The sequence below is a fragment of the Xanthomonas sp. CFBP 8152 genome, from assembly GCF_014199025.1.
Lineage (GTDB): Bacteria > Pseudomonadota > Gammaproteobacteria > Xanthomonadales > Xanthomonadaceae > Xanthomonas > Xanthomonas arboricola_B.
In genome coordinates, this window is sequence record NZ_JACHNO010000001.1 from 1323221 (window position 1) to 1553906 (window position 230686).

Below are 230686 nucleotides of genomic sequence, written 5' to 3' on the forward strand. Positions count from 1 at the left end.
TGACCAGGTCGCTGGCTGATGTCAATAATATGCGTGTTGGATTTTTCCGTATCAATCAGCATACTAGCTATGATGCCGTTACGGACAGGCTGCCGATGCGAAATATGGCAACAGCAAGTGAAAAAACCGCGCTTTACAATTCGATCCTTGCATTGCCTGCGAGCGGTGGCACACCAAATCGCCAAGCGGTAAACGCCGCAGGAGTTCAATTCCAGCGCACAGACAGCGCTGCTCCAGTCCAATTGGCTTGTCAGAAAAATGCCGTAATGCTCTTTACGGACGGCTACAGTAACCAGGATGGGCCGCAGGTCAGTAATGCGCAGGGCGACGGTGGAATGGGAGTTCCATTCGCTGACAGTTACGACAATACTATGGGGGACATCGCTGCAAAGTACTATAATAATGTGAGCGGCGGATCTCCCATTCGGCCGGACCTGGCTTCCGGGCTTGTGCCTGTACCGAGTTCCTGCAGCACTGCGAATGCCAACGTAAGATTGGACTGTCAGAAGAATCTGCACGTAAATTTTTACGGTATCACACTGGGTGCGCGGGGGAACTTATTCGACCCGGATGTGGTGCAGGATGCCTACACCACTCCAGCGATTTACCAGAATTGGCCGCCGCGTGAAAATGACGAAAGAAGCACAGTTGATGACATCTGGCACGCTGCAACCAACACTCGCGGTCAGTACATCAACGCAAGGACTCCGGCTGAAATTACGGCTGCGATGCGGAGAGTTCTCTCTTCGGTGACATCCGGTTCGTCTCCTTCGGGGACACTTGCGCAGAGCGGTGCGCGCATCGGCACTGGCTCGTTCTCAGTAGTGCCCAACTACGAAATCGCCAATGAGGGCACAGATTGGTTTGGCCGTCTTACCGGCTATACCGTTTCTATCAATCCAACGACTCGGGTCGCAGTGACCACCGCAGCGTGGGAGGCAAGTTCACGAATGCCATCTGCCGCGGCGCGCAATGTCTTGGTCAGCAAGGCAGGATCAGTTAGCGCCTTCAATGCGACTAATGTTTCTCTTGCGGATCTTTGCAACAAATCGACGTCGCTGTATCCAGGGATGTCGCTGTGCGCTGAGTCAGACCTTTCCGCGCTGGGGGCGACCGCCGCTACCGCTACCGCGTACTTGCGTGGGGATGCGTCTGGGGAAGTTCGCAGCGGTGGTCGCTTACGCGATCGAACCACTGTGCTTGGCGATATCGTCAATTCGACGCCTGTCATCAGCTCTCCATTGGACGACTATGGTTATCGTAGTCTGTCGGGAGTGCCGGGAAGCACGTACGGCGCTTACTTGGATTCAAAGAAAGCAAATAGAAATTATATGGTTTATGTTGGAGCCAACGATGGCATGTTGCATGGCTTCGATGGAGGAATGAATGCAAGCGGTGTGATGAATTCCAATGGGGGCACGGAGCGATTTGCTTACATTCCTTCAACGGCGATCGGTCATATGGGTAACTTGCTGCTTCCCTACGATCCACTTGATCAAAGCGATCAGGAATTTAATCATCGTTACTATGTTGATGGTCCGCTGACCGTATCGGATGCTTACTATGGTGGATCCTGGAAGACAGCTCTTGTAGGGACTGCGGGTGCGGGTGGACGCAGCGTTTTTGCAATGGACGTTACGACGCCGACAAGTATTTCGACCAGCAGTCGCCTTTGGGAGATCAGCGATCTCGATAGCACACTCTCTGCGGCAGTTCGTAATAATATAGGCTATGTGCTTGGCAAGCCTGTTATCGTTCCAGTTGCTAACGCATCTGGCGTTGTGACATGGAAAGCGATTTTTGGAAATGGCTATAACAGCGCCAGTGGAAAGGCCGTTCTCTTTGTTGTTGATATCAAGGCAGGCGCACCCGCTATTACTATGATCGAAGCGACGGAGAGCGGTGGGGGGGTCGCCGGAAGCAACGGTCTTGGCAACATCGTTGTTGTTGATCGCTGGGGCGGTGCCAACCAAGCTGATCGGGTTCGTGATGGATATGCGGACACTGTTTACGCAGCCGATCAAAAAGGGGCCGTTTGGAAGTTTGATCTTCGTAGCACGGTGACATCTGTTTCCGTGCCGCTTTTCACAAGCCGTACTTCAACCGAGAACGGCTCTACCTATCGTCAGCCGATTACCGGTGGACTCGTTGCTACCGCTGGTGATAACGGCGGTGTCATGCTTTTCTTTGGAACTGGAAGCTTCTCATTTGTAAATGATCCGTTTGATACTGCTATCCAGTCGTTGTATGGCGTCAATGACGTTTCCTCTGGAGCAATTACGAGTGCGTTGACGCGCACCAACCTGCAGGCTAATACAATCTCCAGTTCTGGCGGCACGCGGAGTCTGGTGTTGGGAGCGAGCCCAGCAGGGGGGCGTGGCTGGTATGTCGACTTGCCGGCCGGGGAGCGTATGGTCGGAAATCCGAGCGTCGCGTCGGGCATTGTTTTCATCCCGACCTATGTCCCCAATCCGAACAGCGTGGGCTGTGCTGCTCAGGGGAGCAATTGGCTGTTTGGGCTGAACACTAAGACTGGTGGAGCCGCACTCGACGTGGCTCGCCGTAGCTCGCCGACAGGGTCGTCGTTCGCGTCGGGGACTGCAGCGACGTCGCTGACAACTCAGGGAACTACGCCGGTGAAGGATGTGGGTGTATCCGCCGTTCCACGACTGACGCCGGCAGAGTCTGGTGGAGCGCTGCCGCCAGGTGGAAGTTCCTGTTGGATGGTGGTAAGCGTTGCCGGTGCCGAACCGATGTATGTTCCCTATCCATGTGGGCGCCAATCCTGGAGGCAGGTGCAATGAGATATTTGGTCAGAGTATCGAGTGCATGCAATGGGTTCGCTCCACGGTTGGCTTCGCGAGGCTTCACCCTGATCGAGCTGATGATTGTTGTTGCTGTCGTGGCGATTTTGGCTGCGATCGCCTATCCCAGCTACTCGGAATACGTGCGCAAGTCTCGCCGTGCGCAGGCCAAGGCAGATCTTGTCGAGTATGCGCAGTTGGCTGAGCGGTATCACACGGTGCAGAACACCTATGTGGGCTTTACGCTGCCCAAGAATTTTTCGCCGCGGGAGGGTGGGACCAATGCGTATAACCTTCCATCGCCACAGGTGACTCAGTCCACCTTTGTGATCACTGCGACCCCCACCAACATCCAGTCAGCCGACAAGTGCGGCACTCTAAGCATCGACCAGGCCAGCCGCAAGACCAACTCTAGGGGAGCCTTGTCGGACTGTTGGTGAGGGTGTGTTTCTAGGGATGGTGATGGCTGTTGCAATGCCCCGAAATCTTGCTACAATGCCGACCCCGCCCGAATAGCTCAGCCGGTTAGAGCACTTGACTGTTAATCAGGGGGTCGTTGGTTCGAGTCCAACTTCGGGCGCCAAGATGTTGAAGAGGCCGCGACTAGTCGCGGCCTCTTCGTTTTGGCCGTAGCTCACCGTGCGGGGCATGTGGTTGGTTGCCTGTAGCGAACAGACCGCGTTCGCCCTGAGTTGTTGACAATGACATCTGCCAGACGCTGCGCACGCGTGCAGAGGCTGATCGTGATGTTGGTGCCGCTGTTGCGGCCGTTCGGAAGAAATCGGACAAGCGATCGGCCGGTCGTTCCAGTGATACTGATGTTGTCGCTCGCAGCGTACTGCTCAACCTGCAGGACCGAGTCCGTATCTGCAGGCTGGCCAGTGCGCAGCGGATCCTTAAAAAGGATCCAACCCTGGCTCCAGTCCCTTCCAGATCGACAATTTGCCCCATCACCAGACGGGCAGATGCTGACCGGCAAGCGATGCGTGACAGCCAGGCTTCTGGCCATCGCCAGATGTGCGGTGAGTAAGTGAACCCTTGCCTGTGCTCGCTGCCACTCGATCAAAGCGTTGAAGCTGGGCAGGCCGATGGCTGCCACGATCCCGATGATCGCCATCACGATCACTAGCTGTAGTGCCGTGTACCCTTTTTCGCACGAACGAGTCACTGCTTTCACCGTCCTGCTCCCTGGCTCGGAACAAGCAGTCTCTACGGCGTCTATGGCTCAGGTAAGGTCGGCTCTCACGTGATGACGGGTCAGACTTTTACCGAAGGTGGCCTCCGCCGTTCGTGCAGTCCTCCCCCGAGACCCGCTCCATGACCGACCGTTTTCAGCTCGTATCCCCGTACTCCCCAGCCGGCGATCAGCCTGCCGCCATCGACAAGCTGGTGGCCAGCTTCGAGGCCGGCCTGGCCAAGCAGACCTTGTTGGGTGTGACCGGCTCAGGCAAGACCTACACTATTGCCAACGTGATTCAGCAGGTGCAGAAGCCAACCCTGGTGATGGCGCCGAACAAGACGCTGGCGGCGCAGCTGTACGGTGAGTTCAAGTCGTTTTTTCCGCACAACGCGGTGGAGTACTTCGTCAGCTACTACGATTACTACCAGCCCGAGGCCTATGTGCCGTCGTCGGACACCTTCATCGAGAAGGACAGTTCGATCAACGAGCACATTGAGCAGATGCGTCTGTCGGCGACCAAGACCTTGCTGTCGCGTCGTGATTCGCTGGTGGTGGCCACGGTGTCGGCGATCTACGGCCTGGGCGCGCCGGAAGACTATCTGTCACTGCGCTTGATCCTGTCGGTGGGCGAGCACATCGACCAGCGGCAGTTGATCCGCCATCTCACCGATCTGCAGTACACCCGCAACGAATTCGAGCTGACCCGTGGCGCGTTCCGCGTGCGTGGCGAAGTGCTGGACGTGTTCCCGGCAGAATCCGACACCGAGGCGTTGCGTATCGAGTTGTTCGATGGCGACATCGAGCAGCTGACCCTGTTCGATCCGTTGACCGGCGAAACGCTGCGCAAGCTGCAGCGCTACACCGTGTATCCCAAGACCCATTACGCGACCACGCGCGAGCGCACGCTGAGTGCGGTGGATACGATCAAGGACGAGTTGAAGGAGCGGTTGGAGCAGCTGTATTCGCAGAACAAGCTGGTCGAAGCACAGCGGCTGGCGCAGCGCACCCAGTTCGATCTGGAAATGATGGCCGAAGTCGGCTTCTGCAACGGTATCGAGAACTACTCGCGGCATCTCACCGGCAAAGCGCCTGGCGAGCCGCCGCCGACGTTGTTCGACTACCTGCCGCCGGACGCGTTGCTGGTCATCGACGAGTCGCACGTGACCATTCCGCAGATTGGCGCGATGTACAAGGGCGATCGCTCGCGCAAGGAGACGCTGGTGGAATTCGGCTTCCGCCTGCCGTCGGCACTGGACAACCGGCCGCTGCGTTTCGAGGAATGGGAGGCGCGTTCGCCACGCAGCATCTATGTCTCGGCCACACCGGGTCCCTACGAGCTGCGCGAGTCCGCGGGCGAGATCACCGAGCTGGTGGTGCGCCCGACCGGCCTGATCGATCCGGTGGTCGAGATCCGCCCGGTCGGAACGCAGGTGGACGACCTGATGTCCGAAATCCACGAGCGCATCAAGCTCGGTGATCGCGTGTTGGTGACGACGCTGACCAAGCGCATGTCCGAGAACCTCACCGAGTACCTCGGCGAGCACGGCATTCGCGTGCGCTATCTGCATTCGGATATCGACACGGTGGAGCGCGTGGAGATCATCCGCGACCTGCGCCTGGGCAAGTTCGATGTGCTGGTCGGCATCAATCTCCTGCGAGAAGGCCTGGATATGCCGGAAGTGTCGCTGGTGGCGATCCTGGATGCGGACAAGGAAGGCTTCCTGCGCTCCACCGGCTCGCTGATTCAGACCATCGGCCGCGCCGCGCGCAACCTGCGCGGCAAGGCCATTCTATATGCCGACAAGATGACGCGTTCGATGCAGGCGGCGATCGACGAGACCGACCGCCGCCGCGAGAAGCAGGTCGAGTACAACCTGGAGCATGGCATCACGCCCAAGTCGGTGGCGCGTCCGATCTCCGACATCATGGAAGGTGCGCGCGAGGATGCCGCCGAGAAGAAGGCCGGCAAGGGACGTTCGAAGTCGCGCCAGGTGGCGGAGGAAATGCCCGATTACCGCGCGATGGGGCCTGCTCAGATCGCCGGCAAGCTCAAGAGCCTGGAGCAGCAGATGTACCAGCATGCCAAGGACCTGGAGTTCGAGGCGGCTGCGCAGATCCGCGACCAGATCCAGAAACTGAAAGCTGCCAGCCTGGCATAGGGCAGAGCGACAGCGCGAAAGTTCGAGCGCAGGGAGGGCTTGTGGTGATCCAAACCCTGCGCTAGAATGCGCGCCCTGCACAGCGCAATGCTGACGCAGGAAACGGGCGGTTAGCTCAGCGGTAGAGCACTACCTTGACATGGTAGGGGTCACAGGTTCGAACCCTGTACCGCCCACCACTCCAAGTCCAGGCGGCACGGCGACTTGAGTGGCTTCAACATCGGCAAGCACTGCTGCCACGGATCTCTAAGTGACATGTGCATCAGCTCTTGCAGCTTCCGCACGTTGCTTGTTTGGTTTTCGACGATCGATCACTTGCCTCTATGCATCGCCCAGGCGTGCTGGACGAATTGCGTGCCATGGTCCGGCGTCGCTGCGGCGGAGCGGTGTCCTGGCAAGCCGGGCGCCCTGGGCGGTCCCTGCGTGCGAGATTCCTGGTGTCAAGCCGCGGCATCTGCACGGCGTGCCATTTCGTCGCGGCGCTGGTCGCCGCATCTACGAAGCGGCAGGCAGGCTTTTTACTGCCAGGCGCGCGTGTGGCTCTGGAAGCACATCAGGTGCCAACGGAATTCCACCGGCGCTGATCCATCCCGATCCTCCCCTGGCGTCGAATGCGCGCGCGGTTGTGCCGGCTTCGCCGAAACCGCTTTCTCCATCACACGTCTTGCTTTAGCATCGCCTCCGCGCTGACGAAAAGGAAGGCTGGCGATGGACGAGTATCAGCACACCGTGCTGACCAGGGGCGGGTACCGTGTCGTGGCAATCACCCGGGAAGACACCTATGCGCCCGACGCCGTGGTGGCATATGCCGTCGTGACGGATGCCGGAACTCGGATCACGCCGGATCTTTCCCTGGATCAAGCCAGGGTCTGGATTGACTCGCTCGTCGAGAGCGAGAGTGGTGGACGCAAGTCGGATCTGGTCGATCACAAGCCCGTCGTCCGTCGCTAAGTGCCGTTGAGAAGTAAGCCAAGGAGTAGGGGCGCGTGTCCAAAGCCAAAATAATTGCAATCGCCACCGTGGTGACATTGGTTGTTGGATACGTCCTGTCCGGATATCTGACGCTTCTGCTGTTGCGGCTCGATACCGGGCTGTACGCGTGGGACACCTACTATCGCTACGTCAAGGCGCTGGGCTTGCCGGAGGTGGCGCCTTACGCAACCAAGATCAAGATGTCCGGCATTCTCGGCTTTGGCCTGCCCGCGATCGTCTGGGCCATCACGGTCGTGCTCCTGGTCAAGCCGAAGGCGCGGGCGCTGCATGGCGATGCGCGCTTTGCCGGAGCTGCAGACCTTTCCAAGCACGGTTTGTTCAAGCCGAGCGGCAACGGCATTGTCGTGGGCAAGTTCAACGGCAAACTCGTGCGGCTGAGCGGGCAGCAGTTCGTGATCCTCGCCGCGCCGACACGCTCCGGCAAGGGCGTAGGCGTGGTCATTCCCAACCTGCTTGAGTATCAGGAATCGGTAGTGGTTCTGGACATCAAGCAGGAGAACTTCGACCTCACCAGTGGCTGGCGCGCCAGTCAGGGGCATGAGGTGTTCCTTTTCAATCCCTTTGCCGAGGATCGCCGTACGCATCGCTGGAATCCGCTGACTTACGTGTCCAGCGATCCAGCTTTCCGTGTGTCGGATCTGATGAGCATCGCCGCGATGCTGTATCCGGACGGGTCGGACGACCAGAAGTTCTGGGTCAGTCAGGCGCGTAATGCCTTCATGGCGTTCGCCCTGTATCTGTTCGAAAACCAGGACGAAGAGCTGTCGCTCGGCTTTCCGGGCGGGGCAGGGCCTCCCACGCTCGGCGGCATCTACCGCCTGTCGTCAGGGGACGGCACAGACCTCAAGAAGTACCTCAAGTCGCTGTCCGAGCGCAGATTCCTCAGCGGCAATGCGCGCTCGGCATTCGCCAATATGCTGTCCCAGGCCGATGAGACCTTTGCGTCCATCATGGGTACCCTGAAAGAGCCACTCAACGCATGGATCAACCCGGTCCTGGATGCGGCAACCAGCGCGGACGATTTCCTGCTCACCGATCTGCGCAAGAAGAAGATGACGATCTACATCGGCATCCAGCCCAACAAGCTGGCCGAAAGCCGCCTCATCATCAACCTGCTCTTCAGCCAGATCATCAACCTCAACACCCGCGAACTGCCGAAGTCCAATCCGGAGCTGAAGTACCAATGCCTGCTGTTGATGGACGAATTCACCTCGATCGGCAAAGTCGACATCATCGCCACTGCAGTCGCCTACATGGCGGGCTACAACCTTCGTCTGCTTCCCATCATTCAGAGCATGGCGCAGCTGGATGCGACCTACGGCAAGGACCTGTCGCGCACGATCATCACCAACCACGCGTTGCAGATCCTGTACGCGCCGCGCGAGCAACAGGACGCAAACGACTACTCCGAGATGTTGGGCTACACCACCATCAAGAAGAAGAACGTTACCCGCGGCAGAGAGACCACCCGAAGTGTCTCCGAGGAGCGGCGGGCCCTGATGCTTCCGCAGGAGCTCAAGGCAATGGGCAATGAGAAAGAAGTCTTCCTGTACGAGGGCATCCCGCACCCGGTGCAATGCGACAAGATCCGCTACTACGAAGATCGCTATTTCACCGCGCGTTTGTTGCCCAAGACCGACGTGAAAACGCTGTCTATCAAGTTGTGACCGTCGTCTCATAATTGCTGCGAGGGTGCGCCGGTAATTCTTGACTCATGTGTGCGTTAAGGGCAAAGTGACCCAGAATTCGCGCATTGTTGATTTTTTGTTAAGGGGGCGGCGCCGGACGGGGTCGTACAGGAGTAAGGCTATGGATGGTTCTTCGGCGTATTCATTTTTATCGATCGCGCGTGCACGTGTTGCTGACCGGCCTTTTCCGGCTGGCCCAGGTGGCAGCATGCGCTTGAGCGAGTCATTAGAGGCAGATTCCCTCCGTCACCCGAAGGTGAGCGGGGCCGTTGTGCTGTCCGTCTTAAGCCCGAAATCTCATGAGTTGGAGAAGTCAGAGTGAATCCGATGTATGTGTCCAAGCTGTCACTGGTCTTGGTGGTTGCTGCGTTGGTCGGCGCCTGCGCAACCAAGCCAGCTCCCGATTTTGGTGGACGTTGGAAGCACGTCAATCACTTCGACGAGGCGCCCACTGAAATTCCGCTCTACACCTCCTACACGTATCAGGCTACGCCGATGGACGGCACGTTGAAGACGATGCTGGAGCGGTGGGCCGCGGATTCCAACATGCAGCTGTCCTACAACCTGCCTTCGGATTACACCTTGATCGCCCCGGTTTCCAATATCAGCACCACCAGCGTGCAGCAAGCCGCCACCGAGCTGAGCGCGGTGTACGCGGCACAAGGTGTGTCGGTTTCGGTCTCCGCCAACAAGTTGCTGGTACAGCCGGTGCCGGTATCGTCTGGAGCCAAGCTCTAAGAACCGAACTGCTGATTCGATGCTCTCAGCATTCGGTCGATGAATCTGTTCAAGCCTCCCATGTGCCCGCGCTCGTCGCGGCGATAGTTTCAGGCCTGACAAGGCCCTACGGTGACGGATCTAGACATGTTGCGTAAGAAGGTCAGTGAAAAGGACGGATCTGCCCAAGTGGGTGCGGCCGTCCAGAAAGCGATGAACTACGAGGTCAGCATCGCCGACCTCGCGCGCCGCAGCGAAAAGCGCGCATGGATGGTGGCGACCCTATCGATGCTGGTCACCGTCCTGACGGCGGGCGGCTACTACTACATGTTGCCGCTGAAGGAAAAGGTGCCGTACCTGGTGATGGCTGACGCCTATTCGGGAACCAGCACGATTGCAAAACTCGAGGCGAATTTTGGTGGGCGGACGATCAGTACCAGTGAGGCGTTAGCACGTAGCAATATTGCCCGGTTCATTATTGCCCGCGAATCATTCGATCTTACCATCATCGGTCAGCGCGACTGGAATACTGTGTCGGCAATGGGTGCCACGAACGTTGTCAATGAGTATCGGGCGCTGCACTCCGCGAACAATCCGCTACGGCCCTTGAATACGTACGGAAAGCTGCGTGCCATCCGCATCAATATTTTGAGTATTACGTTGATTGGCGGAAAAGGACAGCCCTACAAAGGGGCGACCGTACGTTTTCAACGGACCGTGTACGACAAAAATTCGACGGTCTCTACGTTGCTTGACAACAAGATCGCGACGATGGGATTTGTCTACCAAGATAATCTGGAGATGAATGACAGCCTGCGAGTCGAAAATCCTCTAGGCTTCCGAGTAACTGATTATCGGGTAGACAACGACTACTCCTCGTTGCCAGCTACTCCTGCCGGTGGCGGCGGGATCAACCCTCAGCCTCAGCCAGCGGCACAGCAGGCTGGTACTGGCATGATCGATCCTAGCGCGGCAAACGCCTCTGGTGCAGTTCAGCAGGCAGGCGTCCCGTTGCAGCAGGGAGCACTTCCGCAGGGTGGCGTGCCTCAACAGCAGGTGCAGCCCGCGTTTCCCGATCAAATGCAGCCGGCAGCTCAGCCTGCGGCGCAGCCCGCGATTCAACCCCAAGGGATGCAGAACAATGTCAATGGAGCGAGTGGTCGATGAAACTTTTTAATCGGTACAGTGCTGCGTTATTTTCAGCACTGCCACTTGCAATATGCGCTTTCTCGGCTGCCGCTCAAGTGGTTCAGGAGTATGAGTATGCCCCGGACCGCATCTACCAGGTACGCACCGGTCTCGGGATTACCACTCAGGTCGAGCTAAGCCCGAACGAAAAGATCCTGGATTACAGCACAGGCTTTACTGGCGGCTGGGAGCTGACGCGTCGCGAGAATGTCTTTTATCTCAAGCCCAAGAATGTCGACGTCGATACGAACATGATGATTCGTACGGCAACGCATTCTTACATTCTTGAACTCAAGGTGGTTGCAACAGACTGGCAGCGCCTCGAGCAGGCAAAGCAGGCTGGCGTTCAATACAAGGTCGTGTTCACCTATCCGAAGGATACAAGCTTCAATAATGTCGAAGACGCGGATACATCGAAGAAAGGCCCGTTGTTGAACGCCAAGATTTTGAAGGATCGGCGTTATTACTACGACTACGACTATGCGACGCGTGCCAAGAAGTCCTGGCTGATTCCAAGCCGCGTCTATGACGACGGCAAGTTCACCTATATCAATATGGATTTGACGCGGTTTCCGACCGGAAATTTCCCGGCAGTTTTTGCCCGCGAAAAGGAACACGCGGAGGATTTTCTCGTCAATACCACGGTGGAGGGCAACACCCTGATCGTGCACGGGACCTATCCTTTCCTGGTGGTTCGCCATGGCGATAACGTCGTCGGTCTGCGAAGGAACAAGCAAAAGTGAACTCGAATATTCCAAACAGCCCTGATGAGCGCTCCCCGAACAATGGCGGGGAAGAGCTACGCAACGGTGAGTACAACGAGCGCAACAATCCTTACTTTGCGCGTCAGCAGGCAGGTGCCGAGCCGGACCTCGACGCCAATGAACCAGTGTTGCGTTCCAGCGACATCAAGCGTCTGAATCGCAAGGCGCTTGTGTTTCTGGCTGCCATTGCCGCGTTATTGATTCTCGTCATCTTCTGGTTGGCGACACAAAGCGGAGAGGATTCTCCCCCGCCGAAACAGCGTACGGAGACGGTGGTTGCGCCAGCGTTGCCGCAGAACATGACTGCGCCGGTGGAAGAGGCGCCGGTTCCGCTAGCCCAGCAACCCAGCTTGCCGCCTCTTCCGCCAATGCCGACCGATGACAGCGAAGAGGTCAGCTCAGCACCGGAGCGTCAGCGCGGCCCGACATTACTGGAGCGTCGTATCCTTGCCGAATCCGCAACAAACGGCACAGCCATGCCTGGGCAAACGGGCGCTCAGCCTGCACCCGGCCAAGAAGAGAGTCCTGTTACGCTGGCTAAGCCGATCAGCAATCCGGATGGCCTGTTGGTACGTGGCACCTACATCCGTTGCATCCTGGAGACACGGATCATTTCCGACTTCGGTGGCTACACCTCGTGTATCGTCACCGAGCCGGTGTACTCGATCAACGGCCACAACCTGCTCTTGCCGAAGGGTTCCAAGATGCTCGGCCAGTACGGCGCCGGAGAGCCGACGACAAGGCGCCTGCAGGTAGTGTGGGATCGCGTCACCACGCCGACCGGACTGGATGTCACGCTGGTCGGCCCTGGTATCGACACGCTCGGTAGCGCTGGCCACCCGGGTGACTACAACGCGCATTGGGGTAACAAGATTGCATCGGCGCTGTTCATCAGCTTGTTGAGCGATGCATTCAAGTATGCGGCTGCTGAATACGGTCCTGAGACAACGACAATCGGTGTGGGCTCGGGAATCATCACCCAGCAGCCTTTCGAAAGTAACACCGCACGCAGCATGCAGCAGCTTGCGGAGCAGGCAGTCGAAAAATCAGGACGTCGTCCTGCCACCCTGACGATCAATCAAGGAACGGTATTGAACGTCTACGTTGCCAAGGACGTCGATTTCTCGGCGGTCCTGCCGAAGTGAATGAACAGCCTGCCATGACGATTGACGATTCCCCGACAGCGCGCATTTCGAATGATTTCCTGGATTACCAGTACTCGGTGCTGGGCATCCTGGACTACCTGAATTCGCCTGACGTGACTGAAATCTGCATCAATCGGCCTGGCGAGCTATATCTTGAAACGATCCACGGATGGCAGCGGGTCGACGTGCCATCCTTGACATATGACCGCGCCCGCCAGTTCTGCACGGCGGTTGTGAACGAAAGCAACACCGGGCAGCGCATTACCGATGCAGATCCCGTGGTCTCGCTGACGTTTCCTACAGGGCAGCGTGCGCAGTTCGTCATGCCGCCTGCGTGCGATGCAGGCAAGGTGTCTATCACCATCCGGCTGCCCTCCAAACACACCAAATCCCTCGAACAATACAAGCACGACGGGTTCTTCGACGAGGTGCTTGAGCAATCGGCAGACGTCAGCGATCACGATCAAGAATTGCTGGAGTTGCGCCGCAAGCGCGATTACGCAGAATTCTTTAAAAAGTGCGTGCTGTACAAGAAGAACGTCGTCGTCGCCGGGGCGACAGGTAGCGGAAAGACCACCTTCATGAAGGCGCTCGTCAATCATATTCCGAGCGAAGAGCGCCTGGTGACGATCGAGGACGCTCGGGAACTGTTCATCAGTCAGCCCAATTCCGTGCACCTGCTGTACTCGAAGGGCGGGCAGAGCGCCAGTAACGTGACAGCAAAAAGCTGCATGGAAGCCTGTTTGCGCATGAAGCCGGATCGCATAATCCTGGCCGAGCTGCGTGGTGATGAGTCGTTCTACTTCATTCGTAACTGCGCATCCGGGCATCCGGGTTCCATTACCAGTTGCCACGCCGGAAGTGTCGAGCAAACGTGGGACCAGTTGGCGTTGATGGTGAAGGCATCGAACGAAGGCTCCGGTCTGGAATTCGAAGTGATCAAGCGCTTGCTGAGAATGACCATCGATATCGTCGTTCACATCAAGGCTCATGCCGGGCGGCGCTTCATCACGGGCATCGATTTCGACCCCCTGAGAACATTGCGCAGCGGCTGAGACATCGATTTTGCAATTGAGGTTGAGCTGTTCTGGAAGGAGAAATGACATGTTGCCTGGCATGGAACTGATGGGGTGCACTGGACTGGCCGTCCCTGGCGAGGTGATGCAGCACGTTGTCCGTGTCGAGTCGTCGCGCAACCCTTACGCCATCGGCGTGGTTGGCGGGCGGCTGGTGCGTGAGCCACGTGGTTTGGCTGAGGCGGTTGCCACCGCCAAGATGCTGGAGCAAAAGGGCTACAACTTTTCCCTGGGACTTGGCCAGGTCAATCGGTACAACCTGCAGAAATACGGCCTGACCACCTATGAAATGGCTTTCGAGAAGTGCCCCAATCTGGTCGCCGCCTCGAGAATCCTTGCTGAGTGCCACTCGCGCTCTGGCGCCAATTGGGGCAAGTCGTTCTCCTGTTATTATTCCGGAAACTTCGAAACCGGCTTCAAGCATGGTTATGTCCAGAAGATCTATGCATCCATTCGTCAGTCGGTAGCATCATCCTCTGGAGCCGAACCCATTTCGGTCGTGCCGACGCGCCAGGTGCAGTTGCGGCCTGCCAATCCGCTCAAGCAGGCAGCCGCCGAATTGGCAGATGCGATCGTGGCGCGTCGTATTCAGGATCTATCTGGAGCGGGCAACACGGTGGCTTCACCGTCGGGGCCTATTCTATCGGCACCTTCAGCACCTTACTCTCTGCCGAGTCGGGCCACCCCCGTGGCTCCTGCAGCGGAGGACGAGTTGTATGTGATAAAGCCGACAGGCCAAGGGCGTGGGGTAGCGTTGCCCGCTGTCGCACCGCAAGCCTCGACGCAGACAGACCAACCCGCAAATCCCGTCTCCGTGCCGCGTGCACCACAGATGGCTCCGCAAGTAGATAGTGCATTTGTTTTTTAGGATGGAAGATCGCCACGGATATGGCTGCTGGACCCCCTCTGTTCCCAAGGAGTTAGACATGAAGTTTGAAATCGACAAGAAGACAATGGCAGATGCCAAGATGGTTGGCACTCAGGCGATGAAGGCACTGGTGTTCATCTCGCTGCTGATGGTGGCAGGTGGCGCGGCGGCTGATGGAAACGATCTCGCAGATACCGATACGCGCGTTTGCGGATTTTTGAACAATGTGACAAAGCTGCTGAATATGGGCTCGATCGCAGTGGTCACCATCGCCGTCATCGTGGCTGGTTACCAGATCGCCTTCGCACACAAGCGCATCTCCGAGGTGTCCCCGATTCTCATCGGTGGGGTGCTGATTGGCGCAGCTGGTCAGATCGCCAACATGATTCTGCAAAACAACGGCTCGGATTCGGGCGAATGCTCCACGATCACAGGTTCGTTGGTGCAGGTCGCTCAGTACTATGCATAAAGACGTGCTCTTCCGCGGATGCACCCGTCCGGCGATGTTTTTGGGGGTGCCCTATATCCCCTTCTTCATCGGCGCGGGCGGTGGCCTGCTGTTGGGGATGTACATCAATCTTTGGTACCTGTTGACCATCCCGGTCATCATCTTCGGCATGCAACAGATGGCCAAGCGTGACGAGATGATCTTCAGGTTGCTCGGATTGCGCTGGCTGTTTCGAATGCGTGCTCGAAACATCCAGCGTTATTCTGGGATGTGGGTGTTCACTCCAAATGAGTATCGCAAGGGTCCTCCGGGAAAACCTCGATGAGTATGTGAACCGATGAACCAACCCCACGCGTGCAACCTGCGTGGGGTTGGTGTTTGCGATGGTCATGTTGGTGTGACGCTTCCCTTTTAAATTGGTACGACCATGTTCAGTCCAGACAGTCCGATCAGTGAGTTCATCTCCATTTCAACCCATGTGGCGCCGTCCGTCGTCAAGACGACCGGTGGTGACTACCTGTTGATCTGGCACCTGGCTGGCTTGCCGTTCGTGGGGCGGGACGAGTTCGAGCTCGAGCAGCGACACAACACGTTCAATCGTTTACTACAAACGCTGCGTGCACCTGATTTTGCCAACATCGCATTCTGGGTACACGATGTTCGCCGTAGGCGCAGGATTGGGACTGGCGGGCGCTTCAAGCAGGGGTTCAATCAGAACCTGTCCGACGAGTATTACACTGCATTGTCGTCGCAAAAGATCATGCAGAACGAACTATATTTCAGCATGATTTATCGGCCGGTTGTGACGGGTCGCCGTTTGGTTGAAAAGTCTGCCGATCCCGAAAGGCTGCGTGTGGAGGAAGAGCAAGCTGTTTCCAAGATCGTTGAGCTTGCTACTAACGTTGAAGCGGTTCTGAAAGATTATTCGCCATATCGTCTTGGAATGTATGAGGCCAAGAATGGCGTGGTGTTCTCCGAGACCTTGGAATTTCTCGGTTATTTACTTAATCGCATTGACGAACCGGTGCCGGTACTGCAAGCCCCGGTGCCTGCGTACCTGCCCGTCAGCAAGCATATGTTCGCCAACAAGACAGGCGACTTCGTCGTCCGGACCCCGGATGGCATCAATCACTTCGGCGCGATCCTTAATATCAAGGAGTACGCCGATGGAACCTATCCCGGCATTCTCAACGGTCTGAAGTATCTCGATTTCGAGTATGTCATGACGCATTCCTTCAGCCCGGTCGGCCGCCACGACGCGCTGAAGGTGCTGGAACGCACCAAGGGCATGATGATTTCGTCGGGCGACAAATCCTCCAGCCAGATCCGCGACCTGGACCTGGCGATGGATGACGTGGCCTCCGGCAATTTTGTGTTGGGCGAGTACCACTTCACCCTAGCGGTGTATGCCGACAGCCAGGAGAAGTTGGCAAGGCAGATCGCGACGACGCGCGCAGAGCTCTCCAATGCCGGCTTCGTCTCGGCCAAGGAAGATCTGGCGATCGCCTCGTCGTTCTATGCGCAGCTGCCGGGTAACTGGCGCTTCCGCACGCGTATCGCCAACTTGAGTTCGCTCAACTTCCTCGGTTTGTCGCCGTTGCATAACTTTGCCCAGGGTAAGCAGCACAACAACCCTTGGGGCGACTGTGTCACCACCCTGCAGACCACCAACGGCCAGCCGTATTATTTCAATTTCCACGCGACCCACCCGGCCGAGAACTCCCTGGGTGAGAAGGCGATCGGCAATACGATGGTGATCGGCAAGTCCGGTACCGGCAAGACGGCGCTGATCAACTTCCTGTTGAGCCAGGTGCAGAAGTTCGATCCGATCCCGACGATCTTCTTCTTCGACAAGGATCGCGGCGCGGAGATCTTCGTACGTGCCTGTGGCGGGAACTACCTGGCGCTGGAGAATGGCTCCCCGACCGGCTTTAACCCGTTCCAGTGCGAGCGCAATGAGGCCAACACCCAATTCCTTGCCGAATTGATCAAGGTGCTCGGTGGCAAGCCCGAATACAGCGCACGCGAGGAGGAAGACATCTACCGCGCGGTGGAAGGCATGCTGGACACGCCGATGCATCTGCGCAGCATGAGCAACTTCCGCAAGAGCCTGCCGAACATGGGCGACGACGGGCTGTATGCGCGCCTGCGTCGCTGGACCGCCGGCAATTCGCTGGGCTGGGTGTTCGATAACCCGGTGGACACCATCGACCTGACGCGTGCGTCGATCATCGGCTTCGACTATACCGACGTGATCGACAACGCCGAAGTGCGCGTGCCGGTGATCAACTATCTGCTGCACCGCCTGGAGGCGCTGATCGACGGGCGTCCGCTGATCTACGTGATGGACGAATTCTGGAAGATCCTGGACGGCAAGGGTGGCCTGAAGGAGTTCGCCAAGAACAAGCAGAAGACCATCCGTAAACAGAACGGCCTGGGCATCTTCGCGACCCAGAGCCCGGAAGACGCCCTGGCCAGCGACATCGCCGCGGCGCTGATCGAGCAGACCGCCACGATGGTGCTGCTGCCCAACCCCAACGCCAGTCGTGACGACTACATCGAAGGCCTCAAGCTGACCGATGCCGAGTACCAGGTGGTCGTCTCGCTCGACGAGCGCTCGCGCTGCTTCCTGGTCAAGCAAGGCCATGCCTCTGCGGTGTGCCAGCTCAACCTGCGTGGTATGGACGACGCACTGGCGGTCATTTCGTCCTCGACCGACAACATCGAGATCATGCATCAGATTCTGTCGCGCAAAGCCGATAAGTTAGGCGTGAGTGTTGACCAACTAACTCCGGAGCAGTGGCTGGAGGACTTCTATGCCAACCGCAAGGGTTCGGGCAAGCGCAAGTCGGTCAAGGACAAGGAAGTTGAAGATGCGTAACTCCGATATCAATCAATATATTCACCCGGCAATATATCCATCTGTGTCACAGGAGGCGAAAAACACCATGACAACCAAGTTCAGACATTTTTCTCGGGTATTGACGGGACTAGTGCTGCTCTGCATGGCCGGAGCCGCCAGTGCGCAGTGGGAAGTGATCGACAACAAGCTCAATACAACGACCGAAAAGATGCTTGAGAATCAGAAGGTCGGCAAGGGTGAAGGCGAAGAGTCGAGTGGCAAGGAGGTCGAAAAGCCGAAGGAGGCGCTAAAGAAGGTGGCTGACGACTTTGGTGTTTCGGGGTGTGCGTCCTCCACGTCTGGCACGCCGGTGTCCAGCGTGCAGAAGCAGGTCTGTGAGTTGACCCAGCGCACGCGCAATGCGCAATACAACTACATGGTGGCGATGAATGAGATCACCACCGAGCGACTGAAGCGTCTGCGTAAACTGGAGAAGGATCGAGCTGGGATCAAGGACGGGCAAATTGGCTTGCTGGACAGCAACACCAATAAGCTGCTGGCGTTGAAGGCGATGATGGATATCGACCGTCAGCAGATGGAGTCGGCGATGTTTGCCTACGACAGGCGTCTGGCCTATTTAACCGACAAGCAGACTGGTGCGGCGTTGGCAGCGATGAGTGGCACCAAGCCACCGGATCCGGAGGGCGAATCCTCCTGGTGGTCTCAAATCACTGGCGATTTGTGGAGTCTTGGCAAGACGGCCATCGCTGGCGCGGCGATGAAGGGTGCATTCGAGACCATCAAGAGCAAAGAGCCTGACGGCTACCGGCAATTGGCAATCGACAAGGATTGATGCGCACTCACTGTGGTGGAGCGTGTAGGCAATGGACTCAACTTCGGGCAGTAGCTGCCCACGGCGTAGCCGTCTCAGTGGATGTGGTGACATATGAAACTCAGTGATTTCTTGACGAACATCGCCAACTACGAATTTTTTCGTCTGATCAATAAGTACCTACGCGACGAGATCGCGATTTTCCAGTGGGAATTGTTGACGCGGACGACGGCCTGGGTAGGCATGGTGGCGTTGACGGTGCTGACGCTATGGATCTTGATCCAGGGCTACCGCCTAGCGACGGGCCAATCTCGTGAAGCCGCGATGGGCCTAGTGGTCACAGCGCTGCGCGCTGCGCTGATCATCGGGTTGGCGACGAGCATGGCCAAGGGCTCGCCGCAACTTTACTGGAGCTTGACCGACGGGATCAGCGCAGCGATCACCAAGACGGTGACCGGCGACTCGGACAGCCCGTACGAGGCGATCGACAAGAACCTGATGTTGATGCAGATGGCGCTGGCTGGGTTGGATCAGATCAAGACAGGCGGCGATAAAGAAAGCGAAGACGCCAAGAACCGGGCGCGCTGGTTCACTGGTATCGGCATGGCCGGCCCCGGCGTGGTGGCAGGCTCGATGCTGTTGTTGAACAAACTGGCGATGGCGCTGGTGGTGGGCTTTGGACCACTCTTCATCCTGTGCCTGCTGTTCCAGGCGACCAAGTCGCTGTTCAGCAAATGGCTGCTATACGGATTAGGCACCATGTTTTCATTGTCTGTGCTGACCTTTACCGTGAGCTTGGCGACCAAGGTGGTTGGAGCGGTGGGTGTGGCGTTTCTTGCGAAGTGGGCACTTAACGGCGGCAACGGCGAAGGCATCAGCAGCATGGCGCTGCAGCAAGGAGGACTGGGCTTGGTGTTGACCACATTGATCATCACGGCACCACCGATGGCAGCAGCCTTCTTCCAGGGCACGCTGGGCCAGTTCACGGCCTACTCGGCGCTGGGGCAGTTGGATCGTGCGAGCCAGGAAGGTGGAGCAGGGCGGCCTTATGTGCCTGGTGCACCTAATGCTTCAGATGAACGTAAGGACGCACGTATCGCGTCTCAACATACTGTACATAATGCTCCAACTGATCCGGGACATACTCCCTTAACGACCGGATCAAAAGGTGCGCATTCTGATCGAATAAAAACCTGAATTACGAGGTAAATATATGAAGAAAAATATGCGGGCGATTCCTCTGTGCCTTGCCTTTATCTCGTTTGGATTATTTGCGCAAACGGCTTGCCCGGTTGGCGTAGCCCCGGGTAGCCCACAGTGCGGGCCAGATTCAGGAACATCGAGAGGGGATAGCCCTCTGCCTCCACCTCGAACGACTGGCGAGTGGATTAAAACGTGGGGTGCCATTGCCAGCTCAGCTAGTCAGGGGGAATCATGGACATCGCTTGGTAAAACATCGAGGGCGGATGCTGAAAGCGAGGCGGTTAATCAATGTGAGGTGGCTGGTTTATCAGATTGTAAATTGACATTATCTTATCAAAACCAATGCGTCTCAATGGCATCTCCTCCCGGTGCTGGCGAAAGTTCGGTCGTTAGTGGGAAGACTAAAGAAATAACTAGCCGGCAGGCATTGAATGTTTGTGAAAAGATAAATAAGCAATCTTGCAGCGTAGTTTATTCGGCTTGCACAGCTCCTATATTTAAAAAATATTAGAAATAAAGATTTCCCCTTCGAAATTTGGTTGCGATTTTTTTTGTAGCAATGGTGGTGGGGCGTTTATTATAAAATAGGGCTATCATTTTTATGAATTTTGTAAATTCAAATAAAAAGAAATTTCATTGGGTTGCCAAGTCATGGATCGGTGTGTCTAAGATTTCAGTGATTTTAATTTTTTTTATGATGGCCATTGGATGCAAACCTCAAAGTGCTGCGTCTACTGAAGATCTTCATGCCGTTCCCCATGACGATTCAATTAAGCAAGGTGTGGGTGGACGTAGTGCAGGTGCCATCGTTCCCGCTATTGAGTTTAGTAGTAGTAGCTCGATGAATCCTGAAGAGCTTAAATCTATCGCGAAAGAAGTGATGGACTCGGCTTACGGCGCTAAAAATTTTGACGCGACGCATAGTTGCTGGAAATATTCATTTCAAGCAGGCAGTGAATCGCTGGATTACTGCATGATTGGTGCTGTCTCTAAGGTGTCCAGCGATGCCGATGGGGTCAAGGTCTACGTGCAGTCGCACAGCGATCCGCAGGCTGAGATCTATTCACAAGTTGACCCTGGCCTGGAAGGGTTATTTTTTGTTGGGCTGGATGCTGACAAGAAGGTGACAGTGCTTGCCTCGAAGCCGGCAATCGATATGGGGCAAGCTGGGGATTGCGGTTGTCTCGATGCCAAGGTGATTCAAGTCGGGCCTGCTCGGTATGGCTGGTTGTCGACCACCGGCGGCGTTTGGCAAGGGGTGCAAGTGACGCGTTACTCACTCCAGGTTCCCGTGGGTAGCGAGATTCGTGACGTTTCGGGCATTCCGCGCGTCAGCGAGAACACCCCGGACGAGAGGATCGATCTCAACGTCAAGAGCGATGGGAAAGTGGCTGCCGGCATGTATCCACTGGAAATTACACGCAAGCGTGGCGACAATGTGCTGGAAACACGGTTGGTGTCTTACGACGAAGCGAAAGGAATCTACCCCTGGAGTCCTTGAGTCAACGCATGAATTCTGATTAAGGAGAATGTCGCATGGCGAGGATCGACGATAGATGGGCTGAGCATCGGAAAGAGCTTGAAGATGCGGCGCATGCCGCGGGCATCGACCCGCGTGTGATGGTCAAGATTGCCGGATTTGAATCCGGATTCAATCCGGAAGCGCGGCCAGTTGCGATTACGCATCCTGAGAACAACACGGTCAAGCAGTTCGACGGGACGATGGCGATCTCGTCAGCGTACGGGTATGGCCAATTTCTCAATGGTACCTGGCAACAGATGATCAACACCTACGGTGAAAAGTATGGTGTTGAAAACGCTGCCGATCTTACTCGCACGCAGGCGAATGCGCCCGAGCTTCGTCAGGATACGCGTCTGCAGGCTGCGATGTTGGCTGAGTTTACGCGTGAGAATATCGTTCGCGCTGCAGAGTATGGTGGCAAGGATGTAGCAGCAAATGTCTATGCAATGCATAACCTTGGCACAGGTGACGGTCCCAAGTTTTTACAGGCAGTGCACGACAATCCAGATGGAAAAGTAAACAGTGTGCTGAGTGCGGCGGTTATCAAGGGCAATTCTTCCCTTTATGGGGATGGCAACATCACCAATGCCCAAGCATATGCGGCGATGGGCCGCAAGATGGACCAATATGCGGTCTATGCGGACAGCGTAGGTAATAGCCTGTCAGATCGTACGCCGACAGAAACCATTCAAAGAACTGCGGTCAAGCAGTCGGGCGAGGGTGCTCCTTCCAGGCATCATGCTGGTTTTTCATCACATGACGGCCATCTTGAGCAAGGCGAGCGCGGCCAGTCCGTCAAGCAATTGCAAAGCCAGCTCGCCCAACTCGGCGCCACAGGCCGCGACGGCAAGCCGTTGCAAGCCGATGGTGACTTTGGTGGAAACACTATGCATGCCGTGCAGCATTTCCAGCGCGAGCATGGGTTGCAGGTGGATGGTGTGGTCGGTCAACGCACGCAGGCCGCATTGGGCCAGGCGCTGTCGCAGCACACGGCCAAACACGCCGAGCAGTCAGCACTGCAAGCTGCACCGGCCGGCATCCCTCTGCTGTCCGATCCGCGCCATCCAGACAATGCAATGTACAACGGCGCAGTGAGCAAGCTGGAGGTACTTGGCGAGCGTGGCGGTTTTGCCAACCGGCAAGAACTCCAGCAAGCGGCCGGCCAGATCGTGTTCGAGGCCAAAGTCAGCGGTATGCAACGCATCGACCATGTGGTTCCCAACAAGAGCGGAGACGGCTTCTTCGCAGTACAAGGCGAGATGACCGACCCGGCGATGCAACGGGTCTTTGTGGATCGCGCGCAGGCGCAGAATCAGCCATTGGAACACAGTAGCCGACAAGCGGTTGAAGAAAGTCAGCGTCAGTCACAGCAAACACAAGTACAAGAAGCCGATACGCGCAGCCGAACGCTCTAGCTAGAACGTGCTCCGGCTTACCCGATGGCCTTGGCTTTGCCAAGGCCATCGTCTTTTTGGCTCTTCTGTTCGCTCACCGAGCGCGTAGAGCGGTCGCTGTCGAGACGTTTTGCATATACCCATGTTCCAATATTCATTTATTATTAATTTTAAGCGTTGTCTGATTTTACGGTGCCGACAGCCAGGAGAAGTTGGCAAGGCAGATCGCGACGACGCGCGCAGAGCTCTCCAATGCCGGCTTCGTCTCGGCCAAGGAAGATCTGGCGATCGCCTCGTCGTTCTATGCGCAGCTGCCGGGTAACTGGCGCTTCCGCACGCGTATCGCCAACTTGAGTTCGCTCAACTTCCTCGGTTTGTCGCCGTTGCATAACTTTGCCCAGGGTAAGCAGCACAACAACCCTTGGGGCGACTGTGTCACCACCCTGCAGACCACCAACGGCCAGCCGTATTATTTCAATTTCCACGCGACCCACCCGGCCGAGAACTCCCTGGGTGAGAAGGCGATCGGCAATACGATGGTGATCGGCAAGTCCGGTACCGGCAAGACGGCGCTGATCAACTTCCTGTTGAGCCAGGTGCAGAAGTTCGATCCGATCCCGACGATCTTCTTCTTCGACAAGGATCGCGGCGCGGAGATCTTCGTACGTGCCTGTGGCGGGAACTACCTGGCGCTGGAGAATGGCTCCCCGACCGGCTTTAACCCGTTCCAGTGCGAGCGCAATGAGGCCAACACCCAATTCCTTGCCGAATTGATCAAGGTGCTCGGTGGCAAGCCCGAATACAGCGCACGCGAGGAGGAAGACATCTACCGCGCGGTGGAAGGCATGCTGGACACGCCGATGCATCTGCGCAGCATGAGCAACTTCCGCAAGAGCCTGCCGAACATGGGCGACGACGGGCTGTATGCGCGCCTGCGTCGCTGGACCGCCGGCAATTCGCTGGGCTGGGTGTTCGATAACCCGGTGGACACCATCGACCTGACGCGTGCGTCGATCATCGGCTTCGACTATACCGACGTGATCGACAACGCCGAAGTGCGCGTGCCGGTGATCAACTATCTGCTGCACCGCCTGGAGGCGCTGATCGACGGGCGTCCGCTGATCTACGTGATGGACGAATTCTGGAAGATCCTGGACGGCAAGGGTGGCCTGAAGGAGTTCGCCAAGAACAAGCAGAAGACCATCCGTAAACAGAACGGCCTGGGCATCTTCGCGACCCAGAGCCCGGAAGACGCCCTGGCCAGCGACATCGCCGCGGCGCTGATCGAGCAGACCGCCACGATGGTGCTGCTGCCCAACCCCAACGCCAGTCGTGACGACTACATCGAAGGCCTCAAGCTGACCGATGCCGAGTACCAGGTGGTCGTCTCGCTCGACGAGCGCTCGCGCTGCTTCCTGGTCAAGCAAGGCCATGCCTCTGCGGTGTGCCAGCTCAACCTGCGTGGTATGGACGACGCACTGGCGGTCATTTCGTCCTCGACCGACAACATCGAGATCATGCATCAGATTCTGTCGCGCAAAGCCGATAAGTTAGGCGTGAGTGTTGACCAACTAACTCCGGAGCAGTGGCTGGAGGACTTCTATGCCAACCGCAAGGGTTCGGGCAAGCGCAAGTCGGTCAAGGACAAGGAAGTTGAAGATGCGTAACTCCGATATCAATCAATATATTCACCCGGCAATATATCCATCTGTGTCACAGGAGGCGAAAAACACCATGACAACCAAGTTCAGACATTTTTCTCGGGTATTGACGGGACTAGTGCTGCTCTGCATGGCCGGAGCCGCCAGTGCGCAGTGGGAAGTGATCGACAACAAGCTCAATACAACGACCGAAAAGATGCTTGAGAATCAGAAGGTCGGCAAGGGTGAAGGCGAAGAGTCGAGTGGCAAGGAGGTCGAAAAGCCGAAGGAGGCGCTAAAGAAGGTGGCTGACGACTTTGGTGTTTCGGGGTGTGCGTCCTCCACGTCTGGCACGCCGGTGTCCAGCGTGCAGAAGCAGGTCTGTGAGTTGACCCAGCGCACGCGCAATGCGCAATACAACTACATGGTGGCGATGAATGAGATCACCACCGAGCGACTGAAGCGTCTGCGTAAACTGGAGAAGGATCGAGCTGGGATCAAGGACGGGCAAATTGGCTTGCTGGACAGCAACACCAATAAGCTGCTGGCGTTGAAGGCGATGATGGATATCGACCGTCAGCAGATGGAGTCGGCGATGTTTGCCTACGACAGGCGTCTGGCCTATTTAACCGACAAGCAGACTGGTGCGGCGTTGGCAGCGATGAGTGGCACCAAGCCACCGGATCCGGAGGGCGAATCCTCCTGGTGGTCTCAAATCACTGGCGATTTGTGGAGTCTTGGCAAGACGGCCATCGCTGGCGCGGCGATGAAGGGTGCATTCGAGACCATCAAGAGCAAAGAGCCTGACGGCTACCGGCAATTGGCAATCGACAAGGATTGATGCGCACTCACTGTGGTGGAGCGTGTAGGCAATGGACTCAACTTCGGGCAGTAGCTGCCCACGGCGTAGCCGTCTCAGTGGATGTGGTGACATATGAAACTCAGTGATTTCTTGACGAACATCGCCAACTACGAATTTTTTCGTCTGATCAATAAGTACCTACGCGACGAGATCGCGATTTTCCAGTGGGAATTGTTGACGCGGACGACGGCCTGGGTAGGCATGGTGGCGTTGACGGTGCTGACGCTATGGATCTTGATCCAGGGCTACCGCCTAGCGACGGGCCAATCTCGTGAAGCCGCGATGGGCCTAGTGGTCACAGCGCTGCGCGCTGCGCTGATCATCGGGTTGGCGACGAGCATGGCCAAGGGCTCGCCGCAACTTTACTGGAGCTTGACCGACGGGATCAGCGCAGCGATCACCAAGACGGTGACCGGCGACTCGGACAGCCCGTACGAGGCGATCGACAAGAACCTGATGTTGATGCAGATGGCGCTGGCTGGGTTGGATCAGATCAAGACAGGCGGCGATAAAGAAAGCGAAGACGCCAAGAACCGGGCGCGCTGGTTCACTGGTATCGGCATGGCCGGCCCCGGCGTGGTGGCAGGCTCGATGCTGTTGTTGAACAAACTGGCGATGGCGCTGGTGGTGGGCTTTGGACCACTCTTCATCCTGTGCCTGCTGTTCCAGGCGACCAAGTCGCTGTTCAGCAAATGGCTGCTATACGGACTAGGCACGATGTTTTCACTTTCGGTGCTGACGTTTACGGTGAGCTTGGCAACAAAGGTTGTGGGTGCGGTGGGTGTGGCGTTTCTTGCCAAGTGGGCGGTCAGCGGCGGCAATGGTGAAGGCATCAGCAGCATGGCGTTGCAGCAGGGAGGAGTAGGCTTGGTCTTGACGACGTTAATTCTAACCGCGCCACCGATGGCGGCAGCGTTCTTCCAGGGCACGTTAGGTCAGTTCGCACCTTATTCGGCGATTGGCTCACTGGGCTCGTCGGATGCGGCGTCTAACGCCAATCGACAGGGGCCGAATGCGCAGATGAGTGCGCCGGCTAAAAATATCGAAAATCAGCGCACTCAAGATCACACCGGAGCGCCAACTGTGATGCGCAATGAACCTACTGCCGGTCAAGAGTCGAATGCGGGTAGCCGTGGTCTTGCTCAAAAATGAAAAACAAGGCGGTCGTGATGCAGTTTCCTCAACTGATTATTTGTATCTCTTGGTTTTTTATCCTCTGTCCTTCTCTGAATGCCCAAACTAGATGTCCTATTGGTACTCAGATGGGAAGCATGCAATGCATTCCCGATACGCCCGATATGCAAGGCCAACAAGCACCTCCCTCTAATCCAACAGGCGAGTGGATTAAGACGTGGGGCGCGATTGCTCGTTCCAGTTCCACTGGCGAGGCTGGGAGCGCCGTGGGTAAATTTTCTGAAAGTGAAGCTCAGCAAGCAGCAACTGAACAATGTGCTTTGGGTGGCGCTAAAGATTGTGAGGTCCGATTAAGCTATCAAAATCAATGTGCTGCCTTGGTCTCTTCAATTTCTAAAAGTTTCTATCAGTCGTCTGCTTCAAAAAAGGCTGCTATAAAATCTGCATCCAAAAGCTGTGAAGCAAGTGATTCTGGATCATGTACAGTTATCTATTCTGAGTGCTCTGAACCATTTTTTAGAAAATACTAGTAATAATAGAGCCGTTCGGGATGACGCAAAGTGATGGCTCGCTCTTGGGTTAAACCTATCTTGATTTTGCTTATTTATCCTGCTTCTGGTGCTTTCGCACAAGCACGCTGCTCGATCGGTACCCAGATGGGGAGTAGTCAGTTCATCTCCGACACGCCGGAGATGAAGCCTCAAAATGCTCCATCCCAAATCACTGGGGAATGGATTAGGACGTGGGGCGCAATTGCTAGCTCTGATAACGGTGATATTGGAAGTAGTACAGGGAAGTTTTCTGAGGAGGATGCTAAGGTAGAGGCGATTAAAATTTGCACGAATTTTGGCAACTCTGATTGTGAGGTTAACTTTACCTACAAAAATCAATGTGTCGCTGTGGTGCAAGCTGCTAAAGGGCGAACTGGCCAGGTGTTAGTGCAGAATTTCATTTCCAAAATGTATTGATTCAGCATTCAAATAGTATTGAAATAATAATAAGCGAGAACCAGTGTGATAATTCTTCGCGAAAGCTGTCCGCAGTTTTGATGTTCAGTGGTTTTCTGTTGCTGGCGGCGTGCAAGCAGGAGGCTACTCCAGAAAAAGTAGCTGACACTTCATCGAGTACACGGCAAAATTTGCAGGAAAGTTAAAATGAGCCCGTTTCGCAGACCAAGAATTCAGGAGAAAAAGAGCGAATGACATCGATTTATCAGGTCGTTTCGTTACTTGTTGCCCAAAATGGTACGCCTTGGTCGAGTTTCGATGCGGTTCCCAGTGTGCAATGGAGGGATATCTCCCCGAAAGATAATTCCGACGGCACCGACCCAGAGAATGCGCAGTGTCGCAGCGGGACCTTGCTGCTCGATGGATTCGGCGCGGTAGATGTGCCGGATGGAGGCCAGGGTGCAGATGGGGGGCGAAGCAAGCCATGAAGGCGAGTCAGGCATCACGCTCAATGGCGATGCGCGTACTGTGCATTCTATTGTAGTGAAGAAGTTCTACGCCAGTCCAGAGTATGTCGAGGTCTTGAGGCGCCAGTTGCCGACGGCTACAGCGGTGCGATTGATTGCAGACAACTGTGCGGGAGACGAGGACGGTGGGCCAGATCCATTGCATACCAAGTTCTATGCGATCGGTCTTGATGCAGGTGAGGCATTTGTAGAGGCCTATCTGGACGATGGTGAAGAAACGCGTGGGCCAGGCTCCACAACATTCGTTTTTACGAAAACGAAGCCACAAAAAAAGAATTTAAGCGCTGCAGTGTAAAGAGTCGTGAAGGAGCCACCCCCAGGCATCAGTAGAAGGCTGGTGTTTTTCCTAATCGTCATATCCAGTGGACATGCATCATGGCTGATAGACGAGAAAAAGCGGCGGCCACCGCCCAAGGCTACGATCAAGGCAACATCGCGGGTGTCGATGACGCGATGACGCATCGTCTGATTGCATCGACCGTCATGACCAAAAGCAATGGCGGCGATTTGCGGATTACTAATAAACAGGGTTGCGTCGGTCGTTATCAAGCGGGGGCAGGCTGGTTAGCCGATGCGGGATATGTAGATCGTGCCAAGCTCAACGATGCGATGACTGATGCCGGTTTCGATCCACAAAAGGTACGTGGTGCGGAATGGAAGTAGGCGAGTAGCGGTGGTATGACGCGTTTTCTTGAGGACTCCTCTAACTGGAAGAACGGGCTGAGCCTTGAGCAATACAAGTCATCGGCCGCATTGTAGGATGGTGCGTTCAAGATCAACAGCCACAAGGCGTATAGCCAAGCGATCCGCAATGGCGTGTTGGACGAAGTTGATGATCCAGCCAAGGTGGCAGGCTTTCTGAGAGCCCGCCATATCTCAGGCTACGGTGGTGCGCGCGAAGCTGTCACTGGCGGGCGGGTCATCAGCGACAGCAACGGCACCAGCAACTACGACTACATGCACGACATCACACGTAATCGTGATGGAATGGATCAATACATGCAGCCGGGCCGTTCGCATGCTATGCATACGAATACCTCTGCTGTGCCTCAGCAGCCGAAGCGCGATGCATCGCATGACGGGAAACTAGAACAAGGCGAGCGCGGCGCGCAGGTGAAGCACCTTCAAGGCCAGCTTGCTCAGCTTGGCGCTGTTGGCCGCGATGGCAAGCCGCTGCACGCGGATGGCGATTTCGGCGGCAACACAAAATATGCGGTCGAGCAATTCCAGCGCGAGCACGGGTTGCAGATAGACGGCGTCGCAGGTCAGCAGACTCAGGCCGCTTTGGCCAAGGCGTTGACCCAGGCGGCACTCAAGCAACCTGAGCACACGACCGCTCCTGCTGCGCCGGCACGGGCAGCATCCAGCCCCTTGTTGTCTGACCCTCGCCATCCCGACAACGCGATGTACAACGGTGCAGTGAGCAAGCTGGAAGCCTTATGTGAACGTAGTGGCTTTGCCAACCGTAAAGAACTTGAGCAGGCAGCCGGCCAAATCGTGTTCGAGTCAAAGGTCAGCGGTCTCCAACGCATCGACCATGTGGTGCCCAACAAGAGCGGCGACGGCTTCTTCGCAGTACAGGGCGAAATGACCGACCCGGCAATGCAGCGGGTTTTTGTGGCCCGCAACCAAGCGCAGAATCAGCCGTTGGAAAACAGCAGCAGGCAAGCGGCCGAGGAAAGCCGGCATCAGGCCACTCAGGTGCAGGCCCAGGAAACTGCTTCCCGCTCGATGTCCATGTAAGTCGGGCGTGTTGGTCGTTGCGCTTCAGCGATCTGGTACATCGCCAAGGAGGTCAGGAATGTTCGCCTTGGCTTTACTCGCAACGACCTGCGCGATGAGATAGCGATCTTCCAGTGGGAGTTGTTAAAGCGCACGACATTCTAAGTAGGTATGGTGTCATTGACGGTGCCGACGCTTTGGATTTTTATCCAGGGGTATCGCATCGTGACCGGCCAGTCCCGCGAGGCGGCCATGGGCTTGGTGGTGACGGCGTTGCGCGCCTCGCTGATCATCGGTCTGGCGACGAGCATGGCCGAAGGTTCGTCGAAACTGTACTGGACGCTGACTGACGGTGTTAGCCAGTCCATTACCCAAGTGGTGACCGGGGATTCGAAAAGTCCCTACGATGCGATCGACAAGAATTTGGGTTTGATGCAAATTGCGATGATGAGCATCAATCAGATCCAGACAGCAGGCAACCAACAGCGCGACGACGAGAAGACCCGGGCGCGCTGGTTCACTGGGGTAGGGATGGCAGGCCCCGGCGTGGTGGGGGGCTCACTGCTTCTGTTGAACAAGATTGGTATGGCGCTGTTTGTGGGCTTCGGTCCCTTGTTCATCATGTGCCTGCTGTTTCAGGCGACGAAGTCGTTGTTCAGCAAGTGGCTGCTATATGGGTTAGGTATGGTGTTTTCGTTGTCGGTGTTGAGCTTCACGGTGAGCCTGGCAACGAAGGTGATCGGCGCAGTGGCTGTTGCATTCCTTGCCAAGTACGCATTCCCAGGGAACAGTGGCGAGGGCATCAGCAGCATGGCATTGCAACAAGGAGGGCTAGGTTTGGTCATGACAACCTTGATCGTCACCGCACCGCCGATGGCCGCCGCCTTCTTCCAGGGCACGCTGGGCCAGTTCACGGCGTACTCGGCATTAGGTCAGCTGGATCGAGCTAACCAAGAGTCGGGTGCTGGGCTGCCTTATGCGCCCTCGGCGCCCGCTAATGATGGTGCGCGTACTGCAGACAGTCAGAAAAGCATCACTCAAGTTAATACACGAGTTAGCGGTAGTGAGACTCCCAATGCCGCGGTGAGTACAGGTGCTCGTGGCGCAGCTTCTAATAATCAAATTGGTTAAACTACACTAAGGTAATGCTTATGAAATTTCTATCAATGATAATTATCATATTGGGTTTTTCTGGATTTGCAAATGCCCAAACTGCTTGTCCTTCCGGCGTTGCGTCAGGTAGTCCGCAATGCGGTCCTGATTCTGGAACTTCAAGGGGTAATACGCCGCCCGCTCCACCCCGTCCCACAGGTGAATGGATCAAAACTTGGGGGGCTATCGTAAATGCTGAAGATAGTTCTGAAGCTTGGGCTTCTATAGGTAAATTTTCAAAAGGCGACGCGGAGGCTGATGCGATTGATCAATGTCAAGTAGCAGGGCATCGTGGATGCGCGGTTACCTTTACTTACCGAAATCAATGTGTTGCACTTGCTTCTCCAAGCTCTGCGCAGGGCCGGGCAGGTGTTGCTGGTGCGCCAAGTATAGCGCTTGCCGAAAGCGATGCTATGGATATGTGCAGGAAAAAGGGTGGGCTAGATTGCTCTGTTATTTATAAGGATTGCACTAAACCAGTATTCCGTAATTTCTAGTTTTCGACTAGCGATTTCCATGCTGACTTTACTTTTCGGATGTAAGTTTGATCGTGGCTTGATTGAAATGTCAAATATTATTTATGATTTATTTAGATTAAATACCATTAAGGAAGTTATGACATATAGCGAGTAGATATATGCTGCGGGCATTTGAGTTTTGTCGACATTTATGACATTTTCATTATGATTAGCGGGTCGCTTCTGTAGTGGCGGAAATATAATAATTTTATTATTTTCTACTTCAGGCGTTATGCTGCAAGAACAAGAAGAAATAAGTGGTGTCGACTCCCCACAATTCAGTGCCAGCTAAAATTAGAGGTCTGTGGTTGATGTTGATCACGGAACTCGGCGGGCATCAGCCCATCCGAGCTATCTTGCCGTGTTCGTTTATTGTGGTTGGTGACCATTGCTTGGTTGCTCGTGCATATCGTTCAGTGTGCAGAATATGTCTATATTCAGGCACGCAGACGGTGCTCCCCTGCTGCATACGCCGCTTCATTAATCGCGTGACCTGAGAAAAAGCAGCTGAGTCGTTACACATGCGGCTGTCCATGAATACGTATGCACGGGCACGCTCTGGGTCTGTTACGCCGCTACGCTAACGCTCTTGGCTGGGTGCTCATCTCTGTGCCCACATTGGCCCGGGAGGGGCGTACATGTCGCAGACACCATGGTGGCGCGGGGCCGTCATCTATCAAATTTATCCACGGAGTTTTCTGGATTCCAATGGCGATGGGGTGGGCGATCTGCCCGGCATCATCGCCAAGCTCGACTACATTGCCGGGTTGGGTGTGGATGCGATCTGGATCTCGCCGTTCTTCAAGTCGCCAATGGCCGATTTCGGCTACGACATCGCGGACTACCGCGCGGTGGATCCGCTGTTCGGGACGTTGGACGACTTCGATCGTCTGCTCGACAAGGCGCATGGCCTTGGCTTGAAGGTGATGATCGACCAGGTGTTGAGCCACACCTCGATCGCGCATGCATGGTTCCAGGAGAGCCGGCAGGACCGGACCAACGCAAAGGCGGATTGGTACGTGTGGGCCGATCCGCGTGAGGACGGGGCGCCGCCCAATAACTGGTTGTCGCTGTTCGGAGGGGGGGCATGGCAGTGGGAGCCGCGGCGCGAGCAGTATTACCTGCACAACTTCCTGGTGGACCAGCCGGATCTGAATTTTCATAATGCCGAGGTGCAGCAGGCGACGCTGGATAACGTACGCTTCTGGCTGGATCGCGGGGTGGATGGGTTCCGTCTGGATGCGATCAACTTCTGCTTCCACGATGCGCAGCTGCGCGACAATCCGGCCAAGCGGGCCGACAAGCGGGTGGGGCGCGGGTTCAGTGCCGACAATCCGTACGCGTATCAGTACCACTACTTCAACAATACGCAGCCGGAAAATCTGTCGTTTCTGGAGCGCTTGCGCGGGCTGCTGGATCTTTACCCGAATGCCGTGAGTCTTGGCGAGATCTCGTCGGAAGACTCATTGGCGACCATTGCCGAGTACACCGCTCATGGCCGCCTGCATATGGGCTACAGCTTCGAGCTGCTGGTGCAGGACTACAGCGCGGCTTATATCCGCGAGACGGTGAGCCGGCTCGAAGCCACGATGCTGGAAGGTTGGCCATGCTGGGCCATTTCCAACCACGATGTGGTGCGTGCGGTGACGCGCTGGGGCGGGGCCGATGCGTCGCCGGCGTTCGCGCGGATGGTGGTGGCGATGCTCTGCTCGCTGCGCGGGTCGATCTGCCTGTACCAGGGCGAGGAGCTGGGCCTGGGCGAGGCGGAGGTGGCGTTCGAGGATCTGCGCGATCCGTATGGCATCACCTTCTGGCCGACCTTCAAGGGTCGCGATGGCTGCCGCACACCGATGCCATGGACGGATGCGCCGTCGGCAGGCTTCAGCAGCGGCAAGCCGTGGTTGCCACTGGCTGAGGAGCATCGTGCGGCTGCGGTGAGCGTGCAGCAGGAAAATCCGTTGTCCGTGCTCAGCGCGGTGCGCCAGTTCCTGGCTTGGCGCAAGGGCGAGCCTGCGTTGCGCGAGGGGGCGATCACGTTCTGCGACACTGACGAGCCTGTGCTGATGTTCCGGCGCGAGCATGGCGGCCGGGTGATGTTGCTGGCATTCAATCTGTCGGCCGACACAGCCGAGCTCGGACTGCCGGCTGGCGCGTGGAAGCAGGTCGATGTGCCCGGCGTGGAGCGCGGAGCTATCGAACATGGCCATCTGCGCCTGTCCGGGTATGCGGTGGTTTGTGCGATCGAGGGTGGTTGACGGTGTGTCGCGCCAGCTAACTGTCGGTGCGTGATTGTCTGGAACGCAGCGAGGCATTCCTTGGGGGAGTGCCTCGCTTTTTTTGTAGCTGACGGCTGCTTGGTTCGCCAAGCATTTACAGCGTTACGCCAGCTTTGCGGTTATTCCCCGTCGATGAAGTCCTTGCTCTCTGGATGAGGCACGGTGCCCTGTTCTCCATGCCAGTCGGGGTGTTTTGACCGGAAGGCCGCACATGGAGTGCGCTTGACTGTGAGGACGTCAGCGTTACCGGCGGCCTTGTAGCAGCGGCTTGGATTCGTGTTGATGCATGCAGGCGCTGATGGTGCCGCGATTGGAGACGTTCCGGTGCTACAAGCGAATGCTTTGCGCAGGGGAGTGCCGATGCGCAAGGGTTGCGTGATTGGCGCTTGATCCTGTGCGCTTTTGCAGAGGGCGATGCTAGCTCGGATTCTGAAAATTTTTGGATCAAAAGAAAACCCGCCGGTATCACGTCGGCGGGTTTTCTTTTGATCGACTTTGTCGCTTTGATCAGGAGAGTATTCGGTTCTTCTAGTTAGAAGCCGCATCTTGAGTGATCGTCCATGGAGCCGATAGAGCAGAGCTGGCTGCTTACTGATGCGCGTTGCGCTTGTGCCGTACCCTCACCCCAACCCCTCTCCCGGCGGGAGGGGGCTTTGGTGTCCCGGTGGAGAGGGCTGGCGCCAGGGCCGGCCAGCCTGGTGATGCGCCGGTTGTCACGTAGCAAACGTAACCACCGTTAGCGATGTGGCCACGGGTAACGATGTAGCCACAGATAACGATGTAGCCATCAGCGCATTGTTTGCAGTTCACAGCTCATCAGAACTTGTAGTTGACGCCCAGGACGAAGGTGCGGCCCCATTCGATGTATTCCAGCGGGCGGTCCTTGGTTTCGGCGTAGGTGCGGTAGGGCGAGTTGCTGAGATTGCTGGCCTGCAGCAGCAGGGTCAGGCCGGCAAGATCGCTGCTGTCGTTGAAGCTGTAGCTGATCTGCGCGTCGGTGATGTTTTCGCCGACCACGTAGCGCAGTGTGCGGTTGCCGTTGAAGTTGCCGATCTCGCCGATGAAGTCCGAGCGGCGGCGCTGGCTGACGCGCGCCTCGAAGCCTTTGTGCTCGTAGTAGGCAGTGAGGTTGTAGACGCGTTCGGACAGGCCGGGCAGGCTGATCTCGCCATCACCGACGCTGGAGGCGCTCTCCGGGTCGCGGATCTTGACGTCGCTGTCGTTAAAGGTGGCGCTGGCCTGGATGCCGAAACCTTCCAACGGAGCGAAGACCAGATCCAGCGGCAGCGAAGCGGTGAGTTCGACGCCGCGCAGGGTGCCGCCCTTGCCGTTGAACGGGGCGCTGAAGGTGCCGGTGGTCAGTACCGGCGCCGAGCCCGGCGGCGGCACATAGCCAGCCACCAGCGCGGAGAAGTCGTAGTTGTCGCGGCTCTGGGTGTAGATGTAGCTCTTCAGGTCCTTGTAGAAAAACGCGGCGGCCACGTAGGCGCGTTCGGCGAAATATTTTTCGTAGGAAAGGTCGATGGCGTTCGCGCGCCAGGGGTCGAGCATCGGGTTGCCGCCGCTGGCGCCTGGGCGGCCGGTGGAGGTGTCGACGCCAAATTCCAGCGAGGCGCGCAACTGATCCACGCGCGGGCGTGCGACCTGCTTTGCCATCGCAAAGCGCAGTGTCTGCTCGTACGGGAACTGGAAAGCCAGATTCAGGCTGGGCAGCCAGTCGCGATAGCTCTTGCCGTCGTCGATCGGGCGCACTTCACTGCCCACCGGCTGCGACGCGTCCCAGTAATTTGCGCGCGAGGATTGGTCGGCGCTCTGCAGCTGCACGCCGATATTGCCGCGCACGCCCACATCGCCCCACTCGGTATCGAGATTTGCGCGCAGCCAGGCGGTGGTGATCTTCTCTTCGACGGTCCAGGCCTTGGACACCAGGAACGAGGCATCGTCGCTGGGATTGAACAGCATGTAGCGCGAGACCACCGCCGGGACGTTCCAGGCGGGCAGGGTACCGATGCCGGCAAAGCCCAGGTTGACCGGCGCGTATTGCAGGTCCGATGCGATGGTGGATTCGCCCTGCGCGCCCAGGGTGATGTTGCCTTCCGGCTGGGTCTTCTGTTTTTCGCGATTGGCGTAGTTGACGCCCACATCCAGATCCGAAAACCAGCTAAACGCTTCGGGCATCGGGAAGCTGGCCTGCAGGCGTGCGCCCTTGAGCACGTCTTCCACGCGCGGCACCTTGTCGTAGCCGGAGCCGTAGATGGTGTTGGTCAGAAACAGCTGATCGGGATTGGAGTAATCCATTCCCGGCGCAAGCTGGGAGAAACCGTTGCCGACAATCGATACGCCGACGGTATCCAGCTGCGGCATCGGCGCACGCTGGAGATTGTTCTCCAGGTTCAGTTCGTCGCGCGTGGCCTTGGAGTAATTGAGATCTGCAACGATCTTGACCGCACCGGCGGTGAGCTCGTTGTTCCAGCCGAACGCATCGATGGTGTCTTCGCGCTTGTTGTACATGCCGCGCACCAGCGGATAGACGCCGCTGGCGTCGCCGCCGGTGAAGCTGTTGTTGCCGTTGACGCGCACGTTGCTGATGTTCAAGCCGGGCGTGTAGCCACCGTTGTAGTTGCTCAGGTTGAGCTCGAACTGGTTGGCGGTGTCGATCTGCTCGGCCTTGGTGTGGAAGGCGTCGAGCGTGCTGGTCCAGGCGTTGGACGGGCGGTATTGCAAGGTGGCCATCACGCCGTCGCGCTTCTGGTTGCCGGTGCGACGCAATGCCTTGATGCCGTCGGAAAAATACACGCCATCGGCCACACCGGGGCGCGGGCGCTGTGCGTTGACCGGCTGCCATGGTTCGTACAGGCCGACCTGGTTCTCCTGGATCGGCATGTCGGTGTGTGCGTAGCCGATGGTCAGGCCGATGGTGCGGTCGGCGAACTGGTCGATGTAGCTGACATTGAAGCGGTTGCCGTACGGATCGACGTTGGCGGCCTTGCCCAGCGAATTGCGCTGGTAACGGCCCCCGATGGCGATCACCCGCTCGTTGTAGCTGAGCGGGCGTGCGGTCTGCATGTCGACGGTGCCGGACAGGCCCTGGCCGACCAAGCCGGCGTCGGGCGTCTTGTAGACGGTGACGCCGCTGACCAGTTCGGACGGGTACTGGTCGAATTCCACGCTGCGGTTATCGCCGGTGCTGACCACCTCGCGGCCGTTGAGCAGGGTGGTGGAGAAGTCCGGCGAGAGCCCGCGCACGCTGATGACCTGGGCGCGACCGGCCACGCGTTGCGCCGCCAGACCGGGCAGGCGCGCAAGCGACTCGGCGATGCTGACGTCCGGCAGCCGGCCGATATCCTCGGCCGAAATGGCTTCCACGATCGAGGTCGAATCCCGCTTGACCGAGATGGCACCTTCGATTGCGCGGCGCAGGCCGGTGACCTGGACCTTGTCCAAGTCGGTCACCGCGCCGGCGGTTTGTTCGGTGTCGGTCGTTTGCGCAGGCGTCGCCGATTGCGCGGCAGCCAACGTCGGTGCCATGGCGACGGCCAGGGCGATACTCCGCGCAGAGCGCTTGTGCTTCAACATTTTCCCCTCCCAGGTACATGTTGTTCTTTGATTTTTCGATCCGGCAGACGCCTGGATGCATTGCATCGCGCGCCACGACGGACGTCACGACTGCGACGTATGGTAGACACGGCACCTGGGTGCGAACGGGCACTGCATACGTATTCAACCCGGCTGACTGCGCTGGAATCGATTCCATGCGGGCTTCGCCGCGGCGCGGTACGACCTGAGCCTGTCGTGAGGCAACGCCGATGCGCAATCCGCAGCGGCTGCCGTGCCGCTGCGTGATGCAATCGATCGCGTTGCAAGCTGCCTGGGCAAGCCGTCGCAAGCAGATCAGCGCCGGCCATCCACCGGCACGAAGCGAATCGCCTGCCCACCGCCCGGCGCAAGACGCAGTTCCAGCGTGTCGGCGCTGCTGACTTGGCGTTGTTCGCTGACAAAGGCGAATGGATTGCTGACATAGTCCGCACCGTCGCCGTCGCGATAGATCTGCGCGGTGTAACGCACGCCGGGCTCAAGGAATCCGAGCGGCACCTGCAGCAGGCGGCCGTGCTCGTCGGTGATGCTGCCCAGGAACCAGTCGCGGCTATGCCGGTCCTTGCGCGCGATGGTGACGTAGTCGCCGACTTCGCCGTTCAACGCACGGGTCTGATCCCAATCCACGGCCACGTCTTCGATGAAGCGGAAGGCGTCGCGGTGCTGCAGATAATGCTCGGGCAGATCGGCGGCCATCTGGATCGGGCTGTAAAGCGTCACGTACAGCGCCAGCTGGCGCGCAAGCGTGCTGGGAATCGCCTGGCCGTTGCGGCCTTTCAGGCTGACGATACCGGGCGTGTAATCCATCGGCCCGGCGAGCAGGCGGGTAAACACCAGATTGACTTCGTGCTCGGGCGGATTCGGTGGCTGGCCCCAGGCGTTGTATTCCATGCCACGCGCACCTTCGCGCGAGATCCAGTTGGGATAGGTGCGGCGCAGGCCGGTGTCCTTGATCGGCTCGTGCGCGTTGACTGCGAGGTGGCGCGCGGCGGCTTCCTGCACCACATGCAGATGATGGCGCGCCATCCATTGGCCGTCGTGCCATTCGCGCAGCGGTGTGCCGCCTGCCGGGTTGCGACGTTCCACCTGGCCGTCGTCGCAGACATAGCCGGTCTTGACCGAGTCCACGCCGAACCGGGCGTACAGGTCCATCGCCTCGGTGATCTGGTCTTCGTAATGATCCACTGCGCACCCCGTTTCATGATGGCCGATCAGATGCACGCCCTTGCCGGCGGCATATTTGCTCAATGCGGGCAGGTCGAAATCCGGCGTCGGTCTGGTGAAATCGAAACTGCCGCCGTTGCCGAACCATTCGCCGTCCCAGCCCGGATTCCAGCCTTCCACCAGTACGCCACGAAAGCCGTGTGCCGCGGCAAAATCGATAAGGCGCTTGGTGTTGGCAGTGGTGGCGCCGTGTGTCGGCCCGGTCGCCCAGGTCTGCTGGTTGAGATGCATGGACCACCACACCCCGACATACTTGGACGGCTTGACCCAGCTCACATCGCCCAAGGCATTGGGCGCGTTGAGGTTGAGGATCAGGTTGGATTCCACCAGCCCGGTGGCCTGGTCGGCGATCTGCAGCGTGCGCCACGGCGTATCGAAGGGCAGCTTGCGCCGCACCTTCCAGCCTTCGGCGGCGGGCGACAGCTGCGCGCGCAGGCGCTGGCCTTCGGTACGGCGCAGCCACATGCCGGCGTAGTCGACCAGCGCCGCTTCATGCAGCGCGACATGCAGCCCGCTCTCGGTACGCAAGGTGAGCGGCGTATGTGCCAGCGCGACCTGGTTCAATGGCGTGCGCTGATACAGGTATTCGTAGTGGATCGGCTCGCCTGCCGGAATCCACCATGCTTCTGAAGGTTGCGCGACGGCGAACTCGGTGACTTCCTCGTCGATGATGGCTTCGCGCAATCCCGCTTGTTGGGGGAAGTGATAGCGCAGGCCGATGCCATCGTCGTACACGCGCAAGATCACATCGAAGCGGCGTTGCGCGCCGCTGCGTTCGCCCAGGCTGACGCTTAGTTCGTTGTAGTGGTTGCGCACCAGGCGCGTCTCGCCCCAGGGTTGTTCCCAGGTATCGTCATGGGCTTGGCGTGCTTGCGAGAGGACGACCAGACCGCGGTCCAGCCGGCCGTCGCGCAGCTGGAAGCCCAGCCGCGAGCGTTCCAGCACCGGCTGGCCCAGGCGTTGCACGCGGTAGTAGGGCGTTCCGCCGTCCACTTCCAGCGTGACCTGCAGGACGTTGCCGGGCGAATCGGCACTGATGGCGATGCGCTCGGCCTGCGCGATGCCCGCAAGACTGCCAAGCAACAGGACAAGCAGTCGCGCACTGCATGCGACGCGCGCTATCGAACGCACGCGATGTGAAACCAGCGGCATATCCCCTCCCAAGGCGGCCGTTGCGTCAGCGGCGACTATGCAGCGCCGCGGCGTGGATAGGCCATGCTGCACTGCGGCCAGTGCCATGAATACGTATGCATTGATGCGGAACCCCGGAGCGCGCGTCTACCATGGCGTCACGGCACCTGGGAGGGTCCGCGCCCGTGGCACGCCAGTGCCGCGCACTACAACGCGTGCAACGAGGGAGGGAAGCCGACGGTGCAAGCCGTCTGGCCGCTTCGATGCTGAAGATGATCTGCATGGCTGCAACGCTCGGCGTTGCGGCAAGCTCGCCGGTACTGGCCGATGAGCTCGAGTTCCAGGGCCGCCGTGCGCAGGCGCAGGCGCTAGCAGACGGTGGTTTCGTGCTGCGCTGGCCGCAGGGCGAGCGCCGTATCGGGCCACAGCCGATGCGCACCCACACCGCCAGTGCGTTGTTCGACGCCCTGTTCGCGATGGCGCAGCAGGACATGGCCGACGACCGTGTCGAGGCGATCCGCGATCCGGCCTTCAACGACGGCAAGCCGGTGCCGTGCGCGTGTTTTGAGACCGGTGAGCGCTGGCCTTACGTGTGGACGCGCGATATCAGCTTCGCCGCCGATCTGGCATTGGCGCGGCTGGAGCCGGCGCGCACGCGCAATGCGCTGCGCTTCAAGCTGTCGGCGGCGCGCGATGGGCAGACGCCGGGGGTGTTCGTTGCGCAGGACACCGGCTCCGGTGGCAGCTGGCCGATCAGCAGCGACCGCGTGGTGTGGTTTCTTGCCGCGCGCGGCCTGCTGGATGACAAGGCGTTCGCTGAAGAAGTGTGGGAGGCGCTGCAGGCCACACTCGCGCAGGATCATGAGGCGGTCTTCGATGCGCGAATCGGCCTCTACCGCGGGGAAACCTCGTTTCTGGATTGGCGCGAGCAGACCTACCCGGAGTGGACACGCGAGGATGTGCGCTTCATCGCCGAGTCCTTCGCCTTGTCCACCAACGTATTGCACTACCAGGCCCTGCGCCTGGCCGAGCAGCTGGCACGCCAGCATGGCGATGCGCGCGCGTCCACGTACGCCCAGTGGGCCGATGCGTTGCGTCAGGCCATTGCCACGCGCTTCTGGGATGCGCGCAGCAATCGGTATGTGAGCTACATGGGCAATGCGGCGCATCCGGTGCGCTATGCCAAGGTCGATCTGCTCGGCGTATCGCTTGGCGTGCTGGCCGAGGTGTTTCCGAAGGACCGTGCGCGTGCCGCGCTGCGCACCTATCCGGTGGTTGCCGGCGGCAGCCCGGTGGTGTGGCCGCAAGATGCCGAACAGCCGATTTATCACAATCGTGCCGTCTGGCCTTTCGTTAGTGCGTATGCGCTACGTGCCGCACGCCAGCTGGACGACGCGCCGCGCATTGCGCTGGAGCTGCAGTCGTTGATGCGCGGCAGCGCGCTGGCCGGCTCCAACATGGAAAACTACGAGATGCACAGCCTGGCGGTGCATGTGGAGGAGGGCGCCCGCAGTGGCCCGGTGGTGAACTCGCCACGGCAATTGTGGTCGGTTGCCGGCTATCTCTCCGCAGTGCTGGAGGGCGTGTTCGGCATTGGCGCCGATGGCAGCGTAGCGCCGAAGCTGCCGCGTACGTTGGTGCCGTTGTTGTTCGGCGACCGCCAGCAGATCGTGCTTGAACAGGGCAAACGACGGTACGTGCTGCAGCGGCCGACGGCGAGTGCAGGTGAGTTGCTGGTGGCGGGGAAGGTCGAGCAACAAGGCCAGACCACGTTGGTACATCTGGTCGGCCGCAAGGCCGACATCACGCCCCCGCCGCAGCCAGACCTAGTGTTCGCGCCCAGCACGCCCGAGGCGCCCGTCGCGCAACGGCATGGCGATGGCTATCGCGTCGTGATTCCGGCCGGGGCGACGCTGTACATGGATGGGCATGCGTTGGACGCCACGCGGCACTGGGACCTGCGCGATGACGGTCTGCTGCATGTGCTCAGCCTGACCCGTCGTGTCGATGGCCTGGAGTCGCTGCACAGTCCGGCGCTCACGCTGGGCCCGTTGCAGGAAGTGCCGGGTAGCGAGGCCTGGGCCTGGACCCCCACGCGCGCGGGCCAGCACCGCGTATCGCTGCGTTATCGCAACGCAAACGGCCCGATCAATACCGGCGTCACTGCGGCGGTCAAACGCCTGCTGCTGGAATGCCCGGGGCAGGCCACGCAGTCGCAGGTCGTGGTGATGCCGCATAGCGCGGGCGAGCAGCTGTCCACGCAGGTCAGCTTCACTGCGGTGGCCGGGCAGCAGTGCCGGTTCCGGCTGGAAAACGGCTTCAACATGAGCGCGCTCGCGCATTTTGCGCAGTACAACGGCGGCCGCGGCGGTCGCGATGGCGTGGTCAACACCGCGCAGGTGAGCGCGCTGCTGGTCGGGCCTGCGGCGCGCACGGAGGCTGCGCAATGACCGCCAAGCCACGCCTGAGTTTCTGGCAGATCTGGAACATGTGTTTCGGCTTTCTCGGGATCCAGTTCGGCTTCGCGCTGCAGAACGCCAACGCCAGCCGCATCTTCCAGACCCTGGGTGCGCAGGTCGACGATGTGCCCGGCTTGTGGATCGCCGCGCCGCTCACCGGTCTGATCGTGCAGCCCATCATCGGCTACCTGTCCGACCGCACCTGGACCCGATGGGGGCGCCGGCGTCCGTATTTCATGCTTGGCGCGGTATTCACCACACTGGCCTTGCTGGTGATGCCCAACGCGCCGATGCTGTGGATCGCCGCCGGCACGTTGTGGGTGCTGGATGCATCGATCAACATCTCGATGGAGCCATTCCGCGCCCTGGTCGGCGATCAACTGCCACCGGCGCAGCGGCCTGCCGGCTATGCGATGCAGAGCTTTTTCATCGGGGTCGGCGCGATTGTGGCGAGTTTTCTGCCGTGGTTGCTCACGCATTGGGGTGTGGCCAATACCGCGCCGCCAGGGCAGTTGCCCGACAGCGTGCGCTACGCCTTCTACCTCGGTGCCGCGGTGCTGTTGCTGTCGATCAGCTGGACGGTGTTGCGTACGCGCGAATACAGCCCGCAGCAGCTGGCCAGTTTCGACGATGCGCATCCGCCTGTAGCGGCTGCAGCAATCGCCGGCACCTTGCCACCGCAGCGTGCGAGCGTGCTCTGGTGCGGCATCGGTGTGCTGCTCGCCGCTGCGATCGCCTGGCAGCACGGCGACCGCATGCTCTACGTGCTGGCCGGCTTGTGCATCGCCTACGGTGCGCTGCTTGCGTTGGCGCGCGTGCTGCCATCGACCAGCATGCTGGTGGCGATCGTGCAGGACGTGCGCAGCATGCCGCTGACGATGCGGCGTCTGGCCTGGGTCCAGTTCTTCTCCTGGTTTGCGCTGTTTGCGATGTGGATCTACACCACCGCCGCGGTCACCCAGGTTCACTTCGGCGCCAAGGACACCACATCGGCGGCCTACAACGAGGGCGCGAACTGGGTGGGCGTGTTGTTCGGTGCCTACAACGGCTTTGCGGCGTTGGCGGCATTGGTCATTCCACCGCTGGTGCGTGCGATCGGCCTGCGCTGGAGCCATCTGTGCAATTTGTGGCTGGGTGCGGCCGGGCTGTTGTCGATGCTGGCGATCCGCGACCCGCAGTGGCTGCTGCTGTCGATGCTGGGTGTCGGCTTTGCCTGGGCTTCGATCCTGTCGCTGCCTTACGCCTTGCTGTCCGACAGCGTGCCTGCCGCCAAGATGGGCGTGTACATGGGCATCTTCAATTTCTTCATCGTGATTCCGCAGCTGGTCGCGGCCAGCGCACTGGGCTTCGTGCTGCACGTCTGGCTGGGCGGTCAACCGATCTACGCGCTGGCCATCGGCGGCGCCAGTTTGCTCCTTGCCGGTGTGTGCGTGGTGCGGGTTCCAGTGGCTTCGGGAGGGCGGTGATGCGTCATGTGATGATGGCTGGACTGATCGTGTGTGCAGGAGCGGCGAACGCAGCGACTGCACATGGCGATTATTACGGCACGCTGGAACCGTTCGCTGCCGACGCGGTGTATTTCGTGGTGACCGACCGTTTCGTCAATGGCGACCCCGGCAACGATCAGCGCGACCAGGGCGGTGCGCATCGCACGTTCGATGTGCCGACGCCTTGCGCGGATGCGGTCGGCGACAACATCGGTTACCTGGGGGGCGACTTCAAGGGCATCGTCGAGCATGCCGATTACATCCGCGAGCTGGGGTTCGGCGCGGTATGGATCACGCCGATCGTCGACAATCCGGATGAGGCCTTCACCGGCGGCAAGCCGATCAGCTGCGGCAGTACGCTCAGCGACCACGGCAAGACCGGCTATCACGGCTATTGGGGCGTGAACTTCTACACGCTCGACGAGCATCTGCCCAGTCCCGGCCTGGACTTTGCCGGCTTCACCCGCGCCATGCATGCCAACCGCCTGAAGGTGGTGCTGGATATCGTGGGCAATCACGGCTCGCCGGCCTACAGCATGCCGGCAGCGCAGCCGGGCTTCGGCAAGCTGTACGACGCCGATGGCCGCCTGGTCGCCGATCACCAGAATCTGCCGCCTGCCCAGCTGGATCCGCAGCACATTCCGCTGCACGCGTTCTACAATACCGGTGGCGGCCTGGCCGAGTTGTCCGATCTCAACGAAAACAATCCTGCGGTGCTCGATTATCTGGCTGGCGCGTATCTGCACTGGATGGAGCAGGGCGCCGACGCGTTTCGTATCGACACCATCGGCTGGATGCCCGACCGTTTCTGGCATGCCTTCATCGCGCGCATCCGCGAAAAACGTCCGGGGTTCTTCATGTTCGGCGAAGCATTCGATTACGACGCCAACAAGATTGCCGGGCATACCTGGGCGCGCAATGCCGGCGTCAGCGTGCTGGATTTCCCGTTGAAGCAGCAGCTGTCCGCTGTCTTCGGCCATGAGCAGGCCGGGTTCGAGAAGCTCGCCGCGCCGCTGTTTCTGCGCCAGGGACCGTATGCCAATCCGTACGAGTTGATGAGTTTCTACGACAACCACGACATGGCGCGCCTGGATGCCAGCGACACCGGCTTCATCGACGCGCACAACTGGCTGTTTACCGCGCGCGGCATCCCGGTGATCTATTACGGCTCGGAAACCGGCTTCATGCGCGGGCGTGCCGAACATGCCGGCAACCGCAATTACTTCGGTGCCGAGCGCATCCGCACTGCACCGCAAAGCCCGATCTTCGGCCCGCTGCAGCAGATCGCACGGTTGCGTCGGCATACCCCGGCATTGCAGCGCGGCGTGCAGGTGGATGTGCTACTACGTGGGAATCAAGCGGCGTTCTTCCGTGTCTATCAGCATGCGGGCACCAGCCAGACGGCGCTGGTGCTGCTCAACAAGGGCGATGTGGCGGCGAATATCGAGGTGACGCGTTTTGTGCAGCCAGGCACCTGGCGCGACGCGCTGAGTGGCGAGCGGGTGCCGGTGCAGCGTCGGCTGCTGGCGCAGGTGCCCGCACACGGGGTGCGGGTGCTGCTCTCGGACGCGCCGATCACCGACCCGGCCTTGCGCAGGCAGCTCGACGCGCAGATGGCCGAGCAAGCCGCGCGCGATGCCCGCAACAGGTAGGAGCGCACCCGGGCGCGATGGGCATTACCGGAACGCCAAGTCGCGCCCGGGTGCGCTCCTGCGAGGCGTCAATTCGCGGGCTGTCGCGCACGCTACAAGGAATTCCAAATCCGGAATCCCAAGCCTCGGCGCCCAGCGATTCCGCTGGCCACCTGTCCGCTTGAGAGCTTTGCCGGCCGACGGTGATTCGATCCTGGTAACGCTGCGGGCCGCGGCTGCACGGAGCGCCTGCAACAGGTAGGAGCGCACCCGGGCGCGACGGGCATTGCCGAGAACGCCAAGTCGCGCCCGGGTGCGCTCCTACGAGGCATCAATGGTCTCGCAGCCTGTCGCGCACGATTCCCAATTCCCAATTCCCAAATCAACGCCTGACAGCTCCATCAGCGGCCCGACCAGGCACCGGGTCGCCGGTCTCCGAGCCGGCCGGCCCCCAGCCCAGCGGTGGCTGCAGGCCGCTGCTGCGCGAGGAGTCGCGCACTGCCAGCTTTACCGGAATGGTGCGGCTCTGCGCCGCTTCGCCGCGGATCAGCGCCACCAGGCTCTCCACCAGGAGCGTGCCGGCCTGCTTGGTGTCCTGTTGCACCGTCGACAGTGCAGGTGCCACCGACGCAGCCAACGCGATATCGTCGAAGCCGCTTACTGCCACATCCTGCGGCACCCGCAGGCCACGCTCGCGCAAGGCGCGCATTGCGCCGATCGCAATGAGGTCGCTGGCCGCACACACCGCATCGAACGCCTTGCCGCTGTCGAGCAGCTCCAGGCACGCGGCATGGCCGGACGACTCGGTGGTGATCGCATCGAACTGCAGCGCGCGATCTGCCACCAAGGCCTGCTGTTTGAGCGCGGCGACGTATCCGCGGTAGCGCTCTTCGAACTCGGGGTAATGATTGGACGCGTGGCCGAGAAAGGCGATGCGGCGGCAGCCCTGCGCGAGCAGATGCTCGGTGATGTCCAGCCCGCCCTGATAATTGTCGCTGCCGATCGAAATGCCCGGCTGCCCCGGCAGCGCCGCGCCCCAGCGGACGAAGTGGGTGCCTTGTTCGACCAGCAACTGCAACCGCTGGCGCGACTGCTGATAATCGCCGTAGCCGAGCAGGATGATGCCGTCGGCCTTGTTGCTGTCTTCGTAATCGGCCTGCCAGTCCTTGGACAGCTGCTGGAAGGATACCAGCAGGTCGTAGCCCTGCAGCGCGCAGGCGCGGGTGATCGAGCCCAGCATCGAATGGAAGAACGGGTTGATCAGCGAATCGTCGGCGGTGGGGTCCTCGAAGAACAGCAGCGCCAGCGTGCCGGCATTGCGCAACCGCAGCGACGAGGCGTTCTTGTCGACCTTGTAGTTCAATTCCTTGGCGATGCGCAGGATGCGCTTGCGGGTTTCTTCGTTGACCATCGGGCTGCCGCGCAGTGCGCGCGACACGGTCGGTTGCGACACGCCGGCCAGGTAGGCGATATCCAGCGAGGTGGCTTTACCCTTGATGGTCATGGTCGGTACTGGCAGCACAGGTGGCCGGCATCATGCCACGCGCCCGCCGGCCCCGTGCCGGCATGCGCAACAGCGGGCTGATTGGTTTACCATTCGCTTCCAAGACCCCTTGCGAGAAGGTGGCCCGCGCCCCGCGCCGGCCCAGCGTGCGACATGAGCACTACCACCGCCCACCGCTGATTCCGGCCGCGCCAGTCCGCAGGGCGCGCGTACGGCGTTCGTTCCGCCCCACTTCTCGCCATATCTCTATCCGAGCCTGCGCCGCAACGGGCAGATCTCCCTTGCAGTCGTCGCGCTGCAGCCAGCACAGACCTCATTCTTGCCCATGATCAACATCACGCTCCCCGACGGCAGCCGCCGCGAATTCGAATCCCCTGTCTCGGTGATGCAGGTCGCCCAGTCGATCGGCGCCGGCCTGGCCAAGGCCACCATCGCCGGCCAGGTCGATGGCCAGCTGGTCGATGCCAGCGACGTCATCGACCACGATGCCAGCTTGCGCATCATCACCGCCAAGGACGCCGAAGGCGTGGAGATCATCCGCCACTCCTGCGCGCATCTGGTTGGGCATGCGGTCAAGCAGCTGTACCCGGAGGTCAAGATGGTGATCGGCCCGGTCATCGCCGAAGGCTTCTACTACGACATCTACAGCGAACGCCCGTTCACGCCGGACGACATGGCCGCGATCGAACAGCGCATGCAGGAGTTGATCGCGCAGGACTACGAGGTGATCAAGAAGGTCACCCCGCGCGCCGAGGTGATCGAGGTATTCGCCCAGCGCGGCGAGGAGTACAAGCTGCGCCTGATCGAGGACATGTCCGACGACATCACCGCGATGGGCCTGTACTACCACCAGGAATACGTGGACATGTGCCGCGGCCCGCACGTGCCCAACACGCGCTTCCTCAAGGCCTTCAAGCTGACCCGCATTTCCGGCGCCTACTGGCGTGGCGATGCCAAGAACGAGCAGCTGCAGCGCATCTACGGCACCGCCTGGGCCGACAAGAAACAGCTGGACGCCTACATCCTGCGCATGGAAGAGGCCGACAAGCGCGACCATCGCCGCATCGGCAAGCAGCAGGACCTGTTCCACCTGCAGGAAGAGGCGCCCGGCCTGGTGTTCTGGCATCCCAAGGGCTGGTCGCTGTGGCAGGTGGTCGAGCAATACATGCGCAAGGTCTATCGCGACAGCGGCTACGGCGAAGTGCGTTGCCCGCAGATCCTGGACGTGTCGCTGTGGCAGAAATCCGGTCACTGGGACAACTACCAGGACGCGATGTTCTTCACCGAGTCGGAGAAGCGCACCTACGCGGTCAAGCCGATGAACTGCCCCGGCCACGTGCAGGTGTTCAACCAGGGCCTGCACAGCTACCGCGACCTGCCGATCCGCTATGGCGAGTTCGGCGCCTGCCACCGCAACGAGCCCTCCGGCGCGCTGCACGGCATCCTGCGCGTGCGCGGCTTCACCCAGGACGACGGTCACGTGTTCTGCCTGGAATCGCAGATCGAAGCCGAAGTCACCGCCTTCCATCAGCAGGCACTGGCGGTCTACACCGCGTTCGGCTTTGACGACATCGAGATCAAGATCGCGCTGCGCCCGGAAAAGCGCCTGGGCGACGACGTCACCTGGGACAAGGCCGAAGCCGCGCTGCGCAGCGCGCTGGGCGTGTGCGGGGTGGAATGGCAGGAGCTGCCGGGCGAGGGCGCCTTCTACGGCCCCAAGATCGAGTACCACCTCAAGGACGCCATCGGCCGCACCTGGCAGCTGGGCACCATGCAGGTCGATTTCATGATGCCGGGTCGCCTCGGCGCCGAGTACGTTGACGAGCACAGCCAGAAGAAGCATCCGGTCATGCTGCACCGGGCGATCGTTGGCTCGATGGAACGTTTCATCGGCATCTTGATCGAACACCACGCCGGCGCCTTCCCGGCCTGGCTCGCCCCGGTCCAGGTCGTTGTCGCAAATATCACCGATGCCCAGGCAGACTATGTCGACTCGGTTCGGAAAACCCTTGCAAATCAAGGCTTCCGTGTGAACGCCGATTTGCGTAACGAGAAGATCGGATATAAGATTCGCGAGCATACGCTGCAACGCGTGCCTTATCTCCTCGTCGTCGGTGACCGCGAGAAGGAAAACGGCGCCGTCGCCGTGCGGACACGTTCGGGAGAGGACCTCGGGACCATGAAGGTCTCGGCCTTCATCGAACGTCTGCAGGCAGAGCAGGCAGCGTGAGCCAACCCCGGCCGGTCTGGATGATCCGGATGCGCCGGTTCGATTCCCCTGGGAGATTGCAATATCAGTACCCCTGACAACAAACAGAACCGCAAGAACCAAGAAATCCGTGTGCCGCGCGTCCGCGTGATCGGCAGTGACGGTGAGATGGTCGGCGTGTTGTCGCGCGACGAAGCGCTCGCCAAGGCCGAGGAAGAAGGCCTGGACCTGGTCGAAATCCAGCCGCAGGCCGATCCGCCGGTCTGCAAGATCATGGATTTCGGCAAGTTCAAGTTCGAGCAGCAGAAAAAGGCCAATGAGGCCAAGAAGAAGACCAAGCAGGTCGAGATCAAGGAACTCAAGTTCCGTCCGGTCACGGACGAGGGCGACTACCAGATCAAGCTGCGCAACATGCGCCGCTTCCTGGAGGAGGGCGACAAGGTCAAGGTCAATATCCGCTTCCGTGGCCGTGAAATGAGCCACCAGGAACTTGGGCGCGAGATGGCGTCCCGGATCGAGGCCGACCTGGGCGACGACATCGTCATCGAGTCGCGTCCGCGCCTGGAAGGGCGCCAGATGGTCATGATGATCGCGCCGAAGAAGAAGATCTGATTCCCGCGCCAGGACGGGCCCTCATGGGTCCGCCAGGCCGGCGACAGCAGCCATTTGCAAGAATTCCCGGTAACGGGCATACTGCGCGGCCCGGTTTTGCCGGGGCGCCGCGCAAGCGGTACAGGACCTGTCCGGATCGTGTTCGATCAAGGACTTACAAGCAGGCAAGGGCAAGGATGGAAAGCGTGGTCGCAAGACTGCCGCCCGGGTCAGTGACAAAAGACCATCAAGGACATTGCAATGCCCAAGATCAAGACCAACCGGGCGGCGGCCAAGCGTTTCCGCAAGACCGCCTCCGGCAAGTACAAGTGCGGCCACGCAAACCGTAGCCATATCCTCACGAAGAAAGCGACCAAGCGGAAGCGCAACCTGCGGCAGACGAACCACGTCCGTGCCGAAGATGCTGGCCGTCTCGATCGTATGCTTCCCTACCTCTGAGGACTGACCCATGGCACGAGTAAAGCGTGGCGTACAGGCGCGTCGCCGCCACAAGAAAATTCTGACCCTGGCGAAGGGCTACTACAACGCTCGCCGCAAGGTCTTCCGCGTTGCCAAGCAGGCAGTCATCAAGGCGCAGCAGTACGCCTACATTGGCCGCAAGCAGAAGAAGCGTAATTTCCGTTCGTTGTGGATCACCCGCATCAATGCGGCTGCCCGCATCAACGGCTTGAGCTACAGCCGTTTCATGAATGGCCTGCTCAAGGCTGGCATCACCCTGGACCGTAAGGTGCTGGCTGATATCGCCGTGCACGACGCCGCCGGCTTTGCCGCGCTGGCTGAGAAGGCCAAGGGCGCGCTGGCGGCGTAAATGCAGGTCCCGTGCAAGAGCCCGCACATCCATGTGCGGACTTTTGAAAGGGTAGTTTCTTGTCGGGGTTTGCGCATTCGTGTGCAGGCCTCAGGTGAGGGCAAGCAGATATGCGGGGGGAAGGGCGCAAGTCCTTCCCCTTTTGCGTTTTGGATGGCCGGCATCGCTGGTTGGATGCCTGGCAAGATGAAATTTGAGTGGCAATGCGTTCCGGTGCACCCGGAAACACCGTTCGGTTGACGCAGTTGAGGCGCGAGTGCAATGAGTGAGATTCAATCCCTGACCGAGCGTGCGCTGGCCGATGTCGCCGCCGCGCAGACGCCGGACCAACTGGAAGCCTTGCGCGTCGCACTGCTGGGCAAGAGTGGCAGCATCACCGCCCAGCTCAAGCAGCTCGGCACGCTGCCGGCCGATCAGCGAAAGGCCGCTGGCGAAGCGATCAACCTGTCGCGCGATGCGCTGACCGCTGCGTTGTCCGAGCGCAAGCACACGCTGGAAAACGCCGCACTGGATGCACGTCTGGCCGGCGAGCGGATCGATGTCACCTTGCCGGGTCGTCGCGGCGAACGTGGCGGATTGCACCCGGTCACGCGCACGCTCGAGCGCATCGTCGAGATCTTTGCGCGCCTGGGCTATGAGTTGTCCGATGGTCCGGAGATCGAGGACGACTGGCACAACTTCGAAGCCCTGAACTTTCCGCCGCACCATCCGGCGCGCGCGATGCACGATACGTTCTACTTCGGCGATGGCCGCCTGCTGCGCACCCATACTTCCGGCGTGCAGGTGCGCTACATGGATGCGCACAAGCCGCCGCTGCGCATGATCGCGGCCGGCAAGGTGTATCGCTCCGACTCGGATCAGACCCATTCGCCGATGTTCCATCAGGTCGAAGGCCTGCTGGTGGACGAGCATTCCAACTTCGCCGATCTCAAGGGCACCTTGTCCGAGTTCGTGCGGGCGTTCTTCGAGCGTGATTTCGAGATGCGCTTCCGCCCCAGCTATTTCCCATTCGTGGAACCGGGTGCGGAAGTGGACATCGCCTGGCAGCAGCCCGACGGCAGCACGCGCTGGCTGGAAGTGCTCGGCTGCGGCATGGTGCATCCGAACGTGCTGCGCAGCGTCGGCATCGACCCGGAGCGCTACACCGGCTTCGCGTTCGGCCTGGGCGTGGAGCGCTTCGCGATGCTGCGCTACGGCGTCAACGACCTGCGTGCGTTCTTCGAAAACGATGTGCGTTTCCTCAGGCAGTTCGCCTGACGGCGGGGAATTGGGAATGGGGAATCGTTGGAGCCGCGCGCTCCTTGGATCCCGTCCCCCAGGCCCGACGCCCCCGCTTTTGCGATTCCCCATTCTCCATTTCCGATTCCCGGCCCCTCATGAAATTCTCTGAAAATTGGCTGCGCAGCCACGTTCCCATCCAGGCGAGTCGCGACGAGCTTGCCGCGACGCTGACGGCGATCGGTCTGGAGGTCGAAGAGGTCACGCCGTTGGGCGAGGCGTTGGGGCAGGTGGTGGTGGCGCGTATCGTCGAGGCGGTGCGTCATCCGGAAGCCGATCGTCTGCAGGTCTGCAGCGTCGACGCAGGGCAGGGCGAGTTGCTGCAGATCGTGTGTGGCGCGCCCAACGCGCGTGCCGGTCTGGTGGCGCCGTTGGCGCTGGTCGGTGCGCAGATCGGCGCGCTCACCATCACCGCGGCCAAGCTGCGTGGGGTGGCGTCCAACGGGATGTTGTGCTCGGCCAAGGAGCTGGGGCTGGACAGCGATGCGTCCGGCCTGTTCGAGCTGCCCGACGATGCGCCGGTGGGTCAGGTGCTGGCCGAGTATCTGGGCCTGCCCGATGCCAGCATCGAGATCAAGCTGACGCCCAATCGCGCCGACTGCTTCAGCGTGCGCGGCATCGCCTTCGATGTGGCGGCCGCCTGCGCCAGCGAAGTGGTGGCCTTCGATGCCGGTGCGGTGGCGCCGGTGTCCACGCGCACACTGGCGGTGGAATTGCATGCTGGCAACGCAGCGCCGCGCTATTGCGGACGTGTCATCGAAGGCATCGACCCGGCCGTGAAAACGCCGGTGTGGCTGGCCGAGCGGCTGCGTCGCAGCGGCGTGCGTTCGGTTTCGCTGTTGGTGGATATCACCCAGTACGTGATGCTGGAACTTGGCCAGCCGATGCATGCGTTCGATCTGGATACGCTGCAAGGCCCGATCGGCGTACGCCACTCGCGCGGCGGCGAGCAGCTGGCATTGCTGGATGGCCGGCAGGTCACGCTGGACGACAGCTTTCTGACCATCACCGATGCCGACCGCCCGATCGCATTGGCCGGTCTGATGGGCGGCCTGGATACCCGCGTCACCGAGATCACGCGCAACGTGTTCCTGGAGTCGGCGTACTTCGATCCGGCCGCGATCATGGGGCGTGGCCGCAAGTTCGGGCTGCATACCGATGCCGGCCATCGTTTCGAGCGTGGTGTGGATCCGGCATTGCCGCCGCAAGCGATCGAAGTGGCGACGCGGCTGGTGCTGGAACTGGCCGGTGGTACCCCGGGCCCGGTCGTGCATGCGCAATTGCCGCAGCATCTGCCGCAGCCGTCGCGCATCCTGTTGCGGCGTGTGCGGATCGCGCGCGTGCTCGGTATCCAGATCGACGATGCCGAGGTCGTGCGTATTCTGGGCGCGCTCGGCATGCAGCTCGAGTCGGTTGCCGAAGGCTGGCAGGTGATGGCGCCGAGCCGTCGCTTCGATATCGCCATCGAAGAGGATCTGATCGAGGAGCTGGCGCGTATCCACGGGTACGACCGCGTGCCGACCACGCTGCCGGGTGGGGCGAGCCGGATTGCGATGCCGAGCGAAACCCAGCTCGATGAGCTCAGCGTGCGGCGCCAGCTGGTGGCGCGCGAGCTGCAGGAAACCATCAACTACGCTTTCGTCGACGCTACCTTGCTGCAGCGCTGGCAGCTGAGCGACGGCCTGGTGCCGTTGGCCAATCCGCTCAGCGCCGAGCTTGCGATCATGCGTCCGCGCCTGTTGCCGGGCCTGGTGGCGACGCTGGGCCGCAATGCCGCCCGCCAGGCCGGACGCGTGCGCCTGTTCGAGCTGGGAAAGGTGTTCGCGGCCGCATCCGACGCCGGCGCTGCCCCACAGGAGTCGCAGCATGTCGCCGCGGCCGTGTGTGGCGATGCCCTGGCGCTGCAGTGGGGCGAGCCCGCCCGCAAGGTGGACTTCCATGATCTGAAGGGCGACCTGATGGCGCTGGCCGCGGCCAGTGGCGCGGTGCTGGAGTTCCGGCCTTCTGCCCGGCCCTTCGGGCATCCGGGGCGCTCGGCCGACATCCATCGCGACGGCGTCTGCATCGGCTGGATCGGGCAGGTGCATCCGCGCCTGGCCAAGGCGTTGGACATCGACGTGGATGTGATCGCGTTCGAGCTGGAACTGACGGCGTTGGTCAAACGTGCGCTGCCGCGTGCCGGCGGGCTGTCGCGGTTCCCCTCGGTACGTCGCGATCTGGCCTTCCTGGTGCCGGAAGAGGTGAGCTGGGCGGCGCTGTCGAGCAGCGTGCGCACCACCGTCGGGCCGTTGTTGCGCGAGGTGCAGCTGTTCGACCGCTATGTCGGGCAGGGGGTCGAGCCAGGTTTCAAGAGTCTGGCTATGGGCTTGATTTTGCAGGATAACTCGCGCACTCTCACCGACCGGGACGTCGACGCAGTCGTTGCCGATGTGGTGGCCGTGATCGAGCGCGAGCACCGCGCCCGGATCCGGAGTTGAGGCGGTAACCAGGGGATTGGCATGGCATTGACGAAAGCGGAGATGGCCGAACGTCTGTTCGACGAAGTCGGTCTGAATAAGCGCGAGGCAAAGGAATTTGTCGACGCGTTCTTCGATGTGCTGCGCGATGCGCTGGAGCAGGGCCGTCAGGTGAAGCTGTCCGGTTTCGGCAACTTCGATCTGCGGCGCAAGAATCAACGGCCCGGTCGCAATCCCAAGACCGGCGAGGAAATTCCGATCTCGGCGCGCACGGTGGTGACCTTCCGTCCGGGCCAGAAGCTCAAGGAGCGGGTGGAGGCTTATGCTGGATCCGGGCAGTAATCGCGAACTACCGCCAATCCCGGCCAAGCGCTACTTCACCATCGGCGAAGTCAGCGAGCTGTGCGACGTCAAGCCGCATGTGCTGCGCTATTGGGAAACCGAATTTCCGAGCCTGGAACCGGTCAAGCGGCGCGGCAACCGGCGCTACTACCAGCGCCACGACGTGCTGATGGTGCGACAGATTCGTGGCCTGCTGTACGAGCAGGGCTACACCATCGGCGGCGCACGCCTGCGTCTGGAAGGCGATGGCGCCAAGAGCGAGTCGGCACTGAGCAACCAGATCATCAAACAGGTGCGTATGGAACTGGAAGAGGTCCTGCAACTGCTGCGCCGCTAGGAAAACGCTTCACAAAGCCGCTATAATGGCAGGCCGCCATTGCGGCGGATGCAACATCTTCGGGGTATAGCGCAGCCTGGTAGCGCACTAGTCTGGGGGACTAGTGGTCGTCGGTTCGAATCCGGCTACCCCGACCAAATACGGAGCCCATGTCTTCACGGACATGGGCTTTTTTGTTGCGTCGCAACATGCGACTCCGGGCCTGTCAGGTACGTGACACGGTATGTCCATCGGCATACTGCACAGCAGCATGAAAAGACCGGTCGAGCCCGTTTGTGTGCGGTTCTATGCGACATGGACCTGGATCACGGAACGCTGCTAAGTATCCGAAAATGCTCTAAAACATTAGCGTCGGATCAGTACGTGGATCACGTTTTGTTAACGCAGTAACGACGAACTTGAATCAATAGGCCAACGCCGTCAAAAAAATGGCGAGCAGTGTCTTGCGATGCGTTGGTTCTATGACATAGTGCACTGCAACACGTCACACCCGTCGTGATCCCGAGCATCTTGGGATGAATTTCTCTGTCGTACGTTCTTGCTGGCGCGTTGGCCGGTCGAGTGCTGCGCGAGGTCCTGTCCCACCCAACCGAGGCAGCCAGCCACACGCATGAAAAAACTGATCGGACGATTTTGCCAAGGCCTCAGCCTGGCGTTGATCTGCTCGATGGCACTGGGCGCATGCAGCACTGGTCCGAAGATGGCGGATTCCCTGCCGCTTCCGGATCCGCTGGCGATGTCCGCAGTGCAGCCGGAGTATCGACTCGCCCCAGGCGACTTGCTGTTGTTCAAGGTGTTCCAGGTCGACGATCTGGAGCGGCAGGTCCGCATCGATCAGAACGGCCACATCTCGCTGCCGTTGATCGGCGACGTCAAGGCGGCCGGTCTGGGCGTCGGAGAGCTGGAAAAACTGGTGGCAGAACGCTACGCCGCCGGCTATCTGCAACAGCCGCAGGTGTCTGTGTTCGTGCAGGAATCCAATGGTCGCCGGGTCACGGTGACCGGTGCGGTTGACGAGCCGGGTATCTATCCGGTGATCGGCGCCAACCTGACCCTGCAGCAGGCCATCGCGCAGGCCAAGGGTGTCAGCACGGTGGCCAGCCGCGGCAACGTCATTGTGTTCCGCACCGTCAATGGGCAAAAGATGATCGCCAGATTCGATCTGACCCAAATCGAGAAGGGGGCCAACCCGGACCCTGAGATCTACGGCGGCGACATCGTGGTGGTGTACCGCTCGGACGCACGCGTCTGGCTGCGCACCATGCTGGAACTGACCCCCCTTGTGATGGTGTGGCGCGCTTACCGATGAGCATGAATTCAGACAATCGTTCCTCCCCGTCTCATCGTCATGGGCATCTTGAGGTGGCCGACGTCGGCTTGCTCGACTACTGGCGCGCGCTGGCGTCGCAGCGCTGGCTGATCATTCTGATCACCGCCGCGGCAGTGGCGCTGGCTCTTGGCGTCACCCTGCTGATGCCGGAAAAATACCGCGCCACCAGCACGCTGCAGATCGAGCGCGACTCGCTCAACGTGGTGAATGTCGACAATCTGATGCCGGTGGAATCACCGCAGGATCGCGATTTCTACCAGACCCAGTACCAGCTGCTGCAGAGCCGTTCGTTGGCCCGCGCGGTGATCCGCGAAGCCAAGCTCGATCAGGAGCCGGCGTTCAAGCAGCAGGTCGACGAAGCGCTTGAGAAGGCCGCTGCCAAGAATCCGGAAGCCGGTAAGTCGGTCGACTCGCGTCAGGCGATCGTCGAGCGCAGCCTGACCGATACCCTGCTGGCCGGACTGGTGGTCGAGCCGATCCTCAATTCGCGTCTGGTCTACGTCAATTACGATTCGCCGGATCCGGTGCTGGCTGCCAAGATCGCCAACACCTACACCAAGGTGTTCATTGTCAGTACCCAGGAACGCCGCATCAAGGCATCGTCGTTCGCGACCAAGTTCCTGGCCGAGCGCCTGGAGCAGTTGCGCGACAAGGTGGAGGACTCGGAAAAGGATCTGGTCTCCTATTCCACCGACGAGCAGATCGTGTCGGTAGGCGACGACAAGCCGTCGCTTCCGGCACAGAACCTGAGCGACCTCAATGCGATGTTGGCATCGGCGCAGGACACCCGCATCAAGGCAGAGGCCGCCTGGCGTCAAGTCAGCAGCGGTGACGCGATGTCGCTGCCACAGGTGCTGAGCAACCCGCTGATTCAGAGCCTGCGCGGCGAGCAGATCCGCTTGAACACCGATTATCAGCAGAAGCTGTCGACCTTCAAGCCGGACTATCCGGAAATGCAGCGCCTGAAGGCGCAGATCGAAGAGTCGCGTCGCCAGATCAATGGCGAGGTCATCAATATCCGCCAGTCGCTCAAGGCGACGTACGACGCGTCGGTGCATCAGGAGCAGTTGCTCAACCAGCGCATCGCCGGACTGCGGACCGATGAGCTGGACCTGCAGAGCCGCAGCATCCGCTACAACATGCTCAAGCGCGACGTCGATACCAACCGCCAGCTCTACGATGCGCTCCTGCAGCGCTACAAGGAGATCGGTGTGGCGAGCAACGTCGGATCCAACAACGTGACCATCGTCGATACCGCAGACGTGCCTACGTCGAAGACTTCGCCGAAACTCAAATTGAACCTCGCGTTGGGCTTCATCTTTGGCGTATTCCTGGGCGTGGCTGTGGCTCTTGTGCGCTACTTCCTGCGTGGCACGGCAGCGCAGACGCGGCTGGACTGACATCGTCGTGTTGCACAACGATGGTTAATTGAAGTGACAACTGATTCAGCGTGGAAAAGGGTGGATCCCGTATGTTTCGGGCTCCTTCGTTTGAAAGTTTGTCTCTGTTGAAACAAAGGGCTGTCGTGCGATCTGGGGTCGGTAGGTATTACCGCGGTGATCGTTCGACGGAGATGATTGAAAGCTCGCGTGCGATTCGTATGTTCCCCCGCATGCGCCGTATCGAGTTTGGAGGACATCCCCATGCTTTTGGCAGACTTGAGTAGCGCGACTTACACCACATCCTCGCCGCGATTGTTGTCCAAGTATTCGGCTGCAGCCGACCTGGTCCTGCGCGTCTTCGACCTCACCATGGTCGTGGTCTCCGGGCTGATCGCTTATCGCATCGTCTTCGGCTCCTGGGTGCCTGCGGCACCGTACCGGGTCGCCATCGCCACCACGCTGTTGTATTCGGTGATCTGCTTTGCGCTGTTCCCGCTGTATCGCAGCTGGCGCGGTCGCGGACTGTTGAGCGAGCTGATGGTGCTGGGTGGTGCCTTCGGCGGCGTGTTTGCGCTGTTCGCGGTGCACGCACTGATCGTGCAAGTGGGTGAGCAGGTCTCGCGCGGCTGGATCGGCCTGTGGTTCGTCGGTGGGCTGGCTTCGTTGGTGGCGGCCCGCACGGTGCTGCGCGGCTTCCTGAATCACCTGCGCACCCAGGGGGTGGACGTGCAACGCGTGGTGGTGGTGGGTTTGCGCCATCCGGTGATGAAGATCAATCACTACCTCAGCCGCAATCCCTGGGTCGGCATGAACCTGGTCGGCTACTTCCGCACGCCGTACGACATCGCCGTGACCGAGCAGCGTCAGTCGTTGCCGTGCTTGGGCGATCCGGACGCGCTGATCGAGTATCTGAAAGACAACCAGGTCGAGCAGGTATGGATCTCGCTGCCGCTGGGCGAACGTGACCACATCAAGCAGTTGCTGCAGCGTCTGGATCGCTATCCGATCAACGTGAAGCTGGTTCCGGACCTGTTCGACTTCGGTCTGTTGAACCAGTCCGGCGAGCAGATCGGCAATGTGCCGGTGATCAACCTGCGCCAGGGCGGCGTGGATCGCGACAACTACTTCGTGGTCGCCAAGGCCTTGCAGGACAAGATCCTGGCCGTGATCGCGCTGATGGGGCTGTGGCCGCTGATGGCAGCGATCGCCGTCGGTGTGAAGATGAGCTCGCCTGGTCCGGTGTTCTTCCGCCAGCGTCGCCATGGTCTGGGTGGGCGCGAGTTCTACATGTTCAAGTTCCGCTCAATGCGCGTGCATGACGACCATGGCACCACCATTCAGCAGGCGACCAAGAACGATACCCGTATTACCCGTTTCGGTGCGTTCCTGCGCCGCAGCAGCCTGGACGAGTTGCCGCAGATCTTCAACGTGCTCGGTGGCAGCATGTCGATCGTGGGGCCGCGCCCGCATGCCGCGCAGCACAACACCCATTACGAAAAGCTGATCAATCACTACATGCAGCGCCATTATGTCAAGCCGGGCATCACCGGTTGGGCGCAGGTCAATGGATTCCGTGGCGAAACTCCGGAGCTGCGCACGATGAAGAAGCGCATTCAGTACGACCTGGACTACATCCGTCGCTGGTCGTTGTGGCTGGATATCCGCATCATCGTGCTGACCGCAGTACGTGTGCTCGGACAGAAGACCGCGTACTGATGATGGCGGGGAGTGTGCGACCTGGCGCGCTGGGCGCCGCGGGCGGCTGCATCGCAGCCGTCCCCTTCAAGCAGGCGTCTGCATGCTGATCCGAATGAGCGACGAGGCCCGCGTTCGCTGGCACAACCTGCTGATCGAGCTGACGCTGCTGATCGGCGTCGGTTATAACCTGGTGCTGGCGCTGATCAACGCGAATGTGTTCACCGTACGTCCGGTGATCACCTACGCAGTCGAGTTCATCATCTACGCCGCATGTTTCCTGCTCGGGTTGGGTTCGCTGAGCCGCAAGCGCATCGCATTGATCATCAGCGGACTGGGGCTGATCGTTACCTTGATGTTCGTGCGCTTCCTGGTGAACTGGCAGATCGATCCGAAGTTCTTCCGCGACGCGTTGGTGGTGTTTGCGTTCGTGGTGCTTGGTTCGGCTTACACCGGGTCGGTGCCAAAACTGTTCGTGCGGATGACCATCATCGTGTCGCTGGTTGCAGCGTTCGAACTGGCGATGCCGAGCGCCTACGGCGATCTGGTCAATCCGAAGAGCTTCTTCGTCAACGCACGTGGCATGAGCGCGGAAGGGTTCTGGAACGAAGACAGCAACCTGTTCGTCAGCGCCACGCGACCGGGCGAGCGCAACTTCCTGCCGGGCTCCAATCTTCCCCGCGCCTCCTCGATGTTCATCGAGCCGGTGACGATGGGTAACTACATCTGCTTCTTTACCGCGATCGTGTTGGTGTTCTGGCGCTGGATGCGGCCGGCGATGCTGATTCTATCGGTCGGTTTGATCGGTTTCATGATCGTGGCCTCCGATGGCCGACTCGCGGCGGGCACCTGCGTATTGATGGTGCTGTTGTCGCCGCTGTTGAAACGTCTGGATCAACGGCTGGCGTTCCTGATTTTTCTGATCGTGATCATGACTGCGTGGTTGCTGGTGTGGATCACCGGAATCAGCGCCTATCAGGACACCACGATGGGCCGGGTATTTTTCACAGTCAATTCGATGAATAACCTGTCCTTCAACTCGTGGATGGGTCTGGATTTTGCGCAGGCGTATCGTTACTTCGACAGTGGCATCGCCTACTTCATCGCATCGCAGTCGATCGTCGGCGTGCTCGCATTCCTGCTGTCGTATTCATTCCTGTTATTGATGCCGAGCAAGGAAGGGCAGCTGTTCAAGAACCTGGCGATCTTTGCGTTCGCACTGAGCCTGCTGGTATCCAACGGCTATTTTTCGATCAAGACGTCTGCATTGTGGTGGTTCGTGTGCGGCTGCCTGTGGCACATGCTGCCGACCTGGTCTGCTGCAACCGCTGCGCGCCTGCCCGCACAGGATCCGGCCGACGACGCGGCGCGATTGCCACTGTCCGCAGGAGGCGCGCGATGAGTGTGGCGGCAACGCAGGCACCCCGGCCGGTCGCACCGGTCGCCGGCGCGTCCGTTGCCACCGGCGGGCGCAGCCGCGACCCGCGTATCGACGCCGGCAAGGCCCTGGCGATTCTGCTGGTGGTGTTCTGCCACGCCAAGGGCGTGCCGCATGCAATGACGTTGTTTGCCTACAGCTTTCACGTGCCGCTGTTTTTCATGATGTCCGGTTGGCTGGCGGCGGGCTATGCGTCGCGGACCACCGGGTTGTCGCAGACCATCGGCAAGCAGGCGCGCAGCCTGTTGTTGCCGTATGTAACGTTCTATCTGCTCGGTTACGCGTATTGGTTGCTGACGCGCAATATCGGCGAGAAGGCGGCGCGCTGGGGAAGCCACCCGTGGTGGGAGCCGATCGTGGCGATGTTCACCGGCATCGGCCCCGATCTGTATGTGCAGCCCCCGTTGTGGTTCCTGCCGGTGATGCTGGTGACGGTGCTGAGCTACGTGGTGTTGCGCCGCTGGATGTCGCCGTTGGTGATCGCGGTGGCGTCGTTGATCCTGGCCTGGTGCTGGATGCGCTGGTTTCCGGGCCAGCAAGTGCGACTTTTTTTTGGCCTGGACGTGCTGCCGGTGTCGCTGTGCTTTTATGCGCTGGGCGCCCTGTTGATCCACGTTTCTGCACGTCTGCCGACCTCCTTGCCGGTGAGCGCGCTGGCGACGGTATTGCTGGCGCTGCCGGTGGCCTGGCTGGCTGATCGTAATGGCCGGATCGACGTCAACATGCTGGAGTTCGGCCGCAACCACGCCGGGTTTGTGGTCAGCGCAGTACTCGGCTCACTGATGGTGATCTGTGCCGCACGGTTGGTGCAGGGCTGGGCCTGGATACAGTGGATCGGCCGCAATACCTTGCTGATCCTGTGCACCCACATGCTGGTGTTCTTCGTGCTCTCCGGTGTCGCGGCGCTGGCCGGCGGATTCGGTGCCTCGCGTCCGGGGCTCGGCTGGGCAGTGTTCGTGACGGTATTTGCGCTGCTCGCGTGCGTGCCGCTGCGCTGGTTGCTGATGCGTTTTGCGCCGTGGACCCTGGGTGCCCGACCGGTGGCGGCATGAGCGGCGCTGCACCATGACCACCGCGCCGTATTCCGACGCGGCCGGGCACGGCGGCCTGGGTGCCAAGGCCGCACCGGCGCCTGCGTTGACCCGCGATTGGCAGATCGATGCCGCAAAGGCGCTGGCCATCGTCCTGGTGGTGTTGGGGCATGCCAACGGCATGCCGGCCGCCTACAAGTTGTTCGCCTACAGTTTTCATGTGCCGCTGTTTTTCGTGCTGTCCGGCTGGGTGGGCGAGCGCTTCGGCCACCGCGCATTGACGGTGGCGACGATCGCGAAGTTGGCGCGCACGTTGCTGGTTCCCTATGTCGCGTTTTTCATGGTGGCCTACGCCTGCTGGTTGCTGATGGGAGTGACCAGCCGCGCGCCGCATCCATCGCATGTGCTGCCGTGGTGGGATCCGTTTGTCGGCCTGTTCTGGGCCAACGGCACACGCCTGTACGTGCTTCCGGCGTTGTGGTTCCTGCCGGCCTTGTTCGTCACCACGCTGGCCTATCTCGCCTTGCGCACGCGCCTGACGACGGCGGCCCTGGCTGCAGCCAGTCTGTTGCTCGCCTTGGCATGGGCGGGCTGGTTTCCGTCAGTGCACCTGCGGCTGCCGTTGGCGCTGGATGTATTGCCTGTCGCGCTGTTCTTCATCGCCGTGGGCGGATGGCTGTCGCGCTATGCCGATCCACTGCGGGCGCTTGGCGCCTCTTTCTGGGCGCCGGCACTGCCGGTACTGGCGGTGGCGTGGTGGTGGCTGGCCGGATGGAACGGGCAGGTGGATGTGAACAATCTGCAGTTCGGGCGTTCCGCTGCGGTGTTCCTGCTGGTCAGCCTGCTGGGTACCGCAATGACATTGTGTGTGGCGTATTTCGTTCGACAGTGGCGTTGGCTGCAGTGGATCGGTGGCAATACCTTACTGATCCTGTGCACGCACACATTGGTGTTTCTGGTGCTCACCAGTGTGGTGGCACGAACGGGCGTGACCGCACGCAGCCTGATCGGCACACCGGCCTGGGCGATGGGTCTGAGCGCGTTTGCTGTCGCTGTCAGTGTGCCGATGCGTGCGGTGCTGGTGCGCGCTGCGCCGTGGATGTTGGGATTGAAACGTAAATGACGAGCTTCCAGAATGATCAGCCGAGCATGCAGATGTGTCTGCGTCGCTGGCACAGGAGATTGGCGTAATGAAAGTGGTGCATGTCGTCCGCCAATTCCATCCTTCGATCGGAGGCATGGAGGAAGTCGTTCTCAATGTGGCCCGGCAACACCAGGCCACCAGTGCCGATACGGTGGAGATCGTGACCCTGGATCGGGTGTTTACCGATCCGAGCGCGCAGCTTGCGGAGCAGGAGACACATCAGGGCTTGCCGATCCGACGCATCGGTTATCGCGGCTCGTCGCGTTATCCGTTGGCGCCGTCCGTGCTGAGCGCGATCCGCTCGGCCGATCTGGTGCATCTGCACGGCATCGATTTTTTCTACGACTATCTGGCGCTGACCAAGCCGCTGCATGGCAAGCCGATGGTGGTGTCCACGCACGGCGGCTTCTTCCACACCGCGTACGCCTCGCGGATGAAGCAGCTATGGTTTCAGACGCTCACCCGCACCTCGGCATTGGCGTATGCGCGGGTGATCGCAACCAGCGAGAACGACGGCGAGCTGTTCGCCAAGGTGGTCTCGCCGGCGCGTTTGCGGGTGATCGAAAACGGCGTGGACGTGGAAAAATACGCAGGGCAGGGCGCAGCGAGGCCGGGGCGGACCATGATGTATTTCGGCCGCTGGTCGGTGAACAAGGGCCTGATCGAAACCCTGGAGCTGCTGCAGGCGGTATTGCAACGTGATCCGCAGTGGCGGTTGATCATTGCAGGGCGCGAATACGACTTGAACGAGGCCGACCTGCGCAAGGCGATAGCCGAGCGGGGCTTGCAGGACAAGGTGCAACTCAGCATGTCGCCCTCGCAGGAGCAGCTGCGCAGCCTGATGCAGCAGGCGCAGTTCTTCGTCTGCCTGTCGCGCCATGAAGGCTTCGGCATCGCTGCGGTCGAGGCGATGAGTGCAGGCCTGATTCCGATCCTCAGCGACATCCCGCCATTCGTGCGACTTGCCAGCGAATCGGGCCAGGGCGTGATCGTCAACCGCGACCGGATCGATGCGGCCGCAGACCAGGTACAGGCGCTTGCGCTGCAGGCGGATGCGGATTTCGATACGCGTCGTGCAGCGTCCATGGCGTACGTGAGCCGCTACGACTGGAAGCATGTGGTCGGACGCTACGTCGACGAGTACCACACTGCGTTGGGCACGCGCGCTACCCGGGAGGCAGTGCGATGAGCGCGCCCGAAGCGGCAACGACTGCGCGGGCGAGCGCGCAGCCACAGGTCACCGTGCTGTTCTCCACCGAGAAGCCCAATGCCAGCACCAATCCATATCTGACCCAGCTTTACGCTTCGTTGCCCGCTGCAGTGCAACCGCGCTTCTTTTCGATGCGCGATGCGCTGTTGTCGCGCTACGACGTGCTGCATCTGCACTGGCCGGAGTATCTGTTGCGCCATCCCAGTGCGGTCGGCACCCTGGCAAAACAGGTGTGTGCAACGCTGTTGCTGCTCAAGCTGCAGCTGACCGGCACGCCGGTGGTGCGTACCTTGCACAACCTGGCGCCGCACGAAGATCGTGGCTGGCGCGAGCGCGGCCTGTTGCGCTGGATCGATCGGCTGACGCGCCGCTGGATCCGCATCAACGCGACCACGCCGCCGCGGCCGCCCTTCACCGACACCATCCTGCACGGCCATTATCGCGAGTGGTTTGCGAAGATGCCGCAAGGCACGCCAGTTCCTGGGCGGTTGCTGCACTTCGGCCTGATTCGCCCGTACAAGGGTCTGGAAACGCTGCTGGAGGTGATGCGTCAGGTCGACGATCCGCGCCTGAAGCTGCGTATCGTCGGCAACCCGGCCACGCCGCAGATGCGCAGCCTGGTGGAGGCGGCCTGCGCGCAGGATCCGCGGATGAGCGCCTTGCTGGCCTATGTCGAAGAACCGGTGCTGGCACGCGAAGTCAGCGAGGCCGAGTTGGTGGTGCTGCCGTACCGGCAGATGCACAACTCCGGCACCTTGTTGCTGGCGTTGTCGCTGGCGCGCCCGGTGCTGGCACCGTGGAGCGAATCCAACGCGGCGATTGCCAACGAAGTCGGCCCCGGTTGGGTGTTTCTCTACGAGGGCGAATTCGATGCGGCATTGCTGACCGGCATGCTGGACCAAGTGCGCGCCGCGCCGCGCGGCCCGGCGCCGGATCTCTCGCAACGTGACTGGCCACGGATCGGACAGCTGCACTACAGCACCTACCTGGAAGCGCTCGGCAAGGATGGAGACGCCGCGCTGTGACCGCAGAGATCCCGACGATGAATTCCCCCACGCCGCCGCCACAGCGCAGCCTCGGTTCGCGCGCCGCCGGTGGCGCGGCGGTGACCATGATCGGCCAGTCGGCCAAGATGGTCGTGCAATTCGGCGGCATCATCCTGCTGGCGCGCTTGCTGACGCCTTACGACTACGGCCTGATGGCGATGGTCACCGCCATTGTCGGTGCGGCCGAGATCCTGCGCGACTTCGGCCTGTCCGCCGCTGCCGTACAGGCCAAGCATGTCAGCCGCGAGCAGCGCGACAACCTGTTCTGGATCAACAGCGGCATCGGCTTGTCGCTGTCGGTGGCGGTGTACGCCTCTGCCCACGTGATCGCCAATTTCTACAAAGAACCGGCGCTGGTGACGATCTCCCAGGCGTTGGCGGTGACGTTCCTGATCAATGGCATGACCACGCAATACCGCGCGCATCTGAGCCGCGGGCTACGGTTTGGCCAGGTCGCGCTCAGCGATGTGGGATCGCAGGTGCTGGGCCTGGGCGCGGCCGTCGCTGCCGCCTTGCTGGGTTGGGGCTATTGGGCGCTGGTGGTGCAGCAGGTGGTGCAGGCGGTGGTCAATTTCATCATCGCCGCAAGCTGTGCACGCTGGTTGCCGGGCGGGTATCAACGTTCGGCACCGATGCGCGACTTCATGAGCTTCGGCTGGAACCTGATGGCCGCGCAGCTGCTGGGCTATGCCAGCCGCAACGTCGGGCAGGTCATCATCGGTTGGCGCACCGGCCCGGACGCACTGGGTCTGTACAACCGTGCGTTTCAGCTACTGATGATGCCGTTGAATCAGATCAACGCGCCCGCCACCAGTGTGGCGTTGCCGGTGTTGTCGCAGTTGCAGGACGACCGCGAACGCTTCAGCGCCTTCCTGCTGCGCGGGCAGACGGTGATGGTGCATCTGATCGTTGCGCTGTTCGCCTTCGCCTGCGCGCTGGCCATGCCGCTGATCGTGCTGGTGCTGGGCGAGCAGTGGCGCGAGGCGGTGCCCCTGTTCCAGGTGCTGACGCTGGGCGGTATTTTCCAGACTGCGTCGTATGCAACCTACTGGGTATTCCTTGCCAGGGGCCTGATGCGTGCGCAGTTGCTGTTCTCGCTGGTCAGCCGCATCGTGCTGATCGGCTGCATCTTCGTCGGCTCGCGCTGGGGCGCGATGGGCGTGGCGATCGGTTATTCGTTCGGCCTGTTGGTGACCTGGCCGTTGTCGCTGCTCTGGGTCGGCAAGATTTCCGACGCACCGGTAGGCGCACTGTTCACCAATGCGGTGCGCGCGATGACGGCGTATGGCGTGGCGGGGGCGTGCGCGTGTTACGCATCCATCACCGTCGGTGGCCCGCTGTGGCAGCAGCTGGCCGTTGGTGCGGCCACGATGGCGGCGGTCTGTCTGCTGGCGTTGGCGATCTGGCCCGCGTTCCGCCGCGACGTCATTGCCATCCTCAATATCCGCAAGTTGCTCAAGCAGGCCAAGGCACGCCAATGAGATCGACATTGTCTTCGCCTGCGTTCTTGCATGCTTTCTCCCACTCATTCATAGGACACGGCCCATGAGCGATACACCCGTCGCCGCTTCCGGCATTCGCCGGCCTTGCTACCTGGTCCTGTCCGCCCACGATTACCGCACGCCACGGCGCGCCAATATCCACTTCATCACCGATCAACTTGCGCTACGCGGCACCACCCGGTTTTTCTCGCTGCGCTACAGCCGGCTGTCGCGCATGAAAGGCGACATGCGGCTGCCGCTGGACGACACCGCAAACACCGTGGTGTCGCACAAGGGCGTGGACTGCTACCTGTGGCGCACGACGGTGCATCCGTTCAACACGCGCCGCGCCTGGCTGCGTTCTGTCGAAGATGCGATGTTCCGCTGGTATGCCGCGCATCCGCCACGCCAGTTGCTGGACTGGATGCGCGAGGCCGACGTGATCGTGTTCGAAAGCGGGATCGCGGTGGCCTTCATCGAGCTGGCCAAGCGCGTCAACCCGGCAGCGAAGCTGGTCTATCGCGCCTCCGATGGCCTGAGCACGATCAATGTCGCGTCCTATATCGAGCGCGAGTTCGACCGGGTTGCACCGACGCTGGATGTCATCGCACTGGTGTCGCCGGCAATGGCAGAGGAAGTGGCAAGCCGCGACAACGTGTATCACGTCGGCCACGGGGTGGACCACAACCTGGATCAGCTGGGCGACCCGTCGCCGTATGGCGAAGGCATCCACGCGGTCGCGGTGGGCTCGATGTTGTTCGACCCGGACTTCTTCGTGGTTGCCAGCAAGGCGTTCCCGCAGGTCACGTTCCACGTGATCGGGTCGGGCATGGGCCGGCATCCCGGCTATGGCGACAACGTGATCGTCTATGGCGAGATGAAGCACGCCGAGACCATCGGCTACATCAAGCACGCCCGTTTCGGGATCGCGCCTTACGCATCCGAGCAGGTGCCGGTGTATCTGGCCGATAGCTCGATGAAGTTGTTGCAATACGATTTCTTCGGCCTGCCTGCGGTGTGTCCGAATGCCGTCGTGGGGCCGTATCAATCGCGTTTCGGCTACACTCCCGGCAACGGTGAATCGGTCATTGCGGCCATCAGTCGCGCGCTGGACGCACCGCGCGTGCGTTACCGCCAATGCCTGAATTGGTCCGACACCACCGACCGCGTACTGAATCCCGGTGCGTATCCAGAAACCCGTTTGTACCCGCAGCAGAATGGCGCAGCTGCGCGCGCTTCTTCGGAGGCCGTGCTCTCGCACTGATGCCGCGCACCCAACTTTAGGAGACTGCTCGTTATGGCCAATGCTTTGCTGCAGAAATGGATCGAACATGCGGAGCGCCGTGCCTTGTTCTGGTGGCAGCCGAAGAACGCCGGCGTCAACATGGGCGATCATCTGTCCAAGGTGATTGTGTCCTGTGTGCTCTCCTTGCAGGACAAGACGCTGATCGAGAAGCGCGATCTCAGCAAGAAGCTGATTGCCATCGGGTCGGTGCTGCATTTCGCCAAGGACGGCGACACCGTCTGGGGCAGCGGCATCAACGGCAAGATTCCCGCCGAGCGGAATACCTTCAGCACCCTCGATGTGCGTGCGGTGCGCGGCCCGAAGACGCGTCAATTCCTGCTCGATCGCGGGATCGCGGTGCCGGAGGTCTACGGCGACCCCGGTTTGCTGACCCCGATGTTTTTCCCCGCCGATGCGCTGGGAACGGCGAACAAGCGCCCCTTCGCCATCGTTCCGCATTTCAACGAGCCGGCCGAGAAGTACAGCGCCTACGCGGATCATCTGGTGTTTCCCAACGTCAAGCCTGCGACGTTCATGAGCGCTTTGCTGGGCGCCGAGTTGGTGATCAGCAGCTCGCTGCATGGGCTGATTCTTGCAGAGGCGTACGGGATTCCGGCCGTTTACCTGGATTGGGGCAACGGCGAGGATCGCTTCAAGTACGACGACTACTACAACGGCACCGGACGCATGCAGTGGCACTCTGGCAACAGCGTGGAAGAGTGTCTGAAGCTTGGCGGCAACGGCGATTTCGACCTGGAGAAACTGCAGGCCGGGCTGCTGGCCGCGTTCCCTTACGATCTTTGGTGATCCGATGATGCAGGGCCGGCACGTGGATACGGAGACGACAGCAACCGCCAACTTGGCGATACCGCAGGACGTGGTGATTCCGCTCGGCGGATTTCCGGTGCTCTCCACCACGCAGGAAGCGTTCGCACTGGAGTTGTTTCAGGCATTGGCCGCCCGGCAGCCGCGCCGGGTGTTTTTCGCCAACACCAATTTCATCGTGCAATGCCAGGCACTGCGCCCGCGGGTGCGCGAGCCCAGCGTGCGCATCGTCAATGACGGCATCGGCATGGATCTGGCGGCGCGCCTGATCCATGGCCGCCGCTTTGCCGGCAACCTCAATGGCACCGACCTGATTCCGTACCTGTGTCGCGAGGCCGCGCAGCCGCTCACGTTCTTCCTGCTCGGCGGTCGTCCCGGCGTGGGCAAGACCGCTGCCGCGACCTTGACTGGGACACTGGGGCAGCAAGTGGTGGGCATGTGCGACGGCTACGGCGAATTTGCCGCCGCCGGCGAGGGCCTGGCCGAGCGCATCAATCGCTCGGGCGCCGATGTGCTGCTGGTGGCCTTCGGCAACCCGCTGCAGGAGCGCTGGATCCTGGATCACAACCGTGCCTTGAACGTGCCGCTGGTATTCGGTGTCGGCGCGTTGCTGGATTTCCTGTCCGGCACCGCCAAGCGTGCGCCGGATTGGGTGCGGCGCCTGCATATGGAATGGATGTACCGGCTGCTCAACGAGCCGCGCCGTCTGCTCAAGCGCTATAGCTGGGATTTGCTGGTGTTCTTCCGCACCTGCCTGCGCGCGGGCAAGCACCTGCGGTGATGCGCGCGCGGCGTTGGCTGGCTTAGCATGTAGCCATGCATCCGACCGCCGCCAAGCTGATCCGTTCGCTCGAACTCGCCCCGCATCCGGAGGGCGGGCATTTCCGTCGCACGTATGCGTCTGCGCACCAGGTGAGCGATGGCGGCCAGCCGCGCCCGGCGCTGACCGCCATCCGCTTCCTGCTCGCTGCCGGCGAATCCAGCGCCTGGCATCGCGTGGATGCAGAAGAAGTCTGGCACTGGCAGCAGGGCGATGCGCTGGAGCTGTCGATCTACGACGAGGCCAGCGGACAGCTGCAACGCCTGATCCTGGATGCCGCCGAGCGCGGCGAACCGATGCACGTGGTGCCGGCAGGGTACTGGCAGGCGGCACGATCGCTTGGCGATTTCACCCTGGTGGGCTGCACGGTCTCGCCGGGATTCGTGTGGGAAGGGTTTGCGCTGCTCGATGGCGCCTCGCCGCTGGCCGCGCACCTGGCCAGCCTGGATCCACGCTGAGCCATCGGCGGCTGCGGCGGCGAACATTTCCCTAACGCGGCCATGGCCGGCTTGGCGTAGTGTCCGCGTTCTCACACAGGGGGCGAGACGTGATGCGAGGCCAGCGGGCGGGGTGGGGCGTGGGAATGATGTTGGTTTCGTTGCTGGCGTCGGCCAGCGATGGCACGCAGCCGCCGCCGGCCGCGCCATCGCCGCCGGCCGTGGTCGATCTGGAAGCGATGGTGGTGCGCGGCGTACAGCCCGGCCCGGGCCTGTGGAAGGTCAGCAAGGACGAGCATGTGCTGTGGATCCTGGGCACCGTGTCGCCGCTGCCGAAGCGGCTGCAGTGGCAGGCGACCGAGGTGGAAACGATCATCGGCCAGTCGCAGCAGGTGCTGATGGCACCGACCGTGCAGATCGATGCGGACATGGGGTTGTTCGGCAAACTGACCCTGCTGCCATCGGCGATGAAGGCGATGAAGAACGAAGACGGCCGCGAACTGCGCGAGCTGCTGCCGGCCGAGCTGTATGCGCGCTGGTCGGTTGCCAAGGCACGCTATCTCGGCAGCGACCGTGGCGTGGAGCGCAAGCGCCCGATGCTTGCCGCCGGCGAGTTGTATCAGGCGGCGATCAAACGTTCCGGCCTGGCACGCTCGCCGGTGATCTGGTCGGTGGTGGAGCGTGCCGCCAAGCGCGCCGGGATCAAGCCGATCCCCACCGCGCTGGATTACAAGATCTCCGACCCGCGCCAGGCCATCAAGGAGTTCCGCGCCGGCGGTATGGACGATGTCGCGTGCTTTCGCAGCATCCTGATCACCGTCGAGCGCGACTTGCCCACGATGGTCGAGCGCGCCAACGCCTGGTCGGTGGGCGATATCGATGCACTGCGCCAGTTGCCACGCGAAGATCCTCAGGCCGCCTGCATGAGCGCCATGGCCAGTTCCGGTGCCGCCAGGAAGCGCGGCATCGACGATCTGGAACGGCGCATGCGCGAGCGCTGGCTGAGCATCGCCACCGCCGCGCTGCAACGCAATCGCAGCACCTTCGCGGTGCTGCCGATCAGCCGGCTGACCGCAGCCGATGGCTATCTGGCGCGACTGCAGGCGCTGGGATATGCGGTGGAAGCGCCTTGACGCGTCGGCACGACTGCCCTGCAGTTGTCGTCTGGAACGAGATGGCGATCGACTGACCGATCGCCGTCCACGCAGGCAGGCATGCGCACCGCGCGCTCCGGCGATCGATCGGCTCGGCCCACGCCAGCCACGGTATGCTGCGCGCCTTGTCCAAAGAGACCTCCGTGTTGAACGCATTGCCGCTGCGCATCCTGGGCACCGGGCGCCATGTCCCCGCCACGGAGGTGACCTCGCACCAGCTGGATCAACGCTGGCAGCTGCCGGCAGGCACCACCTTCGCGCGCTCGGGAGTGGCCACGCGCCATTACGTGGGCCAGGGCGAGACGGCTTCGTCGATGGGGGCGGCGGCGGCGACCCAAGCACTGGCAAGCGCTGGCATCGACGCCAGTCAGGTCGATTGCCTGATCTCGGCCTGCAGCGTCATGGAGCAGCCGATTCCCTGCCAGGCGGTGCTGATCCAGCGCGCGCTCGGGCTGGGCGATTCGGGCATCCCGGCCTTCGACGTCAACGCGACCTGCCTGAGCTTTCTGGTGGCGCTGGACATGGCCGCAAATGCGCTGGCGCTCGGGCGCTACCGGTGCGTGTTGATCGTTTCCAGCGAGGTGGCATCGGGCGGGCTGGATGCATCGTCGCCGGCCACCGCCGGCTTGTTTGGCGATGGGGCGGCCGCGGTGGTCGTGGGGCGCAGCGCGGACGACGACGGCTCGGCACTGCTGTCCAGCCGCCTGTCCAGTTACGGCGATGGCGCGGAGCTGTGCCGCATTCGCGGCGGCGGCACCCGCTATCCGCGCGGCGAAGAACAGTCGCCCGAGGCCTTGCGCAGCTTCAGCATGGATGGGCGCGGCGCCTACCGGTTCGCGGCGCGCCATCTGCCTGCATTCTGGGAACGGTTGCTGGGCGAGGCCGGCACCACCGCGGCAGCGTTGCGCTGCCTGGTGCCGCACCAGGCCTCCGGTGGCGGCCTGGATCATGTGGTGCAGGCGCTGGGGCTGCGCTCCGATCAGGTGATTCGCATCCTGCAGGCCACCGGCAACCAGGTCGCCGCCTCGTTGCCGCATGCCTTGCATCACGCCCGGATCGAACAACGCGTGCAGCGTGGCGATCTGGTTGCGCTGCTCGGCACCGGTGCCGGGCTGGCGATCGGCGGCATGGTGTTGCGGTACTAGGGCATGTGCGCATGTTCCGAACAGGTCGCGCCCTGATGCCGCCGCGCCTGTCGCTCGAGTTGCTGCGCATCGGCCATTGCCGCCACTGCGAGCGCATGGTGCGTGCGGACGGCCACTGGCATGCGGTGGAATTTCCCGCGTTGAGCGTGCTGATCCGACATCCGCAGCGCGGCGCGCTGTTGTACGACACCGGGTATGCGGAGCACTTTTTCCGCGCGACCGATCCCTGGCCCGAGCGCCTGTATCGCTGGACCACGCCGGTGCGCCTGCCCGCGCACGAGACGCTGGGCGCACAGCTGGCACGCCGTGGCGTGCAGCTGGAAGAGATCGCCTGGTGCCTGATTTCGCACTTCCATGCCGACCATGTCGGCGGTCTGCGCGATCTGCCCAACGCGCGCTTCGTGTGCCTGCGCGCCGACTATCAACAGCTGCGCAGTTGTTCGCGCCTCGGCGGCCTGCGGCGTGCCTTGTTGCCGCAGCTGCTGCCTGAGGATTTCGATCGGCGTCTGCAGTTTGCCGAGCAGGCGCCGTTGCGTGCGCTGACCGGCGCCTGGCAAGGTCTGGGTGAGGCCTACGATCTGTTCGAAGACGGTAGCGTGCTGGCCGTGCCGTTGCCTGGGCACGTGCCTGGGCAGATGGGCCTGTGGTTGCGCGATCAACACGACCGCGAGGTGCTGCTGTGTGCCGACGCGGTGTGGTCGTCGGCGACCTGGTCGGCACTGCAGTGGCCTGCCTGGCCCACACGTTTACTGATGCACGATTGGCATGCGTTCCGGCGCACCGTACAGCAGCTGCACGCGCTGTCGCACGCGCACCCGGAGTTGACCATCCTGCCGTCGCATTGCCAACCCAGTCTTGACCGTTATCAACCGGAGTGGCGATGAGCCTGCGTATTCTCGTGACCGGTGCATCCGGCTTTGTCGGTGGTGCCTTTTTGCGGCGTTTTCAGGGGCAACCGGGTGTGGAGATCCACGGCATCGGTCGTCGCGCCAGCGATCTGCCCAACTACCACCGTATCGATCTGAGCCAGCCGTTCTCGCTGCCGTGGCAGCCGGATGTGGTGATCCACGCTGCGGCATTGGCCTCGCCGTGGGGCACGCGCGCGCAGTTCCACCTGCACAACGTCCAGGCCACCGCCAACGTCATCGACTTCTGCAAGCGCCATAGCGGCCCGCGTCTGCTGTATGTGTCGTCCAGTTCGGTGTTCTATCGCGAGGAGCATCAATACGACCTCAGCGAGGACAGCCCGATCGGGCCAGCGTTCGTCAACACCTACGCACAGACCAAATACCTTGGCGAAACGCTGCTGAAGCACTATCCAGGCGACAAATCCGTGCTGCGCCCGCGTGCGGTGTTCGGGCCGGGAGACACGGTGCTGTTCCCGCGGGTGATCGCCGCTGCGCGCAAGGGTGCGCTGCCACGCTTCGTCGGCCAGACGCAGCCGGTGATCGGCGACCTGATCTACATCGATACGCTGTGCGATTATCTCTATCGCGCCGCGACCGCGCAGCAGTTGCAGCCGGCCTATAACCTCACCAATGCGCAGCCGGTGGATCTGCAGCAGTTGTTGTTGGACCTGCTCACGCGTCTGCAGCTGCCGCTGCCGCGGCGCGAGGTGCGCATCGCCACTGCATTGCGCATGGCCAGCGTGGTGGAAGCGATGTATCGCCTGCTGCGTCTGCGCGGCGAGCCGCCGATCACGCGCTTCGGCGTGGGTGCGTTCGCCTATTCCAAGACGTTCGATCCACGACGCACGCTTGCCGATCTCGGGCGGCCCAGCGTCAGTCTGGAACAAGGCATCGAGGCATTCGTGCGTTGGCAGGCGGCGCAGTGGGCGTAGTCGTTCCGATAGTGGCAGCTGCCTACCTGGCGGTGCTGATGGTCAAGACGGCTGCGGTGCTGTGGGTGCTGCGTGAGGCACGCGCGCTGCCGCCGGGCGGTGCCACCACCCAAGCCGAGGTGGCGATCCTGCAGCCGGTGCTGGGTGGCGATGCGCATTTGCAGCAGGTGCTTGCGGCCAACCTGCAAGCGCTGCCGGACGCCCAGTTTGTCTGGCTGCTGGATGCAGACGATGGCCCGGGAAATAGCGTTGCTGACGCCTTGATTGCGCTGCATCCGCATGCACGCATCCAGCGCATGTGGGTGCCGGCCGCGCCAGCCGGCATCAACCCCAAGGCGTGGAAGCTCGAGCACGCGCTGGCACATGTGCGCGCGCCGATCAGCCTGATCCTCGACGACGATGCACAGCTGAGCGCCAGCGCGCTCGCACGCCTGCTGCAGGATCTGACCGACGCCGATATGGTCACCGCGTTGCCGTACTACCAGGACAGCGCCACGCTGGCAGGCCGCCTGTTGTCGCAGTTCGTCAACAACAATGCGGCGCTGACTTATCTGGGCTGGTTGCCGTTCGCCGCGCCGCTGACCATCAACGGCATGTGCTATGCCGCACGCACCAAGCAACTGCGCGCATGGGGCGGGTTTGCCGCGTTACTGCAGCAGCTCACCGACGATCTGGCCGTTGCCACCTTGGTGCGTGAGCGCGGCGGGCGACTGCGCCAATCCGTCGCGCCGGTGGCGATGCGCACCGCGATGCCGGATCTGGCCAGCTACGCACGCCAGATGCATCGATGGATGCTGTTCGCGTCGATCCTGCTGCGTCGGCAGAGCGTGGGCGTGCGTGCGGCGATCGGCGTGCTGCAGGGGTTGCCGCCGTTGCTGCTGCTGGCCTTGCTGGCCTGTGCCTGCGTGCAGGCGAGCTGGCCGGCGCTGGCCTGGGTGCTGGGCACCGTGCTGCTGCGTGCGCTGGTGCTGTGCCTGGTGCAATGGCGGTTGACCGGTGCGGTTCGCCACCGTCCATTGCTGTCGGTGGTTGCGGAGTGCCTGCAGCCGCTGCATCTGCTGCATGCTGCGCTGGTGCGCACGATCCGCTGGCGCACCCGGCATTATCGCGTGTTGCCGGATGGGCGCTTTCGTGCGGACTGACGGCGCCACCCTGCAGATCGCCTTCCTCACCGGGCAAAGCGATCCGGAGAGTTGCGCATTGAGCATGCAACAGCAGCATTTTCTGCAGCAGCTGCAAGGCCCGGGCCGACGGCTGATTGACTGCAATTATCCGTATCGCCTTGATAGTCCACCGCAACGACATACGCCGCTGTGGCGCGCCAGCGTGTCCAACGCGCGCCAGTATCTGGCCGCACGCGCCGCACGCGTTGCCGATGCAGATCGCCTGCGCGTGGTCGCGCTGCTGGAGCAGGCGCCGACGACGGTGCTGCTGGCCGGCAGCTGTGGCCTGCAGTTGCTGACAGCGTTACGGCTGCCGCAGGCGCTGCGCGCACGCCTTGCCGTGTTCGCCTATGGCCCGGTGTGCAATGCACCTGCCACGTTCGGGCAGCTGCGCGTCGTCCAGGGCAGCGGCGACTGGATCTCGCGCGCGCTGTTCGCCGGTACGCCAGACCTGACCCCTGCATGCGGGCATATGGCGTATCTGCGCGATGCGATGGTGCTGGCCGATTGCCAGGCCTTCATCGCGCAGGTCGAGCAGGCAGTGCAGGGGAGCGGGCATGCGCATTGATCTGATCGCGCCGCCGTATAGCGGGCATCTGCATCCGATCCTGGCGATCGCCCGGCAGCTGGCGCCACATCACGATGTGCACGTCATCAGCACGCCGGCCGCACTGGCGCGCATCCGTGCATGCGGACTGAGCGCGGTCGGCGTGCTGGATGCGCACGCCGACCGGCACTTGCTCGACATCGCCAACCCACCGCATGCGGTCGGCCACAATCCCTTGCGGCTGCGCCGACAGTTGCACAGCGCGCTTGGCCTGATGACGCGGGTGGGCGATGCGGTACGGCAGCGCTGGCGCGAGCGGAGGCCGGATCTGGTGATCGCCGACTTCACCCTGCCCAGCGCGGGGCTGGCGGCACAGGCGATGGGCATCGCCTGGTGGACCAGCATGCCGTCGCCATGCGTGATCGAAACCGGCGACGGGCCTCCGGCGTATTTCGGTGGCCTGCTTCCGGCATCCACGGCGAGGCAGCGGATCTGGCAGGCGATGGCGCGGCGGCTGACGCGTGGCTTCAAACGGGGCCTGCACCTGTGTTATCGCCGTCAGATGCGCGCATCCGGATTGCCGGCGATCTATCGCAGCGATCGCAGCGAAGCGGTGTATTCGCCGCACTGCATCCTGGCCCTGGGGCTGCCGTCGTTCGAGCTGGCGCGGCGCTGGCCGGCGGCGGTGCGCTTCGTCGGGCCGCAGTTGTGCACGCCGCCAGCGTCGGTTGCGCCGCCGCAGTTCATCCCCGGTCGTCGGCATGTGCTGGTGACGCTGGGCACGCATCTGCAATGGGTCAAGCAGCGGATGGACCAGGTGCTGCGTGCGGTGGCGCTGCAGTTTCCGCAGGTGATCTTCCACTTCAGCGATGGCGATAGCGCCGCGGCGCCAGCGCAGACGCACGGCAACTACCAGCGCCTGCCGTACGTGGACTACGCGCAGCAGCTGCATCGCTACGAGCTGGTGGTCCACCATGGCGGTGCCGGCATCCTGTATGCCTGCCTGGCCGCGGGCTTGCCGTCGATCGTCTACCCGCTGGATTACGATCAGTTCGACCATGCCGCGCGCCTGCACAGCGCAGGTGCGTCCTGGTGGCTACGCAAGCTGGACGGCCTGGCTGCGCTGTTACGCGATGCATTGGCTGCCACCGAACTGCCAGCGGGCGTGCGTAGATTGCAGGCAGAGCTGCACGACATGGAAGCGCAGGCGCGCATCGTGCGGCTGGTGGACGAATTTGCACGCACCTGTGCGGTGCCGCAGATTTAATGCGTCATCGCGCGGGATCGGTCGTGTGGCGGGTCACTACATCCGCGTCATCACCCGTCATAGGTCATTGCCGACACAGGCAGGCGATTCGTCCAACCGCCTGCCGCAACTGCCGCCGCGTGCAACCAGCGCAGGCCTCAGCCCGCAGCGGCATTCAACGCTGGCGGCTTGCCTGCCATCAGCTGCGGCCAGCGCTTGAGCACCGCAGCGCGGATGCCAGCCTGGTCGATGCCGGCCTCGGCCAGCAGGTCTTCGCGGCTGGCGTGGTGCTGGAAGCTGTCCGGCAGGCCCAGGTGCAGCATCGGCATGGTGACCGCTTCGGCACTGAGCAGTTCGGCCACGCCCGAGCCAGCGCCGCCGGCAACAACATTGTCTTCGATGGTGACGAAGCCTTCGTGGCTTTCGGCCAGTTCCAGCAGCATGGCCTTATCGAGCGGTTTGACGAAGCGCATGTTGACCACGGTCAGGCCAAGTTCGCGGCCGACCGCTTCTGCCGCATCCACGCTTGCACCAAAGCCCAACAGGGCGATGCGTGTGCCGCTGTGACGCAACTGCGCCTTGCCGATCGGCAAGGTGGTGAGCGCTGTATCGAGTGCGCTGCCGGGGCCGGTGCCGCGTGGGTAGCGCACTGCCGCCGGGCCTTCGTAATGTACGCCGGTGGTGAGCATCTGACGGCATTCGGCTTCGTCGGCCGGCGCCATCACCACCATGTGCGGGACGCAGCGCAGGAAGCTCAGGTCCAGGTTGCCGGCGTGGGTGGCGCCATCCGGGCCGACCACGCCGCCGCGGTCGATCGCGAACAGCACGTCGAGCTTCTGCACCGCCACGTCGTGCACCAGCTGGTCGTAGCCGCGCTGGAGGAAGGTGGAGTAGATCGCCACCACCGGTTTGGCGCCCTGGGTCGCCATGCCGGCAGCCAGCGTCACCGCGTGTTGCTCGGCAATCGCCACGTCGAAATAGCGCTGCGGATACTCCTTGCTGAAACGCACCAGGCCCGAACCTTCGCGCATTGCCGGGGTGATCACCAACAGCTTGGGCTCGGCCGCGGCCATGTCGCAGACCCAGTCGCTGAAGATGTCGGTGTAGGTCGGTTTCTTGGCGCCGGCCTTGGCGACCAGGCCCTTGCTCGGATCGAATGGGCCCACGGCGTGGTACCCGATCTGGTCGCCTTCGGCCAGTTCGTAACCCTTGCCCTTGGTGGTGATCACGTGCAGCAGCTGCGGGCCCTTGAGCGTCTTCAGGGTCTTCAGTGCGCCGACCAGGCCGGGCAGGTCGTGGCCGTCGATCGGGCCGGTGTAATGGAAGCCCATTTCCTCGAACAGCGTGGACGGCACGAACATGCCCTTCCAGTGTTCTTCCCAGCGCCGTACGAAGCGCGCGGTGGGGTTGTTCTTCTTGTCGCCGAGGATCTTCTTGCCGCCCTCGCGGATCGCGTTGAGGGTGCGGCTGCCGCTGGCACGCCCCAGCATCTTGGTCAGCCCGCCCACCGCTTCGGAGATCGACATGCGGTTGTCGTTGAGGATCACCAGCAGGTTCGGCTCCGGGTCCATGCCGCCGGCGTGGTTGAGCGCCTCGTAGACCATACCGGCGGTCATCGCGCCGTCGCCGATCACCGCCACCACCTTGCGCTCGTCGCCACTGCGTTGCGCGGCGATCGCCATGCCCAGCGCGGCCGAGATCGAAGTCGAGGAGTGCCCGACGCCGAAGGTGTCGTAGACGCTCTCTTCGCGCTTGGGGAACGGCGCCACGCCGTCCTTCTGCTTGACCGTGTGGATCTGCTCGCGGCGGCCGGTGAGGATCTTGTGCGGGTAAGTCTGGTGACCCACATCCCATACCAGCTGATCGACCGGGGTCTGATATAGATAGTGCAGGGCGACGGTGAGTTCGATCACGCCCAGGCCGGCCGCAAAATGCCCGCCGCTCTTGCCCACCGATTCGATGAGGTAGGCGCGCAGCTCTTCGGCGATCGCGGTGAGATCGGCCTCGTCGAAAGTGCGCAGGTCGTCGGGGGTCTGGATGCGGGACAGGCGCGGATAGCGGGTGGAGTCGATCATCATCGTGTCAATGTTCTGAAGCCGTATTGTCCTCCCCATGCGAAGGCCCGGCAAGCAAGCCGGTTCAGCTGTCAGCGGGAAGTGAGGGCCGAGCCTGTCGGCAGTGCAGGCGTGCGTGCCGGGTTCCCAGGGCTGCGGCAATCTGCCGCACCCTGACCAGGGCCCTTGGGCGATATGCGCGGGCGTCGTATGGCTCGCGGGTGGAGTCGACGCATGCGGGACGGACGCGAGGGCATGCGTCGTGAAACGACACACTCGACACCGTCGACGACGCCTTCTCTCAGTCGGCCGTTGCCAATGCTCGCAACTTGGCGCTCGGCGCGTGGTGCCGAGCCGGCTACAGCGACAGTTTCGAGCGCTTGGGCAACTGCGCGCGCAGGAACGCCATCTGGTCGGAGAGGATGTTGCGGTTGGACAGGATCAGATGTTCGATCCAGCTCGGCCGGTACGGCACCGCCAGCAACGGCATATGCGCCTGCTGTGGCGTCCGGTTGGCCTTGCGCGAGTTGCACTGGAAGCAGGCGGTGACCACGTTCTCCCAGCTGTCGCGGCCGCCCTTGGAGACCGGCATGACGTGATCGCGGGTCAGATGCGGACGACTGAAGTGCTGGCCGCAATACATACACAACTGCGCATCGCGCGCGAACAGCGCAGTGTTGCTGAGGGTCGGCGTCGGGTCCAGCGCACGCGAACGCGCGTGCCCACGTGCGGCGATGATGGGATGCAATTCCAGCACGCTGCGCGCGCCGGTCAGGCGCGAGATGCCGCCATGGATCTGCATGCAGGGCTCGCCCAGCGTCCAGGACACCGCATCGCGTGCGTACAGACAGGCGGCGTCCTGCCAGTTGATCCAGTCCAGCACCCGGCCATGCGCATCGAGCGAAAGCAGGCGCAAGGTAGGAAGCTGCTGGATTGCAGCGACAGCGCTGCCCGCGACCGGAGCAGAAGAGCCTCCGGGGAAGATCACATCACCTGCGTGCGTGTCTGTCTCCATCGGGAAAACAGCTTATACCCGATCGTTGACAGTTTGTGTATCGCAGCGAATGGCTTTGGCGCGCGTCTTGCAATCAGGGATCAGCACGTCCCCGCCCAGCCGCCCCGGCAGCGCTGCGTCACCAATCTTCGGACGCGTTGCAGGCCTTGTCCGTAGGAGCGCACCCGGGCGCGACGTCTCGCCGAGCGGTACCGCCTCGTCGCGGCCAGGTCCGCTCCTACGACAGCGGCAGAATCCTGGGGTGTTGCCATAGGAGCACACCCGGGCGCGACGTCTCGCCGATCGGTACTGCCTCGTCGCGGCCAGGTCCGCTCCTACGACAGCGGCGCAATCCTGGGGTGTTGCTATAGGAGCGCACCCGGGCGCGGCGTCTCGCCGATCGGTACTGCCTCATCGCGGCCAGGTCCGCTCCTACGACAGCGGCAGAATCCTGCGGTGTTGCCGTAGGAGCGCACCCGGGCGCGACGTCTCGCCGATCGGTACCGCCTCGTCGTGGCCAGGTCCGCTCCTACGACAGCGACGGAATCCTGCGATGTTGCCGTAGGAGCGCACCCGGGCGCGACGTCTCGCCGATCGGTACCGCCTCGTCGCGGCCAGGTCCGCTCCTACGACAGCGGCGGAATCCCGCGATGTTGCCGTAAGAGCGCACCCGGGCGCGACGTCTCGCCGATCGGTACCGCCGCATCGCGGCCAGGGTCGCTACGACAGCGGCCCTGGCCGCGATGATGGCACTTGCTCAGGCTTCGCCGAACAACTCCGCGTCCAGCGTCATCAACGGCGCTGCGCCGCTGCGGATGGTGGCGGCATGGGTCAGCGTGCGCGGCAGCACGCGTGCGAAGTAGAAGCGGGCGGTTTCGCGCTTGGCGCGCTTGAACTCTTCGCTGTGCGCGGAAGCATCGGCAGCGGCCACGCTGCGCGCCCACCAGTACGCCAGCACTACATAGCCGGAATAGAACAGGTAGTCGTAGCTGGCGGCACCGAGTTCGTCCGGGTTGCGGGCGGCGCGATCGAGCACATCGCGGGTCAGCATCGCCCACTCGCTGCACTTGTCGCGCAGCGGCTTGATGAACTCGGCCAGCGCCGCCGCGTCCTGCTGCGCATTGGCGAAGCGTTCGACATCGGCCAGGAACAGCTTCAGTCCTGCCGCCTGGCTGGCAGCGGTCTTGCGGCCGATCAGGTCCAGCGCCTGGATGCCGGTGGTGCCTTCGTAGATGGTGGTGATGCGCGCGTCGCGGGCCAGCTGCTCCATGCCGTATTCGCGGATGTAGCCGTGGCCGCCGAAGCACTGCAGCGCGTGGTAGGTGTTCTCGATCGACCATTCGGTCTGGCAGGCCTTGGAGATCGGAGTGAGGAAGCTCACCAGGGTCTCGGCGTCGGCGCGCTCCTGCTCGGTGGCGCCGCGGTGGGCCACGTCGACCAGGCTGGCGGCGTACAGCGCGAGCAGGCGGCTGCCTTCGGTCAGCGACTTGATGGTCAGCAGCATGCGGCGCACGTCCGGGTGCACGATGATCGGGTCGGCCGGCTTGTCGGGAAACCTGGCGCCGCTGAGCGCGCGCGATTGCAGGCGCTCGCGGGTGTAGCGCAGCGCGTTCTGGTACGCCCGTTCGGACAGGCCGATGCCCTGCAGGCCCACACTCAGGCGTGCGGTATTCATCATCGTAAACATGGCCTGCAGGCCCTTGTGCGGCTGGCCGACCAGGTAGCCCTGCGCGCCTTCGAAGTTCATCACGCAGGTCACCGAACCCTTGATGCCCATCTTGTGCTCGATCGAGCCACAGTGCAGTGCATTGCGTTCGCCCACGTTGCCGTCGCGGTCCACCTTGAACTTGGGGGTGACGAACAGCGAGATGCCCTTGGCACCGGGCGGTGCGTCCGGCAACTTGGCCAGCACCAGATGCACGATGTTGTCGGTGAGATCGTGCTCGCCGGCGGTGATGAAGATCTTGGTGCCGGTGATGGCATAGCTGCCGTCGGCGTTGGGCTCGGCGCGGGTCTTGAGCAGGCCCAGGTCGGTGCCGCAATGCGGCTCGGTCAGGCACATGGTGCCGGTCCAGCGGCCGTCGATCAGCGGCTTGAGGAAGACATTCTGCTGCCAGGTTTCGCCGTGCTGGCGCAGCGCTTCCATCGCGCCGTGCGACAGCAGCGGGAAGTTGCCCCAGGCCAGGTTGGCGGCGTTGATCATTTCGCTCAATGGCACACCCAGCGTGTGCGGCATGCCCTGGCCGCCGAACTGCGTCTCGGCGGTGAGGCCGTTCCAGCCGCCTTCCACGAACTGGTCGTAGGCCGCACGGAAGCCGGGCGGGGTGGTCACCGCATGGGTGCTCTTGTCGAAGGCACAGCCGATTTCGTCGCCGATGCTGTTGAGCGGCGCCAGCACCTGCGCGGTGAAGCGGCCGGCCTCTTCGAGCACGGCGTCGATGATGTCGGTGCTGGCGTCGGCATAACCGAGCCGGGCGAACAAAGCCTCGGCGCCAAGCACGTCGTGCAGGGCGAAGCGGAAATCGGTCAGCGGGGCGGTGTAGCTGCTCATGCGGAATCCTTCAAACAAGTGCGGGAGGGCGTGCGCGTCAGCGCAGCACGCCGTTGAGGCCGGGGGCCGGGCTGAGCGTGTTGCGCGATTCGACGCTGAAATCGCGCTGCTTCTTGTCCTGCGGCGTCGCCCACACCGTGCCCTTGAGCGAGTAAGGCAGCGAGCGGCCGCCGGCGAGCACATCGGCCACGGTGAGACGGCCCAGCGAGGTCGGCTGCACGCTGACTGTCACCACGTCGGCGGTTTCCGGGCCGATCGAGATGCCGACGCTCTGGTCGAGCTTGCCGGCCAGCTGATCGCCGGCGGAAATCTCCAGCGCCACGCGCTCGAACTGCATCGGGATGCTGCTGTAGTTCTGCAGCCGCAGATCGACCGACCAGGAGCCATCGGCACGCACGGTCAATTGCTGGATGCTGGCGGCCGGCTCGGACACGCGGCGGACCGCACCGCCGCAGGCGCTCAGCATCAGGCCGCAGGCCAGCGAGACGATCAGGAAACGGTAGGCACGACGCATGTACTGAGGTCCTTGGCGGGATGAGGCGGCGCCAAGAATACTACGCAGTACGGTTGCTGCCTTGCTGCCTTACGGCGTGTCCGGGTGCAGGCGTTGCGGAGTATGCCCGGCGCGGCCCGCGTTCAGGCCGTTGGCGTCAACGCAATGGCGCAGCCACGACCAGCGGCGACAGGTCGTAGCCCATCTGCGTGGCCTGACGCTTGAGTTGCTCGAACTGCGCGCGCTGCATCTGTGGCGAGCGCGACAGGATCCACAGATAGGTGCGGTCCGGTTCGCCGACCACCGCCCATTGGTAGTCCGGGTCGAGTGCGATCACCCAGTAGTCGGCCCACACCAGCGGCAACCAGCTCAGCCACTCCGGCGCAAAGCGCACCTGCAGCTGCCCGGGCCGGCCCTCGACCGGCCGTGCCACTCCCTCGGCCTGGGTCAGCTCGCCATCGGCGGCGCGGCAGCCGTTGCGCACGCCGATCAAGCCATCGTCGCGCAAGGTGTAGCTGGCGGTGATGTCGCTGCGGCACTTCTTCTGGAACGACACCGGAAGATGCGCGATCTCATGCCACTGGCCGGCGTAGCGGGATATGTCCAATTGCGGCACTGCGCGTACCGGCTGTTGGGCCGCGGCCATCAACGGCAGCAGCAAGGCGAACGACAACAGCAGGCGGGGCAGGCGCATGACAATCTCCTCGGGACCCGCGCAGGCTAGGCCATGCCGCCTTCGGTGCGGTGTGAACCGATGCAAGAAAGCACGGTCGCCGCGCCGGCCCGCAACAAAGTTCATCGCAAGGCTTGCTCAAACTGCGCCTGCTCGCTATGATGCGCGTCCTCGCAACGCAGGCAGCATGTTGCGATAGTGGCCGAGTAGCTCAGTTGGTAGAGCAGGGGATTGAAAATCCCCGTGTCGGCGGTTCGATTCCGTCCTCGGCCACCATTTCCCAGCCTTCGTTCGCAAGGCTTCCCGGCAATCGCCGGATGTGCAAACTCTTTTTCTTCTTTTGTTGACGGTACTTTGCAGCGATTGCTGCGGATGGAATTCTTGCGTTTGCCGGCAGACCTGTCGCCTGCGGCTAAACGAACTGCTGTGTTGCTCCGCGCTGTAACGCCGACTTCTGGGCGGCGCGTGCGTTGATCAAACTCCAGCTGCTGCGCAGCGCCTGATTGTTCCTTCTCCCCTCGGGAGAATGTGCCCGAAGGGCGGATGCGGGTAAGGCCCTCCCTTGAATGGGCTTGGCAGATTGCGTCCGGTGACCCAAGGGGTTGGAGTCGGCTCGCGCGCTGCCGGATCGCGGTGGTTTTCCACGTGGTCTTCAACTGCGCGTGGCGATACTTCCGCGCATGACGCACAAAACACTTCGACGCACGTTGATTCACGGCTACTGCGGTGAGTTCCGCGTGGAAACGATGGAAAGTCAGGCCCCTGGACAGACCCAGTGGTCGTCGACGGCATTCGTGTATCACCGCGACCACCCCTTGCCGATCGCCACGATCGAGGGCGCGGGGCAGGGTGAGTACCGCGGCGATGCGCGCGAGCAGGCGCTGCGCGTGGGTTCGTGTCTGGCCGAGTTTCTGGACCCGAAGGAATACCGCCTCTGAGGCTAGGCGCCGGCACCGCGGCGCCAGGCTGCGCTGATACGCATGAGCGGGCACAAGGTGCTCAAAGTCGATCCGCGCAAGCCGATCGCATTGTCCGCCGGCACCCCTGCACCCGATTGACGCGGCAGAGCGATCAGCGGCCTGCTGGCCACCAGTTGTCCATGTTGCGCCGGTAGACGAACAGGCGCGGTGCCTTGGCCACCTGCGCCGCGGCCTGGCGTTCGCCGGCGACCAACGAAAACCCGATGTCCGCCAGCATGCGCGAGAGCGCGTTGGCGTTGCCGCGGCCCGGATCGCTGATGACGATCTCGCACGAAGGCCTGGCCAGCAAGGGAATGAGGCTGGCCAACATGGTGGCGTGGCGGGTTTCGTACAGCACGTCGCTGGCGATGATCATGTCGAACTGGCCCATGTTCAGCGCGCCGGCGTCCCAGTCGAGCCGGCGATACGGCACCGAGTCCAGGGAGTTGAGTGCGGCGTTGTACGCCAGGAACACCTCTGCCAGCGGGTGATGATCGCTGGCGACCACGTCGGCGCCGCGCCGGCGCAACACCAGGCTGGCCAGCCCCAGGCCGCAGCCGAGTTCGAGAATGCGCCGGCCTTCGATCGGGCGCGTGGCCATTGCCTCGGCCAGTAGCCGACCGGCAGGCCAGACCTGCCCGAACAGGCTCCATTGCGCCGAGGAAATGCCTGCATCGGCCGCACTCTCGTCCGGATCGGCGTATTGCTGTTTGTCGGCAAGTGCGCGGATGACGTAGGTCAGTTGCCCGAAGGTCAACTCGTGAATCTGGGTCTGGTAGCCCGGCATGGTGGCATCGCATGATCGCCAGAGCCTGCGCTGGCTGGAAAGACGCGCGCAACGGCGCCAGAACGGCCGAACGAAGCGCAAGAGCTGCTTGCTGCCCGCGCATGCTACGGCAAAACGACCGATGCACCTGCCTGCCAATGCTGGCCTTCCGTGCCGCCATTAACCTGCTTTCAGCAAGCGACGGCGCAGGCCATCGCTCACGCGTGCACGCTTGCATGCGCTGCTCATGGCCATTGCTGCTCACCGTGAGCTAGGCATTTCGTTTGGATGTGAGGGATCAGCTCACCGGCCCGGACTAGACTATTGCCACGGGAATGGCCCCGCGGAGAACATGCACTTGAACGATCCCGGCGACGCAGAGCTAAGGGCGCCTCACATCGGCGAATCGCGCAGTCTTCCTGTCGATAAGCACCGCTCGGATATCTTCTTTGCGGCGGTGGAAACCACGCGAATGCCGATGACCGTGACCGATCCGCATCTGCCGGACAATCCGATCGTGTTCGCCAACCGCGCATTCCTGGAAATGACCGGGTATTCGGCGGAGGAGATCATCGGCAACAACTGCCGCTTTCTGCAGGGGCCGGAAACCGACCGCTCCAGCATCGACGATGTGCGCGAATCGATCGACAACCGGCGCGAATTCGCTACCGAAGTGCTGAATTACCGCAAGGACGGTTCGTCGTTCTGGAATGCGTTGTTCGTTTCGCCGGTGTTCGACGACAGCGGCCGCCTGGTGTATTTCTTCGGCTCGCAACTGGATGTGAGCCGTCGTCGCGATGCCGAAGACGCCCTGCGCCAGGCGCAGAAGATGGAAGCCCTGGGTCAGCTGACCGGCGGCATTGCGCACGATTTCAACAATCTGCTGCAGGTGATGTCCGGCCATCTGGAGGTGATCCAGATGATGGCCAACAAGGGCGGCGATAACGCGCAACGCATCGCTTTCAGTGCCGAGCACGCGGCCGCCGCCGCCGCCAAGGCCGCCACGCTGACGCAGCAATTGCTGGCGTTTTCGCGCAATCAGAAATTGCGCGGACGGGTGGTGAATCTCAATGGTCTGGTGGCGGGCATGAACAACATGGCCGAGCGCGTGCTGGGCGGCGGCATCACCATGCAGCAGTCGCTGGACGAGCGCTTGTGGAATTGCCAGATCGATACCACGCAGGCCGAAGTGGCGCTGCTGAACGTGCTGATCAACGCGCGCGATGCGATGGCGCAGGCCGAGCGCAAGCAGGTCACCGTACAGACGCAGAATGTGGAAATCACCAGCCACGATCTGGCGATGTATCACCAGCTGGCACCGGGCCGTTATGTGAGCCTTGCGGTGAGCGACACCGGCTCGGGGATGCCACCGGACGTCGCCAGCCGGGTCATGGAGCCGTTCTTCACCACCAAGGACGAAGGGCAGGGGACGGGCCTGGGCCTGTCGATGGTGTACGGCTTCGTCAAGCAGTCCGGCGGCACCGTGCGCATCTACAGCGAAGTGGGCGAGGGCACCACGGTGCGTCTGTACTTTCCCGCCTCCAGCGAGTTCGAGAACGAGTTGCAGGCCGTCAAGGGCCGTGCGATCGACAAGGGCGGCAGCGAGACCGTCCTGATCGTGGAAGACAAGCCGGATGTGGCGGTGGTGGCGCAGATGTTCCTGGAAGGTGCCGGTTATCGCATCCTGACCGCATCCAGCGGACGCGAAGCGATCGAGGTGCTGGAGCGGCATCCGGAGGTGGACGCGGTGTTTACCGATCTGATCATGCCCGGCGGTATGAATGGCGTGGTGCTGGCGCGCGAGGCGCGCCGCATGCTGCCGAAGATCAAGATCCTGCTGACCACCGGCTATGCCGATGCCGGCATTCAGCGCACTGACGTGGGTGGTGCGGAATTTGGCGTGGTCAACAAGCCGTATACGCAGAAGGAGTTGCTCAAACGGATCCGCATGCTGCTGGACGGGCCCACCGGTGTCGGCTGAGGCGGACCCATCGGGCAGTGCGATGCCAGGATGTAGCCTGCAGATGGTCGCTGCGATCGTGCAGCGGCGGCCGCGCTGCAGGTCTGTCCTGCGCTGCGCTCGTTCTGTCCTGTCTTGTCTGAGAACGGCTAAAGCCGCGACCAGCAGTGCTCGGCCCGAAGGAGATGTTGCCCAGGATCTGGAGAGCATGCGTGATGCACGCCGATCTCGATCACCGACCGCGCCTGTTGGCGGTGAGCGCAGTGGTTTGCGGGCCGCGGGCCGCGCTGAATCCTGACATGCTTACTCTTCGCTCATCGGCGCGACATAGCCATCCGGCTTGTCGGCATTGCGTTCGAACAGGAACTTCTGCAGCTCGGCTTCGAGAAAGGCACGGTGTTTGGGGTCGCGCGGCGACAGCCGGTTTTCGTTGATCAGCATGGTCTGGTGTGCCAACCACGCTTGCCAGGCGGTCTTGCCGATCTGCGCGAAGATGCGCTGGCCGAGCTCGCCGGGATACGGTACGAAATCCAGGCCTTCGGCGTCGCTTTGCTGGTACTGGCAGAACACGGTGCGGGACATGCGGATTCCTTGAAGTGCGTGCTTACAGTGCGTCGAGCAGCTTGCGGATCGGCGCCGGCAGACCCAGCGATGCGAGATCGGCGCGGGCGACCCAGCGCAGGTCGTCATTGTCGCGTACCGCAGGGCGCAGTGCGACCTTTCGTACGCGCAACGGCTGCAGATGCAGGCGGTAGTGGCTGAAGGTGTGCACGATCAACGGCATCTCGTCGGCGCGTTCGTAGTCGCCCTCGATGTGGTTGTCGAACCATGTGCGCATGCCGCTGTCGGTCTCGGCCTGCGGCAGCGTCCACAGCGAGGCCCAGATGCCGGTCGGCGGGCGGCGCTGCAGCAGGATCTGCCTGTCCGCGTTTTCCAGCAGCAGCGCGGTGGCTTCGCGCTCGGGCAACGCCTTGCCGGGCTTGGGCGTGGGCAGTGCTTCCACCAGACCGTCGCGGCGCGCCACGCAGTCGTCCTGCAGCGGGCACAGCACGCAGGCCGGTTTGGCGCGTGTGCACAGTGTGGCGCCGAAATCCATTTGCGCCTGGGTGTAGTCGGCCAGGCGGCCGGCCGGCACCTGCGCCACATGTGTCGTTGCCAGTTGCCACAACTGCTTTTCGATCGCCGGCAAGCTGGGATAGCCGGCAATGCCGTGGAAGCGCGTCAGCACGCGTTTGACGTTGCCGTCCATGATCGCGAAGCGGTCGTTCCAGGCCTGGCTGAGGATGGCGCCGGCGGTGCTGCGGCCGATGCCGGGCAACGCCAGCAACGCATCGAAATCGCGCGGCAACTCGCCACCGTGCAGGGCGACGCATTGTTTGGCCGCAGCATGCAGATTGCGTGCACGTGCGTAATAGCCCAGCCCGGCCCAGTGCGCCATCACCGTGTCGTTGTCGGCTGCGGCCAGGTCGGCCAGGGTCGGAAAGCTGGCGACGAACTTATGGAAATACGGAATGACCACCGCGACCTGGGTCTGCTGCAGCATGATTTCCGACAACCACACCCGGTACGGCGCGCGCGGATGCTGCCAGGGCAGATCGTGGCGGCCATGGCCGTCGAACCAGTGCAGCAGTCGGTCGACAAAGGCATCAGCGGTGGCAGTGGCGTGATCGGCTGGCATGGGGTCTGCTGGCGAAGGAAGGCGATGACGTCGGGTGGATGACGTTCGGCTACGCGCGTAGGGCGGTGGGCCGATCAGTGCAGCGGAAACGCAAGTCCAACCAAGCATTGGTCGCAGAACAAGCCTTCAGCGCCAGGCCAGTGCGGTGCGGCCGGTGCATGGTAATGAACCAGCTCTGCATTGCGCCGCGCGCGCCTGCGCAATGCCGCCGCCAATGGCCGGGCGAGCTCCAGGCCACGTCTGGCGCGCGACCAGTCGCCGGACACCTCCCGCACCGTGCAGCCAGCCTGCAGCGCCTGTGCGTACAGCGCTTGCAGATGCGGGCAGGCTTTCACCACTCAGTTGCCCAAGGCTTCCGGCAGCAAGGCATCGACGAAGGCGACCGGGTCGAATACGCGCAGGTCTTCCGGGCGCTCGCCGATGCCGGCGAAGCGGATCGGAATATTGAACTCGCGCGCCAGTGCGAACACCACGCCGCCCTTGGCGGTGCCATCGAGCTTGGTCACGACCAGGCCGGTGACGCCGACTGCGGCATGGAACTGGCGCAGCTGCGAGATGGCGTTCTGGCCGGTGGTGCCGTCGATGACCATCAGCACCTCGTGCGGTGCGGCGGCATCGATCTTGCCGAGCACGCGGCGGATCTTGCCCAGCTCGTTCATCAGCCCGGTCTGGGTATGCAGGCGGCCGGCGGTGTCGGCGACCAATACCTCGGTGCCGCGCGCCTTGGCGGCCTGCAGCGCGTCGAACGCCACCGAGGCCGCGTCGGCATTCTGCCCCTGCGCGATCACCGCCACGCCGTTGCGATCGCCCCAGGCCTGCAGCTGCGCCACTGCCGCGGCGCGGAAGGTGTCGCCGGCGGCCAGCATCAGGCTGTTGCCGTCGTCCTTGAAGCGCTTGGCAAGCTTGCCGATGGTGGTGGTCTTGCCGACCCCGTTGACGCCGACGGTGAGCACCACGAAGGGCTTGGCCGAACGGTCGATGACCAGCGGTTTGGAGACCGGCTGCAACAGCGCGATGAGGTCGGCGCGCAAGGCCTTGAACATCGCCTGCGCATCGACGAACTCGCGCGACTTCATGCGCTTGCGCAGCCCTTCTACCAGGGCGGTGGTCGCGCCGATCCCGACGTCGGCAGTGATCAGCGCGGTTTCGATCTCGTCGAGCAGATCGTCGTCGAGCTTGGGGTTGCGCGAGAACAGACCGCCGAAGCTGCGCGCGAAGCTGCTGTTGCGCAGACGATCGCGCCAGCCCGGCTTGCCGGCCGGGGCGGCCGGTAGCGCATCGCGCTGGCCGACGATGCTGTCGTTGTCGGAGCTGGCCGGCGCTGGAGCGCCGATCACGGCCGGGGCGACGACACTGGGCGCGGCGGCGGGCGACGGGGCGAGGGCCGCTTGCACTGAGGGCGCAGCTGTTGTGGCGGCAGGCGTCACGACAGCGGGTGCAACGACAGCAGGCGTTGTGGTCGACGGTACGACTGCGGGCATGGCGTCTTGCGCAGGCGTCGGTGCCGGCGTGCCTGCCGGCTGCATGGGCGCGCTATGAGGCTGCGCGACTACTGGTGGCACCACTACTGTCGGCACCACCACTGCAATGGGAGCCTGTGACGCGGCAGACGGAACCGGATCGGGCAGCGCCTGCAAGGCAGCAGGCGCGGGCGTCGCCGGCGGCGCGGGCGCGCTGGGAACCGCGGCAATGCTCTGCGCCTGGCCAGTGCGCGTGGCGATGTCCTGCGCAAGCTGTTCGGCCGGCGCCGCAACAGGCGGCGTTGCGGCTAGCGTTGGCGTTACCGCATCGCTGCGCGCGGGTGTGGTGGGGGCGGGCGACGCTGTCGTTGCCGATGTGCCGGGTTCGGCAGTCGGCATTGCCTCGACCGGCGATGCCGGGGTGGCGGCAGACGGCGCGGTGGGAAATGCGGCTGCCAGTTCTTCCAGGCTATAGCGCGAGGTACGCGCGCTGTCGGGCGTGGTTGGTTTGTTGCGGCGGAAAAAGCTGGCCATTGGCAACGCAGTAGGGGAAACCCGAAATTCTACCATCCGGGCCTAGGGTCGCCTTGACGCGACCTTCAGCGCGACCCTGTCCGGGCCACATCCTGAGCACCGCAACAGCAGTGCCACAACCGGGGCAAACCGCGTCGCCGCAGCATCACAAATGCTGCCGAATTCGGCATTTGTGCCAGCGCTGTGTCAGGGTATGTTTACGTGCCTACAACTGACCCTTGAGCGCACGGTAATCGCGCGGGGTCATGCCGACGGTTGCCTTGAACTGGCGTGCGAATGCGCTCTGGTCGGCGAAGCCGCAGCGTTGCCCGATGCTGGCGATGCTGTCGTCGCCGTACAGCAGCCGCATCGCCGATTCGATGCGCAGCTTGGTCAGCAATTGCTGCGGGGTCACCTGGAACACGCGACGGAAGTGCCGTTCCAGCTGCGCCACCGACAGACCGGCCAGGTCGGCCAGGCTCTGCACGCGCAGGTTGTCGCCGAAATGGGCCTGCATGTGATCCATCACCTGGCTCAGACGCTCGTACGCCGAGTGCCGGCTGTCGGGCTGGCCCAGATCGCGCGAAATGCCGACCACGCCAATCACTTCGTTGGCCTCGCAGAGCGGGCGCTTGAAGGTCAGGCACCAGCCGGGCAGGCGGTTGGGATACAGATGCACCTCCAGCTGGTTGTCGATGAGCTCGCCACACAGCACGCGGCGGTCCTGCATCATGTAGCTTCCGCCCAGCGGCAGCGGAAACACTTCCAGTGGCGAGCGGCCGATGATTTCGCTACGCAGCTTGCGTCCGAGCCGGCGCACCAGCGTCAGGTTGCAGTGGGTGTAGCGGCCCTCGCTGTCCTTGATGAAGAACACCACGTCCGGCAGCGCATCGAACAGCGTCTGCATCTCCAGCGCGGGAAGGTTGAGGTCCATCGGCGTCATGGTGGCGGTCACGATTGACGGCTGCACGAAAGGCGCGGCCCTGTATTGATCCTAGCGCAAACGCGGGGCTGTGGACCGGCTTGTCGATTATGCAGAGTTCCGCATTTGCAACTCGCATTGGACGCTAGTCGTCTGCCAGCCGGCAGTGGGAGCATGAGCCATGCACAGCATCGACGTCATCGATTCCCATACGGCCGGCGAACCTACCCGCGTGGTCCTCTCCGGCTTCCCCGATCTGGGCGATGGCGATCTGGCGCAATGCCGCGAGCGGTTTGGCCGCGATTTCGACCAGTGGCGCAGCGCGATCGCCTGCGAACCGCGCGGCTCGGACACCATGGTCGGCGCCTTGCTGCTGCCGGCCCGCGACCCTAGCGCCTGCACCGGAGTGATCTTCTTCAACAACGTCGGCTACCTGGGCATGTGCGGGCACGGCACCATTGGGGTGGTGCGCACGCTGGCCGAGCTGGGGCGCATCGCGCCGGGCCAGCACCGCATCGAGACGCCGGTCGGCACGGTGGGCGTGGAACTGGCCGAAGACGGCACGGTGTCGGTCGACAATGTCGAGAGCTATCGCCTAGCGACCGAGGTGGACGTGGACGTACCGGGTTACGGAACGGTGCGCGGCGATGTGGCCTGGGGCGGCAACTGGTTCTTCATCACCGGGCAGGCGCCGTGTGCGCTGGACCTGGCGCATCAGCGCGAGCTGACCGCCTATACCGAAGCGATCCGGCTGGCGCTGGACGCGGCCGGCATCAGCGGCGAGGCCGGCGGCGAGATCGACCATATCGAAATCAACGGCGCCGCGCCCGACGGCAGCGGCGCGGCGCGCAACTTCGTGCTGTGCCCGGGGCTGGCCTACGACCGCTCGCCGTGCGGCACCGGCACCAGCGCCAAGCTGGCCTGCCTGGCCGCCGACGGCAAGCTGGCCGAAGGCGAGCGCTGGGTGCAGCAGGGCATTCTGGGCAGCGCCTTCGAAGGCAGCTATCGCCTCAGCGGGCGTGGCATTGCGCCACGCATCAGCGGGCACGCCTACATCATCGCACGCGCGCAGCTGCTGATCGACCCAGCCGACCCGTTCGCCTGGGGAATCGTGGCCTGATGGACGCCGTGCGGCCAGCATCGGAGGGAGTTGGCAGCGCGCCGGCCGCCGATGCGGCGCCGTCGGCAGCGTCCACGCGACGCAGCTACGACCTGGTCGTGGTGGGCGCGGGCATCGTCGGCGCGGCCTGCGCCGAGGCGGCCGCGTGCGAAGGGCTACGCGTGGCGATCGTCGAGCCCGGCCCGATCGGCGGCGGTTCCACCGCGGCGGCGATGGGGCACCTGGTGGCGATGGACGACGACCCCGCCGAGCTGGCGCTGTCGGCGTATTCGCTGCGGCTGTGGGAGCGTTTTGCACAACTGAGCGAGGCCGAGTTCAGCCGCTGCGGCACGCTGTGGGTGGCCCGCGATGCGCGCGAACTGGCGGCGGTGCCGGCCAAGATCGCGCGGCTGGCGGCGGCCGGCCTGCATGCCGACGCCATCGATGCCGGCCAGTTGTATGCACTGGAGCCGCAACTGGTGCCGGGCCTGGCCGGCGGCATGCGCGTGCCCGGTGAAGCCGTGGTGTATCCGCCGCGGGTGGCGCGGCATCTGGTGAGCCTGGCCTGCAAGGCAGGTGCGCACCTGTTTGCGGGCCGCAAGGTGGAGCAGCTGCAGGCGCATGGGGTGCGTCTGGACGATGGCCAGCTGTTGGCCGGCCCGGTGCTGGTGGCCAGCGGCGTGGCCTTGCCGCAGCTGTTGCCCGAGCTGGCACTGCGCCCGCGCAAGGGCCATCTGGTCATCACCGACCGGCATCCGGGCTTGATCCGGCATCAGCTACTGGAACTGGGCTACGCCGATTCGGCGCATGGCGCCGACGCCACCAGTGTGGCGTGCAATGTGCAGCCGCGGCCGACCGGGCAGATCCTGATCGGCTCCTCGCGCCAGTTCGGGGAGCACGACCGCGCGCTGTCGCTGCCGGTGCTGCAGCAGATGTTGCAGCGCGCATTCGCGTATCTGCCGGTGCTGCGCGAGTTGCAGGCGATCCGGGTGTGGACCGGGCTGCGCCCGGCCACGCCGGACGGGCGCCCGTATCTCGGGGCGGTGCCCGGCCGGCGCGACGTGTGGGTGGCCGCCGGTCACGAGGGGTTGGGGGTCACCACGGCGCTGGGGAGCGCGCGGGTGATCGTGGACAGCCTGCTCGGGCGTACCCCGGCCATCGACCCCAGCCCGTACGCTCCGGCGCGCGCCGTGCACGGTGCGGCCGCATGAGCGCGATGGTGCGTCTGCACGTGGATGCGCAAGCGGTCGAGGTGCCGGCCGGCGCCAGCGTGGCCGCTGCGGTGGCGCTGGCGACGCTGCATTTCCGGCAATCATGCAGCGGCCAGCCGCGCGCGCCGTTGTGCGGCATGGGCGTGTGTTTCGAATGCCGGGTGCGCATCGACGGCGTCGGCCAGCAACGCGCCTGCCTGGTGGATGCGCGTAACGGCATGCAGGTACGCACCGATGGCTGAGCGCGTGCAGCATTTCGACGTGCTGGTGATCGGCGCCGGCCCGGCCGGCCTGGCGGCGGCGCAGGCGGCAGCCGGTCATGGCGTGCGGGTCGGCGTGGTCGACATGCAGCCGCGTGCCGGCGGGCAGGTGTGGCGCAACGATGTGCGGCACGGCGCACCGGCCGATGCGCGCGCGCTGTTGCGGCAGGTACAGGCCGCGGCATCGATCACGCTGCTGACGCAGACGCAGATCCTGCTGGCGCAGCCGGGCTGGCTGTTGGCCGATGGCCCGGACGGTTCCGTGCAACTGCATTACGCCGCCCTGGTGCTGGCCACCGGCGCACGCGAATTGCTGCTGCCGTTTCCGGGCTGGACCTTGCCCGGTGTCACCGGCGCCGGCGCGGCGCAGGCGCTGGCCAAGCAGGGCTGGCCGCTGGCCGGCAAGCGCGTGGTGGTCGCCGGCAGCGGCCCGCTGCTGCTGGCCAGTGCGGCCACGCTGCAACGGCATGGCGCGCGGGTGCTCGGCATCCACGAACAGACCTCTAAAGCTGCGTTGCGGCAGTTTGCATTGCAGTTGTGGCGCTGGCCGGGCAAGGCGGCGCAGGCGGTGGCGCTACGCCTGCAATTGCGCGCGGTGGCCTATCGCGCCGGCAGCTTTGTCGTCTCCGCAGATGGCGACACACAACTGCGCGAAATCGAGATCGAAGGGCCTGCCGGTCGTACGCGGCTTGCCTGCGACCAGTTGGCGGTGGGCTATGGCCTGGTGCCCAACACCGAGCTTGCACAGCTGCTCGGTTGCCGGCTGGACGCGTACGGCGCGCATCAACAGGTGCATGTGGATGCGTTGCTGCGCACCAGCGTCAGGCAGGTCTTTGCAGCCGGCGAAGCCTGCGGCATCGGCGGACGCGATTGCGCGCTGATCGAGGGCGCCATGGCCGGGCACATGGCTGCCGACGCACCGGACGCTGCACTGCGCCTGCAGCCGCGGCGGCGTGCCGCGCGTGCGTTCGCCGAGGTGCTGCAACGGCAGTTCGCGCTGAATCCACGCATCCGCGCGCTGGCGCAGCCCGACACGCTGGTGTGCCGCTGCGAGGACGTGCCGCTGGCCGCGCTGGACAACTTCAACGATGCACGCGATGCCAAGCTCGCTTCGCGCTGCGGCATGGGCGCCTGCCAGGGCCGCATCTGCGGCACCGCGCTCACCGAACTGGGGCGTTGCCCGCCCGCGCTTTCCACCGACGCCGGCCGCCGGCCGCCGTTGTTCCCGGTCCGCCTCGCGGCGCTGGCCGACCCGTTCACTTCCGACTCGCAAGGGAATCATCCATGAGTATTGCTGCGTTCTGGCACGGCGTGCTGCCGGCCATCACCACCCCGTTCACCGCCTCCGGCGAGATCGATCACGACTTCCTCGCCAAGCACGCCAATCAACTGGTGGATGCCGGCTGCACCGCGATCGTGCCGCTGGGCTCGCTGGGCGAAGCGGCCACCTTGAGCGTGGACGACAAGCTGGCCGTGCTCAAGACGCTGGTCGGCGCATTGAACGGCCGCGTGCCGGTGGTGCCGGGCATCGCCAGCCTGGCGACCGGCGAGGCGGTGGCGCTGGCCAGGGCGGCCAAGGACCTCGGTTGCGGCGGGCTGATGGTGTTGCCGCCCTACGTCTACTCCACCGACTGGCGCGAGATGGGCGCGCATGTGCGCGCGGTGATCGCCGCCACCGACCTGCCGGTGATCCTGTACAACAACCCGGTGGCCTACAAGACCGATTTCGGCCCGGCGCAGATCGCCGAGCTGGCCGCCGAATTCCCCAACCTGCAGGCAGTGAAGGAATCCTCGGGCGACGTGCGCCGCTTTGCCGCGCTGCAGGAGCTGCTGGGCGAGCGTCTGGCGCTGCTGGTGGGCATGGACGATGCCATCGTCGAAGGCCTGAGCATGGGTGCCAAGGGCTGGATCGCCGGCCTGGTCAACGCGTACCCGAAGGAGTCGGTGCGCCTGTTCGAACTCGCGCGCGACGGTGGCTACCCGGCGGCCAAGCAACTCTACGACTGGTTCCTCCCGCTGCTGCGCCTGGATACCGTGCCCAAGTTCGTGCAGTTGATCAAACTGGTGCAGGAAAAGGTCGGCGTGGGCAGCGAGCGCGTGCGCGCCCCGCGCCTGGTGGTCGACGGCGCCGAGCGCGAGGCGGCGCTCAAGGTCATCGATCACGCCATCGCCACTGCGCCCAAACTGTCCTGACGATGAGCTCGCGCTGCACGCCACCGGATGGAGGCCGCGCGCGGATTCACGCGCGGACGCGGTGGCCGGCGTAGCGCGAGGTGGGTCGATGAGGATGTCGCATCAGCGCGACATCCGCGTCGTTTTTTGGTCGGCCACTGCTGCACAGTGCGCAGGGTCTGTCCTCATGCAACCGAAGGTGCCGCAATGAACGAGACGCTCCACTCCCCGCCAACACAGCAGGCCGAGGTATTGCTGGCCGGCCGGTGGCAACCCAGTCGCGCGGCGAGCGCCAGCTTCCGTGCCGCCGACCCGAGCACGGGCAAGGCGATCGGACCGCAGTTTCCGGTCAGCGCTGCGGAGGATGTCGAAATTGCGGTTGCGGCAGCGCAGGCGGTTGCAGCGGAACTTGCGGCAGCACCGGTCGAAAGGATTGCCGCATTCCTGGACGCCTACGCCGACGCGCTGGATGCCGATGCCGACACCCTGGTGGCGCTTGCCCATGCAGAAACCGCATTGCCGGCGCCCACACGCCTGCGTGGCAACGAGCTGCCGCGCACCAGCGGGCAGTTGCGTCAGGCCGCCCAGGCGGTGCGCAGCTACAGCTGGACCCAGCCCATCATCGACACCGCTGCCGATCTGCGTTCGCATCTGGCGCCACTCGGCAAGCCGGTGGTGGTGTTTGGCCCGAACAATTTCCCGTTCGCCTTCAATGCCATTGCCGGCAGCGATTTCGTCTCGGCCATTGCCGCGCGCAACCCGGTAATCGCCAAGGCGCATCCGCTGCATCCGGCCACCAGCCGGCGCATGGCCCAGCTTGCGCACACAGCCTTGCTTGCGGCGGGCCTGCCGGCTGCGGCGGTGCAGCTGCTGTATCACGTCGACAACGCCACCGGCCTGCGGCTGGCCGGCGATGCGCGGCTGGGAGCGATCGGCTTCACCGGCAGCCGTGCGGGCGGGCTGGCGCTGAAGGCGGCCGCCGATGCGGCCGGCGTGCCGTTCTATGCCGAGCTGTCCAGCGTCAACCCGGTGTTCCTGCTGCCGGGCGCACTGGCCGAACGCGGCGCCGCGCTGGCGCAGGAATTCTTCTCCTCGTGCACCCTGGGCAGCGGCCAGTTCTGCACCAATCCCGGGGTGGTGGTGGTGCCGCAGGGCGAGGCCGGCGATGCGTTCGTGGCCGCGACCACGGCGCATTTCGAGGCCGCCATGCCGATGGTGCTGTTTTCCGGTGCCGGCGTGGAAGGCGTGCAACACGGTGTGGCAGCGCTGCGCGCTGCCGGCGCCGCGCTGCTTGCCGGCGGGCATACCGGCGAAGACGGCTATCGCTATGCGCCGACGTTGTTGAGCGTGGATGGGCAGGCGTTCCTCGCCAGCCCGCATGCGCTGCAGACCGAAGCCTTCGGGCCAGTGAGCCTGCTGGTACGTGCGCGCGATATCGCGCAGATGACGCAGGTCGCCGCTGCGTTCGAAGGCAATCTCACCGGCACCTTGTATCGCGCAACCGATGGCAGCGACGATGCTGCCTGGCAGGCCATCGCACCGGTGCTGCGGGCGCGGGTGGGGCGGTTGATCAACAGCAAGATGCCGACCGGCGTGGCGGTGAGCGCGGCGCAGAATCATGGCGGGCCGTTCCCCAGCACCGGGCACCCGGGGTTCACCTCGGTGGGCATGCCCGGTTCGATCCGCCGCTTCGCCGCCTTGCACAGCTACGACGCGGTGCCGGACGCCTTGTTGCCGGCCGAATTGCGCCAGCGCAATCCGGGCGGTGTGGCGCGTCTGGTCGATGGGCAATGGAGCACCGCCGACCTCGGAGCGGGCGCATGAGCAGCCAGATCGGCGGGGTGTCGCTGGAGCAGGCGCGCGCGCAGTTGACGCCGTGGACGCAGCGCGCCGCACCGATCGCCGCGCAGGAGTACGCACAGCGCATCGAACGCGCACGCCGCCTGATGCGCGTGCACGGCGTGGATGCGTTGTTGATCGGCGCCGGTACGTCGCTGCGCTATTTCACCGGCGTGCCCTGGGGCGCGAGCGAGCGCCTGGTTGCGCTGCTGCTCACGCTGGACGGCGACCCGGTGCTGATCTGCCCCGCGTTCGAAGAAGGCTCGCTGGATGCGGTGCTGAAGATTGCGGTCGCCAAACATCTGTGGGAAGAACACGAGGACCCGTACGCGCGGGTGGTGCAGGTGATGGACGATCGCCACGCGCATGCACTGGCGCTGGATCCGGGCATCGCCTTTGCCGTGCACACCGGCCTGCGCGCGCACCTGGGCACGGCGATCCGCGATGCCGGGGACATCATTGACGGCTGCCGCATGTGCAAGTCGCCGGCCGAGCTGGCGTTGATGCAGCAGGCCTGCGACATGACCTTGCTGGTGCATCGGCTGGCCGCCGGCATCGCGCAGGAAGGCATCGGCACCGACCAGTTGGTGCGCTTCATCGACGAAGCGCATCGCGCGCTGGGCGCGGACAATGGCTCGACCTTCTGCATCGTGCAGTTCGGCCATGCCACCGCATTTCCGCACGGCATTCCCGGCGTGCAGCACCTGCGCGCAGGCGAGCTGGTGCTGATCGACACCGGCTGCACCGTGCAGGGCTATCACTCCGATATCACCCGTACCTGGATCTACGGCACGCCCGACGACGCGCAACGCCGCATCTGGGAGCTGGAACAGGCGGCGCAGGCGGCGGCGTTTGCGGCGATCCGCCCCGGGCTCGCCTGCGAAGCGGTGGACCAGGCCGCGCGCACCGTGCTGGAGGCCGCAGGGCTGGGCCCGGACTATCGCTTGCCGGGATTGCCGCACCGCACCGGCCATGGCTGCGGCCTGGCGATCCACGAAGCGCCGTATCTGGTGCGCGGTAATGCGCAGCCGCTGCAGCCTGGCATGTGCGCCAGCAACGAGCCGATGATCGTGGTGCCCGGTGCGTTCGGGGTGCGCCTGGAAGATCACTTTTACGTCACCGATACCGGCGCGCAATGGTTCACGCCGCCGTCGCCGGCCATCGACCAACCGTTTGCATGAGCCGTTACAGGTTCACGCACGCGTAGGAGCGCACCCGGGCGCGACGGGCAGTCCCGATAAAGCCAGTCGCGCTCAGGCGCGCTTCTACTGCCGCCATTGCATCTTGGAGTCACTGCATGAACCACCTGCGTCCTTTCGTCATCGGCCTGCTGGCCGCCGCCTTGTTCACTGCCTGCAAGCCGGCGCCGCCGGCAGCGGAAACGGCGGCTGCGGCCCCCTCTGCGCCGACCGGGCAACAGGCCGCCAAGGCCTTCGACGCGCTGCTGGACAAGCAATGGCAATACCAGTTGCAGCACAACCCGGAGTTCGCCAGCATCATCGGCGACAAGCGGTACAACGATCGGTGGAGCGACTATTCGCTCCAGGCCGTGCAGGCCGAGCGCACGGCCACCGCCGAGTTGCTCACGCAGTTCGAAGCGATCGACGGCAAGACGCTGGACGAACAGCGCCAGCTCAGCCTGCAGATGATGCTCGGTCAGCTACGCGACAAGCTGGAAGGCATCGACCTGAAGACCTATGCGATGCCGCTGGAGCCGATCGGCGGCATCCAGCTGGGGCTGGCCGGCTATGGGGATGCGTTTCCGTTCGAGGACGCCAAGGATTATCAGGACTACATCAAGCGCCTGCAGACGATTCCGACGGTGATCGACCAGGTGATCGCGGTGTCGCGGCAGGGCGCGAAGGAGGGGCTGGTGCAGCCGCGTTATCTGCTGGAGCGCCTGCCCGAGCAGATCGACAAGATCGCCGCGCTGACCGGCGAGCAGAGCCCGTTCGCCTCGCCGCTGAAAAAGCTCGATGCCGCGGTGCCGGCCGACCAGCGCGCTGCGCTGCGCACGCAGTTGCTGGCCGCGATCGAGCAGCAGGTGCGCCCGGCGTATGCCAAGTTGGCCGCGTTCGTGCGCGACGAATACGCCGCGCAAGGGCGTGCGCAGGAAGGCCTGTGGTCGCTGCCCGATGGCGAACGCCGCTATCGCTACGCCATCCATACCCAGACCACCACCGACATGGCGCCGGAGGAAATCCATCAGATCGGCCTGAAGGAAGTGGCACGCATCGAAGGCGAGATGACGGTGATCGCCAAGGCCCAAGGCTTTGCCGACCTGGCCAGCTTCCGCAAGGCGGTGCAGACCGACAAGCGCCATTTCGCCAGCTCCGGCGAGCAGATCCTGCAGCAGTACCGCCAGTACATCGCCGCGATGGAACCTGAGCTCCCCAAGCTGTTCGGCCACCTGCCGACCACGCCGCTGGAAGTACAAGCCATGCCCGCATTCCGGCGCAGCGCGCCCGGCGCCGAATACTGGCAGAGCAATCCGGAAGGCACCAAGCCGGCCATCGTGAAGGTCAACACCAGCGACTTCGCCAGCCGCACGCTGATCAACATCGAGAGCACCGCCTATCACGAGGGCGTGCCGGGCCATCACCTGCAGATCTCGCTGGCGCAGACATCGCCGCTGCCGCCGTTCCGCCAACAGGCCGGCTACAACGCCTATATCGAGGGCTGGGCGCTGTATGCCGAGCGCCTGGGCAAGGAAATCGGTTTCTTCAAGGACCCGTACAACGACTACGGGCGGCTGTTCGGCGAGCTGTTGCGCGCCAATCGGCTGGTGCTCGACACCGGCGTGCATTACAAGCGCTGGAACCGTCAGCAGATGGTGGATTTCTTCCATGCGCATCCGTCCGATGACGAGCCCAGCATCCAGTCCGAAACCGATCGCTACATCGTCTGGCCGGGCCAGGCGTTGGGCTACAAGTTGGGGCAGCTGCAGATTCTTGCGCTGCGTGCGGAGGCGGAAAAAGAACTCGGCGATCGCTTCGATGTGCGCGCCTTCCACGATGCGGTGCTCGGCGGCGGCGCGATGCCGCTGGCGATGTTGCAGCAGCGCGTGCGCCAGTGGATCGCGCAGGCCAAGGCGGCGCCGGAGGCACGCGGATGAAGACCAGCAGCGTCTGGCGCGCGAGCGCATTGAGTGTGCTGATTGCAGCCGGTCTGTACGGTACCGCAGTGCAGGCGCAGGCCGCAGCGCCCGCGGCCACCACGCAGGACAGTGCAGCGGCACGCTTCAAGGCGTTGTACACGCGCGAATGGCGCTGGCGCCAGGCGCAACTGTCCGGCGCGGTGGATGAAGACAACCAGGCCACCCAGGACAGGCAGTCCGACCATCTGCCCAAGGTCGATATGGCCACGCAAGACCTGCGCACCGCGTACTGGCAACAGGCGTTGAAGGAGCTGGATGCGATTCCGGCAGCGCAGTTGCCGGCCGAAGATCAGGTGAGCTACCAGGTCTACCGGCAGCAGCTGCTGGTGCTGCTGGACCAGCAGCATTTTCGCGCCTGGGAAATGCCGTTCAACAGCGACTCGGCGTTCTGGAGCGACCTGGGCTTCAGCGCCGAGGCCAAGCTGCGTACGCGCGAGGACTACCAGCGTTATCTGAAGATGCTGGCCGATATCCCGCGCTATTTCGCCGAGCACACCGACAATATGCGCGCCGGCCTGGCGCGGGGTTTCAGCCAGCCCCGGGTGACCCTGACCGGGCGCGACCAGTCCATCGCCGACGTGGTGCAGGCCAAGGGCGAGGCCAATCCGTTCTATGCACCGTTCAAGCAGATGCCGGCGACGCTGCCTGCCGATGTGCAGGCGCAATTGCGCCAGCAGGCAGTCAACACCATCGATACGCAGGTGCTGCCGGCCTACGCGAGCTTGCTGGACTTCATCCGCAACGAGTACCAGCCGCGCGCACGCACCACGCTGGCCGGCGAAGCCTTGCCGGACGGGCAGGCGTATTACCGCGCGCAGATCCGCGAATTCACCACGCTGGAGTTGAGTCCGGAGCAGATCCACCGGATCGGTCTGCAGGAAGTGGCCAAGCTGCGCACGCAGATGGATCAGACCATCGCCGCCAGCGGCTTCAAGGCACCGGCCGGGCAGGCGGTGTTTCCGGCCTTCCTGCAGTTCCTGCGCAGCGACCCGCAGTTCTATGCCAAGACGCCGGAACAGTTGCTCAAGCAGGCCGCCTGGATCGCCAAGCGCGTGGACGCCAAGGTGGGCGATTACATCGGCCGGCTGCCGCGCCGGCGCTTCGCGATCGAGCCGGTACCGCCGGAGCTGGCGCCGTTCTACACCGGCGGGCGCGGTGGCCCGGGTATCTATCTGGTCAACACCTACAACCTGCCGTCGCGGCCGCTGTACAACCTGACCGCGTTGACGCTGCACGAGTCCTCCCCTGGCCACGCGCTGCAGATGCCGCTGGCGGCAGAGGCGCAGGGGCTGCCGGAGTTTCGCCGCTATTCCTACCTCTCTGCCTACGGCGAGGGCTGGGCCTTGTATTCGGAGTACCTGGGCCAGGAAATGGGCATGTACGACACGCCCTATGACCGCTTCGGCTATCTCACCTACCAGATGTGGCGCGCCTGCCGCCTGGTGATCGATACCGGCATCCACCACAAGGGCTGGACGCGCGCGCAGGCGCAGGCCTATCTGCGCGACAACACCGCCTTGAGCGAGCATGAGGTCACCACCGAGGTGGACCGCTACATTGCCTGGCCGGGGCAGGCGTTGTCGTATTACCTGGGCGAGCTGAAGATCCTGGAGCTGCGGCGCAAGGCCGAAGCCGCCCTGGGCGAAAAATTCGACCTGCGCCATTTCCACGATGCGGTGCTGCAGACCGGCTCGGTGCCACTGCCGGTGCTGGAGGCGCGCATCGACCGGTTCATCGCCGACGGTGGGGTCTCGCCGTATGCCGCCGAAGATGCTGCCGGGTCGGCGGCAGCAGCGGCCAAGGCCTCTGCCAGCGACTGATCCAGGACGCAACCCGCCGACGTTCTTCGCAACACCAACCCGCTATCCACGCTTCGGGGCGACCAATGACCACACACGGTGCGACCACGCAAGGCAAGTTCCACAAGCGGCTCAGCCTGACCGACCTGACCTTTATCGGGCTGGGTTCGATCTTCGGGTCTGGCTGGTTGTTCTCGGCCAGCCACGTCTCTTCCATCGCCGGACCGGCCGGCATCCTGTCGTGGATCCTCGGCGGCATCGCGGTGCTGCTGCTCGGCCTGGTGTATTGCGAACTCGGTGCAGCGCTGCCGCGCGCCGGTGGTGTGGTGCGCTACCCGGAATATTCGCATGGCGCCTTGCTGGGGGCGTTGACCGGCTTCATCACCCTGATCGCATTTTCCAGCCTGATCGCGATCGAGGTGGAAGCGGCGCGCCAGTATGCGGCGGCATGGTTTCCGGTGCTCAATCAGCCAAACGGCGGCCATCCCAGTGTGTGGGGCTGGTTGGTGCAACTGGCCTTGCTGGTGCTGTTCTTCCTGCTCAACTATTTCAGCGTCAAGACCTTCGCGCTGGCCAACAACATCGTCAGCATCTTCAAGTTTTTGGTGCCGATCCTGGTAATCGTGCTGCTGATGAAGCACTTCAATCCGGGCAACCTGAGCGTGCACGGGTTCGCGCCCGCGGGCATGGCCGGGGTGGAGGCGGCAATCTCCGCCGGCGGCATCATCTTTGCCTACCTGGGCCTGACCCCGATCGTGTCGGTGGCCAGCGAGGTGCGCGACCCGCAGCGCAATATCCCGATCGCCCTGATCCTGTCGGTGGCCTTGTCCACGGTGATCTACGTGCTGCTGCAGCTGGCGTTCCTGGGCAGCATTCCGGCTGCGCAACTGGCACCGGGCTGGAGCGGCATCGACAAGGTGTTTGCACTGCCGTATCACGACATCGCGCTGGCGTTGGGAATGGCGTGGCTGGCAGCGCTGGTGATCTGCGATGCGATGGTCTCGCCCAGCGGCACCGGCAACATCTACATGAATGCCACCCCGCGCGTGGTGTACGGCTGGGCGCGCAGCGGCGGGTTTTTGCCGGTGCTGACGCGGGTGGATCCGCAATCGGGCATTCCGCGCCCGGCATTGTGGTTGAGCCTGGGCTTGTCGATCTTCTGGACGCTGCCGTTCCCCTCGTGGGAGACCCTGATCGGCGTGGTGTCGGCCGCCCTGGTGCTGAGTTATGCGGTGGCGCCGGTGACGGTGGCAGCGTTGCGCCGCAGTGCGCCGGACTTGCCGCGGCCATTCCGCGTCCGTGGCCTTGCCGTGCTGGGGCCGCTGTCGTTCATGGTCGCCGCCTTGATCGTCTATTGGTCGACCTGGCCCACCTTGTCGTGGTTGCTCGGCCTGCAGGTGGTCGCGTTTGTGCTGTATGTACTGTATCGCCTGCCATCGCGCCAGGGCAGGGCACGTCTGTCGCGCCAGGTGCGCGCATCGCTGTGGTTGATCGTGTTCTTCGTGCTGGTGATGGCGGTGTCCTGGGCCGGCACGTTCGGCGGTCACGGCTGGATCGCGCATCCGTTCGACACCTTGAGCGTGGCGGTGATTGCATTCTTCATCTATCACTGGGGCGCGCGTAGCGGCTTGCGCAGCGACGAACTGGCGTTGGAGGAGGACGATGGCGAGTGAGCTGCGCCGCGGCGCGGGTGCCTCGCGCTGGTTGCGTGGCTGCTTGAATGGATTGGCTGCGTGCAGCGTATTGCTGTCGACTGCGGCACAGGCCGCGCCAGGCGTGGCCGATTACCAACGCGCGCTGGGCTTGCGCGCGCAATGGAGCACGCTGACCGAGAACGTGGCCTGGCCGGCGCAATGGCAGGACAACGGCACGTTCTACTACCGCAAGACGGTGCCGGGCGGATTCGCCTTTGTCCGTAGGGATGTCGCCACGCTGCAGAGAACGCCCGCGTTCGACCAGCAGCGCGTGGCGCAGGCGTTGAGTGCAGCGACCAGCACGCCCTATACCGCGTTGCAATTGCCATTCGAGCGCTTTGCCTATGCGCCGGACGGCGAGCGCAGCGACGGAGCGATTCGCTTCGCGCTTGGCGAAGCGCCCTGGCGTTGCAGCCTGACGGACTATCGCTGCGCCCGCGATGACGCCGCTGCACAGCAGCGTCCACGCGGCTTCGGTGTGGTGCGCGACCCTGCGGTGCCAGCCGACAATACGCCACGCCGTTCGCCCGATGGCCGCTGGGAGGCGCTCGCCGATGGCTGGAACCTGCTGCTGCGTCGCGTTGCCGATGGACAACTGACCCGGCTCAGCGACGATGGACGTGCAGACGATTACTTCGACCCGGAGAGCATCGCCTGGTCGCCGGACTCGCAGCGGCTGGCGGTGTATCGCGTGCGTCCCGGGTTTGCCCGCCGCGTCACCCGCGTGGAAGCGGCGCCTGCAGACGGCGGCCAGCCACGCGTGCATATCCAGCTGTACCCCAAGCCCGGCGATGCGGTGGACGTGGAGCGGCCGGTGCTGTTCGCCGTGGACGGCACACGCCGCGAGGTGGACACCGCCTTGTTCGCCAATCCGTACGCGTTGTCGCCGCTGCAGTGGCGCAGCGATGGCCGCAGTGTGCGCTTCGACTACGTGCAACGTGGCTTTCAGCGCATGCGGGTGATCGCGGTGGATGCGCAGAGCGGTCGCGCGCACGTGGCGGTCGGCGAAGATACGCGCACCTTCGTCTACGCCGACCGCAGTTTTGGGCATGACGTGGATGGGCGCGGCGATGAGTTGCTGTGGATCTCCGAACGCGACGGCTGGCGGCACCTGTACCTGGTCGATGGCCGCAGCGGCAGGTTCAAGCGACAGCTCACGCGCGGGCCGTGGATCGTGCGCGACGTGCTGCGCGTGGACGACGCGCAGCGGCGCATCTGGTTCACCGCCAGCGGCATGGATGCGGGCAAGGACCCGTACTACCGGCAGCTGTACAGCGTGGATTTCGACGGCCGCGGGTTGACCCGGCTGACCCACAGCGATGCCGATCACGATGTGGCGATCGCAGACGATGGCCGGCATTACGTCGATGTCTACTCGCGCCCGGACCTGGCCCCGGTGATGGAGCTGCACAGCATCGATGGCCGGCTGCTGCAGCAGGTGGAGCAGGGCAACATCGACAGGTTGCTGGCCGCCGGCTGGCGCGCGCCGGAGACCTTCGTGGCCAAGGGCCGCGACGGGCGCACCGACATCTGGGGCATGGTGGTGCGCCCACGCGATTACGACCCGCACAAGAAGTATCCGGTGATCGAGAACATCTACGCCGGCCCGCACGATTCCTTCGTGCCGAAGACGTTCTGGCCGTTCGGCTATCACTCCGGTGGCGACAAGCAGATCGGCATGCAGGCACAGGCGGATCTGGGCTTTATCGTGGTGATGATCGACGGCATGGGCACCGCCAACCGCTCCAAGGCCTTCCATGATGTGGCGTGGAAGAACCTGGGCGATTCCGGGTTTGCCGATCGCATCGCCTGGCACCGTGCGTTGGCGGCCAGGGACCCTTCCTACGACATCGGCCGGGTCGGCATCTATGGCGCCTCGGCCGGCGGGCAGAGCACGCTGGGCGCGCTCGAGCGCTATCCGGACTTCTACAAGGTGGGCGTGGCGTTCGCCGGTTGCTACGACAACCGCATGGACAAGATCAGCTGGAACGAGCAGTGGATGGGCTGGCCGGTGGACGCCGGTTATGCGCAGGCCTCGGGCGTGGTCAATGCGGCCAAGTTGCAGGGCGACCTGCTGCTGATCGTCGGCGAGCAGGACAGCAATGTGGACCCGGCCTCCACCGCACAGGTGGTCGATGCGCTGATCAAGGCCGGCAAGGACTTCGAGCTGCTCAACGTGCCTGGTGGCGAGCATTCGGTAGGCCGTTCCAGCGGCCCGATCGACTATGTGCTGCGTCGCCAGTACGACTTCTTCGTGCGCCATCTGCGCGACGAACCCACGCCGCATTGGAATTCCCTACCGTCGGAGGCGCGATGATGCGTTTGTTTGCCCAGAAGATGCCGCGGCCGCGCAGCCGCATTGCAGCCCTGCTGTGGTCGCTGGCGGTGCTGGCCGGTTGCGTGCCGCTGCTGGCCAGCGCGGAAGAGTTGCCGCGCTTGGTCACCCAGAATGGCCGCCATGCGCTGTTCGTCGATGGCGCGCCGTACACCGTGCTGGCCGCACAGCTGCACAATTCCAGCGCCTGGCCGGCGGTGCTGCCCAAGGCGCTGGACGAGGTAGTCGCCCTGCATGCCAACACAGTGGAAGCGCCGGTGTACTGGGAGCAGTTCGAGCCGGCGCCCGGGCGCTTCGATACCACCAACGTGGATGCCCTGATTGCCGGCGCGCGCAAGCGCGGCCTGCGCGTGGCCCTGCTGTGGTTCGGCAGCTGGAAGAACGGCCAGATGCATTACGTGCCGGAGTGGATCAAGCGCGACGACGCCACGTACCCGCGTATGCGCGATGCCAATGGCGAGCCGGTGGATGTGCTGTCGCCGCATGTGGCCGCCAACGTGCAGGCCGATGCGCGCGCCTTCACCGCATTGATGCAGCACCTGCGCAAGGTCGATGGCGACCGCCACACGGTGATCCTGGTACAGGTGGAAAACGAGCCCGGCGCGATCGGCACGGTGCGCGACCATGGCCCGGCCGGCGAGGCGGCGTTCGCGCAACCGGTGCCCGCTACGATCGCGCAGGCGCTGGGCAAACCGCAGGGCAGCTGGCAGCAACTGTTCGGTGCAGAAGCTGCCGAAGCCTTCAATGCGCATGCGACGGCGGCGTATATCGAGCAGGTGGCCGCAGCCGGCAAGCGTGCGTATCCGCTGCCGCTCTACGTCAACACCTGGCTGCGTTACAAGGGCAAGCGCTATCCGGGCCTGGATTATCCGTCCGGCGGTGCGACGGTGAACGTGTTCGCGCTGTGGCGTGCGGCCACGCCGTCGATCGACTTCATCGGTACCGATATCTATACCAACGACTACAACGAATACACCAAGGTCATCGGTCAGTACGCGCGGCCGGACAACCCCGCGTGGGTTTCGGAAACCGGCTTCGAAGCGGCCACCGCGCCGTATCTGTTCCATGTACTGGGGCAGGGCGGGATCGGCTTTTCGGTGTTCGGCATGGATGGCAACCAGTACAGCCAGGCCAACCGCGACGCGATCGCCGCGCACGCCGCCAACTTCAAACTGCTGGCGCCGCTGCAGCGCGTGATCGCCCATGCGGCCTTCGACGGCCGGCTGCAGGCGGTGGCCGAACAGCCCGGCGCGCCGCAACGCACGCTGCGCTTCGGCGACTGGCAGGCCAAGGTGTCGTTCGGTGCGCCGATGTGGGGCGATGCGCCGGCGATCCTGCCCGGCAACGACGACCACGCCGGCCGGCTGCTGGTGGCGCAGTTGGGGCCGGAGGAGTTCCTGGTCACCGGCATGGCCGCGCGGATTGAATTTTTCCGCGAGGCGGCCGATACCCGTCATGGACAACTGTTGCGGGTGGAACAGGGGCGGTACGTGGACGGGCGCTGGCAGGTCGAAAGACAGCTCAACGGCGACCAGACCGACTACGGGCTCAACGTCGGGCGGGTGGATGCGGCGGGCGAGGTGCCGGTGGTGTTGCGCGTGCGGGTAGGCACCTATTGAGCCTGCGTCAGACCGCTGCGCGGCCTGGAGGCGGGCGTGGCTGAAATCGGATGGCACGGGTGGGTCGCGGTTCCTGTCCGCCGGTGTTGTTCGCGCAAGGAGGGCTTGCCGTGTGGCTTGTTTGCGGTAATAGCGACGGCAGTACGGCGCGCCCTGTCATCGGCACTGCGCTGGTTTGTGAATAGACGAGCATCATCGGGTTTTTCATCGTTTCCGCACCGGAGCCATCATGAGCATCAGCAGCATCGCCAGTTCCGGAATGCAGGTCGCCGCGCTGCGTCAGCAGGTGGCCGCCAGCAATGTGGCACGCCAGCCGGTGGACGGCAGTCCACGTCAGGCCGTTGCAGCCAGTACGCAGGCCAATGCCGGCGTGGCGGCCAGCGTGGTCGATGCCGCCTCCGATCCATCGGCACCTGCCACCGATCTGGTCGAAGGCCTCTCGGCACGCAACGACTTCCAGGCCAACGCCACTGCACTACGGCGCTCCGACGAGATGCTGGGCAGCTTGCTGGATGTGCTGACCTGAGAGCCTGGATTGACGAAGGCCGGTTGTCGATCTAGTGCATTAGGTGCACGGCCTTCGCCGTGATGCCGCATCTGGCTGCACCTGAAACCGGATTTACGTTCTGCATTTCGTGGAGTCAGCGAATTGATGGCTGCTGCTTATGCCGGTATCGATAACTGCAGTTGTCTTGTCTGCGGGTGTTAGGACCGTGCGGGCAGCTCGCAAGCGTAGAGCGGCTGATCTGTTACCCGGCTGCCGGGCCCTTGCCCGCCCACCATCGCGGGACACGCCGCAAGTACGTCCTTGTAGGCTCTTACGCGGCATCCATGCCGCGTAAGGTCCCGCGACGGTAGGCGGGCAAGGACCAGTCGAGATGGTCGGCGCGCAAGGTCGCGAGCAAAACATGACGTGTGTTGTTTGGAGCGTCGCCTCCGATCAGCCTTCCAATGCACCCCGAGCAACAAGCAGATTTTTGCCAAATCACCGACCAACTCTCTGGTGCGGTGTCCTCGCCGGTTGCGGGACCGTATGGCGGCATGGATGCCGAAACCGCGCCCCCAGCGAAAGGTTCACGGCGTGTCCCACGAGCGGCGAGGGCACCGCGCGCTCGACCAATCAGGCTTTTGACTTAGAGCGTCATGCTGAAGCCGTTGTACTCACTGTCGCTCACTTTCCGTCGGCACCCAACACCTGCGCCGCATCCACGATATCCACGCCCTGCAGCTGTCCCAGCCAGTTGTCGAACCAGGGCTTGTGCATGGCACCGACCACTGCCAGCACTTTTGCGCCAGGTTGTTCGGCAAAGCTGGCGCGCACGTTGGACACCATGCGCAGGTTGCGGATTTCCCAGCCGGACATGTAGCGGTAACCGTAGCGCTGCGGCGAGCCCTCGCTCAATGCGGCGCGAAAATCCGCCGCGATGGCCAGTTGCTGGCTGGCCGGCAGGTTGATCGCGCGATAGAGCTCCAGCAACTTGCCTTGACTTGTCAGCTGGTCCTCGTGCTCACGCATGGCGCGCGCCTGCGGCGCGGCCTTGTCCCAGGCGGCCTGGATCGCCTTGCCGTACGCCGCCGGGTCGCCCAGGTCCACGTTGTCGCCGGTGTGATCGTCGGCCGGGTGGACGCGCTGCAGGCCAAGACGCGCCGCCAATCGCGCGGCGATCTGGTAACTCTCGTTGGGGCGCTGTTCCATGCTGCGCAGTCGCGCCACCAGCGCCGCATCCAGGCCATCGCCGCTGCGCTGTTCTGCCGGTGCAAGCTGCAGCCATTGCACCAGCGCAGAAGGCGGCTCGCCCGAGGCCAGAAACAGCGCGGCCAGGTGCCGGCGCTGTGCCGGGGTGGGCGCACTCGGCAAGCTGCGGAGCGCTGTACGGACCTGACCGAGAGCGGCGGGAACGTCCAGCCCGGTGGCACGTGCTGCCTCGCCGGTGTCGGGGCAATAGGTCGTGGTGTCCTCGGGCAGATAGACGGCAGGATGGCGCCGCATCAGGTCGCAGGTTTCGCCCGACAGGTCCTCGGTGGTGATGATGGTCGGCGCGTACGCGGCCAGCCGGTCCATCAGCGGTTGCAGGCGCGCTGCACGGATGTCGCTGCCCTTGGGCAACTGCGACAGGTGCACGCTGCCGAGCACCAGCACCTGGGTGCGCGGCGCGGCCATCTCGGCATCCAGCTGCGACAGATCCACCTGCGCCTGCGCGATGCAGGGCACGATCAGGGCCAGCCACAGCCAGCAATGTGCCGGACGTTGCAACTGCCTGGCGGACGCGCTGCCGGCATCGAAAAACCGCGCTGCGGCGCGGGCACTGTGTGCGATGCGCGATGGGGATGGCTGCATGACGTTCCTTGTAGGTGGGCGTGGATTACGCGGCGGTCTGGCGACAGTGCCGCCTGCGTCTGTGCAGCCAGTGTGGCTGCCACCGCAGATACCGGCGTGGCCAGAAAGTCACGTGGCTAAATGGCAGGGGTGGCGACCGGCAGGCGCTGTGCGTCGCCGCGATGGCTGCGCAGCAACAGCTGCTTGTGTGCGGATTTCCGCATACGTGCCAGACAGCTGCCACAAGACGCAAGCCGCGCCGTCGCGCACGATGTGGATGAGATCAACCGAGGGCGCGACGATGGACCGCAGAAGCTTTTTGCGTCAGGGCATGGCGGCAACCGCGGCGGTGGGCGCGGGTGCCGCGCTCGCGCTGCCGGGCACGCCGCACACCCCGGCGACGTTGCCGCCACCGGCACTGCCGCGTCTTGAGGCGCTGCCGTCGGCCGCGCATGTGGGCAGCACGCTTTGCCGCTTTCGGCATCTGCAGCAGGACTGGACCGTCTACGAGCACCTCGACGATCCGCAGGGCCAGCTGACGCTGTGGACCGACAGCGGCATGCTGCGCCTGGACAAACGCACCGAGCCGGCCTATCCGGCCGAGGCCAAGCCGTACTTCGGGATGTCGCTGGCCGAGGTGGCGATGGCGCAGGCCGATCTGCTCGCCGACCGCCTGCTGCGCGATGGCGATCCGGACGAGGCGCAGGTGCGCGATGTCGCGCCGCCGCCGGCCTCGCGACTCGACCCCAAGGACAATGGCGGGCGCTGGCCGTGGACCACCTTCGTCGGCACGCGCGAAAGCCTGGACACCATGCCGATCCTGCCCAACGGCCGCAGCCGCACCTCGCGGCCGGAACATGCCTTCGCCGAGCTGGGCGAAGAGGCGTTGATCAAACGGCGCGAGGAGGGCCTGCTGGGTGGCTGGATGCCGGCGGTACGCAAGGTGATGCGGCGCGCAGGCGAGGATGATGGCTGGTACGACGTACTGGTGTTTGCCGATGTGCGTGCCAGCGATCGCTTCGTGGTGCAGACCTGGCATCGCACGCTGCACGTGCGCGGCGGCGAGATCGTCGGCGTGCATTACACCCACAGCTATCCGGCGTTTGCGCCGTCGCGCAAGCCGGCCACCGCCGAGCAGTTCTATGCGGGGTTGATCGATTTCGCCGCGTACTGGCAGCAGGCCCTGGACGGCACGGTGCAGGCACAGCTGCCCGATGCCAGCTGGAACGACATGGCGCAATTCGCGTTCGCGCGCGAGCTGGTGGTGCGCCCCGGTGGCGATTATCCGAAGTACGGCGCGGTGGAACGCGACTACTACGGCAACGAGTACGACGGCTTCCAGGACACCTTCACCAGCTCGTTCTACGCCAACCTGGAATGGGGCCGCTTCGCGCAGGCCGCCGCAGTACTGGACAACTACTTCGACGACTTCGTGCAGGACGATGGCCTGCCGAACATGCGCGGGCCGGAGGTCGGGCAGTTCGGGCTGACCCTGTCGCTGCTGGCGCGCTATCTGCGCTACACCGGCGATGCGACGCGGCTGCGCCGCCTGCTGCCCAAGATCGCCGCCACCGCGCAGCTGCTGTGCGAGCTGCACGACCAGGCGCTGGCATTGCCGCGCAGCGCGCATGGCCATGGCCTGCTGCATGGCTGGAACGAATCCGATGCCTGCCTGTTCCCCGACCCGTCGCTGTGGTGGAAACCGTACTACGCCAACAGCGCGCTGACGATACGCGGCTGGGAAGACATCGCCCAGGTCTGGAGCACGCTCGGTGGCGATGCCGGCCTGGCCACGCAATGGCAGCGTCGCGCCAGGCAGTTGCGTGCACGGCTGGAAACCAGCCTGCGTGCCAACGTGCGCCGCGAGCTGTCGCCGCCGTATGTCGGCCCGCTGCCGGGCACCACACTGACCTTTCGCCAATCGTTGCTGCAGGAAAAGCCCAGCGAGCAGCAATGGCCGCACCGCGCGTATGCGGAATTGCTGCAGGCCGATGTCCTGCCCGACGACCTGGCCAACCTGGTGATCGATTGCCTGCGCGGCCATGGCGGCACCAGCATCGGCGTGGTGGCCAACATCGCACCGCCGGAGCCGGGCAGCCGCGATCTGCTCGGCTTCATTTCCTACGGCTATGCGCAACAGCTGCTGCGGCTGGACCGCATCGAAGAGTATCTGTTGTTCGTCTATGCGCATCGCTACCAGGTGCATACCCGCGGCAGCTGGACCGCCGGCGAGGTCAGCGGCATCACCGGTGGCATGCCGTTGTTCTGCATCCCTGCGCAGATGACCATCCCGTTGCTGCTGCGCTGGATGCTGGTCAGCGACGACAGCGCAGGCGAGCAGGTGTTCCTTGCGCGTGCGCTGCCGCGCGCGTGGCTGGGCAGTGGCGCTACGATCGGCATCACGGCTGCGCCCACACGCTGGGGCAAGCTCACGCTGACACTGCGCACCGACGTGGCGGCACGCCGCATCGATGCCGAAGTGCAACTGCCGGAGCGGTCCCCAAGGTGCACCTGGCTGACCCTGCGTGTGCCCAAGGGCACCACGCTCACGCGCATGCTCGTGAACGGCAAGCCGGCGCGTGCGCAGGGCCCGCGTGCCGATCGCGTGGCGTTGCCCGGCAGCGCAGCGGCAGTGAAGGTGCAGGCCTGGTACGGGTGATGGACCATCGCCGCGACGACCGTGCCGGCCTCGTCGCCTCACCGTGGTCGTCATCAGCCACGGCGGCCTCGACCGGCGATCGCTGAAGCGGTGTTGCCGTCTGCCGTGTCCTGGGCGGCCGCATGCATAGGTTTGCTCGACGCCTGATCGACTGTCATCGCACATGGTTGCAAGCGATGCATCGCCTCGGGTGTATCGCCATCGTTTTGCGCGTGATGTCCACCTGCGGGTATCGCTGCGGGGCGCAACGCCAACGCATGCCCGTTCATTTGCCAACCATGCTGTTTTCCGCATGCGCTGTCGTCAAATGCGACAAGACGTAGCGCGTGCGCACAGGCACATTGTGACCAGCTGATGAAACTGGAGCGCATGGGCGCCTCCGGTGCGGAACCAACACCCTTTCCGACAACACGCGCTGCTGCATGACTCTACGTGGCCGTGCGCGTCGCAGGTTGTCTGCATGTCTGCAGCACGGCGCTGGCGAGAAGTTTCGCTGCGTGCGCGTCTGCCACCCATCTTGCCCTGCGCTGGTGTCCGCCGGCACGGGCGTGTGTTGCCCATCGTTTGTCCGCCATACGAATCAGGAGCCTTGCATGCCGATGTCGCTGTTGCCTTTTTCCCGGACTACCGGCACGCCCACGCGCCCGGTGCCGAGCACGCTCAGCGCCGCGCTGCTGCTGGCGCTGTCTGCAGGTGTCAGCGCACCGGTGTCTGCGCAGCAGGCCGGCAGCGGCGGCGATGCGCCACAAACGCTGGACAGCGTGGTGGTCACCGGCTCGCGTCTGCGCCGCGTGGATACCGAAACCGCCAACCCGGTGGTTACGGTCAGCCAGGAGCAGATCGCCGCGACCGGCAAGGCCACGGTCGGCGATCTGCTGCAGGAGCTGCCGTCGATCGCCGGCAACGCCACCAATCCATACACCAACAACGGCGGTGGCACCGGTGCGTCGGCCATTTCGCTGCGCGGCCTGGGCGACAAACGCACGCTGGTGCTGGTCAACGGTATTCGTCTGGCCTACAACGACGTCAACGCGATTCCGTCCAGCATGATCGAGCGCATCGAAGTGCTCAGCGACGGCGCCTCAGCGGTGTACGGCTCCGACGCCATCGGCGGCGTGGTCAACTTCATCCTGCGCAGCCAGTTCGATGGCGTGCAGTTCAGCAGCGACTTCGGCACCAGCAGCGAAGGCGACGGCAACCGGCGCAACTTCACCCTGACCACCGGCAAGACCTGGGAGCGCGGCAGCCTGATCGGCGGCCTGTCTTACCACAACATCGATCCGGTCTCGGCAGCGGCGCGCGACTATTCCAAGGACGCGCTTGCGTTGACCAACGGGCAACCGGTGAAGCAGGGCTCGTCCGCAACGCCGACCGGCACCGTGAATTTCAACGATGGCTCGGATCAGTCCACGCAGCTTGCGCAGGCCAACGGCTGCGGGCGCGTCACCCTCAACAGCGGCGTCAGCGGTCGCGCCGGTCCGGGCGATTTCCACTGTTACAACGCCAGCGCCGACTCCTACAACTACCAGCCATTCAACCTGCTGCAGACCCCGCAGAAGCGCACCAATGCGTTTTTGCTGGGCACCTATCGCTTCACCGACAACGTCGAGGGCTACGTCAACACCTGGTTCAGTAAAACCGAATCGGCCTCGATCATTGCGCCGATCCCGATCTTCGCCAACGGCGACAATATCCTGGTGTCGTCGCAGAGCTACTACAACCCGTTCGGCGTGAACTTCGGCACCGATCGCAGCACCGGCACCTCCTACAACGACCTCAACACGCGCGCCACCGTGCTGGGCAATCGCAGCTATCAATACAACACCTACAACTTCCAGATCAGCCCCGGTTTGCGCGGCCGCTTCGGCGACAGTTCCTGGCAGTGGGATGCCACCTTCAACTACGGCAAGGTCAAACAGAAGTCGATCAACAACGGCTTTCTCGACTATGCCGCGTTCAACCAGGCCATCGGCCCGTCGTTTCTGGACAGCGACGGCGTGGTCAAGTGCGGCAGCGCGGGCGCGGCGATCGCCGGCTGCACGCCGCTGAACTTCTTCAACCTCAACGACAGCGCCAACCTGTCCACCCTGCAGGGCATGGTGGTCAACCCCATCGTGACCAGCGTCTACACGGTCAAGCAATTCGAGGCCAATGCCAACGGCTCGCTGTTCGAGCTGCCGGCCGGCACGGTCAGCCTGGCGACCGGCGTCTCCTACCGCAAGGAACGCTCGACCACCGCCTCCGACCCGTTATGGACCGGCGATGAGGACGGCCTGTGCGGGGTGATCGAATTCTGTTCGTCCACCCTGGCTGGCAGTTTCGACGTCAAGGAGGCCTATGCCGAAGCGCTGTTTCCGCTGCTGAAGGACCTGCCCGGCATCAACGCCTTGAACATCACGCTGGGCACGCGCTTTTCCGATTTCAGCTCGGTCGGCAGCAAGACCAACAGCAAGATCTCGCTGGAGTATCGCCCGGTCGAGAACCTGCTGATCCGCGGCACGGTGTCGGAGGTGTTCCGCGCGCCCAACATCAACGAGCTGTATGCCGGCGTGGCCGGCGATGCGGCCACCGTCAACGACCCGTGCAATGGCTATACCGGCGGCAATAGCGTGGCCTGCGCCAATGTGCCCACCGACGGCAGCTACCAGCAGTCCGACGGCCAGGTGTCGGGCAAGGTGTCCGGCGCGGCGGTGGCCGGGTACCAGCTCAAGCCGGAAACCGGCAAGTCCTACGACGTGGGGCTGGTGTACGACCCGCAGTGGATCGATGGGCTGTCGCTGAGCGCGGACTGGTGGCGCATCGATCTGGAAGACACCATCACCACGGTGTCGGCGCAGACCGTGCTCAATCAATGCTTCGCCAACCCGGCCAGCTCCTTTTGCGCGTTGATCCATCGCAACGGCAACGGCACCATCAATTACATCGCCGAACCCACCGTCAACCTGGGCAAGCTGTGGGCCAAGGGCATGGACTTCAACCTGACCTACCGCGCGCCGCCCACCGCATGGGGCAATCTCAGCGCCGGGCTCAACGGCACCTATCTCACCCGTTACGACGTGCTGCCCGATACCACCGACCCCAGCTCGGTCACCATCCACAACGTCGGCCGCTACACCCAGGCCTACGGCAATTTCCCGCGCTGGCGTGCGCTGGGTACGGTGAACTGGGCGTTGGACGACTGGAGCGCCACCTGGCGCATCCGCTATGTGGGCCACACCGCCATCGGCAATTCGGATCCGGACCAGAGCCTGTCGGCCGACTCCAGCGAGCCGATGGTGGTGCGCAAGATCGGCGCCTACGTCTACAACAACCTGCAGCTCGGCTACAACGTCGAACCGTGGCACACGCGCTTCGAAGTGGGCGTGGACAATATCGCCAACAAACAGCCGCCGCTGTATTACTCCAACAACGTCGGCAATGCCAATACCGATGTGGCCACCTACGATCTGCTCGGTCGGTTCTACTGGGCGCGTGCCACGGTGAAGTTCTGATCGTGCCGGTGTATCGCGGTGGCGTGCGGCCAGATGCCATCGGTTGCGGGCGTCATGCATGTGCACGCGTGCGTTGTCGCGACTGCACAGGCGGTTGTTGCAATGGCGCGCGCGGTCTGCGCGCGCCGACAGGAGCTAAGCTGAGCCCATGACCGAGACGCATCCGAGCCAATCGCCCAACGACCACGCGCCGGGCCTGTCGCGGCGGCGCTTTCTGGCCTGGAGCAGCCTGGCGGTTGCGGCGGGTTTCCTGCGGTTTCCGGCCCAGGCCAGCGCAGCACAACCCGGCAGGGTCCGCGCAGTGCCGCTGGCGCAGGTGCGGCTCACGCCGTCGTTGTTCCTGGATGCGCTGCACACCAATCGCCGCTATCTGATGCGGCTGCAGCCGGACCGGCTGTTGCACAACTTCGTGCTGTACGCCGGCCTCGATCCCAAGGCGCCTGCGTACGGCGGCTGGGAGGCGGACACCATCGCCGGGCATACGCTCGGTCACTATCTCAGCGCACTGGCGCTGATGCATGCGCAGACCGGCGATGCGCAATGCCGCACGCGCGCCGGGTATCTGGTCGCAGAGCTGGCACGCTGCCAGGCGCATGCAGGCGATGGCTATGTGGCTGGCTTCACCCGAAAGAATGCAGCAGGGAAGATCGAAAGCGGGCGTGCGGTGTTCGATGAACTCAGGCGCGGCAAGATCGACCCGGCGCCGTTCTACCTCAACGGCAGCTGGGCACCGCTGTACACCTGGCACAAGCTGTTTGCCGGCCTGCTCGACGTGCATGCGCATTGCGACAACGCGCAGGCCCTGCAGGTGGCGGTGGGCCTGGCCAGCTATCTGCAAGGCATCTTCGCCGCACTCGACGACGCGCAGCTGCAGAAGGTGCTGTCGTGCGAATTCGGTGGCCTCAACGAATCCTTCGTCGAGCTGCATGTGCGGACCGGCAATGCGCAATGGCTGGCACTGGCGCAGCGCCTACACCATCACGCCGTGCTCGATCCACTGGCCGCCCAGCGCGACGAGCTGGTGCACCAGCATTCCAATACCAATATCCCCAAGCTGATCGGCCTGGCACGCGAGTACGAAGTCACCGGCGATGCCGCTTCGGGCGCGGCAGCGCGCTTCTTCTGGCATACCGTCACCGACCACCACACCTACGTGATCGGCGGCAATGGCGACCGCGAGTATTTCCAGCAGCCGGACAGCATCTCGAAGTTTCTCACCGAGCAGACCTGCGAGCACTGCGCCAGCTACAACATGCTCAAGCTCACCCGGCATCTGTACCAGTGGGGCCCGCAGGCCGCGTTCTTCGATTACTACGAGCGCACGCTGCTCAACCACGTGATGGCGCAGCAGCATCCGCGCACCGGCATGTTCACCTACATGACACCGATGCTGGCCGGCGAAGCGCGCGGCTGGTCGTCGCCGTTCGACGATTTCTGGTGCTGCGTCGGCAGCGGCATGGAGGCGCATGCCCAGTTCGGCGATTCCATCTACTGGCAGGACGGGCAGGGCGTCTACGTCAATCTCTACGTGCCCTCCAGCGTGCGCGATGCTGCCGGGCTGGACATGACCCTGCACAGCACGATGCCGGAGCAGGGCAGCGCCTCGCTACGCATCGATGCCGCGCCGGCCGAGCAACGCACGCTCGCACTGCGCGTGCCCGGCTGGGCGCAGTCGCCGCAGCTGCAGCTCAACGGCCAGCCGGTCGATGCCACCGTCAACGAGGGCTACCTGCGCATCGCCCGCGTCTGGCTCGCCGGCGACACGCTCACGCTGTCGTTCGAGATGCCGCTGCGTCTGGAAGCCACACCGGACGACCCGGCCTGGGTCTCGGTGCTGCGCGGGCCGCTGGTGCTGGCGGCCGACCTGGGCGATGCGGCAAAACCCTGGTCGGGCAAGACCCCGGCGTTGATCGGCGGCGCTGAGGTCTTGCAGCGCCTGCAGCCGGTGGCGGGCCAAGCCGCGTTCGACTATAGCGACGGCGCACAGCACTGGCGCTTTTCCCCGTTCTACGCCCAATTCGATCGCCGCAGCGCGCCCTACCTGGAGCATCGCGACGCCGCCGCATGGCAGCAGCATCAAGCCGAGCAGGCCGCAGCAGAGGCGAAACAACACGCGCTCGACGCGCGCGCACTGGACCGCGTCGCCCTGGGCGATGAAGCCTCCGAAAAAGCCCACGGCCTGCAAAGCGAAAGTTCCTACGCACTGAGCTACCGCCGCCGCGCCGGCCGCGACGCCCGCACCGGCGGCTTCATCGCCTTCACCCTGCGCAATACCGCGAAGGCCGGCATCCTGCGCCTACGCTACTGGGGCGACGAAACCCGCCGCCGCTTCCGCATCCTCGCCGACGGCGAACTCATCGCCAACGAACGCCTGGACGGCAACCGCGGCCTGGATTTCGTCGATGTGGACTACGCCTTGCCGGCAGCAGTGGCGGGCCGCGCCACCCTGCAAATCCGCATCGAGCCGGAAACCGGCTATTCGGCCGGGCCGGCGTTCGGGTGTTGGGCGTTGGAGTCGGTTTGAATGCTGTCGCAGGAAATCGTCGATGACGTTGCCTGCGCCTTGATCGTAGCGCACGATGCGCGCAGGCACCGGGCGTGACCGACAGGAGAGAGACGCAAAAAAAGACCGGCGCATGCGCCGGTCTTGGTGTATCACGAGCGAGGCTTAAGCTTTATGCCGACAACTCCAACAACAACTTGTTCAACCGCTTCACATACCCGGCCGGGTCCTTGAGACTATCGCCCGCCGCCAGCGCCGCCTGGTCGAACAGCACCCGGCTCAGATCGCCGAAGCGGTCCATGTCGGCTTCCGCATCCAGCTTTTCGATCAGCGGGTGAGCCGGGTTGAACTCGAACACCGGCTTGGTTTCCGGCACGGCCTGGCCGCTGGCTTCCAGCAGCTGGCGCATCTGCAGGCCCAGGTCGCCCTGGCCGATGGCCAGGATCGCCGGGGAATCGGTCAGGCGGTGCGAGACGCGCACCTCGGCCACGTCGTCGCCCAGGGCGGCCTTGATGCGCGAGGCCAGGCCTTCCTTGGATTTGGCGACTTCTTCCTGCGCCTTCTTGTCTTCTTCCGAATCCAGCTTGCCCAGGTCCAGGTCGCCGCGTGCCACGTCAACGAACGACTTGCCGTCGAACTCGGTGAGGTAGCTCATCAACCATTCGTCGATGCGGTCGGTGAGCAGCAGCACTTCGATGCCCTTCTTGCGGAACACTTCCAGATGCGGGCTGTCCTTGATCTGCGCGTAGCTTTCGCCGGTGAGGTAGTACAGCTTGTCCTGGCCCTCGGCCAGACGACCCACGTAATCGGCCAGGCCCACGCTCTGCGCGCCGGTGGTATCGTACGTGGAGGAGAAGCGCAGCAGACCGGCGATCTTTTCGCGGTTGGCGTAATCCTCGGCCGGGCCTTCCTTCAGCGCCTGGCCGAAGTTGCGCCAGAACGTCGCATAGTCGTCCGGCTTGTCCTTGGCCAGCTTCTCCAGCATGTCCAGCGAGCGCTTGGTCAGCGCCGACTTCATCGAGTCGACCACCGGGCCGGACTGCAGGATCTCGCGCGACACATTGAGCGACAGGTCGGACGAATCCACCACGCCCTTTATGAAACGCAGGTACAGCGGCAGGAACTGCTCGGCCTGGTCCATGATGAAAACGCGCTGCACGTACAGCTTCAGGCCCTTGGCTGAATCGCGGTGATACAGGTCGAACGGGGCGCGGCCGGGCACGAACAGCAGCGAGGTGTATTCCAGCTTGCCTTCGACCTTGTTGTGGCTCCACGCCAGTGGGTTGCTGGCATCGTGCGCGACGTGCTTGTAGAACTCCTGGTATTCCTCATCCTTGATCTCGGACTTGGGCCGCGTCCACAGCGCGCTGGCGCGGTTGACCGCTTCCCACTCCGGCTCGGCGGGCGCGTCGGCCTGTTCGCCGTGGTGCTCCTTGCGCATCTCGATCGGCAGGCCGATGTGGTCGGAATACTTCTTGAGGATGCCGCGCAGCGTCCAGCCGTCGGCAAAGCTGTCTTCGCCGTCCTTCAAATGCAGCACGATGCGGGTGCCGCGCTCGGGCTTGTCGACGCTGGCGACCTCGAACTCGCCTTCGCCACGCGAAGACCAGTGCACACCCTCATTGGCGGACAGGCCGGCGCGACGCGAGTACACGTCGACCTGGTCGGCGACGATGAAGGCGCTGTAGAAACCCACGCCGAACTGGCCGATCAGGTTGGCGTCCTTCTTCTGGTCGCCGCTGAGGTGCTTGAGGAAGTCGGCGGTGCCGGACTTGGCGATGGTGCCCAGATGCGAGACCGCATCCTCGCGGCTCATGCCGATGCCGTTGTCGTCGATGGTGACGGTGCGCGCATCCTTGTCGTAGTCCACGCGGATGCGCAGCGCGCCGCCGCCTTCCAGCAGCTCCGGCTTCACCAGTGCCTCGAAACGCAGCTTGTCGGCGGCATCGGCGGCATTGGAGACCAGCTCGCGCAGGAAGATTTCCTTGTTCGAGTACAACGAGTGGATCATCAGCTGCAGCAGCTGCTTGACCTCGGTCTGGAAGCCAAGCGTCTGCTTGTCGGTATCAACGGTCATTGGGGTCGTGCTCCATGGTGGCCCAGGCCGCAACGCGGCCGATGGCCTGGGGGATGAGGCCGTAAGGGGATTTTTTCAAGGCGGGCGTGCGCCTGATGGCCTGCGTCCAGGCCGGCGGGGGGAGGGCGGCTGCGGCAATCGCGGCGGTATCATGGCCGTCCGTCCCGCCTGCCTTGAACCATGTCGCCATTTGCGCTGCCGCCGTCCTGCCTCCGTTCGCCCGCACCCGGCGCGTGGCGATGAGCCGCCCAGCACGGCCGGCGCCACGCGGCGCGGAAGGGCAGGTGCGCATCGTCGGCGGGCGCTGGCGCAATACCAAGCTGGCGGTGCCGGACCTGCCAGGCCTGCGCCCGAGCAGCGACCGCGTCCGCGAGACGGTGTTCAACTGGCTGATGCCGCGCCTGCCCGGCGCGCGGGTGCTGGACCTGTTTGCCGGATCCGGCGCGCTGGGCCTGGAGGCGGTGTCGCGCGGCGCTGCGCACGCGACCCTGATCGAACGCGACCCTGGCCTGGTGCAGCGCCTGCGCCAGCACGTGACCAGGCTGGATGCGGCCGATCAGGTGCAGGTGCTGCAGGAGGATGCGCTGCGCTGGCTGGAGCGTGCGCCGGTGGCGCAGGCCAGCATCGCGTTCGTCGACCCGCCGTTTGCCGCCGGGCTGTGGACCAGCGTGCTGGAACGCCTGCCCGCGCACCTGAGCGCCGACGCCTGGCTGTACCTGGAAGGCCCGGCCGAGGTCCCGCCGCAGGTACCGGCCGGCTGGCATCTGCACCGCGAAGGCGCCACCCAGCAGGTGCGCTATGCGCTGTACCGCCGGGCCGCTGCTACACTGAACGGCGATCCGACCCCGGTAGTTTCCGTATGAGCGTGGCCAACAGCCGCACCGCCGTCTATCCCGGTACCTTCGACCCGATCACCAACGGGCATATCGATCTGGTGAACCGCGCCGCGCCGTTGTTCGAGCGCGTGGTGGTCGGCGTGGCCTACAGCCCCTCCAAGGGTCCGGCCCTGCCGCTGGAACGGCGCGTGGAGCTGGCCCAGGAAGCACTGGCCGCACATGCCAATGTGGAAGTGCGCGGCTTCGACACGCTGCTGGCCCACTTCGTGCGCGACATGGGCGCCGGTGTGCTGTTGCGCGGCCTGCGCGCGGTGTCCGACTTCGAATACGAATTCCAGATGGCCAGCATGAACCGCCATCTGATCCCGGAGGTGGAGACGCTGTTTCTCACCCCGGCCGAGCAGTACAGCTTCATCTCGTCCTCGCTGGTGCGCGAAATCGCGCGGCTGGGCGGGGACGTGTCCGGTTTCGTTCCGGCTTCGGTCGTCGAAGCCTTGCGGCAGGTGCGGCAATCCCGCGCGCAGGCCTGATTCTCTAGCAGTCACATCACCACATGCTTTTCAAAGGGAGGAGTTTCATGAAACACACAATGCGCGCGCTGGTGCTCGCTTCGGTCGCCGCTCTGGCCGTCACCGCCTGCAAGAAGGAAGAGCCGGCACCGACCGCCGCCGCCGCTCCGGCTGCGCTGACCGCGCCGGCCAAGGACGACAACGCCGGCTGGAAGAAGTACCTGCAGGAAGTGGTCGGCCAGAACCTGGGCACCACCACCAACAGCCCGTTCCTGTATTACTTGCCGCCGGAGTCCGATGCCGAGTTCGCCGGCAGCTACGAGCGTCAGCTGGAAAGCGTCAAGACCGCACTGGCGCGTGGCGTGCAGCCGGGCAACATGCTGGCCTTCGGTTCGTCCGCCTCGACCAAGATGGCCGACCTGATCGACGCCGCGTTCAAGGACGTGCCGGCCGATTCGATGAAGGGCGTGCGCGTGCTGTTCATCGGCAATGCGGCCGAGAATGCGCGCGTGCAGACCATCGTCCAGCCCAAGGGCGTGGAATACACCTTCGTTGAAGCCAAGTAATGCCGTCCCAGGCCGGAGGCGCGGGAGGGCGCGTCCGGCCGCCGTGCGGGGTCGCAGCATGCTGCTGATCCCGCACGCCGTCGGCGCCGGTCCGCTTGGGCCGGTTGCCGATCACGCGCGTGGCGTTGTCCATGCATTGCGCTACGCCGCGTGCGTCCGCTTGCGGCGGTACGTTGCGTTCCAGCACCTGGCATTGCATCGCGCTGCGTCGCACCGCATGGTGGTGCCGCTATGTCGCTGAAGATCAACGAGCTCTGCGTCAACTGCGATGTCTGCGAGCCGGCGTGCCCGAACCAGGCCATCTCGATGGGCGAAACCATCTACGTGATCGACCCGGCACGTTGCACCGAGTGCGTGGGCCATTTCGACGAAGCGCAATGCGTGGTGGTGTGCCCGGTCGAATGCATCGACCCGGACCCGGCGATACCGGAAACCCACGATCAACTGCTCGCCAAGCTCATGCAGCTGCAGCGCGACCATCCCGAACTGTACGAACAGGAGCCTCCCGCCCCGTGAGCATCTTTTCCCGACGTGTTTCTTCGCGCGGCCTGTTGCTGCTGGCTCTGGTGCTGGCACCGCCGGCCTGGGCTGCCGATGGCGCCAAGCCTGCAGCATCGACGACCTCGCCGATGGCGGAGCATCCGCCCGGTGCGGCGATTGCCAGCGGTCATGCACTGGCCACCGACGCCGGCCTGCAGATCCTGCGCGAGGGCGGCAACGCGTTCGATGCGGCGATCGCGGTGTCGTCCACGCTGGCGGTGGTCGAGCCGATCAGCTCGGGCCTGGGCGGCGGCGGCTTCTTCCTGCTGCACGATGCCAAGACCGGCAAGGACGTGATGCTGGACGCGCGCGAGACCGCGCCCGAGTCGGCCAGCGAGGCGCAATTTCTCGACAAGCAGGGCGCGCTGGACCGCGACCGCTCGGTCAACGGCCCCTGGTCGGCCGGTATTCCCGGGCTGCCTGCAGCGCTGGTGGAACTGGCCACCAGGCACGGCCGGCTGCCGCTGAAGCAGTCGCTGGCGCCGTCGATCCGCATCGCCAGCGAAGGCTTCCCGGTGTACGCGCGCATGGCCAAGGGCTATGCCTCGCGGCGCGAGGTGATGGAGCGTTACCCCGGCACGCGCCAGGTGTATCTGCGCGGCGGCAAGCCGATTGCCGAAGGCGACATCTTCAAGCAGCCAGAGCTGGCGCATACCCTGCAGCTGCTCGGCGACAAGGGCTTCGATGGCTTCTACAAGGGCGAAACCGCCAAGAAGCTGCTGGCCGGCGTCAAGCAGGCCGGCGGGCAGTGGAAGGCCGCCGAGCTGTCCGGGTACCGGGTCAAGCAGCGCACGCCGATCCAGTTCGACTACCGCGGCTGGAAGATCACCACCGCGCCGCCGCCATCCTCCGGCGGGATCGCACTTGCCGCCATGCTGCAGATCCTGGAAGGCTGGGAACTGGACACGCTCGACGATGCGCACCGCACCCATCTGGTGGTGGAGGCGATGCGCCGCGCCTACCGCGACCGCACCTTCTTCCTGGGCGACCCGGACTTTGTCGCCGTGCCGCAGCGCGTGTTGACCAGCAAGGATTACGCGCAAGGCCTGCGCGCCACGATCAACCCGGACAAGGCCACCCCCAGCGACCTGCTGTCGGGCAACCCGACCCCGCTGGAAGACGACGAAACCACGCACTTTTCCATCATCGATGGCGAAGGCAACCGGGTCGGCGCCACTCAGACCGTCAACCTGCTGTACGGCTCGGGCCTGATCCCCAAGGGCACCGGCGTGCTGCTCAACGACGAGATGGACGACTTCGCGCTCAAGCCGGGCACACCCAATGCCTTCGGCGTGATGGGCTACGCGGCCAACGCGCCCAAGCCGGGCAAGCGCATGCTCAGCTCGATGACGCCGACCTTCATGGAATCGGCCGACAAGGTCGCGGTGATCGGCACCCCGGGCGGCAGCCGCATCATCACCATGGTGCTGCTCGGCATCCTGGGCTACGACGCCGGCCTGGACGCGCAGCAGGTCAGCGCCTTGCCGCGCTATCACCACCAGTGGCTGCCGGACGTGATCGAGGCCGAGAGCAACGCGTTCTCGCCGCAGACCGCCACGGCGCTGCAGGCGATGGGCCATGCGCTCAAGCTGCCGGGCGACACCGCCGAGGGCGGCCGCGGTTCCAGCCACGTCTGGGGCAACCTGCAGACGGTGGAATGGGACAAGCGCAGCAACGTGCTCACCGGCGGCAGCGACCCCCGCAACCCGGTGGGCAAGGCGCAGGTGCAGCTGGAGGCTGCGGCGCGCTGACGGCTGATTGATCGAGATGTGCCTGTCCTCGTAGGCGAGGGCAGGCATCGCCGGATGGCAGCGGGTGTTGCCGGTTGCATTTGCCGCGCCGTGCCAGGGCAGGGCCTGTGCGATGACGCGGTTGGCCGCAGATGCTCGCCACCATCGATGCAGGCACGCGACCGCAGCGATGCATTTCCACGCGGTTGGCTATGCCCGGATTGGACTTGTCGCCCTGCGCCAATGCAGCGACCATCGCGGCATGAACATTTTCCACACTCTGCTCACCGGCATGGTGATCGCATCGCCCATCGCCGCCTGCGCCGCCGACACCACCGGCGACCAGACCGTAGCGGCAACGGGCGCTGCCATTCACGTCAATCAGCTCGGCTATCTGCCGGGTTCGGCCAAGCTTGCGGTGCTCGGATTGCCGCAAGATGCGGCGCCGGCTGCGGACCGTTTCACGGTCGAGGATGCGCAGGGTCGCTCCGTGCTGGAGGGCCGGCTGCAGGCCGCCACGCTGTGGACGCCGGCCGGCAAGCAGGCGCGGGTGGCGGATTTTTCCAGCCTGCGCGCGCCGGGTACCTACCGGTTGAAGATCGACGGGCAGCCGGCGTCCGATCCGTTCCCGATCGCGGCCAGCGCGTACCGTCCGGTGCTCGATGCATCACTGAGGGCGTTCTACTTCAATCGCGCCAGCACCGCGTTGCCGGCGCAGTTCGCCGGGCGCTATGCGCGCGCGGCCGGGCATCCGGATACGCAGGTGCGTATCCATCCGTCGGCGGCATCGGCCACGCGCCCGGCCGACAGCGTGATCAGTGCGCCCAGGGGCTGGTACGACGCCGGCGACTACAACAAGTACGTCGTCAATTCCGGCATCAGCACCTACACCTTGCTGGCCGCCTACGCGCAGTACCCGGCGCTGTTCAAGGCGCAGGCCCTGACCATCCCCGACGACGCGCCCGGCGTGCCCGGCATCCTGCAGGAGACCTGGTGGAATCTGGAATGGATGCTGGCCATGCAAGACCCGGCCGACGGTGGCGTTTACCACAAGCTCACCGACAAGCAGTTCGATGGTCTGGTGATGCCCGATCAGGCGAAACAGCAACGCTATGTGGTGATGAAGGCCACCGCCGCCACGCTGGATTTCGCTGCGGTGATGGCGGCAGCCAGCCGTGCCTACGCGCCGTTCGACAAGCAGTATCCGGGCGCATCGGCGCGCATGTTGAACGCCGCGCGCAGTGCCTGGGCGTGGGCGCAGCAACACCCGGATGTGATCTATCGCCAGCCCGACGACGTGCGTACCGGCGGCTACGACGATGCGCAGGTGGACGATGAATTTGCCTGGGCTGCGGCCGAGCTGTATGTGAGCACGCGCGAGGACGGCTTCTACGACGCAATGATCGCGCGCAACGTACCTGCCAGCGTGCCGGGCTGGAGCAAAGTCGGCGGCCTGGCCTGGATGTCGTTGGCCGAACATCGCGACCGGCTCACCCCGCATGCCGATCGCGCACGCATTGCCCGTGAGATCACCGGCCTGGCGCAGCGTCTTGCCGATGAGTGGCAGTCCTCGCCATGGCGTCTGGCGATGAGCGACACCGACTTCGTGTGGGGAAGCAACGCGGTGGTACTCAACCGCGCGATGATGCTGATGCAGGGTTATCGGCTGACCCGGCAGCGGCCGTATCTGGATGCCGCGCAGTCGCAGCTGGACTACATCCTGGGGCGCAATCCGTTGGGCCTGTCGTTCGTCACCGGCGTCGGGCTGCGCAGCCCGATGCAGATCCACCATCGCCCCTCCGAGGCCGACGGCATCGACGCCCCGGTGCCGGGCTGGCTGGCCGGTGGTCCGCAACCGGGCCAGCAGGACGCCAAGGACTGCAAGGTGGCGTACCCCTCCAAACTGCCGGCGCTGTCGTATCTGGACAACACCTGCAGTTACGCCAGCAACGAGGTGGCCATCAACTGGAACGCGCCGCTGGTGTATGTGAGTGCGGCGATCCAGGCGTCGACGCGCTGAGGCGGGCTTCAGTGCGATGACGCGAGTTCCTTCTCCCATCGGGAGAAGGTGGCGCGTAGCGCCGGATGAGGGTGCGCCTCCGGGGAGCTACCAATGCCGGCAATGACAAACGCGGCGCCACGCGCCGTCAGAAGTGACTCCCCGACTGCTTCGCTCGACGGACCTTCACCCCAATCCCCACTGCGCGCCCCCGGCCCGCGCTTGCGGCGCGGGCGCTTCAAGGCACGCGCGCCAATGGCGCGCAAGCGGAGTCTTCTCGCCCTGCAGGCAGAGGGGCTTCAAGCCTCCGCAGCTCACTCCACCCGCGTCCCGAAGATCCGGTCGCCTGCATCGCCCAGGCCGGGCAGGATGTAGCCCTTGTCGTTGAGGTGGTCGTCGATCGCGGCGGTGTAGACCTCCACGTCCGGATGCACGGCTTCCAATGCCTTGAGCCCTTCCGGTGCGGCGACCAGGAAGATGCCCTTGATCCGTCGCGCGCCGGCGCGCTTGAGCATGTCGATGGTGGCGATCAGCGTGCCGCCGGTGGCCAGCATCGGGTCCAGGATCAGTGCATCGCGCTCTTCCAGGCGGCCGGTGAGGCGTTCGAAGTAGGGCACCGGCTGCAGGGTTTCTTCGTCGCGCTGCAGCCCGACCACGCTCACGCGCGCGGCCGGGATCAGCGCCAGCACGCCGGGCAACATGCCCAACCCTGCGCGCAGGATCGGTACCAGTGTGATTTTCGCGCCGGCAATCCGCTGCACGGTCACCGGGCCGGCCCAGCCAGGTTGCACGTGCGATTCGGTGTCCAAATTGGCGGTGGCCTCGTAGGCCAGCAGCGTGCCCAGCTCGGTGACCAATTCGCGGAAGCCCTTGGTGCTCAAGGCGGCATCGCGCAGCAGACCGATCTTGTGCTGAACGAGGGGGTGACGCACTTCGACGATTTTCATGGGCAGCGACAGGCAGGAGAGACCCACAGTGTGCCGCAGCCAGCGGCAGCGTCGCCACACATTGCGCGTGATCACGCATGCATATGTCATGTCAGTGAAACGTCGTAGACATAGTGTGCCCACCCATTCTTAACCGATTGGGGAAGCACCCGTGTTGAACAAGACTCCGCTGTGCCTGGCGATCACGCTGACGTTGGCTGCGGCTACGTGGAGCCCGCTTGCGCAGGCGGCTGAGGGTGCGGCGGCTGCAACCGGTGCGTCCGCCGCGGCGGCCGTCGATCTGGAGCGCCTGGAAGTGCGCCCGCAGGTGGAATCGCAGGTGCGCGCAGTCGATCTCAAGCGTGGCTCCGATGCGATCCAGGATGCGGTGGCCTCCGACGCGCTGGGCCGCTACCCCGACAAGAATGTTGCGGAATCCTTGCAGCGCCTGCCCGGCGTCAGCGTCACCCGCGATCAGGGCGAAGGCCGCTTCGTGGTGATCCGCGGCCTGGATTCGGCGCTCAACAGCGTCACCATCGACGGCATGACCATGGGCACGCCGGAAGACGGCACGCGCTCGGCGCCGCTGGACGTGATTCCGTCCGATTCCACCGAGCGCCTGAAGGTGGTCAAGTCGCCGACCCCGGACATGCCGGGCGATTCCATCGGCGGTGCGATCCAGGTCGAGTCCACCTCCGCGTTCGATCGCGATGGCCGTACGCTGCGCGGCTCGATCGAAGGCAGCCACCAGGCGTTGTCGGGCAAGACCAGCCCGAAGGGCGCGTTCAATTACAGCGATATCTTCGGCGGCACGGTTGGTGTGGCGGTGGGTGTGAACTACCAGGACCGCGAATTCGAATCCGACAATACCGAGGTGGCCTACGACAGCTTCGACGGCGGCGCGGCCGACGATCTGTTCGCCGGCGAGGTGCAGCGCCGCAAGTACTTCATCGAGCGCACCCGCATGGGCGCCAACCTCAATCTGGACTGGCGCCCGGACGCGGACAACCGCTATTACCTGCGCACGCTGTACAGCCGCTTTGACGATGCCGAAACGCGCCAGCGCACCATCTTCGGCCTGGCCGATGGGCAGGTCAGCGCCAATGGCGATGGCACCTACGACGTGGCCGATCTGCCGGCCGATTCGATCTCCAAGCGCGTGCGCTATCGCACCAAGAAGGAGGACACCATGGCCTTGAGCGTGGGCGGTGAAAACCGCCTGAGCGCGGCCACGGTGGACTACAAGCTGGGCTACACCAAGACCACCGAGCGCGTGAACGATGAAATGGAGGCGCGCTTCAACTATGACGGCGACGATCTGTCGGCCACCGTCGATCAGAACAGCGGCATCCCGCGCCTGGGGTTCTCCGACAACGGCTGGCAGCGCAACGACGACTTCGTGTTCGACCGCTTCGTGCTTGCGCCCAAGCGGGTCGACGACAGCGAGCGCAGCGCGCAGATCAACGTGCGCTTCGACGGCGAGCATTCCAGCCTGAAGATGGGTGTGCTCGGCCGCTGGCGCGAGCGCGATGTCAATGTGGACGAAAGCGAGCTGCGTCGCGGCCCGGCGATCGATCTGAGCGACTGGACCACCGCCGCACCGGAACACCGCGGCGGCACGCTGGGCGAAAGCATCGGCTCGGACGGCATGCGCCGTTACTGGAACACCTCCGGCACGCTGTACAGCGCACGTCCGCAGGATGTCGGCGGCAACCTGCAGACCTCGCTGCAGGACGACTACAGGGCCACTGAAGACGTGTTCGCCACCTACGCGATGGGCACCTGGGACATCGGTGCGCTGCGCGCGATTGCCGGTGTGCGTGTGGAGAACACCCAGTTCGACGCCACCGGCAACCAGGTCGACGTGGCCGAGAACGGCCGCACCGCCACGGTGACGCCGCGCGAAGCCTCCAGCAGCTACACCAATGTGCTGCCTGGCCTGCATCTGCGCTACGACACCGGCAACGACTGGGTACTGCGGTTTGCCGCCAACAAGACCTTATCGCGTCCTGCGTTCGGCGATGTCTCCCCGCGCGTGAGCATCAATCGTGGCGACAACGAGGTGAACGTCGGCAACCCCGATCTCGATCCGTATCGCTCCAGCAACCTGGACCTGTCGTTCGAAAAATACATCGGCAGCACCGGCCTGATCTCGCTGGGCGTGTTCGACAAGTCGATCGACGACTACATCGTGCAGACCATCAGCACCAACGATGCCGAGTTCCCCGATCTGCAGGTCACGCGCTCGATCAACGGCGACACCGCCAAGGTGCGTGGCGCCGAATTCAACTGGCAGCAGGCGCTGGACTTCCTGCCCGACGGCTGGAACGGCCTGCTGGTCGGCGCCAGTGCCACCGTGCTGGACAGCGACTTCGATCCCGGCCTGAGCGATCGCGCCGGCGAGGACTTCACCTTGCCGCGCTCGTCCAAGCGCATCTACAGCGGCCACCTGGGCTACGAAAAATACGGCTTCAGTGCGCGGGTTGCGGCGGTGTACCGCAGCCAATACCTGGACACCATCGGCCAAAGCCGCGCGTACGATATCTATGTCGCCCCGCATACCCAGCTGGATTTCAGCATGAACTACCAATTCAACAGCCACGTCAGCCTGTATCTGGAAGCGCAGAACCTGCTGGACGAACCGCTGGAGCTGTACCAGGGCGTGCCCTCGCGCACGCTGCAGAACGAGGAATACGGCCGCACCTATGCGCTCGGCCTGAAGGTGGCGCTGTGATCGCATCGCGCACGCGGCTCCACACAACGTTACTCCACACCACGCTGCTTGCCACCGCGCTGGCGCTGACCGCCTGCGCCAGCGCACCGGTCGACCGCGAAGCCGACGAAGCATTGCTGAAAGACCCCTTGCTCAGCGAGGCCGAGGTGGCGCACGAAGTGGTGCCGGAAGCCTTCATCACCGCGCTGACCCCGGCCGACAATCTGGATTCGCCGGCCAGCTGGAGTGCGCACGATGGCGGCCGCTGGTTGATCGCCACCGCCAAGGCCACGCATGCGCTGGTGGTGTTCGATGGCGATAGCGGCAAGCGCCTGCGCGTGGTCGGCGGCAAGGGCAAGGCGCTGGGCAAGCTGGATCGCCCGAACGGGATTTCAGTGGTCGACGATCTGGCGTTCGTGGTCGAGCGCGACAATCGTCGCGTGCAGGTGTTCTCGCTGCCCGACTTCAAGCCGCTGACCAGCTTCGGTCAGGACGAACTGCGCGAGCCCTACGGCCTGTGGGTGCGCAAGCACGAGGGCGGCTACGAGGTGGTGGTCAGCGACAACTACATGTCGCCGGCCAACAAGGATGTGCCGCCGCCGCTGGCCGAACTCGGTCAACGCTTTCGTCGCTATCAATTGAGCGCTGCGGGGCAGGGCTGGCAGGCGCGGCTGACGCAGAGCTTCGGCGATACCAGCGACGCGGGCGCGGTGCGGATCGCCGAGTCGGTGTTTGGCGATGAAGCCCATGCGCGCCTGATGATTGCCGAAGAAGATGTCGCCGTGGGCACGCAGTTGCGCGAGTACGGCATGGATGGACGCTATCGCGGCCGCAATGTCGGCAGCGGTTTGTTCAAGGCGCAGGCCGAAGGCATGACGCTGTTTGCGTGCAAGGACGGCAGCGGCTACTGGATCGCCACCGATCAGTTCAAGGACCGCAGCGTGTTCCAGGTGTTCGATCGCCAGAGCCTGGCGCATGTCGGTGCCTTCGCTGGCCGGGTGACCGCCAATACCGACGGCGTGTGGCTGGATCAACGCGGTGATGCGCGCTTCCCGGGCGGGGTGTTCTACGCCTTGCATGACGACCAGGCGGTGGCGGCATTCGACTGGCGCGATATCGCACGCACGCTGCGCCTGAAAGAGTGCGCGCCATGATCGCCGCGCGTGCGTCGCTGTCTGCAGCGCTGTTGCTGGTGGCGGTGGCGGGCACCCAATCGTTCGCCGCCGAGCGGGCCGCCGAACCGAACACCCAGGTGCCGGCAGGCTCCAGCCACTATGTTGCCGATGGCTTTCCGGACCGCATCGTCGCCACGCCCGCGCAGGCGGCGGCGACCGGTTTCGCGGTGGCCTGGCGTACCGATGCCAGCGTCGACCAGCCGTGGCTGGAACTGGTGGTTGCCGGCGACTCGCCCGACGTGGGTACGCCACGGCGTATCCGCGCCAGCACCGCCACGCTGGCCAGCGAAAACGGCAGCTCGCATCACCACCGCGCCGATATCGACGGGCTGACGCCGGACACGCTGTACGCCTACCGCGTGCAGGGCAACCGCACCTGGGGTGCGTGGAATCATTTCCGCACCGCCGCCAGCCCCGACACGCCGCTGACGCTGCTGTACTTCGGCGACACCCAGAACAAGAACCTCAGCCTGGTTTCGCGGGTGATCCGCCAGGCCTGGCGCTCGGCACCGGACGTGCGGCTGGCCCTGTTCGCCGGCGACCTGGTCAGCGGCAAGGACGGCCAGGACGACAACGAATGGGCCGAGTGGTTCGAAGCCGGGCGCTGGTTGCTGGAAGGCACCGCAGTGGCGCCGGCGCCGGGCAATCACGAGTACCACGAAGAAGGCGAGGACAGCCCGCAGGCCACGCGCACGCTCGGCAACCATTGGCCGGTGACCTTCGCCCTGCCGCACAACGGGCCGTCGGCTGCGGCGCGCACCAGCTACTGGTTCGACTATCAGGGCGTGCGCATCGCCGTGCTGGACGGCACCTCGGTGCTGGATCTGGGTACCGGCCCGGCACAGGCGCAGTGGCTGGACAAGGTGCTGGCCGACAACCCGCATCCGTGGTCGATCGTGCTGATCCACCAGCCGTTCTTTTCCCCGCGCGCCGATCGCGAGAACCAGAAGCTGGTCGAGCAGGTGCTGCCGGTGATCCGCCGCCACAAGGTCGATCTGGTGCTGCAGGGCCACGACCACACCTACGGCCGGCGCGGCGATGCGGTAGGGCAGGCGACGCCTGTGTTCGTGGTTTCGGTGGCCGGGCCGAAGCAGTACCGGCTCTCGGACATGGCGCGCAAGAGCATGCGTCCGGTTGGCGAAGACACCCAGCTCTACCAGGTGCTTCGCATCGACAACCGGAAGTTGCGTTACGAGTCGCGCACCGCCACCGGACGTCTCTACGATGCGTTCGAGCTGGAGCGCGGAAGCGATGGCGGCAAGCGGCTGGTGGAGCAGCAAGCCGGACGCATCGCACCGCGCGATTGCCCGCGCAGCGCAACCCTGAAGGGACGCGCAGACCGGTGTTGGGAATGAGGGGAGGTGACAGAAGCGACGTCGTTGGCGGGGCCAACCGTGCCGGATGACGCCACTGTGAGCGAGCTTCGGTTCTGCAGTGATTCTGCAAATCGACGGCAGGCGTAACCATTTAAAGTTGTGAATTACGTCACACTAATAATGGGACTACTGTTGTGGCTGACCGGAGCTCCATCCGGGTAGCCGGCTTCGCTGCGGTGCTTCGGTGGAGGTCTGGTTTCCCCCCAGCCCCGAGAAGCCCCCATGATTCCCCACGTGTTCCATCTCACTGCGCCGACCAAGCACCTGCTTTGGGAAGAGCGCAAGATCCAGGCCCGTCTGCAGCGGCTATTGCAGGGCTGGACCTGCCATGTCTGGGACGACGCCGACAACTCCGCACTGATGCGTCGCGCGTTCCCGGAATTCGCCGACCGCTACGAGGCGATACGCTTCGGTGTGATGAAGGCCGACATCGCCCGCTGCGCCTACATGCACAGCTACGGCGGTTTCTACTTCGACACCGACTACAAGCTGCTGCGTCCGCTTGGCGCGGACGTACTGGCACAGCAATGCGTACTGCCGATCGAAGAAGGCGCGCCCGGCAACGAGCAGTTCAAGATCGGCAACGCCGTGTTCGGCTCGGAGGCGGGACATCCGTTCTGGCGCGCGTTCATCGAGCACATTTTCACCGCGCATGCGCCTGAGAGGCTGGAAGACCATCGGCAGATTCCGATGATCTCCGGCCCGCGCGGCTTGACGCGCTTCTACAACGCGCACGCCGGCGAGTTTGCCGGCATCGTGTTCCCGGCGCGCGATGCGTTCCATCCGGATCGCACCTGGTTCGGCCTCGGTCACCGTGGCGGTACCGTCGCGGTGGGCTCGCATCTGTGCTGGGCGTCCTGGCGCGGCAAGTCGCCACGCCGGGCCGTGACCAATTACCTGCGGCGCAAGCTGAGCGCTGTTCCGATCTGACCGGACCCGGGCACCGCGCCGTCGCGCGTGACGCCAAGGGCGCGCGGTGAGCTTCTGGGGCGTTTGCGCGGCTGTCCTAGGCGCGCAAGTAGTGCCTGCGTCGCCTTGACTTCAAGGGGCTCACAAAACCACGGCGCTCACCGACCGGTGGGCGCGGCGGGCGCTCGGAATCGGCGTGTACCGCTCGAATACCGAAGTTACCGCGTGCCGTCCGCGCCCACCTGAGGGCTCGCCACGTCCTGTTGGTGGCTCTCAGGCTGCCTCGGCCTGAGCCTGGCGCGGACCTTCCTTCAGCGCACGCGCAATCAACCCGACCAGCAGATCCAGCTCGTCTTCGTCCATCGCAAAGTGCGGGGTGAAGCGCAGCGAATTTTCGCCGCCATGGATCACGTTGACGCCGCGATGGCGCAGCCACTCTTCGGTGGAACCGGCGCCATAGCACTTGAACTGCGGCGCCAGCTCGCAGGAGAACAGCAAGCCGGTGCCCTGCACCTTGGTGATCAAGCCACCCAGCTCGGACTGCAGTGCCTGCAGCTTGGCGATCGCCTGCGCGCCGCGGGCGCGTATGTTCTCGCGCACCTGCGGGGTGAACAACGCCAGCGTGGCGCAGGCGACATCCAGCGCACGCGGATTGGTGGTCATGGTGTTGCCATAGGTGCCCTTGCGGTATACCTGCGCGGCGTGTTCGGTCACCGCCAGCACCGACAGCGGATACTGCGCGGCGTTGAGCGCCTTGGAATAGGTCTCCAGGTCGGGTGGGTCGAGCTGCTCGAAGCCGGGGTAGTCCACCACCGACAGCACGCCGTGCGCGCGCAGGCCGGCCTGGATCGAATCCACCAGCAGCAGGCTGCCGTGCAGGCGGGTCAGTTCGCGCGCCGCGGCGTAGAACGCGGCCGGCAATGCGCGGCCCGGGTCGCCTTCGCCCATCACCGGCTCCAGGAACACCGCCTCGATGAACCAGTGATTGCGCGCGGCCTCGTCGAAGGCGCTCTGCAGCGCCGCCACGTCGTACGGCGCGATCGCGATCACCGAGTCTTCGTCGCGGTAGCTGGCCAAGTACTTGGTGTAGGTCTTGCGGCTGGAATCGGAATACAGGCCGGGGCGGTCGGTACGGCCATGGAAGCTGCCCTTGACCACCACTCGCTTGATGCCGGCACCGGCGTGACGCGCGCCCGGGTCGGTGTGCAGCTTGGCGTTGGTGTCGACGATGCGCGCGGCCAGGCCGACCGCCTCGGAACCGGAGTTGAGACACATGAAACGTGCGAACGGACAGCCGCCGCGCGTCTGGCCGATCTCCGCACGCAGGGCGCGGTCGAGCCGGCGTTGCGCCAGGCTGGGCGTCATCACGTTGGCCATCACCTGCGGACGTGCCATTGCCTGCAGCACCGGTGCAGGCGTGTGGCCGAAGCCGAGCATGCCGTAGCCGCCGGCGTCGTACAGCACCGCGCCCTTGAGCGTGATCACCCAAGGGCCGCGCGCAGCCAGCGCTACGTACGGGGTCACCGCATCGTCGGCGTAGAAATTGATGAAGCCGTCCTGCACCGCGCCGATCTGTGCGTCTTCGTCCAGGTCCAGCAGGTCGGCGGCCTCCGCGCGCACCAGCGCGTACTCGGCGGCCGCGGCGTCGATGGCGTGTGCGAGATCCGGGTGGTTGGCGGCCAGACGCGCGATGCTGGCATCGTCCAGGCCATCGGTCAGGCGGCGGCCGGCATGGGCACGCAGCGGGGCGAGCGGGGCGAGGACGGACATGGCGCATCTCCTGCAAGGTGGCGTTCCCTTCCTATTATCGGCATGAGATCGGCGTTTGGCAGCGTGAATCCGGGCAGGAAGTCGGGTATTTTCGTCGAATCGACGAACCAATTGGGCAAAAGTGAAAATCACCCCCTCAGACGAACGCCTGCTGTCGCTGCTGCGCGAGGACGCGCGCGCCTCCACCGCGCAGATCGCGCGCCGGCTCGGGCTGTCGCGTACCACCGTGCAGAGCCGGATCGAAAAGCTCGAACGCGACGGCGTGATCAGCGGCTACACCGTGCGCACCCACGACGCCTACGAACAGGGCCGCATCCGCGCGCACATCCTGATCACCGTGCTGCCCAAGAAGATGCCGGCCGTGGTCAAGGCGCTGCGCGACATCCCGCAGGTGCGCCTGCTGCATTCGGTCAGCGGCGCCTACGACCTGATCGCCCTGGGCGTGGTCGGCGGCGTCAACGAGATGGACGTACTCACCGACGCCATCGGCGCGATCGACGGGGTGGAGCGCACGACCACGTCGATCATTCTGTCAACGAAATTCGAGCGGTGAGGGGCGGGAATGGGGAATGGGGAATCGTAAGAGCCAGATCCGAGAGCCGAAACTCATACGGCGCAGACTGGCCCGCTTTTACGATTCCCGATTCCCGATTCTCCATTCCCGGCCGCAGTTACAATAGCCGGCTCCTCAGCCATCTAATCCTGCGGCCTTGAAGAAGTCCGATTTCCACTATTCGCTGCCCGACGAGCTGATCGCCCAGGCGCCGTTGGCCGAGCGCGCTGCCAGCCGCTTGCTGGTGGTGCCGCCGTCGCCGCAGGCGCTGGTCGACCGGCAGGTGCGGGATCTGCCCGAGCTGCTGCAGCCGGGCGATCTGCTGATCTTCAACGATACCCGGGTGATCCCGGCGCGGCTGTTCGGGCAGAAGGCCAGTGGCGGGCGGGTGGAAATCCTGATCGAGCGCCTGCTCGGCGAGCGCCAGGCGCGGGTGCAGATCGGCGCCAGCAAGTCGCCCAAGGCCGGCAGCTGGATCGCGCTGGATGCCGGCGGCCAGGCCGAGGTGCTGGGCCGCGACGGCGAGTTCTATCTGCTGCGCTTCGAGATCCCCACGCCGCTGGAGCACTGGCTGCTGGAAGCCGGGCGCCTGCCGCTGCCGCCGTACATCCGCCGCGAGCCGGGGGTGGAAGATCGCGAGCGCTACCAGACCGTGTTCGCGCGCGAAGTCGGCGCGGTGGCCGCGCCCACTGCCGGGCTGCATTTCGACGAGGCGCTGCTGGCGCGGTTGCGTGCGCGCGGAGTGGAGTTCGGCCATGTCACCTTGCATGTGGGCGCCGGCACCTTCCAGCCGGTGCGCGTGGACGCGCTCGATCAGCATGTGATGCATACCGAATGGCTCAACGTCGGCGCCGCGCTGGTCGAGCAGGTGCGCCGCACCCGCGCACGCGGCGGCCGGGTGATTGCGGTGGGTACCACGGTGGTGCGCTCGCTGGAAAGTGCCTGGCGCACCACCGATGCCGCGCCCGAGGGCGAACTGCTGCCGTTTGCCGGCGAAACCCAGATCTTCATCCTGCCCGGCTACCGCATCCGCAGCGTCGATGCGATGGTCACCAACTTCCACCTGCCCGAAAGCACGCTGCTGATGATGGTCTCCGCCTTGGCCGGCCGCGAGCGCATCTTCGCCGCCTATCAACACGCCATCGAACAGCGCTATCGCTTCTTTTCGTACGGCGATGCGATGCTGCTGTGGGGCCGGGAATCGGGAATCGGGAATGGGGAATCGTAGGGCGGCATCCGCCGAACGATCAGCCACCTGCCAACCGCTCTTCCGATTCCCAAATCCCGATTCCCCATTCCCGGCCCTTCAATGTCCCGACTCCAGTTCCAGCTCCAAGTCACCGACGGCCATGCCCGCCGTGGGCGTCTGACCTTTCCGCGTGGCACCGTCGAGACGCCGGCGTTCATGCCGGTGGGCACCTATGGCTCGGTCAAGGGCATCCTGCCCGAGCAGATCCGCGCGCTGGGTGCGGAGATCATCCTGGGCAATACCTTCCACCTGTATCTGCGCCCGGGCCTGGATGTGATCGGCGATCACGGCGGGTTGCACGGGTTTGCGCGCTGGGACGGGCCGATCCTCACCGATTCGGGCGGGTTCCAGGTGTTTTCGCTGGCGCATCGCCGCAAGATCACCGAGCAGGGCGTGACCTTCGCCTCGCCCACCGATGGTGCGCGGGTGTTCCTGGGCCCGGAAGAGAGCATGCAGATCCAGAAGGTGCTCGATTCGGACATCGTGATGATTTTCGACGAATGCACGCCGTACCCGGCCACCGAAGAGGTGGCGCGGCGCTCGATGGAGCTGAGCCTGCGCTGGGCGCAACGCTCGCGGCAGGCGCATGACCGGCTGGGCAACGACGCGGCGCTGTTCGGCATCGTGCAGGGCGGGGTGCATCCGGACCTGCGCAGCCGCTCGCTGGACGGGCTGCAGGGCATCGGGTTCGACGGCTACGCCATCGGCGGGCTGGCGGTGGGCGAGCCGGAGCAAGAGCGCAACGCGATGCTGGAACACCTGCATCCGCGCCTGCCGGCCGAGCGCCCGCGCTATCTGATGGGCGTGGGCCGGCCGGAGGATCTGGTCGAAGGCGTGGCACGTGGCGTGGACATGTTCGACTGCGTGATGCCGACCCGCAACGCGCGCAACGGGCATTACTTCACCTCCTTCGGCACCGTGCGCATCCGCAACGCCAAGTACGAGCGCGACCTGGACACCATCGAGCCGGGCTGCGGCTGCCATGCCTGCAGCAGCGGCTACACGCGCTCCTACCTGCGCCACCTGGACCGCTGCAACGAGATGCTGGCGCCGATGCTGGGCACCCTGCACAACCTCTGGTACTACGAGAAATTGATGGCCGACCTGCGTGCGGCGATCGCCTCGGGAACCTTTGCGCAGTTCCGGCGGTCCTTCTATGCGGCACGCGGCGCCAGCACGCCGCCGTTGCCGGGGGAAACCAGCTGAGACCGGCCGTCCGCGCCCCTTGCGCGGACGGTTTGGAACCTGCGTGGCATAATTCCCGGCTGTTCCGCTCCGGCGGTACCTGAATCGCGAGCGGCCGGTTGGCGCGCTGGCACCAAACTAGGATGCACTCAATGAATCTGCTCGATTTCCTGATCCCCGTCGCCCAGGCGCAGGCCACCGGTGGCGCGCCGGCGCCCGGCCCGATGGGAAGCCTGTCCACCTTCGCGCTGCCGATCATCCTGATCGCGGTCATGTACTTTTTGATGATCCGCCCGCAGATGAAGCGCCAGAAGGAGCACAAGTCGCTGCTGGACAAGCTGGCGCGCGGCGACGAAGTCATCACCTCCGGCGGCGTGGCGGGCGTGATCACCGAGATCGGCGACAACTTCATCACCGTGGAAGTGGCCGACAACGTGCGTATCCGTGTGCAGAAGAGCGCCGTGGGCCACGTGCTGCCCAAGGGCACGCTGAAGTCTGCCAACTAAGCGGCAACCAACCGCTGCGCTCACTGTCAGGTGGGCGCAGTCGGTGCCGCGAACCGGCGCTGACCGCGCCGCTCCGCGCGCACCGCCGCATCCACCTGACGACCGCTGGCGACATTGTGTTGGCCGCTTGAAGTCGTTCTCACTGCTAGGCGCGTCGCCGGGATGGCGTCGCGCGGGACTGTCGCAATGATCGAATTTCCTCGCTGGAAGTATTTCCTGATCCTGCTGGTGCTGGCGGTCAGCGCGTTGTACGCGTTGCCCAACATCTACCAGAAGGACCCGTCCGTGCAGATCACCGCCAGCCGCGGTGCCAAGCTCGACGACGCCTTGCGCAGCCGTATCGACGCCGACCTCAAGGCCGCCGGCATCACGCCGAAGGCCGTCACCCGGGAAGGCGACAGCCTGATGGTGCGCCTGCCCAACCTGCAGGCACAGACCCGCGCCAACGACGTGCTGCGCCAGCAACTGGGCGAGAACTACACGGTGGCGCTGAATCTGGCCTCGACCGTGCCGGACTGGCTGGCCAAGCTGGGCGGCCGGCCGATGGTGCTGGGCCTGGACCTGGTCGGCGGCGTGCACTTCGCCATGCAGGTGGATCAGAAGGCTGCGCTGGAAAAGCGCCTGGACGGCTTTGCCGAAGACATCCGCACCACCTTGCGCGACGGCCGTATCGCCTATCGCTCGGTCGAGCGCCGCGGCGACAACAGCATCCAGGTCAGCCTGAGCGAAGGCGCCAGCGTCGACGCCGCGCGTACCGCGCTGGCCAAGTCGCAGCCGACCCTGACCTACGAGGTCAGCGGCCAGAACATCGCGGTCAAGGTGCCGGAAGCCGAACTCAAGCAGATCGCCAGCGGTGCGATCGAGCAGAACCTCACCACCTTGCGCAACCGCGTCAACGCGCTGGGCGTGTCCGAACCGACCATCCAGCGCCAGGGCGAGGACCGCATCGTGGTCGAACTGCCCGGCCTGCAGGACACCGCCGAGGCCAAGCGCCTGATCGGCGCCACCGCCTCGCTGGAATTCCGCGCCGTGGTCGAAGGCAATGCCGAAGACGCGGTGCGCAGCGGCAGCATCCCGCCCGAAGCCAAGGTCTACCGCGTGCGCGACACCGGCGCGCCGGTGCTGCTCAACAAGCGCGCGCTGGTGACCGGCGACCAGATGGTCAGCGCCAGCGTCAGCACCGACCAGAACGGCATGCCGGCGGTGGCGGTGACGCTCAACAACGTCGCCGGCCAGCGCATGCTCGACTACACCAGCGCCAACGTCGGCAAGCTGATGTCGGTGGTCTACATCGAGCGCATTCCCACCGTCAGCATGGTCGACGGCAAGGAAGTGCGCAGCGTGCGGGTCAAGGAAGAGGCGCTGTCGCCGACCCGCATCGCCGGCGTGTTCGGCAAGAACTTCCAGACCACCGGCCTGGAGAAGGTGGAGGCCGAGAACCTGGCCAAGCTGCTGAAATCCGGTTCGCTGGCCGCACCGATGGATTTCGTCGAGGAGTACGTGATCGGCCCGAGCCTGGGCGCGGAGAACGTGGAGCGGGGCGTCACCGCGGTGATCTACTCGTTCCTGTTCACGCTGGTGTTCTTCACCGTCTACTACCGCGTGTTCGGCGCGATCACCTCGGTGGCGCTGCTGTTCAACCTGCTGATCGTGGTGGCGGTGATGTCGTTGTTCGGCGCCACCATGACGCTGCCGGGCTTTGCCGGTCTGGCGTTGTCGGTGGGCCTGTCGGTGGACGCCAACGTGCTGATCAACGAGCGTATCCGCGAAGAGCTGCGACTGGGCGTGCCGGCCAAATCGGCGATTGCCGCCGGTTATGAGAAGGCCGGCGGCACCATCCTGGACGCCAACCTCACCGGTCTGATCGTGGCGGTGGCCTTGTACGCGTTCGGTACCGGCCCGTTGAAGGGCTTCGCGCTGACCATGATGATCGGCATTTTCGCCTCGATGTTCACCGCGATCACCGTGTCGCGTGCGCTGGCAGTGCTGATCTACGGCCGCCGCAAGAAGCTCAAGACCGTCGCCATCTGAGATGCGAGTCCGGCCTTGCCCCTTGCAGCACGCTGCCAGGGGCGGGGGATGAAACCCTTCGCAAGCGTTGCGCATCCTGACGGTGCGCAACGTCTAAACGGAAGATCTTTCCATGAAATTGTTCCCGCTCCATCTCATTCCCAACGACACCAAGATCGACTTCATGCGCCTGCGCAAGCCGGTGCTGATCCTGATGCTGGTGATCGCGGTGGCCTCGGTCGGTGTCATCGTCGGCAAGGGCTTCAACTACGCACTGGAATTCACCGGCGGCACGCTGGTGCAGACCTCGTTCCAGAAGACCGTGGACGTGGATCAGGTGCGCGAGCAACTGGCCAAGGCCGGCTTCGAGAACGCCCAGGTGCAGAACGCGCGCGGCGGCAACGAAGTGATGATCCGCCTGCAGGCGCGCGAGCAGCACAACAACCGCGACGATGCCGCAAGCACCGTCGCCGAAGAAGTGCGCAAGGCGGTCAGCACCGCGCAGAACCCCGCCACCGTGCAGCCGGGCGAGTTCGTCGGCCCGCAGGTCGGCAAGGACCTGGCCTTGAACGGCGTGTACGCCACCGTGTTCATGCTGGTGGGCTTTCTGATCTACATCGCCTTCCGCTTCGAGTGGAAGTTCGCGGTGGTCGCCAGCCTGACGGCCCTGTTCGACCTGCTGGTCACCGTGGCCTTCGTGTCGCTGACCGGCCGCGAGTTCGACCTGACCGTGCTGGCCGGCCTGTTGTCGGTGATGGGCTTTGCGATCAACGACATCATCGTGGTGTTCGACCGCGTGCGCGAAAACTTCCGCGCGTTGCGGGTGGAGCCGCTGGAAGTGCTGAACCGCTCGATCAACCAGACGCTCTCGCGCACGGTGATCACCGCGGTGATGTTCTTCCTGTCGGCGCTGGCCCTGTACATCTACGGCGGCGAGTCGATGGAAGGCCTGGCCGAGACGCACATGATCGGCGCGGTGATCGTGGTGATCTCCTCGGTGATCGTGGCCGTGCCGATGCTGAGCATCGGGCCATTCGCCGTCACCAAGCAGGATCTGCTGCCCAAGGCCAAGGACGTGGAGGCGCTGGCGCGTCGTCCTTGACCGGTTGGCAAAAGGTGTGACGAAAAAACCGCGCATTGCGCGGTTTTTTCGTTTCTGGCGGCCGTCGCGCGTGCGCGGTTGTGCACTGTAACGCCACTACTCGATATCGTGAAAACTAAGGATTCCGTCGGGCACGTGATGCCAAGCGATACGCTTTACGTCGCGGTAGAGAGCCGCTTGCCAGGATGAAGCGCAGTGTCCAACGGAGATACGCCTGCTCGGTGCGCAGGCTGTAGTGCCGAACGCGCAAACGGCCGCGCACTTGATCGAGCAACCGCGTCGACGGACGTGCTGTTACACCATTGTTCTTGGGGATGTATTTCATACGCCTGCGTCCTTGCTGGATAAAACTAGAAATCGCGCAAAGGTGGAGTCCGCTTGCCGTCGCGTAATCCCGTGATCGCGGCTAGGATTTCCCCATTCACAAAGCGCCAGCGATCGAAGATACTCCGTGCAACACGCATTTCGGCGGTCCAATAGTAGTTAGGCACCACAGGCATGATCTCTAGCTCTGATGCAGTCACCTCAATCTTCGGCTACTGGCCGGAGTTCGCTGATGCCCGCCTGATCTCTTTCAGCTACTCGGCTGAGGGCATTGTCACACTCGGCCTCTTCTACATTGATGGGTCGGCTGGAAAGGGCGCCGAGGTCAACCTGTCATTCACGGGTGTCCGGAGTATCGAGCTCACTGGTTTGGCATCGGAAAACGTACTAGACAGCTTGGCGATTGCTGAGGGCAATCCTCTTGTTGTTACCCTTGAGCCATGCATTGGCTTGGGTGGTAGCTTCACGTGTGCAGCCGCCACAGTTGCCGGGGTGGTGCCTAACAACTCATTCAAGCCGAACCCGCCTCGCAACTTGGCTTAATTCAAGCGTTAGGTCCCAAGGAGAATTATGTCGTATGACCTAGTTGTTTATCTGAAGCGTAACGTGATGCCATCACCAGGCGCTTGGCATGCCGCCATAGTTGAGGCGGGCTTTCCGGTCGCGTTGGACTCCGATTTTGACGTGGACACGTTCTCTGGCTTCCTTCCTTGTCCGGTTCGCGGTGAGATATCCGGCTTTGAGTACTACGCATCAGACGTCGCACCTGAGGACGCAGAGGAGATGGAGCTGGCACCGGGCACTGACTTCTCAGTCCAGTTCTGTATCGGCTCACGCCCGCTTGAGCTGGTATCAGCCCTTGCCGCATCTAGTGTCCTGGCTGCAATGACGGGCGGCTCTCTTGATGATCCTCAGGCAGGCGACTCGGTGCCGGCCGACAGCGCGATTAGTTGGGCAAGAGCTCAGCTAGCACAGGCCGAGGCCTAACAACTCATTCAAGCCGAAGTTGCTTCGCAACTCGGCTTAATTCAAGCGTTAGGCAGCATAGACAAATAGTCGAAACACTTCGGTGTCTCTCAGAGGCGGCCTCCTGAGACTGATGATGACGGGCCTGTTCTATGTTGCAACTGGACCAGTCGGCTTCATTGCTGGATTCCTTGTTTCAGAAGCTTGTTCCGTTTTTTCACATCTCATCCAAAAGGAGGGTACTCATATGATCCATAAGGCTCAGGAGATGCTTCGGTCATTTGTCGTTCGTACTAAGAAGGCTGTCACTGCTTCTCGGGAGTCCCGCCTCCCTTACAGGCCAAGCCTGCTGACGAGCTCGTGGAACCCGAGCGAAAAGGCGTAAAGAGATGCTGCCTTCAAGCCGACGCCGCTTCGCGGCGCGGCTTATTCAAACGTTAGGCCCATAGGCGAGATCCATGAGTATCGATCTTCAAGCAAAGTCACTTGATGGGCAGGCGCACTACTTCAAGATCAATGCGTCCCCTGATCGCTGCCCTCAGTGCCATACATCAGTGCATCCTAAGTTGCTTACTCAGCACCTTTCGGCAGATCAATCAGAAGCGTATGTGACATTTCTGTGTACTAGCCGCAGATGCCTGCGGCCATTCGTGGCGACTTATCGACGCCAATCCATGCATGGCGCTGATTTCGCTCTAAGGTTTACCGCACCAAGGAACACCATTCAAAGTGAGTTCCCTGCATCTATCAAAGAGGTTTCGCCAACATTCTGCGAGATCTACGGGCAAGCTGAAAATGCCAAGGCAGATGGACTGGACCAACTTGTAGGCATTGGTCTTCGTAAAGCTCTAGAGTTCTTGGTCAAAGATTTTGCAAAGTCTGAGCACACAGATTCAGTTGAGAAAGTAGAGCATATGCAACTCGGAAAGTGCATTGACACGTACATTTCAGACCAGAACGTCCTGCAATGTGCAAAACGCGCCGCATGGCTAGGCAATGACGAGACGCACTACATTCGCAAGTGGACAGACAAGGACGTTTCTGACCTTTCCCTATTGGTTCGTCTAACTGTCAACTGGATTGACAATCACCTGCTGACAAAGAAGTACATCAGCGAAATGTCAGGTGGGGCATAACAATTAATTCAAGCCGACACCGCTTCGCGGCGCGGCTTAATTCAGGCGTTAGAGGTCACTATGAGCGACAACTCCGAATATCTAGAAGAGCTTGTGAACCTCACAGCCAAGATTGGAAGTCTCCAATTGGCGCGAGCCAAGATTCTGGCCGCTCTGGAGTACTCCTATCAACCAAATCTTTTAAAGATTCTTGAGCCGCTTGATGAGACGATCCAACTCCTTGACAAAAAAGCGGATGCTGCAGAACTAGCGGCAAAGCTCGCCGAAGCGACAAAAACTCCAATCACAGGCCGCAAGCCGCCGCGTCGGATGTGACCTCTACCAATTCATTCAAGCCGAACCCGCTTCGCGGGTCGGCTTAATTCAGGCGTTAGGCCGCCATGCAAATCCCCATCAACACTATCGGCAACATCCTCAACAGCGGCAAAGTGTCTCACCGAGTCAGGGTCGCTGATGACGCGGACGACACCGGTGGCTTTTTCATCTACGAGTGGTGGGATGGCTCAGACGGCCCCAATGAGCACCGAGGCTTTGATTCGTGGGTTGAGACCCGTGATGATTTGCAACAGTTCTTTGCGGAGTCGGGCTGGCAGATTGACTGGCCGGCCTAACAATTCATTCAAGCCGATACCGCTTCGCGGCACGGCTTAACTCGAGCGTTAGGCGCCCATGATTTCTCCTTCCGATCTTCAGAGAATTGATGCAGCGTGGCTCGCAGTTGACGCAATCGGCCAAGTCGCGCTCTTTACCACCGGCGGCGAGGGTCATGTACCGGAGACAGCGATCGCTTCTACTGAAATCGCTGAAGAGGCAACGCTCTCGCTTCCGGAAACATCCGACTGTAACCTGTTGGTAACCCTCTTCCGTCCCGACAACTTTATTGCATTTGCGAGGCGTGGGTTGTTTGATTATGACTGGTCTGATGTGCATCGGCCTATCAGCCAGTCGCTGGGCGGCTATGAGCTTCAGGCTCGCCCTTTTCGCCCACTGCAATTGACAGAGTTGCCCGCCTTCATGCAAGACCTCGCTGCAAGCACCAAGCTCTCCGATGTAACCTTCGGCGCATCCATCGTGGTGCCAACTGAGTCTGCTGGCACCTAACAATTCATTCAAGCCGAAGTCGCTTCGCGGCTCGGCTTAACTCAGGCGTTAGACCTGCCATGACACTATTGCATCGCGTTGCAGTTGCCCTTCTTATCGGAGCATGCTCCAACGCGTGCTCCGCTCAAGATTCGGTCCTTGCATGTTCCTCAGGGCTTCTTCCTGTGGTTAGCGTCCCGCCAACGCTGCCAGCCAAGCTGCACAATGATTTTGAGGGAAGTGCGATTATTTCCTTCGTTGTCGGTCGCGATTGCCACGTCCGGTCGCCCACTGTTGCATCATCAGAATGGCGTCCCCTTGGCCGCACTCGCCCTAGTACATTGGGTCACAACGACGCAATTCTCTTGGCTGTACGGCAATGGCGCTATCCACCGCAAGCTAAATCCTGCCGCCATCAGGTTCCATTTGAATTCGAGTTTGACGAGAATCATATCTCACCGACTGGCAGGTCTAACAATTCATTCAAGTCGACGCCGCTCCGCGGCGCGGCTTAATTCAGGCGTTAGGCCGACATGAAAGATCACGACCCGGCTGCAGATTCTCTGCCCCCTGACTCATCTCTATCCAGCAAAGATGCCATGTCTTCTGATCGTTTCGACCCAAGCCGCACCCTTCCTGCAGAATCGGGAGGCATCGCGCGCCAGCGCATACGCGTCACCTTCCGGATGCTTGGCTCGCTCCTGCTGGGCGGACTGGCGATCATGGGTTCGGTACTGGTCTTTCGGCAAGGCCTGCTACCACTGATCGATACGGTGTTCCAGCCTGGACCCGCATGGCTCAGCGTGTTCAGACGTGCCGGCATCATCCTTGTGGCCATCGTGGGCTACTGGGCCTATGTGCACTGGCATGAAAGGCGCAAAGCGACCGAGCTGCAGCTGCAGTCGGTTCCCCTGATACTTGGCGGTGTAGGCGGCGCCGCTCTGGTAGCGTTGCCGATCGCCATGCTGTTCGCGTTCGGCGCCTACGAACTGGTGCTGTTTCGCGGCGCCTCGCCGGCTCTGCTGGGCGTGGCGGCCTTCATTGGAATTGCGGCCACCCTAGAAGAGCTGGTCCACCGGTGCCTGCTGTTTCGTCTGCTGGAGCGGGCTTGGGGAACAGTGGTGGCATTGGCGGTGCAAGCGGTGCTGTTCGCCCTGCCGCACTTGGAGAACGTGGCGCACGGTGGACCCGGCGATATCGTAGCCATGTTGATTTCGGTGACAGTGCTGGGCCTGCTATGGGGCGGGCTGTTCGTCCTGACGCGCAACCTGTGGGTGGTGGCCGCCAATCACGCAGCATGGAACTTCACCATCTTTCTCAGTGGCGTGCCGCTTTCCGGCATCGAGGACTGGCGCGCCGTAGCGCCGCTCGAAAGCCGCTATGCCGGGCCCGACTGGCTGACCGGCGGAATGTTCGGTCCGGAAAGTTCGCTGCTGGTGATCGTGTCAGCCACAGTCGTGGTTGTGCTGTTGCTGCGCGCGGCACGACGGCGTGGTGCCTTCCTCAAGCCGGCGGCCTAACAATTCGTTCAAGGCGACGTGCGTACCGCACGCGCCTTAACTCAGGCGTTAGGCAGTGGTGGGTCATTACAGCTTCGGCATCCGTTGTCGCGTGATCTTGCGTGTCCAGCAACTGGCTTGCGCGCGACCAGGTGGGCCGATAACGCCTCATTAGGTGCGATTGCGTACCGACGCGGCTCATCAAACTCGTCGGCCATATCCGGCAAATGCCCAAGTCAACCGAATCGACGCCATGCGTTGCACTGCAGTCAGATGCAACGCACCCGCCACTCACTTCAGGCAGTGGTGGCGGCCAAGCATGCGCGCAACGCGCGCAGCTTCTCGACGGGTCACAGATTCCAGTCGATCCGCATGCCTGCAATCAGCGCGTTCTTCAGATCGCTGGTGCGGGTGGGTTCGTTGAACTGGTCGGGGTTGATCACGTAATGCAGGTTCGGCGCGATGCGCAGGCGCTTGGTGACCTGGATGCCGTAGCTCAGCTCCATCATGATCTGGTTGTCGGCCGGGGTGCCGGTGCCGCCGGCCGAAGCGCGCGCCAGGCGCAGGTTTTCGATCGCCTCGTCGCTGTACTTCTGCTGGGTGATCACAAACGCAATGTTGTCCTGCGGGCGGCTGGCGAAGGTGCCTTTCTGCACCAGGCCCAATTGCACGAAGTGGTCCTCGATCGCCTGGCCGCCGGTGCTCTTGAGGATGGCGCCGAACACGGTCAGGCCGCGGGCGCCGGACGGATCCGGGTTGGTGACCTGTTGTTCGAAACGCGCGAACATGCCCGAGCGGCCCTGCTTGTTCTCGTAGCCCAAGCCGCTGAGCACTGCCGGGTTGCCGTTGCGGTCGCGCAGCGGGTCGGTATAGTCGGAGTTGTCCTGCCAGCCGCCCAGTTCGTATATCGCAGCCATGCTGCCGTCGCCGCCCTTGTTCTTGTAGCCGACCGCGTAAGGCACCACCACGCCGGTGGTGTCGTCGGTGCTCCACTTCAGGCCGTGCTGGCCGTCCTGGGCCTGCACCGGGTTCACCTCGTAGGCGCCCACATGCACGTAGACCTTGGGCGTGACCCAGGCGGTGGCATGCGCGGCCCAGCTGGACACCGGCCAGTAGGTGAAATTGCTGGTGCGGAACACGAAGGTGGGGTTGCCGCAGGCCGAGTTGCCCTGGAAGTACTGGCACAGGTCCGAGCCGAGGAAATGGATGTTGGCCACGCTGCGGCCGGCTTCCAGTTCCAGGCGGTCGTTGAACAGTTTCTGCAGCAGGGTGAAATTGGCCAGGCGGGTGCCCTGGCCGCCGTAGATTTCCTGCACCGAGGTGCTGTTGCCGATGCTGCTGTTGGACAGGTTGGTGCCGTGACGGTTGGAGACGTACAGCTTGACCGTGGCGCCGCCCCAACCGAACAGGCGGTCCATGTCGACGTCGGTGCCGACCATCAACTGACCGGCGTAGGCATCGCCGTTCTTGCGGCCGCCGTCGATCATCGAGGCCGCTTCGCCGGTGTAACCCAGCTTGAGCTTGAAGGCATCGGCGGCGTCCTGCGCATGGGCCAGCGGGGTCAGTGCCAGTGCCAGCGACAGGCAAAGCAGGCGGGGACGGGCATGGCGGGGGACGAGGGCGGTCATGGCAGGACTCCGAACGTGGAAAGCGTGGCCGGGTGGCGAACGCGACAGCTAGGGGATGGGCAAGCCGCCGGCCACGCACGAAGGTGCGCAGCGCAGCGGTGACCGGTCAGGGTGAGGCGGGGCGGCGATCAGGTGGGTCGAATGGGGGGCGGCGAGCGGCAGGGGCCGAGGTGGCCGAAGGTCAGGCGACCACGTCGGCCACCGGCTTCTTGAGCAGGCGCAGCGCCACCGCGGTGACCACCACGCCGACCACCAGGGCCAGCACGTAATTGAGCAGGTGGGTCACCGCGTTGGGGATCAGCAGCACGAAGATGCCGCCGTGCGGTGCCTTCAACTCGGCACCGGCGGTCATCGAGATCGCGCCGGCCACGGCCGAGCCGATCACCAGCGCCGGGATGGTGCGCAGCGGGTCGCGCGCGGCGTACGGGATGGCGCCTTCGGTGACGAAGGCCAGCCCGAGCACGCCGGCGGCCGTGGCCGAGCCGCGCTCTTCCACGGTGAAACGGTTGCGGAACACCCAGGTGGCCAGCGCGATGCCCAGCGGCGGGGTCATGCCGGCGACCATGGCGGCCGCCATCGGGGTGTAGACCTGGCTGGCGATCAGGCCGGTGGAGAACGCGTAGGCGGCCTTGTTGACCGGCCCGCCCATGTCGAAGGCCATCATGCCGCCGAGCAACAGGCCCAGCAGCAGCGCGCTGCTGCCCTGCATGCCGCGCAGCCAGGCGGTGAGCCAGGCCAGCAGGTCGGCCACCGGCTGACCGAACACGTACATCATCGCCAGGCCGACCAGCAGCGTGCCCAGCACCGGCAGGATCAGCACCGGCTTGAGCCCTTCCAGGTTGCGCGGCAGGCGGATGTAGCGGTTGAGTGCGGCCACGCCGTAGCCGGCGATGAAGCCGGCGATGATCCCGCCGAGGAAGCCGGCATTGAGGTTGGCCGCGACCAGGCCGCCGATCATGCCGGGCGCGATACCGGGGCGGTCGGCGATGGAGTAGGCGATATAGCCGGCCAGCGCGGGCACCATCAGGGTGAAGCCGGCCTTGGCGCCGATCTGGAACAGCGACCAGGCCAGCGTGCCCTGGTGCGCATCGTCGCCGGCATAGATGCCGCCGAGTGCAAATGCCAGCGCGATCAATAAGCCGCCGGCGGTGACGAAGGGCAGCATGAACGACACGCCGGTCATCAGGTGCTTGTAGGCGCCGGTGCGACCGTTGTCGGTGTTTTCGGCCTTGGCGGCGCCCGCGACCGGCGCCGCGCCGCCATGCACGCCGGCCTCTGCCAGCGCTTTCTGGATCAAGGCCGGGCCATCGTTGATGGCCGGCTTGGTGCCGCTCTTGAACAGGCGCTTGCCGCCGAAACGGGCCAGGTCGACTTCGCGATCGGCGGCGATCAACACCAGGTCGGCGTCGCGGATTTCCGCATCGGTCAGGGCGTCCTGCGCGCCGACCGAGCCCTGGGTTTCCACGCGGATCTGGTAGCCGAGTTTCTTCGCGGCCTGCTGCAGGCCTTCGGCGGCCATGAAGGTGTGCGCGATGCCGGTGGGGCAAGAGGTGATCGCAACGATGCGCTTGCTGCCGGCGCTGGCGCTGCCTGCGGCAGCCGATGCATTTGCGGCGGCCGGTGCGGCGAGCTGGTTCACCGCGGCGGCCGGGTCGTCCAGCACCGCACCCAGGCTCAGGCGCAGCAGCTGCGCGTCGCCGAAACGGGCGGTGTCGGCATCGGCGTCGCCGATCACCAGCACCTGGCCTGCGCCGCTGGCCAGTTCGCCCGGCAATGCGCCGAGCACGCCCTGGTCGCTGCGGATCTCGATCGTCACGCTGCGCCCAGCGGCGGTGGCCGCGCGGCGCAGCGCTTCGGCCGCCAGGACGGCTTCGGTGCTGCGGTCGCCAGCGGCGATGACCACGATGGAAGAGGACATGCAAATCTCCTGCGTTGTTCGGTCGCCGGCAAGTGCCGGCGGGATACGTGGTGTCTTGCGCAAAACACCGGCGCGCTGCGCTGGCACTGCCAGCGTTCGCGTTGGCGTTTGCTATGAGAGCGGGTCGATGACGATCTCGCCGGCGAGCTTGCGCACCTGCTGTGGGTTCAGCCGGCGCGCATCGCCGCTTTCCAGCCGGCTGACCGAGAACGCGGTGGCCAGCCGTGCGCAACTTTCCAGATCGGTGGAGTCGCCAAGCAGCGCGGCAGCCAGACCGGCCACCATCGCGTCACCGGCGCCCACGCTGCTGCCCTGCGCCAGGCGCGGCGGACGCGCGATCAGGCGCTGGTCGCGCTGCACGAACAAGGCGCCGTCGGTGCCCATCGAGATGACCACCAGCTGGATGCCGCGTGCGATGAGTTCGTGCGCGGCGGCGCTGAGGGCAGCGCGGTCGCTCAGCGGGCGGCCGGTCCAGGCTTCCAGTTCGTGCCGGTTCGGCTTGACCGCGTACGGCAGCGCCTGGCGTGCGGCACCGAGCGCGGCCACCAGTGGCGCGCCACTGGTGTCCAGCAGCACACGCGCACCGGCGGCGCTGGCCTGGGCCTGCAACTGCGCCCAGCTGTCGTCCGGCAGGCCGGCCGGCAGGCTGCCCGACAGCACCACCGGCAGGCCGGGGCGCAGCAGCGGGGCGAGGTGATCGGCCACGCCCTGCAGATGCGGCGGGCCCAGGCGCAGGCCGGGCAGGTTGATGTCGGTGGTGTCGTTGCTGCGCGCTTCGACCAGCTTGAGATTGGTGCGGGTCTCGCCAGCCACGCGCTGGCAATGATCGGTAATGCCGCGCTCGCGGAACAGCGCCTCGAACACGCCGGCATTGCCGACCCCGAGCACGCCGAGCGCGGCGACCTGGCTGCCCCAGTCGGCCAGACAGGCGGCCACGTTGATGCCCTTGCCGCCGGCATCGTTGCGCACGCTGCTGGCGCGATGCACCGCGCCCGGCTGCAGGCTGTCGAGCTGGATGGTCTGGTCGATCGCCGGGTTCAGCGTCACCGTGATGGCGTGCAGGTTCATGCCTGGCCCTCGCGCTGCGCTTCCAGTGCACGTACCTGCTCTGCGGTTTCGCAGTTCAGCGCCTGCTCGGCCAGCTGCTGCAGCTGGCTCAGCGCGGCGCCGCGCAGGCGTGCCTTGACCGCCGGGATGTCGTTGGGCGTCATCGACAGTTCCTGCACGCCCAGGCCGGCCAGCAGGCTGGCGCCGAACGGATCGCCGGCCAGGCCGCCGCACACGCCGACCCAGCGCTGGTGTTTGCGCGCGCCTTCGATCGTGCTGCGGATCATGCGCAGCACCGCCGGATGCAGGCTGTCGGCTTCGGCGGCCAGCTCCGGGTTCTGGCGGTCGATCGCCAGCACGTACTGGGTGAGGTCGTTGGTGCCGATCGAGAAGAAATCCGCATGGCGCGCCAGCACGTCGGCCTGCGCGGCGGCGGCGGGCACCTCGATCATGATGCCGATCGGCACCTCGGGCGCGTCGAGTTCGGTGCGGATGCGCGCGCAGATGGCGCGCAGGGTGATCAGCTCCGGCACCGAGGTGATCATCGGGAACATGATCGACAGCCGCGCCCCGTCCTTGGCGGCGCGGTACAGCGCACGCAGCTGCGGCTCGAGCAGGTCGGGGCGACGCAGCAGCAGGCGCGCGCCGCGCACGCCCAGGAACGGGTTTTCCTCATGCGGCAGCTCCAGATGCGCCACCTGCTTGTCGCCGCCGATGTCCAGTGCGCGCACGATCAGCGGGCGGCCATCCAGCGCCTGCGCCATCGCCAGATAGGTTGCGTGCTGCTCGTCCTCGCTGGGCGTACTGCCGCTTTCCAGGAACAGGAACTCGGTTCGCATCAGGCCGACGCCTTCGGCGCCCTGCGTCAGCGCCATCGCGACCTGATCGGGCAGGTTGACGTTGGCGCCGATGTCGATGTGGTGGCCGTCGCTGGTGTCGGCAGGCAATGCGCGTTGCGCGGCTTCGCGCTCGCGGATGGCCTGCTGCTCGGCGATGTGCGTACGGGCTGCGTCCAGGTCCAGCGCGGACGGGTTGATGTACAGCCGCCCGCTGCTGCCGTCGATGATGGCGGTGACGCCGTCTTCGATATCCATGAGTTGGCCGCCGGCCGCGACCAGCGCCGGCAGGCCGAGCGTGCGTGACAGGATCGCGGTATGCGAGGTCGGCCCGCCTTGCGCGGTGGCCAGGCCGAGCACGCGCGTGGTGTCCAGGTTGGCGGTGTCCGACGGCGACAGATCGCCGGCCAGCAGGATGCAAGGCTGCTCCGGCAGGTCGGTCAGGCCGGCGCCGGCGGCGGCCGGGTCGAGCTGGGCCAGCACGCGGCGGCCGACATCGCGCAGGTCGGCCGCGCGGCCGGCCAGCACCGGGTTGCCGAGTGCGGCCAGGCCCGAGGCGATCTGTTCCACCGCCTGATGCCACGACCACGCCACGCCGTGGCCTTCGACCATCAGCTGGCAGGTGCGGGTGATCAGGTCGGTGTCGTTGAGCAGCTCGGCCTGGGCCTTGAAGATCGCCGCGTCCGAGGCACCGAGCCGGCGCTGGGTATCGTCCTGGATCGCCGCCAGCTGCTGGCGGGTGCGGGTCAGCGCGTCGTGCAGCAGCGCGCCGCCATCGCCCAGCCCGACCGGTTGATCGGCGACCTCGGTCTGCGCCGCACGCAGCCGGTGCACGATGCCGATCGCCACGCCCGGGCTTGCGCCGATGCCGACGATGGCCGGCTGCGCCTGCGGCGGCGTCCAGCCGACCACCGGGGCAGCGCGGCGTTGCGCGGCGCGCTCGGCATCGGCCTTTTCCTGCGCGGTCAGGCTGTCCATCACTGCGCGCAGGCGCTTGAGCAGGGCACCCGCATCGCTGCCTTCGGCCGAGACGGTGATGCTGTCGTCGGCACGCAGGCCCAGCTGCAGCAGGCCCACCAGGCTCTTGGCATCGGCGGCCTGGTCGCCGGCGCGCACCTGGGCGCGCGCCGAGAAACCGCGCGCCGTCTCGGCCCAACGGGTGGCCGGGCGGGCGTGCAGGCCGCTGGGGTAAGCGATAGTCCATTCGAAGGATTCGGCCAGGTCGGTGGCCGGTGCGGCGCTGGTGTCGGGTGCGCGGTCGCCGGTCAAGGCCGCCACGATCACGCCCGGGTCGTCGGTGGTGAACAGCGCTTCCAGCTGGGCCGGGTCCTGGATCAGGCGGGTCAGCCGGCGCAGCAGGGTGATGTGGGTGTCGGACTGGGCGGCGATGCCGACCACCAGCCGGGTGGTCTGGCCCGGGTTCCACTCCACGCCCTCGGGCAACTGCAGCACGGCGATGCCGTCGCGGCGCACCAGGTGGCGGTCTTCGCCGACGCCGTGCGGGATCGCCAGGCCGTGGCCGAGGAAGGTATTCGCCAGCCCTTCGCGGCGCCGCATGCTGGCGTCGTAGCCCGGCGCCACGCAGCCGGCGGCGACCAGCAACTGGGCGGCCTGCGCAATGGCGTCGTCCTTGTCGCGGGCATGCGCACGCAGGCGCACGAGTTCGGGAGTGACGGGGGCTGGCGACGGAGAGGACAAGACGGACTCCGGGTAGGGACGGGCTGGGCAGTATAGTGGGAACGTTCCCACGTTCCAGGTCAATGTGCACTGCACAAAAACGTTGTAATGCTTTCGGGTTAGCATCGGATCAGAGACGGCGCCCGGCATCGGGTGCGCAAATGGAGCGGGAACGGTCCCAGTGAGTATCAGCATCAATGACGTGGCCCGTGTGGCCGGGGTTTCCAAATCGACGGTCTCGCGCGCGCTGGGCACCGGCCCGGTCAGCGAGGAGGTACGCGCCAAGGTCGAAGCGGCGGTGCGCCAGACCGGCTACCGGCCCAATCTGATGGCACGGCGCCTGCGGTCCCAGCAGTCCGGCATCCTGGGGGTGATCGTCGCCGATATCCGCAACCCTTACTTCACCGCGCTGATCCGCGCGGTGGAAGAAGTGGCCTATCGCGCCGGCATGCGCGTGACCCTGTGCAATACCGACGAAGATCCCGAGCGCGAGGCGCTGTACCTGCAATTGATGCAGGAAGAACGCATCACCGGGTTGATCTTTGCGCCGACCCGCAATACGGTCGGGCGCATGCACGAACTGGTGCTGGACTATCCGACCGTGCTGGTGGACCGCGCCGGCCCCGGCAGCCGCTACGACAGCGTGGTGCTGGATAACGCCGCGGCCATGGGCGAACTGGTCGCGCATCTGCAGGCGCAGGGCTATCGGCGCATCGGCGGGTTGTTCGGCACCAGTACCACCGCGACCGAGCGCCGCAACGGTTATCTGGCCGCGATGGCTGCGCCAGGGCTGACGCCGGCCTACCGCGAAGTGGCGCCCACCGCCGAAGCGGCGATCGCCGAAGTCGGCCAATGGCTGGCCGGCGCAGACCGCCCCGACGCCATCGTCACTAGTAACAGCCTGCTGTTGATGGGCGCGCTCAAGGCCGCCCGCACCGCCCGGCTGCGCATCCCCGAGGACCTGGCCCTGGCCGGCTTCGACAACGAGCGCTGGACCGACTTGGTCGAGCCGGGGATCACCGTGGTCGAGCAGCCGGTCGAAGACATGGGCCGCGCGGCGATGTCGCTGCTGCTCGAGCGTTTGAGCAATCCGCAGCTGCCGATCCGTCGCATGGTGATGACCGGGCGCTGCGTAGTGCGCGGCTCCACTGGCGCGCGCCCGCGCATCTAACCGCCCTCGTCGTAGGAGCGCACTCGGGCGCGAGGGGCGTTACCGGCAAGGCTTGTCGCGCCCGGGTGCGCTCCTACGGGAGATCACGGGCGCGCGAACAAAAAAGCCCCGGCATTGCCGGGGCTTTTCGTTCTGCGCCGTATCCGGGATCAGCGATCCGGACGATGCGGGCCCGAGTCGTTCTGCGCGAGCAGGTACTGCTTGGACTGTTCATCCAGCTTGTCGCCCAGCATGCGGCGCACCACCACGAAGAACAACGGGATGAAGATCACGCCGAGCACGGTGGCGAACACCATGCCGCCGATCACGCCGGTACCGATGGAGTGACGCGAGTTGGCGCCGGCACCGGTGGAAATGGCCAGCGGCAGCACGCCCAGGATGAAGGCGAACGAGGTCATCAGGATCGGGCGGAAGCGCAGATGCGCCGCCTCCAGCGTCGCCTCGCGCAGCGTCTTGCCTGCCGCACGCTGCTCCACCGCAAACTCCACGATCAGGATCGCGTTCTTGGCCGCCAGGCCGATCACCGTGATCATGCCGATCTTGAAATACAGATCGTTCGGCAGGCCGCGCAGCATCGAGAAGGTGATCGCGCCCAGCACGCCGATCGGCACCACCATCAGCACTGCCACCGGAATCGACCAGCTCTCGTAAAGTGCGGCCAGGCACAGGAACACCACCACCACCGACAACGCGAGCAGCAGCGTGGCAGCGTTACCGGCGATGATTTCCTGGTACGACATGCCGCTCCAGTCGAAGCCGAAGCCCGGCGGCAGATCGTTGTTGACGATCTCTTCCATCGCGCTCATCGCCTGGCCGGAGCTGCCGCCCGGCGCCGGGTTACCGACCAGGTTCACCGCCGAATAGCCGTTGTAGCGGTTCAGTGCCGGCGAGGCGTAGGTCCAGTCGGCCTTGACCACATTGCTCAGCGGAATCATCCCCGGCTGACCATCGGCACCGGTGGCCGTGGCGCTCGGGCTGAAGAAGCTGCGCAGCGACTCCGGGCCGGTACGGAACTGATCGTCGGCACGGATGTTGACGCGCTTGATGCGGCCTTCGGCGAAGTAGTCGTTGACGTAGACCGGCGCCAGCATCAGCTGGATCGAGCTGTAGATGTCGCTGACGTCCAGCCCCATCGATTGCGCCTGGACACGGTCCACATGCAACTGCAGCTGCGGCGAGTTTTCCAGGCCGTTCGGACGCACGCCCACCAGGGTGTCCTGCTTTTCCGCCGCCTTGCCGAGCACGATGTTGCGCGCCTGGGTGAGGGCTTCCTGGCCTGCGCCGGAGCGGTCCTGCAGCCACATGTCGAAACCGCCGAACTGGCCCAGTCCCTGCACGGTGGGCAGGTTGACCACGAAGATCTGCGCGCCCTTGATGCCGTAGAAGGCACCGTTGAGCTGCTGGATCAACTCTCCGGCGGTGACGTCGCGCTCGTCCCACGGCTTGAGCCGGATGAAGCCCATGCCGACGTTTTCGCCCGAGCCCAGGAAGCTGAAGCCGGCAATCTGCAGCATGCCTTCCACGGCCGGTTGCTTCTCCAGGACCGCGCGCATCTGCGCAAAGGCCTCGTTGGTGCGGATCTTGGTCGCGCCCGGCGGCAGCTGCACGATGGCCACCGCAAAGCCCTGATCTTCTTCCGGCAGGAAGCTGCCCGGCATGCGGGTGAACAGGAAGCCGCACAGCACCACCAGCACCACGAACACGATCATCCACGGCGGCGAGCGCTTGAGGGTGTGGCCGACCACGCCGACATAGCGATGCGCCAGCTTGTCGTAGTACTTGTCGAAGGTGCGGTAGATCCAGTTCTTCTTGGTCGAATGGGTCGACTTGAGGAACGCGCCGCATAGCGCCGGGGTGAAGCTCAACGCCAGGAACGCGGAGAACCCCATCGACATGGCGATGGTCAGCGCGAACTGCTTGTAGATCGCGCCCGAAGCGCCGGGTTGCAGCGAGGAGGGGATGAACACCGCCGCCAGCACCACGGTGATGGCCACCACTGCGCCGGTGATCTGGGTCATCGCCTTCTGCGTGGCCGCCTTCGGCTCCAGGTGTTCCTCGCTCATGATGCGTTCGACGTTCTCGATCACCACGATCGCGTCGTCGACCACGATGCCGATCGCCAGCACCATCGCAAACAGCGTCAGCTGATTGATGGTGAAGCCGATCATGTACATGCCGAAGAACGTGCCCAGCAGCGCGACCGGAATCACCAGCGTCGGAATCACGGTGGCGCGGAAGTTCTGCAGGAACAGCAGCATCACCAGGAACACCAGCACGATGGCTTCCACCAGCGTGTGGATCACTTCCTCGATGGAGATGCGCACGAAGGTGGTCGATTCGTATGGCGAGAACCAGGTCACGCCCTGCGGGAAGGTCGGCTGCAGTTCGTCGAGCTTGGCACTGACCGCCTCGGACACGTTCAGGGCGTTGGCGCCCGGCAACAGCTGAATACCGAAGGCGCCGGTGGGCTTGCCGTTGTACTGGGTGTCGAAGCCGTAGTTGCTCGGCCCCACGGTGACCCGTGCGACATCCTTCAGACGCACCGTGGCACCGTTGTTGTCGGTGCGCAGGATGATGTTCTCGAACTGGTCGGGCGAGCTGAAGCGGCCCTCGGCCGAGACGGTGGCGGTGAAGCTGATGCCTTCCGGAGTGGGGTCCGCGCCCACCGAACCGGCAGCGAACTGCACGTTCTGGTTACGCACCGCGGTCAGCACCTGGGTCGCCGACAGGTTGTAGCCCTGAAGTTTCTCCGGGTTCAACCAGATGTTCATCGCGTACTCGGCGCCGAACTGGTTGGTGCTGCCCACGCCGGGCACGCGCGAGATCTGCTCGAGCACGCGCGAGCCGACGATGTCGTTGAGCGCATCGCGGTTGATCGACGGGTTGTCAGAGCGTAACGCGGCCACCATCAGGAAGCCGGCATTGGCCTTGGCCACCACCACACCCTGCTGGGTGACTTCCGAGGGCAGGCGCGGCGTGGCCAGCGACACCTTGTTCTGTACCTGCACCTGCGCGATATCCGCGTCGGTGCCGGTTTCGAACGTCAGCGTGATGGTCACGCGGCCGTTGGCGGCCGAGGACGAGTTGAAGTACAGCAGGTGATCGATACCGGTGAGCTGCTGCTCGATGACCTGGGTCACCGCTTTTTCGGCGGTATCGGCACTGGCGCCGGGGAAGTTGGCGGTCACGGTGACCTGCGGCGGGGCGATCGTGGGGTACGACTCGATACCCAGATTCAGGATCGAAATCACGCCCGCAAGCGAGATCAGGATCGCCACCACCCAGGCAAAGACAGGGTGTTCGATGAAAAACTTAGGCATGTCCGGGTTCCGTCACTGCTGCTTGGACTGGGAGTCGGCCGGCTGCGCTGCAGCGTCGGGCTTGGACTGTTCCTGCGCGGCCGGTGCCGCTGCATCGGCCTTGTCGGCCGCCGGTGCGGCCTGTGCGTCACCGCCCTGGGCCGCGGCCGGAGCCGCGCCCGGCGCACCCGGCTGGCCGCCTTGTGCCGGTTTGTTCGGATCCCACGGCACGCCCTTGGCCGGCTGTCCTTCCTTTGCCTTCTGTACGCCATCGACGATCACCTGATCGCCCGGGGTCACGCCCCCGGTGACGATCCACTGGCCTTTCTGCTGGCCATCGACAGTGAGATTCTTGCGCACCACCTTGCCGTCCTTGCCCAGCACCAGTGCATAAGCGCCGGTGGCATCGCGCTGCACGGCCTGCTGCGGTAGCAGGTAGGCGTTGTTGCGCTGGCCCAGGCTGGCCTTGAAGGTCACGAACGCACCCGGCAGCAGGGCCTGTTCCGGATTGGGCAGGGTCGCGCGCAGCGACACCGCACCGGTGCTCGGGTCCACCGTCACTGCCGACACATCCAGCGTACCCGGGTGCGGGTATTGCGTGCCGTTGCCCAGTTCCACGTTGATGGTGGACTTGCCATCGCCGCTGAGCTGCACGTTGCCGCTGCTCTGGGCCTGGCGCAGGGCGGCCAGTTCTTCGCTGCTCATCGCAAAGTTCACATACAGCGGGTCGATCTGATCGACCGTGGTCAGCAGGGTCGCCTCACCCGAGCCCACCAGCGCACCTTCGGTCACGCGCTGGATGCCGGCGCGGCCGGTGATCGGCGAGGTCACGCTGGCAAAGCCGAGCTGGATGCGGGCGGACTCGACCTGGCCGCGCGCCTGTTGCACGCTGGCGCCGGAAGAGCGCTCGGTGGCTTCGGCGTTGTCGATGTCGGCACGCGACACGTACTGCTGCGGGGCCAGGCTGCGCGCACGCTTGGCGGCGACCTGGGCGTTGGCGTAGGTCGCCTGGGCGGCGGCCAGCTGGCCTTGCGCCTGCAGCAGCGTGGCCTTCAGCGGGGCCGGGTCGATCTCGAACAACGGCTGGCCTTCCTTGACGTCGGTGCCTTCGGTGTACAGGCGCTTGAGCAGCACGCCGTCGACACGTGCGCGCACGTCGGCCGAGCGGAATGCCGACAGGCGGCCGACCAGGTCGCGTTCCAGCGGCAGGGTCTGCGGCTTCATCTCCAGCACCGACACTTCCGGCGGCGGCGGCGCCTGCTGTTGTTCGGGCTTGCTGCAGGCAGCCAGCGCCAGGGTGATGGCACAGGCCAGGCCGAATGTGCGAAGCGGGGCGATCATCAGGAGGAACTCCGTTAGGGTCTTGAAGTGAGAAAGGAAAGCGGGGACAGCGAAGGCGTGGCAGCAACCGCGGCAAATGCACGCAGGAAGGTGTCGACAGCGAACTGCGCCCACTGCTGCCTGGCGGGGAGGCCGGCGCGGTGGGGAACCTGAAAACGTTGCCGGTCGAAATCCAGACCGACGATCATGCTCAACAGCAGTTCGGCCATACAGTGCGGATCGTCATGGCGCAGCTGGCCGGCTTGCATCGCTTGTTGGAAGCGCTGCGCCAGGCGCTGCTGCATACCGACGACTCCGTCCTGGAAGATCTGCTGCGACTGATCTGGGAACCGATGCGATTCGGCCTCCACCAACCGGCAGGTCTGTAACACATCGGGGCGGTTCAGGCGGTCAAGGTGAGCCAGCGCGAAGGCCAGCAGATCCTCGCGCAACTCGCCCGAGTCGGTGCCCAGCGGCACCGTTGCCAGATGCACATGGTCCTGAAGCACGTCGCGCAGCAGGTTTTCTTTACAACCGTAGTAACTGTAGAGGGTCTGCTTGGAGCAGCCGGCACGCGCGGCCACCGCGTCCATGCTCAGCCGCATGCCGCGCTCGGCAAGCAGCGTATGCACAGCTGTATGGATGCGGCGATCGCAGTCCGAGCGCCGGGCAGCACGGTGGGAACGGGGGGTCATGGCGGTAGACTATACCGTCCAGTTTAGTTTTTAAACAGACTTGACGCTCGCGGTCATGTCGATGCACGCCTTATGCCCCGGGCGCCCGGCCGGACTTTGCCGGGTGTGGCGGTCCGGCGTGCGCTTGTGCAGGGGCCAATCCGGCGACGCCGGCAGAATGCCAGTCGGGGAGGGTGCGTTGACGCTGCACCCGGTCGGCGGTTGGCCGGAAATTTGCGCTATGCAGCAAGGCGTCTTCATCCGGCGCCGGTACAATTCAGGTTTTCCACCGAGCACCCCAGCGCTCTCATGACAGCCAAGAAAGCTGCTTCGAAATCGTCCACGACGTCGGTCAAACCAGTCGCCGACCATGCCGTCCCCGTGCTTGCCGCCGCGCCGCAGGCGGTCACCCTGGAGCCGGTCTTCGCCGCGTTGCGCAAGCGCTACCCGGCTGCCCGCCAGTCCGAGGTGCAGCTGTTCGCAGCCGACTTCTACCGGCGCATGGAAGAGGACGAGTTCCCCAACCACCCGCCCGAGCAGTGGGCGGCCCTGGCGTCGGACATGCTTGAATTTGCGCGCACGCGCAAGGCCGGTACGGTCAATGTGCGGGTGTTCAACCCGACCCTGAAGAGCCACGGCTACGAGTCGCCGCACACGCTGCTGCAGATCGTCAACGACGACATGCCGTTCCTGGTCGACTCGGTGAGCATGACGCTGTCGGATCTGGGCATCGGCGTGCACGTGCTCGGCCATCCGGTGCTGCGCATTGCGCGCGACAAGGCCGGCAAGCTGACCGCAGTGGGCGAGGGCAAGAGCGAGTCGATGATGGTGCTGGAGATCGACCGCCAGCCCGCCGACGACATGCCCAAGGTGGAAGCGGCGGTGCGCAAGGTGCTGGCCGAAGTGCGCGCGATCGTGCACGACTGGGCGTCGATGCGCGAGAAGATGGTGATGCTGGCCGACGACCTGGCCACCCGCCGCCTGCCGATGGACGACATCAGCCGCCACGAGGCGCAGGAGTTCCTGCGCTGGGCGGCGGCCGACCACTTCACCTTCTTCGGCTATCGCGAGTACCGCGTGGAGAAGCAGGACGGCCAGGACGTGCTGGCGCCGGTGGAAGAAACCGGCCTGGGCCTGATGCGCGGCCACGACACCTCGCCGGCGCGCCCGGTGACCACGCTGGCGGCGCACGGCCTGAACACCTCGGCCAAGCTCAAGGACGCGCTGATCCTGACCAAGACCAACGCGCGCTCGCGCGTGCATCGGGTCGGCTACATGGATTACATCGGCATCCTGGAATTCGATGCCAAGGGCCGCATCGTCGGCGAGCAGCGCTTCCTGGGCCTGTTCACCTCCAGCGCCTACAACCGCCGCCCGTGGGAGATTCCGCTGGTGCGCCAGCGCCACGAGTACGTGATGAGCAAGTCCGGGCTGACCCCGAGCAGCCACAGCGGCAAGGCACTGCGGCACATCCTCGAGACGCTGCCGCGCGAGGAGTTGTTCCAGTCCAACGAGGAAGAGCTGTATCGCACCGCGATCGGCATCCTCGGCCTGCAGGAGCGCGTGCGCAGCCGCATGTTCCTGCGCCGCGACAAGTACAGCCGCTTCATCTCCGCGCTGGTGTACATCCCGCGCGAGCGCTTCAACACCGATGTGCGGCTGCGCATCGAGGCCTTGCTCAAGGATGCGCTGCACGGCGAATACATCGATTCCAGCGTGGTGTTGGGCGAGTCGCCACTGGCGCAGCTGCACTTGATCGTACGGCCCAAGAGCGGCGAGGCGCTGGAATTCAATACCACCGAACTCGAGTCGCGGCTGGCGCATCTGCTGCGCAACTGGCGCGATGCCCTGCGCGAGGCGCTGGTGGCACGGCATGGCGAGGTCAATGGCCTGCGCATGGCCGCCAACTTCGGGCGTGCGTTGCCGGCCGGTTATATCGAGGACTCGTCGATTGAATCGGCGGTGTCCGACGTCGAACATCTGGCCGCACTGGACGGCCCGGACGATCTGCATCTGAGCCTGCAGGAAATCCGTCGCGACGACGGCATGCGACTGGACGCCGGCGAAGGCCTGCGCCTGAAGCTGTATCGCCAGCTCGACGACATTCCGTTGTCCGATGCGATGCCGATGATGGAAAACATGGGCCTGCGCGTGATCTCCGAGCGGCCATACCGGCTGCAGGTCGGCGAGACGCCGGTCTACATTCAGGATTTCGAGGTCGAATCGACCTCCGGCAAGATCAATGCGGCCAACGCCGACGCCGGTTTCGGCGAAGCCTTCGAGCGGATCTGGAACGGCGATGCCGAGAACGACGGCTTCAATCGCCTGATCCTGGCCGCCGGCCTGCACTGGCGCCAGGTCGCGCTGCTGCGCGGCTATTGCAAGTACCTGCTGCAGACCGCGGTGCCGTTTTCGCAGGCCTACGTCGAGGCGACGTTTACCCGTTATCCGCTGCTGGCGCGCTTGCTGGTGGAACTGTTCGAGGCGCGCTTCGATCCGTCCACCGGCAACGAGACCAAGGCGCAGATCTTCGCCGGGCAGGAACGCCTGCGCGAGGAGTTGTCGGTGCTGGCCGCTGGCGACGAGGCCACGCTCAAGGCGCTGGAGCCGGTGCTGCAGGCGCGTGGCAGCGATCGCGATGCGCAGCAGGAAGCCGCGCGCGCCACGCTGCTGAAGTTGATGGATCGCGTCTCCAGCCTGGACGAGGACCGCATCCTGCGCAGCTTCATCGGCGTGATCGATGCGACGCTACGCACCAACTATTACCAGGCCGACAAGAGCGGCAAGCACGGCCATTGCATCAGCTTCAAGCTGGATTCCTCGATCGTGCCGGATCTGCCCAAGCCGCGTCCGTACCGCGAGATCTTCGTCTACAGCCCGCGTGTGGAAGGCGTGCACCTGCGCTTTGGCGCGGTGGCGCGTGGTGGCCTGCGCTGGTCGGACCGGCGCGAGGATTTCCGCACCGAGGTGCTGGGTCTGGTCAAGGCGCAGATGGTCAAGAACACCGTCATCGTGCCGGTCGGCGCCAAGGGCGGTTTCTACGTCAAGCGCTCGCCGGTCGGCGGCGACCGTGACGCGATCCAGGCCGAAGGCATCGCCTGCTACAAGCTGTTCATCCAGAGCCTGCTCGACATCACCGACAACATCGTCGGCGGCAAGATCGTGCCGCCGCCGCAGGTGGTGCGTCACGACCTGGACGACCCGTATCTCGTAGTCGCGGCCGACAAGGGCACTGCCACGTTCTCCGACATCGCCAACGGGTTGGCGCTGGACCACGGCTTCTGGCTGGGCGATGCGTTCGCCTCCGGCGGCTCGGTCGGCTACGACCACAAGGGCATGGGCATCACCGCGCGCGGTGCGTGGGAATCGGTCAAGCGCCACTTCCGTGCGATGGGGCGCGACTGCCAGAGCCAGGATTTCAGCGTGGTCGGCATCGGCGACATGTCCGGCGACGTGTTCGGCAACGGCATGCTGTTGTCGCGCCATATCCGCCTGCTGGCTGCGTTCGATCACCGGCACATCTTCCTGGATCCCAATCCCGATGCCGCCGCCTCGTTCGCCGAGCGCGAGCGCCTGTTCAAGCTGCCGCGTTCCAGCTGGGCCGACTACGAGGCCAAGCTGATCAGCGCCGGCGGCGGCATCTATCCGCGCACGCTCAAATCCATCGATATCAGCGCGCCGGTGCGCGAGGTCCTGGGGTTGGAATCCAGCGTCAAGCAGCTCTCGCCCAACGAGCTGATGAACGCCATCCTCAAGGCGCCGGTGGACCTGTTCTGGAATGGCGGCATCGGCACCTACGTCAAGGCGTCCAGCGAGTCGCATGCCGATGTGGGCGACCGCGCCAACAACGGCCTGCGCGTCAATGGCGGCGAGTTGCGCTGCAAGGTGGTGGGCGAGGGCGGCAACCTCGGCCTGACCCAGCTCGGCCGCATTGAGGCCGCGCAGGCCGGGGTGCTGCTCAACACCGACTTCATCGACAACTCGGCCGGCGTGGACACCTCCGATCACGAGGTGAACATCAAGATCCTGCTCAACGACATGGTGCAGGCCAAGAAGCTCACCTACGACGCGCGCAACACGCTACTCGCTTCGATGACCGACGAAGTGGCCGACCTGGTGTTGTGGGACAACTACCGCCAGAACCAGGCGATCAGCCTGATGGAGCGGATGAGCGTCAAGCGTCTGGGCTCCAAGCAGCACTTCATCCGCACGCTGGAATTGCAGGGCCTGCTCGATCGTCAGATCGAGTTCCTGCCCTCCGATGCCGAACTGTCCGCACGCAAGGCGCGCGGGCAGGGCCTGTCGCGGCCGGAGCTGTCGGTGCTGCTGTCGTACTCCAAGCTGGTGGCGTTCCAGCAGCTGCTGGAATCGGACATTCCGGAAGACCCGTATCTGTCCAAGGAACTGCAGCGCTACTTCCCGCAGCCGCTGCAGAAGAAATACGCCGATGCGATGGAGCGCCACCGCCTCAAGCGCGAAATCATCGCCACCGCGGTGACCAACACCACCATCAACCGCATGGGCGCCACCTTCCTGATGCGCATGCAGGAAGACACCGGCCGCAGCATCGCCGAGGTCGCCAAGGCCTACACCATCAGCCGCGAGACCCTGGATGCGCGCGCACTGTGGACGCAGATCGACGCATTGGACGGCAAGGTGCCCGAGTCGGTGCAGATCGATGCGCTGGAAGTGATTTGGCGCCTGCAACGCTCGTTCGTGCGTTGGCTGCTGTTGCGTCCGGGTCAGATGCCGGGCATCACCGCGGCGGTGGAGCGTTACCACGGCCCGTTCAACGACATCCGTATCGCCTCCGGCGTGCTGTCGGATGCGCAGCGCCCGCAGTACGAAGCCAGCGTGCAGGAATGGCAGGACAAGGGCCTGCCGCCGCAGCTGGCGCAACAGCTGTGCGAGTTGCGTTACCTGGAACCGGCCTTCGACATCATCGAAACCGCGCGCACCCGCAAGCTCAAGCCGGTGGAGGTGTCCAAGGTGCATTTCCGCCTGGGCGAAGCGCTGCGCCTGCCGTGGTTGTTCGAGCAGATCGACGCGCTGGAGGTCAACGGCCGCTGGCACGCAGTGGCACGCGGCGTGCTGCGCGACGAACTGGCCGCACATCAGCGCGCACTGGTGGCGCAGGTGCTGACCATGTCCGGCAGCAGTGCCGAGGACAAGGTGGCCACCTGGCTGGCGCGCGACGATTCCAGCCTGCGCTTCACCCTGGCCATGCTGGCCGATGTGGCCGAGCAGAAGACGCTGGACTACCCGACCGTGTCGGTCGCGGTGCAGCGGTTGGGGCAGCTGGCTGCGCACGGCTTGTAACCATGTGCAGCGAGGTGATGGCGGAGCGAGTGATTCGCCATCACCTTGGTTGCGCTGATGCAGTTACGTAGTAGTCTGCCCATGCACAAGGCGGCGCAAGGGTCGCCTTGTTTACATGCGAAATTGCGTCGTACATTCGCGAACTCAATGCGTCGTCCGACTATCGACCAATCGCCAGGCCCAAATCCGATCAGCGACAGCACACGCGTTGCTTTTCTTGTGAGTATGTCTGGATGCGAGTGGCATGGCGGACAAGTCATGTCGGGCGCAGGCGGGCGGGCCCAATGCCTAGGCGCGGTGCCCGCTCATCTCCTGCCCGGCATCCTTGTCGAAACGCACATGCCACCAGGTGGCGCTGAGCGAGATCAGGCTGACCACGCAGAACGCCAGCGAGAAATCGCGTTGCTGCGGTTGCAGATGACTGCCGGCCAGCATGGCCAGCTTGAGGACCATCGCGCCGGCGCACACGCCGACCGAGAGCATCAGTTGCTGCAGGGTGGTGTACAGGCTGCTGGCGCGGCTCATGCGCGATGCGGGGACGTTTTCGTAGGCGATGGTGTTGTAGGCGGCGAACTGGAACGACATGAAGGCGCCGCAGCACAGCAGCAGGCCGAACATCAGCGCCGGCGGCCAGTCGGGCCGGAACAACGCACACACCATGTAGCCCAGGCTGGCGAGCACGCCGTTGCCGATCAGGCTGTTGCGATAGCCGAAGCGGCGCAGCAACTGTGGAGTGATGCTACGCATCAGCAGTGCGCCGAGCGCGGTGGCCAGGATCAGGCGCCCGCTGTGCGCAGCGCTCATGCCGAAGCCGATCTGGAACAGCAGCGGCAGCAGGAACGGATGCGCGCCCTGGGTGATACGCATCAGCGCCCCGCCGATCACCGACAAGCGGAACGAATCGATCCGCAGCAGACTCAGATCCAGCAGCGGAGCGGGGTGGTGGCGTGCATGCCACAGATACCCCAGTGCAGCGCTGCCGCCGATGGCCAGCAGCCAGCTCGCCGTGCCGATGCCGTCTTGCTGGCTGACCATTTCCAGGCCGAACAACAGGCAACCCAACGCGGTGCCGCACAGCACGAAACCGCGCAGATCGAAGCGTGCCGGGGCCGATTCGCTGGGAATGTCGGGGATGAAACGGCGCACCAGCACAAAGCCGGCAATGCCGATCGGCACGTTGATGTAGAAGATCCAGCGCCAATCCAAATACGAGACGAAAAATCCGCCCAGCGGCGGGCCGAGCATCGGGCCGATGAAGGCCGGCACCAGCGTCCAGGCCATGGCCGACACCAGGTGACGACGCTCCACGGTGCGCAACAGGATCAGCCGACCGAGCGGAGCCATCATCGCGCCGCCGGCGCCTTGCAGCACGCGCGCGGCGACCATGGTGGGCAGGCTGTCGGCCAGCGAACACAGGATCGAGCCGCCGACGAACACCCAGATCGATGCGCCGAACACCCGGCGCAGGCCGAAGCGGTCGGCAATCGCGCCGCTGGCCGGGATCAGCACCGCCAGCGCCAGTAGATAGCTGGTCATGGCGATGCTCATCGCCGGTGCGGCAACGCCGAAGTCACGTGCCAGGGTCGGCAGCGCGGTCGCCAGCACGGTGGCATCCATCTGCTCCATGAAGATGGCGCAGGCCAGGATCAGCGAGATGATGCGGTAATCGGGATAACGTGGCGGCGTGACGCCGGCCTCGGACACGCTGGAGGACATCGGGCTCTCGGTTGCGGGGCCGCATCGGTGGCGCGCAGATGGCGATCGGACCGGCCCGCGTCGCACGGTGTTGTGCGGCGCAACATGTGCATTGTCCGCCGCTGCGACGCGGGGTTCAAGCGCGCGCCAGGCAACACTGCGTACGCATCACGGAGCCGATAACACTGCCGGCCCGCGCGAGCGGGGCCGTGCGGCCTGCGAGTGGGGCGGAATGCTCGCTCTGGCCTTGAACAGCGCGGGCGGGTAGGGCTTGCTGACGTAATCGGCCGCGCCTGCTTCCAGGCCTGTGCGTTCGTCGTGCTCGCTGCTGCGCGAGGTCACGAACAGAATCGGGATGGCTATGCTGGCGGGCTGCTGCTTGAGCGTGCGCGCCACTGCATACCCGTCCATGTCGGGCAGCTCGACATCCAGCAGGATCAACGATGGCGCGTGGCGGAGCACCGCCTCCAGCGCTTCACCGCCGGATTTGGCGAACACCAGCGGGAACTCGTCGCGCAGCAGCTAGCGCAGGGTGGCCAGGTTGCTGGATTCGTCGTCGACGCACAGCAGGGGACGCTGCGGCATGGAGGCTCCTTGCCAACCGACGTCGTGACCGGTCAGCGCAGGTGGGTGGCTTGCCAGTCGCGCAACGTGGCCTCGGCGCGACGGAAGTCGAAATCTTCCACCGCGCGCTGCAGTTCCTCCTGCAGATTGCGCGGCAGACGCGGCGCGCAGATCAGCAGCGCGTGGTCGATCCTGTCGGCATCGTCGCTGCCCAGCGCCGCTTCCAGAATCTGCACGCTGTCCGTGTCCAGCGTGACATCGGCATCGCTTGCGTCTTGGTTGCTGTCGTCGTGTTGCAGGAAGGTGCGGATCGCGGCGGCGGTGCGCTGCATGGTGTCCTTGAGGGCGATCAGCGCCGAGGTGATGTCGTGGCCTTGCTCGATGCGGGTTTCCAGGTCACTGGCGGCACCGGCCAGGCCCGGCAACGCCAGCGAGCCGGCCGCGCCGCGCAACTTGTGCGCCAGCGCACCGATCGCCGGCAGCTCGTTGCGGCGCAGATGCTCGGCTGCGGTCCAGGCCGGGTCGGGGTTGTCGCGCAACAGTTTGAGCAGATAGCGCTCGTACGGTTCGCGCTCGCGCCACAGGCTGCGTGCACGCGCTGCATCCAACATATCCGGGTCGGTGTGGTCCCACTCGGGGCCGCCATGTCCGTCGGTGTCGTGCGGTGGCGATGGAATGCGCCGCGCACCGGGCTGCAGGAAGTGGCCGATAGCGGTGACCAGTTCCTCCACATTGAACGGCTTGGCGATGAAACCGTTCATGCCCGCCTCCAGCGCCTTCTCCTGTTGCGGGCGGAAGGCGCCGGCAGTCAGCGCGATTACCGGCAGGCTGGCCAGCGCCGGAATCTGCCGCAGCCGTCGCGTGGCTTCATAGCCATCGACCACCGGCATCTGCACATCCATCAACACCAGCTGGAACAACTCAGGGGCGCGCCTGAGCGTATTGATGGCCTGCTCGCCATCGTGGGCGACCGTGACCATGGCGCCTTCGCCTTCGAGAATGCGCTGGGCCACTTCGCAGTTGATCTCGCTGTCGTCCACCAGCAGCAGATGCGCGCCTTCCAGTCGACGCGCCACGAACGTGGGCGCGGCGGGGCGTGCGCCGTGGCGTTCGTCGACCAGTTGCTCCACCAGCCGGTGCAACGCCGCACTGGTCACCGGCTTGGTCATGACCGCATCCAGGTCCTGTTGTTCGGGATGCTGTTCGAGCAGGCGACGCTCGTACGCGGTGACCATGACGATCACCGGATGCGGGCCGGGCACGGCGCGCGCGCGGATCTGCCGCGCGATCGCCACGCCGTCGATATCGGGCATGCGCCAGTCGAGCAGGAAGATGTCGTAGGGCTCGCTGGCCTGTTCGATCGCCTGCAAGGCGGCCTGGCCGCTGGCGACCGCGTCCACGCGCCAGCCGAGTTCGGTGGCGATGCGGACCAGGTTGTTGAGCGCCGCATCGTGGTCGTCGGCGATCAACACCCGCGGCATCGCTTCGGGCGGCAATGCCGGCAGGTCGCGCTGGGCCGGCGGCGGGGCCGCCTTTTCCAGCGTCACCACGAAATAGAATTCGCTGCCGCGGCCGGGCACGCTCTCCACTTCCAGCTCGCCGCCCATCAGTTCAATCAGGCGCCGGCTGATGGTCAGGCCCAGGCCGCTGCCGCCGTAACGCCGGCTGGTGGAGGTGTCGGCCTGCAGGAACGGGGAGAAGATCAGACTCTGCTTTTCCTTGGAGATGCCGATGCCGGTATCGCGCACCGAGAACAGCAGCTTGAGCTTGTTCGGATCGCCGCTGGGGAAGCGCCGTACCGAGAGCACCACTTCGCCTTCTTCGGTGAACTTGATCGCGTTGCCGACCAGATTGACCAGCACCTGGTTGATGCGCAGCGCATCGCCGAGCAACCAGCGGCAGTCGCGCGGCAGCGGTTCGACGATCATTTCCACCGGTTTGGTGCTGAGCGAGGAACGCATCAGGTCGGCGATGTTGTCGAACAGTTGATTGAGGTCGAACGGTGCGCGTTCCAGATCGATGCGCCCGGCCTCGATCTTGGAGAAGTCCAGGATGTCGTTGATGATTTCCAGCAACGAGCGCGCGGAGCGGTCGATCTTGGTTACCATGTCCTGCGCGGCACCGGGCAGTTCGCTGCGCTGCAGCAGGTACAGCATGCCCAGGATCGCGTTCATCGGCGTGCGGATCTCATGGCTCATGTTGGCCAGGAAATCGGACTTGGACTGGTTGGCGCTCTTGGCCGCGTCCATCGCCAGACGCAGCTGTTTCTCGTGCAGTTTCTGCTCCGTCAGATCCACCGCCATGCCCAGGTAGCCGATCACCTGATCGTTATCGTCGCGCAGGGTGCTCAGGGTCAGCAGCACCGGCAGGCGGCGGCCTTCCTGGCTGACGTAGGTCCATTCGCTAGTGTCGCTTCGGCCCAGGCTGGTCAGCGCAGCGATCGCCTCCAGGGTGTGCGCCACCGGCGCGCCGGTCTGCTCGGAAAGCAGGTGCGCGCGCTCCTGCAGTTGCTCCGGTTCGATGAACTGGCCGGCCTTGCGGCGGCCGATCACATCGTCGGCCTTGTATCCCAGCAATTTTTCCGCGGCGCGATTGAACAGCGTGACAAATCCGCCGGAGTCGGTGGCGATGATGGCAAAGCCGGCGTGGGCCAGGATCGCCCGATGCAGCGCGGAGAATTTCATCAGTTCGCTGGTGCGTTCGGCGACCTGATGTTCGAGCGATGCATTGAGATCGACGATGCGCTGGTGCGAACGCACCCGCTCGGAGATGTCGCGAAAGAAATGCGAATGCCCGCTCAGGGTGGCGTCGCTTTCGATGATAGGGGCCTTGCTGGCCAGCACATGGACCAGATGCCCATCGCGATGGCGCATGCTCTGGGCCGCCGAGGTGTCGACCGAATGCTGTTCATCGGCGTGCTCGATGTCGGGAATCGCATACGGCTGCGGCGACAGCAGCATCGTCAGGTTCTGGCCGATCGCCTCGTCTGCGCGATAGCCGAACATCGCCTCGGCAGCGGGATTCCAGTGGGTAATGTCCCCGTCCGGGGTTTCGGCCACGATGGCTTCGCTGGAATGGCTGACCAGTGCCGCCAGCTCCATCTGTTTGCGCAGTACTTCCTCGCGGCGTAGTCCGTTGCTGAAATACAGCACCAGCAATGCCGCAAACAGCACCGACACGCCCAGCACCAGACCGCCGATCAGCCACGGCGAGGTTTGGTTGAGCGACGCCAGGAAGCTGGCGGTGGGGTGGGCGGTGATGATCCAGGTGCGGCCGTAGATCTGCAGCTGCTGGATTGCCGGCGGGCGACGCGCGCTGTCGCTGGACGGGGTGCCACTGCGGAAGAAGTTGTGCGTCGGCTCGTTCCTGTCGGACAGATCCAGCGCCACGTCGTCGCGCTCGCCCAAGGTGCTTTCCACCATCTGCTCGACGCTGAAGGGCGCATACACCCACCCGCTGGTTGCGGCCAGGCGCTGTTGCGGTGTCTGTAGCGGCATGCCTTCGCGATAGACCGCCAGCAGCACCAGAAATCCGCTTTCGCTGGGAATGCGATAACCAGACAGCGAGATCGGCGAGGTCATGATCGGCATACCGCTGCGTGCGGCCTGCAGTGCGGCCGCGCGGCGACGTGGTTCGGAGGCGACATCCAGGCCGATCGGACGGTTGCCCGAGGACTCCGGCTCGAAATACAGCACGATGTAGCGCTCGCCGTCCCAGGGTTCCAGCGGCCGACGCTTGATATCCGGTGCGCCGTCGGCGCGGGCGGCCTGCAGGAAGGCCTCTTCGTCGGCACGCGCGACGCGATGGATGTAGCCGTAGCCCAGCACGCCGGGAAACTCGCGCGCGTAATCGCGCGAGCGGCTGTACAAGATGAAGCGATCGCGACTGATGATCTCTTTACCGGCGCCGATCACCGCACCACGCGCGCCGCGCAGCCCGTGTTCGAAGGAATACATGCGCTCGCTGATGTTGCGTGCCAGCGTGCGCACGACATAGCTGAAACGCTGTTCGCGCTCCAGTTCGTTATGCCGGTGCAGCGACAGGCCGGCGGAAATGGCGGCAATCAGGCCTGCGGCGAGAATCAGCAGGGCACCAATCAACGCACGGCGCCCGTATTTTCTGCGCAGATCCCAGCGGCCATTCGGCATTTCTGTTCCTTTGCCTTGCCTGTTGCGTGCCCAGTGTGCTGGCCGACAGCAAGGCCGGCCTCGTGGTGGCGCCTGACGATCATCAGAACGCGTGCAGTTTCCCCGGTGTCTGCACGTGTTTCCGGTGGGCGATCAACGTCATTGCCAATGCATCAGAACGCCAGCCAGATCGATAATGCGTGAAGAGCAAGCCCGATCAGTCCACCTACCAACGTTCCGTTGAACCGAATGTATTGCAGATCGCGTCCAACACCCAATTCCAATTGTTCGACGAGGTGACGTTCGTCCCAACTTTTCATCGTCGATGCAATGTGGTCGGTCACCGATGCGCGCAAGCGCGTGGTGAGTTTGTCGGCAGCCTGCAGCATGTGCTGGTTGAGCGCTTCACGTAGCGAGGGATCCTGCGACAGGGCCTGGCCGAGCGATTGCATGGAGCGCTCCAGGTGCGCAGCCATCGACGATTCCTCACGTGCCAGGTCGTTACGCAACGCATCGCGAATCTCGCCCCACAGACCTTGCACGTAGTCCTGCAAGGCCGGATGTTCGATCGCGCGCTGCTTGAGTTCTTCCACGCGCTCGGCCATTGCCGGCTCGTCGCGCAGACGCGCGATGTAGCGTTGCAGCCATGCTTCATAGTCGAGCCTGATTGGATGCTCGGGCGTCTTGAGGATGTCCTGCAACTCCTCGATCGCCGCACGCGCCATACGGTCGGCCAGGCTGTCGCCGATCTCTTCGATCGGTTTGATCCAGTTCACCGTGCCGACCAGCTTGGGCCACTCCCGCCGCGCATAGCGCACGATCAATGCCGAGGCGCGCGTTTTGACCTGTTCCTGATCCAACCACTGGCCCAGGCGCAACAGCACCTCGTCCAGCAATTTCTGATGCCGGCCATCGGTGGTGAGCAGCGCCATGACATCGCCGACGGTGGCGGCGGCATTCCACTTGCGCAGCCGGTCGACCACGAAGCGCTGGATCGCGCGGCGCACTGCGGCCTCGTCCAGCAGCTCCAGCGCCTGCAGCATCCAGCTGCGCGCCATCTGCGCGAGCATGCGGGCCTGTTCGGGTTTGGCCAGCCATTCGCCCAGGCGGCTGGCCGGGTCGAACACACGCAGTTTTTCCATCAACGCATCGGGTGCGAGGAACTGGTCGCGTACGAAGATCGCCAGGCCATCGGCGAGGCGGTCCTTGCCGCGTGGCAGGATGGCGGTATGCGGAATCGGCAGGCCCATCGGGCGGCGGAACAAGGCCACCACCGCGAACCAGTCGGCTAGTGCGCCGACGGTGGCCGCTTCGCAGAATGCCGAAACCCAGGCCCAGACGCCTTGTTCGCCCATCAGGTGACTGACGACGAAGCCGGCGAACATGGCCAGCAACAGGGCCACCGCCAACAGCTTCATGCGCTGCAGCTGGGCACGACGGGGATCGACGGGACGGGGAGTGCTGACGCTTGGTTCCATCTGCGCAGTGTACCCAGTCACCGGATCAGGGCATGTCCACGGCGGACGTGATGGCCCGGTAGCAGCGCGCCTGAGCGCGACGGGGTTACCGGGACAGCCGCGTCGCGCGCGGGTGCGCTCCTACGAGCGGTTGCAGCGATCGCGGTTGCCGTTGGCGATAGCGGCCGATCGATTCTGTAGGAGCGCGCCTGAGCGCGACGGCGTTACCGGGACAGCCGCGTCGCGCCCGGGTGCGCTCCTACGAGCGGTTGCAGCGATCGCGGTTGCCGTTGGCGATGGCGGCCGATCGATTCTGTAGGAGCGCGCCTGAGCGCGAGGGGGGTTACCGGGACAGCCAGGTCGCGCCCGGGTGCGCTCCTACGAGTGGTTGCAGCGATCGCGGTTGCCGTTGGCGATGGCGGCCGATCGATTCTGTAGGAGCATGCCTGAGCGTGACGGGGTTACCGGGACAGCCGCGTCGCGCCCGGGTACGCTCCTACGGTGATGCACCGTCTGGCACTCAGCCGCGCAGGCGCTCCAGCTGCGATTGCAGCGCGGTCACCTTGGCCTGCAGTGCGGCGTTTTCGTTTTCCAGTTCGCTGACGCGGCGTTGCAGGGCTTTCACATCGCGGCGCTCGGCTTCGCCGCCTTCGGCCTGGTCGGGCTTGGGTTTGCGCTTGGCGTCGCGCACGCGCCTGGCAGCCTGTTTGAGCTCGGCCTTGCCGGCCTGTGCGGCGGCGCGTTGCTCGTCCTCGGATAAGGTGGCCACGGCAGCGGCAGCGCTGATCGAAATCTCGCCGGCCTTGACGGCTTGCACCACTTCCGGGGCGGCCTGTTTGTGGATGCGCTCGATCATCACCACCTGGTTGTTGCTCAGGCGCGCCTCGCGCGCCAGCTCGGCGCGGCTGACCGGAGTGGAGCTCTCTTCCCATGGCGGGCTGTCGCTGTCCATGGCGGCCTGCGCGGGGCCGTGGTCGATGCCGTTGGCCGCCTGGTCATCGTCGGCAAGCGCCGGCGCTTCGGCCGCGGCGTCGGCATCGCGCTGGCTGCGCTGGCGCGCAGCCAGGATCTCGCGCTTGCGCAGCGCCAGCACGCCACGCTGGAAGTCCGACACGCTGCGCCGGCCCAGGTGCTGCTCGATCATCCACAGGTGCACGTCCTGCATCGACTGGAAGCGCGGGTTCTGCACGGTCTGGAACGGCAGGTCGTGCTTCCGGCAGATGCCGTAGCGGTTGTGGCCATCCACCAGCACATCGCCCCACAGCACCAGCGCATCGCGGCAGCCCTCGGCCAGCAGGCTGCGTTCCAGTGCCTCGTGCTCGTCGGGCGTCAGCGGGTCGATGTAGGCCTTGAGTTCTTCTTTGACGACGATGTTCATGCGGCAACTGCGGGGGAAGTGCGGGGCCGGCATTGTAGTGAGCCTGCTGCGGCTTTGCGCGCTTGACCGCGCTGCGCGCGGGCGTTACGCGCGGGCGCCTGTGCGCTCGTCGTCAGGCGGTGCTGCGCAGGATCGTTCTGCGGCCCATGCATGAAGGCATCGTGGATCGCATCGGCCACAGCACCGCACCCATCGGCACCGTGCCACTGGTCAGCTTCTTGGCAGCGGTGATCAAATCGGGCGGTTGGCGGTGAACGGCATCAAGAACGCGTCCAGGTGCGCAGGTGCCTGCAGCGCGTACGCGGCGTTGTGCGGTGGGGGGGCGTGCATGGCGGACCTCGTCGCTGGGGATCATTCGACTGTACGGCCTCGGCGCGTCGGCCCTCGCCCCGGCGAAGTGCGACGGCGACCACGATGTGCGGAGCTGCACATGCCGGTCGGCATGGACTAGTCAATTAGTCGCAGCGTCGGCCGCTAAGCTCTCGAAACGCCTGGTGACGCGTGCGTTGACGGGTTTTTTCGACCGGCTGCGGGGCGCGCCAAAGCATTGCAAAGATTCAGCGATCGCCGATGATGCGCAGAACAGTGCCAGGGACGCCTGGTAGCCGCTGCTGCCCTTATCGCAACACGTCGATCGATCGCAGCCATCAATCGTAGTCGGGACCATGGAGCCTGCTGCGCACAGTCGTCTTGTCAGGCGCGCCGGACACACTTCTTCATACTTCTTTGGGGAACGGGAATGACACAAGAGTCCACCGTTGCGAGCGCCAACGGCGCAGACGCCGGCCTGCTGTCCAAGGAGCGCATCGTTGCGCGTCCGGGCTTCAATCGTTGGTTGGTACCGCCGGCGGCACTGGCGATCCACCTGTGTATCGGCATGGCCTACGGCTTCAGCGTGTTCTGGTTGCCGCTGTCCAAGGCGCTGGGCATCACCGAGGCGATCGCCTGCCCGGCCGACATGGGCCTGTTCGCGCGCATGGTCGCCACCACCTGCGACTGGAAGATCAGCGAGCTGCAGTGGATGTACACGCTGTTCTTCGTGCTGCTGGGCTGCTCGGCGGCGATCTGGGGCGGTTGGCTGGAACGCGCCGGCCCGCGCAAGGCCGGTGTGGTCTCGGCGCTGTGCTGGTGCGGTGGGCTGGTGATTTCGGCGGCCGGCATCCACTTCCACCAGATCTGGATGCTGTGGCTGGGCTCGGGCGTGATCGGCGGCATCGGTCTGGGCCTGGGCTACATTTCGCCGGTGTCGACGCTGATCAAGTGGTTCCCGGACCGTCGCGGCATGGCGACCGGCATGGCGATCATGGGCTTCGGTGGCGGCGCGATGATCGGCAGCCCCCTGGCCGATGCGCTGATGCGCCACTTCGCCACGCCGACCTCGGTGGGCGTACTGGAAACCTTCCTGGTGATGGCGGCGCTGTACTTCGTCTTCATGATGGCTGGCGCGTTCGGCTACCGCGTGCCGCCGAGCGGCTGGGCGCCGGCCGGCTGGACCGCGCCGGTGGCCAGCAACAACGCCATGATCACTGCCCATCACGTGCACGTGAGCAGGGTCTGGGGCATCCCGCAGTTCTGGCTGCTGTGGGGCGTGCTGTGCCTGAACGTGTCGGCCGGTATCGGCGTGATCAGCATGTCCTCGCCGATGCTGCAGGAAGTCTTCGGCGGCCGGTTGATCGGGGTGGAGGTCGGCTTCGGCAGCCTGAATGCGGCGCAGCTGACCAGCATCGCGGCCATTGCGGCAGGCTTTACCGGCCTGCTCAGCCTGTTCAACATCGGCGGCCGCTTCTTCTGGGCCAGCATGTCCGACAGGCTCGGCCGCAAGAACACCTACACGCTGTTCTTCGTGCTGGGCATCTGCCTGTATGCGGCCGCGCCGTCGGCCGGCGGCGTGGGCGGAATCGCGCTGTTCGCCGGCATCTTCTGCATCATCGTGTCGATGTACGGCGGCGGTTTCGCCACCGTTCCGGCGTATCTGGCCGACCTGTTCGGCACCCAGATGGTGGGCGCCATCCACGGCCGCCTGCTGACCGCCTGGGCCACCGCCGGCATTCTTGGTCCGATGGTGGTGGGCTACATGCGTGAGTACCAGCTGGCCCACGGCAGCCCGCCGTCACAGGTCTACAACACCACCATGTACATCCTCGCCGGCATGTTGGTGCTCGGTCTGATCTGCAACCTGTTGGTGCGTCCGGTGGCCGCGCGGCACTTCATGACGCCCGACGAACTGGCGCGCGAGAAGCGACTGGCGCACGAGAAGGCGGACCACGGCGGCAAGGTGGTGCTGCCGCCGGAGCAGATGGAGCGTGTCGGGCATGGCGGCAATCCGGCACTGGTCGCGCTGGCCTGGCTGGCGGTCGGTGTGCCGATGTGCTGGGGCATCTGGGTCACGCTGCAGAAAGCCTCCGTGTTGTTCCACTGAGTTATTCCACTGAGATGAGATGACTACTCCGTCTTCCCGTTCCGTGCGCCCGGGCAGCGTGGTGCGCACGGTTGTCCGCCACCGCGGCGGCCGCAACGCCACGGTGCAGGACTTGGTGGCGGCCGAAATGCCGGTGGCGTTCAACTACAACGGTGTGCCGTTCGCGGTGATGATGGCCACGCCGGAGGACCTGGAGGATTTCGCACTCGGGTTCTCGCTGAGCGAGGGCATCGTCGAGCATCCGCAGGACTTGCGCGTGGTGGCGGTGGAGACGTTTCTGGAAGGCGCCTGGTTGCAGATCGAGATCCCGCCCGACCGGGCCGCTGCACTGGACCGGCGGCGCCGCAATCTGGATGGCCGCAGCGGTTGCGGAGTGTGCGGCAACGAGTCGATCGAGGCCGTGCTGCGTGTGCCGCCCTTGCTGCAGTCGTCGCTGCAGATCGATGTGGCGGCGTTGGCCCGCGCACTGGACGCGCTGCATGCGCAGCAGCCGATCGCCGCGCAGACCGGCGCGGTGCATGCCGCCGGCTGGGCCGACGCACAAGGTGTATTGCGCTATGTGCGCGAAGACGTGGGCCGGCATAACGCGCTCGACAAACTGATCGGCGCCCTGGCGCACGCGCGCGTCGATGCATCGCGAGGGTTTGCAGTGGTGACCAGCCGCGCCAGTTACGAAATGGCCATGAAAGCCGCGCAGGCGCGGATTCCGCTGCTCGCAGCGATATCGGCACCGACCGCGCTGGCAATCAGCCTGGCCGATAGTACGGGACTGACCCTGATCGGGTTTGCCCGCGATCACGATTGTGTCGTTTACAGCCATCCGCAGCGCCTGGACCTGGGCGCCGTCGTGGGAGAGCCCGCATGAGCAAGAAGACCATCCAGCAATACGACAACCCCGCCGGCGGCTGGGGCGCATTGCGCTCGGTCGCCAAGCACCTGATGGAACAGGACATCGCGGTGCAGGGCGCCAAGACCCTGCTGCATGCCAACCAGCCGGACGGTTTCGACTGCCCCGGCTGCGCCTGGCCCGACCGCGATCACACCTCCACCTTCGAGTTTTGCGAGAACGGCGCCAAAGCCGTCGCGGCCGAGTCCACTGCGCGCCGCGCCGGGGTGGAGCTGTTTGCCTCGCACAGCGTCAGCCTGCTGTCGCAGTACAGCGATTACTGGCTGGAAGGGCAGGGCCGTCTGACCCAGCCGATGCGTTACGACGCCGCCACCGATCATTATGTGCCGGTGAGCTGGGACGAGGCGTTTGCGCAGATCGCCGCGCACCTCAACGGGCTGGCGTCGCCGGACGAGGCGATCTTCTACACGTCCGGGCGCACCAGCAACGAAGCGGCGTTTCTGTATCAACTGTTCGTGCGCGAGTTCGGCACCAACAACTTCCCCGACTGCTCCAACATGTGCCATGAGCCGTCCGGCATTGCGCTGCGTTCGCAGATCGGCGTAGGTAAGGGCACGGTGTCGCTGCACGATTTCGAACTGGCCGATGCGATCTTCATCTTCGGTCAGAATCCGGGCACCAATCACCCGCGCATGCTCGGCGAGTTGCGTCAGGCCTCCAAGCGCGGCGCGGCGATCGCGGTATTCAATCCGCTGCGCGAGCGCGGCCTGGAAAAGTTCGCCGACCCGCAGGACAAGCTGGAGATGCTGCACAACGGCTCCACCCGCATCGCCTCGGATTATTTTCAGCTCAAGATCGGCGGCGATCTGGCCGCGGTCAAGGGCATCATCAAGCATGTGCTCGAGCGGGATGCACAGGCCCAGCGCGATGGCACGCCACGCCTGCTGGATCTGGAATTCATCGACGCCCACACCGCCAACTTCGACGCCTTTGCTGCCGAGGTGCACGGCGAATCCTGGGACACCATCGTCGAAGAGTCCGGGCTGGACGAGGCGGCATTGCGCAAGGCCGGCGAACTCTATCTCAACGCCGGGCGCGTGATCGCCTGTTGGGGCATGGGCATCACCCAGCACAAGCATTCGGTGGCCACCATCCACATGATCACCAACCTGCTGTTGCTGCGCGGCCATCTGGGCCGTCCCGGTGCGGGCGTGTGCCCGGTGCGCGGACACAGCAACGTGCAGGGCGACCGTACGATGATGATCTACGAAAAACCGCCGGCCGCCTTCCTGGACAAGTTGCAGACGCTGTTCGGGTTTGCGCCGCCGCGCGAAGACGGTTTCGACACCGTCGGTGCGATCGAGGCGATGCTGGACGGGCGCGGCAAGGTGTTCTTTGCGATGGGCGGCAACTTTGCCGCCGCCACGCCGGATACGGATGCCACGCATCGCGCGCTGCGCAATTGCCAATTGACCGTGCACGTCACCACTAAACTCAATCGCAGCCATCTGGTGCATGGGCGCGCTGCGCTGATCCTGCCGTGCCTGGGCCGTACCGAAATCGACATCCAGCACGCCGGCTCGCAAGGCGTGACGGTGGAAGATTCGATGAGCATGGTGCACCTGTCGGCCGGCATCAACCCGCCGGCCTCGCCGGAGCTGCTGTCCGAACCGGCGATCGTGGCGCGCCTGGCCGAGGCGACGCTGGGTACGCGCAGTGCGATCCGCTGGCGTTGGCTGGTGGGCGATTACGACCGCATTCGCGACCTGATCGCTCAGGTGTTCCCCGATTTTGCCGACTTCAACCAGCGCGTGCGCGTGCCGGGCGGATTCCGCCTGTCCAACACCGCGCGCGATCGGCAATGGGTGACGCCCGAAAAGCGCGCGGTGTTCAAACCGCACGCGGTGCCGACCGACAACCCGATCCATCGCGCACGCCGCAGCCACGCCGGGCAGATGGTGTTTACGCTGGCCACCACACGCTCGCACGATCAATACAACACCACCATCTACGGGTTGGACGACCGCTATCGCGGCGTGTTCGGCGAGCGCCGGGTGCTCTTCATCAATGGTGCGGACATCGCCGCGTTGAACATGAAGCCTGGCGATTGGGTGGATCTGGAGAGTCTGTGCGAGGACGGCGTGCATCGCCAGGCGCGCCGCTTCCTGCTGGTGGACTACAACATTCCGCGCGGCTGTCTGGCGGCGTATTACCCGGAAACCAATGCGTTGGTGCCGCTGTCCAGCTTTGCCGACGAAGCGCGTACGCCGACGTCCAAGTCGATTCCGGTAATCGTGCTGCCGCATCGCGCCGAAACCGCAGATGTGGCGCCGCGCGACATCGGAGCAGTGCTTGTCCGCTGATCCGCAGCTCACCGCGTTGTTGCTTGACACGTTGGCCGATACGCCCGAAGGCGTGTCGCTGGCGCGCCTGTGCAAGCAACTGGGCGTGCGCATGAGTGTGCTGCTGCGCACCCTGGCGTGGCTGGGCAGTGCCAGTCTGGACGGTCAGCCTGGTCCGGGCTGGATCCGGGTGGAAGACCGCGGCGAGCGCCAACTCGCGGTGCTGACGGATGTCGGGCTGGCAGCACATGCGCAACATGCAATGACGCAAACGCCCCAAGGCGACTGATCAACGTGCAGGTGCTTTCCTGCTGCCTGACTTGCACGGCAGGCTGATCGGACGCACTGATCCGAACAACGCACGCCATGTCCTGCTTGCAACCACACATACCGACCATCTCGACGGCTCCTTGCCCGCCCACCGTCGCGGGACCTTACGCGGCATGGATGCCGCGTAAGAGCCTACAGGGACGTACTTGCGGCGTGTCCTGCGATGGTGGGCGGGCAAGAGCCTTGCAGCAAAGCCGCAGACCCGACGCTCTGCAAGCGATCTATCAGCCACTCCAAGACCCGCCGAGCTCTTGAATCGTGGCGCCGTTATGGAGGCAGTCAAACGCTTGAGTCAAAAGCCTGGTTGGTTGGGCGTGCGGTGTCCTCACCGCTTGCGGGACACGCCGTGAATCCGTCCGTGGAGGCTCCTTGGCGGCATCCATGCCGCCAAGGGTCCCGCAACCGGCAAGGACACCGCACCAGAGAGTTGGTCGGCTGTTCTCCTCAAAGCCTATTTCTCGGCTTGCGGTGGGAAGATGAGACGTTTGTAGGTCGCGTGTTGAAAGCCTGCCTGTTGCTCGGCCTGCATCGGGAGCTGATCGGGCGCAACGTGATCCGAACAACGCGTATCCCGCACTGCTCTCAACTGCGCACACCGACCATCTCGACTGGTCCTTGTCCGCCCACCGTCGCGGGACCTTACGCGGCATGGATGCCGCGTAAGAGCCTACAAGGACGTACTTGCGGCGTGTCCTGTAATGGTGGGCGGACTAGGGCTCTGCAACCAAGCCGCAGATCATTCGCTCTACAAATAATCTATCAACACTGTCCGGCGACTCCAAAGCAACCGAGATTCCGAAAGACATGAGGCTGTCACTACCTGCAAAGGCAAGCAGTCACGGTTGTAACTTTTTGCAGGCCGATTGGTCTGCGCAAACCGTTGCTGCAATCTGCCAGAATCGGCCGTCTTGTCTTGTCTGGATACCGATCAACGATGACTGCCGCCGCGCCGCTTGCTGCTCCCATCAATTCGCCTGCGCGCGTGCTGTTCGCCAGTCTGATCGGCACCACCATCGAGTTCTTCGATTTCTATATCTACGCCACCGCTGCGGTGCTGGTGTTCCCTACGCTGTTCTTTCCGGCGGGCGATGGCAGTGCGGCGATGCTGCAGTCGCTGGCGACGTTTGCGGTGGCCTTTGTCGCGCGCCCGGTGGGCTCGGCGGTGTTCGGCCATTTCGGCGACCGGATCGGACGCAAGGCCACCCTGGTGGCCGCGCTGCTGACGATGGGCCTGTCCACCGTGGCGATCGGCTTGCTGCCCAGCTACGCCCAGATCGGCGTGTTCGCCCCTGCGCTGCTGGCGCTGTGCCGCTTTGGCCAGGGCCTGGGCCTGGGCGGCGAGTGGGGCGGAGCCGTGCTGCTTGCCACCGAAAATGCACCGCCCGGCAAGCGCGTGTGGTACGGCATGTTTCCGCAGCTGGGTGCGCCGCTGGGCTTTCTGCTGTCCACCGGCACCTTTCTCGGCATGGGTGCGGTGCTCGACGATGCGCAGTTCATGCAATGGGGCTGGCGGGTGCCGTTTCTGGCCAGCGCGTTGTTGGTGCTGACCGGCTTGTGGGTGCGCTTGAGCATCACCGAGACGCCGGATTTCCAGAAGACCCTGGACCACAAAACGCGTGTGCGCCTGCCCTTGGGCACGGTGATCTCGCAGCACTGGCCGGCGCTGATCATCGGCACGCTGGGCGCGTTCGCCACCTTCGTGCTGTTCTACCTGATGACGGTGTTCGCGCTGGGCTACGGCACCAAGACCTTGGGCTACGACAAGGAGCAGTTCTTGTTGTTGCAGATGGCCGGTATCGTGTTTTTCGCAATCGGTATCCCGCTCTCGGCCAGGTTCGGCGACCGACATGGCGCGCCGCTGGCGATGATGCTGGCCAGTGTTGCGATCGTCGCGTTCGGCTTGGCATTCGCGCCGCTGTTCCAGGCCAATCACCCGCTGCAGGTACTGGCATTTTTGGGGCTGGGATTCTTCTTCATGGGCCTGACCTACGGCCCCTGCGGCACGTTGCTGGCCGAGTTGTATCCCACCGAAGTGCGCTACACCGGCGCCTCGCTGTCGTTCAACCTGGCCAGCATTCTGGGCGCGGCACCGGCGCCGTACGTGGCCACGCAACTGGCCGCGCGCTACGGTGTGCAGGCGGTGGGGCACTACCTGGGCGGTGCGGCGGTGCTGAGCCTGCTGGCGTTGGTAGTGGCCCGCAGATCGCGTCGCCGAACTGGCGTTTGAAGGCGTGCGCGGACCGCGTCATCGCTACGGCAGATCGCGCCCGGGTGCGCTTCCACGAAACTGCCTGCGTCTGCGCGGAACGAGGTGCTCGGGCCACTGGTCGAGGTCGTGCGTGCATTGACGCACCGTCGTGTTGGCGGTGCCGCTCTGCCGATCCATGGGAACGTGCCTGCGCGATGGATCGCTACCGGCACCTACCGGCACTGCCTGTCGCGCGCAAGCACGCGCCTGCGCCGGCGTGAGCGCTAGCCGAACAGGCGCCTGAGCGTGCGTCCCAGCCAGTTGCCGTGCTGGTGGCTGCGCGCGAACTGGTCCAGATGCGCGATCACCTGCGGCGCATAGGCTTGGTCGTCGCCGCGGATGTGGTTGAACAACCAGCGCGAGAGCATGCTGCGGAGTTCGTCGCTGACGTCTTCGCCGGCCTGGAACCGCAGCCGGTAATCGCCGACGCGTTTGCCGAAGACCTCGTGCACGCGCTTGTGCGCCAGGCTGAATGGGTAGCCGGCTTCCTCCATCAGCTCTTCTTCGAAGGCAAAGTGCGACAGCGTGTAGTCGATCAATTCGTCGATCACCTCGGCCACTGCCAGGCGTTGCAGGCTGGCTTGCGCTGCATGCAGATGATTGATCATTTCCACGATGCGCCGGTGTTGGTGATCGATGACTTCGATCCCGGTGTTGAGGTCGTCCTGCCAGACCAGCAAAGCCATCGTTCGCCCTTGTTCCCTACGATGAGGGCACGATAGGCGCGCGCGCTCGCCAGCGCGTTGATCTGGATCAAATCCGGCCGCGGCGCGCGGGCGGTGTCCGCGCTGCTGGGCGATGCGGTGTTGCCGGCGATAGCGCCGGATCGGGCACGCTGCCAGCCGTGCAGCGCGCGAGCCTGCGGCAGTCAGTTGGCCAGACGTACCTGGTTGCGACCACCGGCCTTGGCCAGGTACAGATACTTGTCCGCTTCGCCCAGCAGATGGTGCAGCGACTGGCCGTCTTCGGTGGCGATGCACACGCCGATGCTCACCGTCATGCTGAGGGTTTCGTCGCCGATCCGCACGCGCAGCGCGCTGATGCGTTCGCGCAGGGTTTCGAAGTAACTGGCGGCGTTGTTGGCATCCAGCCCAGGGACCAGCAGGCAGAATTCTTCGCCGCCGAAACGTGCCACCAGATCCTGTGGCCGCGCGTGACTGGAGACCGATGCGGCCACTGCCCGCAGCGCCTGGTCGCCAGCTTCGTGGCCCCAGGTGTCGTTGATGTGCTTGAAATGGTCGATGTCCAGCATTGCCGCAGTGACCGTCTGGTCCTGCGACATCAAGGTCGGGATCACCCGCTGGCTTTGTTCGAGGAAATAGCGCCGGTTGGGCAGGCCGGTCAGGAAATCGCGAGTGGCCAGGTCCTGCAGCGTGCCAATCAATTCCAGCTGGTCCACATTCTGCGACACGCGGCAGAAGAACTCTTCGCGCGAAAACGGCTTGCGCAGGAAATCGTTGGCGCCATTCTTCAGGAAGCGCGGGATCAGCGACGAGTCGCTGTTGCCGGAGATGCCGATCACGGCGACCTTATCGCGCGAACGGACCGCACGCAGCCTGCGGGTGAATTCCACCCCTTCCATGCCGGGCATTTCCTGGTCGACGATGGTCAGGCGGATATCGGGATCGCGCTCGATCGCCTGCAGGCCGGCTGCACCGTCCGCTGCCAGCACCACGCGGTAGCCGTACATCGACAGCAACGCGGCCGCATAGGTGCGGGCGGACAGGGAATCGTCCACCACCAGCGCCGCGATGCGGCGGTTGCGCTCCAGGCGCTGCACCAGCCACGCCAGATATTCGATGCTGCCGGGCGCGTTCTTGAGGACGTAGTCGATGATCTGCTTCTGCAGCACGCGCTGGCGCAGATCCTCGTCGTAGACGCCGCTGACCACCACGGTGGGCAGTTTGCGCGAGAGGAAAAATTCCACGACCTTGTCGCGGTCGCCATCCACCAACACCAGGCCGGTCAGAACCAGAAACCAGCCGTCTTCTTCGTCGAGCACACGGGCGGCTTCTGCCAGGGTCGACACGACCGTGACCGGCAGCTCCACGCGTTGCTCGATGGCTTCGCGCAGCATGCTGGTGAAGGTGCGCGAATTCTCCACCAGCAACACGCGTTGCGGCAGGACTGCGCTTTCACTATTGCGATGTAGGGTACCTGGGGGCATCGGCTGGCCGTGCGGATCGAACCGTCCTACCCGCTAACGGCCCTGCTCGCCAAAACTTGAGCGCCGCGTCTCAACGTGTCCAAGACAGCAGTTGGTTCACCACAACGCATCGCGTAACCGGTACCAGCTCATCGCGGCCACCAGCAGCGGCGTGCGCAGCAGGCGCCCACCGGGGAAAGGCCGATGCCGAATGCGCGCGAACACATCCAGCCGTCGGCTCTGGCCGGCGATGGCCTCGGCGATGACCTGGCCTGCCAGGCCGGTGGCGGCGACGCCATGCCCGGAGAATCCCTGGGCGAAATAGACGTTGGACGCCAGCCGGCCCCAATGCGGGGCGCGATTGCGCGAGATGTCTACGTCGCCGCCCCACAGTGTTTCCAGCGGCACGTCGTGCAGCTGCGGGAAGACCGTGTGCATGCGTCGGGTCATCAGCCGATCCAGGCCGGGCGGCGGACGCGCGGAATAACTGGCGCGTCCGCCGAACAGCAGCCGGTGGTCGGCGCTGAGCCGGTAATAGTCCAGTGCCCGGTTGGTGTCGGCGACCGCCATGCCGTTGGCGATCAGCGCGCGCGCGCGGGCCTGGCCCAACGGCGGCGTCGCGCCGACATAGGTGCCGACCGGCATGATGCGGCGTTCCAGCGCTGTGGCAATGTCGTGCAGCAGGGCGTTTCCGGCGATCACGCCGAACTCGGCGCTGACGCTGCCCTGGTCGGTCTGCATCGTCACGCGCTCGCCGTGTTCCAGCCGGGTAACCGCCGAGCCCTCGTGGATGCGTACGCCTGCCGCCAGCGCTGCGCGTGCCAGGCCCAGTGCATAGGCCAGCGGATGCAGATGGCCGCTGGCCGGGTCGAACATCGCACCCAGGTAGAGCGGGCTGTCCAGCACCTGCCGCGTCTGCGCGCGGTCCCACCATTCCAACGGATAGTCGTAGCGCTCGGCCATGCGCACGATGCCGTGCTGCAGGGCCTGCACCTGGCGCGGTTTCAGTGGCACATGGGCGTGACCGTCGCGCCAGTCGCAGGCGATGGCGTGGCGTGCGATGCGCGCGCGCAGCAAGCGCATGCCGTCGCGCGAGAAGTCGAACAGCAGCCGCGCGTCGGCATCGCCGACCAGCGCTTCCAGGGTTTCCTGCTCGCAGCCGTAGCCGACGATGGCCTGGCCGCCATTGCGTCCGGAGGCGCCCCAGCCGACGCGCCTGGCTTCCAGCACGATGACCTTGTAGCCGGCCTCGGCCAGGGCAAGCGCGGCGGTGAGGCCGGTGTAGCCGGCGCCGAGGATGCAGACATCGGCACGTTGGGCGCCCTGCAGGTGTGGTTGCTCCGGCAAGGCCGGCGTGCTGCGGGCGTACCAGCTGTCGGGATAGCCATTGCCCCGCGGATCGGCAGGCCTTAGCCATGTGGCCGGGCCGTCCATCACACGATCCGCAGGTACCGGGCGTAGTCCAGATCCGGCACCAGCGCCTGGTAGTCGAGCAGCTCGCGTTGTTTCTGCCGTCCGAACACGTGCTGGAACTGGCTGCCGAACTGCGCGCCGACAAAGTCGCTGGCGCCGAATGCATCCACCGCGGCCTGCCAGGTACGCGGCCGGAAGACCGATTGCGCGTAGGCATTGCCGGTGACTGGCGCGCTGGGCTCGCCGGGATGTTGCAGGCCGTCCAGCAGGGCGGCGAGCATGGCAGCGGCGGCCAGGTACGGGTTGGCATCGGCGCCGGCGATGCGATGCTCGATGCGGGTATTGCGGGCATCGCTATGCGGGATACGCAGCGCCACGGTGCGGTTGTTGAAACCCCAGCTCGCATCCAACGGCACGAAGGCGTTGCTGACGAACCTGCGGTAACTGTTGGCGTGCGGCGCGAACAGCAGCAGCGAGGCATCGGCGTGCCGCTGCAGGCCGGCGATGGCATGGCGCAGGCGGTTGGCGGGTGCATCGACGCTGCCGGCAAATACATTGTGCCCGTCGATATCGAGCAGGCTCACGTGCAGGTGCAGGCCGCTGCCGGCCTGGCCGGGAAACGGCTTGGCCATGAAGCTTGCGAGCTTGCCCTGCTGTTGCGCGATCGCCTTGATGGTGCGCTTGAGCAGGATCGCCTCATCGCAGGCGGCCACTGCATCGGTGCGATGCTGCAGGTTGATTTCGAACTGGCCGGGCGCATACTCGGCCACGGCGGTGTCGGCCGGGATGCCTTGCAGGCGGCAGGCGGCAGTCACCGCATCGGTAAACGCACGCTGGTCGTCCAGGTCCTGCAGCGAATACACCTGGGTGCTGTCGCTGCGCTCACCGGTCTGCGGATCGCGCGGCGTCTGCGGGCGTCCTTGCGCATCGGGTACCGCATCGAACAGGTAGAACTCCAGTTCCACTGCAATGACCGGGGTCAGGCCGACTGCGGCAAAGCCGTGCAGCACGCGCTGCAATACCGCACGCGGTGCGACCTCGAACACGCCGCCGTCCGGCTGATGCATCGCCAGCAGCAGCTGCGCCATCGGCCGCGGTGCCCACGGCACGGGGCGCAGCGAACCTGCGATGGGCCGGCAGACGCGATCGGCATCGCCGATCGCATAGCCCAGCCCGGTTTCCTCGACGGTGTTGCCGGTGATGTCGGTGGCGATCAGTGACATCGGCAGGCACACGCCATCGCGATAGACCTTGCCCAGGACCTCGGCTGTCACCCGTTTGCCGCGCAGCACGCCATTGGTGTCGGGCAACAGCAGATCGACCGCTTCGCAGCCATCGATCCGCGCCAGCGTGGCGGCATCGGTGGCGGGCAAGCACGCGACGGAGTTCTCGGAAGCCATGGGCACCACCTGCAAGGTCGCCGCTCAGACTAGCAAAGCGCAGGTGATCTTTCGCGACGTGCGCCTGTCGCCCCTGGCAATGCTGGTGGCCGCACGGTAAGTTCGCAGGCATCCTCGATGCAGCCCATCGACCCATGGCGAACACACGCTGACGCGTCGTCGCGGTCGGAGGGATGCAGGTGACACGCAAGACGCCAGCAGCGCGCCGACAGGTGGCGCCCACACTGCCCACGCTTGGCCTGATGGCGAGCGCGCGCGTGATGCAGCAGCGTTCAACCGGGAGATCCGCATGGCTGTCGTTCCACTGGTCGGGTTGCCGACCGATCGCATCCAGCAAGGGCCGCATCCGTTTCTGGCCACCGGCGAGAAGTACATCCGCGCGGTGGTGGACGCGGCCGGCGCAATGCCGGTGCTGTTGCCGAGCCTGCAACCCACGCTGGATGCGCGCGCCTGGCTGGATCGCCTGGATGGCCTGTTGCTGACCGGTGCGGTGAGCAATGTCGAGCCGCATCACTACAGCGACGAGCCGAGCTGGGAGGGCAATCCGCACGACCCGGCGCGCGATGCCACCAGCCTGGGGCTGATTCCGCAGGCACTTGCGCGTGGCCTGCCGGTGCTGGCGATCTGCCGCGGGCTGCAGGAGGTCAACGTGGCGCTGGGCGGGCGCCTGCACCAACGCGTGCATGACGTGCCCGGCCTGGCCGATCACCGCGAAGACCGTGCCGCGCCGCTGGACACGCAGTACGGCCCGGCGCATCCGGTGCAGCTGCATCCCGGCGGCCTGCTGGCCGGCATGAGCGGCAGCGCGCAGGTCGCGGTGAACTCGCTGCACGGGCAGGGCATTGCGCGCCTGGCCGACGGCTTGGTGATCGAGGCCACTGCGCCGGATGGCCTGATCGAAGCCTTTCGCGGCTCCGGGCCGAGCTTTCTGCTCGCGGTGCAGTGGCATCCTGAGTGGCGTGTCACGCAGCATCCGTTTTACCGTGCCATCTTTCAGGCCTTCGGCGAGGCCTGTCGCCAGTATGCCGCCCGACGCGGTCAGTGAGGTTGCATGTCCATCCGCACACGTTCGCGCATCTCCAGGCCCAAACAGCCCGAGAGCGCGTTGCGCCGCTGGCTCAAGGAGCGCCACATCACCGAGGTCGAATGCCTGGTGCCGGACATCACCGGCAACGCACGGGGCAAGATCATCCCGGCGGACAAGTTCTCGCACGACTATGGCACCCGCCTGCCGGAAGGCATCTTCGCCACCACCGTCACCGGCGATGTCCCGGACGATTACGACGAGCTGACCTCGCCATCGGATTCGGACATGCATCTGCGCCCGGATGCGTCCACCGTGCGCATGGTGCCGTGGGCGGCCGACCCCACCGCGCAGGTCATCCACGATTGCTACACCAAGGACGGGCAACCGCATGAGCTTGCCCCGCGCAACGTGCTGCGGCGGGTGCTGGACGCGTACGCCGAGGCCAAGCTGCAACCGGTCGTGGCGCCGGAGCTGGAGTTCTTCCTGGTGCAGAAGAACACCGATCCGGACTTTCCGTTGCTGCCGCCGGCCGGGCGCTCGGGTCGCCCGGAGACTGCGCGGCAATCGTATTCGATCGATGCGGTCAACGAGTTCGACCCGATCCTGGACCTGATGTACGACTATTGCGATGCGATGGAACTGGACGTGGATACGCTGATCCATGAATCCGGCGCCGCGCAGCTGGAGGTCAACTTCACCCACGCCGACGCGCTTTCGCGCGCCGATCAGGTGTTCCTGTTCAAGCGCACCATGCGCGAGGCCGCGTTGCGGCACGGCGTGTATGCGACGTTTCTGGCCAAACCGATGGAGACCGAGCCGGGCAGCGCGATGCATATCCATCAAAGCCTGCTGCATGCCGGCACCGGCAAGAACGTGTTCAGCGGCAAACGCGAAGGCGGCTTCAGCGATACCTTCGCGCAGTATCTCGGTGGCTTGCAGAAATACATCCCGATGGCGATGGGATTGCTGGCGCCCAACGTCAATTCCTACCGGCGGCTGATGTTCGGCGAGGTGTCGCCGAGCAATGTGCTGTGGGGCTTCGACAATCGCACCTGCGGGCTGCGTGTGCCGATCGATGTACCGCAGAACATGCGGGTGGAAAGCCGCTTTGCGGGCTCCGATGCCAATCCATATCTGGCGATGGCGGCGACCCTGGCCTGCGGCTTGCTCGGCATCCGCGAGAGGCTCGAACCGACCGCGCCGATCAGCAGCAACGGCAAGCAGCAGGGCTACGGTCTGCCACGCTCGCTGGGCGAGGCGCTGGACGGACTGGAGGGCTGCGAGGCCTTGCAGGAGATGCTGGGGCGGCGCTTCGTGCGCGCCTACATTTCCGTCAAGCGCAAGGAATATGAGACGTTCTTCCGGGTGATCAGCTCGTGGGAGCGGGAGTTCCTGTTGTTGAATGTGTGAGGCGCGTGCGCTCCGCGCCGCTCGCCGCGCCGTTCCCTTCTTCCCTCGGGAGAAAGTGCCCGAAGGGCGGATGAGGGTACGTTATGCGGTAATGGTCGAGACCTGAGTGCATTGCAGGCGTCCGATGCGTTTCGCGCCAGCTGCTTTTTGCAGCGCCACTGCGCTCGCGCCACTGGCGTGAGCCACCTTCCGGAGCAAGCCGTGCACCCCACTGTGTTGAAGTCCTTGCAGCAACTCGATGCCGCCCATCACCTGCATCCGTTCAGCGACAACGCTGCATTGGCCGGCAAGGGCACGCGCATCCTGACCCGCGGGCAGGGCGTGTATGTCTGGGACGCGCAGGGCAACAAACTGCTGGATGCCTTCGGCGGGTTGTGGTGCGTGAATGTCGGCTACGGGCGCACCGAGCTGGCGCAGGCCGCGGCGCGGCAGATGGAACAGCTGGCCTACTACAACAGCTTTTTTCAGTGCACCACCGAACCCGCCATCCATCTGGCCGCCAAGCTGGCGGAGCTGACGCCGGGCGATCTGAACCATGCCTTCTTCGCCAACTCCGGGTCGGAGGCCAACGACACCATCCTGCGGCTGGTACGGCATTTCTGGGCGGTGCAGGGGCAGCCGCAGAAACGCATCTTCATCGGCCGCCACGATGGCTATCACGGCACCACCATGGCCGGTGCCAGCCTGGGTGGCATGCAAGGCATGCACCGGCAGGGTGGCTTGCCGATTCCGGATATTGACCATATCGCACCGCCGTATCACTTCGGCGATGGCGGGGAGATGGACCCCGAGGAGTACGGGCTGCTGGCGGCGCGTCGGCTCGAGGACAGGATTCTGCAACTCGGGCCGCAACACGTGGCGGCGTTTATCGGTGAACCGATCATGGGCGCGATCGGGGTGTACATCCCGTCGCACAGCTACTGGCCGGAAATCGAACGCATCTGCCGGCGCTACGACGTGCTGCTGGTGGCCGACGAGGTGATCTGCGGGTTCGGGCGTACCGGAGCCTGGTTCGGTGCGGATTATTTCGGCTTCCAGCCCGACGTGATGACGCTGGCCAAGGGCATCACCTCCGGCTACATCCCGTTGGCGGCGGCGATGTTCAACGATCGCGTGGCCGGGGTGCTCAAGGCGCAGGGCGGGGAGCTGGCGCATGGCGGCACCTATGCGGGGCATCCGGTCTGTGCGGCGGTGGCGCTGGAGAATCTGCGCCTGCTGCAGGACGAAGGCATCGTGGAAACCGCGCGCACCCGGATCGCACCGTATCTGGCGCAACGCTGGGCCGAGCTGGGCGAGCACCGGCTGGTCGGGGAGGCGCGTATCGCCGGCCTGGTCGGGGCACTGGAACTGGTGCCGGACAAGCGCCGGCGCGGGGTCTATTTCCCCGAACGCGGTCGGGTCGGCACCATGTGCCGCGATTTCGCGTTGCGGCGCGGGCTGATCCTGCGTGCCACTTACGATGCGATGCTGCTGTCGCCGCCGTTGATCATCACCTGCGAACAGGTCGACGAGCTGTTCGACAAGGCCTGGGCGGCGCTGGACGATACCGCGCAGGCGCTGGGCATCGGTGCGGCGTAGCCTTGCCAGTACACCTCAAGGGGCTTCCAGTCGCACGCGCACGTTTAAAGGCGGCTGGCATGCGCGATTCCGACAGCGGCCGCGCGCGCCTGCCGTGCGTACATGGATGGCGTCCGCCACGCCGCGCTGTGCAAACACAAACACCATGGGTAGGCTGGACCTTCGACCGGCCACACACCGGACGCCCTGATCGCGCTGCTCTGGAGACCCGCATGACGCTGCGACTGCTTGCCCTGACGCTGTCCACCACGTTGCTGGCCGCCTGCGGTGGCAGCAATGCACCCGGCAGTGCCGACGCGCAGGCAAAGGTGCTCAATGTCTACAACTATTCGGACTACATCGCCGAAGACACCATTCCCGCATTCGAAAAACGCACCGGCATCCAGGTCACCTACGACGTCTTCGACAGCGACGAGATGGTGGAAACCAAGCTGCTCGCCGGTGGCAGCGACTACGACGTGGTGGTGCCCACGCTCAGCTTCTTCGGCCGCCAGATCCAGGCCGGCGTGTTCCTGCCGCTGGACAAGAGCAAGATCCCCAATCTGGCCAATCTGGACCCGGACATCATGCGGCGCATCGCCGCGCAGGATCCGGGCAACGTTTATGGCGTGCCATACATGATCGGCACCACCGGCATCGGCTACAACGTGGACAAGCTCAAGGCCATCTTCGGCAGCACCGAGGTCGCCGACAGCTGGGATCTGGTGTTCAAGCCGGAAAACCTGTCCAAATTGCAGGACTGCGGCGTGACCATGCTGGATACGCCCTCGGATCTGATTCCCATTGCGCTCAATTATCTGGGCCTGGATCCGCACAGCAGCGTGCCGGCCGAGATCGAGAAGGCCGCCGCGCTGATCAAGACGATCCGCCCGTATGTGCAGAACTTTCATTCCAGCCAGTACGTGACCTCGCTGGCCAACGGCAACACCTGCCTGGCGGTGGGCTGGTCGGGCGACGTCATCCAGGCGCGCGACCGTGCGGTGGAAGCCGGCAACGGCATCAAGGTGGCGTATGCGATTCCGAAGGAGGGCGCGCCGCAGTGGTTCGACATGCTGGCCATTCCCAAGGACGCCAGACATCCCCACAACGCCTATGCCTTCATCAATTATCTGTTGAAGCCGGATGTCGCCGCGGCCAACAGCAACTTCATCCACTACGCCAACCCGGTGCGCACCGCCACGCCGCTGGTGGACGCGGCGATCCGCAACGACCCCACCATCTACCCGCCGCCGCAGGTGACCGCCAAGATGTTCACCTATGCGATCAATCCGCCCGAGGTGGATCGCCTGTATACGCGGCTGTGGACCGAGATCAAGACCGGTCGCTGACGGCCGCAGTTGTTCCTGCAGCCCTGTATGGTGCCTACCAGGCGCCCGCTCATAAGAGCGCCTAACAAGACTGCTGCGCAGCCGCCAGGGGCGCGCGGCCGGTGCCCGGATCGGCATGTCCCACTCGTACTCCGGTTCTGAGCGCGCCGTCTGCACCCCTGACGACTGCTCGCTAGGTGTTGGCAGCCGCTCTTCGTCATAGCGCACGCTGACTGCGGTCGTCACGCAATCTGTACCGGACGGTTCAAATAATTGTATGGTTGTGCCGCCTTCGCCGGGCCGCTGATGCGGCACGTCGTCGCGCGCGCCTCGCCCACGACACAGGACGCCTCACCTTGAGCAACCACGACCAGCAGTCCAACGACGGCCAGCCTTCGGGCACGGATGCGCAAGCCACCGGCGCGCACGACGAGCAGGAGCCGCCCAAGCCCTCGCCGTTGAAGAATCCCAAGGTCAAATGGACGCTGATCGTGATCGGGGTGCTGGTGCTGGTGCTGCTGGTGATCTGGCTGGCCTACTACCTGATCAAGGGCCGCTACATGCAGGACACCAACAATGCCTACCTGCAGGCCGATTCGGTGGCCGTGGCGCCGCGGGTCAGCGGCTACGTGACCAAGGTGATGGTGGGCGACAACCAGATCGTGGAAGCCGGCCAACCGCTGCTGCAGATCGATGGGCGCACCTATCAGGCGACCCTGCAGCAGGCCGAAGCCGCGATCGCCGCGCGCCAGGCCGATATCGCCGCGGCCACCGCCAATGTGTCCGGGCAGGAGTCGGCGCTGGTGCAGGCGCGCAGCCAGGTGACCTCGGCAGCGGCAAGCCTGAGGTTCGCTCAGGCCGAAGTGAAGCGCTTCGCCCCGTTGGCCGCCTCTGGCGCCGACACGCACGAGCATCAGGAAAGTCTGCAGCACGAACTGCAACGTGCACGTGCTCAGCACGAGGCCGCGCAGGCGCAGGCCAAGGGTGCGCAGAGCCAGATCCTGGCCAGCAACGCGCAGCTGGAACAGGCCCAGGCCGGCCTCAAGCAGGCCACCGCCGATGCCGACCAGGCCCGCGTGGCGGTGGAAGACACCCTGTTGACCAGCCGCATCCACGGCCGCGTCGGCGACAAGACGGTGCAGGTCGGTCAGTTCCTCGGGGCGGGTACCCGCACCATGACCATCGTGCCGCAGGAATCGCTTTACCTGATCGCCAATTTCAAGGAAACCCAGGTCGGCCTGATGCGTCCCGGCCAGCCGGCCGAGATCGAGGTCGATGCCTTGTCGGGCGTCAAGCTGCACGGCAAGGTCGAGAGCCTGTCGCCCGGTACCGGCTCGCAGTTCGCACTGTTGCCGCCGGAAAATGCCACCGGCAACTTCACCAAGGTGGTGCAGCGCGTGCCGGTGCGCATCCGCGTGCTGGCCGGCGACGAGGCGCGCAAGGTGCTGGTGCCGGGCATGTCGGTCGAGGTCACCGTGGACACGCGCTCGGCCAAGGACGCCAAGCAACGGGCCGAGGAGGAATCCGATCGCGTGCAGGCGCAGGAGCGCGCGCGATGACTGCAACGGCAGCCACCGGCCAGCGTGCCGGCGGCAGCGCGCAGCGCGAGAAGGCCGAGCCGGGCGCGTGGCTGGCGGTGCTGGCCGGCACCATCGGTTCGTTCATGGCGACGCTGGACATCTCCATCGTCAACGCGGCACTGCCCACGATCCAGGGCGAGGTCGGCGCCAGCGGCACGGAAGGCACCTGGATCTCCACCGCGTATCTGGTTGCCGAGATCATCATGATCCCGCTGACCGGCTGGTTCGTGCGCACGCTGGGCCTGCGCAATTTCCTGCTGATCTGCGCAGTGATGTTCACCGCCTTTTCGGTGGTGTGCGGGCTGTCCACCTCGTTGACGATGATGATCATCGGCCGCGTTGGGCAGGGTTTGGCGGGTGGCGCGCTGATTCCGACCGCGCTGACCATCGTCGCCACGCGCCTGCCGCCCAGTCAGCAGACCATGGGCACCGCGCTGTTCGGCATGACCGTGATCATGGGCCCGGTGATCGGCCCGTTGCTCGGCGGCTGGCTCACCGAAAATGTCAGCTGGCACTACGCGTTCTTCATCAACGTGCCGATCTGCGTGGGCCTGGTGGCCTTGCTGCTGCTTGGCCTCAAGCATGAAAAAGGCGATTGGGCCGGCCTGCTCAATGCCGACTGGCTGGGCATCTACGGTCTGACCGCCGGTCTGGGCGGACTCACCGTGGTGCTGGAAGAAGGCCAGCGCGAGCGCTGGTTCGAATCCAGCGAGATCAACACGCTGAGCGTGATCGCGCTGAGCGGGTTCATCGCATTGGTGATTTCGCAATTTCGTCGCCGCGCGCCGGTGATCCGGCTGTCGCTGCTGCTGCATCGCAGCTTCGGCGCGGTGTTCGTCATGATCATGGCGGTGGGCATGATCCTGTTCGGCGTCATGTACATGATCCCGCAGTTCCTGGCGGTGATCTCCGGCTACAACACCGAGCAGGCCGGCTATGTGCTGCTGCTGTCCGGGCTGCCGACCGTGCTGCTGATGCCGATGATGCCCAAGCTGCTGGATGTGGTGGACGTGCGCATCCTGGTGATCGCCGGGCTGATCTGTTTTGCTGCGGCGTGCTTCGTCAATCTGTCGCTGACCGCCGACACGGTCGGCACGCATTTCGTCGCCGGCCAGTTGTTGCAGGGCTGCGGCCTGGCGCTGGCGATGATGTCGTTGAACCAGGCGGCCATCTCCTCGGTACCGCCCGAATTGGCCGGCGATGCGTCAGGCCTGTTCAACGCCGGCCGCAACCTTGGCGGCTCGGTCGGGCTTGCGCTGATCTCCACCTTTCAGGAGCGCCGCATGACCTTCCACACCGAAACCATCGGCAGCGCGATCACTGCAAATTCCTCGCGCGCGCAGGATTTTCTGTCCGGCCTGACCATGCAGATGCAGGGCAGCGCCGGCGGCGAGGCGGCCATTCGCTCGGTCGCGCAGCTGGCGCGCCTGGTGCAGCAGCAGGCGCTGGTGATGACCTATAGCGATCTGTTCTGGATTTTCGGCGTGATCGTGGTCTGCACGATTCCGCTGGCCTTTTTGCTCAAGCCGTTACCCAAGGGGGCGCACCTTGCAATGCACTGATTCCATGCGCCCGATCCGCATGTCCCTGGCCGCGACACTGAGCGTGGTCCTGCTCGGCGGCTGCATGCTCGGCCCCAACTACACCAAGCCCCCGACAGTGGCCGACGCGGCGGTGCAGGCGTCGGCGTTGCATCGCGCAGCTGGCGCCGACGTGGTCGCCGCCGCGCCATTGAATCATTGGTGGGAGGAACTGCAGGATCCGACCCTCACCCGGCTGGTCACCCAGGCCCTGGCCGACAGTCCCAACCTGCGTGCGGCGCAGGCGCGGTTGCGCGCCAATCGCGCACTGGCCAGCCAGCGCCGTGCCGAGCGCCTGCCCAAGCTCAACGCCAGTGCGATGTATGCGTATGCCGAGCCGCCGCAGACCATCGTCGATACGCTGGGCGGCTTGCAGAACGGTCAGAATGGGCAGCCACCGGCACAGGGCAGCGAGGCGCTGGATCTGGAAAAGACCCAGATCTACAGCGCCGGTTTCGATGCCAGCTGGGAGCTGGATGTCTTCGGCCGCCGCCGTCGCGCCGCCGAAGGCGCCCTGGCACAGGCGCAGGCCTCGGAAGCCGAGCTGGCCGATGCGCAGGTGCAGCTGGCGGCCGAAGTGGGGCAGGTGTACCTCAACTACCGCGGCTTGCAGGCGCGGCTGGCAATTGCCGATGCAAATCTGGACAAGATCGGGCAGACCTTGCGCCTGACCCAGCAGCGCCGCGAACGTGGTGCGGCCTCGGACCTGCAGGTCGAACAGATCGCCACGCAAGTGCAGCAGCAACAGGCGCAGCGCCTGCCGCTGGAAATGCAGTTGCAGGAAGCGCTGGACCAGCTGGCGCTGATGGTGGGGCGCGAGCCTGGTGCGCTGGATGCGCAGTTGAGCGCGCCGCGGCCGTTGCCGATGCTGCCCGCGCAGGTGCGCGTGGACGATGCCGGCGCCTTGATCCGTCGCCGCCCCGATGTGCGCAAGGCCGAGCGCGAGCTGGCTGCCTCCAGCGCGCAGATCGGCGAGGCATTGAACGGGTATTTCCCGCAGGTGAGCCTGTTGGGCGGCCTGAGCTGGGTCGCCGGCTCGCCCAGCGATTTCAATTCCGACGCGTTGACCACACTGGCGGTGCCGATGCTGCGCTGGTCGATCTTCGACTTCGGCCGCACCAAGGCGCAGGTGGAGCAGGCACGTGCCGGCAACGCCGGCCGCGAGGCGGCGTACGAGGGGGCGGTGCTGGCTGCGTTGCAGGATGCCAATTCGGCATTGGCGCGCTTCGGCTCGGCGCGCAAGCAGCTGGTTGTGGCGCGCCAGGCCGAAGCCTCGGCGACGCGTTCGGCCGGGTTGATGCAACAACGGCGCGATGCCGGAGCCACCTCGTCGATCGATCTGCTCGACGTGCAACGCCAGCAACTGTCCGCGCAGGACGCCGCCGCGCAGGCGCAGGTGCAGTTGCTGGTGAATTACGTTGCGCTGCAGAAGAGCCTGGGTCTGGGATGGAGCGCGCCGGTGCAGCAGGCACGCTGATCGGTACCCGTCGCGGCGGGCGTCTGTGCCCCGGTCGCGGTAGGGTGTCTTCCTGCTGCAGACGCTGCGCTGCTGCGGGGCCTGTGCCGACCGGTAGTCACCCGATGTGGCAGGTCGTCGCCGGTTTGCTGCAGACGATGCGCTTGAACTGAAAGGGACGGGTGCTGGATCTCGTATCGAGCACTGGCGGTGCCAGCGTCTGGAGGTGCACAGTCGTTGCTGGGCCATGCTTGGCCATCGAGAGGGTTCATGGCAGTTACCGAGGCCGCGCCGGCGCCGCTTTCTTGTGGCGACAACGCCTACTTGAGCATCAGCGAGGTCCGCAAGGAATTCGATGGCGTTGTCGCGGTCGACGAGGTCAGCCTGCAGATCCGCAAGGGCGAGATTTTCGCGCTGCTGGGCGGTTCGGGCAGCGGCAAGTCCACCTTGCTGCGCTGCCTGGCCGGTTTCGAGCGGCCGACCAAGGGCCGCATCGTGCTCGATGGCCAGCCGATCGACACGTTGCCGCCGTACGAGCGCCCGATCAACATGATGTTCCAGTCGTATGCGTTGTTTCCGCATATGAGCGTGGAGCAGAACATCGCCTTTGGGCTGAAGCAGGAAGCCTTGTCCAAGGCGGCGATCGCAGCGCGCGTGGGCCAGATGCTGGAGCTGGTGCAGCTTGGCAGCCTGGCCCGGCGCAAGCCGCATCAATTGTCCGGCGGGCAGCAGCAACGCGTGGCGTTGGCGCGCTCGCTGGCCAAGCGGCCCAAGCTGCTGCTGCTGGACGAACCGATGGGCGCGCTGGACAAGAAGCTGCGCGCGCAGATGCAGCTGGAACTGGTCAACATCATCGAGACCTCCGGCGTCACCTGCGTCATGGTCACCCATGATCAGGAAGAGGCCATGAGCATGGCTACCCGCATCGCATTGATGGACCAGGGTTGGATCCAGCAGGTCGGCACGCCAGACGAAATCTACGAGCAACCGGCCAACCGGTTCGCCGCCGAATTCATCGGCTCGGTCAATCTGATCGACGCAGTCATCGTCGAGGACAAGCCGGATTACGTTGGCCTGAAAGCGTCCGCCTTCGACGCCAGCATCCGGATCGGCCACGGCATCACCGGTTTCGAAGGGCAGGCGGTGACATTCGCGCTGCGCCCGGAAAAGCTCGTCATCGGCAAGGACGAGCCCGCCCAGGCCTGCAACAAGGCGCAGGGCGTGATCGAGGACATCGCCTATTTCGGCAGCCATTCGGTCTACCACGTGCGCCTGCCCGGCGGTTTCAAGCTGATGGCCAACTTCGCCAATCGTCAGCGCTGGGCCAGCGAAGCGCTGAGCTGGGGCGATGGCGTATGGCTGAGTTGGGGCGAGCACGATGGCGTGGTGCTTACCGCATGAGGCGCCGGATCCGCGCATTGCCGGTCGCGCGCTGGGGCGTGATCGCCGCCCCGTCTCTGTGGCTGCTGGTGTTCTTCGCCATCCCGTTCCTGATCGTGCTGAAGATCTCCTTCGCCGAGCGCGCCACCGCGATGCCGCCGTACACGCCGCTGTTCGCCGTTGCCGCCGATGGGGCGGTGAGCCTCAAGCTGCATCTGGGCAATTATCTGGTCATGCTGCGCGACAGCCAATACGTAGCGGCGTATGCGAGTTCGATCAGGATCGCGGCGCTGTCGACCGTGTTTGCGCTGTTGATCGGCTACCCGATGGCCTATGTGATCGCGCGTCTGCCGCTGGCCACGCGTAATATGGCGATGATGCTGGTGGTGCTGCCGTCGTGGACCTCGTTCCTGATCCGCGTCTACGCCTGGATCGGCATCCTCGACGGCAACGGCTTGCTCAATCAGGCGCTGCTGGCGCTGGGGGTGATCCGCCAGCCCTTGCAGTTGCTGTACACACCGCTCGCCGCCTACATCGGCATCGTGCACTGCTATCTGCCGTTCATGGTGCTGCCGGTGTATGCCAATCTGGTCAAGCACGATCGGCGCCTGCTCGAAGCGGCCTACGACCTGGGCGCGCGGCCGTGGCAGGCGTTCGTGCGCATCACCTTGCCGCTGTCGCGTAACGGCATCGTGGCCGGCTGCATGCTGGTGATGATTCCGGCGGTGGGCGAATTCGTGATTCCGGAAATGCTGGGCGGGCCGGACACCTTGATGATCGGCCGCGTGCTGTGGGGCGAGTTCTTCAACAATCGCGATTGGCCGGTGGCCGCTGCGGTGGCCACGGTGATGTTGCTGCTGTTGCTGGCGCCGATCGTGCTCTTCCACCGTTATCAGCAGCGCGAACTGGAAGGGCGGCTGACATGATGCGCGCCTCGCGCGGTGGTCGCGTGCTGGGTGGCAGTGTCCTCGCGCTGGGCTTCGGCTTTCTGTATCTGCCGATCCTGTTGCTGATGGTCTACTCGTTCAACGCCTCGCGCCTGGCGATGGTGTGGGGCGGCTTTTCCACGCACTGGTATGGCGAATTGCTGCGCGATCGCCAGTTGTTGGAGGCGGCCTGGGTCAGTCTGCAAGTCGCGTTCTGGACCGCCTGTGCATCGACGGTGCTGGGGACGATGGCGGCGCTGGCGATGGTGCGCATGCGGCGTTTCCCCGGCAAGACCCTGTTCGGCGCGTTGATCACCGCGCCGCTGGTGATGCCGGAAGTGATCATCGGCCTGTCGATCCTGTTGTTGCTGGTCTCGATGGGCGGTGTACTCGGGATCGCACCGCGCGGCGCGGTGGCGATCTGGGCGGCGCATGTCACCTTCACCGTCTCGTTCGTGACGGTGGTGATCTCCTCGCGCCTGCAGGAACTGGATCGCTCGCTGGAAGAGGCGGCGATGGATCTGGGCGCGACACCGCTGAAGGTGTTCTTGCTGATCACCTTGCCGATCATCGCCCCCGCATTGGCATCGGGCTGGCTGCTCGCGTTCACGCTGTCGCTGGACGACGTGGTGATCGCCAGCTTTCTGGCTGGGCCCAGTTCGACCACCTTGCCGATCAAGGTGTTTGCATCGGTGCGGCTGGGCATCAGCCCCAAGATCAACGCGCTTGCCACGCTGATGGTGCTGGCGGTGTCGATCGCCGCGGTGATCGGCTGGTGGCTGCTGGCGCGCGGCGAAAGACGCCGTCAGCGCGATGCGCAACTGGCGCTGCAGGCTGCTTCCTGAGCAGGCACCAACATGGGTGTGGCGAATGCATCGCAACAAGCGGAAGCCAGACAGCTGCGAACGCCGAAGTCACCGACATCTACGACCGCTGCAAGCCGATTGCGGACGTCTGCGGCGGTTATCGGACGCCGGGCTCGGCAGTTGGTTGGGCTGCTGTTACCTGGCCGGAGGCGTGTACCCGCTGTCCCAGGGCTGCGGCTTGGTCAGGTAGCACTGATACTCGGCGCTGATGTCGTAGCCCTGTTGCTCGACTCTGGGTTGTTCGTCGGCGCGATCCTTGTCCCTGTTCTTGCCGTTATTGTTACCGTCGTCCTTGGATTTCTGCTTGCTCGGATAGATCGTGACCATGTTCGGCGACGAGTGCGCGGTGACAAATTGGCGGATGGCAGTGTCCGAGCAGGCACGCAGTGCCTCTTCTTCGCAGGGTTGGCTGGGATTGGGCAGCGTGTTGGTGCAGCTCACGGTGACAAATCCGTTCGGGCCCGGACGCGGGCCGTGCAGGATGTCCTGCAGGACGGCGCATCCCGGCAGGCAGGCGCCGATGCCAAGTACAACTAGAACAATCAGATCCCGGCGCATCGTGGTGGTCTTCCGTGAATGGATGAAGCTGCCAAGTGCCGAATGCTAGAGCATTTTTGTGCGGTGGGATGGTCGGGACAGGGCAGGGCTGCTTTCATCAGCGTGTGCGGGTGCGTTGTTCCGGCTGCCAGCTAGCCGCTAGCCGTGCGATGGAGGTGCGGCATTGCGTCGCGGTGCGGGTAAACACAGCGTTGCAGCGATTTGCAGCGGTTGTGACGCGGCTGCAACTTTCCGGCGACTAGCATGGCGGGCCTGTAACAGGAGACCGTCATGTCCTACGACACCGTCAACCCGGCCAATGGCCAGGTCGAACATACCCAGCACACCCTGGACGCCGCCGCCATCGAGGCGCGTCTGGCTGCTTCCGCCAAGGCATTTCCGCAATGGGCGGCGCTGCCGTTGGCCGAGCGCGGCGCGCTGCTGCGCCGGGTCGGCGAAGAGCTGACCCGGCGGCGCGATGACCTGCAGCGCATCATGACCGCCGAGATGGGTAAGCTGCGCCACGAGGCGCTGGCCGAGGTGGACAAGTGCGCGCAGGGCTGCGCCTATTACGCCGAGCATGCAGCCGAGTATCTGGCACCGCGCGATATCCCGACCGAAGCGCAGTCCAGCTATGTGCGCTACGAACCGCTGGGCTGCGTGTTTGCGGTGATGCCGTGGAATTTTCCGCTGTGGCAGGCATTTCGTTTCCTCGCCCCGGGTCTGATGGCCGGCAATGTGGCGCTGCTCAAACACGCCAGCAACGTGCCGCGCTGCGCCGATGCGATGAAGGACGTGCTGGACGCCGCAGGTATTCCACCCGGCGTGTTCGACGTGCTGCATATCGACAACGACCAGGCCGCAGATGTGTTGCGTGACGAGCGCATCGCCGCGGTGACGCTGACCGGCAGCGAACGCGCCGGACGTTCGCTGGCTGCAAATGCGGGCGATCAGCTGAAGAAGTGCGTGATGGAACTCGGCGGCAGCGACGCGTTCGTGGTGCTGGAAGACGCCGATCTGGAGCACACCGTCGCCTCTGCCGTGCAGTCGCGTTTCGATAACAGCGGGCAGACCTGCATCGCCGCCAAGCGCTTCATCGTGGTGGACGCCATTGCCGATCAATTCATCGAACGCTTCGTGGCCGCCGCCTCCCAGCGCGTGCTCGGCGACCCGCAGCAGGAGGGCACCACGCTGGCGCCCATGGCCCGCGCGGATCTGCGCGACGAGTTGCACAAGCAGGTAGAAAACAGCGTGGAAAAGGGCGCCAAGGTACTGTTGGGCGGCGAACCGGTGCCCGGTTCGCATGCTGGCTATCCGGCCACCATTCTCGATCGTGTCGCCCCGGGCATGCCGGCCTATGAGGAGGAGTTCTTCGGCCCGGTTGCGTCGGTGATTCGCGTGCGGGATGAAGCGGAGGCGGTACGCGTGGCCAACGACACCAGCTTCGGCCTGGGCGGCAGCGTGTGGACCTCCGATGCCAAGCGCGGCGAACGCGTGGCGCAGCAATTGCAGTGCGGTGCGGCCTTCGTCAATTCGGTGGTCAAGAGCGACGTGCGGCTACCGTTCGGCGGCATCAAGCGCTCGGGCTTCGGCCGCGAGCTGGCCGAGCACGGCATCCACGAGTTTATGAATATCAAGACGATTTATGTGGCTTGAGTGCTGGGATTGGTGATTCGGGATTGGGGATTCGCAAAGTCCAGGGCATTTCCTTCTTCCCTCGGGAGAAGGTGCCCGAAGGGCGGATGAGGGTACGTGCAACACACGCGCCACCGTCAGGCGTCCTGCTCCAACCAATCCCGAATCCCCACTCCCGAATCCCGGCCGCAAAGCGGCCTACAACCACCGCGCTCGCTTGAACAGGCGATACAGTACCAGGCAGGAGGCGACCACGCCGGCTACCAGCAGTGGGTAGGCGTAAGATTTGTCCAGCTCGGGCATGTGGGTGAAGTTCATGCCGTACCAGCTGGTGATCAGGGTGGGGGCGGCCAGCAACGCGGCCCAGGCGCCCAGGCGTTTGACGGTTTCGCCCTGGGCCAGGGTGACCATCGACAGGTTGACGCTCAGTGCGGTGCCCAGCATTTCGCGCAAGGTGTCGATGGCGTCGTTGATGCGCACGGCGTGGTCGAGCACGTCGCGCAGGTAGATGCCGACTTCGTCGTGGATCAGCGAGCCGGGGTTGCGCTTGAGGTGCGAGAGCACATCCTGCAATGGCGCCACGACCAGCCGCATCTTGTTGAGTTCGCGCTTGAGCTCGTACAGGCGCACCACGGTTTCGCGCTTGTAGTCGTCGGCGAAGATGTCCTTTTCCAGACCTTCCAGCGTGTCGCGGAACTCGTCCATGATCGGCAGATAGTTGTCGACCACGAAGTCGAGCACGCCATACAGACAGAACGAGGCGCCCATGCGCAGCATGGCCGGTTCGCGTTCGACCCGATGCCGCACCGGCGTATACGACAGCGATGCGCCATGACGCACCGTCAACAGAAAGCGCGCGCCCAGAAACGCGTGGGTTTCGCCGTAGCGGATGCGCTCGTTGACAAGTTGCGCAGTGTTGACCACCACGAACAGTGAATTGCCGTAGCTCTCTGCCTTGGGGCGTTGGTGCGCCTTGAGCGCATCCTCGATGGCCAGATCGTGCAGGCCGAACTCATCCTGCAACTTGTGCAGCACCGATTCCTGCGGCTCGTACAGGCCGACCCAGACAAAACCATCCGGGCGCTGCAGCACGTCGCTGATCTGCTCCAGGCTGATGTCGTAACGCTTGCCGTCGGCGTCGTACCAGGCGCAGGTGATGACGCAGGAGGGGTTATCCGGATGGCGGCCGTGGTGGTTCATGGACGCATCCTGGATCAGCGCGTGCGGGCGGACAAGTCATGCCGCCGCAATGCAATCGCGAGCGCGGTGTGGATCGGCAGCAGCAGCAACACCCACTGCAGGTTGCCCTGCGCCTGGAACGACAGCCAGTGGATCAACAGCGCCAGCAATGCCGCGGCGGCGACCACCCAGCGCAGCACGTCGAACCAGCGCCCGGGCCGGCGCCCGCGCAGCACCGCAATGCCGCCCATCAACAGCAGCACGCAGAGCGGGTTCACCAGCAACAGGTTGCGATTGGCCCAGGCCGACTGATGCACGGTGAAGCCCCACAGATATACCAGCAAGCCGCCGCCGATCGCGCACAGCAGCCAATACGGCAGCGCGAAGGCGGCCAGCATGCGTTGCCGGCGACCGAGTGCAAGCACGCCGGCGGCGACGATCAGCCCGGCCAGCAACCATGGCCACCAATGGCGTTGCTGTTCGGCCGGCTCCGGTGCGATGCGATGCGGCAGCAGGATCTGCGTGGACTGCACCAGCGGGCGGCCGGCGCTGTTGTGCACCTGGGTCAGGCTGTCGGCCAGACGCATCGGCACGAACGCTTCCTCCCAGCGCGACAACGTGCGGTCCGCGTACGGCCCCAGGCCCAGATCGAAGCCCAGCCACATCCACGGGGCAGGGGAGGCCAGCCGCACCGCTTCGCTGCGGAAGGTATTGCCGCGCGAACGCCCGGCCAGTTGCGATTTCAACGCGCCACCCATCGCCCGGTCCAGCGTGTCGCGGACCATCGTGGCGCAGTTGGCCACGAAATAATCGTAGTGGTAGCGCGCGTTCTCGGGCTGGCTGCGGATCGCCAGCCCGTTAGCCAGCGCGCGCGCCTGGTCCGGCGGCAGATCCAGCCACTGGATGCTGACGCCGCGGCCGACCGCGCGGTATTGCTGCAGGTCCTCGTCCAGCGGCAACGCAACCAGGTAGTACATCATCTCGCCGCGCGCAAAGCGCGGGACGAAATCCGGCTCGCTTGGGTCGAAGAAGCCGAAGTTGTACGAGGTGGCCTGCCCGCTGACGGGATCGACCACCACGATGGCATCGTGACCGAAGCGCTCGAAGAACACTTCGCCCGGTTGCATGGTGACCACGCCGACCCGCGGTGCCGATGTTGCGGCTTGGGCAGGCGCCTGAGTGGGGGCCTGGGCAACGGCGGCAGGCGTTACCAGCAACGCCAGCAGCAGGACACAGGACACCGCCCAGCGCCGGACGCTGCCGCGGTCTGGCGCTGCAGCAGTCGCGCGGTACCAAGGGTTCAAGCGTCGTCCTGCGGGTCTGGCGGCAGAATGGTCACATGGAAGGCATGTACACGCCGCGCATCGGCCTTGGCCACACGGAAGGCAAAGCGTCCCAGCGTCAGCTCTTCGCCGGTTTCCGGCAGATGGCCGATCGCATCGGTGACCAGGCCGCCCACGGTGTCGTACTCGTCGTCCGGGAAGTCGGCAGCAAAGCGCTCGTTGAAGTCTTCGATCGGCGTCAGCGCATCGACCACATAGCGACCGTCGGCCTGGATGGCGATCAACGAATTCTCGTCTTCGGCATCGTCGTGCTCGTCGTCGATCTGGCCGACGATCTGCTCCAGCACGTCTTCGATGGTGACCAGCCCGGCGACACCGCCGTACTCGTCCACCACGATCGCCATGTGGTTGCGCGACAGCCGGAATTCCTTGAGCAGGACGTTGAGCTTCTTGGACTCGGGGATCAGCACCGCCGGGCGCAGCAGTTCGCGCACGTTGCCGGGGCCGTTGTCGGCGACCACGCCGCGCAACAAGTCCTTGGCCAGCAGGATGCCGAGCACTTCGTCCTTGTTCTCGCCATGCACCGGGAAGCGCGAATGGCCGGATTCCACCACCTGCTTCATCAGGTCGATGAAGCGCGCCTCCACCGGCAGCGAGACCATCTGCGAGCGCGAGATCATCACATCGCCCACGGTGAGTTCGGACACCGAGATCGCGCCTTCCATCATGCGCAAGGTGTCTGCGGCGATGAGGCCGTCCTGTTCGGCGGTCCGCAACAACGCGACCAGTTCATCGCGGGTATGGGGTTCGCCAGAGAAGGCAGCGCTCAGGCGCTCGAGCCAGCTACGGCGTTTTTCGGGTGTTTCTTGGGATTGGCTACTGTCGTCTTCGGACATCGTGACGTGGGACGGCACCCGGCAAACCAGGCGATAGCCGTCAGTCTAACAGGAAGCCGCCACGGCGCTGTGGACGGGGCGGGCGGACGCTGCGCTTCAGGGCAAGTCCAGGCTGTAGCCGCAACCGACCACGGTCTTGCCCGGATGCGACTTCACGTTGGAAACGCTGAGCACGATCGATTCGATCATGGCCTCGCCGGTCTTGGGGTTGGTGGTGTCTTCGCTGACCAGCTCGCGGCCGTACATGACTTTGTCGGCGTTATCCACGCCCGGTTCCAGGTTCAGCTGTCTGGCCAGCGGGCGCGGGTCGGGCAGATCCAGCAGCGCCATCACGCTGGCGCCGGAGAACGCGATGTGGGTGGTGCGGTGGCCGAACACGCTGATCGGCGTGTTGAGCGTGTACTCGGTCATGAACAGGTTGGCCTGGTCCAGCGGCGTCCAGCCCAGCGCCACCGCCTTGAGCGGGTCGGCAAGCACCGGCGCCAGCGCGTTGAAGTCGCCGATGCGCTGGCGGCATTCGATCAGGGCCGGCAGGTCGGGGCGTGCCGGCGGGGTCTGCGCGTCGGCGCCGGAGAAGACCAGCAACAGCAACGCGGTGGCGACGCAGGCCCGCATCAGCGCTCTCCCGCATATGGATCGTCGATCCCCAGATCGGTCAGGATGTCGCGTTCGAGTTGCTCCATCGCGTCGGCCTCCTTGTCGTCCTCGTGATCCCAGCCCAGCAGGTGCAGGGTCCCGTGCACGGTCAGATGGGCGTAATGCGCGGCCAGCGACTTGCCTTGTTCGGCGGCCTCGCGTGCCACCACCGGCGCACAGATCACCAGATCGCCGAGCAGCGGCATTTTGATGCCCTTGGGCAGGCCTTCGGGCAGCTCGGCCGGAAAGCTCAGCACATTGGTGGCGTAATCCTTGCCACGGTAATGGTGGTTGAGCGAGCAGCCTTCCTTTTCGTCGACAATCCGCACCGCCAGATCGGCCTCGCGGATGCGGCCCTTCAGCGCGGCCGCCACCCATTTGCGAAAACTCACCGCCGACGGTAGACCGGCGCGCGGCAGCGCATAACTGACAGCGACGTCGAGGCGGACAGGTCCACGGGTCATGGCGAGAGTTTCCTGGGCAGAGGGTCAGCGCGTGCAGGTGATCAGCAGTATCACCGCAGGCCCGTTGGCCACGCGGTAGCTCGAACTGCCGATCGGGCCGCGCCCGCAGCCGTGATTGTAGTCCCGCACCCGCAACCTTGAAACGAATCCTGGCTGGTCATGCAGCCAGACCGCAGCGATACCGCTTTCCAGGAGTCCGCCGACCAGCGACTGGCTTGAGCGGTGCGCGTGCTGAAGCGGTGAGCTTTCGCAGCCGCGTGCATCCGTGACCGTTCCCGGTAGATCGAGCAGCCAGCGCGCGCTGCGACCTTGCTGCCAAGCACTGAATCGTACGCGATCGTTCCCTGCCGGCATATCGCCGCGCGCCTGTTCCGCCAGCCTCTCCAAGTGCGCGGTTGGAATGCTGATGCTGGTTTGTTCGGCAGCCAGCGACACACAGGGGGGCGCCACCTGTGTCGCCGTGATCACATCGCGATCCACGGCCGGAATTCCCGGGAGCAGCGGCGCTTCGGTGGCCCCGAGCGATGCCGCCGCGACCAATCCGCTTGCCAACGTCAAGCTGACAAGGAATAGCCTCATTCAGCGTTGCTCTTGATCGCAGCGTCCTGCTGGTCGCGCTTTTCATACGCGGTGACGATGCGCTGCACCAGCGGGTGGCGCACCACGTCGCGTGCTTCGAAGAAGGTGAAGCTGGCGCCGTCCACGTCGCGCAATACCTCGATCGCATCGCGCAGGCCGGACTTGACGTGCTTTGGCAGGTCGATCTGGGTCAGGTCGCCGGTGACCACCGCGGTGGAGCCAAAGCCCAGGCGGGTCAGGAACATCTTCATCTGTTCGATGGTGGTGTTCTGCGCTTCGTCCAGGATCACGTAGGCATCGTTGAGCGTGCGGCCGCGCATATAGGCCAGCGGCGCGATCTCGATGACGTTCTTTTCCAGCAGCTTGACCACCTTTTCCACGCCAAGCATTTCGTAGAGCGCGTCGTAGAGCGGGCGCAGGTACGGGTCCACCTTCTGGCTGAGGTCGCCTGGGAGAAAGCCCAGCTTCTCGCCGGCTTCCACCGCCGGGCGCACCAGGATCAGGCGCTGTACGCGCGACTCGTTCAGGGCCTCCACCGCGCTGGCCACGGCCAGAAAGGTCTTACCGGTACCGGCCGGCCCGATGCCGAAATTGATGTCGTGCGTGGCGATCGCATGCAGGTACTTGGCCTGGTTGGCGCCGCGGCCACGCACGGTGCCGCGTTTGACCTTGATCGCCACGTCCTGGGCCACGTAGGAACGATCGACCACGTGCTCGACATTGGCATCGTTCAAGCGCAGATGGATCGCGTGGTTGTCGAAGGTGGTGGCGGCGGCTTCCTCGTACAGCGCGGCCAGCAGCGTCTGCGCGGCAGTGATCGCCGGCTCCGGGCCGGTGACGCGGAAGATGTTGCCGCGGTTGGCGATCTCCACGCCCAGCTTGAGTTCGATCTGGCGCAGGTGCGCGTCGAACGGGCCGGCCAGATTGGCCAGGCGCTCGGTGTCGTCGGGTTCCAGGGTGAAGTCGCGATGTGCAGGTGAGTTCATGGTCGGATCGGACCGCGCACGCATGCGCTGGTCGGTTGGGCGGCAGGCGAGGGTAGCGCGCAGCGTGTGATCCCACCAACACGCCCGGTTGCCGCAACCGGTACGGTCTGGCCGGCATGCGGCGGTCCGCGCGGTTTTTCCACAAGCGCTGTGGAGTCACGCATCACTAACCTGTGGATAAAAATCGTGGCGCCTACTCGCACAAGGTCCGGCAGGGGCATGGCGAAAAAATCACCACTGCGGTGGCGGTTGTCCACAAGCGGTGTGGATCGAATTCGGCAAAGCCTGTGGGTAAGTGTTCGGACGCCTTGTGCCGTAAGGCGTTGCAGACGATTGGTGAAATTTTGATCAATCGCCTTGCGTACTGTGTGTCGAGCGGAGTTGGTGTCGTTGCTGTGCGCGGTCACGATCATGCCCGGCGTATGCGAGTAATGCGCGCCGTTGTCGACCGAGACCGACCACGGCTCGGTAGCGCGCAGATGCTGGAGCGCCGATCGGCGAATGCAGTGCGGCAAGCACGCAAGCTGTGTGCTTGCCGAAGATCGAGGTGCGAGGCACGACGTGCATAACCTCAACGGAGTTGCCAGCGTGCTGCACGCATGCAGCTACACAAAGCAACGCAACAACGATGGCAGGCAGACGCAGCATCGCGTGCCCGGCCGCAGCGCTACGGAAGTAGTGACCAACCGGCGCGCACCCTCTGATCAGCATGCCGTGGTGCTACGTGCCGCAGCACCTATGGAGTATCAGCTTTCGCTGTCGTCCACCTGGATAAGACCACGCAGCGAATTGCTCATCGCCTCGGTGATCAATACATCGACAAAGTGCCCGATCAGGCGCGGGTTGCCGGGGAAATTCACCGGGCGCATGTTCTCGCTCTTGCCGGTCAATTCGTTCGGATCGCGCCGCGACGGGCCTTCCACCAGCACCCGTTGCACGCTGCCGACCATGGACTGCGAAATGCGCGTGGCATGCGCGTTGATCTGCGCCTGCAAACGCGCGAGCCGCGTCTGTTTGACCGCTTCCGGCGTGTCGTCCTGCAGGTCCGAGGCCGGCGTGCCGGGACGCCGCGAATACACGAACGAGAAACTCTGGTCGAAGCCCACGTCCTCGATCAGCTTCATGGTCTTTTCGAAATCCGCTTCGGTCTCGCCGGGAAAGCCGACGATGAAGTCCGAGCTGATCGAGATATCCGGACGCACCGCGCGTAGCTTGCGGATCTTGGATTTGAATTCCAGCGCGGTGTAGCCGCGCTTCATCGCCGACAGGATGCGGTCGCTGCCGGCCTGCACCGGCAGATGCAGATAATTGGCCAGCTGCGGCACGTCGCGGTACGCATCCACCAGCGAGTCGGAAAATTCCAGCGGATGCGAGGTGGTGAAACGGATACGGCCGATGCCCTCGATCTGCGCGATGGTGCGGATCAACAAGCCCAGATCCGCGTATTGCGCCGCTTCGCCGGCATCGGCGCCGTACGCGCCGCGATACGCATTGACGTTCTGGCCGAGCAGGTTGATCTCGCGCACGCCTTGCGCGGCCAGTTGCGCCACCTCCACCAGCACGTCCTCGAACGGGCGGCTGACTTCTTCGCCACGGGTGTAGGGCACCACGCAGAACGAGCAGTACTTGGAGCAGCCTTCCATGATCGACACGAATGCCGACGGGCCGTCGGCGCGCGGCTCGGGCAGGCGATCGAACTTCTCGATTTCCGGAAAGCTGATGTCCACCTGCGACTTGCCCGATTCGCGCCGCGCGCGGATCAGCTCCGGCAGGCGATGCAGGGTCTGCGGGCCGAACACCAGATCCACGTAGGGCGCGCGCTTGACGATGGCCTCGCCTTCCTGCGAGGCCACGCAGCCGCCCACCCCGATGATCACCGGCTTGCCGCCGGCCTTCAGCGCCTTCCAGCGGCCCAGCTGGCTGAACACCTTTTCCTGCGCCTTCTCGCGGATGGAGCAGGTATTGACCAGCACCACGTCGGCGTCTTCGGGGTTGTCGGTCAGCTCCAGGCCTTCGGAGGCGGCGAGCACGTCGGCCATCTTGGCCGAGTCGTACTCGTTCATCTGGCACCCGTGGGTCTTGATATAGAGCTTGCCGCGCACCACGGCAGGCGCCGACGGGCGGGCCACCGGCAGCGGCAACAGGGCGGGTGCGTCCACGGCGGTGGCCGCGGACAGGTCGGAAACGGATGTCCCGGGCATGGCGCTTATTCCAGGCGGGTAGAAGATAGCCGCGCAGTTTACCCGCTTGCGCCGGGTCCGTCCGCTTGGTCAGGGCTTGGCGTTGGTCGCCTCGGCGCGCGCGAACGCCGGCCGGTCGGCCATGCGGGCGATGTAGGCACGGGTGCCGGCAGGCGGGTCGATCAGGCCGAAATCGACCATCCAGCCTAGCGCGCCGCCCCACAGCACATCGGCCGCGCTGCAGCGCTGGCCCAGGAGATAGTCGCCCTTGGCCAGCTGCGCATCGATCACCTGCAGTACCGTGTCGCAATCGGCGTAGGGCGACATCGAGCGCGGCGGAGCCTCGCGTTTCATCGCACGGTCGATGATCGCCGGCTCGAATGCCGAGCCGTAGAAGGCCAGCCAGCGCAGGTAGGCGCCGCGATCGGCATCGCCCGGTGCCGGCGACAGACCGGCCTCCGGATACAACTCGGCCAGATACTGGTAGATCGCGCCTTGTTCGGTGACCACGCTGTCGCCGTGCCGGATTGCGGGAATCTTGCCCATCGGGTTGATCGCCAGGTACGCGGGCGCGAGTTGCTCGCCTTTTTCCAGATCGACGATCTGCAGGTCGTAACTGGCGCCGAGCTCTTCCAGCAGCACCAGCACGCCGCGCGAGCGCGAGCGGGGATTGTGAAACAGGGTGATATGGCGGTTGTCGGGCATGACAGGTTCCTTGGTGGATGCGGCAGGCGTAGAGACGAAGTGCCAGCGCAATCCTATCCAGCTATTGCGGACAGTTTCCGTCCGCAATACGGTAATGCGATGGCCTCGACCGCTGCCCGCTTGTTGCGTCTGCTTGCGCTGCTGCAGGGCGGACGCAGTTGGTCGGGCGTGGCGCTGGCCGAGCGCCTGGAACTGCATCCGCGCAGCGTGCGGCGCGCGATAGACCGCCTGCGCGAACTGGGCTACCCGGTGCATGCCGTGCCCGGCGCCGGTGGCGGCTACCGGCTGGGGCAGGGTGCAGCCGCCCTGCCGCTGTTGTTTGAAGAGGACGAGGCGCTGACGGTAGCGATCGCGCTGCGCGCAGCGGCCCCGGCGATACGCGGCATGGATGCGGCGGCGGCGCGGGTGCTGCGCAAGCTCGATCCGCTGTTGCCGCGACGCAGCGGCCAGCGTGCCAGTGCGGCGCATGCGGCCATGGCCAGTCTGCCGGTCACCGAGGAGGCGGGTGTCTTGGTGGATGCGGCGCTGCTGGCGCAACTGGCGAGCGCCTGCCGCGACCGGGTCACGCTGCGGCTTGACTATCGCCGTCACTCCGGCGCGTCGCTCGTGCGCTGCGTCGAGCCGGCCTTGCTGGTGAACTACGGGCGGCGCTGGTATCTGCTGGCCTGGGACTGCGAGCGCCAGGACTGGCGCACCTTGCGCGCCGACCGGATCGACCGGGCCAATGCGACCGGCGCGCAGTTCGCCGCGCGCGCATTGCCGGAGGAGCCACTGCAACTCCTGCGCAAGGCGATCGGCGAGTCGCCGTTCCCGTGCCGGGCCCGGGTACGCCTGCACGGCACGCTGGAGGCTCTCGCCGCACGCATCCCGCCCTGGCTGGGCGCGCTGGAAGCCGACGGGCCGGCGCATTGCTGGCTGGGCCTGGGCGCGCCGAGCATGTCGGCGCTGGCCGCCAACCTGCTGCTGCTCGACCTGCCGTTCGATGCGATCTCCCCGGAGACCGTGCGCGCGCCCCTGACCCAGGCGCTGAACACGTTGCGGACGCGGCTGGAGCCACTGGCCGGATAATCGCGGCGGCCACTTGGCAATCCCCGGCCAAGCTGGGACACTCCGCCGCATGAAGGGGATGTCAAGATTGCTGGGGCTGTTACTCGTCACGTTGCCGGCAGCGCCGGTCTGCGCCGGCACCTTGTACAAGTGTGTCAGCGGCGACGGAATCACCAGCTACCTGAGCAAGCGCCAGAGTGGCGCGACCTGCAGCGTCATCAGCAGCTATACCCCGGACCGATCCGCACGCCGCGCGCCGCCAGCCATGGCCGGCCGGACGCCGGGCATGGGCGCCGGCCCGGCGCGTGCCAGCACCTCGATCGACAGTGGCGCGCCGGCCACCATCATCAGTCAGCCGGTTGGCCAGGCGCCACGTCGCGCCGCCGAGGTCGCCTCGGCAGTGATGCCGCGCGCGATGCCGGTGGCGGAGACCTCGGTCGTGCAGGCGCCTGCCACCGCGGTCAATCCGCGCCGGGTGGTCAGCGGACAGGTCTATTCGTATATGAAGGACGGCGTGCGTCACTACACCAGTGCGCGCCCGCGTCAGGTCGCCAGCATCGAAGGCCTGCGCACCATCCATTACAGCTTCATCGAAACCTGTTACGCCTGCGCGGCCAAGCCCGGCGTCAATTTCGGCGCGATCCGGCTCAACACCAACGCCTATCAGCAGGAAATCACCGAGGCCGCGCGCGAGTTCGGGGTCGAGGAAGCGATCGTGCGCGCCATCATCCATGCCGAGTCGGCCTATAACCCGCTGGCACTGAGTCGGGCCGGCGCGCAGGGTCTGATGCAGTTGATGCCCGGCACCGCGCGCCGCTTCGGGGTCAGCGATGCCTATGATGCAACGCAAAATATTCGCGGTGGCGTGCAATATCTTTCGTGGTTGCTGAAGCGCTTCAACGGCGATCTCACGCTCGCCGCCGCCGGCTACAACGCGGGCGAGGGCGCGGTGGATCGCTATGGTGGCGTGCCGCCTTACAGCGAGACCCAGCGCTACGTCCAACGCGTCGGCCTGCTGGCCGGACGCTATCGTGGGCAGACAGCCGCTGCCAACTGAGCTGCGTGCCTTGCGCCTATTTGCGCGCGCTGCGGCCTGCTTTGACAGTCACGTGCCGAGGCTAATGTCATGCGGCTACCACTCCGCAGAGGCGGCCACTACGCCGGCGCGATGCTGCAGCATGCTTGCAACTGACGCCGATCTTTTTGTCGGCACTGCGTCACAGCGGTCCGCCCTGGGTGAGGCTGGCGCATGATGCGGTCGACACGCGCATGCAGCCGGTGTTTGCACTGCGACGGTTCGACTGCGTACATTGCGTTGTCTGTGCATTAAGCGTTCCGCTACACTGCGGTCGATTCATCGCGGCTGGACCCCCGCCAGCCGTTGGCAGCCTCACGCTACCTAATCAAGATCGGAGAGCCGGATGGCCAACGATGGGGTTAACGCACCTGCTGATACCGGGCGTCGTCGGTTCCTGACCGCGACAACGGCCGTGGTCGGTGCGGTCGGAGCAGGATTTGTCGCGGTTCCGTTCGTGAAGTCGTGGAATCCCAGCGCACGCGCCAAGTTGGCCGGTGCCCCGGTGACCGCCGACATCAGTGCCTTGCAGGAAGGGCAACGCCTGGTTCTGGAATGGCGCGGCCAGCCCATCTGGATCGTCAAGCGCTCCAAGGCGATGCTCGACGCACTGCCTTCGCTGGATGACCGGCTCAAGGATCCCAAGTCCGAGAACAAGGACCAGCAGCCGGACTACGTACTGAAGAACCCCGAGTACCGCTCGATCAAGTCCGACATCTCGGTACTGGTCGGGCTGTGCACGCATCTGGGCTGCTCGCCGGAAATGGTCGCCGAAATCCGCCCCGAGCCCTACGACCCGCAGTGGAAAGGCGGCTATTTCTGCCCCTGCCACAAGTCGCGCTTCGACATGTCCGGCCGCGTCTTCGACGGCGTGCCGGCGCCGATCAATCTGCTGGTGCCCCCACACCACTACGTGGACGACAACACCCTGGTGATCGGCGTCGATCCCGATGGTGCCGGTAGGTCGGCCAACAGCACGGGGGCTGCCTGATGAGCAATATCCTGGTCCGTACCGCCAACGGTGTGTTCGATTGGGTCAACGAACGCGCGCCCGGGCTGATGCCCATGTACCGCAAGCACGTCAGCGAGTACTACGCGCCGAAGAACTTCAACCTTTGGTACTACTTCGGCTCGCTGGCCATCGTGGTGCTGGTCAACCAGATCGTCACCGGCATCTTCCTGACGATGCACTACAAGACCAGCGCCGCCGATGCGTTCGCCTCGATCGAATACATCATGCGCGACGTGGAGTGGGGCTGGCTGATCCGCTACATGCACAGCACCGGCGCCTCGCTGTTCTTCATCGTGGTGTATCTGCACATGTTCCGCGGGCTGATGTACGGCAGCTACCAGAAGCCGCGCGAGCTGGTGTGGATTCTCGGCATGCTGATCTACCTGGTGCTGATGGCCGAAGCCTTCATGGGCTATGTGCTGCCGTGGGGGCAGATGTCGTTCTGGGGCGCGAAGGTGATCATCTCCCTGTTCGGTGCCATCCCCGTGATCGGCAACGGGCTGACCGAATGGATCATGGGCGACTATCTGCCCGGCGATGCCACGCTCAACCGCTTCTTCGCGCTGCACGTGATCGCACTTCCATTGGTGCTGTTGTTGCTGATCGTGCTGCACATCGGCGCGCTGCACGAAGTGGGCTCCAACAATCCCGATGGCGTGGAGATCAAGAAGGGTCCGAAGGGCAACCGCTGGGACGCGCACAAGCCGGCCGACGGCATCCCGTTCCATCCGTACTACACGGTCAAGGATCTGGTCGGGGTTGGCTTTTTGCTATTGATCGCAGCCTTCATCATCTTCTTCGCGCCGGCGTTCGGCGGCCTGTTCCTGGAGCACGACAACTTCACCGAGGCCAATCGCCTGGTGACCCCGGAGCACATCAAGCCGGTCTGGTACTACACGCCGTATTACGCAATGTTGCGGGTGGTCCCCAACAAGCTCGGTGGCGTGCTGGTGATGTTCTCGGCGATCGCGATCCTGTTCCTGGTGCCGTGGCTGGATCGGGCCAAGGTGCGCTCGATCCGCTACCGCGGCTGGATCTCCAAGGCCGCGCTCGGCGTGCTGGTGGTGTGCTTCGTGTGGCTGGGCGTGATCGGCTCCGGTCCTGGCACCGACGCACACGAAACCTATGTCGGGCGCGTGCTGACCTTCCTGTACTTCGCCTTCTTCATCACCATGCCGGTGTGGACGCGGCTGGACAAGACCAAGCCGGTGCCCGAGCGAGTGACCACCCATGACTAATTCCAACGCGAGGTCATGGACGTCGCGCGTGGCGGCCCTGCTGTGCGGGCTGACCCTGGCCGCAGGGGCGCTGGCAGCCGAAGGCGGGAAGGTGCAGCAGGCCGGCAACGACCTGAGCGACCGTGCCTCGCTGCAGCGTGGCGCGCAGTTGTTCATGAACTACTGCTCCGGCTGCCATTCGCTGAAGTATCTGCGCTATTCGCGCATGGCCAGCGATCTGGGCTTGAGCGAAGCGGAGGTCATGGCCAACCTCAACTTCACCGGCGCCAAGATCGGCGAGCACATCGAAGGCACCATGCCGCACGATGCCGCAGCCAAGTGGTTTGGCAAGGCGCCGCCGGATCTGACCTTGATCGCACGCGTGCGTGGCACCGACTGGGTCTATACCTATCTCAAGTCGTTCTATCTGGATCAGACCCGCCCCCTGGGCTGGAACAACCAGCTGTTTCCGAATGCCTCCATGCCCAACCCACTGTGGGAGCTGCAAGGCCTGCAGCAGGCGCAGTTCGGCCCGCCCGACAAGGCGACCGGCGACAAGCCGGTGCAGGCGCTCAAACTCGGTCAGCCAGGGCGACAGACGCCGGTCGAGTTCGATCAGACGGTGCGCGATATCGCCAACTTCCTCGAGTACGCCGGCGAACCGGCTGCCCTGAAGCGACAGAGCATGGGAGTGTGGGTGATCCTGTTCCTGGCCTTGCTTACCTTCATGGCCTATCTGCTGAAGAAGGAATACTGGAAAGACGTGCATTGACCGATCTGCAGGCTGGTCATCGGCTGCAAGAGCGCACCGACCCGGCATGCGAACCGTGTGTCGCCTGCGGCGCAGCGATCGCTTGGCCCCAACCCTTGCGCTCAGCTCTATGCACAGAGGCCGGCGAGGTCTGCACTTCAGGCGACGTGCCTGCATCGGGGTGCGACAGACAGTCACCAGAGCCTGTTCGAGATAGCCGATGACGCTGCGGCGCGTGTCAAAACGTCAGCGCCGCGTCAGCCTGTGCACGGAGGCCAAACGGATGCCGTTGCCATGTGTTGGGACTGGCCATTGGGCACCAGCCGTACCCGATATCGTGCACCAGCAATCGTCCGGCTGCGACGCGCGCGTGTGACCCGAAGCTGCATCTCGACGCAACAACCGGTCTGTCCGGGCATCAATCGGCCCTATCACTCTTGGCTTTTGCGTGACGTGATTGCACACTCGAAGGACCGTGGTGACGGTCGGCGTTGGGCCGGCCGCGCCGATGCGGCCGGCGGATTCCGGTCGTCGGAGAGCCTTGAATGGCGACGAGTGTGCGTATGCGGAATACCTTGACTTTGTTTTCGTCCAACGACGACGTGTTGTGCCACCGGGTCCGTCTGGTCCTGGCGGCGAAAGGGGTGACCTACGACCTGGTGCCGGTCGACCCGCAAAACCCCCCGGAAGATCTGATCGATCTCAATCCCTATCATTCGGTTCCGACCCTGGTCGAACGCGACCTGGTGTTGTACGCCGCATCGGTGGTCAGCGAATACCTGGACGAGCGCTACCCGCATCCGCCGTTGATGCCGGTCGATCCACTCTCGCGCGCACGTCTGCGTCTGGCAATGCTGCGGATCGAGCACGACTGGGTGCCGCAGGTGCAGGCCATCCAGCTTGGCAACAAGACCCAGGCCGAGGCCGGCCGCAAGCGTTTGAAAGAACTGCTGACCGCGTCGGTGCCCCTGTTCAAGGCCAGCAAGTTCTTCCTCAATCCGGAAATGAGTCTGGCCGATTGCGCAATGGCGCCGATCATCTGGCGACTGGACGCGTTGGAGATCGGTCTGCCCAAGGATGGCAAGGCGATCGAAGACTACGGCAACCGGATCTTCCGCAATCCCGGCTTCATCCGCAGCCTGACCGATCAGGAAAAGAAACTGCGCGACCTGCCGGGCTGATGCGACGGCTGTATGCCAACAGACCGACGCCCCATCGCGCAGCCGCCGCTGCGGGCCGTGTGCGGGTAAAATGACGTCATGAGCGAAGATTTCCCCCGCATGACCAGCCATCGCCCGTACCTGCTGCGGGCCTTGGTCGAATGGATCAACGACAACGGCATGACGCCGCACGTTCTGGTGGACGCTGGGCTGCCCGGTGTGCAGGTGCCTGCCAGTGCCATCAAGGACGGCCGCGTGGTCCTGAACATCGCCGAGCGCGCGGTGGTCGGGCTGCAGGTCGACAACGACAGCGTGCAGTTCACCGCACGCTTTGGCGGCGTTAGCTATCCGGTGATGGTGCCGATGGCCGCGGTCCTTGCGGTATATGCACGCGAAACCGGGCAGGGCATGGCCTTGCCGGACGATATCCCCGGCACCAGTACCGAGCCGCCGGATCCGGGCGCACCGCCGCCGCCGAGCGCGTCCACGCCTGACGATCCGCCGAGCGCGGGCAAGCGTCCGCATCTGCGCGTGGTCAAGTAACTGCACGAGCGGACGCGTACTGCGCGTCCGTCCGGTGTTGGCGTGCACGTGCGCCGGGTGCACGGCACGTGCATTTTTCCACCACAACAGGCCGTTGCATGTGCTGCATCGGCGAGGTGGATGCGCGGCATCGACGCTGGCCTCCGGTCGCACGGCACTGCATGCAGGTCAGGTGCCTGCAGACGCATACATCGATCCAGTCGCGGTCAGTTCAGGCGCTGATGGTCCGGGCTCAACGGCGTCACCGTGGCCACCTGCGGTCCGGTGAAGGCGATCAATTGATCGCCGCGCAGCACCAGGCGGCCGCTGTGGCGGTCGATGCCATCGTGGGAATACTCGAACCGGAACGTCCGCTCGAAGCCCAGCCAGCCATTGGGCTTGCGGCAGATGCGGATGTTGGTGGAATGCACGCTCTGGTCCAGCCATTGCACATCGGCGGCGCGGCAGGCATTGCGGCCGAGGATATCGGCACGTTCGGCCGCCGCGCGCGAGGAGTTCCAGAACGCGTACAGCGCGGCGCCGGCAATCATGAAGAGAATAAGGCTTGGCATGGCGCCAATGTGCCATGGCCTGCGGCCGATCGACAATCGTCACGCCGGGCCGCAGCGTTGCGTTGATGGCTGGTGAGTGGTGCGCTGATGCGCCGGCCAGCCTCCGCCGCTCGTGCAGCAGCCACTGGCCGTACCGCCAATGGCTGTCACCACGTCGCGCGCGCCCACCGGCGCGCCGGATGCGCCCGGCTTGGCTGCTGTGCAGTCAGGCCGGCAGTCGCTTTAACCATTCACCGCCAATCCCGCGGTTGGCTTGTGTCGGGCGCAGCGCAACCCCATCCACTGGACTTGGCCCCGTTGAATCCATACGCCGCTCCTGGCCTGGCATCGCGGCCTGCGGCATCGCCTATGCATCCTGTCCTGAAGCAGTTCCATCCTGTCGTGGCTGCGTGGTTTGCGCAGACCTTCGCTGCGCCCACACCGGCGCAGATTGCCGCGTGGCCTGCGATCCAGGCCGGACGCCACACGCTGGTGGCCGCGCCGACCGGCTCGGGCAAGACGCTGACTGCGTTCTTCGCGGCCATCGATGGCTTGATCCGCGATGGCCTGGCCAGCGGCGGCATGTTGCCGGACGAAACCCGTGTGGTGTACGTCTCGCCGCTGAAGGCGCTGTCCAACGACATCCACCTCAATCTGGATGCGCCGTTGCAGGGCATCCGCACCGCCCTGGTCGCAAACGGCTTGCCGGACGTTGCGGTGCGCACGGCGGTGCGCACCGGCGACACCCCGCAGCGTGAGCGGGCACAGGCGCGCCGCACGCCGCCGCACATCCTGGTGACCACGCCGGAGTCTCTGTACGTGCTGCTGGGCTCTGCGTCCGGGCGCAACGCGCTGCGGCATGTGCGCACCGTCATCGTTGATGAGATCCATGCGGTGGCAGCGGACAAACGCGGCAGTCATCTGGCGCTGACCCTGGAGCGATTGCAGCGGCTGGCCGAGCGCCCGATCACGCGCGTCGGGCTGTCGGCCACGCAGAAGCCGATCGAGACCGTGGCGCAGTTCCTGGTCGGGGCGGGCGATGCCGGCCGGCCGCCACAGTGCGAGATCGTCGATATCGGCTATACCCGCAGGCGCGATCTGGCACTGGCCCTGCCGCCGACGCCGCTGAGCGTGGTGATGTCCAACGATCAGTGGCTGCAGGTGTATGCCGATGTCGCCACGCTCGCGCAGCAGCACCGCACTACGCTGGTGTTCGTCAACACCCGGCGCATGGCCGAGCGCGCTGCACGCCATCTTGGCGATCTGCTCGGCAAGCAGCGCGTCGCCGCGCACCACGGCAGCCTCTCGCGTGAAACGCGTCTGCTGGCCGAGCAGCGACTCAAGGCCGGCGACCTCACCGTGCTGGTGGCCACCGCATCGCTGGAACTCGGCCTGGATATCGGCGATGTGGACCTGGTCTGCCAGCTCGGTTCGCCACGTTCGATCGCCACCTTCCTGCAGCGTGCCGGACGTTCCGGGCATGCGGTCGGCGGCACGCCGAAGGCGCGCTTGTTTCCGCAGACCCGCGACGAGCTGGTCGAATGCGCCGCGTTGCTGGACAGCGTGCGCCGCGGTGAGCTGGACGCCTTGCGCATTCCGCTGGCGCCGATCGATGTGCTTGCACAACAGATCGTGGCCGAGGCCGCGTGCGAGGACTGGGACGAAGACGCGCTGTTCGCCTTGGTGCGTCGCGCCTGGCCGTTCGCGCAGCTGAGCCGCGCGAGCTTCGATGACGTGGTGCGCATGTTGTGCGACGGCTTCAGCACACGGCTCGGGCCGCGTGCAGGCTACCTGCATCGCGATGCGGTGCATCGGCGCCTGCATGCGCGCCGCGGCGCACGCATGACTGCGCTGACCTCCGGCGGCACCATTCCCGAAACCGGCGACTACAGCGTGGTGCTGGAGCCGCAGGCCGAAAAGATCGGCACGGTGAACGAGGATTTTGCGGTCGAAAGTCTTACCGGCGACGTGTTTCAGCTCGGCAATGCCAGCTACCGCATCCTGCGCGTGGATGCCGGGCGGGTGCGCGTGGAAGACGCCAAGGGCGCGCCGCCGAACATCCCGTTCTGGCTGGGCGAGGCGCCCGGCCGCAGCGACGAATTGTCGGCGGCGGTGTCGCGTCTGCGCGGCGAGATTGCGGCGCGGCTGGACAGCCCGCCCCAGCAGGCCGCCTGCGACTGGCTGCACACCGTGCTGGATCTCTCGGTGGAAGCGGCACGCCAGCTGGTCGATTATCTCGCCCATGCCTGCACCGCGCTGGGCGCGATGCCCACCCAGCAATGCCTGGTGATGGAGCGCTTCTTCGATGCCAGCGGCGGCACCCAGCTGGTGATCCACTCGCCCTACGGCAGCCGCATCAATCGTGCCTGGGGGCTGGCGTTGCGCAAGCGCTTCTGCCGCACCTTCAACTTCGAACTGCAGGCCGCCGCGACCGAGGATGCGATCGTGTTGTCGCTGTCCACCAGTCATAGTTTCGCCCTGGCGGAGGTGGCCCGCTATCTGCACTCGTCATCGGCCGAGCAGGTATTGATCCAGGCCTTGCTGGATGCGCCGCTGTTCGGCGTGCGCTGGCGCTGGAATGCGACCAATGCGATGGCGCTGCCGCGCTTTGCCGGTGGCAACAAGGTCGCGCCGCAACTGCAACGGATGAAATCGGAGGATCTGCTGGCGACCGTGTTCCCCGATCAGGTCGCCTGTGCGGAGAATCTGGTCGGCGAGCGCGAGGTGCCGGACCATCCGTTGGTGGCGCAGACGCTGGAAGACTGCCTGCATCAGTCCATGGACAGCGAGGGCTGGCTGCAGGTGCTGCGCGGGCTGGAGTCGGGGGCGATCACGTTGGTGGCGCGCGATCTGGCGGCACCGTCGCCGCTGGCGGCCGAAGCCTTGAATGCGCGGCCGTATGCATTCCTGGACGACGCACCGCTGGAAGAGCGCCGCACCCAGGCCGTGCAAAGCCGTCGCTACACCCCGCAGAGCAGCGACGACCTGGGGCAGCTCGATCCCGAGGCCATCGCCTCGGTGCGCGAGCAGGCCTGGCCGCAGCCGCGCGATGCCGAAGAAATGCACGAAGCATTGGTCGGGCTCGGCGTGCTTCCCGTCGGCGAAGCGACCGACGCGCAATGGCAGGCCTGGCTGGCTGCGCTCGCAGGCGATGGGCGTGCCAGTTGTCTTGCGTTCGATGGTGTGCCCGCGCTGTGGATCAGTGCCGAGCGCATCGACTGGTTTGCGCCGCTGTATCCGCACGCCGTTGCGCTACCGCCGCTACAGGCGCCGACAGATTGCCGCGTTGCCGACTGGCAGCGCGAGTGGGCCGTGCGCGAGTTGCTGCGCGGTCGCCTGTCTGCAGTCGGTCCGGCGCAGGTGCCGGCCCTGGCCGGCGCGTTGCATTTGCCCGAGTCCGAGATCGTGCTTGCCCTGGCCGCCCTGCAGCGCGAGGGCTATGTCATGGCCGGCCACTTCAGCGCGCAGGCGCCGTCGGAAGAGTGGTGCGAACGCCATCTGTTGGCGCGCATCCATCGCTATACCTTGGGACGGTTGCGCCGCGAGATCGAGCCGGTGGCGCAACGCGATTACGCGCGGTTCCTGTTCGAGTGGCAGCACCTCGACAGCGCCAGCCGGGTGGCAGGGCCGGACGCATTGGCCGGCGTGGTCGGGCAGCTGGAAGGCTTCGAAGCGCCTGCCGTGCTGTGGGAGAGCGAGCTGCTGCCGGCCCGCGTGCGCGATTATCAACCGGCCTGGCTGGACGAGCTGTGCACCGCCGGGCGCAGCGTGTGGGCACGGCTGCGGCCCGGTGGTGGCCGCAGTGGCGCCGCGCTGCGCGGCACACCGATCGTGTTGCTGCCGCGTCGCGAGGCGCAGCGCTGGAGCAGCCTGGCACGCGATGCCGACGACGCGCCATTGGGCTCGCGCGCGCAACGGGTGTCGGAAGTCCTGCAGCAACAAGGCGCCTTGTTCTTCGACGAGATTGCCGATGCGGCCCGCCTGATGAGCACCGAACTGGAAGATGCCCTGAGCGAACTGGTGATGCGCGGGCGCGCGCATTGCGACAGTTATGCCGGGCTGCGCGCACTGCTGGTGCCGGCTTCCAAGCGGCCCTCGGCGCTGTCGCGCCACCGGCGCCGCGCCAGTGCGCTGGGCATTCGCGATGCCGGACGCTGGGCGCCGGTGCGCGCGCTGCCGGAACTGCCGCTGGCCGAAGCCGGCGAGCGCCACCAGGACATGCTCGAACATGTGGCGCACACCCTGTTGCGTCGCTACGGCGTGGTCTGTTGGCGGCTGCTGGAGCGCGAGGCGGCGTGGTTGCCACCGTGGCGCGAATTGCTGCGCATGTATCAACGCCTGGAAGCGCGCGGTGAGATCCGTGGCGGGCGTTTCATCGCCGGGCTGTCCGGCGAGCAGTTTGCGTTGCCGGATGCGATCGCGGCCCTACGCCGCGTGCGTGCGCAAGCCTTGCCGCAGCAGTGGGTGTGCGTGAGTGCGAGCGACCCCAGCAATCTGTTGGGCAGCGTCCTGCCGGGTGAGCGTGTCGCGCGCGTGCCAGGCAATCGCGTGGCATATCTCGATGGCCTGCCGATGGCGGTGTGGGTGGCAGATCGCTTCCAGCCGCTGCAGGAACTGAGCAGCGAGCAGGCCGAGCAGGCCTTGCGCCTGCTGCAACGTGGGCCGGGCGCCGCCGAGCAGACGCCGATGGAGCAATGGCTGGCTCAGTCGCCCGGCAGTACCGCGCGCGTGCCGGCCGCACGCGGAAGCGGGCGTGACAGATAGCGGCTATCGGGAACGACCCAGCGCCATGGCGCATCCATCGCCTTGCGGATTCCGATGCGCGGCGTTGCCAGCGGCTCGGGTGGCGGCGGCAGGCCGTCGTCCTCGATCCACAGGCGTGCGCTTGCGTCGGTCAGGTCCAGCCCGTTGTCCGTCGCGCTCACCCCGAATGCCTGGGCCAGGCGACCGGGACCGGTGGTCAAGGTTCTAAGCGGGGCGGCGTTGCGCGCGGCCTGCATGGAGGCGATCCCGGCCAGCGGTTCGAGCGCACGGATCAGTACGGCGTGCCCGGGCGCACCGCCGCACACCGCGTTGATCGCCCAATGCATGCCGTAGATGAAATACACATACAGATGCCCCGGCGCGCCGAACATCACCTGCGTGCGTGGGGTCATGCCGCGAAACGAATGCGCGGCCGGATCTTCGCTGCCGCAATACGCCTCGACCTCGGTGATGCGGCCGCGGCGTCCGTCTGCGCTGACCAATACCTTGTTGAGCAAGCGCGGCGCGACCTGGCGGGCATCGTGTGCATAGAAGTTGCGTGGGAGCGGCTGTGGCGACATACGCCAAGCCTAACGGCGCAGTCGTGATGTCGCTGCGGACTGAACCGGACAACGGCGAAGCTAAGGGTAGGGATTTTCCGACTGCGAGACCGTACTAGCGCATGACCGGTCACAAAAGCGCATATCCGTCGAGGTGAATACGCGTCCAGGCGGCGTTTGCATCTCAAGCACGTTGTGGCGTCGCCGATAGCCATTAACGATTAGTTAGACAAGCCGCATCGCAGTGTGCGGCACCCGTATCGCGCCACCGGGCGACCCTGCAACGAAGGTTGCGCACGCACCATTTTCAAGAGAACTCCCAATGTTAGGCAACTTCAGAATCGGAACCAGGCTGATCTTGGCGTTCCTGATCGTCTCGGCGATCGGCGCATGCATCGGGTGGGTGGGCTATTCCAACTCCGGTCGCATCAGCGACCTGTCGACTTCGCTTTACGAGCGCGAGCTGCTCGGCTTGTCGAACGTGAAGGAGGCCAATATCAACCTCATCTACATCGGCCGCGCACGCGCCAATCTGTTGTTGGCCAGCAGCGCCGAAGAACGTCAGTCGCATTTGCAGAGCATCGACAAGTACACCGCCAAGGTGGTCGATTACATGACGCGTGCGCGCCCCAGCTTCCAGACCGAAGAGGGCAGGAACAAGCTGGCGCAGTTCGACCGCGCCTGGCAGAAATATCTGGAAGAGCGCGGCCGCTTCCTCGATGCCGCCAACCGTGAAGCCTTGCGTGACGCCAATCCGGAACTGGCCGCGCTGTCACGTGCGGTACGCGCCAGCTCCGATGAAGTCGACAGCCTGATGACCGATCTCAGTGGCCTGCGCGAGCGCAGCGCCGCCTCGGCAAATGCCGAAGCCGGCAGCATCCATGCGCACAGCTCGAGGCTGCTGATCGCCATCATCTGCGGCGGCGTGTTGCTCGGCGCGATTCTTGGCGTGGTGATCAGCCGTAGCGTCACCGGCCCGATCCGCCGCGCAGTGGCGGTGGCCAACGGCCTGTCCGAAGGTGATCTGACCATGCGCATCGACGTGCATGGCCGCGATGAGACCGCTCAGCTGCTGGAGGCGATGCGCACCATGGTGCAGAAGCTGTCGCAGGTGGTGGGCGAGGTCAACACCAGCGCCGAAACGCTGGCCAGCGCGTCGGAAGAAGTCAGCGCCACCGCGCAGTCGTTGTCGCAGGCCGCCAGCGAACAGGCCGCAGGTGTGGAAGAGACCAGCGCCTCGCTGGAACAGATGACCGCATCGATCAGCCAGAACACCGAAAATGCCCGCATCACCGACGGCATGGCTACGCAAGCCGCGAAGGAAACCATCGAAGGCGGCGAGGCCGTGGTCGCCACCACGCAGGCGATGAAACAGATCGCGCACAAGATCGGCATCATCGACGACATCGCGTATCAGACCAATCTGCTCGCGCTCAATGCGGCGATCGAAGCGGCGCGCGCCGGCGAACATGGCAAGGGCTTTGCCGTGGTGGCGGCCGAGGTGCGCAAGCTGGCCGAACGCAGTCAGGTGGCAGCGCAGGAGATCGGCGAGGTGGCCAGTTCCAGCGTCGAACTGGCCGATCGCGCCGGCCGTTTGCTCGATACCATCGTGCCCAGCATCAAGCGCACTTCGGACCTGGTACAGGAAATTTCTGCCGCCTCCGAAGAGCAATCCTCCGGCGTGAGCCAGATCAATTCGGCGGTGGTGCAGCTGAGTCAGACCACCCAGCAGAACGCCAGCGCGTCGGAGGAACTGGCCGCTACCGCCGAGGAAATGAGCGCGCAGGCCGAGCAGCTGCAGCAGAGCATGGCGTTCTTCCGCCTGGGCGGGCAGGGGCCTGCAAGCACGCCGCCCAAGCGTGGCAAGGTGGCTGTTGCACGCCCGGCAGGGGCGCCCGGTCCGCGCGTCTGGCGCAGCCCCGCGACGCCCGCGTACGCGATGTCCGAGGGCCCGGACGAAGGCCAATTCGCCAGCTTCTGAGAGACCGATCGATGACCGCACAGACCCCCGAAGCGATGCCTGGCGACGCCGATGCGGCAGCCCAGTATCTGACCTTCCAGCTGAATGCCGAAACCTTCGCCATCAGCATTCTTGGCATTCGCGAAATCATCCAGTACCGCGCACCCACGCCGGTACCATCGATGCCGGCCTGCGTGCGCGGCGTGATCAATCTGCGCGGCGCGGTGGTGCCGGTGGTGGATCTGCAATCGCGGCTGGGACGCGCCGACAGTGCGATCGGCAAACGCAGTTGCATCGTGATCCTGGCCACCGAGCAGGCACAGGGGCCGCAGGTGATCGGGGTGCTGGTCGATGCGGTCAACGCAGTGATCGAACTGGCCGATCAGGACATCGAAGCGGCGCCTTCGTTCGGCACGCATATCCGCCGCGACCTGCTGCGAGGCATGGGCAAGGTGGGCGAGCGCTTCGTGGTGCTGCTGGACATGGTGCAGGTGCTGCAGGTGGATGAAATCGCCGGCAACACCGATGCCTTGGCGGCCTGAGTCTGGCCAAGCGCAGCTGACAACGCGACGGCCCACCGGCGTGACGGCTGCGCTGCACGCGTCAGCCACTCAAACGCACGCTGCGGGTATGCCGGACATGCTCCGGAAGCGCAACGGCCGCAGCCGTATACAGGCATCGACCGCACTGGCCGAGGCCGGAGATCGCGTCGCTCAACGCCCTGGTGATCGGCCTCGCCAGAGCTGAGCGTGATGCAACATTCAGTCCGGCCGATGCCAGCCATTGAAGCGATGCACGCAGTTGCGTCCATTGCCGATCGCGCCTTGCAAGGCGTGCCGTGCGCGCGCCAGCAGCGTGTTGCTGGCGCGCCAGGCACCGGCCGGCACGTCGACCAACCCTGCGCTGATCGTCAGTGTGCCGGCTGGCCAGCTGGCCGCCTCGATCGCCCTGCGCACAGCCTCGAGCATCTCAACCGCCTCGGTTGCCGTCGCCTTGGGTAGCACGACACACAGCTGATCCCGGCTCAGGCGCGCCACCGTGGCGGCGTCCGGCAACTGCGCTTCGATCATCCTGGCAGCCTGGATTAGCGTTGTATCCGCTGCAGCGGCGCCAGCCTGCAATGTCATCCGTTTGAAGCCATCCAGCTCGATCAGCGCCAGGGCGAGCGATGGCGTGGCGGCGGTGGACGAGCTGTGTGCGAGTGTCTGCAGCGCCTGTTCCAGACCTGCGCGGTTCCACACGCCGGTGAGTTCATCGCGCAGCGCGTCCAGCTCGACCAGCTTGGCCGCACGTTGCAGCTCGATGGTGTCGACGACCTGCCGTGCCAGTGCCTGCAACGCGTCGCGTTCGGCCACCGACAGGCGCCGGGGTGTGCGATCCAGCACACATAGCGTGCCCAGCGCGATCCCATCGGAGGTCAGCAGCGGGGCGCCGGCGTAAAAGCGGATCTGCGGCTCGCCGGTGACCAGCGCATTACCCACGAAGCGCGCATCCAGGTGGGTGTCGCCCACTTCCATCACTTGATCGGGTTCGAGGATCGCATGCGCACAGAACGACAGCTCGCGCGGTGTTTCGCTCGGCGGCATACCCAGCTTCGACTTGAACCACTGGCGCTGCGTGTCGATCAGCGAAATCAAGGCCATCGGCGTACGGCACACCGCCGCTGCGATCGAAGTGAATGCGTCGTAGACCGGCTCCGGCGCGGTGTCCAGCAGTTGGCAGTCATGCAATGCAGCCAAGCGTTCGTCTTCGTTCGCCGGCAACTGCGCCGCAACGGCGGCATCACCCGACAGGAGCGTGGCGTGGAAGAGGTGTAACGCGGACGCGTCAGGATTCT

174 protein-coding genes, 4 tRNA genes, 1 other RNA gene and 4 pseudogenes (2 of these 183 cut by a window edge) are annotated in these 230686 nt (G+C 64.4%); 135 read left to right on the top strand and 48 right to left on the bottom strand.

What is annotated here, in order from left to right; all coding sequences use genetic code 11:
- The 3 genes from FHT09_RS05585 to FHT09_RS05595 all read left to right on the top strand — a co-directional run.
- A protein-coding gene (locus FHT09_RS05585) for a PilC/PilY family type IV pilus protein (protein WP_104606041.1) crosses the window boundary here: on the top strand, positions 1–2804 show its 3' portion. Its footprint begins 943 nt before the window's first position; 2804 of the gene's 3747 nt are visible here — the last part of the coding sequence; its start codon lies off the left edge, out of view; the stop codon is at positions 2802–2804.
- Positions 2801–3244 (top strand): type IV pilin protein, encoded by a 444-nt coding sequence (locus tag FHT09_RS05590; protein WP_104606042.1) that lies wholly within the window; start codon positions 2801–2803, stop codon positions 3242–3244. Before FHT09_RS05585 ends, FHT09_RS05590 begins: the two co-directional genes overlap by 4 nt.
- 66 nt (positions 3245–3310) lie before the next feature.
- Positions 3311–3387, top strand: a tRNA-Asn gene (locus FHT09_RS05595).
- A gap of 51 nt (positions 3388–3438) precedes the next feature.
- On the opposite strand, the gene FHT09_RS05600 is transcribed toward FHT09_RS05595, so the two are convergent.
- Positions 3439–3981: a GspH/FimT family pseudopilin gene (locus FHT09_RS05600; protein ID WP_026064032.1), complete on the bottom strand. Its 543-nt coding sequence runs from the start codon at positions 3979–3981 to the stop codon at positions 3439–3441.
- Positions 3982–4121: 140 nt separating this feature from the next.
- Between FHT09_RS05600 and uvrB the strand changes: the two genes are divergently transcribed.
- The 28 genes and pseudogenes from uvrB (at position 4122) to FHT09_RS05745 (ending at position 33580) form a co-directional block, all read left to right on the top strand.
- On the top strand, positions 4122–6143 hold the full coding sequence (uvrB, locus tag FHT09_RS05605; protein WP_046343303.1) for an excinuclease ABC subunit UvrB: 2022 nt from the start codon (positions 4122–4124) through the stop codon (positions 6141–6143).
- Between the two features lie 104 nt (positions 6144–6247).
- Positions 6248–6322, top strand: a tRNA-Val gene (locus tag FHT09_RS05610).
- Positions 6323–6851: 529 nt separating this feature from the next.
- A complete protein-coding gene (locus tag FHT09_RS05615) occupies positions 6852–7094 on the top strand; it encodes a hypothetical protein (RefSeq protein WP_016901079.1) in 243 nt (80 codons plus the stop codon).
- Positions 7095–7129: 35 nt separating this feature from the next.
- Positions 7130–8803 carry a type IV secretory system conjugative DNA transfer family protein gene (locus FHT09_RS05620; protein WP_104606043.1) on the top strand — a complete coding sequence of 558 codons (1674 nt, stop codon included), beginning with the start codon at positions 7130–7132 and terminating at the stop codon, positions 8801–8803.
- A gap of 348 nt (positions 8804–9151) precedes the next feature.
- Positions 9152–9562, top strand: coding sequence for a TcpQ domain-containing protein (locus FHT09_RS05625; RefSeq protein WP_024937947.1), 411 nt, complete (start codon positions 9152–9154; stop codon positions 9560–9562).
- Between the two features lie 126 nt (positions 9563–9688).
- Complete coding sequence (locus tag FHT09_RS05630) at positions 9689–10708, top strand: type IV secretion system protein (RefSeq protein ID WP_166774542.1); 1020 nt, start codon at positions 9689–9691, stop codon at positions 10706–10708.
- Positions 10705–11472, top strand: a complete 768-nt coding sequence (locus FHT09_RS05635) for a TrbG/VirB9 family P-type conjugative transfer protein (RefSeq protein ID WP_039516403.1) — start codon at positions 10705–10707, stop codon at positions 11470–11472. The genes FHT09_RS05630 and FHT09_RS05635 overlap by 4 nt, the downstream gene beginning before the upstream one ends.
- Positions 11469–12638, top strand: a complete 1170-nt coding sequence (locus tag FHT09_RS05640; protein ID WP_104606045.1) for a TrbI/VirB10 family protein — start codon at positions 11469–11471, stop codon at positions 12636–12638. The genes FHT09_RS05635 and FHT09_RS05640 overlap by 4 nt, the downstream gene beginning before the upstream one ends.
- A 14-nt stretch (positions 12639–12652) precedes the next feature.
- The gene (gene virB11, locus FHT09_RS05645) at positions 12653–13693 is read left to right on the top strand and encodes a P-type DNA transfer ATPase VirB11 (protein WP_166774543.1); all 1041 of its coding nucleotides are present in this window, start codon (positions 12653–12655) and stop codon (positions 13691–13693) included.
- Positions 13694–13754: 61 nt separating this feature from the next.
- Positions 13755–14582, top strand: a complete 828-nt coding sequence (locus tag FHT09_RS05650) for a lytic transglycosylase domain-containing protein (protein ID WP_166774779.1) — start codon at positions 13755–13757, stop codon at positions 14580–14582.
- 58 nt (positions 14583–14640) lie between these two features.
- Entirely contained in the window at positions 14641–15051 is a 411-nt protein-coding gene (locus FHT09_RS05655) for a TrbC/VirB2 family protein (protein ID WP_104606048.1), read from the top strand.
- Complete coding sequence (locus FHT09_RS05660; RefSeq protein WP_104533768.1) at positions 15044–15355, top strand: VirB3 family type IV secretion system protein; 312 nt, start codon at positions 15044–15046, stop codon at positions 15353–15355. Before FHT09_RS05655 ends, FHT09_RS05660 begins: the two co-directional genes overlap by 8 nt.
- 102 nt (positions 15356–15457) lie before the next feature.
- Positions 15458–17911 (top strand): VirB4 family type IV secretion/conjugal transfer ATPase, encoded by a 2454-nt coding sequence (locus tag FHT09_RS05665; protein WP_166774544.1) that lies wholly within the window; start codon positions 15458–15460, stop codon positions 17909–17911.
- Positions 17904–18725 carry a hypothetical protein gene (locus FHT09_RS05670; RefSeq protein ID WP_181141489.1) on the top strand — a complete coding sequence of 274 codons (822 nt, stop codon included), beginning with the start codon at positions 17904–17906 and terminating at the stop codon, positions 18723–18725. Before FHT09_RS05665 ends, FHT09_RS05670 begins: the two co-directional genes overlap by 8 nt.
- Positions 18726–18818: 93 nt before the next feature.
- Positions 18819–19901 carry a type IV secretion system protein gene (locus FHT09_RS05675; RefSeq protein ID WP_260283636.1) on the top strand — a complete coding sequence of 361 codons (1083 nt, stop codon included), beginning with the start codon at positions 18819–18821 and terminating at the stop codon, positions 19899–19901.
- Between the two features lie 28 nt (positions 19902–19929).
- On the top strand, positions 19930–20418 hold the full coding sequence (locus tag FHT09_RS05680; RefSeq protein ID WP_104607584.1) for a DUF4189 domain-containing protein: 489 nt from the start codon (positions 19930–19932) through the stop codon (positions 20416–20418).
- 90 nt (positions 20419–20508) lie between these two features.
- A complete protein-coding gene (locus FHT09_RS05685; RefSeq protein ID WP_258077311.1) occupies positions 20509–21408 on the top strand; it encodes a hypothetical protein in 900 nt (299 codons plus the stop codon).
- Between the two features lie 35 nt (positions 21409–21443).
- The gene (locus FHT09_RS05690) at positions 21444–22844 is read left to right on the top strand and encodes a peptidoglycan-binding protein (RefSeq protein ID WP_258077312.1); all 1401 of its coding nucleotides are present in this window, start codon (positions 21444–21446) and stop codon (positions 22842–22844) included.
- A gap of 173 nt (positions 22845–23017) precedes the next feature.
- Positions 23018–24490: pseudogene (locus tag FHT09_RS05695) on the top strand (VirB4 family type IV secretion/conjugal transfer ATPase); the annotation flags it as partial.
- On the top strand, positions 24483–25304 hold the full coding sequence (locus FHT09_RS05700) for a hypothetical protein (protein WP_181141489.1): 822 nt from the start codon (positions 24483–24485) through the stop codon (positions 25302–25304). The pseudogene FHT09_RS05695 and the gene FHT09_RS05700, both read left to right, overlap by 8 nt.
- Positions 25305–25397: 93 nt before the next feature.
- Complete coding sequence (locus FHT09_RS05705) at positions 25398–26477, top strand: type IV secretion system protein (protein WP_166774545.1); 1080 nt, start codon at positions 25398–25400, stop codon at positions 26475–26477.
- Positions 26474–26989, top strand: a complete 516-nt coding sequence (locus FHT09_RS05710; RefSeq protein ID WP_243848947.1) for a DUF4189 domain-containing protein — start codon at positions 26474–26476, stop codon at positions 26987–26989. The genes FHT09_RS05705 and FHT09_RS05710 overlap by 4 nt, the downstream gene beginning before the upstream one ends.
- A gap of 33 nt (positions 26990–27022) precedes the next feature.
- The gene (locus FHT09_RS05715) at positions 27023–27427 is read left to right on the top strand and encodes a DUF4189 domain-containing protein (protein ID WP_104606505.1); all 405 of its coding nucleotides are present in this window, start codon (positions 27023–27025) and stop codon (positions 27425–27427) included.
- Positions 27428–27865: 438 nt separating this feature from the next.
- A complete protein-coding gene (locus FHT09_RS05720) occupies positions 27866–28228 on the top strand; it encodes a hypothetical protein (RefSeq protein ID WP_258077236.1) in 363 nt (120 codons plus the stop codon).
- 158 nt (positions 28229–28386) lie between these two features.
- Positions 28387–29676: pseudogene (locus tag FHT09_RS05730) on the top strand (peptidoglycan-binding domain-containing protein).
- A gap of 39 nt (positions 29677–29715) precedes the next feature.
- Positions 29716–30786, top strand: a pseudogene (locus FHT09_RS05735) (type IV secretion system protein).
- Between the two features lie 20 nt (positions 30787–30806).
- Positions 30807–31304, top strand: coding sequence for a DUF4189 domain-containing protein (locus FHT09_RS05740; RefSeq protein ID WP_104606517.1), 498 nt, complete (start codon positions 30807–30809; stop codon positions 31302–31304).
- Positions 31305–31963: 659 nt separating this feature from the next.
- Entirely contained in the window at positions 31964–33580 is a 1617-nt protein-coding gene (locus FHT09_RS05745) for an alpha-glucosidase (RefSeq protein WP_104606503.1), read from the top strand.
- Between the two features lie 837 nt (positions 33581–34417).
- Here FHT09_RS05745 and FHT09_RS05750 read toward each other — a convergent pair.
- Together FHT09_RS05750 and FHT09_RS05755 are read right to left on the bottom strand one after the other, a co-directional pair.
- Positions 34418–37177 carry a TonB-dependent receptor gene (locus FHT09_RS05750; RefSeq protein WP_181141351.1) on the bottom strand — a complete coding sequence of 920 codons (2760 nt, stop codon included), beginning with the start codon at positions 37175–37177 and terminating at the stop codon, positions 34418–34420.
- 315 nt (positions 37178–37492) lie between these two features.
- A complete protein-coding gene (locus FHT09_RS05755; protein ID WP_104606501.1) occupies positions 37493–39571 on the bottom strand; it encodes a glycoside hydrolase family 97 protein in 2079 nt (692 codons plus the stop codon).
- Positions 39572–39813: 242 nt separating this feature from the next.
- On the opposite strand from FHT09_RS05755, the gene FHT09_RS05760 reads away from it, so the two are divergent.
- Genes FHT09_RS05760 through FHT09_RS05770 form a run of 3 tightly spaced genes read left to right on the top strand, consistent with a single transcriptional unit; the run spans position 39814 to position 45148 of the window.
- Positions 39814–42000: a Six-hairpin glycosidase-like protein gene (locus FHT09_RS05760; RefSeq protein WP_104606500.1), complete on the top strand. Its 2187-nt coding sequence runs from the start codon at positions 39814–39816 to the stop codon at positions 41998–42000.
- Positions 41997–43475: an MFS transporter gene (locus FHT09_RS05765; protein ID WP_104606499.1), complete on the top strand. Its 1479-nt coding sequence runs from the start codon at positions 41997–41999 to the stop codon at positions 43473–43475. Before FHT09_RS05760 ends, FHT09_RS05765 begins: the two co-directional genes overlap by 4 nt.
- An 11-nt stretch (positions 43476–43486) precedes the next feature.
- The gene (locus FHT09_RS05770) at positions 43487–45148 is read left to right on the top strand and encodes an alpha-amylase family glycosyl hydrolase (RefSeq protein ID WP_181141355.1); all 1662 of its coding nucleotides are present in this window, start codon (positions 43487–43489) and stop codon (positions 45146–45148) included.
- Positions 45149–45509: 361 nt separating this feature from the next.
- Here the strand turns inward: FHT09_RS05770 and FHT09_RS05775 are convergent, their stop codons facing one another.
- Entirely contained in the window at positions 45510–46631 is a 1122-nt protein-coding gene (locus tag FHT09_RS05775) for a LacI family DNA-binding transcriptional regulator (RefSeq protein WP_104606498.1), read from the bottom strand.
- Positions 46632–46956: 325 nt separating this feature from the next.
- On the opposite strand from FHT09_RS05775, the gene thrS reads away from it, so the two are divergent.
- The 29 genes from thrS to FHT09_RS05920 all read left to right on the top strand — a co-directional run bounded on the left by thrS (position 46957) and on the right by FHT09_RS05920 (position 76913).
- Complete coding sequence (thrS, locus tag FHT09_RS05780) at positions 46957–48861, top strand: threonine--tRNA ligase (protein WP_104606497.1); 1905 nt, start codon at positions 46957–46959, stop codon at positions 48859–48861.
- 63 nt (positions 48862–48924) lie between these two features.
- Positions 48925–49452, top strand: coding sequence for a translation initiation factor IF-3 (gene infC / locus FHT09_RS05785; protein ID WP_304941635.1), 528 nt, complete (start codon positions 48925–48927; stop codon positions 49450–49452).
- 240 nt (positions 49453–49692) lie between these two features.
- On the top strand, positions 49693–49890 hold the full coding sequence (gene rpmI, locus FHT09_RS05790; protein ID WP_002811096.1) for a 50S ribosomal protein L35: 198 nt from the start codon (positions 49693–49695) through the stop codon (positions 49888–49890).
- A gap of 10 nt (positions 49891–49900) precedes the next feature.
- Positions 49901–50260 carry a 50S ribosomal protein L20 gene (gene rplT, locus FHT09_RS05795; RefSeq protein WP_003484828.1) on the top strand — a complete coding sequence of 120 codons (360 nt, stop codon included), beginning with the start codon at positions 49901–49903 and terminating at the stop codon, positions 50258–50260.
- A 261-nt stretch (positions 50261–50521) separates the two neighbouring features.
- Positions 50522–51517, top strand: coding sequence for a phenylalanine--tRNA ligase subunit alpha (gene pheS / locus FHT09_RS05800; RefSeq protein WP_104606496.1), 996 nt, complete (start codon positions 50522–50524; stop codon positions 51515–51517).
- A gap of 119 nt (positions 51518–51636) precedes the next feature.
- Positions 51637–54015 carry a phenylalanine--tRNA ligase subunit beta gene (pheT, locus tag FHT09_RS05805; RefSeq protein ID WP_104606495.1) on the top strand — a complete coding sequence of 793 codons (2379 nt, stop codon included), beginning with the start codon at positions 51637–51639 and terminating at the stop codon, positions 54013–54015.
- Between the two features lie 21 nt (positions 54016–54036).
- Entirely contained in the window at positions 54037–54336 is a 300-nt protein-coding gene (locus FHT09_RS05810) for an integration host factor subunit alpha (RefSeq protein ID WP_002811076.1), read from the top strand.
- On the top strand, positions 54317–54673 hold the full coding sequence (locus FHT09_RS05815; protein ID WP_005995911.1) for a MerR family transcriptional regulator: 357 nt from the start codon (positions 54317–54319) through the stop codon (positions 54671–54673). The genes FHT09_RS05810 and FHT09_RS05815 overlap by 20 nt, the downstream gene beginning before the upstream one ends.
- Before the next feature lie 60 nt (positions 54674–54733).
- A tRNA-Pro gene (locus FHT09_RS05820) sits at positions 54734–54810 on the top strand.
- A gap of 473 nt (positions 54811–55283) precedes the next feature.
- Positions 55284–55982 (top strand): polysaccharide biosynthesis/export family protein, encoded by a 699-nt coding sequence (locus FHT09_RS05825; protein WP_016903310.1) that lies wholly within the window; start codon positions 55284–55286, stop codon positions 55980–55982.
- Complete coding sequence (locus FHT09_RS05830) at positions 55964–57403, top strand: GumC family protein (RefSeq protein ID WP_181126245.1); 1440 nt, start codon at positions 55964–55966, stop codon at positions 57401–57403. Before FHT09_RS05825 ends, FHT09_RS05830 begins: the two co-directional genes overlap by 19 nt.
- A gap of 243 nt (positions 57404–57646) precedes the next feature.
- Positions 57647–59101, top strand: coding sequence for an undecaprenyl-phosphate glucose phosphotransferase (locus tag FHT09_RS05835; protein WP_039522126.1), 1455 nt, complete (start codon positions 57647–57649; stop codon positions 59099–59101).
- 94 nt (positions 59102–59195) lie between these two features.
- A complete protein-coding gene (locus FHT09_RS05840; RefSeq protein ID WP_181141350.1) occupies positions 59196–60482 on the top strand; it encodes a polysaccharide biosynthesis protein GumE in 1287 nt (428 codons plus the stop codon).
- A complete protein-coding gene (locus FHT09_RS05845; RefSeq protein WP_104606493.1) occupies positions 60479–61570 on the top strand; it encodes an acyltransferase family protein in 1092 nt (363 codons plus the stop codon). Before FHT09_RS05840 ends, FHT09_RS05845 begins: the two co-directional genes overlap by 4 nt.
- 13 nt (positions 61571–61583) lie before the next feature.
- Entirely contained in the window at positions 61584–62672 is a 1089-nt protein-coding gene (locus tag FHT09_RS05850) for an acyltransferase family protein (protein WP_104606492.1), read from the top strand.
- Between the two features lie 67 nt (positions 62673–62739).
- Positions 62740–63882: a glycosyltransferase family 4 protein gene (locus tag FHT09_RS05855; RefSeq protein ID WP_104606491.1), complete on the top strand. Its 1143-nt coding sequence runs from the start codon at positions 62740–62742 to the stop codon at positions 63880–63882.
- Positions 63879–64928 carry a glycosyltransferase gene (locus FHT09_RS05860; protein WP_104606490.1) on the top strand — a complete coding sequence of 350 codons (1050 nt, stop codon included), beginning with the start codon at positions 63879–63881 and terminating at the stop codon, positions 64926–64928. Before FHT09_RS05855 ends, FHT09_RS05860 begins: the two co-directional genes overlap by 4 nt.
- Before the next feature lie 17 nt (positions 64929–64945).
- Complete coding sequence (locus FHT09_RS05865) at positions 64946–66430, top strand: lipopolysaccharide biosynthesis protein (RefSeq protein WP_104606489.1); 1485 nt, start codon at positions 64946–64948, stop codon at positions 66428–66430.
- 64 nt (positions 66431–66494) lie between these two features.
- Complete coding sequence (locus FHT09_RS05870; protein WP_104606488.1) at positions 66495–67694, top strand: glycosyltransferase; 1200 nt, start codon at positions 66495–66497, stop codon at positions 67692–67694.
- A gap of 33 nt (positions 67695–67727) precedes the next feature.
- Entirely contained in the window at positions 67728–68522 is a 795-nt protein-coding gene (locus FHT09_RS05875; RefSeq protein WP_104606487.1) for a polysaccharide pyruvyl transferase family protein, read from the top strand.
- Positions 68523–68526: 4 nt separating this feature from the next.
- Positions 68527–69321, top strand: a complete 795-nt coding sequence (locus tag FHT09_RS05880; RefSeq protein ID WP_104606486.1) for a WecB/TagA/CpsF family glycosyltransferase — start codon at positions 68527–68529, stop codon at positions 69319–69321.
- Positions 69322–69356: 35 nt separating this feature from the next.
- Positions 69357–69818, top strand: a complete 462-nt coding sequence (locus tag FHT09_RS05885; RefSeq protein ID WP_104606485.1) for a cupin domain-containing protein — start codon at positions 69357–69359, stop codon at positions 69816–69818.
- A gap of 92 nt (positions 69819–69910) precedes the next feature.
- A complete protein-coding gene (locus tag FHT09_RS05890) occupies positions 69911–70930 on the top strand; it encodes a TraB/GumN family protein (protein ID WP_104606484.1) in 1020 nt (339 codons plus the stop codon).
- A gap of 134 nt (positions 70931–71064) precedes the next feature.
- On the top strand, positions 71065–72096 hold the full coding sequence (locus FHT09_RS05895; RefSeq protein ID WP_184416874.1) for a 3-oxoacyl-[acyl-carrier-protein] synthase III C-terminal domain-containing protein: 1032 nt from the start codon (positions 71065–71067) through the stop codon (positions 72094–72096).
- A 35-nt stretch (positions 72097–72131) separates the two neighbouring features.
- Positions 72132–72980 carry an MBL fold metallo-hydrolase gene (locus tag FHT09_RS05900; RefSeq protein ID WP_104606483.1) on the top strand — a complete coding sequence of 283 codons (849 nt, stop codon included), beginning with the start codon at positions 72132–72134 and terminating at the stop codon, positions 72978–72980.
- Positions 72977–73936 (top strand): NAD(P)-dependent oxidoreductase, encoded by a 960-nt coding sequence (locus tag FHT09_RS05905; protein ID WP_104606482.1) that lies wholly within the window; start codon positions 72977–72979, stop codon positions 73934–73936. Before FHT09_RS05900 ends, FHT09_RS05905 begins: the two co-directional genes overlap by 4 nt.
- The gene (locus FHT09_RS05910; protein WP_104606514.1) at positions 73927–75078 is read left to right on the top strand and encodes a glycosyltransferase; all 1152 of its coding nucleotides are present in this window, start codon (positions 73927–73929) and stop codon (positions 75076–75078) included. The genes FHT09_RS05905 and FHT09_RS05910 overlap by 10 nt, the downstream gene beginning before the upstream one ends.
- Complete coding sequence (locus tag FHT09_RS05915; protein ID WP_104606481.1) at positions 75056–75667, top strand: hypothetical protein; 612 nt, start codon at positions 75056–75058, stop codon at positions 75665–75667. The genes FHT09_RS05910 and FHT09_RS05915 overlap by 23 nt, the downstream gene beginning before the upstream one ends.
- Positions 75657–76913 carry a glycosyltransferase gene (locus FHT09_RS05920; RefSeq protein WP_104606480.1) on the top strand — a complete coding sequence of 419 codons (1257 nt, stop codon included), beginning with the start codon at positions 75657–75659 and terminating at the stop codon, positions 76911–76913. Before FHT09_RS05915 ends, FHT09_RS05920 begins: the two co-directional genes overlap by 11 nt.
- A 137-nt stretch (positions 76914–77050) precedes the next feature.
- On the opposite strand, the gene dxs is transcribed toward FHT09_RS05920, so the two are convergent.
- The 5 genes from dxs to FHT09_RS05945 form a co-directional block, all read right to left on the bottom strand.
- The gene (gene dxs / locus FHT09_RS05925) at positions 77051–78967 is read right to left on the bottom strand and encodes a 1-deoxy-D-xylulose-5-phosphate synthase (protein ID WP_104606513.1); all 1917 of its coding nucleotides are present in this window, start codon (positions 78965–78967) and stop codon (positions 77051–77053) included.
- A gap of 337 nt (positions 78968–79304) precedes the next feature.
- Positions 79305–79961, bottom strand: a complete 657-nt coding sequence (locus FHT09_RS05930; RefSeq protein ID WP_104606479.1) for an HNH endonuclease — start codon at positions 79959–79961, stop codon at positions 79305–79307.
- A gap of 736 nt (positions 79962–80697) precedes the next feature.
- Positions 80698–82491 (bottom strand): acyl-CoA dehydrogenase C-terminal domain-containing protein, encoded by a 1794-nt coding sequence (locus FHT09_RS05935; RefSeq protein WP_104606478.1) that lies wholly within the window; start codon positions 82489–82491, stop codon positions 80698–80700.
- 37 nt (positions 82492–82528) lie between these two features.
- Positions 82529–83005, bottom strand: a complete 477-nt coding sequence (locus tag FHT09_RS05940; protein WP_104606477.1) for an LEA type 2 family protein — start codon at positions 83003–83005, stop codon at positions 82529–82531.
- A gap of 136 nt (positions 83006–83141) precedes the next feature.
- Positions 83142–83678 carry a lipocalin family protein gene (locus tag FHT09_RS05945; protein WP_104536936.1) on the bottom strand — a complete coding sequence of 179 codons (537 nt, stop codon included), beginning with the start codon at positions 83676–83678 and terminating at the stop codon, positions 83142–83144.
- Positions 83679–83857: 179 nt separating this feature from the next.
- Here FHT09_RS05945 and FHT09_RS05950 point away from each other — a divergent pair.
- Together FHT09_RS05950 and FHT09_RS05955 are read left to right on the top strand one after the other, a co-directional pair.
- Positions 83858–83933, top strand: a tRNA-Phe gene (locus FHT09_RS05950).
- A gap of 404 nt (positions 83934–84337) precedes the next feature.
- A complete protein-coding gene (locus tag FHT09_RS05955) occupies positions 84338–84595 on the top strand; it encodes a hypothetical protein (protein ID WP_104536938.1) in 258 nt (85 codons plus the stop codon).
- Between the two features lie 133 nt (positions 84596–84728).
- Here the strand turns inward: FHT09_RS05955 and FHT09_RS05960 are convergent, their stop codons facing one another.
- Positions 84729–85403, bottom strand: a complete 675-nt coding sequence (locus tag FHT09_RS05960) for a methyltransferase domain-containing protein (RefSeq protein ID WP_104606476.1) — start codon at positions 85401–85403, stop codon at positions 84729–84731.
- A gap of 337 nt (positions 85404–85740) precedes the next feature.
- Between FHT09_RS05960 and FHT09_RS05965 the strand changes: the two genes are divergently transcribed.
- Positions 85741–87363 carry a hybrid sensor histidine kinase/response regulator gene (locus FHT09_RS05965; RefSeq protein WP_104606475.1) on the top strand — a complete coding sequence of 541 codons (1623 nt, stop codon included), beginning with the start codon at positions 85741–85743 and terminating at the stop codon, positions 87361–87363.
- Between the two features lie 282 nt (positions 87364–87645).
- On the opposite strand, the gene FHT09_RS05970 is transcribed toward FHT09_RS05965, so the two are convergent.
- From FHT09_RS05970 to FHT09_RS05985, 4 genes are all read right to left on the bottom strand, one after another.
- Positions 87646–87924 (bottom strand): oxidative damage protection protein, encoded by a 279-nt coding sequence (locus FHT09_RS05970; RefSeq protein ID WP_104606474.1) that lies wholly within the window; start codon positions 87922–87924, stop codon positions 87646–87648.
- Between the two features lie 22 nt (positions 87925–87946).
- Complete coding sequence (mutY, locus tag FHT09_RS05975) at positions 87947–89020, bottom strand: A/G-specific adenine glycosylase (RefSeq protein ID WP_104606473.1); 1074 nt, start codon at positions 89018–89020, stop codon at positions 87947–87949.
- Between the two features lie 338 nt (positions 89021–89358).
- The gene (gene ftsY / locus FHT09_RS05980) at positions 89359–91014 is read right to left on the bottom strand and encodes a signal recognition particle-docking protein FtsY (RefSeq protein WP_104606471.1); all 1656 of its coding nucleotides are present in this window, start codon (positions 91012–91014) and stop codon (positions 89359–89361) included.
- 205 nt (positions 91015–91219) lie between these two features.
- Positions 91220–91936 (bottom strand): AraC family transcriptional regulator, encoded by a 717-nt coding sequence (locus FHT09_RS05985; RefSeq protein ID WP_104606512.1) that lies wholly within the window; start codon positions 91934–91936, stop codon positions 91220–91222.
- 160 nt (positions 91937–92096) lie between these two features.
- On the opposite strand from FHT09_RS05985, the gene FHT09_RS05990 reads away from it, so the two are divergent.
- From FHT09_RS05990 to FHT09_RS06050, 13 genes are all read left to right on the top strand, one after another.
- Positions 92097–93035, top strand: a complete 939-nt coding sequence (locus tag FHT09_RS05990) for a proline racemase family protein (protein ID WP_104606470.1) — start codon at positions 92097–92099, stop codon at positions 93033–93035.
- Positions 93035–94225 (top strand): FAD-dependent oxidoreductase, encoded by a 1191-nt coding sequence (locus FHT09_RS05995; RefSeq protein WP_260283642.1) that lies wholly within the window; start codon positions 93035–93037, stop codon positions 94223–94225. Before FHT09_RS05990 ends, FHT09_RS05995 begins: the two co-directional genes overlap by 1 nt.
- The gene (locus FHT09_RS06000; protein WP_104536954.1) at positions 94222–94467 is read left to right on the top strand and encodes a 2Fe-2S iron-sulfur cluster-binding protein; all 246 of its coding nucleotides are present in this window, start codon (positions 94222–94224) and stop codon (positions 94465–94467) included. Before FHT09_RS05995 ends, FHT09_RS06000 begins: the two co-directional genes overlap by 4 nt.
- Positions 94460–95773 carry an FAD/NAD(P)-binding oxidoreductase gene (locus tag FHT09_RS06005; protein ID WP_104606469.1) on the top strand — a complete coding sequence of 438 codons (1314 nt, stop codon included), beginning with the start codon at positions 94460–94462 and terminating at the stop codon, positions 95771–95773. The genes FHT09_RS06000 and FHT09_RS06005 overlap by 8 nt, the downstream gene beginning before the upstream one ends.
- On the top strand, positions 95770–96678 hold the full coding sequence (locus FHT09_RS06010) for a dihydrodipicolinate synthase family protein (RefSeq protein ID WP_104536958.1): 909 nt from the start codon (positions 95770–95772) through the stop codon (positions 96676–96678). The genes FHT09_RS06005 and FHT09_RS06010 overlap by 4 nt, the downstream gene beginning before the upstream one ends.
- A gap of 186 nt (positions 96679–96864) precedes the next feature.
- Entirely contained in the window at positions 96865–98481 is a 1617-nt protein-coding gene (locus tag FHT09_RS06015; RefSeq protein WP_104606468.1) for an aldehyde dehydrogenase family protein, read from the top strand.
- A complete protein-coding gene (locus FHT09_RS06020; RefSeq protein ID WP_104606467.1) occupies positions 98478–99677 on the top strand; it encodes a Xaa-Pro peptidase family protein in 1200 nt (399 codons plus the stop codon). Before FHT09_RS06015 ends, FHT09_RS06020 begins: the two co-directional genes overlap by 4 nt.
- A gap of 116 nt (positions 99678–99793) precedes the next feature.
- On the top strand, positions 99794–101611 hold the full coding sequence (locus FHT09_RS06025) for a DUF885 family protein (RefSeq protein ID WP_104606466.1): 1818 nt from the start codon (positions 99794–99796) through the stop codon (positions 101609–101611).
- The gene (locus tag FHT09_RS06030) at positions 101608–103473 is read left to right on the top strand and encodes a DUF885 family protein (RefSeq protein WP_104606511.1); all 1866 of its coding nucleotides are present in this window, start codon (positions 101608–101610) and stop codon (positions 103471–103473) included. Before FHT09_RS06025 ends, FHT09_RS06030 begins: the two co-directional genes overlap by 4 nt.
- Before the next feature lie 65 nt (positions 103474–103538).
- Positions 103539–105125: an APC family permease gene (locus FHT09_RS06035; protein WP_104606465.1), complete on the top strand. Its 1587-nt coding sequence runs from the start codon at positions 103539–103541 to the stop codon at positions 105123–105125.
- Entirely contained in the window at positions 105115–107463 is a 2349-nt protein-coding gene (locus FHT09_RS06040; protein ID WP_184416876.1) for a S9 family peptidase, read from the top strand. Before FHT09_RS06035 ends, FHT09_RS06040 begins: the two co-directional genes overlap by 11 nt.
- A complete protein-coding gene (locus FHT09_RS06045) occupies positions 107463–109100 on the top strand; it encodes a DUF5597 domain-containing protein (protein ID WP_146096529.1) in 1638 nt (545 codons plus the stop codon). The genes FHT09_RS06040 and FHT09_RS06045 overlap by 1 nt, the downstream gene beginning before the upstream one ends.
- A gap of 229 nt (positions 109101–109329) precedes the next feature.
- On the top strand, positions 109330–109626 hold the full coding sequence (locus tag FHT09_RS06050; protein ID WP_104606462.1) for a hypothetical protein: 297 nt from the start codon (positions 109330–109332) through the stop codon (positions 109624–109626).
- Positions 109627–110271: 645 nt separating this feature from the next.
- Here FHT09_RS06050 and FHT09_RS06055 read toward each other — a convergent pair.
- Positions 110272–111438 (bottom strand): DUF5694 domain-containing protein, encoded by a 1167-nt coding sequence (locus FHT09_RS06055; protein WP_258077232.1) that lies wholly within the window; start codon positions 111436–111438, stop codon positions 110272–110274.
- A gap of 280 nt (positions 111439–111718) precedes the next feature.
- Between FHT09_RS06055 and FHT09_RS06060 the strand changes: the two genes are divergently transcribed.
- The gene (locus tag FHT09_RS06060) at positions 111719–114076 is read left to right on the top strand and encodes a Tat pathway signal protein (protein WP_104606461.1); all 2358 of its coding nucleotides are present in this window, start codon (positions 111719–111721) and stop codon (positions 114074–114076) included.
- A 53-nt stretch (positions 114077–114129) separates the two neighbouring features.
- On the opposite strand, the gene FHT09_RS06065 is transcribed toward FHT09_RS06060, so the two are convergent.
- Positions 114130–114447 carry a hypothetical protein gene (locus tag FHT09_RS06065; RefSeq protein ID WP_181141349.1) on the bottom strand — a complete coding sequence of 106 codons (318 nt, stop codon included), beginning with the start codon at positions 114445–114447 and terminating at the stop codon, positions 114130–114132.
- Between the two features lie 222 nt (positions 114448–114669).
- On the opposite strand from FHT09_RS06065, the gene FHT09_RS06070 reads away from it, so the two are divergent.
- Both FHT09_RS06070 and FHT09_RS06075 read left to right on the top strand, forming a co-directional pair.
- Positions 114670–117567: a TonB-dependent receptor gene (locus tag FHT09_RS06070; RefSeq protein WP_104606460.1), complete on the top strand. Its 2898-nt coding sequence runs from the start codon at positions 114670–114672 to the stop codon at positions 117565–117567.
- 148 nt (positions 117568–117715) lie between these two features.
- The gene (locus FHT09_RS06075; protein ID WP_104606459.1) at positions 117716–120091 is read left to right on the top strand and encodes a glycoside hydrolase family 127 protein; all 2376 of its coding nucleotides are present in this window, start codon (positions 117716–117718) and stop codon (positions 120089–120091) included.
- A gap of 151 nt (positions 120092–120242) precedes the next feature.
- Here the strand turns inward: FHT09_RS06075 and htpG are convergent, their stop codons facing one another.
- Positions 120243–122147: a molecular chaperone HtpG gene (gene htpG / locus FHT09_RS06080; protein ID WP_104606458.1), complete on the bottom strand. Its 1905-nt coding sequence runs from the start codon at positions 122145–122147 to the stop codon at positions 120243–120245.
- Positions 122148–122320: 173 nt separating this feature from the next.
- On the opposite strand from htpG, the gene rsmD reads away from it, so the two are divergent.
- The 6 genes from rsmD to FHT09_RS06110 all read left to right on the top strand — a co-directional run bounded on the left by rsmD (position 122321) and on the right by FHT09_RS06110 (position 128348).
- Positions 122321–123010, top strand: coding sequence for a 16S rRNA (guanine(966)-N(2))-methyltransferase RsmD (gene rsmD / locus FHT09_RS06085; RefSeq protein ID WP_184416878.1), 690 nt, complete (start codon positions 122321–122323; stop codon positions 123008–123010).
- Complete coding sequence (coaD, locus tag FHT09_RS06090) at positions 123007–123513, top strand: pantetheine-phosphate adenylyltransferase (protein WP_006448932.1); 507 nt, start codon at positions 123007–123009, stop codon at positions 123511–123513. The genes rsmD and coaD overlap by 4 nt, the downstream gene beginning before the upstream one ends.
- 47 nt (positions 123514–123560) lie before the next feature.
- The gene (locus FHT09_RS06095) at positions 123561–124058 is read left to right on the top strand and encodes a hypothetical protein (protein ID WP_181126248.1); all 498 of its coding nucleotides are present in this window, start codon (positions 123561–123563) and stop codon (positions 124056–124058) included.
- A gap of 231 nt (positions 124059–124289) precedes the next feature.
- Entirely contained in the window at positions 124290–124574 is a 285-nt protein-coding gene (locus FHT09_RS06100) for a YfhL family 4Fe-4S dicluster ferredoxin (protein ID WP_003489796.1), read from the top strand.
- Entirely contained in the window at positions 124571–126349 is a 1779-nt protein-coding gene (ggt, locus tag FHT09_RS06105) for a gamma-glutamyltransferase (protein ID WP_104606456.1), read from the top strand. Before FHT09_RS06100 ends, ggt begins: the two co-directional genes overlap by 4 nt.
- Positions 126350–126590: 241 nt before the next feature.
- Entirely contained in the window at positions 126591–128348 is a 1758-nt protein-coding gene (locus FHT09_RS06110) for a glycoside hydrolase family 9 protein (protein WP_104606509.1), read from the top strand.
- A 293-nt stretch (positions 128349–128641) separates the two neighbouring features.
- Here the strand turns inward: FHT09_RS06110 and upp are convergent, their stop codons facing one another.
- Positions 128642–129274 (bottom strand): uracil phosphoribosyltransferase, encoded by a 633-nt coding sequence (gene upp, locus FHT09_RS06115; RefSeq protein WP_024940024.1) that lies wholly within the window; start codon positions 129272–129274, stop codon positions 128642–128644.
- A gap of 151 nt (positions 129275–129425) precedes the next feature.
- Here upp and FHT09_RS06120 point away from each other — a divergent pair, with 151 nt between their 5' ends.
- From FHT09_RS06120 to FHT09_RS06135, 4 genes are all read left to right on the top strand, one after another.
- Positions 129426–131987 (top strand): TonB-dependent receptor, encoded by a 2562-nt coding sequence (locus FHT09_RS06120; RefSeq protein ID WP_181141348.1) that lies wholly within the window; start codon positions 129426–129428, stop codon positions 131985–131987.
- Positions 131984–133120, top strand: a complete 1137-nt coding sequence (locus FHT09_RS06125) for a phytase (RefSeq protein ID WP_104606455.1) — start codon at positions 131984–131986, stop codon at positions 133118–133120. Before FHT09_RS06120 ends, FHT09_RS06125 begins: the two co-directional genes overlap by 4 nt.
- Positions 133117–134496: a metallophosphoesterase family protein gene (locus tag FHT09_RS06130; RefSeq protein ID WP_104606507.1), complete on the top strand. Its 1380-nt coding sequence runs from the start codon at positions 133117–133119 to the stop codon at positions 134494–134496. Before FHT09_RS06125 ends, FHT09_RS06130 begins: the two co-directional genes overlap by 4 nt.
- A 243-nt stretch (positions 134497–134739) precedes the next feature.
- Positions 134740–135447, top strand: a complete 708-nt coding sequence (locus FHT09_RS06135) for a glycosyltransferase (RefSeq protein ID WP_104536998.1) — start codon at positions 134740–134742, stop codon at positions 135445–135447.
- Between the two features lie 252 nt (positions 135448–135699).
- Here FHT09_RS06135 and FHT09_RS06140 read toward each other — a convergent pair whose 3' ends face one another.
- Positions 135700–137196: an aminotransferase class III-fold pyridoxal phosphate-dependent enzyme gene (locus tag FHT09_RS06140; RefSeq protein ID WP_104606454.1), complete on the bottom strand. Its 1497-nt coding sequence runs from the start codon at positions 137194–137196 to the stop codon at positions 135700–135702.
- Between the two features lie 121 nt (positions 137197–137317).
- Between FHT09_RS06140 and FHT09_RS06145 the strand changes: the two genes are divergently transcribed.
- The 13 genes from FHT09_RS06145 to FHT09_RS06205 all read left to right on the top strand — a co-directional run bounded on the left by FHT09_RS06145 (position 137318) and on the right by FHT09_RS06205 (position 148827).
- Entirely contained in the window at positions 137318–137749 is a 432-nt protein-coding gene (locus tag FHT09_RS06145) for an Lrp/AsnC family transcriptional regulator (RefSeq protein ID WP_016903291.1), read from the top strand.
- A 157-nt stretch (positions 137750–137906) separates the two neighbouring features.
- On the top strand, positions 137907–138977 hold the full coding sequence (gene queA / locus FHT09_RS06150; RefSeq protein ID WP_104606453.1) for a tRNA preQ1(34) S-adenosylmethionine ribosyltransferase-isomerase QueA: 1071 nt from the start codon (positions 137907–137909) through the stop codon (positions 138975–138977).
- A gap of 81 nt (positions 138978–139058) precedes the next feature.
- Complete coding sequence (gene tgt / locus FHT09_RS06155) at positions 139059–140204, top strand: tRNA guanosine(34) transglycosylase Tgt (RefSeq protein WP_104606452.1); 1146 nt, start codon at positions 139059–139061, stop codon at positions 140202–140204.
- 131 nt (positions 140205–140335) lie between these two features.
- Positions 140336–140689 (top strand): preprotein translocase subunit YajC, encoded by a 354-nt coding sequence (gene yajC, locus FHT09_RS06160; protein ID WP_104606451.1) that lies wholly within the window; start codon positions 140336–140338, stop codon positions 140687–140689.
- A 186-nt stretch (positions 140690–140875) separates the two neighbouring features.
- Positions 140876–142720 carry a protein translocase subunit SecD gene (secD, locus tag FHT09_RS06165; RefSeq protein ID WP_181141347.1) on the top strand — a complete coding sequence of 615 codons (1845 nt, stop codon included), beginning with the start codon at positions 140876–140878 and terminating at the stop codon, positions 142718–142720.
- Between the two features lie 112 nt (positions 142721–142832).
- Positions 142833–143801 carry a protein translocase subunit SecF gene (gene secF, locus FHT09_RS06170; RefSeq protein WP_104606449.1) on the top strand — a complete coding sequence of 323 codons (969 nt, stop codon included), beginning with the start codon at positions 142833–142835 and terminating at the stop codon, positions 143799–143801.
- Positions 143802–144299: 498 nt separating this feature from the next.
- Positions 144300–144668, top strand: coding sequence for an Imm50 family immunity protein (locus FHT09_RS06175; RefSeq protein WP_104606447.1), 369 nt, complete (start codon positions 144300–144302; stop codon positions 144666–144668).
- Between the two features lie 27 nt (positions 144669–144695).
- Positions 144696–145112, top strand: a complete 417-nt coding sequence (locus FHT09_RS06180) for a hypothetical protein (protein WP_146096527.1) — start codon at positions 144696–144698, stop codon at positions 145110–145112.
- A 437-nt stretch (positions 145113–145549) separates the two neighbouring features.
- Positions 145550–146227 (top strand): DUF4145 domain-containing protein, encoded by a 678-nt coding sequence (locus FHT09_RS06185; RefSeq protein ID WP_104606446.1) that lies wholly within the window; start codon positions 145550–145552, stop codon positions 146225–146227.
- A 60-nt stretch (positions 146228–146287) separates the two neighbouring features.
- The gene (locus FHT09_RS06190) at positions 146288–146542 is read left to right on the top strand and encodes a hypothetical protein (protein ID WP_104606445.1); all 255 of its coding nucleotides are present in this window, start codon (positions 146288–146290) and stop codon (positions 146540–146542) included.
- Between the two features lie 65 nt (positions 146543–146607).
- Positions 146608–146838 carry a hypothetical protein gene (locus FHT09_RS06195; RefSeq protein ID WP_104606444.1) on the top strand — a complete coding sequence of 77 codons (231 nt, stop codon included), beginning with the start codon at positions 146608–146610 and terminating at the stop codon, positions 146836–146838.
- 58 nt (positions 146839–146896) lie between these two features.
- Positions 146897–147328 (top strand): hypothetical protein, encoded by a 432-nt coding sequence (locus FHT09_RS06200; protein WP_104606443.1) that lies wholly within the window; start codon positions 146897–146899, stop codon positions 147326–147328.
- Between the two features lie 578 nt (positions 147329–147906).
- On the top strand, positions 147907–148827 hold the full coding sequence (locus tag FHT09_RS06205; protein WP_181141346.1) for a type II CAAX endopeptidase family protein: 921 nt from the start codon (positions 147907–147909) through the stop codon (positions 148825–148827).
- A gap of 329 nt (positions 148828–149156) precedes the next feature.
- Here FHT09_RS06205 and FHT09_RS06210 read toward each other — a convergent pair whose 3' ends face one another.
- The 4 genes from FHT09_RS06210 to ptsP all read right to left on the bottom strand — a co-directional run bounded on the left by FHT09_RS06210 (position 149157) and on the right by ptsP (position 155933).
- Entirely contained in the window at positions 149157–150434 is a 1278-nt protein-coding gene (locus tag FHT09_RS06210; RefSeq protein WP_181141345.1) for a carbohydrate porin, read from the bottom strand.
- A 181-nt stretch (positions 150435–150615) separates the two neighbouring features.
- A complete protein-coding gene (locus FHT09_RS06215; protein ID WP_184416881.1) occupies positions 150616–152352 on the bottom strand; it encodes a fructose-specific PTS transporter subunit EIIC in 1737 nt (578 codons plus the stop codon).
- 111 nt (positions 152353–152463) lie between these two features.
- A complete protein-coding gene (gene pfkB, locus FHT09_RS06220; RefSeq protein WP_104604895.1) occupies positions 152464–153420 on the bottom strand; it encodes a 1-phosphofructokinase in 957 nt (318 codons plus the stop codon).
- Complete coding sequence (gene ptsP, locus FHT09_RS06225) at positions 153417–155933, bottom strand: phosphoenolpyruvate--protein phosphotransferase (RefSeq protein WP_184416883.1); 2517 nt, start codon at positions 155931–155933, stop codon at positions 153417–153419. Before ptsP ends, pfkB begins: the two co-directional genes overlap by 4 nt.
- 160 nt (positions 155934–156093) lie before the next feature.
- Here ptsP and FHT09_RS06230 point away from each other — a divergent pair, with 160 nt between their 5' ends.
- A complete protein-coding gene (locus tag FHT09_RS06230) occupies positions 156094–157083 on the top strand; it encodes a LacI family DNA-binding transcriptional regulator (RefSeq protein WP_104604893.1) in 990 nt (329 codons plus the stop codon).
- 149 nt (positions 157084–157232) lie between these two features.
- On the opposite strand, the gene FHT09_RS06235 is transcribed toward FHT09_RS06230, so the two are convergent.
- Genes FHT09_RS06235 through FHT09_RS06245 form a run of 3 tightly spaced genes read right to left on the bottom strand, consistent with a single transcriptional unit; the run spans position 157233 to position 162397 of the window.
- Complete coding sequence (locus tag FHT09_RS06235; RefSeq protein ID WP_104537020.1) at positions 157233–160403, bottom strand: multidrug efflux RND transporter permease subunit; 3171 nt, start codon at positions 160401–160403, stop codon at positions 157233–157235.
- A gap of 12 nt (positions 160404–160415) precedes the next feature.
- Positions 160416–161723: an efflux RND transporter periplasmic adaptor subunit gene (locus FHT09_RS06240; RefSeq protein ID WP_104604891.1), complete on the bottom strand. Its 1308-nt coding sequence runs from the start codon at positions 161721–161723 to the stop codon at positions 160416–160418.
- Between the two features lie 14 nt (positions 161724–161737).
- A complete protein-coding gene (locus FHT09_RS06245; protein WP_104537024.1) occupies positions 161738–162397 on the bottom strand; it encodes a TetR/AcrR family transcriptional regulator in 660 nt (219 codons plus the stop codon).
- 288 nt (positions 162398–162685) lie between these two features.
- Between FHT09_RS06245 and FHT09_RS06250 the strand changes: the two genes are divergently transcribed.
- A complete protein-coding gene (locus FHT09_RS06250; protein ID WP_104604889.1) occupies positions 162686–167695 on the top strand; it encodes an NAD-glutamate dehydrogenase domain-containing protein in 5010 nt (1669 codons plus the stop codon).
- A 288-nt stretch (positions 167696–167983) separates the two neighbouring features.
- Here FHT09_RS06250 and FHT09_RS06255 read toward each other — a convergent pair whose 3' ends face one another.
- The 5 genes and pseudogenes from FHT09_RS06255 to FHT09_RS06275 all read right to left on the bottom strand — a co-directional run bounded on the left by FHT09_RS06255 (position 167984) and on the right by FHT09_RS06275 (position 176916).
- The gene (locus FHT09_RS06255) at positions 167984–169411 is read right to left on the bottom strand and encodes a DHA2 family efflux MFS transporter permease subunit (RefSeq protein ID WP_104604887.1); all 1428 of its coding nucleotides are present in this window, start codon (positions 169409–169411) and stop codon (positions 167984–167986) included.
- A 219-nt stretch (positions 169412–169630) separates the two neighbouring features.
- Positions 169631–169912 (bottom strand): annotated as a pseudogene (locus FHT09_RS06260) (response regulator); the annotation flags it as partial.
- A gap of 95 nt (positions 169913–170007) precedes the next feature.
- Positions 170008–174102: a response regulator gene (locus tag FHT09_RS06265; RefSeq protein ID WP_104604885.1), complete on the bottom strand. Its 4095-nt coding sequence runs from the start codon at positions 174100–174102 to the stop codon at positions 170008–170010.
- A gap of 152 nt (positions 174103–174254) precedes the next feature.
- Entirely contained in the window at positions 174255–175559 is a 1305-nt protein-coding gene (locus tag FHT09_RS06270) for a DUF445 family protein (RefSeq protein WP_104604883.1), read from the bottom strand.
- A gap of 499 nt (positions 175560–176058) precedes the next feature.
- The gene (locus FHT09_RS06275) at positions 176059–176916 is read right to left on the bottom strand and encodes a plasmid replication/partition related protein (RefSeq protein ID WP_104604881.1); all 858 of its coding nucleotides are present in this window, start codon (positions 176914–176916) and stop codon (positions 176059–176061) included.
- A 62-nt stretch (positions 176917–176978) separates the two neighbouring features.
- On the opposite strand from FHT09_RS06275, the gene FHT09_RS06280 reads away from it, so the two are divergent.
- From FHT09_RS06280 to FHT09_RS06305, 6 genes are all read left to right on the top strand, one after another.
- Positions 176979–177170, top strand: a complete 192-nt coding sequence (locus FHT09_RS06280; protein ID WP_181141229.1) for a hypothetical protein — start codon at positions 176979–176981, stop codon at positions 177168–177170.
- Positions 177171–177655: 485 nt separating this feature from the next.
- Positions 177656–179335, top strand: a complete 1680-nt coding sequence (locus tag FHT09_RS06285) for an OFA family MFS transporter (protein WP_104604879.1) — start codon at positions 177656–177658, stop codon at positions 179333–179335.
- 19 nt (positions 179336–179354) lie between these two features.
- Positions 179355–180200 (top strand): formate dehydrogenase accessory sulfurtransferase FdhD, encoded by an 846-nt coding sequence (gene fdhD / locus FHT09_RS06290; RefSeq protein WP_104604877.1) that lies wholly within the window; start codon positions 179355–179357, stop codon positions 180198–180200.
- Complete coding sequence (locus FHT09_RS06295; protein WP_104604875.1) at positions 180197–182545, top strand: FdhF/YdeP family oxidoreductase; 2349 nt, start codon at positions 180197–180199, stop codon at positions 182543–182545. The genes fdhD and FHT09_RS06295 overlap by 4 nt, the downstream gene beginning before the upstream one ends.
- Positions 182535–182813: a hypothetical protein gene (locus FHT09_RS06300; protein ID WP_181126251.1), complete on the top strand. Its 279-nt coding sequence runs from the start codon at positions 182535–182537 to the stop codon at positions 182811–182813. Before FHT09_RS06295 ends, FHT09_RS06300 begins: the two co-directional genes overlap by 11 nt.
- A 975-nt stretch (positions 182814–183788) precedes the next feature.
- A complete protein-coding gene (locus tag FHT09_RS06305) occupies positions 183789–185081 on the top strand; it encodes an MFS transporter (protein ID WP_104604873.1) in 1293 nt (430 codons plus the stop codon).
- A gap of 245 nt (positions 185082–185326) precedes the next feature.
- On the opposite strand, the gene FHT09_RS06310 is transcribed toward FHT09_RS06305, so the two are convergent.
- From FHT09_RS06310 to FHT09_RS06325, 4 genes are all read right to left on the bottom strand, one after another.
- Positions 185327–185788, bottom strand: coding sequence for a bacteriohemerythrin (locus FHT09_RS06310; protein WP_104604871.1), 462 nt, complete (start codon positions 185786–185788; stop codon positions 185327–185329).
- A gap of 182 nt (positions 185789–185970) precedes the next feature.
- Positions 185971–187269, bottom strand: a complete 1299-nt coding sequence (locus FHT09_RS06315; RefSeq protein WP_181141224.1) for a diguanylate cyclase — start codon at positions 187267–187269, stop codon at positions 185971–185973.
- Positions 187270–187365: 96 nt separating this feature from the next.
- On the bottom strand, positions 187366–188682 hold the full coding sequence (locus tag FHT09_RS06320) for an FAD-binding oxidoreductase (protein WP_104604867.1): 1317 nt from the start codon (positions 188680–188682) through the stop codon (positions 187366–187368).
- On the bottom strand, positions 188682–190061 hold the full coding sequence (locus FHT09_RS06325) for a glutamine synthetase family protein (RefSeq protein ID WP_104604865.1): 1380 nt from the start codon (positions 190059–190061) through the stop codon (positions 188682–188684). The genes FHT09_RS06320 and FHT09_RS06325 overlap by 1 nt, the downstream gene beginning before the upstream one ends.
- A gap of 289 nt (positions 190062–190350) precedes the next feature.
- Here FHT09_RS06325 and FHT09_RS06330 point away from each other — a divergent pair, with 289 nt between their 5' ends.
- From FHT09_RS06330 to FHT09_RS06380, 11 genes are all read left to right on the top strand, one after another.
- The gene (locus tag FHT09_RS06330) at positions 190351–191106 is read left to right on the top strand and encodes a gamma-glutamyl-gamma-aminobutyrate hydrolase family protein (RefSeq protein ID WP_104604863.1); all 756 of its coding nucleotides are present in this window, start codon (positions 190351–190353) and stop codon (positions 191104–191106) included.
- 6 nt (positions 191107–191112) lie between these two features.
- The gene (locus FHT09_RS06335) at positions 191113–192498 is read left to right on the top strand and encodes a glutamine synthetase family protein (protein WP_104604861.1); all 1386 of its coding nucleotides are present in this window, start codon (positions 191113–191115) and stop codon (positions 192496–192498) included.
- Between the two features lie 201 nt (positions 192499–192699).
- Positions 192700–194076, top strand: coding sequence for an aspartate aminotransferase family protein (locus tag FHT09_RS06340; protein ID WP_104604918.1), 1377 nt, complete (start codon positions 192700–192702; stop codon positions 194074–194076).
- A gap of 212 nt (positions 194077–194288) precedes the next feature.
- Positions 194289–195404 carry a polyamine ABC transporter substrate-binding protein gene (locus FHT09_RS06345; protein ID WP_104604859.1) on the top strand — a complete coding sequence of 372 codons (1116 nt, stop codon included), beginning with the start codon at positions 194289–194291 and terminating at the stop codon, positions 195402–195404.
- Positions 195405–195519: 115 nt separating this feature from the next.
- Positions 195520–195592, top strand: a non-coding RNA gene (locus FHT09_RS06350) — sX9 sRNA.
- 147 nt (positions 195593–195739) lie between these two features.
- On the top strand, positions 195740–196942 hold the full coding sequence (locus tag FHT09_RS06355; RefSeq protein ID WP_104537053.1) for an HlyD family secretion protein: 1203 nt from the start codon (positions 195740–195742) through the stop codon (positions 196940–196942).
- Positions 196939–198525 carry an MDR family MFS transporter gene (locus FHT09_RS06360; protein ID WP_104604857.1) on the top strand — a complete coding sequence of 529 codons (1587 nt, stop codon included), beginning with the start codon at positions 196939–196941 and terminating at the stop codon, positions 198523–198525. The genes FHT09_RS06355 and FHT09_RS06360 overlap by 4 nt, the downstream gene beginning before the upstream one ends.
- 4 nt (positions 198526–198529) lie before the next feature.
- Positions 198530–200020, top strand: coding sequence for an efflux transporter outer membrane subunit (locus FHT09_RS06365; RefSeq protein WP_181141223.1), 1491 nt, complete (start codon positions 198530–198532; stop codon positions 200018–200020).
- Positions 200021–200269: 249 nt separating this feature from the next.
- Positions 200270–201400, top strand: coding sequence for a polyamine ABC transporter ATP-binding protein (gene potA / locus FHT09_RS06370; RefSeq protein WP_104604853.1), 1131 nt, complete (start codon positions 200270–200272; stop codon positions 201398–201400).
- Positions 201397–202305, top strand: coding sequence for an ABC transporter permease subunit (locus FHT09_RS06375; protein WP_104604851.1), 909 nt, complete (start codon positions 201397–201399; stop codon positions 202303–202305). The genes potA and FHT09_RS06375 overlap by 4 nt, the downstream gene beginning before the upstream one ends.
- Positions 202302–203150 carry an ABC transporter permease subunit gene (locus FHT09_RS06380; RefSeq protein WP_104537063.1) on the top strand — a complete coding sequence of 283 codons (849 nt, stop codon included), beginning with the start codon at positions 202302–202304 and terminating at the stop codon, positions 203148–203150. Before FHT09_RS06375 ends, FHT09_RS06380 begins: the two co-directional genes overlap by 4 nt.
- A gap of 156 nt (positions 203151–203306) precedes the next feature.
- On the opposite strand, the gene FHT09_RS06385 is transcribed toward FHT09_RS06380, so the two are convergent.
- The gene (locus FHT09_RS06385; RefSeq protein ID WP_104604849.1) at positions 203307–203729 is read right to left on the bottom strand and encodes a hypothetical protein; all 423 of its coding nucleotides are present in this window, start codon (positions 203727–203729) and stop codon (positions 203307–203309) included.
- Positions 203730–203999: 270 nt separating this feature from the next.
- On the opposite strand from FHT09_RS06385, the gene FHT09_RS06390 reads away from it, so the two are divergent.
- The gene (locus FHT09_RS06390; protein ID WP_104604847.1) at positions 204000–205364 is read left to right on the top strand and encodes an NAD-dependent succinate-semialdehyde dehydrogenase; all 1365 of its coding nucleotides are present in this window, start codon (positions 204000–204002) and stop codon (positions 205362–205364) included.
- Between the two features lie 177 nt (positions 205365–205541).
- Here the strand turns inward: FHT09_RS06390 and FHT09_RS06395 are convergent, their stop codons facing one another.
- The 9 genes from FHT09_RS06395 to FHT09_RS06435 form a co-directional block, all read right to left on the bottom strand.
- A complete protein-coding gene (locus tag FHT09_RS06395) occupies positions 205542–206543 on the bottom strand; it encodes a magnesium and cobalt transport protein CorA (protein WP_104604845.1) in 1002 nt (333 codons plus the stop codon).
- 14 nt (positions 206544–206557) lie between these two features.
- Complete coding sequence (locus FHT09_RS06400; protein WP_104604843.1) at positions 206558–207826, bottom strand: DUF4105 domain-containing protein; 1269 nt, start codon at positions 207824–207826, stop codon at positions 206558–206560.
- Complete coding sequence (locus FHT09_RS06405; protein WP_104537073.1) at positions 207823–208701, bottom strand: transporter associated domain-containing protein; 879 nt, start codon at positions 208699–208701, stop codon at positions 207823–207825. Before FHT09_RS06405 ends, FHT09_RS06400 begins: the two co-directional genes overlap by 4 nt.
- Before the next feature lie 96 nt (positions 208702–208797).
- Positions 208798–209316 carry a hypothetical protein gene (locus FHT09_RS06410; RefSeq protein WP_104537075.1) on the bottom strand — a complete coding sequence of 173 codons (519 nt, stop codon included), beginning with the start codon at positions 209314–209316 and terminating at the stop codon, positions 208798–208800.
- Positions 209316–209801: an rRNA maturation RNase YbeY gene (gene ybeY, locus FHT09_RS06415; RefSeq protein WP_104537077.1), complete on the bottom strand. Its 486-nt coding sequence runs from the start codon at positions 209799–209801 to the stop codon at positions 209316–209318. The genes FHT09_RS06410 and ybeY overlap by 1 nt, the downstream gene beginning before the upstream one ends.
- A 24-nt stretch (positions 209802–209825) precedes the next feature.
- Positions 209826–210380, bottom strand: a complete 555-nt coding sequence (locus tag FHT09_RS06420) for a hypothetical protein (protein WP_104604841.1) — start codon at positions 210378–210380, stop codon at positions 209826–209828.
- Complete coding sequence (locus tag FHT09_RS06425; RefSeq protein WP_104604916.1) at positions 210377–211366, bottom strand: PhoH family protein; 990 nt, start codon at positions 211364–211366, stop codon at positions 210377–210379. Before FHT09_RS06425 ends, FHT09_RS06420 begins: the two co-directional genes overlap by 4 nt.
- 746 nt (positions 211367–212112) lie before the next feature.
- Positions 212113–213567, bottom strand: a complete 1455-nt coding sequence (gene miaB / locus FHT09_RS06430) for a tRNA (N6-isopentenyl adenosine(37)-C2)-methylthiotransferase MiaB (RefSeq protein WP_104537081.1) — start codon at positions 213565–213567, stop codon at positions 212113–212115.
- A 69-nt stretch (positions 213568–213636) separates the two neighbouring features.
- On the bottom strand, positions 213637–214251 hold the full coding sequence (locus FHT09_RS06435) for a glutathione S-transferase family protein (RefSeq protein ID WP_184416885.1): 615 nt from the start codon (positions 214249–214251) through the stop codon (positions 213637–213639).
- Positions 214252–214350: 99 nt separating this feature from the next.
- Here FHT09_RS06435 and FHT09_RS06440 point away from each other — a divergent pair, with 99 nt between their 5' ends.
- The 7 genes from FHT09_RS06440 to FHT09_RS06470 all read left to right on the top strand — a co-directional run bounded on the left by FHT09_RS06440 (position 214351) and on the right by FHT09_RS06470 (position 221056).
- Positions 214351–215319, top strand: coding sequence for a WYL domain-containing protein (locus FHT09_RS06440; RefSeq protein WP_104604839.1), 969 nt, complete (start codon positions 214351–214353; stop codon positions 215317–215319).
- Between the two features lie 49 nt (positions 215320–215368).
- On the top strand, positions 215369–216355 hold the full coding sequence (locus tag FHT09_RS06445) for a lytic transglycosylase domain-containing protein (RefSeq protein ID WP_104604837.1): 987 nt from the start codon (positions 215369–215371) through the stop codon (positions 216353–216355).
- Between the two features lie 364 nt (positions 216356–216719).
- Positions 216720–217364: a ubiquinol-cytochrome c reductase iron-sulfur subunit gene (petA, locus tag FHT09_RS06450; protein WP_104537089.1), complete on the top strand. Its 645-nt coding sequence runs from the start codon at positions 216720–216722 to the stop codon at positions 217362–217364.
- The gene (locus FHT09_RS06455; RefSeq protein WP_104537091.1) at positions 217364–218623 is read left to right on the top strand and encodes a cytochrome bc complex cytochrome b subunit; all 1260 of its coding nucleotides are present in this window, start codon (positions 217364–217366) and stop codon (positions 218621–218623) included. The genes petA and FHT09_RS06455 overlap by 1 nt, the downstream gene beginning before the upstream one ends.
- Entirely contained in the window at positions 218616–219374 is a 759-nt protein-coding gene (locus FHT09_RS06460; RefSeq protein WP_104604835.1) for a cytochrome c1, read from the top strand. The genes FHT09_RS06455 and FHT09_RS06460 overlap by 8 nt, the downstream gene beginning before the upstream one ends.
- Positions 219375–219898: 524 nt before the next feature.
- Positions 219899–220534: a glutathione S-transferase N-terminal domain-containing protein gene (locus tag FHT09_RS06465; protein ID WP_024939278.1), complete on the top strand. Its 636-nt coding sequence runs from the start codon at positions 219899–219901 to the stop codon at positions 220532–220534.
- 78 nt (positions 220535–220612) lie between these two features.
- Positions 220613–221056, top strand: coding sequence for a ClpXP protease specificity-enhancing factor (locus FHT09_RS06470; protein WP_104537093.1), 444 nt, complete (start codon positions 220613–220615; stop codon positions 221054–221056).
- A gap of 206 nt (positions 221057–221262) precedes the next feature.
- On the opposite strand, the gene FHT09_RS06475 is transcribed toward FHT09_RS06470, so the two are convergent.
- Positions 221263–221643 (bottom strand): DUF3301 domain-containing protein, encoded by a 381-nt coding sequence (locus FHT09_RS06475; protein ID WP_047125211.1) that lies wholly within the window; start codon positions 221641–221643, stop codon positions 221263–221265.
- A gap of 312 nt (positions 221644–221955) precedes the next feature.
- Here FHT09_RS06475 and FHT09_RS06480 point away from each other — a divergent pair, with 312 nt between their 5' ends.
- Positions 221956–226350, top strand: coding sequence for a DEAD/DEAH box helicase (locus tag FHT09_RS06480; protein WP_104604833.1), 4395 nt, complete (start codon positions 221956–221958; stop codon positions 226348–226350).
- Here FHT09_RS06480 and FHT09_RS06485 read toward each other — a convergent pair.
- On the bottom strand, positions 226290–226910 hold the full coding sequence (locus FHT09_RS06485; RefSeq protein WP_104604831.1) for a DNA-3-methyladenine glycosylase: 621 nt from the start codon (positions 226908–226910) through the stop codon (positions 226290–226292). The genes FHT09_RS06480 and FHT09_RS06485 overlap by 61 nt on opposite strands.
- Positions 226911–227211: 301 nt before the next feature.
- Here FHT09_RS06485 and FHT09_RS06490 point away from each other — a divergent pair, with 301 nt between their 5' ends.
- Positions 227212–228870, top strand: coding sequence for a methyl-accepting chemotaxis protein (locus FHT09_RS06490; RefSeq protein ID WP_184416888.1), 1659 nt, complete (start codon positions 227212–227214; stop codon positions 228868–228870).
- Between the two features lie 11 nt (positions 228871–228881).
- Positions 228882–229391, top strand: a complete 510-nt coding sequence (locus tag FHT09_RS06495) for a chemotaxis protein CheW (protein ID WP_047125215.1) — start codon at positions 228882–228884, stop codon at positions 229389–229391.
- Positions 229392–229610: 219 nt separating this feature from the next.
- Here FHT09_RS06495 and FHT09_RS06500 read toward each other — a convergent pair whose 3' ends face one another.
- Positions 229611–230686: the 3' portion of a sensor domain-containing diguanylate cyclase gene (locus FHT09_RS06500; protein WP_104604827.1), read on the bottom strand. The gene runs 4 nt beyond the window's last position; only the last 1076 of its 1080 coding nucleotides appear in the window; its start codon lies off the right edge, out of view; it ends in the stop codon at positions 229611–229613.

Coding starts and splice junctions, on each gene's coding strand:
- FHT09_RS05920 (WP_104606480.1), top strand. CDS start 75,657: ATGCGCATTGATCTGATCGCGCCGCCGTATAGCGGGCATCTGCATCCG.
- FHT09_RS06275 (WP_104604881.1), bottom strand. CDS start 176,916: ATGAACATCGTCGTCAAAGAAGAACTCAAGGCCTACATCGACCCGCTG.
- FHT09_RS06485 (WP_104604831.1), bottom strand. CDS start 226,910: ATGTCGCCACAGCCGCTCCCACGCAACTTCTATGCACACGATGCCCGC.
- FHT09_RS05625 (WP_024937947.1), top strand. CDS start 9,152: ATGTATGTGTCCAAGCTGTCACTGGTCTTGGTGGTTGCTGCGTTGGTC.
- FHT09_RS06480 (WP_104604833.1), top strand. CDS start 221,956: ATGCATCCTGTCCTGAAGCAGTTCCATCCTGTCGTGGCTGCGTGGTTT.
- FHT09_RS06095 (WP_181126248.1), top strand. CDS start 123,561: ATGAAACACACAATGCGCGCGCTGGTGCTCGCTTCGGTCGCCGCTCTG.
- FHT09_RS06050 (WP_104606462.1), top strand. CDS start 109,330: ATGAGCATCAGCAGCATCGCCAGTTCCGGAATGCAGGTCGCCGCGCTG.
- FHT09_RS05860 (WP_104606490.1), top strand. CDS start 63,879: ATGAGCGCGCCCGAAGCGGCAACGACTGCGCGGGCGAGCGCGCAGCCA.
- rplT (WP_003484828.1), top strand. CDS start 49,901: ATGGCACGAGTAAAGCGTGGCGTACAGGCGCGTCGCCGCCACAAGAAA.
- FHT09_RS06320 (WP_104604867.1), bottom strand. CDS start 188,682: ATGGACGGCCCGGCCACATGGCTAAGGCCTGCCGATCCGCGGGGCAAT.
- FHT09_RS05850 (WP_104606492.1), top strand. CDS start 61,584: ATGACCACCGCGCCGTATTCCGACGCGGCCGGGCACGGCGGCCTGGGT.
- ybeY (WP_104537077.1), bottom strand. CDS start 209,801: ATGACCCGTGGACCTGTCCGCCTCGACGTCGCTGTCAGTTATGCGCTG.
- FHT09_RS06465 (WP_024939278.1), top strand. CDS start 219,899: ATGGCGACGAGTGTGCGTATGCGGAATACCTTGACTTTGTTTTCGTCC.
- FHT09_RS05900 (WP_104606483.1), top strand. CDS start 72,132: ATGCCGCCGCGCCTGTCGCTCGAGTTGCTGCGCATCGGCCATTGCCGC.
- FHT09_RS06135 (WP_104536998.1), top strand. CDS start 134,740: ATGATTCCCCACGTGTTCCATCTCACTGCGCCGACCAAGCACCTGCTT.
- FHT09_RS06065 (WP_181141349.1), bottom strand. CDS start 114,447: ATGCGCTCCAGTTTCATCAGCTGGTCACAATGTGCCTGTGCGCACGCG.
- FHT09_RS05770 (WP_181141355.1), top strand. CDS start 43,487: ATGATGGCTGGACTGATCGTGTGTGCAGGAGCGGCGAACGCAGCGACT.
- FHT09_RS06235 (WP_104537020.1), bottom strand. CDS start 160,403: ATGCCTAAGTTTTTCATCGAACACCCTGTCTTTGCCTGGGTGGTGGCG.
- FHT09_RS06210 (WP_181141345.1), bottom strand. CDS start 150,434: ATGACCGCCCTCGTCCCCCGCCATGCCCGTCCCCGCCTGCTTTGCCTG.
- FHT09_RS05715 (WP_104606505.1), top strand. CDS start 27,023: ATGGCTCGCTCTTGGGTTAAACCTATCTTGATTTTGCTTATTTATCCT.
- FHT09_RS06445 (WP_104604837.1), top strand. CDS start 215,369: ATGAAGGGGATGTCAAGATTGCTGGGGCTGTTACTCGTCACGTTGCCG.
- FHT09_RS06245 (WP_104537024.1), bottom strand. CDS start 162,397: ATGACCCCCCGTTCCCACCGTGCTGCCCGGCGCTCGGACTGCGATCGC.
- FHT09_RS06015 (WP_104606468.1), top strand. CDS start 96,865: ATGAACGAGACGCTCCACTCCCCGCCAACACAGCAGGCCGAGGTATTG.
- FHT09_RS06375 (WP_104604851.1), top strand. CDS start 201,397: ATGAGGCGCCGGATCCGCGCATTGCCGGTCGCGCGCTGGGGCGTGATC.
- pfkB (WP_104604895.1), bottom strand. CDS start 153,420: ATGAACCTGCACGCCATCACGGTGACGCTGAACCCGGCGATCGACCAG.
- FHT09_RS06295 (WP_104604875.1), top strand. CDS start 180,197: ATGAGCAAGAAGACCATCCAGCAATACGACAACCCCGCCGGCGGCTGG.
- dxs (WP_104606513.1), bottom strand. CDS start 78,967: ATGATCGACTCCACCCGCTATCCGCGCCTGTCCCGCATCCAGACCCCC.
- FHT09_RS05915 (WP_104606481.1), top strand. CDS start 75,056: ATGGGCGCTTTCGTGCGGACTGACGGCGCCACCCTGCAGATCGCCTTC.
- pheS (WP_104606496.1), top strand. CDS start 50,522: ATGAGTGAGATTCAATCCCTGACCGAGCGTGCGCTGGCCGATGTCGCC.
- FHT09_RS05765 (WP_104606499.1), top strand. CDS start 41,997: ATGACCGCCAAGCCACGCCTGAGTTTCTGGCAGATCTGGAACATGTGT.
- potA (WP_104604853.1), top strand. CDS start 200,270: ATGGCAGTTACCGAGGCCGCGCCGGCGCCGCTTTCTTGTGGCGACAAC.
- FHT09_RS06250 (WP_104604889.1), top strand. CDS start 162,686: ATGACAGCCAAGAAAGCTGCTTCGAAATCGTCCACGACGTCGGTCAAA.
- FHT09_RS06130 (WP_104606507.1), top strand. CDS start 133,117: ATGATCGCCGCGCGTGCGTCGCTGTCTGCAGCGCTGTTGCTGGTGGCG.
- FHT09_RS06335 (WP_104604861.1), top strand. CDS start 191,113: ATGTCCATCCGCACACGTTCGCGCATCTCCAGGCCCAAACAGCCCGAG.
- FHT09_RS06315 (WP_181141224.1), bottom strand. CDS start 187,269: ATGCCCCCAGGTACCCTACATCGCAATAGTGAAAGCGCAGTCCTGCCG.
- FHT09_RS05710 (WP_243848947.1), top strand. CDS start 26,474: ATGAAAAACAAGGCGGTCGTGATGCAGTTTCCTCAACTGATTATTTGT.
- FHT09_RS05995 (WP_260283642.1), top strand. CDS start 93,035: ATGGACGCCGTGCGGCCAGCATCGGAGGGAGTTGGCAGCGCGCCGGCC.
- FHT09_RS06030 (WP_104606511.1), top strand. CDS start 101,608: ATGAAGACCAGCAGCGTCTGGCGCGCGAGCGCATTGAGTGTGCTGATT.
- FHT09_RS06195 (WP_104606444.1), top strand. CDS start 146,608: ATGCAAATCCCCATCAACACTATCGGCAACATCCTCAACAGCGGCAAA.
- FHT09_RS06410 (WP_104537075.1), bottom strand. CDS start 209,316: ATGCGGGCCTGCGTCGCCACCGCGTTGCTGTTGCTGGTCTTCTCCGGC.
- FHT09_RS06100 (WP_003489796.1), top strand. CDS start 124,290: ATGTCGCTGAAGATCAACGAGCTCTGCGTCAACTGCGATGTCTGCGAG.
- FHT09_RS06395 (WP_104604845.1), bottom strand. CDS start 206,543: ATGAACCACCACGGCCGCCATCCGGATAACCCCTCCTGCGTCATCACC.
- uvrB (WP_046343303.1), top strand. CDS start 4,122: ATGACCGACCGTTTTCAGCTCGTATCCCCGTACTCCCCAGCCGGCGAT.
- FHT09_RS05935 (WP_104606478.1), bottom strand. CDS start 82,491: ATGAGCAGCTACACCGCCCCGCTGACCGATTTCCGCTTCGCCCTGCAC.
- FHT09_RS06005 (WP_104606469.1), top strand. CDS start 94,460: ATGGCTGAGCGCGTGCAGCATTTCGACGTGCTGGTGATCGGCGCCGGC.
- FHT09_RS05835 (WP_039522126.1), top strand. CDS start 57,647: ATGCTTTTGGCAGACTTGAGTAGCGCGACTTACACCACATCCTCGCCG.
- FHT09_RS06495 (WP_047125215.1), top strand. CDS start 228,882: ATGACCGCACAGACCCCCGAAGCGATGCCTGGCGACGCCGATGCGGCA.
- petA (WP_104537089.1), top strand. CDS start 216,720: ATGGCCAACGATGGGGTTAACGCACCTGCTGATACCGGGCGTCGTCGG.
- FHT09_RS06025 (WP_104606466.1), top strand. CDS start 99,794: ATGAACCACCTGCGTCCTTTCGTCATCGGCCTGCTGGCCGCCGCCTTG.
- FHT09_RS06435 (WP_184416885.1), bottom strand. CDS start 214,251: ATGCCCGACAACCGCCATATCACCCTGTTTCACAATCCCCGCTCGCGC.
- tgt (WP_104606452.1), top strand. CDS start 139,059: ATGTCCCGACTCCAGTTCCAGCTCCAAGTCACCGACGGCCATGCCCGC.
- FHT09_RS05660 (WP_104533768.1), top strand. CDS start 15,044: ATGCATAAAGACGTGCTCTTCCGCGGATGCACCCGTCCGGCGATGTTT.
- FHT09_RS05690 (WP_258077312.1), top strand. CDS start 21,444: ATGGCGAGGATCGACGATAGATGGGCTGAGCATCGGAAAGAGCTTGAA.
- FHT09_RS05630 (WP_166774542.1), top strand. CDS start 9,689: ATGTTGCGTAAGAAGGTCAGTGAAAAGGACGGATCTGCCCAAGTGGGT.
- FHT09_RS05940 (WP_104606477.1), bottom strand. CDS start 83,005: ATGCGTCGTGCCTACCGTTTCCTGATCGTCTCGCTGGCCTGCGGCCTG.
- FHT09_RS05870 (WP_104606488.1), top strand. CDS start 66,495: ATGAGCGATACACCCGTCGCCGCTTCCGGCATTCGCCGGCCTTGCTAC.
- FHT09_RS06345 (WP_104604859.1), top strand. CDS start 194,289: ATGACGCTGCGACTGCTTGCCCTGACGCTGTCCACCACGTTGCTGGCC.
- FHT09_RS05810 (WP_002811076.1), top strand. CDS start 54,037: ATGGCATTGACGAAAGCGGAGATGGCCGAACGTCTGTTCGACGAAGTC.
- FHT09_RS06265 (WP_104604885.1), bottom strand. CDS start 174,102: ATGCCGAATGGCCGCTGGGATCTGCGCAGAAAATACGGGCGCCGTGCG.
- FHT09_RS05875 (WP_104606487.1), top strand. CDS start 67,728: ATGGCCAATGCTTTGCTGCAGAAATGGATCGAACATGCGGAGCGCCGT.
- FHT09_RS05945 (WP_104536936.1), bottom strand. CDS start 83,678: ATGCGCCTGCCCCGCCTGCTGTTGTCGTTCGCCTTGCTGCTGCCGTTG.
- ftsY (WP_104606471.1), bottom strand. CDS start 91,014: ATGGCCAGCTTTTTCCGCCGCAACAAACCAACCACGCCCGACAGCGCG.
- FHT09_RS05825 (WP_016903310.1), top strand. CDS start 55,284: ATGAAAAAACTGATCGGACGATTTTGCCAAGGCCTCAGCCTGGCGTTG.
- pheT (WP_104606495.1), top strand. CDS start 51,637: ATGAAATTCTCTGAAAATTGGCTGCGCAGCCACGTTCCCATCCAGGCG.
- FHT09_RS06330 (WP_104604863.1), top strand. CDS start 190,351: ATGGCTGTCGTTCCACTGGTCGGGTTGCCGACCGATCGCATCCAGCAA.
- coaD (WP_006448932.1), top strand. CDS start 123,007: ATGAGCGTGGCCAACAGCCGCACCGCCGTCTATCCCGGTACCTTCGAC.
- FHT09_RS06380 (WP_104537063.1), top strand. CDS start 202,302: ATGATGCGCGCCTCGCGCGGTGGTCGCGTGCTGGGTGGCAGTGTCCTC.
- FHT09_RS05890 (WP_104606484.1), top strand. CDS start 69,911: ATGCGAGGCCAGCGGGCGGGGTGGGGCGTGGGAATGATGTTGGTTTCG.
- FHT09_RS05740 (WP_104606517.1), top strand. CDS start 30,807: ATGAAATTTCTATCAATGATAATTATCATATTGGGTTTTTCTGGATTT.
- FHT09_RS06285 (WP_104604879.1), top strand. CDS start 177,656: ATGACACAAGAGTCCACCGTTGCGAGCGCCAACGGCGCAGACGCCGGC.
- FHT09_RS06060 (WP_104606461.1), top strand. CDS start 111,719: ATGGACCGCAGAAGCTTTTTGCGTCAGGGCATGGCGGCAACCGCGGCG.
- FHT09_RS05670 (WP_181141489.1), top strand. CDS start 17,904: ATGCGTAACTCCGATATCAATCAATATATTCACCCGGCAATATATCCA.
- FHT09_RS05650 (WP_166774779.1), top strand. CDS start 13,755: ATGGAACTGATGGGGTGCACTGGACTGGCCGTCCCTGGCGAGGTGATG.
- FHT09_RS06305 (WP_104604873.1), top strand. CDS start 183,789: ATGACTGCCGCCGCGCCGCTTGCTGCTCCCATCAATTCGCCTGCGCGC.
- FHT09_RS06360 (WP_104604857.1), top strand. CDS start 196,939: ATGACTGCAACGGCAGCCACCGGCCAGCGTGCCGGCGGCAGCGCGCAG.
- FHT09_RS05700 (WP_181141489.1), top strand. CDS start 24,483: ATGCGTAACTCCGATATCAATCAATATATTCACCCGGCAATATATCCA.
- FHT09_RS06035 (WP_104606465.1), top strand. CDS start 103,539: ATGACCACACACGGTGCGACCACGCAAGGCAAGTTCCACAAGCGGCTC.
- FHT09_RS06425 (WP_104604916.1), bottom strand. CDS start 211,366: ATGAACTCACCTGCACATCGCGACTTCACCCTGGAACCCGACGACACC.
- FHT09_RS06455 (WP_104537091.1), top strand. CDS start 217,364: ATGAGCAATATCCTGGTCCGTACCGCCAACGGTGTGTTCGATTGGGTC.
- FHT09_RS06385 (WP_104604849.1), bottom strand. CDS start 203,729: ATGCGCCGGGATCTGATTGTTCTAGTTGTACTTGGCATCGGCGCCTGC.
- FHT09_RS06390 (WP_104604847.1), top strand. CDS start 204,000: ATGTCCTACGACACCGTCAACCCGGCCAATGGCCAGGTCGAACATACC.
- FHT09_RS06140 (WP_104606454.1), bottom strand. CDS start 137,196: ATGTCCGTCCTCGCCCCGCTCGCCCCGCTGCGTGCCCATGCCGGCCGC.
- FHT09_RS05855 (WP_104606491.1), top strand. CDS start 62,740: ATGAAAGTGGTGCATGTCGTCCGCCAATTCCATCCTTCGATCGGAGGC.
- FHT09_RS05680 (WP_104607584.1), top strand. CDS start 19,930: ATGCGGGCGATTCCTCTGTGCCTTGCCTTTATCTCGTTTGGATTATTT.
- htpG (WP_104606458.1), bottom strand. CDS start 122,147: ATGACCGTTGATACCGACAAGCAGACGCTTGGCTTCCAGACCGAGGTC.
- FHT09_RS06490 (WP_184416888.1), top strand. CDS start 227,212: ATGTTAGGCAACTTCAGAATCGGAACCAGGCTGATCTTGGCGTTCCTG.
- FHT09_RS06255 (WP_104604887.1), bottom strand. CDS start 169,411: ATGTCCTCCAGCGTGTCCGAGGCCGGCGTCACGCCGCCACGTTATCCC.
- FHT09_RS05705 (WP_166774545.1), top strand. CDS start 25,398: ATGAAACTCAGTGATTTCTTGACGAACATCGCCAACTACGAATTTTTT.
- FHT09_RS06175 (WP_104606447.1), top strand. CDS start 144,300: ATGATCTCTAGCTCTGATGCAGTCACCTCAATCTTCGGCTACTGGCCG.
- FHT09_RS06270 (WP_104604883.1), bottom strand. CDS start 175,559: ATGGAACCAAGCGTCAGCACTCCCCGTCCCGTCGATCCCCGTCGTGCC.
- FHT09_RS05985 (WP_104606512.1), bottom strand. CDS start 91,936: ATGACGCCGATGGACCTCAACCTTCCCGCGCTGGAGATGCAGACGCTG.
- FHT09_RS05905 (WP_104606482.1), top strand. CDS start 72,977: ATGAGCCTGCGTATTCTCGTGACCGGTGCATCCGGCTTTGTCGGTGGT.
- FHT09_RS05665 (WP_166774544.1), top strand. CDS start 15,458: ATGTTCAGTCCAGACAGTCCGATCAGTGAGTTCATCTCCATTTCAACC.
- secF (WP_104606449.1), top strand. CDS start 142,833: ATGAAATTGTTCCCGCTCCATCTCATTCCCAACGACACCAAGATCGAC.
- FHT09_RS06000 (WP_104536954.1), top strand. CDS start 94,222: ATGAGCGCGATGGTGCGTCTGCACGTGGATGCGCAAGCGGTCGAGGTG.
- FHT09_RS06440 (WP_104604839.1), top strand. CDS start 214,351: ATGGCCTCGACCGCTGCCCGCTTGTTGCGTCTGCTTGCGCTGCTGCAG.
- virB11 (WP_166774543.1), top strand. CDS start 12,653: ATGACGATTGACGATTCCCCGACAGCGCGCATTTCGAATGATTTCCTG.
- FHT09_RS06190 (WP_104606445.1), top strand. CDS start 146,288: ATGAGCGACAACTCCGAATATCTAGAAGAGCTTGTGAACCTCACAGCC.
- FHT09_RS05955 (WP_104536938.1), top strand. CDS start 84,338: ATGACGCACAAAACACTTCGACGCACGTTGATTCACGGCTACTGCGGT.
- FHT09_RS06215 (WP_184416881.1), bottom strand. CDS start 152,352: ATGTCCTCTTCCATCGTGGTCATCGCCGCTGGCGACCGCAGCACCGAA.
- FHT09_RS06420 (WP_104604841.1), bottom strand. CDS start 210,380: ATGAGGCTATTCCTTGTCAGCTTGACGTTGGCAAGCGGATTGGTCGCG.
- FHT09_RS05760 (WP_104606500.1), top strand. CDS start 39,814: ATGCTGAAGATGATCTGCATGGCTGCAACGCTCGGCGTTGCGGCAAGC.
- FHT09_RS05745 (WP_104606503.1), top strand. CDS start 31,964: ATGTCGCAGACACCATGGTGGCGCGGGGCCGTCATCTATCAAATTTAT.
- FHT09_RS05930 (WP_104606479.1), bottom strand. CDS start 79,961: ATGGAGACAGACACGCACGCAGGTGATGTGATCTTCCCCGGAGGCTCT.
- FHT09_RS06010 (WP_104536958.1), top strand. CDS start 95,770: ATGAGTATTGCTGCGTTCTGGCACGGCGTGCTGCCGGCCATCACCACC.
- FHT09_RS05635 (WP_039516403.1), top strand. CDS start 10,705: ATGAAACTTTTTAATCGGTACAGTGCTGCGTTATTTTCAGCACTGCCA.
- FHT09_RS05775 (WP_104606498.1), bottom strand. CDS start 46,631: ATGACCATCAAGGGTAAAGCCACCTCGCTGGATATCGCCTACCTGGCC.
- FHT09_RS05970 (WP_104606474.1), bottom strand. CDS start 87,924: ATGTCCCGCACCGTGTTCTGCCAGTACCAGCAAAGCGACGCCGAAGGC.
- mutY (WP_104606473.1), bottom strand. CDS start 89,020: ATGCCAGCCGATCACGCCACTGCCACCGCTGATGCCTTTGTCGACCGA.
- FHT09_RS05865 (WP_104606489.1), top strand. CDS start 64,946: ATGAATTCCCCCACGCCGCCGCCACAGCGCAGCCTCGGTTCGCGCGCC.
- upp (WP_024940024.1), bottom strand. CDS start 129,274: ATGAAAATCGTCGAAGTGCGTCACCCCCTCGTTCAGCACAAGATCGGT.
- FHT09_RS06075 (WP_104606459.1), top strand. CDS start 117,716: ATGACCGAGACGCATCCGAGCCAATCGCCCAACGACCACGCGCCGGGC.
- FHT09_RS06020 (WP_104606467.1), top strand. CDS start 98,478: ATGAGCAGCCAGATCGGCGGGGTGTCGCTGGAGCAGGCGCGCGCGCAG.
- FHT09_RS06205 (WP_181141346.1), top strand. CDS start 147,907: ATGTCTTCTGATCGTTTCGACCCAAGCCGCACCCTTCCTGCAGAATCG.
- FHT09_RS06200 (WP_104606443.1), top strand. CDS start 146,897: ATGATTTCTCCTTCCGATCTTCAGAGAATTGATGCAGCGTGGCTCGCA.
- FHT09_RS06045 (WP_146096529.1), top strand. CDS start 107,463: ATGCGTTTGTTTGCCCAGAAGATGCCGCGGCCGCGCAGCCGCATTGCA.
- FHT09_RS06110 (WP_104606509.1), top strand. CDS start 126,591: ATGAACATTTTCCACACTCTGCTCACCGGCATGGTGATCGCATCGCCC.
- FHT09_RS06470 (WP_104537093.1), top strand. CDS start 220,613: ATGAGCGAAGATTTCCCCCGCATGACCAGCCATCGCCCGTACCTGCTG.
- FHT09_RS05750 (WP_181141351.1), bottom strand. CDS start 37,177: ATGTTGAAGCACAAGCGCTCTGCGCGGAGTATCGCCCTGGCCGTCGCC.
- miaB (WP_104537081.1), bottom strand. CDS start 213,567: ATGCCCGGGACATCCGTTTCCGACCTGTCCGCGGCCACCGCCGTGGAC.
- FHT09_RS05845 (WP_104606493.1), top strand. CDS start 60,479: ATGAGTGTGGCGGCAACGCAGGCACCCCGGCCGGTCGCACCGGTCGCC.
- FHT09_RS06240 (WP_104604891.1), bottom strand. CDS start 161,723: ATGATCGCCCCGCTTCGCACATTCGGCCTGGCCTGTGCCATCACCCTG.
- FHT09_RS06040 (WP_184416876.1), top strand. CDS start 105,115: ATGGCGAGTGAGCTGCGCCGCGGCGCGGGTGCCTCGCGCTGGTTGCGT.
- thrS (WP_104606497.1), top strand. CDS start 46,957: ATGATCAACATCACGCTCCCCGACGGCAGCCGCCGCGAATTCGAATCC.
- secD (WP_181141347.1), top strand. CDS start 140,876: ATGATCGAATTTCCTCGCTGGAAGTATTTCCTGATCCTGCTGGTGCTG.
- FHT09_RS06070 (WP_104606460.1), top strand. CDS start 114,670: ATGCCGATGTCGCTGTTGCCTTTTTCCCGGACTACCGGCACGCCCACG.
- fdhD (WP_104604877.1), top strand. CDS start 179,355: ATGACTACTCCGTCTTCCCGTTCCGTGCGCCCGGGCAGCGTGGTGCGC.
- FHT09_RS06325 (WP_104604865.1), bottom strand. CDS start 190,061: ATGGCTTCCGAGAACTCCGTCGCGTGCTTGCCCGCCACCGATGCCGCC.
- FHT09_RS05615 (WP_016901079.1), top strand. CDS start 6,852: ATGGACGAGTATCAGCACACCGTGCTGACCAGGGGCGGGTACCGTGTC.
- rpmI (WP_002811096.1), top strand. CDS start 49,693: ATGCCCAAGATCAAGACCAACCGGGCGGCGGCCAAGCGTTTCCGCAAG.
- FHT09_RS06365 (WP_181141223.1), top strand. CDS start 198,530: ATGCGCCCGATCCGCATGTCCCTGGCCGCGACACTGAGCGTGGTCCTG.
- FHT09_RS06460 (WP_104604835.1), top strand. CDS start 218,616: ATGACTAATTCCAACGCGAGGTCATGGACGTCGCGCGTGGCGGCCCTG.
- FHT09_RS06185 (WP_104606446.1), top strand. CDS start 145,550: ATGAGTATCGATCTTCAAGCAAAGTCACTTGATGGGCAGGCGCACTAC.
- FHT09_RS05990 (WP_104606470.1), top strand. CDS start 92,097: ATGCACAGCATCGACGTCATCGATTCCCATACGGCCGGCGAACCTACC.
- FHT09_RS05880 (WP_104606486.1), top strand. CDS start 68,527: ATGATGCAGGGCCGGCACGTGGATACGGAGACGACAGCAACCGCCAAC.
- FHT09_RS05655 (WP_104606048.1), top strand. CDS start 14,641: ATGAAGTTTGAAATCGACAAGAAGACAATGGCAGATGCCAAGATGGTT.
- FHT09_RS05685 (WP_258077311.1), top strand. CDS start 20,509: ATGAATTTTGTAAATTCAAATAAAAAGAAATTTCATTGGGTTGCCAAG.
- FHT09_RS05815 (WP_005995911.1), top strand. CDS start 54,317: ATGCTGGATCCGGGCAGTAATCGCGAACTACCGCCAATCCCGGCCAAG.
- FHT09_RS06310 (WP_104604871.1), bottom strand. CDS start 185,788: ATGGCTTTGCTGGTCTGGCAGGACGACCTCAACACCGGGATCGAAGTC.
- FHT09_RS05960 (WP_104606476.1), bottom strand. CDS start 85,403: ATGCCGGGCTACCAGACCCAGATTCACGAGTTGACCTTCGGGCAACTG.
- FHT09_RS05755 (WP_104606501.1), bottom strand. CDS start 39,571: ATGCCGCTGGTTTCACATCGCGTGCGTTCGATAGCGCGCGTCGCATGC.
- FHT09_RS06405 (WP_104537073.1), bottom strand. CDS start 208,701: ATGTCCGAAGACGACAGTAGCCAATCCCAAGAAACACCCGAAAAACGC.
- FHT09_RS05590 (WP_104606042.1), top strand. CDS start 2,801: ATGAGATATTTGGTCAGAGTATCGAGTGCATGCAATGGGTTCGCTCCA.
- yajC (WP_104606451.1), top strand. CDS start 140,336: ATGAATCTGCTCGATTTCCTGATCCCCGTCGCCCAGGCGCAGGCCACC.
- FHT09_RS05895 (WP_184416874.1), top strand. CDS start 71,065: ATGCTGCGCGCCTTGTCCAAAGAGACCTCCGTGTTGAACGCATTGCCG.
- FHT09_RS06180 (WP_146096527.1), top strand. CDS start 144,696: ATGTCGTATGACCTAGTTGTTTATCTGAAGCGTAACGTGATGCCATCA.
- FHT09_RS05675 (WP_260283636.1), top strand. CDS start 18,819: ATGAAACTCAGTGATTTCTTGACGAACATCGCCAACTACGAATTTTTT.
- FHT09_RS05840 (WP_181141350.1), top strand. CDS start 59,196: ATGAGCGACGAGGCCCGCGTTCGCTGGCACAACCTGCTGATCGAGCTG.
- FHT09_RS05885 (WP_104606485.1), top strand. CDS start 69,357: ATGCATCCGACCGCCGCCAAGCTGATCCGTTCGCTCGAACTCGCCCCG.
- FHT09_RS06055 (WP_258077232.1), bottom strand. CDS start 111,438: ATGCAGCCATCCCCATCGCGCATCGCACACAGTGCCCGCGCCGCAGCG.